This is a genomic window from Salinirubrum litoreum (genome assembly GCF_020567425.1).
GTDB lineage: Archaea > Halobacteriota > Halobacteria > Halobacteriales > Haloferacaceae > Salinirubrum > Salinirubrum litoreum.
The window spans coordinates 1-228,292 of record NZ_JAJCVJ010000001.1; the positions used below are offsets into that span (position 1 = coordinate 1).

Annotated in this window: 208 protein-coding genes, 2 tRNA genes and 1 pseudogene (1 of these 211 cut by a window edge); 107 read left to right on the plus strand and 104 right to left on the minus strand. The window is 67.8% G+C overall.

Going from position 1 to position 228,292, the window contains the following annotated elements:
* Positions 1-80: 80 nt before the first annotated feature.
* Positions 81-764: a hypothetical protein gene (locus LI337_RS00005; RefSeq protein WP_227227656.1), complete on the minus strand. Its 684-nt coding sequence runs from the start codon at positions 762-764 to the stop codon at positions 81-83.
* A 117-nt stretch (positions 765-881) separates the two neighbouring features.
* Here LI337_RS00005 and LI337_RS00010 point away from each other — a divergent pair, with 117 nt between their 5' ends.
* The 3 genes from LI337_RS00010 to LI337_RS00020 all read left to right on the plus strand — a co-directional run bounded on the left by LI337_RS00010 (position 882) and on the right by LI337_RS00020 (position 2,902).
* Complete coding sequence (locus LI337_RS00010) at positions 882-1,358, plus strand: TRAM domain-containing protein (RefSeq protein ID WP_227227657.1); 477 nt, start codon at positions 882-884, stop codon at positions 1,356-1,358.
* A 138-nt stretch (positions 1,359-1,496) separates the two neighbouring features.
* A complete protein-coding gene (locus tag LI337_RS00015) occupies positions 1,497-2,024 on the plus strand; it encodes a Tfx family DNA-binding protein (RefSeq protein ID WP_227227658.1) in 528 nt (175 codons plus the stop codon).
* A gap of 92 nt (positions 2,025-2,116) precedes the next feature.
* Positions 2,117-2,902, plus strand: coding sequence for an SDR family oxidoreductase (locus LI337_RS00020; protein WP_227227659.1), 786 nt, complete (start codon positions 2,117-2,119; stop codon positions 2,900-2,902).
* 24 nt (positions 2,903-2,926) lie between these two features.
* On the opposite strand, the gene LI337_RS00025 is transcribed toward LI337_RS00020, so the two are convergent.
* From LI337_RS00025 to LI337_RS00035, 3 genes are all read right to left on the minus strand, one after another.
* Complete coding sequence (locus LI337_RS00025; RefSeq protein ID WP_227227660.1) at positions 2,927-3,958, minus strand: mannose-1-phosphate guanylyltransferase; 1,032 nt, start codon at positions 3,956-3,958, stop codon at positions 2,927-2,929.
* 97 nt (positions 3,959-4,055) lie between these two features.
* Positions 4,056-4,337, minus strand: a complete 282-nt coding sequence (locus tag LI337_RS00030; protein WP_227227661.1) for a DUF7091 family protein — start codon at positions 4,335-4,337, stop codon at positions 4,056-4,058.
* A gap of 65 nt (positions 4,338-4,402) precedes the next feature.
* Positions 4,403-5,143 (minus strand): class I SAM-dependent methyltransferase, encoded by a 741-nt coding sequence (locus tag LI337_RS00035; RefSeq protein ID WP_227227662.1) that lies wholly within the window; start codon positions 5,141-5,143, stop codon positions 4,403-4,405.
* 158 nt (positions 5,144-5,301) lie between these two features.
* On the opposite strand from LI337_RS00035, the gene LI337_RS00040 reads away from it, so the two are divergent.
* The 3 genes from LI337_RS00040 (at position 5,302) to LI337_RS00050 (ending at position 7,363) form a co-directional block, all read left to right on the plus strand.
* Positions 5,302-6,231, plus strand: a complete 930-nt coding sequence (locus LI337_RS00040; protein ID WP_227227663.1) for a replication factor A — start codon at positions 5,302-5,304, stop codon at positions 6,229-6,231.
* Position 6,232: 1 nt separating this feature from the next.
* Entirely contained in the window at positions 6,233-6,829 is a 597-nt protein-coding gene (locus tag LI337_RS00045; protein WP_227227664.1) for an RPA family protein, read from the plus strand.
* Positions 6,830-6,946: 117 nt separating this feature from the next.
* On the plus strand, positions 6,947-7,363 hold the full coding sequence (locus LI337_RS00050; RefSeq protein WP_227227665.1) for a DUF8146 domain-containing protein: 417 nt from the start codon (positions 6,947-6,949) through the stop codon (positions 7,361-7,363).
* A gap of 22 nt (positions 7,364-7,385) precedes the next feature.
* On the opposite strand, the gene LI337_RS00055 is transcribed toward LI337_RS00050, so the two are convergent.
* Complete coding sequence (locus LI337_RS00055) at positions 7,386-7,841, minus strand: DUF5814 domain-containing protein (protein WP_227227666.1); 456 nt, start codon at positions 7,839-7,841, stop codon at positions 7,386-7,388.
* Positions 7,842-7,989: 148 nt separating this feature from the next.
* Complete coding sequence (locus tag LI337_RS00060) at positions 7,990-8,478, minus strand: MOSC domain-containing protein (RefSeq protein ID WP_227227667.1); 489 nt, start codon at positions 8,476-8,478, stop codon at positions 7,990-7,992.
* A 96-nt stretch (positions 8,479-8,574) separates the two neighbouring features.
* On the opposite strand from LI337_RS00060, the gene LI337_RS00065 reads away from it, so the two are divergent.
* Positions 8,575-8,922 carry a VOC family protein gene (locus LI337_RS00065; RefSeq protein WP_227227668.1) on the plus strand — a complete coding sequence of 116 codons (348 nt, stop codon included), beginning with the start codon at positions 8,575-8,577 and terminating at the stop codon, positions 8,920-8,922.
* A 6-nt stretch (positions 8,923-8,928) separates the two neighbouring features.
* Here the strand turns inward: LI337_RS00065 and LI337_RS00070 are convergent, their stop codons facing one another.
* The 11 genes from LI337_RS00070 to LI337_RS00120 all read right to left on the minus strand — a co-directional run bounded on the left by LI337_RS00070 (position 8,929) and on the right by LI337_RS00120 (position 19,812).
* On the minus strand, positions 8,929-10,887 hold the full coding sequence (locus tag LI337_RS00070) for a PH domain-containing protein (protein WP_227227669.1): 1,959 nt from the start codon (positions 10,885-10,887) through the stop codon (positions 8,929-8,931).
* Positions 10,884-11,354, minus strand: coding sequence for a PH domain-containing protein (locus LI337_RS00075; RefSeq protein ID WP_227227670.1), 471 nt, complete (start codon positions 11,352-11,354; stop codon positions 10,884-10,886). The genes LI337_RS00070 and LI337_RS00075 overlap by 4 nt, the downstream gene beginning before the upstream one ends.
* 107 nt (positions 11,355-11,461) lie before the next feature.
* Positions 11,462-11,797, minus strand: coding sequence for a hypothetical protein (locus tag LI337_RS00080; RefSeq protein WP_227227671.1), 336 nt, complete (start codon positions 11,795-11,797; stop codon positions 11,462-11,464).
* A gap of 28 nt (positions 11,798-11,825) precedes the next feature.
* Positions 11,826-12,926: a Gfo/Idh/MocA family protein gene (locus tag LI337_RS00085; RefSeq protein WP_227227672.1), complete on the minus strand. Its 1,101-nt coding sequence runs from the start codon at positions 12,924-12,926 to the stop codon at positions 11,826-11,828.
* 178 nt (positions 12,927-13,104) lie between these two features.
* Positions 13,105-13,308: a DUF8005 family protein gene (locus LI337_RS00090; protein ID WP_227227673.1), complete on the minus strand. Its 204-nt coding sequence runs from the start codon at positions 13,306-13,308 to the stop codon at positions 13,105-13,107.
* Positions 13,309-13,335: 27 nt separating this feature from the next.
* Positions 13,336-14,517 (minus strand): ABC transporter ATP-binding protein, encoded by a 1,182-nt coding sequence (locus tag LI337_RS00095; protein ID WP_227227674.1) that lies wholly within the window; start codon positions 14,515-14,517, stop codon positions 13,336-13,338.
* Positions 14,518-14,521: 4 nt separating this feature from the next.
* On the minus strand, positions 14,522-15,490 hold the full coding sequence (locus LI337_RS00100) for a carbohydrate ABC transporter permease (protein ID WP_227227675.1): 969 nt from the start codon (positions 15,488-15,490) through the stop codon (positions 14,522-14,524).
* On the minus strand, positions 15,491-16,429 hold the full coding sequence (locus LI337_RS00105; protein ID WP_303645210.1) for a carbohydrate ABC transporter permease: 939 nt from the start codon (positions 16,427-16,429) through the stop codon (positions 15,491-15,493).
* 115 nt (positions 16,430-16,544) lie between these two features.
* Positions 16,545-18,035, minus strand: coding sequence for a substrate-binding domain-containing protein (locus tag LI337_RS00110; protein ID WP_227227677.1), 1,491 nt, complete (start codon positions 18,033-18,035; stop codon positions 16,545-16,547).
* A 444-nt stretch (positions 18,036-18,479) separates the two neighbouring features.
* Entirely contained in the window at positions 18,480-19,484 is a 1,005-nt protein-coding gene (locus LI337_RS00115) for an aldo/keto reductase (protein ID WP_303645181.1), read from the minus strand.
* A gap of 175 nt (positions 19,485-19,659) precedes the next feature.
* On the minus strand, positions 19,660-19,812 hold the full coding sequence (locus LI337_RS00120) for a hypothetical protein (protein ID WP_227227678.1): 153 nt from the start codon (positions 19,810-19,812) through the stop codon (positions 19,660-19,662).
* Between the two features lie 130 nt (positions 19,813-19,942).
* Here LI337_RS00120 and LI337_RS00125 point away from each other — a divergent pair, with 130 nt between their 5' ends.
* Positions 19,943-21,109 (plus strand): thiolase domain-containing protein, encoded by a 1,167-nt coding sequence (locus tag LI337_RS00125; RefSeq protein ID WP_227227679.1) that lies wholly within the window; start codon positions 19,943-19,945, stop codon positions 21,107-21,109.
* Positions 21,106-21,507: a Zn-ribbon domain-containing OB-fold protein gene (locus LI337_RS00130; protein ID WP_227227680.1), complete on the plus strand. Its 402-nt coding sequence runs from the start codon at positions 21,106-21,108 to the stop codon at positions 21,505-21,507. Before LI337_RS00125 ends, LI337_RS00130 begins: the two co-directional genes overlap by 4 nt.
* Here the strand turns inward: LI337_RS00130 and LI337_RS00135 are convergent.
* From LI337_RS00135 to lonB, 5 genes and pseudogenes are all read right to left on the minus strand, one after another.
* A complete protein-coding gene (locus LI337_RS00135) occupies positions 21,494-21,880 on the minus strand; it encodes a hypothetical protein (RefSeq protein ID WP_227227681.1) in 387 nt (128 codons plus the stop codon). The genes LI337_RS00130 and LI337_RS00135 overlap by 14 nt on opposite strands.
* A gap of 79 nt (positions 21,881-21,959) precedes the next feature.
* Positions 21,960-22,322: a hypothetical protein gene (locus LI337_RS00140; protein ID WP_227227682.1), complete on the minus strand. Its 363-nt coding sequence runs from the start codon at positions 22,320-22,322 to the stop codon at positions 21,960-21,962.
* A gap of 302 nt (positions 22,323-22,624) precedes the next feature.
* Positions 22,625-23,539, minus strand: a pseudogene (locus tag LI337_RS00145) (alpha/beta fold hydrolase); the annotation flags it as partial.
* A gap of 100 nt (positions 23,540-23,639) precedes the next feature.
* Positions 23,640-24,056, minus strand: a complete 417-nt coding sequence (locus tag LI337_RS00150) for a secondary thiamine-phosphate synthase enzyme YjbQ (RefSeq protein WP_227227683.1) — start codon at positions 24,054-24,056, stop codon at positions 23,640-23,642.
* A gap of 42 nt (positions 24,057-24,098) precedes the next feature.
* Entirely contained in the window at positions 24,099-26,339 is a 2,241-nt protein-coding gene (gene lonB / locus LI337_RS00155; protein WP_227227684.1) for an ATP-dependent protease LonB, read from the minus strand.
* A gap of 185 nt (positions 26,340-26,524) precedes the next feature.
* Here lonB and LI337_RS00160 point away from each other — a divergent pair, with 185 nt between their 5' ends.
* On the plus strand, positions 26,525-26,884 hold the full coding sequence (locus tag LI337_RS00160) for a hypothetical protein (RefSeq protein WP_227227685.1): 360 nt from the start codon (positions 26,525-26,527) through the stop codon (positions 26,882-26,884).
* 87 nt (positions 26,885-26,971) lie between these two features.
* A complete protein-coding gene (locus LI337_RS00165) occupies positions 26,972-27,760 on the plus strand; it encodes a DUF8054 domain-containing protein (protein ID WP_227227686.1) in 789 nt (262 codons plus the stop codon).
* A gap of 205 nt (positions 27,761-27,965) precedes the next feature.
* Here the strand turns inward: LI337_RS00165 and LI337_RS00170 are convergent, their stop codons facing one another.
* Positions 27,966-29,024, minus strand: coding sequence for a DUF7544 domain-containing protein (locus tag LI337_RS00170; protein ID WP_227227687.1), 1,059 nt, complete (start codon positions 29,022-29,024; stop codon positions 27,966-27,968).
* A 177-nt stretch (positions 29,025-29,201) separates the two neighbouring features.
* A complete protein-coding gene (locus LI337_RS00175; protein ID WP_303645182.1) occupies positions 29,202-30,542 on the minus strand; it encodes a S8 family peptidase in 1,341 nt (446 codons plus the stop codon).
* A 512-nt stretch (positions 30,543-31,054) separates the two neighbouring features.
* Here LI337_RS00175 and cysS point away from each other — a divergent pair.
* Complete coding sequence (cysS, locus tag LI337_RS00180) at positions 31,055-32,545, plus strand: cysteine--tRNA ligase (protein WP_227227688.1); 1,491 nt, start codon at positions 31,055-31,057, stop codon at positions 32,543-32,545.
* A 628-nt stretch (positions 32,546-33,173) separates the two neighbouring features.
* Here the strand turns inward: cysS and LI337_RS00185 are convergent.
* Together LI337_RS00185 and LI337_RS00190 are read right to left on the minus strand one after the other, a co-directional pair.
* Complete coding sequence (locus LI337_RS00185) at positions 33,174-33,995, minus strand: cytochrome b family protein (protein WP_227227689.1); 822 nt, start codon at positions 33,993-33,995, stop codon at positions 33,174-33,176.
* Positions 33,996-34,129: 134 nt separating this feature from the next.
* The gene (locus LI337_RS00190; RefSeq protein WP_227227690.1) at positions 34,130-34,666 is read right to left on the minus strand and encodes a hypothetical protein; all 537 of its coding nucleotides are present in this window, start codon (positions 34,664-34,666) and stop codon (positions 34,130-34,132) included.
* Between the two features lie 160 nt (positions 34,667-34,826).
* Between LI337_RS00190 and LI337_RS00195 the strand changes: the two genes are divergently transcribed.
* Positions 34,827-35,189, plus strand: coding sequence for a group I truncated hemoglobin (locus tag LI337_RS00195; protein ID WP_227227691.1), 363 nt, complete (start codon positions 34,827-34,829; stop codon positions 35,187-35,189).
* Positions 35,190-35,312: 123 nt separating this feature from the next.
* Here LI337_RS00195 and LI337_RS00200 read toward each other — a convergent pair whose 3' ends face one another.
* Positions 35,313-36,644, minus strand: a complete 1,332-nt coding sequence (locus tag LI337_RS00200; protein WP_227227692.1) for an adenylosuccinate synthase — start codon at positions 36,642-36,644, stop codon at positions 35,313-35,315.
* A 329-nt stretch (positions 36,645-36,973) separates the two neighbouring features.
* Between LI337_RS00200 and LI337_RS00205 the strand changes: the two genes are divergently transcribed.
* Complete coding sequence (locus LI337_RS00205) at positions 36,974-39,481, plus strand: DUF7527 domain-containing protein (protein WP_227227693.1); 2,508 nt, start codon at positions 36,974-36,976, stop codon at positions 39,479-39,481.
* Here LI337_RS00205 and LI337_RS00210 read toward each other — a convergent pair.
* From LI337_RS00210 to trkA, 3 genes are all read right to left on the minus strand, one after another.
* Positions 39,478-39,783, minus strand: a complete 306-nt coding sequence (locus LI337_RS00210; RefSeq protein WP_227227694.1) for a hypothetical protein — start codon at positions 39,781-39,783, stop codon at positions 39,478-39,480. The genes LI337_RS00205 and LI337_RS00210 overlap by 4 nt on opposite strands.
* Before the next feature lie 203 nt (positions 39,784-39,986).
* A complete protein-coding gene (locus tag LI337_RS00215; RefSeq protein ID WP_227227695.1) occupies positions 39,987-41,591 on the minus strand; it encodes a TrkH family potassium uptake protein in 1,605 nt (534 codons plus the stop codon).
* Positions 41,592-41,710: 119 nt separating this feature from the next.
* A complete protein-coding gene (gene trkA, locus LI337_RS00220) occupies positions 41,711-43,240 on the minus strand; it encodes a Trk system potassium transporter TrkA (RefSeq protein ID WP_303645183.1) in 1,530 nt (509 codons plus the stop codon).
* Between trkA and coaBC the strand changes: the two genes are divergently transcribed.
* A complete protein-coding gene (gene coaBC / locus LI337_RS00225) occupies positions 43,185-44,498 on the plus strand; it encodes a bifunctional phosphopantothenoylcysteine decarboxylase/phosphopantothenate--cysteine ligase CoaBC (RefSeq protein ID WP_227227696.1) in 1,314 nt (437 codons plus the stop codon). The two genes, trkA and coaBC, sit on opposite strands and share 56 nt — an antisense overlap.
* A 76-nt stretch (positions 44,499-44,574) precedes the next feature.
* Here the strand turns inward: coaBC and LI337_RS00230 are convergent, their stop codons facing one another.
* Positions 44,575-44,790, minus strand: a complete 216-nt coding sequence (locus tag LI337_RS00230; protein ID WP_227227697.1) for a zinc ribbon domain-containing protein — start codon at positions 44,788-44,790, stop codon at positions 44,575-44,577.
* A gap of 72 nt (positions 44,791-44,862) precedes the next feature.
* Positions 44,863-46,260: an adenylosuccinate lyase gene (purB, locus tag LI337_RS00235; RefSeq protein ID WP_227227698.1), complete on the minus strand. Its 1,398-nt coding sequence runs from the start codon at positions 46,258-46,260 to the stop codon at positions 44,863-44,865.
* Positions 46,261-46,429: 169 nt separating this feature from the next.
* Here purB and purN point away from each other — a divergent pair, with 169 nt between their 5' ends.
* The gene (gene purN, locus LI337_RS00240) at positions 46,430-48,013 is read left to right on the plus strand and encodes a phosphoribosylglycinamide formyltransferase (protein WP_227227699.1); all 1,584 of its coding nucleotides are present in this window, start codon (positions 46,430-46,432) and stop codon (positions 48,011-48,013) included.
* Between the two features lie 880 nt (positions 48,014-48,893).
* The gene (locus LI337_RS00245; protein ID WP_227227700.1) at positions 48,894-49,325 is read left to right on the plus strand and encodes a DUF7993 family protein; all 432 of its coding nucleotides are present in this window, start codon (positions 48,894-48,896) and stop codon (positions 49,323-49,325) included.
* 26 nt (positions 49,326-49,351) lie between these two features.
* Here LI337_RS00245 and LI337_RS00250 read toward each other — a convergent pair whose 3' ends face one another.
* Both LI337_RS00250 and LI337_RS00255 read right to left on the minus strand, forming a co-directional pair.
* Complete coding sequence (locus tag LI337_RS00250; protein ID WP_227227701.1) at positions 49,352-49,894, minus strand: CBS domain-containing protein; 543 nt, start codon at positions 49,892-49,894, stop codon at positions 49,352-49,354.
* Positions 49,895-50,008: 114 nt separating this feature from the next.
* Complete coding sequence (locus LI337_RS00255) at positions 50,009-50,377, minus strand: DUF555 domain-containing protein (protein WP_227227702.1); 369 nt, start codon at positions 50,375-50,377, stop codon at positions 50,009-50,011.
* A gap of 206 nt (positions 50,378-50,583) precedes the next feature.
* Between LI337_RS00255 and LI337_RS00260 the strand changes: the two genes are divergently transcribed.
* The 5 genes from LI337_RS00260 to LI337_RS00280 all read left to right on the plus strand — a co-directional run bounded on the left by LI337_RS00260 (position 50,584) and on the right by LI337_RS00280 (position 58,280).
* The gene (locus tag LI337_RS00260) at positions 50,584-51,567 is read left to right on the plus strand and encodes a carbohydrate kinase family protein (protein ID WP_227227703.1); all 984 of its coding nucleotides are present in this window, start codon (positions 50,584-50,586) and stop codon (positions 51,565-51,567) included.
* Between the two features lie 238 nt (positions 51,568-51,805).
* On the plus strand, positions 51,806-52,804 hold the full coding sequence (locus tag LI337_RS00265; RefSeq protein WP_227227704.1) for a transcription initiation factor IIB: 999 nt from the start codon (positions 51,806-51,808) through the stop codon (positions 52,802-52,804).
* A gap of 230 nt (positions 52,805-53,034) precedes the next feature.
* On the plus strand, positions 53,035-54,861 hold the full coding sequence (locus LI337_RS00270; RefSeq protein WP_227227705.1) for an acetyl-CoA carboxylase biotin carboxylase subunit: 1,827 nt from the start codon (positions 53,035-53,037) through the stop codon (positions 54,859-54,861).
* Between the two features lie 121 nt (positions 54,862-54,982).
* The gene (locus LI337_RS00275) at positions 54,983-57,184 is read left to right on the plus strand and encodes a hypothetical protein (RefSeq protein ID WP_227227706.1); all 2,202 of its coding nucleotides are present in this window, start codon (positions 54,983-54,985) and stop codon (positions 57,182-57,184) included.
* A gap of 103 nt (positions 57,185-57,287) precedes the next feature.
* Entirely contained in the window at positions 57,288-58,280 is a 993-nt protein-coding gene (locus LI337_RS00280) for a biotin--[acetyl-CoA-carboxylase] ligase (protein WP_227227707.1), read from the plus strand.
* 51 nt (positions 58,281-58,331) lie between these two features.
* On the opposite strand, the gene LI337_RS00285 is transcribed toward LI337_RS00280, so the two are convergent.
* Positions 58,332-59,126, minus strand: a complete 795-nt coding sequence (locus LI337_RS00285; protein WP_227227708.1) for a PspA/IM30 family protein — start codon at positions 59,124-59,126, stop codon at positions 58,332-58,334.
* A gap of 168 nt (positions 59,127-59,294) precedes the next feature.
* On the opposite strand from LI337_RS00285, the gene LI337_RS00290 reads away from it, so the two are divergent.
* Together LI337_RS00290 and LI337_RS00295 are read left to right on the plus strand one after the other, a co-directional pair.
* Positions 59,295-59,930, plus strand: coding sequence for a helix-turn-helix domain-containing protein (locus tag LI337_RS00290; RefSeq protein ID WP_227227709.1), 636 nt, complete (start codon positions 59,295-59,297; stop codon positions 59,928-59,930).
* A gap of 410 nt (positions 59,931-60,340) precedes the next feature.
* A complete protein-coding gene (locus tag LI337_RS00295; protein WP_227227710.1) occupies positions 60,341-62,668 on the plus strand; it encodes a DEAD/DEAH box helicase in 2,328 nt (775 codons plus the stop codon).
* Between the two features lie 57 nt (positions 62,669-62,725).
* On the opposite strand, the gene LI337_RS00300 is transcribed toward LI337_RS00295, so the two are convergent.
* The 5 genes from LI337_RS00300 to LI337_RS00320 form a co-directional block, all read right to left on the minus strand.
* Positions 62,726-63,103 carry a hypothetical protein gene (locus LI337_RS00300; protein ID WP_227227711.1) on the minus strand — a complete coding sequence of 126 codons (378 nt, stop codon included), beginning with the start codon at positions 63,101-63,103 and terminating at the stop codon, positions 62,726-62,728.
* A 108-nt stretch (positions 63,104-63,211) separates the two neighbouring features.
* Positions 63,212-64,123, minus strand: a complete 912-nt coding sequence (locus LI337_RS00305; protein ID WP_227227712.1) for an FxLYD domain-containing protein — start codon at positions 64,121-64,123, stop codon at positions 63,212-63,214.
* Positions 64,120-64,359, minus strand: a complete 240-nt coding sequence (locus LI337_RS00310) for a hypothetical protein (protein ID WP_227227713.1) — start codon at positions 64,357-64,359, stop codon at positions 64,120-64,122. The genes LI337_RS00305 and LI337_RS00310 overlap by 4 nt, the downstream gene beginning before the upstream one ends.
* An 86-nt stretch (positions 64,360-64,445) precedes the next feature.
* The gene (locus tag LI337_RS00315; protein WP_227227714.1) at positions 64,446-67,535 is read right to left on the minus strand and encodes an FAD-binding and (Fe-S)-binding domain-containing protein; all 3,090 of its coding nucleotides are present in this window, start codon (positions 67,533-67,535) and stop codon (positions 64,446-64,448) included.
* A gap of 123 nt (positions 67,536-67,658) precedes the next feature.
* Positions 67,659-69,401 carry an L-lactate permease gene (locus LI337_RS00320; protein ID WP_227227715.1) on the minus strand — a complete coding sequence of 581 codons (1,743 nt, stop codon included), beginning with the start codon at positions 69,399-69,401 and terminating at the stop codon, positions 67,659-67,661.
* 381 nt (positions 69,402-69,782) lie between these two features.
* Between LI337_RS00320 and LI337_RS00325 the strand changes: the two genes are divergently transcribed.
* The 5 genes from LI337_RS00325 to LI337_RS00345 all read left to right on the plus strand — a co-directional run bounded on the left by LI337_RS00325 (position 69,783) and on the right by LI337_RS00345 (position 75,537).
* Positions 69,783-70,358, plus strand: a complete 576-nt coding sequence (locus LI337_RS00325) for an ArsR family transcriptional regulator (RefSeq protein WP_227227716.1) — start codon at positions 69,783-69,785, stop codon at positions 70,356-70,358.
* A 95-nt stretch (positions 70,359-70,453) separates the two neighbouring features.
* Positions 70,454-72,292, plus strand: coding sequence for an Nramp family divalent metal transporter (locus tag LI337_RS00330; RefSeq protein WP_227227717.1), 1,839 nt, complete (start codon positions 70,454-70,456; stop codon positions 72,290-72,292).
* Between the two features lie 75 nt (positions 72,293-72,367).
* Positions 72,368-72,895: an LUD domain-containing protein gene (locus LI337_RS00335; protein ID WP_227227718.1), complete on the plus strand. Its 528-nt coding sequence runs from the start codon at positions 72,368-72,370 to the stop codon at positions 72,893-72,895.
* Positions 72,892-75,141, plus strand: coding sequence for an LUD domain-containing protein (locus LI337_RS00340; protein WP_227227719.1), 2,250 nt, complete (start codon positions 72,892-72,894; stop codon positions 75,139-75,141). Before LI337_RS00335 ends, LI337_RS00340 begins: the two co-directional genes overlap by 4 nt.
* Before the next feature lie 102 nt (positions 75,142-75,243).
* On the plus strand, positions 75,244-75,537 hold the full coding sequence (locus LI337_RS00345; RefSeq protein ID WP_227227720.1) for a PRC-barrel domain-containing protein: 294 nt from the start codon (positions 75,244-75,246) through the stop codon (positions 75,535-75,537).
* 33 nt (positions 75,538-75,570) lie between these two features.
* Here LI337_RS00345 and LI337_RS00350 read toward each other — a convergent pair whose 3' ends face one another.
* Both LI337_RS00350 and LI337_RS00355 read right to left on the minus strand, forming a co-directional pair.
* Complete coding sequence (locus LI337_RS00350; protein ID WP_227227721.1) at positions 75,571-77,031, minus strand: DHH family phosphoesterase; 1,461 nt, start codon at positions 77,029-77,031, stop codon at positions 75,571-75,573.
* Between the two features lie 100 nt (positions 77,032-77,131).
* Positions 77,132-78,310: a hypothetical protein gene (locus LI337_RS00355; protein WP_227227722.1), complete on the minus strand. Its 1,179-nt coding sequence runs from the start codon at positions 78,308-78,310 to the stop codon at positions 77,132-77,134.
* Between the two features lie 141 nt (positions 78,311-78,451).
* On the opposite strand from LI337_RS00355, the gene LI337_RS00360 reads away from it, so the two are divergent.
* Positions 78,452-78,525 (plus strand) — tRNA-Lys (locus LI337_RS00360).
* A 127-nt stretch (positions 78,526-78,652) separates the two neighbouring features.
* Entirely contained in the window at positions 78,653-79,339 is a 687-nt protein-coding gene (locus LI337_RS00365; protein WP_227227723.1) for an SOUL family heme-binding protein, read from the plus strand.
* Positions 79,340-79,344: 5 nt separating this feature from the next.
* Here the strand turns inward: LI337_RS00365 and LI337_RS00370 are convergent, their stop codons facing one another.
* Together LI337_RS00370 and LI337_RS00375 are read right to left on the minus strand one after the other, a co-directional pair.
* A complete protein-coding gene (locus LI337_RS00370) occupies positions 79,345-79,716 on the minus strand; it encodes a putative quinol monooxygenase (RefSeq protein WP_227227724.1) in 372 nt (123 codons plus the stop codon).
* 80 nt (positions 79,717-79,796) lie between these two features.
* Positions 79,797-80,222, minus strand: a complete 426-nt coding sequence (locus tag LI337_RS00375) for a DUF6884 domain-containing protein (RefSeq protein ID WP_227227725.1) — start codon at positions 80,220-80,222, stop codon at positions 79,797-79,799.
* An 84-nt stretch (positions 80,223-80,306) separates the two neighbouring features.
* Here LI337_RS00375 and LI337_RS00380 point away from each other — a divergent pair, with 84 nt between their 5' ends.
* The gene (locus LI337_RS00380) at positions 80,307-81,590 is read left to right on the plus strand and encodes an MFS transporter (protein WP_227227726.1); all 1,284 of its coding nucleotides are present in this window, start codon (positions 80,307-80,309) and stop codon (positions 81,588-81,590) included.
* A gap of 49 nt (positions 81,591-81,639) precedes the next feature.
* On the opposite strand, the gene LI337_RS00385 is transcribed toward LI337_RS00380, so the two are convergent.
* Complete coding sequence (locus LI337_RS00385; RefSeq protein WP_227227727.1) at positions 81,640-84,336, minus strand: cation-translocating P-type ATPase; 2,697 nt, start codon at positions 84,334-84,336, stop codon at positions 81,640-81,642.
* A gap of 218 nt (positions 84,337-84,554) precedes the next feature.
* On the opposite strand from LI337_RS00385, the gene LI337_RS00390 reads away from it, so the two are divergent.
* Together LI337_RS00390 and LI337_RS00395 are read left to right on the plus strand one after the other, a co-directional pair.
* The gene (locus tag LI337_RS00390) at positions 84,555-85,463 is read left to right on the plus strand and encodes an RsmB/NOP family class I SAM-dependent RNA methyltransferase (RefSeq protein ID WP_227227728.1); all 909 of its coding nucleotides are present in this window, start codon (positions 84,555-84,557) and stop codon (positions 85,461-85,463) included.
* Positions 85,460-85,990 (plus strand): DUF7122 family protein, encoded by a 531-nt coding sequence (locus tag LI337_RS00395; RefSeq protein WP_227227729.1) that lies wholly within the window; start codon positions 85,460-85,462, stop codon positions 85,988-85,990. Before LI337_RS00390 ends, LI337_RS00395 begins: the two co-directional genes overlap by 4 nt.
* Before the next feature lie 47 nt (positions 85,991-86,037).
* Here LI337_RS00395 and LI337_RS00400 read toward each other — a convergent pair whose 3' ends face one another.
* The gene (locus LI337_RS00400; RefSeq protein WP_227227730.1) at positions 86,038-87,546 is read right to left on the minus strand and encodes a DUF790 family protein; all 1,509 of its coding nucleotides are present in this window, start codon (positions 87,544-87,546) and stop codon (positions 86,038-86,040) included.
* 124 nt (positions 87,547-87,670) lie between these two features.
* Here LI337_RS00400 and LI337_RS00405 point away from each other — a divergent pair, with 124 nt between their 5' ends.
* Positions 87,671-88,069 (plus strand): hypothetical protein, encoded by a 399-nt coding sequence (locus tag LI337_RS00405; protein WP_227227731.1) that lies wholly within the window; start codon positions 87,671-87,673, stop codon positions 88,067-88,069.
* A 51-nt stretch (positions 88,070-88,120) separates the two neighbouring features.
* Here the strand turns inward: LI337_RS00405 and LI337_RS00410 are convergent, their stop codons facing one another.
* The gene (locus LI337_RS00410; RefSeq protein ID WP_227227732.1) at positions 88,121-89,506 is read right to left on the minus strand and encodes a DEAD/DEAH box helicase family protein; all 1,386 of its coding nucleotides are present in this window, start codon (positions 89,504-89,506) and stop codon (positions 88,121-88,123) included.
* A 364-nt stretch (positions 89,507-89,870) separates the two neighbouring features.
* A tRNA-Leu gene (locus tag LI337_RS00415) sits at positions 89,871-89,954 on the minus strand.
* Between the two features lie 127 nt (positions 89,955-90,081).
* Between LI337_RS00415 and LI337_RS00420 the strand changes: the two genes are divergently transcribed.
* Both LI337_RS00420 and LI337_RS00425 read left to right on the plus strand, forming a co-directional pair.
* A complete protein-coding gene (locus LI337_RS00420; protein ID WP_227227733.1) occupies positions 90,082-90,561 on the plus strand; it encodes a DUF309 domain-containing protein in 480 nt (159 codons plus the stop codon).
* Between the two features lie 136 nt (positions 90,562-90,697).
* Positions 90,698-91,501 carry a M14 family metallopeptidase gene (locus LI337_RS00425; RefSeq protein ID WP_227227734.1) on the plus strand — a complete coding sequence of 268 codons (804 nt, stop codon included), beginning with the start codon at positions 90,698-90,700 and terminating at the stop codon, positions 91,499-91,501.
* Positions 91,502-91,550: 49 nt separating this feature from the next.
* Here the strand turns inward: LI337_RS00425 and LI337_RS00430 are convergent, their stop codons facing one another.
* Together LI337_RS00430 and LI337_RS00435 are read right to left on the minus strand one after the other, a co-directional pair.
* Complete coding sequence (locus LI337_RS00430; protein ID WP_227227735.1) at positions 91,551-92,198, minus strand: cupin domain-containing protein; 648 nt, start codon at positions 92,196-92,198, stop codon at positions 91,551-91,553.
* A gap of 5 nt (positions 92,199-92,203) precedes the next feature.
* Positions 92,204-92,653 (minus strand): UPF0179 family protein, encoded by a 450-nt coding sequence (locus LI337_RS00435; RefSeq protein ID WP_227227736.1) that lies wholly within the window; start codon positions 92,651-92,653, stop codon positions 92,204-92,206.
* A gap of 191 nt (positions 92,654-92,844) precedes the next feature.
* Between LI337_RS00435 and LI337_RS00440 the strand changes: the two genes are divergently transcribed.
* Complete coding sequence (locus tag LI337_RS00440) at positions 92,845-94,389, plus strand: glutamate-cysteine ligase family protein (protein ID WP_227227737.1); 1,545 nt, start codon at positions 92,845-92,847, stop codon at positions 94,387-94,389.
* 106 nt (positions 94,390-94,495) lie between these two features.
* On the opposite strand, the gene LI337_RS00445 is transcribed toward LI337_RS00440, so the two are convergent.
* Both LI337_RS00445 and LI337_RS00450 read right to left on the minus strand, forming a co-directional pair.
* Positions 94,496-95,359, minus strand: coding sequence for a 2-oxoacid:ferredoxin oxidoreductase subunit beta (locus LI337_RS00445; RefSeq protein WP_227227738.1), 864 nt, complete (start codon positions 95,357-95,359; stop codon positions 94,496-94,498).
* On the minus strand, positions 95,356-97,116 hold the full coding sequence (locus LI337_RS00450) for a 2-oxoacid:acceptor oxidoreductase subunit alpha (protein ID WP_227227739.1): 1,761 nt from the start codon (positions 97,114-97,116) through the stop codon (positions 95,356-95,358). The genes LI337_RS00445 and LI337_RS00450 overlap by 4 nt, the downstream gene beginning before the upstream one ends.
* A 203-nt stretch (positions 97,117-97,319) precedes the next feature.
* Here LI337_RS00450 and LI337_RS00455 point away from each other — a divergent pair, with 203 nt between their 5' ends.
* Both LI337_RS00455 and LI337_RS00460 read left to right on the plus strand, forming a co-directional pair.
* A complete protein-coding gene (locus LI337_RS00455; RefSeq protein WP_227227740.1) occupies positions 97,320-97,679 on the plus strand; it encodes a hypothetical protein in 360 nt (119 codons plus the stop codon).
* Between the two features lie 55 nt (positions 97,680-97,734).
* A complete protein-coding gene (locus tag LI337_RS00460; protein WP_227227741.1) occupies positions 97,735-98,373 on the plus strand; it encodes an FAD-dependent oxidoreductase in 639 nt (212 codons plus the stop codon).
* Here the strand turns inward: LI337_RS00460 and LI337_RS00465 are convergent.
* The 3 genes from LI337_RS00465 to LI337_RS00475 all read right to left on the minus strand — a co-directional run bounded on the left by LI337_RS00465 (position 98,370) and on the right by LI337_RS00475 (position 104,895).
* Positions 98,370-99,830 carry an RtcB family protein gene (locus LI337_RS00465; protein WP_227227742.1) on the minus strand — a complete coding sequence of 487 codons (1,461 nt, stop codon included), beginning with the start codon at positions 99,828-99,830 and terminating at the stop codon, positions 98,370-98,372. The two genes, LI337_RS00460 and LI337_RS00465, sit on opposite strands and share 4 nt — an antisense overlap.
* Positions 99,831-99,910: 80 nt before the next feature.
* Positions 99,911-100,282, minus strand: coding sequence for a hypothetical protein (locus LI337_RS00470; RefSeq protein ID WP_227227743.1), 372 nt, complete (start codon positions 100,280-100,282; stop codon positions 99,911-99,913).
* Between the two features lie 68 nt (positions 100,283-100,350).
* A complete protein-coding gene (locus tag LI337_RS00475) occupies positions 100,351-104,895 on the minus strand; it encodes a DUF7997 domain-containing protein (RefSeq protein WP_227227744.1) in 4,545 nt (1,514 codons plus the stop codon).
* A 233-nt stretch (positions 104,896-105,128) separates the two neighbouring features.
* Here LI337_RS00475 and malA point away from each other — a divergent pair, with 233 nt between their 5' ends.
* The 3 genes from malA to LI337_RS00490 all read left to right on the plus strand — a co-directional run bounded on the left by malA (position 105,129) and on the right by LI337_RS00490 (position 109,991).
* Positions 105,129-107,078 (plus strand): alpha-amylase MalA, encoded by a 1,950-nt coding sequence (malA, locus tag LI337_RS00480; RefSeq protein ID WP_227227745.1) that lies wholly within the window; start codon positions 105,129-105,131, stop codon positions 107,076-107,078.
* Positions 107,075-109,513 carry a glucosylglycerol hydrolase gene (gene gghA / locus LI337_RS00485; RefSeq protein WP_227227746.1) on the plus strand — a complete coding sequence of 813 codons (2,439 nt, stop codon included), beginning with the start codon at positions 107,075-107,077 and terminating at the stop codon, positions 109,511-109,513. Before malA ends, gghA begins: the two co-directional genes overlap by 4 nt.
* 124 nt (positions 109,514-109,637) lie before the next feature.
* Positions 109,638-109,991, plus strand: a complete 354-nt coding sequence (locus LI337_RS00490; protein WP_227227747.1) for a DUF6713 family protein — start codon at positions 109,638-109,640, stop codon at positions 109,989-109,991.
* A gap of 107 nt (positions 109,992-110,098) precedes the next feature.
* On the opposite strand, the gene LI337_RS19810 is transcribed toward LI337_RS00490, so the two are convergent.
* On the minus strand, positions 110,099-110,227 hold the full coding sequence (locus tag LI337_RS19810) for a hypothetical protein (RefSeq protein ID WP_264474826.1): 129 nt from the start codon (positions 110,225-110,227) through the stop codon (positions 110,099-110,101).
* 284 nt (positions 110,228-110,511) lie between these two features.
* Here LI337_RS19810 and LI337_RS00495 point away from each other — a divergent pair, with 284 nt between their 5' ends.
* The 4 genes from LI337_RS00495 (at position 110,512) to LI337_RS00510 (ending at position 113,855) form a co-directional block, all read left to right on the plus strand.
* Positions 110,512-111,633, plus strand: coding sequence for a pyridoxal phosphate-dependent aminotransferase (locus tag LI337_RS00495; protein ID WP_227227748.1), 1,122 nt, complete (start codon positions 110,512-110,514; stop codon positions 111,631-111,633).
* Positions 111,634-112,251, plus strand: a complete 618-nt coding sequence (locus LI337_RS00500; protein ID WP_227227749.1) for a RidA family protein — start codon at positions 111,634-111,636, stop codon at positions 112,249-112,251.
* Positions 112,252-112,378: 127 nt separating this feature from the next.
* Positions 112,379-112,978, plus strand: coding sequence for a GNAT family N-acetyltransferase (locus tag LI337_RS00505; RefSeq protein ID WP_227227750.1), 600 nt, complete (start codon positions 112,379-112,381; stop codon positions 112,976-112,978).
* Between the two features lie 196 nt (positions 112,979-113,174).
* Positions 113,175-113,855 (plus strand): HAD-IIB family hydrolase, encoded by a 681-nt coding sequence (locus LI337_RS00510; protein WP_227227751.1) that lies wholly within the window; start codon positions 113,175-113,177, stop codon positions 113,853-113,855.
* Between the two features lie 3 nt (positions 113,856-113,858).
* On the opposite strand, the gene LI337_RS00515 is transcribed toward LI337_RS00510, so the two are convergent.
* On the minus strand, positions 113,859-115,301 hold the full coding sequence (locus LI337_RS00515; protein ID WP_227227752.1) for an NAD(P)/FAD-dependent oxidoreductase: 1,443 nt from the start codon (positions 115,299-115,301) through the stop codon (positions 113,859-113,861).
* A gap of 123 nt (positions 115,302-115,424) precedes the next feature.
* On the opposite strand from LI337_RS00515, the gene LI337_RS00520 reads away from it, so the two are divergent.
* The 3 genes from LI337_RS00520 (at position 115,425) to LI337_RS00530 (ending at position 119,213) form a co-directional block, all read left to right on the plus strand.
* Entirely contained in the window at positions 115,425-116,387 is a 963-nt protein-coding gene (locus LI337_RS00520) for a beta-ribofuranosylaminobenzene 5'-phosphate synthase family protein (protein ID WP_227227753.1), read from the plus strand.
* Positions 116,388-116,447: 60 nt separating this feature from the next.
* Complete coding sequence (locus LI337_RS00525; protein ID WP_227227754.1) at positions 116,448-117,284, plus strand: RAD55 family ATPase; 837 nt, start codon at positions 116,448-116,450, stop codon at positions 117,282-117,284.
* Positions 117,285-117,350: 66 nt separating this feature from the next.
* Positions 117,351-119,213 carry a glycoside hydrolase family 13 protein gene (locus LI337_RS00530; RefSeq protein WP_227227755.1) on the plus strand — a complete coding sequence of 621 codons (1,863 nt, stop codon included), beginning with the start codon at positions 117,351-117,353 and terminating at the stop codon, positions 119,211-119,213.
* Between the two features lie 22 nt (positions 119,214-119,235).
* Here the strand turns inward: LI337_RS00530 and LI337_RS00535 are convergent, their stop codons facing one another.
* Entirely contained in the window at positions 119,236-120,225 is a 990-nt protein-coding gene (locus tag LI337_RS00535) for a glutathione S-transferase family protein (RefSeq protein ID WP_227227756.1), read from the minus strand.
* A 156-nt stretch (positions 120,226-120,381) separates the two neighbouring features.
* On the opposite strand from LI337_RS00535, the gene LI337_RS00540 reads away from it, so the two are divergent.
* Positions 120,382-121,188, plus strand: a complete 807-nt coding sequence (locus LI337_RS00540; RefSeq protein ID WP_227227757.1) for a BtpA/SgcQ family protein — start codon at positions 120,382-120,384, stop codon at positions 121,186-121,188.
* Positions 121,189-121,253: 65 nt separating this feature from the next.
* Positions 121,254-121,607, plus strand: coding sequence for a hypothetical protein (locus LI337_RS00545; RefSeq protein WP_227227758.1), 354 nt, complete (start codon positions 121,254-121,256; stop codon positions 121,605-121,607).
* 8 nt (positions 121,608-121,615) lie between these two features.
* Here LI337_RS00545 and LI337_RS00550 read toward each other — a convergent pair whose 3' ends face one another.
* A complete protein-coding gene (locus LI337_RS00550; protein WP_227227759.1) occupies positions 121,616-122,809 on the minus strand; it encodes an NAD(P)/FAD-dependent oxidoreductase in 1,194 nt (397 codons plus the stop codon).
* A gap of 87 nt (positions 122,810-122,896) precedes the next feature.
* Here LI337_RS00550 and LI337_RS00555 point away from each other — a divergent pair, with 87 nt between their 5' ends.
* Complete coding sequence (locus LI337_RS00555) at positions 122,897-124,027, plus strand: outer membrane protein assembly factor BamB family protein (RefSeq protein WP_227227760.1); 1,131 nt, start codon at positions 122,897-122,899, stop codon at positions 124,025-124,027.
* Between the two features lie 44 nt (positions 124,028-124,071).
* On the opposite strand, the gene mvaD is transcribed toward LI337_RS00555, so the two are convergent.
* From mvaD to ggt, 3 genes are all read right to left on the minus strand, one after another.
* Positions 124,072-125,043, minus strand: coding sequence for a phosphomevalonate decarboxylase MvaD (mvaD, locus tag LI337_RS00560; protein ID WP_227227761.1), 972 nt, complete (start codon positions 125,041-125,043; stop codon positions 124,072-124,074).
* A gap of 82 nt (positions 125,044-125,125) precedes the next feature.
* The gene (locus LI337_RS00565; protein ID WP_227227762.1) at positions 125,126-125,656 is read right to left on the minus strand and encodes a GNAT family N-acetyltransferase; all 531 of its coding nucleotides are present in this window, start codon (positions 125,654-125,656) and stop codon (positions 125,126-125,128) included.
* A gap of 64 nt (positions 125,657-125,720) precedes the next feature.
* Positions 125,721-127,403 (minus strand): gamma-glutamyltransferase, encoded by a 1,683-nt coding sequence (gene ggt, locus LI337_RS00570; protein ID WP_227227763.1) that lies wholly within the window; start codon positions 127,401-127,403, stop codon positions 125,721-125,723.
* Between the two features lie 343 nt (positions 127,404-127,746).
* Here ggt and LI337_RS00575 point away from each other — a divergent pair, with 343 nt between their 5' ends.
* Positions 127,747-129,363 carry an acetate--CoA ligase gene (locus LI337_RS00575; RefSeq protein WP_227227764.1) on the plus strand — a complete coding sequence of 539 codons (1,617 nt, stop codon included), beginning with the start codon at positions 127,747-127,749 and terminating at the stop codon, positions 129,361-129,363.
* 49 nt (positions 129,364-129,412) lie between these two features.
* Here LI337_RS00575 and LI337_RS00580 read toward each other — a convergent pair whose 3' ends face one another.
* Positions 129,413-129,592 carry a hypothetical protein gene (locus tag LI337_RS00580; RefSeq protein ID WP_227227765.1) on the minus strand — a complete coding sequence of 60 codons (180 nt, stop codon included), beginning with the start codon at positions 129,590-129,592 and terminating at the stop codon, positions 129,413-129,415.
* A 196-nt stretch (positions 129,593-129,788) separates the two neighbouring features.
* On the opposite strand from LI337_RS00580, the gene LI337_RS00585 reads away from it, so the two are divergent.
* The 3 genes from LI337_RS00585 to LI337_RS00595 all read left to right on the plus strand — a co-directional run bounded on the left by LI337_RS00585 (position 129,789) and on the right by LI337_RS00595 (position 132,183).
* A complete protein-coding gene (locus LI337_RS00585) occupies positions 129,789-131,303 on the plus strand; it encodes a cryptochrome/photolyase family protein (protein ID WP_227227766.1) in 1,515 nt (504 codons plus the stop codon).
* 107 nt (positions 131,304-131,410) lie between these two features.
* Positions 131,411-131,797 carry a hypothetical protein gene (locus LI337_RS00590; protein WP_227227767.1) on the plus strand — a complete coding sequence of 129 codons (387 nt, stop codon included), beginning with the start codon at positions 131,411-131,413 and terminating at the stop codon, positions 131,795-131,797.
* On the plus strand, positions 131,794-132,183 hold the full coding sequence (locus tag LI337_RS00595; RefSeq protein ID WP_227227768.1) for a hypothetical protein: 390 nt from the start codon (positions 131,794-131,796) through the stop codon (positions 132,181-132,183). The genes LI337_RS00590 and LI337_RS00595 overlap by 4 nt, the downstream gene beginning before the upstream one ends.
* Positions 132,184-132,221: 38 nt before the next feature.
* Here LI337_RS00595 and lpdA read toward each other — a convergent pair whose 3' ends face one another.
* The 7 genes from lpdA to LI337_RS00630 form a co-directional block, all read right to left on the minus strand.
* Positions 132,222-133,649, minus strand: a complete 1,428-nt coding sequence (lpdA, locus tag LI337_RS00600) for a dihydrolipoyl dehydrogenase (RefSeq protein ID WP_227227769.1) — start codon at positions 133,647-133,649, stop codon at positions 132,222-132,224.
* Positions 133,649-135,301 carry a dihydrolipoamide acetyltransferase family protein gene (locus tag LI337_RS00605; RefSeq protein WP_227227770.1) on the minus strand — a complete coding sequence of 551 codons (1,653 nt, stop codon included), beginning with the start codon at positions 135,299-135,301 and terminating at the stop codon, positions 133,649-133,651. Before LI337_RS00605 ends, lpdA begins: the two co-directional genes overlap by 1 nt.
* Positions 135,302-135,304: 3 nt before the next feature.
* Positions 135,305-136,300: an alpha-ketoacid dehydrogenase subunit beta gene (locus LI337_RS00610; RefSeq protein ID WP_227227771.1), complete on the minus strand. Its 996-nt coding sequence runs from the start codon at positions 136,298-136,300 to the stop codon at positions 135,305-135,307.
* 2 nt (positions 136,301-136,302) lie between these two features.
* The gene (pdhA, locus tag LI337_RS00615; RefSeq protein ID WP_227227772.1) at positions 136,303-137,406 is read right to left on the minus strand and encodes a pyruvate dehydrogenase (acetyl-transferring) E1 component subunit alpha; all 1,104 of its coding nucleotides are present in this window, start codon (positions 137,404-137,406) and stop codon (positions 136,303-136,305) included.
* Positions 137,407-137,737: 331 nt separating this feature from the next.
* A complete protein-coding gene (locus LI337_RS00620; protein WP_227227773.1) occupies positions 137,738-138,364 on the minus strand; it encodes a protein-L-isoaspartate(D-aspartate) O-methyltransferase in 627 nt (208 codons plus the stop codon).
* 36 nt (positions 138,365-138,400) lie between these two features.
* On the minus strand, positions 138,401-139,051 hold the full coding sequence (locus tag LI337_RS00625; protein WP_227227774.1) for an HVO_0476 family zinc finger protein: 651 nt from the start codon (positions 139,049-139,051) through the stop codon (positions 138,401-138,403).
* A 1,092-nt stretch (positions 139,052-140,143) separates the two neighbouring features.
* Complete coding sequence (locus LI337_RS00630; RefSeq protein WP_227227775.1) at positions 140,144-140,881, minus strand: proteasome assembly chaperone family protein; 738 nt, start codon at positions 140,879-140,881, stop codon at positions 140,144-140,146.
* A 144-nt stretch (positions 140,882-141,025) separates the two neighbouring features.
* Here LI337_RS00630 and mch point away from each other — a divergent pair, with 144 nt between their 5' ends.
* From mch to LI337_RS00670, 8 genes are all read left to right on the plus strand, one after another.
* A complete protein-coding gene (mch, locus tag LI337_RS00635) occupies positions 141,026-141,961 on the plus strand; it encodes a methenyltetrahydromethanopterin cyclohydrolase (protein WP_227227776.1) in 936 nt (311 codons plus the stop codon).
* Positions 141,962-141,978: 17 nt separating this feature from the next.
* On the plus strand, positions 141,979-142,509 hold the full coding sequence (locus LI337_RS00640; protein ID WP_227227777.1) for a double winged helix-containing putative transcriptional regulator: 531 nt from the start codon (positions 141,979-141,981) through the stop codon (positions 142,507-142,509).
* Positions 142,506-143,225: an HAD family hydrolase gene (locus LI337_RS00645; protein WP_227227778.1), complete on the plus strand. Its 720-nt coding sequence runs from the start codon at positions 142,506-142,508 to the stop codon at positions 143,223-143,225. Before LI337_RS00640 ends, LI337_RS00645 begins: the two co-directional genes overlap by 4 nt.
* 280 nt (positions 143,226-143,505) lie before the next feature.
* Positions 143,506-144,534: a PstS family phosphate ABC transporter substrate-binding protein gene (locus LI337_RS00650; protein ID WP_227227779.1), complete on the plus strand. Its 1,029-nt coding sequence runs from the start codon at positions 143,506-143,508 to the stop codon at positions 144,532-144,534.
* The gene (pstC, locus tag LI337_RS00655) at positions 144,531-145,472 is read left to right on the plus strand and encodes a phosphate ABC transporter permease subunit PstC (RefSeq protein WP_227227780.1); all 942 of its coding nucleotides are present in this window, start codon (positions 144,531-144,533) and stop codon (positions 145,470-145,472) included. Before LI337_RS00650 ends, pstC begins: the two co-directional genes overlap by 4 nt.
* A complete protein-coding gene (gene pstA, locus LI337_RS00660; protein ID WP_227227781.1) occupies positions 145,472-146,416 on the plus strand; it encodes a phosphate ABC transporter permease PstA in 945 nt (314 codons plus the stop codon). Before pstC ends, pstA begins: the two co-directional genes overlap by 1 nt.
* Complete coding sequence (gene pstB / locus LI337_RS00665; RefSeq protein WP_227227782.1) at positions 146,413-147,375, plus strand: phosphate ABC transporter ATP-binding protein PstB; 963 nt, start codon at positions 146,413-146,415, stop codon at positions 147,373-147,375. The genes pstA and pstB overlap by 4 nt, the downstream gene beginning before the upstream one ends.
* Before the next feature lie 275 nt (positions 147,376-147,650).
* Positions 147,651-149,402, plus strand: coding sequence for a vWA domain-containing protein (locus LI337_RS00670; RefSeq protein WP_227227783.1), 1,752 nt, complete (start codon positions 147,651-147,653; stop codon positions 149,400-149,402).
* A gap of 231 nt (positions 149,403-149,633) precedes the next feature.
* On the opposite strand, the gene LI337_RS00675 is transcribed toward LI337_RS00670, so the two are convergent.
* The 3 genes from LI337_RS00675 to LI337_RS00685 form a co-directional block, all read right to left on the minus strand.
* Positions 149,634-151,235 carry a GTPBP1 family GTP-binding protein gene (locus LI337_RS00675; RefSeq protein WP_227227784.1) on the minus strand — a complete coding sequence of 534 codons (1,602 nt, stop codon included), beginning with the start codon at positions 151,233-151,235 and terminating at the stop codon, positions 149,634-149,636.
* Positions 151,236-151,399: 164 nt separating this feature from the next.
* Positions 151,400-152,221, minus strand: a complete 822-nt coding sequence (locus LI337_RS00680) for a ZIP family metal transporter (protein ID WP_227227785.1) — start codon at positions 152,219-152,221, stop codon at positions 151,400-151,402.
* Positions 152,222-152,297: 76 nt separating this feature from the next.
* Positions 152,298-152,990 carry an SDR family NAD(P)-dependent oxidoreductase gene (locus LI337_RS00685; protein WP_227227786.1) on the minus strand — a complete coding sequence of 231 codons (693 nt, stop codon included), beginning with the start codon at positions 152,988-152,990 and terminating at the stop codon, positions 152,298-152,300.
* Between the two features lie 180 nt (positions 152,991-153,170).
* Here LI337_RS00685 and LI337_RS00690 point away from each other — a divergent pair, with 180 nt between their 5' ends.
* Together LI337_RS00690 and LI337_RS00695 are read left to right on the plus strand one after the other, a co-directional pair.
* The gene (locus tag LI337_RS00690; protein ID WP_227227787.1) at positions 153,171-153,353 is read left to right on the plus strand and encodes a hypothetical protein; all 183 of its coding nucleotides are present in this window, start codon (positions 153,171-153,173) and stop codon (positions 153,351-153,353) included.
* Positions 153,354-153,430: 77 nt separating this feature from the next.
* Positions 153,431-154,072: a DUF6517 family protein gene (locus LI337_RS00695; RefSeq protein ID WP_227227788.1), complete on the plus strand. Its 642-nt coding sequence runs from the start codon at positions 153,431-153,433 to the stop codon at positions 154,070-154,072.
* Position 154,073: 1 nt separating this feature from the next.
* On the opposite strand, the gene LI337_RS00700 is transcribed toward LI337_RS00695, so the two are convergent.
* Both LI337_RS00700 and LI337_RS00705 read right to left on the minus strand, forming a co-directional pair.
* Positions 154,074-154,448: a thermonuclease family protein gene (locus LI337_RS00700; protein ID WP_227227789.1), complete on the minus strand. Its 375-nt coding sequence runs from the start codon at positions 154,446-154,448 to the stop codon at positions 154,074-154,076.
* A 71-nt stretch (positions 154,449-154,519) separates the two neighbouring features.
* A complete protein-coding gene (locus tag LI337_RS00705) occupies positions 154,520-154,990 on the minus strand; it encodes a DUF5793 family protein (RefSeq protein ID WP_227227790.1) in 471 nt (156 codons plus the stop codon).
* 290 nt (positions 154,991-155,280) lie between these two features.
* Here LI337_RS00705 and LI337_RS00710 point away from each other — a divergent pair, with 290 nt between their 5' ends.
* From LI337_RS00710 to LI337_RS00720, 3 genes are all read left to right on the plus strand, one after another.
* Positions 155,281-155,778: a DUF7549 family protein gene (locus LI337_RS00710; protein ID WP_227227791.1), complete on the plus strand. Its 498-nt coding sequence runs from the start codon at positions 155,281-155,283 to the stop codon at positions 155,776-155,778.
* Positions 155,779-155,857: 79 nt separating this feature from the next.
* A complete protein-coding gene (locus tag LI337_RS00715) occupies positions 155,858-157,729 on the plus strand; it encodes an ATPase, T2SS/T4P/T4SS family (protein ID WP_227227792.1) in 1,872 nt (623 codons plus the stop codon).
* 9 nt (positions 157,730-157,738) lie between these two features.
* Entirely contained in the window at positions 157,739-159,811 is a 2,073-nt protein-coding gene (locus LI337_RS00720) for a type II secretion system F family protein (protein WP_227227793.1), read from the plus strand.
* Here the strand turns inward: LI337_RS00720 and LI337_RS00725 are convergent.
* Positions 159,804-159,989 (minus strand): hypothetical protein, encoded by a 186-nt coding sequence (locus LI337_RS00725; protein WP_227227794.1) that lies wholly within the window; start codon positions 159,987-159,989, stop codon positions 159,804-159,806. The genes LI337_RS00720 and LI337_RS00725 overlap by 8 nt on opposite strands.
* Positions 159,990-160,026: 37 nt before the next feature.
* Between LI337_RS00725 and LI337_RS00730 the strand changes: the two genes are divergently transcribed.
* From LI337_RS00730 to LI337_RS00745, 4 genes are all read left to right on the plus strand, one after another.
* A complete protein-coding gene (locus LI337_RS00730) occupies positions 160,027-160,692 on the plus strand; it encodes a class I SAM-dependent methyltransferase (protein ID WP_227227795.1) in 666 nt (221 codons plus the stop codon).
* A 145-nt stretch (positions 160,693-160,837) separates the two neighbouring features.
* A complete protein-coding gene (locus LI337_RS00735) occupies positions 160,838-161,860 on the plus strand; it encodes an NAD(P)/FAD-dependent oxidoreductase (protein ID WP_227227796.1) in 1,023 nt (340 codons plus the stop codon).
* Positions 161,861-162,148: 288 nt separating this feature from the next.
* Entirely contained in the window at positions 162,149-163,384 is a 1,236-nt protein-coding gene (locus LI337_RS00740) for a glycosyltransferase (protein WP_227227797.1), read from the plus strand.
* Positions 163,384-164,490: a glycosyltransferase family 4 protein gene (locus LI337_RS00745; protein WP_227227798.1), complete on the plus strand. Its 1,107-nt coding sequence runs from the start codon at positions 163,384-163,386 to the stop codon at positions 164,488-164,490. The genes LI337_RS00740 and LI337_RS00745 overlap by 1 nt, the downstream gene beginning before the upstream one ends.
* A gap of 115 nt (positions 164,491-164,605) precedes the next feature.
* On the opposite strand, the gene LI337_RS00750 is transcribed toward LI337_RS00745, so the two are convergent.
* Positions 164,606-166,792 carry an elongation factor EF-2 gene (locus LI337_RS00750; protein WP_227227799.1) on the minus strand — a complete coding sequence of 729 codons (2,187 nt, stop codon included), beginning with the start codon at positions 166,790-166,792 and terminating at the stop codon, positions 164,606-164,608.
* 135 nt (positions 166,793-166,927) lie between these two features.
* Between LI337_RS00750 and LI337_RS00755 the strand changes: the two genes are divergently transcribed.
* The 3 genes from LI337_RS00755 to LI337_RS00765 all read left to right on the plus strand — a co-directional run bounded on the left by LI337_RS00755 (position 166,928) and on the right by LI337_RS00765 (position 169,314).
* Complete coding sequence (locus LI337_RS00755) at positions 166,928-167,842, plus strand: hypothetical protein (RefSeq protein WP_227227800.1); 915 nt, start codon at positions 166,928-166,930, stop codon at positions 167,840-167,842.
* A gap of 75 nt (positions 167,843-167,917) precedes the next feature.
* Complete coding sequence (locus tag LI337_RS00760) at positions 167,918-168,685, plus strand: DUF5781 family protein (protein WP_227227801.1); 768 nt, start codon at positions 167,918-167,920, stop codon at positions 168,683-168,685.
* Between the two features lie 95 nt (positions 168,686-168,780).
* Entirely contained in the window at positions 168,781-169,314 is a 534-nt protein-coding gene (locus LI337_RS00765) for a GNAT family N-acetyltransferase (protein ID WP_227227802.1), read from the plus strand.
* A gap of 39 nt (positions 169,315-169,353) precedes the next feature.
* Here LI337_RS00765 and LI337_RS00770 read toward each other — a convergent pair whose 3' ends face one another.
* The 3 genes from LI337_RS00770 to LI337_RS00780 all read right to left on the minus strand — a co-directional run bounded on the left by LI337_RS00770 (position 169,354) and on the right by LI337_RS00780 (position 173,951).
* Complete coding sequence (locus LI337_RS00770) at positions 169,354-170,463, minus strand: DNA topoisomerase IV subunit A (protein WP_227227803.1); 1,110 nt, start codon at positions 170,461-170,463, stop codon at positions 169,354-169,356.
* On the minus strand, positions 170,460-172,868 hold the full coding sequence (locus LI337_RS00775; protein ID WP_227227804.1) for a DNA topoisomerase VI subunit B: 2,409 nt from the start codon (positions 172,866-172,868) through the stop codon (positions 170,460-170,462). The genes LI337_RS00770 and LI337_RS00775 overlap by 4 nt, the downstream gene beginning before the upstream one ends.
* 183 nt (positions 172,869-173,051) lie before the next feature.
* The gene (locus LI337_RS00780) at positions 173,052-173,951 is read right to left on the minus strand and encodes an alkaline phosphatase family protein (protein ID WP_227227805.1); all 900 of its coding nucleotides are present in this window, start codon (positions 173,949-173,951) and stop codon (positions 173,052-173,054) included.
* Between the two features lie 116 nt (positions 173,952-174,067).
* Here LI337_RS00780 and LI337_RS00785 point away from each other — a divergent pair, with 116 nt between their 5' ends.
* The 4 genes from LI337_RS00785 (at position 174,068) to LI337_RS00800 (ending at position 178,048) form a co-directional block, all read left to right on the plus strand.
* Complete coding sequence (locus tag LI337_RS00785; protein ID WP_227227806.1) at positions 174,068-174,349, plus strand: hypothetical protein; 282 nt, start codon at positions 174,068-174,070, stop codon at positions 174,347-174,349.
* Positions 174,350-174,419: 70 nt separating this feature from the next.
* Entirely contained in the window at positions 174,420-175,832 is a 1,413-nt protein-coding gene (locus LI337_RS00790; protein WP_227227807.1) for an aryl-sulfate sulfotransferase, read from the plus strand.
* A gap of 73 nt (positions 175,833-175,905) precedes the next feature.
* Positions 175,906-176,979, plus strand: coding sequence for a calcium/sodium antiporter (locus LI337_RS00795; RefSeq protein WP_227227808.1), 1,074 nt, complete (start codon positions 175,906-175,908; stop codon positions 176,977-176,979).
* A gap of 91 nt (positions 176,980-177,070) precedes the next feature.
* On the plus strand, positions 177,071-178,048 hold the full coding sequence (locus LI337_RS00800; RefSeq protein ID WP_227227809.1) for a hypothetical protein: 978 nt from the start codon (positions 177,071-177,073) through the stop codon (positions 178,046-178,048).
* A 51-nt stretch (positions 178,049-178,099) separates the two neighbouring features.
* Here LI337_RS00800 and LI337_RS00805 read toward each other — a convergent pair whose 3' ends face one another.
* Together LI337_RS00805 and LI337_RS00810 are read right to left on the minus strand one after the other, a co-directional pair.
* Positions 178,100-179,149 (minus strand): thiamine pyrophosphate-dependent dehydrogenase E1 component subunit alpha, encoded by a 1,050-nt coding sequence (locus tag LI337_RS00805; protein ID WP_227227810.1) that lies wholly within the window; start codon positions 179,147-179,149, stop codon positions 178,100-178,102.
* A gap of 81 nt (positions 179,150-179,230) precedes the next feature.
* Positions 179,231-179,404 carry a DUF7859 family protein gene (locus tag LI337_RS00810; RefSeq protein ID WP_227227811.1) on the minus strand — a complete coding sequence of 58 codons (174 nt, stop codon included), beginning with the start codon at positions 179,402-179,404 and terminating at the stop codon, positions 179,231-179,233.
* 123 nt (positions 179,405-179,527) lie between these two features.
* Between LI337_RS00810 and LI337_RS00815 the strand changes: the two genes are divergently transcribed.
* The gene (locus LI337_RS00815; protein WP_227227812.1) at positions 179,528-180,430 is read left to right on the plus strand and encodes an ArsR/SmtB family transcription factor; all 903 of its coding nucleotides are present in this window, start codon (positions 179,528-179,530) and stop codon (positions 180,428-180,430) included.
* Between the two features lie 283 nt (positions 180,431-180,713).
* On the opposite strand, the gene LI337_RS00820 is transcribed toward LI337_RS00815, so the two are convergent.
* Complete coding sequence (locus LI337_RS00820; protein ID WP_227227813.1) at positions 180,714-181,250, minus strand: metallophosphoesterase; 537 nt, start codon at positions 181,248-181,250, stop codon at positions 180,714-180,716.
* A gap of 72 nt (positions 181,251-181,322) precedes the next feature.
* On the opposite strand from LI337_RS00820, the gene LI337_RS00825 reads away from it, so the two are divergent.
* Positions 181,323-182,267: a cation diffusion facilitator family transporter gene (locus tag LI337_RS00825; protein ID WP_227227814.1), complete on the plus strand. Its 945-nt coding sequence runs from the start codon at positions 181,323-181,325 to the stop codon at positions 182,265-182,267.
* 729 nt (positions 182,268-182,996) lie between these two features.
* Here LI337_RS00825 and LI337_RS00830 read toward each other — a convergent pair.
* Positions 182,997-183,167: an HVO_0758 family zinc finger protein gene (locus LI337_RS00830; protein ID WP_227227815.1), complete on the minus strand. Its 171-nt coding sequence runs from the start codon at positions 183,165-183,167 to the stop codon at positions 182,997-182,999.
* A gap of 123 nt (positions 183,168-183,290) precedes the next feature.
* On the opposite strand from LI337_RS00830, the gene LI337_RS00835 reads away from it, so the two are divergent.
* The 11 genes from LI337_RS00835 to LI337_RS00885 all read left to right on the plus strand — a co-directional run bounded on the left by LI337_RS00835 (position 183,291) and on the right by LI337_RS00885 (position 195,070).
* Entirely contained in the window at positions 183,291-184,430 is a 1,140-nt protein-coding gene (locus LI337_RS00835; RefSeq protein ID WP_264474876.1) for an MFS transporter, read from the plus strand.
* A 346-nt stretch (positions 184,431-184,776) separates the two neighbouring features.
* Positions 184,777-186,147 carry an ammonium transporter gene (locus tag LI337_RS00840; RefSeq protein ID WP_227227817.1) on the plus strand — a complete coding sequence of 457 codons (1,371 nt, stop codon included), beginning with the start codon at positions 184,777-184,779 and terminating at the stop codon, positions 186,145-186,147.
* Positions 186,140-186,577: a P-II family nitrogen regulator gene (locus tag LI337_RS00845; protein WP_345777720.1), complete on the plus strand. Its 438-nt coding sequence runs from the start codon at positions 186,140-186,142 to the stop codon at positions 186,575-186,577. Before LI337_RS00840 ends, LI337_RS00845 begins: the two co-directional genes overlap by 8 nt.
* Positions 186,578-186,581: 4 nt before the next feature.
* Entirely contained in the window at positions 186,582-187,031 is a 450-nt protein-coding gene (locus tag LI337_RS00850; protein ID WP_227227818.1) for an Lrp/AsnC family transcriptional regulator, read from the plus strand.
* 118 nt (positions 187,032-187,149) lie between these two features.
* Positions 187,150-188,295, plus strand: a complete 1,146-nt coding sequence (locus LI337_RS00855) for a glycosyltransferase family protein (protein WP_227227819.1) — start codon at positions 187,150-187,152, stop codon at positions 188,293-188,295.
* A 3-nt stretch (positions 188,296-188,298) separates the two neighbouring features.
* Complete coding sequence (locus LI337_RS00860) at positions 188,299-188,817, plus strand: DUF7109 family protein (protein ID WP_227227820.1); 519 nt, start codon at positions 188,299-188,301, stop codon at positions 188,815-188,817.
* A 91-nt stretch (positions 188,818-188,908) separates the two neighbouring features.
* Positions 188,909-189,508 carry an NUDIX hydrolase gene (locus LI337_RS00865; protein ID WP_227227821.1) on the plus strand — a complete coding sequence of 200 codons (600 nt, stop codon included), beginning with the start codon at positions 188,909-188,911 and terminating at the stop codon, positions 189,506-189,508.
* Between the two features lie 671 nt (positions 189,509-190,179).
* Positions 190,180-191,703 carry a phytoene desaturase family protein gene (locus tag LI337_RS00870; protein ID WP_303645184.1) on the plus strand — a complete coding sequence of 508 codons (1,524 nt, stop codon included), beginning with the start codon at positions 190,180-190,182 and terminating at the stop codon, positions 191,701-191,703.
* Entirely contained in the window at positions 191,704-192,570 is an 867-nt protein-coding gene (locus tag LI337_RS00875; protein ID WP_227227822.1) for a prenyltransferase, read from the plus strand.
* Positions 192,563-193,435 (plus strand): bisanhydrobacterioruberin hydratase, encoded by an 873-nt coding sequence (cruF, locus tag LI337_RS00880; RefSeq protein WP_227227823.1) that lies wholly within the window; start codon positions 192,563-192,565, stop codon positions 193,433-193,435. Before LI337_RS00875 ends, cruF begins: the two co-directional genes overlap by 8 nt.
* Positions 193,436-193,513: 78 nt before the next feature.
* The gene (locus LI337_RS00885; protein ID WP_227227824.1) at positions 193,514-195,070 is read left to right on the plus strand and encodes an APC family permease; all 1,557 of its coding nucleotides are present in this window, start codon (positions 193,514-193,516) and stop codon (positions 195,068-195,070) included.
* 8 nt (positions 195,071-195,078) lie between these two features.
* On the opposite strand, the gene LI337_RS00890 is transcribed toward LI337_RS00885, so the two are convergent.
* From LI337_RS00890 to cyaB, 5 genes are all read right to left on the minus strand, one after another.
* Positions 195,079-196,281: a tRNA sulfurtransferase gene (locus LI337_RS00890; RefSeq protein ID WP_227227825.1), complete on the minus strand. Its 1,203-nt coding sequence runs from the start codon at positions 196,279-196,281 to the stop codon at positions 195,079-195,081.
* A gap of 69 nt (positions 196,282-196,350) precedes the next feature.
* Positions 196,351-197,439 carry a phosphotransferase family protein gene (locus tag LI337_RS00895; RefSeq protein WP_227227826.1) on the minus strand — a complete coding sequence of 363 codons (1,089 nt, stop codon included), beginning with the start codon at positions 197,437-197,439 and terminating at the stop codon, positions 196,351-196,353.
* A complete protein-coding gene (locus LI337_RS00900; protein WP_227227827.1) occupies positions 197,436-198,197 on the minus strand; it encodes an HAD family hydrolase in 762 nt (253 codons plus the stop codon). Before LI337_RS00900 ends, LI337_RS00895 begins: the two co-directional genes overlap by 4 nt.
* A gap of 80 nt (positions 198,198-198,277) precedes the next feature.
* Positions 198,278-199,483, minus strand: coding sequence for a methionine adenosyltransferase (locus LI337_RS00905; RefSeq protein ID WP_227227828.1), 1,206 nt, complete (start codon positions 199,481-199,483; stop codon positions 198,278-198,280).
* A gap of 110 nt (positions 199,484-199,593) precedes the next feature.
* Positions 199,594-200,166: a class IV adenylate cyclase gene (gene cyaB, locus LI337_RS00910; RefSeq protein WP_227227829.1), complete on the minus strand. Its 573-nt coding sequence runs from the start codon at positions 200,164-200,166 to the stop codon at positions 199,594-199,596.
* 96 nt (positions 200,167-200,262) lie between these two features.
* Here cyaB and LI337_RS00915 point away from each other — a divergent pair, with 96 nt between their 5' ends.
* The 3 genes from LI337_RS00915 to LI337_RS00925 all read left to right on the plus strand — a co-directional run bounded on the left by LI337_RS00915 (position 200,263) and on the right by LI337_RS00925 (position 203,479).
* Positions 200,263-201,249 (plus strand): FKBP-type peptidyl-prolyl cis-trans isomerase, encoded by a 987-nt coding sequence (locus LI337_RS00915; protein WP_227227830.1) that lies wholly within the window; start codon positions 200,263-200,265, stop codon positions 201,247-201,249.
* Positions 201,250-201,357: 108 nt separating this feature from the next.
* Entirely contained in the window at positions 201,358-201,624 is a 267-nt protein-coding gene (locus LI337_RS00920; protein ID WP_227227831.1) for a DUF8049 family protein, read from the plus strand.
* 73 nt (positions 201,625-201,697) lie between these two features.
* Positions 201,698-203,479, plus strand: coding sequence for a hybrid sensor histidine kinase/response regulator (locus LI337_RS00925; RefSeq protein WP_227227832.1), 1,782 nt, complete (start codon positions 201,698-201,700; stop codon positions 203,477-203,479).
* Positions 203,480-203,563: 84 nt separating this feature from the next.
* Here LI337_RS00925 and LI337_RS00930 read toward each other — a convergent pair whose 3' ends face one another.
* From LI337_RS00930 to LI337_RS00970, 9 genes are all read right to left on the minus strand, one after another.
* A complete protein-coding gene (locus tag LI337_RS00930) occupies positions 203,564-204,325 on the minus strand; it encodes an inositol monophosphatase family protein (protein WP_227227833.1) in 762 nt (253 codons plus the stop codon).
* Positions 204,326-204,409: 84 nt separating this feature from the next.
* Positions 204,410-204,853, minus strand: coding sequence for a DUF8215 family protein (locus LI337_RS00935; protein WP_227227834.1), 444 nt, complete (start codon positions 204,851-204,853; stop codon positions 204,410-204,412).
* Between the two features lie 50 nt (positions 204,854-204,903).
* Positions 204,904-205,974, minus strand: coding sequence for an mRNA surveillance protein pelota (locus LI337_RS00940; protein ID WP_227227835.1), 1,071 nt, complete (start codon positions 205,972-205,974; stop codon positions 204,904-204,906).
* A gap of 35 nt (positions 205,975-206,009) precedes the next feature.
* A complete protein-coding gene (locus LI337_RS00945; protein ID WP_227227836.1) occupies positions 206,010-206,693 on the minus strand; it encodes a DUF4013 domain-containing protein in 684 nt (227 codons plus the stop codon).
* Positions 206,694-206,731: 38 nt separating this feature from the next.
* Complete coding sequence (locus LI337_RS00950) at positions 206,732-208,072, minus strand: DUF4013 domain-containing protein (RefSeq protein ID WP_227227837.1); 1,341 nt, start codon at positions 208,070-208,072, stop codon at positions 206,732-206,734.
* A gap of 101 nt (positions 208,073-208,173) precedes the next feature.
* Entirely contained in the window at positions 208,174-208,890 is a 717-nt protein-coding gene (locus LI337_RS00955; protein WP_227227838.1) for a DUF4013 domain-containing protein, read from the minus strand.
* Positions 208,891-209,136: 246 nt separating this feature from the next.
* Positions 209,137-212,292, minus strand: coding sequence for an adenosylcobalamin-dependent ribonucleoside-diphosphate reductase (locus tag LI337_RS00960; protein ID WP_227227839.1), 3,156 nt, complete (start codon positions 212,290-212,292; stop codon positions 209,137-209,139).
* A 475-nt stretch (positions 212,293-212,767) separates the two neighbouring features.
* Positions 212,768-213,406 (minus strand): deoxyribose-phosphate aldolase, encoded by a 639-nt coding sequence (deoC, locus tag LI337_RS00965; protein ID WP_227227840.1) that lies wholly within the window; start codon positions 213,404-213,406, stop codon positions 212,768-212,770.
* A gap of 108 nt (positions 213,407-213,514) precedes the next feature.
* Positions 213,515-214,441 carry a winged helix-turn-helix domain-containing protein gene (locus LI337_RS00970; RefSeq protein WP_227227841.1) on the minus strand — a complete coding sequence of 309 codons (927 nt, stop codon included), beginning with the start codon at positions 214,439-214,441 and terminating at the stop codon, positions 213,515-213,517.
* Between the two features lie 119 nt (positions 214,442-214,560).
* Between LI337_RS00970 and LI337_RS00975 the strand changes: the two genes are divergently transcribed.
* Positions 214,561-215,778: an MFS transporter gene (locus tag LI337_RS00975; protein WP_227227842.1), complete on the plus strand. Its 1,218-nt coding sequence runs from the start codon at positions 214,561-214,563 to the stop codon at positions 215,776-215,778.
* Positions 215,779-215,804: 26 nt separating this feature from the next.
* A complete protein-coding gene (locus LI337_RS00980) occupies positions 215,805-216,089 on the plus strand; it encodes a hypothetical protein (RefSeq protein WP_227227843.1) in 285 nt (94 codons plus the stop codon).
* Between the two features lie 12 nt (positions 216,090-216,101).
* Here the strand turns inward: LI337_RS00980 and LI337_RS00985 are convergent, their stop codons facing one another.
* Positions 216,102-216,242 carry an HVO_2523 family zinc finger protein gene (locus LI337_RS00985; RefSeq protein WP_227227844.1) on the minus strand — a complete coding sequence of 47 codons (141 nt, stop codon included), beginning with the start codon at positions 216,240-216,242 and terminating at the stop codon, positions 216,102-216,104.
* A 162-nt stretch (positions 216,243-216,404) separates the two neighbouring features.
* Entirely contained in the window at positions 216,405-216,899 is a 495-nt protein-coding gene (locus tag LI337_RS00990) for a DUF7523 family protein (RefSeq protein ID WP_227227845.1), read from the minus strand.
* Between the two features lie 118 nt (positions 216,900-217,017).
* Between LI337_RS00990 and LI337_RS00995 the strand changes: the two genes are divergently transcribed.
* The 3 genes from LI337_RS00995 to LI337_RS01005 all read left to right on the plus strand — a co-directional run bounded on the left by LI337_RS00995 (position 217,018) and on the right by LI337_RS01005 (position 219,631).
* The gene (locus LI337_RS00995) at positions 217,018-217,272 is read left to right on the plus strand and encodes a hypothetical protein (protein WP_227227846.1); all 255 of its coding nucleotides are present in this window, start codon (positions 217,018-217,020) and stop codon (positions 217,270-217,272) included.
* Positions 217,273-217,418: 146 nt separating this feature from the next.
* Positions 217,419-218,321 carry a CbiX/SirB N-terminal domain-containing protein gene (locus LI337_RS01000; RefSeq protein ID WP_227227847.1) on the plus strand — a complete coding sequence of 301 codons (903 nt, stop codon included), beginning with the start codon at positions 217,419-217,421 and terminating at the stop codon, positions 218,319-218,321.
* Positions 218,321-219,631, plus strand: coding sequence for a DR2241 family protein (locus LI337_RS01005; protein WP_227227848.1), 1,311 nt, complete (start codon positions 218,321-218,323; stop codon positions 219,629-219,631). Before LI337_RS01000 ends, LI337_RS01005 begins: the two co-directional genes overlap by 1 nt.
* Positions 219,632-219,684: 53 nt before the next feature.
* Here the strand turns inward: LI337_RS01005 and LI337_RS01010 are convergent, their stop codons facing one another.
* The 3 genes from LI337_RS01010 to LI337_RS01020 all read right to left on the minus strand — a co-directional run bounded on the left by LI337_RS01010 (position 219,685) and on the right by LI337_RS01020 (position 222,103).
* Complete coding sequence (locus LI337_RS01010) at positions 219,685-220,320, minus strand: DUF7524 family protein (protein WP_227227849.1); 636 nt, start codon at positions 220,318-220,320, stop codon at positions 219,685-219,687.
* A 74-nt stretch (positions 220,321-220,394) separates the two neighbouring features.
* Positions 220,395-220,589: a methytransferase partner Trm112 gene (locus LI337_RS01015; protein WP_227227850.1), complete on the minus strand. Its 195-nt coding sequence runs from the start codon at positions 220,587-220,589 to the stop codon at positions 220,395-220,397.
* 104 nt (positions 220,590-220,693) lie between these two features.
* On the minus strand, positions 220,694-222,103 hold the full coding sequence (locus LI337_RS01020; RefSeq protein WP_227227851.1) for a sodium-dependent transporter: 1,410 nt from the start codon (positions 222,101-222,103) through the stop codon (positions 220,694-220,696).
* A gap of 279 nt (positions 222,104-222,382) precedes the next feature.
* On the opposite strand from LI337_RS01020, the gene LI337_RS01025 reads away from it, so the two are divergent.
* On the plus strand, positions 222,383-222,547 hold the full coding sequence (locus LI337_RS01025) for a hypothetical protein (protein ID WP_227227852.1): 165 nt from the start codon (positions 222,383-222,385) through the stop codon (positions 222,545-222,547).
* Positions 222,548-222,592: 45 nt separating this feature from the next.
* Here the strand turns inward: LI337_RS01025 and LI337_RS01030 are convergent, their stop codons facing one another.
* Positions 222,593-223,570: a D-2-hydroxyacid dehydrogenase gene (locus LI337_RS01030; RefSeq protein WP_227227853.1), complete on the minus strand. Its 978-nt coding sequence runs from the start codon at positions 223,568-223,570 to the stop codon at positions 222,593-222,595.
* Between the two features lie 173 nt (positions 223,571-223,743).
* On the opposite strand from LI337_RS01030, the gene LI337_RS01035 reads away from it, so the two are divergent.
* The 4 genes from LI337_RS01035 to LI337_RS01050 form a co-directional block, all read left to right on the plus strand.
* Entirely contained in the window at positions 223,744-225,012 is a 1,269-nt protein-coding gene (locus LI337_RS01035) for an MFS transporter (RefSeq protein WP_227227854.1), read from the plus strand.
* Positions 225,013-225,167: 155 nt separating this feature from the next.
* The gene (locus tag LI337_RS01040; RefSeq protein WP_227227855.1) at positions 225,168-226,865 is read left to right on the plus strand and encodes a glycoside hydrolase family 13 protein; all 1,698 of its coding nucleotides are present in this window, start codon (positions 225,168-225,170) and stop codon (positions 226,863-226,865) included.
* Between the two features lie 130 nt (positions 226,866-226,995).
* A complete protein-coding gene (locus LI337_RS01045; protein WP_227227856.1) occupies positions 226,996-227,964 on the plus strand; it encodes a nucleotidyltransferase family protein in 969 nt (322 codons plus the stop codon).
* A gap of 136 nt (positions 227,965-228,100) precedes the next feature.
* On the plus strand, positions 228,101-228,292 hold the beginning of the coding sequence (locus LI337_RS01050) for a bacteriorhodopsin (protein ID WP_227227857.1). The gene runs 579 nt beyond the window's last position; the window shows 192 of its 771 coding nt (coding positions 1-192); the start codon lies at positions 228,101-228,103; the stop codon falls past the right edge of the window.

The following is a 228,292-nucleotide window of genomic DNA, read 5'->3' on the forward strand; positions in this document are numbered from 1 at the left end:
CGCGAGCAGGGTCTCGCCGTCGCTCGACCACTGCTCGCGGTCCGCGTCGCCAGCAGATCGCTACCCGTCGGGGTCCGGGCTCACGACCGCATCTCGACGACGGCGACGTAGTACACGGTCGTCGCCAGCGAGACCGCGACCCCCTCCACGATCCACGGTTCCGGCGGGCCGACGAGGACGCCGCCGGCGACCAGTGCGGTGCCGAGGAGCGCACCGGCGAGCACCACGCCGCGACCGAACCGCCGGACCGGATCGAGCCCGCGAGTGCCGGCGTACAGCGCACCGGCGAGGAACGCCAGCACCGCGTTCACCGACGCGAGAAACACCGCGTCGGCGAGCAGTCCGGCGACGAGAAAGCCGATACCGGCGATCGTCCCGGCTCCGAGCGCGACGGACGCCGGAATCGGGAGTGGCTCCTCGCCGTAGGCAACCGCGTAGGCCAACGGGGGGAGCGCGACAACCAGGACGACGAACCCGGCGAGTAGCCCGACCGGCAGGAGATCGGCCCCCCCGGCACCGACGAGTGCCCACAGTCCGGCGACGGCACCGACGAGCACGCCGGCCGCGGCGACGATCCGGGGCGGGAGCACCGTCGTCGGATCGGGCGAGTGGTAGACGGCGTAGCCGGCGAAGGGGTAGCAGACGACGACCGCCGAGAGCGTCGTCAGGGGCACGTCGCCCGTGAACAGGACACCGGCGACGAACAACGAGAGTCCGAGAAAGACGCCCGTCAACAGCGCGAGTTCCGGAACACGACGACTCATCACCGCTGGTTCGGGTGCCGGGCGACAAAGCCTTTCGATCCGGGCGCACGCGGCGGGTGCGACCGCGCAAACCCCGAAGGCGCAAGCGTTTAGACACAGCCCGGAGTACCAGATTCTATGGCGAACTGTCCACTCGCGGACGACTGCCCGCAGTTCTCGGAGCGGATCAACGGACTCGGGTGTCAACACTACGGCGACAAAGGCGGCGCGGAGTGGTGCGACCACTACGAGCGGCCGATCTACGAACTCAAGAGCCAACCCGTGAAGGTCGGCGAGGAACTGGTCGTGGAGGTGACCGACATCCACGAGAGCGGTGCCGGCGTCGGCCGCACCGACGACGGCTTCATCGTCCTCGTGGACGGCATCCTCCCGGAGGCGCGGGCGAAGGTCCGTATCAAGCGGGTCAAGTCGAACCACGCACTCGGCGAGGAGGTCGAGCGCCTCCCGATGGACGAGGAGGAGGCCGAGACGACCGACGCCGACGGTGACGGTGACACCGACACCGAGTCCACCACCGACTCGGACGACACGAAGTCCTCCGGGCCGAAGCGTCCGGAGGCACTCGGGAGCCGCGACAACTTCTGGGGCAGCTAACCCCCGGTCGTCGCACGACGCTCCCGACGGACAGTCCCGACGCCGACCAACCGCGAGACGCCGACCACCAGTTCGCGCCCCCGGACAGTTCCACCGCGTGTCTGTAGGTTTTTGCCACCCCGTCCCGTAGCCCGGCCCATGGACGACGACCTCGGGCCAGACACGCCGAGAGAGCAGTCTTCCCGCGAAGCGACGCCGGACGTGGACGCGCTGCTCGAACAGGCCGGCTTCGACCCCGAGACCAGCGTGCTCACGCGCCGACAGGCCGAGGTCTTGCTCCTCCGCGAGCGTGGTGTCCGACAGAGCACCATCGCCGACCTGCTCGGTACCTCGCGGGCGAACGTCTCCTCTATCGAGTCGAGCGCCCGCACCAACGTCGAGAAGGCCCGCGAGACGGTCGGGTTCGCCGAGACCCTCTCGGCACCGGTCCGGGTCGAGGTCGCAGAGGGCACCGACCTCTACGACGTGCCGAAACTGGTGTACGACGCCTGTGACGCGGCCGGCGTGAAGGTGAACCACACCGCGCCGGAACTGATGAAGACGGTCTCGGACGAGGCCGGCGACGCGGTACAGGGGCGTGAAGTCCGCGAAGACGTGCTGGTCGGCGTCACCTCGGAGGGTGCGGTCCGGGTCCGGCGGTCGAGCGACGCGCCTCGGAGCGACTGATCGTGGGAGGCTCGCCCCCCGAGCGAACCGGCCCACCGCAGCCGACTTCCGCGACCTGAGTGTTTTTCGGTGACGCGTGCGTGGCGAGCGACATGGACCTCGGACTCGACGGCGAGACGGTACTGGTGACGGCAAGTTCCAGCGGTCTCGGCCGGGGCTGTGCCGAGTCGCTGGTCGCCGAAGGCGCGAACGTGACAATCTGTGGCAGGGACGCGGCGCGACTCGCAGACGCAGAGTCAGTCGTCGCCGACGCAGGCCCCGGTGACGTGCTGGCGGTGCAGGCCGACGTGACCGACCCCGATTCGGTCGAAAACCTCGTGGACGCGACGGTCGCCGAGTACGGCGGTATCGACCACCTCGTCACCTCGGCCGGTGGCGTCCCGCCGGGCGGCTTCGCGGACCTCTCGGACAAGCAGTGGTACGGCGCGTACGACACACTCGTCATGAGCCTCGTCTGGACCGTCCGCGAGGCGTACCCCCACCTCGCCGAGAGCGACGCGGGGTCGATCACCTGCATCACCTCGACGAGCGTCCGGGAGGCCATCGACGACCTGCTCCTCTCGAACGCGGTCAGACGCGGCGTGATCGGCCTCGTGAAGACCGTCTCCCGGGAGTTCGCGCCCCAGGTACGCGCGAACGCGGTCCTGCCGGGTGCTCACGAGACGGCCCGTATCGAGGAGTTGATCGAGGCCGCCATCGACCGAGGCGAGTTCGCCGACTACGAAGAAGGGTTGGCCGACTGGGCGAGCGACATCCCGCTGAACCGGATCGGCGACCCGCGCGAACTCGGCGACACCGTGGCGTTTCTCGCCAGCGACCGGGCGAGTTTCGTGAACGGCGTCGCGCTCCCGGTTGACGGCGGCCGACTCAGAAGCTGAGACCGCGACCGGGCGACCGACCACTCAGAACTGCCCGTCGTCCCGCAGTTCCGCGACCGCCTCACGGACACGCTGGGCGTCCGCTTTCGGCACGACGAGCACCCGGTCGTCGTAGGCGACGACCGCCAGCCCCTCGACGCCGACGAGCGAGACGTGTTTGTCGTCGGTGGCGACCACGTTCTCCGTCGCGTCGACCGAGAGGTAGTCTCCGAGCGCGACGTTGCCCGCGTCGTCTGCGGCCAGTAGACGGTCCAGTGCGTCCCACGAGCCGAGGTCGTCCCAGCCGAAGGTCGCAGGCAGGACCGCCGCGTCGTCTGCTTCTTCCATCACGGCGTAGTCCACGCTGACCGGCTCGACCGCCGCGAACCCGGCCTCGGGAGCGCCACGGTCCAACTCGGCGACGAGCGGCGCGAGCCGCGAGTCGCGGGCCGCCGCGAGGAACGACTCCGGTGTCCACGCGAACAGGCCGGCGTTCCAGAGGTAGCCCGCCTCGACGTAGGACTCGGCGGTCTCGCGGTCGGGTTTCTCGTGGAAGCTGTCGAGGTCGGCCCAGTCGCCGTGGAACTCACCGGGTTCGAGGTAGCCGTAGCCGGTGTCGGGGCGGGTCGGTTCGACGCCGAAGGTGACGAGGCGGTCGGTCTCGACTGCCACTTCGGCCCCCCGGCGTGCGACCGACCCGAAGTCTCCCCGGACGTGGTGGTCGCTCGGCAGTGCGAGGACGACGCTGTCGTCGTACGCGTCTGCAACGTGGTGGGTCGCGTAGGTCAGTGCCGGCCCGGTGTCCTTCCCCTCGGGTTCGGTGAGGACGGTCGTGTCGGGCGCGTGGTCGCGCACACCCGACTCGAACTCGGGACGCGTGACGACGACCACCTCGTCCGCGAAGTCGACGCGCGAGACGGTTCTGGAGAGGAGGCTGTCCGACTCCTCGCCGTCACCGTCCGCGTCGCTGCTCGCACCGAGCGAGAGGAACTGTTTCGGCCGGTCGCTCCGGCTTGCGGGGTACAGTCGGGTGCCGGTGCCGCCGGCGAGGACGACGGCGACGAGCGTCCGGTCCATGTCGGCGGCAGGTCGTCGGGTCACAAGACGGTTCGGGTGTCGGCTCGCGGTGGTCGTGACGATAGCAGTGTGTCGTGGGGCGGTCGAGTCGGTCGGCTCACCACGTCTCGACGTAGCCTTCCCGCACGTCCTCGGCACAGCCCCGGCAGTCCGGGTGGTCGTCGTCGTAGCAGGCCGGTTCGCCCTCGGCGTTCACCCGGACCGCGCGCTGTTCGGCGTAGCGCCGGCAGACGATGCGGGCGCGGCCCTCGGCGTCCGTCGGGAGGTCGTACTGGCTGGCGGCCCGGCGTCCCTCGCGGTAGGCCTGCCGGGTCTCCTCGAACCGCCGGCCTGCCTGCCGCATCTTCGTCCGCACGAACCGCTTCAGCCGCTCGTCCATGTAACTGGATAGAGGCGTCGGGACTAAAGGCTCTCTGCCGTCGCCCGACGCGGGACCGTCCTCTCTCACGCTGACTTCCGGGCTTCGACCACCAGCACTGCCGGCAGTTTGCTCATCAACGACGGGGTACACTCACCCCACGGTCCCGGGTCGTAGGCCTCCGGGTCGTCCGTGCCGGGTTCGTGCAGGGCCTCGACGACGAAACCGGCGTCGACCAGCGCGCGGTGAATCTCCGAGACGGTGTGCCGGTAGAGCACCTGCGGCGTCTCGACCTCCTCGTGGTGGATCTCGTAGCGGCCGGTGTCGAAGTAGCTCTCCGTGACGCGCTCGGACTCGGAGTCGACCACCTCGTAGGCCGGGTGCGGAACAGAGAAGACGAACCGCCCGCCGGAACGGAGCACCCGGTGCGTCTCCCGGAAGCAGGCGTCGAGGTCGCCGACCCACTGGAAGACGTACGCGTTGCAGGCGAGGTCGAACGACTCGGGTGTGAAGGGAAGTCGTGTCACGTCACCTTCGACGAACCGGACCGAGACGCCGCGCTCGCTGGCTCGGTCCTTGGCGTGAGCGAGTTGTGCCGCCGAGAGGTCGAGACCGACGACCTCGGCTCCTTGCTCTGCTAAGCCGACCGCACACTGCCCGCCGCCACAGCCGAGTTCCAGTATCTCGCGGTCGCGCACGTCGCCGAGCAGATCGAGGTCGATGTCGCCGTACGCCGCGCCGGTCCAGTCGGCACCCTCGGCGACATCTGCTGTCGACTGGAAGTAGTCGGCGGTCGCCTCCCACCACGCCCTGACTTCGTTCGTCACACGGGAGGGTCACGAACGAGCGACAAGTGTCTTGTGTGGGCAGAACTGGGCGACGGAGAGCGATCGTTCACTTTCACTCCGGTCACGGAACTTTTTATACCACTGGGAACCAACCGGCGTACGTCTCCAGCCGAAAACAAGACGGAGACGAGCAACCCATGACAGATCTGCAGACCCACGCAGCAGAGATAGCGGAACAGTTCTCGGACCATCTCGACGTGAGCGAGGCCGAAGTCGAGGAGCGACTGTCGAACCTCGTGAACGAGTACAAGGTGCCGGTCGACGAGGCGCGCCGGAGCGTCGTCAACAGCTACCTCGACGAGGCCGGCCTGGATCGGGAGGAACTCGGCTCCGGCAGTGCCGAGGAGATGCTCGTCGGCGACATCGCACAGGACGAACAGTGGGTCGACCTGACCGTGACGGTCGTCGACCTCTGGGACCCCCGAAGCGAGTCCATCTCGCAGGTCGGCCTGCTCGGTGACGAGTCGGGGACGATCAAGTTCGTCGCGTTCAAGACCAGCGAACTGGAGAAGTTGGAGGAAGGTGCCTCCTACAAGCTCTCGAACGTCGTCACCGACGAGTACGAGGGCACCTACTCCGTGAAGCTGAACCGGACGACCACGATCACCGAGATCGACGAGGAGATCGAGGTCGGCGACGACAGCGAGACCGTCGAGGGCGCACTCGTGGACGTCCAGTCCGGGTCCGGCCTCATCAAGCGCTGTCCCGAGGAGGACTGCACGCGCGTCCTCCAGAACGGCCGCTGTTCGGAACACGGAAGCGTCGACGGCGAGTTCGACCTGCGCATCAAGGCGGTGCTGGACGACGGCATCGACGTGCAGGAGGTGATCTTCGATCAGGAGACCACCGAGGCACTGACCGGGATCACCCTCGAAGAGGCGAAGGACATGGCGATGGACGCACTCGACACGACCGTCGTCGCCGACGAGATGCAGGGGAAGATCCTCGGTCGCTACTACCGCGTGACCGGCCCCCGCTTCCGGCGGTACGTCCTCGCGGACAGCTTCGAGCGACTGGACAGGCCGACAGACACCGAGGACGTTCTCATCAAAGCGAGGTCGATCTGACATGAGTTCCACACCCACCCGCGAGGTCGCACGACGCGTCTTCGCCCGAGAGTTCAACGACGGCGGCTACACGTTCAAAGAGTCCGACGACGAGCGCGCACCCCACTACCTGCTGCTCCCGACCGGAGCGAAGGCCAACCGGGTGTTCTTCGTCGGCACGCTGACCGAGAAGGAGGACGTGGGCGACGACAACGAGTACTGGCGCGGTCGCATCGTCGACCCGACCGGGACGTTCTTCGCCTACGCCGGGCAGTACCAGCCCGAAGCCGCCAGCGCACTCCGCGAACTGGAACCGCCTGCGTACCTGTCTGTCGTGGGCAAGCCGCGCACGTTCGAGACCGACGACGGGAATATCAACGTCTCCGTCCAACCCGAGTCGATCACCGAGGTCGACGCCGCCACCCGCGACCGGTGGGTCGTCGAGACCGCAGACCGGACGCTGGACCGCATCGCCGCCTTCGAGGACGAGGGCAACGAGTACGCCCGGATGGCCCGCGAGCAGTACGACCTGTCGGTCGAAGCCTACCGCGACGCCGCGATCGCGGCACTGGAGAGCTTAGAGGAGACCGACGAACTCGAAGCCGGCGCGGAAGCGTAGACGCGGCTCTGGCGTTCGGCGCTCGACTGCGCGACGCGGTTTTTCTAGCGAGCGGATCGGACTACGCCATCGTCTGACAAACCATTAAGTAGGTGCCGGGTCGTACGTCCACGTAAGATGGGCAACAAGAACAAGACGATCTCGTTCCGCGTCAACGAGGACGCGTTCGAGACGCTCCGGGAGATCGCGGAGGAGCGTGACATCTCCCTGTCGGCGGTCTTCCGCGACTACGTGGACACGCTCGTTGCCCACGACGGCCAGGTGCGGGTCGTCCCGGAACACGAACTGGAGAACATGGGCGCAGAGACGGAAGACTCCTTCCCGCCGAAGGTGGAGGTGCCCAAGAGCTTCATCCGCGAGCACGAACGCCTCGAACTCGAAGCCGACCACCTCCGCGAACAACTGGAGGAGCACAAACGCTACGTCAACTACCTCAGCGAGCAGTTGGAGGACGACGGCGAGGAGGACGTGATCCAACTGGAGGATCTGGACGGCGAGGCCGACCACGACGAACCGTCGTTCCGCCTCGGCTGATCGGACTGTAACTTCCGGCGTACTACTTCGCCAGCGCCTGCTTCGCCTCGCGGGCCTTCCGGGCCATCTCCCGGTCGCCCTCCACGTCGGCGAGCGACTCGACCGCTTCGAGCGTCCGGACCGCGTCGTCGAGGAAGGAGAGCACGTCGCCGGGGTAGGCGTACAGCAGGTAGTCGTCGGACATCACGTCGACGATGGCGTCCGGGCCGAGTCCCTGTGCTCGCAGTTCCAGCAGGTACTTGACGAACTTGCGCTCCGGGTGGCCGCAGTAGGGGTTGTTGTCGCAGTCGCAGTCGAGGAAGTCCTGCGCGAAGTCGAGAATCCGGTCGCGGGTCGCGTCGTCCAGTTTCGCGAGGCCGTCGCCGGTGTAGAGGAGATCGAGTGTCGCGCCCTTGAACGCACCTTTCGGGATGTTCGTCTCCAACTGGGAGGCGAGTTGTCGGTGGTTCTTGACGTAGATCTTGTCGGTGATCGCCACTGTAGGCCCTGTAGGACAGGTGTGGTCAAAAGCGTCGTGGATGCGACCGCGCCGCCGGGTCTGGTGTGCGTGTCTCGGAGGATCGGTCGCCGGTTCGCTCCTCGTCCACCACGCCGTCCCGGCCGTCGTCGACGTCGTGGCACCGAACTCAGCGCGGCGACACGTCGTCACCGACGGCGAGGTGGCCCGTCTCGACGATTCGGGCCTCCAGGCCGCCCCGGTGAACCAGCGACTCCCGTGCTCCCTCGACGGCCAGCGACTCCATGTGTGCACAGGGCTCACACAGGCCGGTCCCCTCGACTACCGCCTCGCCGACCCGGAACCGGCGGCCGACGAGGTGATTCAGCGGGACCCCCGCAGTCACGACGTTCCGGCGGTGTGCACCCGCCGGGAGCGACACGTCGTAGTCGCGTTCGGCGGCGCGGAGTGCTTCGCGTTCGATCAGCGTCACCTCGACGCCCGGCCCCTCGGCGTCGGCCGGCCGGAAGTAGCGGTCACCGCGCAGGCCGCGCCCGGCGACCGCCTCGACCGTCTCGCGTGCCGTCGGTGAGGCGGTGCGCTCGTCGGCGAGCCACAGCCCCGTCACCCTCCCCGCGAACGTCGGGGTCTCGTCCTCGTCGGGTTCGCTGTCGTCCATGTCGGTGGCTCTCGCTCGGGTGACGTAAGCCTGTCCGCATCCAGCGGAGGCCCGTCGCCCCCGAACCGTTTTGTCGACTCCCGCCGAGATCGGAACGTGTCCGGAATCGTCTTCTACGCCACCGAGCGTCACGACGCCGTGATCGACTTCTACACCGACCGTCTCGGGGCCGACGTGTGGCTCGAACAGCCCGACTGCACGATCCTGAAACACGACAACCTCCTGTTCGGTTTCTGCGCCCGGGACCGGACCGACGACTGTGGCATCCTCACGTTCGTCTACGAGGACCGCGAGACGGTCGACGCCGTCCACGCCGATCTGGCCGACGTGGCCCGGGAGGACCCTTACGAGAACGAGCAGTACGACATCTACCAGTTCTTCGCCGAGGACCCCGACGGTCGGACCGTGGAGGTGCAGGCGTTTCTGCACCCGGTCGATCTCTGAGTCGAGTCACGCGTCGTCCCGAGTCGTCTCTGCGTCGTCGGACGCCTCCTCCCGAGTCGTCTCTGCGTCGTCGGACGCCTCCTCCCGAGTCGTCTCTGCGTCGTCGGACGCCTCCTCCCGAGTCGTCTCTGCGTCGTCGGACGCCTCCTCCCGAGTCGTCTCTGCGTCGTCGGACGCCTCCTCACCGTCTTCGGACTCGTCGTCCGACTCGACCGTCGACCCGAAGACGAAGCCGCCCCCGTGCTCCTCGCCCGTCTCGTCCGATGCACCGTTCTTCGACGTCGTGTCCTCGCTCTCGGAGTCTCTCTCCGACTCCGACGCGTCGGACTCTGCCGGCGACTCCGACTCCGACGCTGCGGACTCTGACCCCGACGCTGCGGACTCTGACCCCGACGCTGCGACCGACTCTCCGTCGGTCGTCACGGCGGCGGTCTGTGCCGAGTCATCCGATTTCTCGGTGGTTTGCTCCGCAGCGACCGACTCGGCGATCATCGACTGGCGTGGTCGCCGCGTCCGCCGCCGTGCCACCGCGACACGGAGGCGCTCTGCGAGTTCGTCCCGCAGGTCGTCGGCGTCGTCGCGTTCGATGTCGACCGCCGCCGCGTCCCGACCGAGGATCGACAACGACCCCGCCGTGTCGACCGTCACGGTCGCCACCCGCCAGCGTCGCTGGAAGATCGTCCGGGAGTCGATCACCGTCTGTACCCGGTAGTACGGCACGATCTTGATCTCGCGGTTCCAGACGCCGTTGCGCGTCACGACGTGGTCGTCGCCGAGCCAGTAGCCGCGATGCTTCCACTTCAGGTGTGCCGCGACCGGAAGCAGGGGCAGACCGACCGCAGTCGCGTACCACGGCAGCGGTTGCGGGACGACGACGTTCACGGCGTACAGCACGCCGGTCAGCACCCCGAGAGCGATCAGATACCGCATCGCGTAGCGACGCCGGATCCGCTTCGGTGGGCGACGGAACTCGGGGTCGCCGAACGCCTCGATCTCGTTCGCCAGTTCCACGACTCGCTCTCTGCTGGCGAGTGGGACCGCCGCCTCCGACCCGCGAGCGGTCCCGTCCTGGCCGCCGCCGGAGTAGCCCGCCGTCTCGATCTGGAGCGTCGCGTAGCCGAAGTAGCGCTTCAGCGGGTTGTCCGTCACCGTCAGCGTCTGGATCTTGTCCAGCGGGATCGACCCGTCGTATCGCTGGAGCAGTCCGCGTTCGTACTGCAACTCCTCGTCGGTCCGGGTCAGCCGGAAGCCGTAGTAGTTGAGGACGGCGACGACCGCACTCGCCAGCCACGAGAAGAGGAGGACGCCGACGACCAGCACCGCGATCCCGGCGATCCCGAGCAGGGTCGCGGTGTCGTCCGGAAGCATCTGCGGGACGAACGGGACCGACCCCGACAGCAGGAAGAGGAGCAGCCCCGGCACCCGGAGGTCGAACGACAACAGGCCGACCAGTGCGAGCTCCCAGTCTGCCAGCGCGAACAGTTCTTCTTCTTCGGGTTCTGGCACCGGCTCTCCCTCGTCGGTCGTCCCGCGCTTCAGTCGGGCGATCTCCGACTGGAGTCGTTTGGCCTCCTCGAAGGTGACGTACCGCAGAGAGCCTTCGGTCTGGCCGCCGCCGGCCGTCTCGAAGTCCACCGCCGCGATCCCCAGCACGCGCTGTGCGACGTTCCGACTGATGTCGACGTTCTGGATGCGACGCAGCGGAATCTCGCGGTTCCGGCGGGAGAACACCCCCGACCGCACGTCGAAGGTGTCGCTCGTCAGTTCGTAGTCGAACCGCCGGAAGTACGCCACCTCGTAGCCGACGACCGTGAGCACGGCGAGACCGAGAATCCCGACCGACGCGAGGGGGCCGAGCGGCCCGAGAAACGACGAGGTCGAGAAGAGGACAAAGGCGAGCGTGAAGACGAGACTGATACCGCGCTGGACCGCCCGGTACGGGATCGACAGCGGGGCGAGTCTCATACCGCGTCCTCACCTTCGGCGCGGATGGCGAGCCGTTTCAGTCGCTCCTGGAGGTCCTCGGAGCCGTCCGGCGTCAGGCCGGGGATCGACACGTCCGCACCCCGCGACCCGGCGGTGTAGACGACGGTACTCGCCAGTCCGGCGACCCGTTCGAGTGGGCCGCGCGAGGAGTCGACGTGCTGGATGCGGACGAACGGGACGACGGTCCGGACGCGGGTGAACACGCCGCGCTCCAGATAGATTGAGTCGTCCCGGATCTCGTAGCCCCACAGCCGATAGCGTAGGACCGCGAGCGTGACGAACAACAGTGCGAAGACACCGAAGACGCTGCCACCGGCGACCGCCGGCCTGATCTGGAGAACCGGTGCGAAGCGGAACACGCCGAACGCGATCACGCCGAGGAGCGCCGCGAAGAGAATCGCCCGTGCGATCCAGAGGAGGCGAATCCGTGGATGGAGTCGGTTCACCGAGGACCCTCCGTGAAGCCCGTCTGCATACGCCGAGGTTCGACCGCCCTCCGGGTAAGTATCCCGGTGTCGTGGTGAGGGAGTGTTCGCCGTCCCCAGGCAGTCGGTCAGGAGGCGTACAACTCTCGCACCAGCAGCGCCGCGCCGACGACGAACAGGCCGAGTGCCCACAGCCCGTCGCCTTCGTACACCCGGAGCGCGCCCCACAGGGCGACACCGACGTAGAACGCGACCCGGAACCGCGTCGTGTCCATCTCGTCGCGCAAGGTGCCGTAGGCGACCACGCTGACGACGTACAGCGAGATCAACGCGCTCGGCGCGGCGGCCAACCCCTGCGTCGACAGTTGGCTGATCGCCCCGGCCGCGACCACGCCGACCAACACGAGCGCCAGCACTCTGACGATCTGTTGGGTTCGCGTCGGGCCGTCGTCGCTCTCACTCATGAGTCACTCTCCCGTCGGATCGTGCCGATCATCGGTCCCACTCCGTCTCGGCTGCGGTCGATCCCGTCAGTTCGACAGCCGCTCCCGACTCGGCCGAGCGATAGATGGCGTCGATCACACGCTGGACCGCCAATCCCTGTTCGACCGTGTTCCGTCCCGGATGCTCGTCGCTTCGGATCGCCTCGACGAACGCACGCTGTTCGTCGCGGTGCGGGTCCGAGGGGCGCGTCTCGATGTCGGTGTCGGCGAGGTGGTTGCCCCCGTCCCTGCTCGCTTCGTACAGCCTCAGATCGCCGGAACTGCGGTCGAGGCGCGCGCCGCCCTCGGTGCCGTCGAGGTGGTAGGTCTCGTTCTCCTCGCGGTTGGTCGCCCACGCCACGTCCAGCGAGACGGTCGTCCCGTCGGCACACCGGAGGAAGGCGGTCGCCGAGTCCTCCACGTCGAAGTCGCCGGGACCGGTGTCTTCGCCCCACATGTGGATCCAGGCGTAGTCCTCGTCGGTCCCGAACGTCTGGCGCGTGACGCCCGACACCTCCTCGATCTCCGGAAAGTCGAGGAAGTGCATGGCGAGGTCGATCGCGTGGACGCCGATGTCGACGAGTGCGCCGCCGCCGGCCACGTCCTTCGAGGTGAACCACGAACCGCGTCCGGGAATCCCGCGTCGTCGGAGGTAGTTCGCGTCCACGTGTGTCAGATTCCCGAATCTGCCCTGCTGGACGTACTCCGCGAGCACCTCGACCGGGTTCCGGAACCGGTTGTTGAACCCGACCATGCAGAACGCCTCGGAGTCGCGGGCCGCCTCGGCGATGCGCTCTGCGCTCGCCAGGTCGTGTGCCAGCGGCTTCTCGACGAGGACGTGCGTGTCGGCGTCGAGGGCGGTGACGGCGTATGGTTCGTGGAACCGGTTCGGCGTCGTGACGATGATCGCGTCGGCGTCGGCCACGAGTCTCGTCGCGTCGTCGTACTCCGCACAGTCGTACGCCGAGGCGAACCGCGCCCGTGCCTCCGGGTCCACGTCCATCCCGCCGACGAGGTCCACGCCGTCGGTCAGCGCGAGTTTGTCGGCGTGGTGTTGGCCGATGTTGCCGAGTCCGACGATACCGATCCGGACCGGCGGTGTCGTAGTCATGGCTCCGGGTTTCGCGCATCGGGGCAAAAGCCTCACGTTCCGAGCACCGCCTGCGGTCGCTCTGGTCGTCGGTTCCAGTAGGCGAACGCGGCGTCGTCACCGCCAGAGTCACGCGGAGTCGACACTCCGAGGTCGGTGCGGTGACGTCGCGAAGAATCGGGGGGTGATCGGCGACCGATCAGTAGAGCTGTTCTTCCCGCTCCTGTCGCTCTTCTTCCTTCTCCTTCTCCTCTTTGAGCCTGCGCCGGCCCCGGAGGAACTGCGCGGTCTTCGGGACGATCTTGTTCTTCAGGTCGAGCAGGAACGACACGATGCCGTACGCCCAGAAGAAGAACAGGACTGTGTACAGCGCGAGCACGAGGAGCGGATCGGGCGTTGCCATGCGAAGAAGTTGCGGTCGGGGGGTTGTCTAGTCGTCGCTCTCTGCTTCGGTGCCGCTACTGGTCTCGGCGCGGGCCGCGCTGGTGATGCCGTGGTGGATCGCCTGGCCCGACGAACTGTCGAACAGGTGGATCCGCGACCGGTCGAGGACGACGTCCATCGACTGGTCCTCACTGATGTCGTAGTCCGGCGCGACGCTCATCAGCAACTGGTCGTTCGAGGCAGTCTGGTCGAGGCTGGTGTCGGCGTCCTCGGTGAGCATCAGGTAGACGAAGATCTCGTCACCCATCGGCTCCAGCACGTCGGTCTTCGCGTCGATGGTCATCGACGGGTCCGGCAGCGACCGGCCGTCGTTCTCGGGGTACACGTCCTCCGGCCGGATGCCGAGCGTGACATCCTGGCCGACCTCGACGCCGATCTGTGCCGGATCGAACTCGATGTCGAAGTTCTTCGAGGTCCAGCCGTTCTCCGTCACCTCGCCGTCGATGAAGTTCATCGACGGCGACCCGATGAAGCCCGCGACGAACAGGTTCTTCGGTTCGTTGTAGCAGGTCAGCGGCGGGTCGATCTGCTGGAGCTGTCCGGAGTCGATGACGGCGATCCGGTCGGACATCGTCATCGCCTCCGCCTGGTCGTGGGTCACGTAGACGATGGTGGTGTCCAGTTCCTTGTGCAGGCGCTGGAGTTCCGTCCGCATGTGGACCCGCAGTTTGGCGTCGAGGTTCGCCAGCGGCTCGTCCATCAGGAACACTTCGGGGTTCCGGACGATCGCACGCGCGATGGCGACGCGCTGGCGCTGGCCGCCGGACATCTCGTCGGGCATCCGGTCGAGCATCCCCTCCAACTGGACGATCTCGGAGGCGCGGTTGACCCGACGCTCGATCTCCTCGTCGTCGTAGTCCCGCAGGCGCAGGCCGAACGAGATGTTGTCGAAGACGTCCATGTGCGGGAACAGCGCGATGTTCTGGAACACCATCGCTACCCCGCGATCTTTCGGCGGTAGGTTCGTCACGTCACGGCCCGCGATGGAGACAGTCCCCTCGGTGGGGATGGTCAGCCCCGCGATCGTCTCCATCGTCGTCGACTTCCCACAGCCCGAGGGACCGACGAGACAGACGAACTCGCCGTCCTGGATGTGCAGGTTCATGTCGTCGACAGCCGTTACGTCGTCGTATCGTTTCACCACGTGTTCGAGTTTTACGTCTCCCATTGTCTTACTCCTTGAGTGCTCCGGCGGTCAGTCCGCTCACGATCTTCTCCTGTGCGATGATGACGAGGATCGCCACGGGCAGGACGCCCACGATACTGGCGGCCGCCATCAGGTTGTACGGCGTCGAGAACTGCCCCTGGTAGTCCAGGATGCCCGCCACGATGGGGGCCCAGTTCTCCACCGAGCCGTCGTTCATCAGGAACGAGAAGAAGAACTCGTTGTACACCGCGATGAACGTCAGCACGCCCGCCGTCGCCACACCGGGTGCCGACAGCGGCACGATGACCCGGAACAGCGCGCCGAGCCGGGTCGTCCCTTCGATCCGTGCGGCGTCCTCCAGCCCGTCCGGGATCTGGCCGTAGAACGTCGTCAGGATGAAGATGGACAGCGGCATGAACAGCGCGCTGAACGGGAGGATCATCGCCCCCGGCGTGTTGTACAGCTGCGGCGGTGCGAGCATCGACCCGCCGCCCAGCGGGATACCGATGTTCCCGTTGAACAGGTTGAACAGCGGCAGGAAGAACGCCGCCGGCGGGAAGTACGAGATCGCCAGGATCCCCAGCATGAACAGGCTCTTGCCGGGGAACCGCAGGCGACCGAACACGTAGCCCGCGAGACTCGCCAGCAGGAGGACGATCACCGTCGTCCCGATGCCGAGCACGAAGCTGTTGAACATATAGAGGTGGAACGGCACCTGCTGGAACACGTCCACGAACACCATCACGTCGAACCCTTTCGGGAAGAACGTGAGGTTCTGCATCGCGTTCAGCGGCGTGAGCGCGATGATGAGCAGCCAGTAGAACGGGAACAGCGTCGTCACGAGGAAGAACGCCGTCACGACGTAGAACAGCGCCTGGTAGACGCGCTCGGGGCTCTGGATCGACTGATCGACCCAGCGACCCAGCGGCCCACGGACGAGTTCTGCGTCTTCCCCGCTACCGATTCCGCTCCCGCGTTGTTGTTCACTTGCCATCTAGAATCCCCCCTCCGCGTCGGCGAACTTGACGATGTACACCGACACCACGACTGCGATGATCCCCGCCGTCACGAAGGCCACCGTCGCCGACGTGCCGATGAGTCGGTTGTTGAAGCTCGTCACGACGAGACAGGACAGCGACGGCACCGTCGTACACGACGAGACCGTCTCGATCATCCCGTAGACGCGCATCGCCTGGATGGTGCGGAACAGCATCGCGACGAGCACCGTCGGGAGGATGAGCGGGAACGTGATGATCTTGAACTGCTGCCACTTCGACGCGCCCGCGACACGAGCCACGTCGTACAGACCACGGTCGATGCTCTGGAGGCCTGCGAGGATGAGCAGGGCCATGAACGCCGAGGTCTTCCAGATGTCCCCGATGATCACGATGATCGTCGAGTCGATGGAGTTGACCAGCGGCGTGAAGCTCATCCCGAGTCCGTTGAGGAACGCGGGGTTCTCCGAGGTCCCGACGAGGAAACCGATCCCCGGCTGGAACAGCAGGTAGAAGATCATCCCCTGGATGACGATGGGCACCGCCCACGGGATGATGATCGCGACACGAACCCAGCGTCGACCACGGAAGTCCTGGTCCAGCACCAGCGCCTGCCCGAAGCCGATGATCGTCTCGAAGAAGACGCTCACGCCCGTGATGATCAGCGTCACCGTCAGCGCGCTCCCGAAGAAGGCGTCGATCGTCAACGCCTCCGGCAGGAACGGCGACGGCAGGATCGCCGTCCGCTGGCCCGTCATCAGGGCCACGTAGTTCTCGATCCCGACGAAGGACCCGAGCTGTTCCGCCCCTCCGGCGTTGTCCGCGAACAGGGACATCCGGAAGGTACTCAGTAGGGGCCAGACCGCGATCACCGCCAGTAACAGCAGCGCTGGAGCCATCAGCAAGTACGCGAACTTCGTCTCGCTGAGGTTCTCCATCCAGCGTACGAGCGACACGTACGGCCCGGATTTGGTGCTGTCTCGCACCGACCCCGATTCTTGTTCAGTAGCCATTGTCAAGTGGTAACGTGAGTGGAGGAACTTAGTCCTTTGCTCAGCCGGACTCTTCGATCGACTCGAGCGAAGACTTCAGACTGCTCATCGCGTCCTCCGGGCTCTTCTGCTGGGCGTACGCGGCGTTGACTTCCGATGCGATCTGGTCGGACTGCTGGCCCCAGACGGTCGTGACCGGGCGGGGCACCGCGTTCTCGCCGGCGATGCGGAGCGTGTCGATGTAGCGACCGATGATCGGGACGTTCTGTGCGCGGTCGGACTCGAAGAGGTCGGGCCGCGGCGGCAGCCACCCGATCTCCTCCAACGCGAGCAGCTGGACGGCTTCGGACTTCATGGCGTTGAGGACGTGGTACGCGGCGGACTTCTGCTCTGCCGGCGCGTTCGGGTTGATGACGGCGTGCCAGCCACCGAGGGCACTGCTCGTGCCGCCGAGTCCCTCGTAGGGGCTCTCGCTCTCGGGGACTGCGTACGGGATCGGCATCGTACCGAAGTCCTCGCCGAAGGCGTCGTCGGCACCGTTGATCGGGATCGAGTACGGCCAGTTACGGTTGGCGACCGCGTTCCCGTTCGTGAACGGCTGGCGGGACGGTTCCTCGGTCCACTGGAGCACGGCCTCGGGGGAGATCTTCTGGTACTCGTCCATCGCGAACTCGTCGTCCGAGCCGTTGATGAACGTCCGGACCATCCGGATCGAGTCGATGACCTGCTGTTCGTCCACGGTGACGGGGCGGTCCCCGACCGGGCCGAAGAGGTTCTCGCGGCCACCGAAGTACGCGCCACCCCACGAGGACATGAACTCGTTGAAGTCACAGCACGAGAGGCCCTCGTAGATGTTAGCCTGGAAGGTGAAGCCGTAGTCGGTGCCGGCCTCGTCCTGTGCGTCGGCCGTCGCCTGCGAGAACTCGGACCACGTGATCGGCTCGGTGGCCCAGTTGTTGCTCTCCGGGCTGTAGCCGGCCGCCTCGTACACGTCCTTCCGGTACTGCATGACCGGGAAGTCCGGGAACATCGGCATCCCGAACAGGTCACCCTCCGTGTTGGAGACGGTGTCGACGCTGGCACCGAAGTAGTTGTCCTGGATGTCGCTGACGAAGTCGCTCGGCATCTGCTGGGAGAAGTTGACCAGCTGACCGCGAGCGATGAACGGAATCGTCCACCCGCTGTCCATCAGCAGCAGCGTCGGACTCTCCTGGCCCGCGTCCAGAAGTTGCGTGTACTGGTTCTGGCGGTCGTCGGAGATGAACGAGCCGGCCAGCACTTCCAGCGAGATGTTCTCCGGCAGTCCCTCTTCGTAGAGGAGTTCCTGCACCTGGTCAGCGATACCGGCGAGCCGGTCGTCGGCCGCGAACTGCACCGTGATGTCGCCGTCCGGCACGGAGGTGTCGATCTGCTCGTCTGCGCCACCGCCGCCGTCGTTCGTGACACAGCCCGCGAGTCCGGCCGTGATGCCGGAGACGCCTGCTGCCTTCACGAACGTCCGACGCGAGACGTTGGACCGACGCTTCCTGTCGTGTGAGTCAGTATCAACCATTACAGTTGGGACAGTTAGCACACTGCTTATTTATACTTTCGGTAATTGTTACTACCCCTGTTGTAGTGAATTCTCTGACAGCATCTCGTCTTGTGAAAATAACCTACGTGGAAGACGAAATCGACCCGATCGGGCCGTTCGTATCTGGATATTGGTATTTTACGCGAGTCGCGCGTATGCGTGTAGGTAACGTGTGTAGCCCAACACCTTAGTCCTTACCCGGTTGTGTCCCGACGAAGGCGACGCACTCCCGCGGTTTGGGTAGTGTGCGCCCGCGCTCGAGAGGGCGTTCGCACCCGCGCTCTGTGGGTCGTTCGCGCCCGGCCGAGATCACGCCGGCCAACAGCAGGACTGGCGCACCGTGAGCGACGCGTGGCTCTCGCGCGCGCCAGACGCGCACCTCCTCGCGGGGGGGTTACCGGTCCCTGCCGAGCGTCGATCCTCTCAGTCCTTGCCGGGGGCGGGCCAGCGCGGCGTCTTCGGCGCTTCGACGCGCGCGAGGTGATCGTCGGTGAGGGTCACGTCGAGGGCTCCGACGTTCTCTTCGAGGTGCTCGACGCTCCGGGGACCGACGATGGGCGAGTCGACCACCGGCTTGTGCAGGAGCCACGCCAGCGACACCTGCGCGGGCGTCGCGTCGAGTTCGTCGGCGATGGCTTCGATCTCCTCGAGCACGGCCCAGTTCTCGTCGGTGAAGCGGTTCTCCGTGTACTCGTCGGTGTCGGCCCGGCGCGTCTCGTCGGCGTCGTCCGTGTCGCCCTCCCTGTCGTACTTCCCGGTCAGGAAGCCACCCGCCAGTGGTGACCACGGGATGACGCCGACTCCCTCGCCCTCGCAGACGGGCAGGAGGTTCGCCTCCTCGTGGCGGTCTACGGCGTTGTACTCCGGTTGCATACAGACGAACCGGCTGTAGTTCTCTACGTCGGCGGTGTAGAGCGCCTTCGTGAACTCGTAGCTGGTCATCGTGCTCGCACCGACGTACCGCACTTTGCCGGTCTCTATCAGGTGATCGAGTGCGGCCAGCGTCTCCTCGATCGGCGTGTCGTCGTCCCAGCGGTGGATCTGGTAGAGGTCGACGTACTCCAGACCGAGACGGTCGAGACTCGCCTCGCACTGATCGAGAACGTGTTTCCGCGACAGCCCCTGTCGATTCGGCCCGTCGCCCATCGGGCCGAAGACCTTCGTGGCGACGACGAGTTCCTCGCGCGAGAACACGTCCTGGTCGGCGATGGCTTCCCCGACGATCTCCTCGGACTCGCCCTGCGAGTAGACGTTCGCGGTGTCGAGGAAGTTGACCCCCAACTCGAAGGCGCGGTGGAGGAGGTCGACGCTCGCGTCGCGGTCGTTCATCATCCACTCCGCACCGCTGCCGAAGTTCATACAGCCGAGGCAGAGTCGGGAGACTTCGAGTCCCGTGTCGCCGAGGGTCGTGTACTCCATGTCGGTCATACCCCGCTGTTCGTCGGACTGCGGGAAAAACGTAGAGGCGACGGTCGGGATTGCTGGCTGTCGGTGAGTCTGCTCGCGGACCGCTGGACTCGTGGCCGGGGGTACGTCCGGAGGTGCGCTCGCCGGGTCGGATCGATCACGACCCGGGGCCCGACGAGTGCACCGCCCTGCACACTCAGCCCTCGAAGTCCTCGCGCAGATCGTCGATGTGTCCCTCCAGCACCGAGAGCGCGGCGTCGGCGTCCATGTACCCCTGGTCGTACTCCCGGAGCACGGTCTGGGTGTCGCTCAGAAACGTCTCGACTGACTCTGTGAGGTCGTCGCTCATGTCCGACCGAACGACGGCGAGCGGTTTAGCTGTTGGGCGACCCACGCCGATCCAGCGGATCGAGTCGGGGGGTCGGCGCGCCGAACAGATGCCACCAGTACTTAACCCCGACCCTCATCTACGACCGTGTATGACCGAAGTCCACGTGGCTGGCGTCGGACTCACCCACTTCGGGCGACACCCGGAGCGCACCGGCCGCGACCTGTTCGGCGAGGCAGTACAGCGGGCCGTCACCGACGCCGGCGTCCCACGAGACGACATCGACCACCTGAACTACGGGAACTTCATGGGGGCGCTCGCGGAGCGACAGGCCCACCAGGCCCCGCTGATGGCCGAAGCCGGCGGCCTGCAGTGTCCCGCGACCCGGTACGAGGAAGCCTGCGCTTCGGCGGGCGTGGCAGTCCGCGAGGCCGTGAAGTCGATTCGCTCGGGCGAGCGTGACGTGATGCTCGCCGGCGGGATGGAACGCATGACGAACATGGGTACTGCGGGGGCGACCGAGGGGCTGGCAATCGCCGCCGACGAACTCCACGAGGTGCACGCGGGGATCACCTTCCCCGGCGCGTACGCGCTGATGGCGAGCGCGTACTTCGACCAGTACGGCGGCAGCAGAGCAGACCTCGCGAACGTCGCGGTCAAGAACCACGCGAACGCCCTCGGCAACGAGTACGCGCAGTACCAGCGCGAGATCACGGTCGCGGAGGCGATGGACAGTCCGCCGGTGGCCGATCCCCTCCATCTCTTCGACGCCTGTCCGATCACCGACGGCGCGGCCGGTCTCGTCCTCGTGTCGGGCGAGTACGCCGACGAACACGCCGTCGACGCGCCCGTCACGATCACCGGCACGGGACAGGGTGGCGACAAGATGGCTCTCCAAGATAGAGAATACCTCGCACAGACCCCCGCCGCCCGCGATGCGGCCGACGAAGCCTACGCAGAGGCGGGCGTCAAACCGCAGGACGTGGACGTGGCGGAGGTCCACGACTGCTTCACCATCGCGGAAGTCCTCGCGCTCGAAGCACTCGGCTTCTACGAGGTCGGTGAGGGTATCGGCGCGGCCCGGCGCGGCGAGACCACCCGCGACGGCGACCGGCCGGTCAACCTCTCCGGCGGCCTGAAGGCGAAGGGCCACCCGGTCGGCGCGACCGGTGCGAGTCAGATCGCCGAACTGACCCGACTCCTGCGCGGTGACCACCCGAACAGCGACGCGGTGCCGGACGCCGAGGTCGGCCTGGCCCACAACGCGGGCGGGACGGTCGCCAGTGCCGTGGTCCACGTGCTGGAGGTGGCCCGATGAGCACCCACGGCGCGGACGAGACGCCACGGGACGCGGGCTACGACGACTGGCTCGACGGCATCGAGGCCGGCGAGGGAATCTACCTCTCGTGTCCGAACGACCACGGCTCGCTCCCGCCGCGCAGGGTCTGTCCACACTGTGGCTCGCCCGAACTCACCGAGGAGCCACTGCCCGGCACGGGCGAGATCGAGTCGGTCACGGTAGTCCACGTCGCCGCGCCGAGTCACGCCGACGACGTCCCCTACGCGACCGCCATCGCGGACTTCGGCCCGGTCCGACTGACGGGGATGGTTCGCGGTGTCGAACCGGACGCTGTCGAGGTCGGCACGACGGTAGCGCCGACGGTCGAGCGCACCGAGACGCGCGACGAGCGCGTCCTGGTGTTCAGACCTCGGTAGCGTCGTCGGCGTCGTCGGCCGCTGTCTCACCGGGTTCTCGGTCGGCCACACCGCTCGCGAGCACGAGTACGTAGCCGACCGGCGGGACCCCCACCAGTGCGAGTGCCGAGACGAGGGCGCTCGCGGGGATCACTGCGCCAGCGACGGCGAAGCCGACCGTCGTCAGGATCGCCAGTCCGAGCGTCGCGCCCGCAGTCGCCAGCAAGACCTGGGTCGGGGCATCGGAACGGACGAGCGCGTGCACCGCCACGAGACCGCCTCCGAGGACGACACCCAGAGGGGCGATCCCGGTCGGGTCGGGCGCGAGGAGCAGTCCGAGAAACGTCACGAAGCCGACGTAGCCGACGCCGGCGAGGGAGTCGAGGAGGGCCATCGTGTCGGTTCTGCGTTCGGAGATCGCTGGAAAAAATATTCTGTTCGAGTGTGACGGGAGTCACTACAGTCGGTGAGGATCACGACCCACTGGTGAGTCGAGTCGCCCGCAGGCCACCGACCGCCAGCGGCGAGAGCAGGTACCCGGCTGGGACCGCGAGCGGAGCACCGACCGCGAGGATCGGATGGCCGAGCGGTCCGCCGACGCCGAGTCCCCACGCCAGCACCCACATGAGCGCGAACAGGACGACCGTCGTTCCGACCGCGCCCGCGAGTCGCTCCGGCGTCGGGTCCGACAGGAGTGCCGCGACGCCGGCGACCACCACACCGGTCAGCGTGACGAGCATCGGGACGACGCCGGTCGGATCGGGAAACGACACGAACCCGGCGACGGCGAGGAGCAGGACGTAGCTGTAGACGGACACGTGATCGAGGAGGGCCATCGAGTCGTCGCTGTCGTACTGTCGGCGTCGAAAAGAACGTACCGGCTCGACCGTGCGAGTCCGCGCGACTACTCGGCTTCCTCTTCTGCACCCACGGCTTCCGCCTCGTCGTCGGCGTCCGCCGACTCCTCGTCGGTCGCCGTCTCGTCGTCTGTGTCATCGGTCGTCGCATCCGACTCCTCGTCGGTCGTGTCGGCGTCCGCCGACGCCTCGCTTCCCTCGCTCTCGTCGCCGGTCGCCTCGACCTCGACTTCGATGTCGTCGGTCCCGGACTCGTCGGCGACCGCATCACCCTCCTCTGCCAGTTCGGCGCGGACGACGCGCAGGAACTCCTCGGCGTGTTCGACGTGTGGCTGGAGGTCCGAGTCGTCGAAGACGACCAGTTTCGCGCCGGTCGCGTCCGCCAACTCGCGGCCGTCTTTGAGGGGAACGATCTCGGACTCGCGGCCCCAGACCAGCGTCACCGGTACGTTCAGCGCGTCGATCTCGTGGGCGAGGTCCAGATCGGAGTTGAGCAGGCCGCCGAAGAACGACGCCAGCGCGTAGCGTGCGCCCTCTTGGTGGATCGTCCGCCACTGGTAGTCGACCAGTTCCTCGGTGATGTTGTCGGGGTCGTAGTAGCCGTGATCGGCGTTGAAGTACCGGATCGAGGGCGTCGACCCGAGGAGACTGACGACCGTGTCGCCGACCACCGGCGCGCGGACGAGTTCGGTCAGCATCGGACGCTCGCCGGGCATCGCGGTCGTCGTCGGCGACAGCAGGAGCAGTCGGGAGACGTTCCCCTCGCGGGCCGCGGCGGCGGTGTACGCCCCCGTCAGCGAGGAGGCGACGACGGCCGGTTCGTCGAACTGGCGGACGAAGTCGCCCACGAAGTCCTCGTACAGCGGGGCGGAGTAGCGCAGCGGCGGGCGGTCGGACCGGCCGAAGCCCGGCAGGTCCGGGGCGATCACGTGGAAGTCCGCCGAGAGGTCGTCGAACACCTCGCGGAACTCGTGGCTGGAGGCGGAGGCGTTGATCCCGTGGAGCAGGACGAGGTCCGGGTCGTCGGGGTCGCCGGCTTCGGTGTAGCGGACGTCCATGCCGCGCCAGCGGAAGGTGCGCTGCTGGCCGACGAGTGCCGGTTCGAGGACGCCGGCACTCCGCTGGAGGACACGGTTGGCGACCGCAGTCGCGCCGATACCGAGAGCCGCGTAGCCGAGGATGCGTCGGAGCTTCATACCCACCTGTTCGTCCGCCAGCGACTTATCTTCATGCTTGGTCCAGTGTGGCACACGGCGCTGTCCCCCGGTCCCTCTCTGCTCCCTCTCGTCGCCACGCTCACAGCGCCGGCGTCACCACCACCTCCACCGTCCGACGCCGAGGGCCGTCACACTCCACGAGTTGGATCAACTGCCAGCGACCGAGCGCCAGTTCGCCCTCTCGCACCGGCACCGACACCGACTCGCCGAGCAGGGTCGCCCGGAGGTGTGAGTCGGCGTTGTCGTCGATCTCGTCGTGCGCGTAGCCGTCCCGATCCGGCACCAGATCGCACAGGAACGTCTCGACGTCGCCGAGCAGACGCGACTCGGGTTCCTGCACGATCACACCGGCGGTCGTGTGCTGGACGAAGACGGTACAGAGCGCCGCGTCGGGTGTCTTCTCGGTGGTCGGGAGCATCTCGTCGACCGTCGCCGCCACGCGGTCGGTCACGTCCACACAGGTCAGTCGGTCGTCGGTCTCGACGGTGAACTGCATGGCTCGGCGTACACGTCGATACTAAAAGTCGTTCAGGGAGCGCTACTGCGGTGCGGGACTCCGGCCGCCGGAGCCGACGCCGGTGCCGGGCGACTCGCGGTCGCCGACGGCGTCGGGGGACTTGCGGCCGCCGAGCGTCAGGTGACGCAGGCGGTCCACGAAGCCGTCCTTCTCGGGTTCGCCGACGAGCGCCACGTCCAGCACTTCCGAGATGTGCGAGACGGGGACGATGTCGATCATCTCGGCGAACTCGTCTTCGATCATCACGTCCTGCTCGTTGGCACGGGGGATGATGACCGTCTTCAGGCCGGCCTTCGCGGCGGCTTCGATCTTGTAGGTCACGCCGCCGACCGGGAGCACGTCGCCCCGAACGGAGAGTGACCCGGTCATCGCGACGCGCTGGTCGACCGGCGCGTCCTCCAGTGCGGAGATGACGGCGGTGGCGACCGTGACGGACGCGGAGTCGCCGTCGACGCCGGCCTGCCCGGCCTGGACGAACTGGATGTGCACGTCCATCTCGCCGAGGTTCTCGTCGGAGAACTTCTTGATGATCGCGGAGACGTTCTGGACCGACTCCTCGGCCATCTCCTTCAGGAGACCGGTGGCGATCACGTCGCCGGGTCCCTGCGATGGCGTCACCTCGGCCATGACGGGCATGACGATCCCGGAGTCCTGCCCCATGACCGCGAGGCCGTTGACCCGACCGACGATACCGCCCTCGCGGACGGTGAGGTCGTAGTCCTTCCGGCGCTCGATGTAGTCGTCGGCCAGTTGCTGTTCGATGGACCGCGACCGGCGCTTGGCCTGCAGGACGTGGTCGCGGGTCGTGAACGGCGATCCCTCGCCGCGGGCGATGTCGCCCGCGACGCGCACCAGGCCGCCGAGGTTCCGGAACTCCAGCGTCAGGTGGCCCTTCCGCCCGGCACGCCGCCGGGCTTCGAGGACCACTTCCTCGATCGCCTCGGTCGTGAACGCCGGGAGGCGACCGTCGTTGGCGACCTCCTGGGCGACGAAGCGGGCGTACTTCCGGCGCATGTCCGGCGTGTCCTCGATGGTGTCGTCCATGTACACCTCGTAGCCGTAGCCCTTGATGCGGCTTCTGAGCGCAGGGTGCATGTTCTCCATCGCGTCGAGGTTCCCGGCCGCGATCATGATGAAGTCGGTCGGGACCGGTTCCGTCTGGACCATCGCGCCCGAGGAACGCTCGGACTGGCCGGTGATCGAGAACTCCCCTTCCTGGATCGCCGTCATCAGGTGCTGCTGGGACCGGATGTCGAGGGTGTTGATCTCGTCGACGAACAGGACACCCTTGTTCGCCTTGTGGATGGCACCGGGTTCCACGCGGTCGTGGCTCGGCGTCTCCATCCCGCCGGACTGGTAGGGGTCGTGTCGCACGTCACCCAGCAGTGCGCCGGCGTGGGCACCCGTCGCATCTTGGAACGGCGCGGAGGTGCGGTCGGCGTTGTTCACCAGCAGGTTCGGGATCATCGCCGAGGAACTGCGGTTGCCGCTGCGGAAGATGAAGTAGACGATCACCGCCGCGATGATGCCGAGCAGGAGTTCACCCGCGATGAGCAGGGCGTAGCCCAGCACGACGGCGATGACGATCCACATCAGGAAGGTGCGGGTCTGGTTGCGCTTGCGGGCCTCCTCGCGGTGGGCGGCGACGATCTGTTCGCCCTTCCCGGCCGGCACGGTCCGGATCTTCGGGTTGTTGCCGTCGTCGGGGTTGTGGTACGCGAGGACGTCCTGTAGCTCTTCTTTCGGGAGGAGTTCGGACATCGCCTTCGCCAGCATCGACTTGCCGGTCCCCGGCGACCCGATCATCATGACGTGCCGGCGCTGTTTCGCGGCCTTCATGATCACGTCGCGAGCGTGTTCCTGCCCGATGACCTGGTCGACGAGTCGCTCCGGCACCTCGATGTCGTCGGTCGAGTCGATGGCGAGGCCGCCCAGCAGGGTGTCCTCGTCGCCGATCTCGGTCCCCTCGGTCGTCTCCACGGCGACGTCCGAGCCGAGTGCGTCGATGTCGAGTTCCTCGGCGTCGGCTTCCGTCCGGGTGTCGAGTTCCTCGGCGTCTGTCTCGACTTCGGCGTCGTCGGACTCGGACACCTCGCTCTCGTGAGTGGAGTCGCCCGATACCGTTCGGTCGTCACCGACCTCGTGGCCGCCCGCGCCGTCGGTCGGCGGGTCGCTGTTCGCTCCGGTGGTCGGAGTCTCCTGTTTGCTGTCGGGGGCCGCCACCTCGTCGTGGCGCTCCCGAGCGTCGTGATCGTCTGTCATCGCTTGGAGTCGAATCTGCGGTGTCCGATACACCGACTGAGAATCGTTTACGTCCGATAAGACGGTCGCTGAGCAGATATACTTTCTCCAGTCTCGCGCGTGCGACGCGCCGGCGAGTGTGCCACACCCGGTCGTCCGGTAGTCGGGTTCGGTAGCTTCTCGGACCCGCGCCGTGAGGTGTCGGTATGTACCTCTCACACGCCGTCAGGACGATCAGAGACGACCCGATGGCCGAGGAGTCGGTCGATCTCGTCGTCACGCTCGAAGCCGACACCGAACTGTCGGAGACGTTCGACGACGAGGTCACGGCCATCGGCGGCGAGGTGGTCGCCGACCTCCAGTTCTCGGCGGTGCACGTCAGACTCCCGGAGACCGCCGTCGCGGACCTGTGTGCCCTCGACGGCATCGACCGGATCGAGACCGCCGAGACGCTCCGCCTCGTCGGCGACGAGGCGACAGAACCGGCGTCGGACACCGAGCGGCCAGCGACCGACGAGAGGGAGACCGACACGACGCGACCTACGGACCGAAACCGCGAGCAGTGACCGCAGTTCGGCACGTACAGTTCCACGAGACGGACGCACGTGGTAACACCCGACAGCTATTTGTTCCGTTGCAAGCTCTCTGCGAATATGAGTACCAGAGACGAGTCGTTCCTGGACCGGTTCCGTCAACCGGAGTACACCGGTGAGAACCGGTGTCTGCCCTGTACCGCCACGAACACCGTCATCGCGGTGGTGCTGAGCGTCGGTGTGGGTGTCTTCTTCCCACCCGCCGGCGCCGCGGTCTTCGTCGCCTCGCTCGCCGCGATCTGGCTCCGCGGCTATCTCGTCCCCGGCACGCCCGAACTGACGAAACGGTACTTCCCCGACTGGCTGTTGGACCTGTTCGGCAAAGCGCCCCAACCGGGTCCCGAGATCGCCGAGACGGACCTCGACCCCGAGGAGACCCTGCTTGAACTCGACGCCATCGAGCCACACGAGAGCGACCTCCGGGCGACCCCCGAGTTCGCCGAGCAGTGGGACGCAGAGATCGAGACGGTGCGGAGGGACACCGAGACCCACGTGGCGAACCTGCTCGGACTCGACGAGGAGTCAGTCTCGCTGGAAGCGCGCGGGAACGCCTACGTGATCACGGACGACGACGTGGAGGTCGCCCGGTGGCCCTCGCGGGCGGCGCTACTGGCGGATCTCGCCGCCATCCCGGTGCTCCGAGAGCGTGCCGGCGACTGGGAGGAACTCGGTCGGGCCGAGCAGGGTCAACTGCTGGCCGGCCTCCGCGTCTTCCTCGACACCTGTCCGGACTGTGACGGCCCGCTCTCGTTCGGACAGGAGACCGTCGAGTCCTGCTGTCGGACCGCCGAGGTCATCACCTACGACTGTGACGACTGCGGTGCGCGCGTCATGGAAGTCCAGGAGTAGCGACTGCAGAGCGGTCGTTCTCCCTGGCTGTTCTCGTTCTCTCGCGCCGAAGTCGGTGTCGCGTCTTTCGACTCTGCGCCGGGGCAGACATCTGGTTCTCTCGGCCTCACGTCGAGGGAGGCACCCGGGTTGCTCGGCCTCACGTCGAGGGAGGCACCTGGGTTGCTCGGCCTCACGCCGAGGGAGGCACCCGGCTTGCTCGGCCTCACGCCGAGGTAGGCGTACTCCCGTCGCCGTCGTCGCCGTCGGCGTTCGCCGAGTCGTCCCACTCGTCGGGTCGGAGGTCGGCCAGCACGTCGAGGTCCGGTTCCACGTCGCCGAGGACGAACAGCGAGTAGTACCGGAAGTAGGTGATGACCGGCACCTGTATCACTGCCGAGACGGCGAGCGCCGCGAGCACGAACAGGAAGCCGACAGCGCCCAGCAGGAGCCAGCCGCCGATCCCGACCGTCCCGCCGCCGACTGCCGTGAGTGCCGCGAACACTACCCCGCCGATCAGCACGAACGGGATGGCGACGATCAACAGTGCCAGCGTGGCGACGATGCCGACGGCGATGCCTGCCGCGATCGAGAGCACGATCCGAGCGAGGACGTAGACGCCGATCTGTCGCCACTCGCGCCGGATCACGCCCCAGATTCGGCCCCACCCGGACAGCACACCCCGACTCTCGACGAACATCGCCGGGACGACCAGATCACGCGTGAGGAGGTCGATCAACGCGACCGTCAGCCCCGCCACCAGCGCGACGAGGATCAGCGGGAAGACGAGTAGCAAGACGCTCGCGTCGCCTGCCAGCCCACCGGTGACGAGCAGCGCGACGGGGATCAGGATCACCGCGAGGACGAGCAGACCCAGCACGAACCGGAACAGGAACAGGCTGAACCCGGCCCGGAGGTACCGACCGAACGGTTCTCGGAGTCTGATCTCCCGGTCGCGGAGTCCCTCCACGAGCACGAACTCCAGTACCGACCCGACGAACACCGAGACCAAGACGAACAGGAGTATCAGGCCAGCCACCACGGCGAAGATGGTGACGAACGTGCCGAAGTCCGGGATGTTGCCGGGGATTCCCGGCCCGCCGGGACCGCCGGGCGTGCCACCGCCGCCCCCGAAGTTCGTGCCGCCCTGGAAGCCGGAACCGGCTCCGCCGACGAAGAAGGCGATGACGGCGAGCCGGAGCCACCGCCCCGCGTCGAAGGGGAGCAGAATGTCGGTCGTCGCACGGCGAGCGTCGTCGAGGGCGTCGATAGCGGACCAAGCCATGGCTCGGCCTACGACGTTCTCCGACTTATAATTCGGTCCGCGCCGTGGTAGCGTGACGACCGGTCGCGTGACGAGCGTGACGACCGGTCGCGTGACGAGCGTGACGACCGGTCGCGTGGCGAGCGTGACGCTCCCCGGTGGCGCGCGGTCGAAAGAACCGCCGGATCGGTGGACGCGTTACTTCCGCAGCGCGGCGACCGGGTCGATGAAGCCGGCACCGTAGTAGGCCTTGTCGTAGCCCTCCGGGACCGACGCGGTGTTCTTCAGCGTCGCCTCGATCTGGTTCGGACTGGCGTCCGGGTTCGCGCTCACGAGGAGAGCGGCCGCGCCGGCGACCTGCGGACAGGCCATCGACGTGCCCGCCTTCCAGCCGTAAGAGCCGATCTGGTCGTCCGGGTCGGTCCCCTCCGGGGTGTCCGCCGGCACCGGATCGAACGTCGTCGAGAGCACGAGGTCGTTGAAGTACGGCACGCCCGTCCCGATGGCGTCGAGGTCGGCGTCGCCGCCGGGTGCGGCGACCGTGATCGCGTTCGTCCCGTAGTTCGTGTAGAAGGCGGGACTCTCCGGCGGCGCTTCGAGACCCTCGTCGCCCCACTGGAAGCCGATCGGTCCGGTCGCGGCGACCGAGAGGGCCTGTGCACCCTCGTTGGGTAGGCTGATGACGCCCCCGTCGTGCTGGAGGTCGGCACTGTCGTTGCCGGCCGCGATGACGAGGAGGGTTCCGTTGCTGTTGGCGTAGGTCATGATCTTGTTCAACTGGCCACCGTAGAAGGAGCCCTGTGCCTGACGCGGGATCGGGTACGCGCCCAGCGAGAGATTCGCCACGTCACAGCCGACCTGGACGCTGTGGTAGATTGCCGCGAAGATGGAGGCGAACGACGCACTCGGCCCGGAGAAGACCCGGCAGTCGACGATCTCTGCGGCGGGTGCGGTGCCGACGACGCCTTCCTCGTTCTGGTCGTTGGCGGCGATGGTCCCCGCGACGTGGGTGCCGTGGTCGTCGGCCAGCGGGCCGATCCCGTTGCCGTCGCCGGTGAAGTTCTCCGAGAGTTCGGCGTTGTACGCGTGTTCGAGGTCGGGGTGGGAGCCGAGCACACCGTCGTCGATGACGGCGACACGGGCACCCTCACCACGGCTGATCTCGTGGGCCTCGGGGATGTTCTGGGCCTGCTTGTCCCACTCCAGCGGATAGAGCGGTTCGTCGGTCGCGCTCTCGTAGTCCGCCTCCTGCACGGCGGGGCCGTCGTCCAGTGTGATCTCGACGTCCGGTGCGTAGCGCTGTCGTTTGACTTCCGACTGCAGCGCGGACTCCGACCCCTCGACGACCGCCATGTTCACGTCCGCGAGGTCGTAGACGACGGACAGACCGGCCGATTCGAGTGCCTCGGCGCTCGTCTTCTTTGTCTCGACGAGGAAACGATCCGTGCGCTCGGCCGCCGTGACCGTGGTTCCGACCGCGATGCCGCCCAGCACGCCACCGCTAAGCTTCATGAACGTCCGTCTGCTGTGTTGGGACATACCGTGTGCCAAGGAATGTGCAGGTATAATTGTTCCGAACTGTCCGATACGTTTAATCCAGTTTATCGAAACGGCTACGGGTGAGCGGGCTGTCGCTTTTGTTGTCGACCCCCGAATCAACAGTTCTTGCCGGGAAACCAACGTCGATCGCTCCGTCCGGAGTGACAGCGAAAGCCGTCACGGGCGGGTCTTCGAACGACGCGAGGAGATGACGAACGCCCTCGAAGTCGGGACCAGACCGGTCGGCGAGGTGCTGGTGGCCCGGATCGAGACGGTCGTGCTCTCGACGGCGCAGAGCGTGGACGACGCGTTCGATCCGATCCGGGTGAACCCGCAGTTCGGTCGGTTCCCGCTGTTCGAGGGGGCGACCGACGACGACCCCGACCTCGATCCGGAGTCGTTCGCCGGCCTCCTCGTCGGCCGGGGGTGTCCCCTCGCCGGTCGTCCGCGCGTCCGGTCGTTTCGACCACCTTCCGACGGATTGAAAGCCTCACCGCGTCTTCTCCCCGACGATGCCACTGTCCGTGACCAACACCCTGACGGGCGAACGCGAGGAGTTCGAGCCACGCGGCGACGAGGTACTGTTGTACGTCTGTGGGCTGACGGTCTCGGACGACCCGCACCTCGGACACGCCAGACTGTGGACCCACGCCGACGTGCTCCACCGGTGGCTGGACTACTCGGGCTACGACGTGCGCCACGTCGAGAACTTCACCGACGTCAACGAGAAGATCGTCGCCCGGATCGGCGAGGACGACTACGGCGAGACGGAGGAGGCGGTGGCGGCCCACTTCACCCGCGAGACCATCGAGAACATGCGCGGGCTGAACCTCCTACGTGCCGAGGTGTACCCGCGTGTCTCCGAGCACGTCCCGGAGATCGTCGCCCTGATCGAACGCCTGATCGAGAAGGGGTACGCCTACGAGGCGAACGGCTCGGTCTACTTCGACGTCTCGCAGTTCCCGGACTACGGCAAACTCTCGAACCAGCGCGTCGAGGACCTCGAATCACAGGGCGACCCCAGCGAGCGCTCGGAGAAGCGTAACCCCGCCGACTTCGCGCTGTGGAAGGCCGGCGCGGTCGCCCCCGAGACCATCGCGGAACACCGCCACGAGGGCCTGCCCGCGATGGACGAACCGGCCGGGCAGACGTGGGAGTCGCCGTGGAGCGAGGGCCGACCGGGCTGGCACATCGAGTGCTCGGCGATGTCGACGACGCATCTGGACGAGACGATCGACGTCCACGTCGGCGGACACGACCTCGTCTTCCCGCACCACGAGAACGAGATCGCCCAGTCGGAGGCCGCCACCGGCGAGCAGTTCGCCCGGTACTGGCTCCACACCGGCCTGCTTGAGACGAAAGGCGACAAGATGAGTTCGAGTCTCGGCAACTTCTTCACCGTCTCCGACGCCCTCGAAGCGTTCGGCCCGAACGTGATCCGGACGTTCTACGTCTCGACGGCCTACGACAGCGAACAGACCTTCTCGGAGGAGACCATCGCCGAGGCCGAGGAGCGCTGGGATCGCCTCTCTCGCGCCTACGACGCCGCCGTCTCCGCCTGCGACAGCGTGGAGGCTCGGACGAAAGTCGCGGACGACGACCTCCGCGAGGCGGTCGAACGGACTCGCGTCGACTTCGAGGACGCGATGAACGCGAACCTGAACGCCCGCGAGGCGACGACCGCACTGCTCGATCTGGCCTCGTCGGTCAACCGGCACGTCGAACGCGCCGAGGCGGCCTTCGGCGGGTACGACTACCGGGGCCTCCGCCGCGCGGTCGAGACCTTCGAGGACCTCGGTGGCGACGTCTTCGGGCTTCAGTTCGGCGACACCACGGGCGGCGAGGTGTCCATCGCGGACGACCTGATCGGACTGGTGCTCGACGTGCGCGAGCAGGAGCGCGAAGCGGGCAACTGGGACCGCGCGGACGCCCTGCGCGACGATCTGGAGGCACTCGGCGTCGAAGTCGAGGACGGCGACGACGGGCCGACATTCCGGTACTGAGACGAGGACGCCGGGCGCTTCTGACGGTCGGGACCTTCCCGACCCACCCCACCACACGCCTCTTACCGAATCAGTCCGCGACAGAGCGACACTCGATCCACGGGGATACGCCGCCGACACCACAGCCGAGTCGGGTAGTCCCGTTTAGGCCGGCCAAAAACCGAAGCGTTTTTGTGTTTTAGGTTGGCCAAAAAGAGATGTGCAGACGAGCGATTCGACACGGACGGCCGAGACGGCGGTCGGGGGGGACGTGGTCGCGTAGGCCGACCTCGCAGTCGCCCCCGAGGGTGGGACACCCTGACATCCTGCTTCGCCGGGCGGTCGAGGCCCGCCCGGCAGTCGGTCGGCCGAGTGACCGACCGACACCTGCCACGGCCCGACACCCGCCGTGGCACGGACCGACCGCCACACCCCGTGGGCATCACGGTCGGTCCACCCTTCTCGCGGACGGGACCACCCCGTCGTCGCGGACGCCGGTGAGGCGGCGTCCGGGTCACGGCGACGGCCGTCTCGACTGCACGGTTCGACGCTCGCTAGCGACGGCTGTGTCGCCTCGGGACGAGCGGAAAATCGGTGAGTCGTCACTATCGTGGCGGCCGGAGTCGGTCCCACGACCCTCGGCAGGCCACTACCGTGGCGGCCGGAGTCGGTAATACCGCCGGTTGAGGTCGTAGCTGTACCCCTCGCGCATCGTCCGCAGTAGGGCGTAGGTGACGATACCAGCGACGACCGGCACGAGGAACGTCAGGTCGAGCAGCAGGTTCGGGTCCATCGGGACGAGGTTCTTGATCGAGAGCACGCTGATGGTGAACGCGAAGACGACGCCCATCACACCGACTGCGGCCCAGAACGGCTGTTCGATCGGTCGGCGAGCCGACCCCTTGTTCAGGAACGGCACCACGGCGATGAAGCCGACGACGACCACGTTCGCCAGCACGCCGTACGTCCGGTCGGCCATCAGCTTCTCGCCGCCGAGGATCGCCAACTCGGGGTTGAGCGCTTCCAGCTTCAGGAGACCGAACGACCAGTAGAGATACCAGTCGGGCAGGATGATCGCCGGCGTGACGCTGGAGTTGGCCGGGTCGCCGATGTGCGGCGGCATCGTCGCCGAGAGAAAGAGGATCATCCCGGTGAAGAACGCCGCGATAGCACTGTTACGGACGATCTCGTGAGGCCACGTCGGGAAGCCGAGCACGTCACGCTCGACGTACGCCGACTCGGTGCGCAGTTGCTGGTCCTCGTATCTCGCCCGCTCGAAGTACTCGTAGGTCAACCGCGACAGGCCCACTCGGCGTGCCTTCCGGTCGTACCACGTCGGCGTCTCGTCGTCCGGCGGGACGATGCCGGTTCCGTCCGTCCGGAGGTCCTCTTCGGTCGGGACCGCGCCGTCGCTGCCGGTCGACTGCTCCCGGTCGTCGGCGGGCGTGCCCCCAGTCTCCGGTGAGGTCATGGTACTACTTCACACCCAGCGAGCATAACGGTGTCAGTCGTTTCTCCCGACGAGTCAGGACGGAATAGAACGCTGAGTGCGGCCGGCGAGCGCCGGGGATCGCTCTCCGAGCGAATTCCCCGTCGGCGTCCTCCTCAGGTCGTTCGCCCGGAGAGTGCTCTCACGACGTGGTCCGACAGCAGGAGAACCCACCCGGCAGTGAGTGTCGCCCCGACGAGGCTGGCCACGAGTCGGAGCACGACCGAGTGTCGGACCGCCGGGACCGCGTTCCCGACCGCGTAGGTCGCCAGCGTGACGACCGCCATCGGCCACCCGACGACCACCCCGGCGACGCGTGCCGGCACGTCGAGCCACTGCGGGAGGATGACGACACTCGACACCACGACGTAGGCGGCCAGCGCGAGGGTGACGCTCCCGGCGAGGAGACCGCTCCCGGTCGACAACGCCGGTGTCCACCGATCGGGCCCGCACACAGCCACCGCGACCGCGACGAGAGCGGCGACGACGACTGCCCCGAGAGCCAACACGACACCACGCAGAATCGCCCCGGCAGTCGGGTGATCGACCGCCGTGAGACCGACAGCGCGAACGACCAGCCAGCACAGCGGGTAGACGACGAGGAGGAAGGGAGCGACGAGTCGCCGCCGGGGCCGGGGGAGGGAAACTCGCATCGTGTCTCTCTCCCGGGTGGGACCACTTCGGTCTTGCCCGGGTCGGTCACCGACCGGGCCGGGAGGCCGACCCGAATCCGACGACCCGATCACGTCCCGATGACGGTATCGAATCGCGGTCGCCGAACGTTATTTCAACCCCGAGACAGTGACACACACTGTGACACGAGCGACGCTCTACGAACGACTCGGCGGGAGCGACGCCATCGAGGCGGTCGTCGACGAGTTCTACGACAGAGTACTGGCCGACGCGCAACTCGCGCCGTACTTCGAGGACGTGGACATGGCACGCCAACGCGCCCACCAGACGGCGTTCATCGCCGCCGTCACCGGTGGCCCGGCGGAGTACGACGGCGACGACATGCGCGAGGCACACGCACACCTCGACCTCTCGGAGTCGGACTTCGCGGCGGTCGCGGGCCACCTGGACGACGCGCTGGCCGAGTGCGGTGTCGACGACGGAGACCGCGAGACGGTCGTGGCGGAGGTCGCGAGCCTCGAACCGGCGATTCTCGGTCGGTGAATCGACAGACGGCGAGGAGACGAGCGTGTCCACTGCTCCAGCGGGCGACTGCCACGACGGCTCTGTGAGAAGCTTCGCAGGGGAGTGGACGGTGACGCGGCCGAACGCGGGCCGCTCGGCCACTCAGTGGTCGAACGGATTCGTCAGTTCGACCGTCTCCGCGCGGTCCGGCCCGACACCGACCGCGTAGACCGGCGCGTCGACCTCCTCGGCGACGTAGTCGAGGTACGTCTGTGCCGGGTCGGGGATGGCGTCGTAGCCGGCCTCGGCGACCTCGGTCCAGTTCACCTCGGGCCACGGCTCGAACTCCCGCAGAACCGGCTCACAGCGGTCCCACGCCTCGGTCGTCGCGGGCATCGTCTCCAGTCGCTCGCCGTCCAACTCGTAGGCGTGGCCGACCTTCACGGTGTCCAGTCCGGCCAGCACGTCGAGGTGGTTGACGCCGATGCCGGTGTAGCCGTTGGCTCTGCTGGCGTGGCGGAGCATCGGGAGGTCGAGCCACCCGATCCGGCGCGGCCGGCCGGTGACGGTGCCGAACTCGCCACCCTTCTCGCGGATGTCGCTCGCGAGTGCTTCCTCCGCCTCGTCGCCGTCCAGTTCGGTCGGCATCGGCCCCTCGCCGACTCGGGAGAGGTAGGCTTTCACGACGCCGACGACCTCACCCTGTCCGACCACGGTCGGCCCGACGCCGGACCCGGTCGCCGCGCCGCCGGCGGTGGGGTTCGAGGAGGTGACGTAGGGGTAGCTCCCGTGGTCGATGTCGATGAGCGTGCCCTGTGCGCCCTCGAACATGACGTTCTCGCCGGCCTGCCGCGTCTCGTAGAGGAAGTCGCCGCAGTTGACGACCATCCCCTCCTCGCGCAGGCGACGACCGAACTCGCTGAACTCCGCGTGGAGGGCGTCGATATCGCACTCCTCGCCTGCCTCCAGTCCGTAGACTTCCTCGATGATCGCTCGTTTCTGCGGGACCGCGTATGCAAGTCGCTCGCGGAGCACTTCGGGGTCCAGCAGGTCGCCGACCCGGACGCCGCGCCGGCCGGCCTTGTCCTCGTAGGTCGGGCCGATGCCGCGCCCGGTCGTGCCGACCTTCATGTCGGAGTCGGCCTTCGCCTCCTCCTCGATACCGTCGAGTCGGCGGTGGTACGGCATGATGACGTGGGCGCGTTCGGCGACGCGCACGTCGGGGTCGAGTCCCTGCTCGCGGAGGTCTTCGAGTTCGTCGAACAGCGTACGGGGGTTGACGACACAGCCGTTGCCGAGAATACCGATCTTGTCGCGGACTGCACCGCTCGGCACGAGCGAGAGTTTGTACTCGGTTCCGTCGCGGACGACGGTGTGGCCGGCGTTGTCGCCGCCCTGATACCGGACGACGACGTCGGCGTCCCCACCCCAGAGGTCGACGAGGGCACCCTTCCCCTCGTCGCCGAGTTGGGACCCGACGATGGTTACGGTCATACGCGCCGGTTCCGCCCCCCGGCCTAAACCCGTTACGGTCTTTCGAGCGAATCTACCCACTTTCGTGTACACTCTCGGTGGTGGGGGCGGTGAGATACGCACGTGTGTGGGAATCACGACTCGCTACCGACGACGCCCGAAGCGGGAACGCTGTCCGGCGGACAGTCGATCCGGATGCGGAGAGCGCCTCCGGAACAGTCCCGAGTCACTCACCGGGAGGTGCGGACTCTCAGACTCACGAACAGGTCGCCCGTCCGACTGTTTCGTCCGCCCGAGGTGCCGGCAAGTGCCGGAAACTATTTGGTTCGCATGGCGGGAGTTACCCCCAAATGGACAGCGAGAGATTAGACGACGTGACCGGCTGGAGTTCCCGGCCGTTCGCGGACGGCTACGACGGACTCCGCGACCTCGCGGACCGGGAGTTCAGCGGCGCGGTCACCGAGGGGATGGCGTGGGCGTTCTTCCTCAACGGGCGTATCGTCGGGGTCTTCGACGGGAGCATCGAGGACTTCGAGGACGCGGACGGGACCGCCTACGAGGCACCGCACCCCGCCCTGCCGCTGCTGTACGCGATGCAGGAGACCGGCGGCGAGACGCGCGCGAAGTACTACACCAACGACACACCCATCTCGGAGGTCGACCGGACGCTCTCGGCGGGCAACTTCACGGGCTACGTCGAACTCTCCGAGAACGTCCTCTCGGGCGACTACTACACGGTCTACCACGGCGGCCGGTCGATGAGTGCCGCCTACGTCGGGAGCAGTCGCCGCCTCGTGACCGGCGACGAGGCCTTCGAGAAGGCCGACGACGAGGTCGGCATCTACGAGGTGAAGACGGTTCCCGTGGAGATAGTCGAGATTCCCGGGACAGCGGAGGACGAGGAGGAAGCCGACGACAGAGTCGGTGCGGCCGGTGGTGCGACCAGTGCGGCAGGTGCAGCCAGCGCGACCGACGCCGGCGCGTCCGACGCCGGCACAGCCGAGACGAACGCAGACGACGCCGGCACAGCCGACACGGGCGACGAGGCCGGCGTGCCGGCCGAGTCGGAGCCGAACGAGGCGACGCCCGAGGACCGGACTGCCGACGACACGACGACACCGGAGTCGGGCGTCACGCTCGGTGCGGCCACCGATTCAGACGACGCCACCGACTCCGACGACGCCGTCGACTCCACGGACTCTACCGCCGTCGACGACGTCGACTCGACTGCCACAGAGTCGGCGGCGTCCACGCCGCCGACGGACAGCGACCCGGCAGACGAACCACCTGCGGCCACCGACCACGAGTCGTCGGCGACGGAGCCTGCGGCGACGGAGCCGACGAGTGCGGCAGACGACACCTCGGACGCCGACACGGCCGACGGACCGGCGACCGCGAGCGACGACGCCTCGACGACCGCCACCGACGACGCCTCGACAGGCTCCGAGGGCGTCACCTTCGGCGGCGACGGAGACGACGATCTGGACGACGCGGCTGTCAGCGACCTCGCGGACGAGGTCATCGCCGACACGAGCCTCGACGAGGAACCGCTGGCCGAGGAGAGCGACGACGACTCGGGCGTGTTCTCCGCGGAGAGCGAGTGGCGGGAGACGACGACGATTCCGGCGCTCGACCCCGAGGAGTCCATCGACGACGGCGACGGCGGTAGTCGGAGTCCCGGGGCCGGCACGGGGAACGGAGGCCAGCGTGGCCGCGGGCAGCGCGGGCGAAGCGGTGCGACCGACCACGCCGGCTCTGGCCGAGCGTCCAGTGGCACCGGCGGTAGCGCGTCGGGGAGTCGCCGGAGCCAGCGCGGACAGGCCGGCGGCACCACCTCTCGGAACGGCGTCTCACGCGAGCAGGCCGAACAGCTGCGAGAGAAACTCGAAGCCAGCCAGGAGGCCAGACAGCAGGCCGAGGCGGCACGCGAGCAGTTGGCGTCGGAACTCGAGTCGGTTCGCGAGGAACGTGACGCGCTGGAGACCGAACGCGACGACCTCGAAGCCGACCGCGACGAGTTGGAAGCGCGCGCGAACCAGCTCGACTCGCGGGTCGCAGAGTTACAGTCGCAGGTCGAGCGACTGGAGTCGGAACTCGCCGAGGCGCGGGCCGAACAGCCCGATCCGGAGCACGCCCTCTCCGCGCGGGAGGCACTCGACGGGACGAACCTGTTCGTCCGGTACGACTCCAAGAGTGGCGGGACCTTAGAGAAGGCTCACGACGGGCAGGTGGATCGAGAGGAGGTCAACACCAACCTCCGACTCGAACACCACACGAGCTTCGAGACCGACGACGCACACGTCGACGGGGAGCCCTACGAGGCGTTCCTGCAGGAGAGTATCGAGTACGGCTTCGCTCGCTGGGTCGTGCAGGACCTGCTGTACGAGATCCGCGACACCGGCCACGAGGCGCAGTTACAGGACCTGTACGACGCGATCCCGAAGATCGACCGCGCCGAGTTGAACGGCAACGTCTCGATCAGCTACACCGAGAACGGCGAGGAACACCGCGAGCAACAGCGGTTCGACGTGGTCCTGCGCGACCGGATGGGCAACCCCCTGTTGGTGGCGAACCTCAACGACTCACGCGAGGCGGCCACCGAGTCGATGATGCGCGAGTTGATCGAGAACTCGCGCCGGTTGGCGGAGACGAGCGACTCGCTGGGTGCGGGCTTCCTCGTGACGGCGAGTTTCTTCGCGCCGGAGGCACTGGAGACCGCCTCGGAGGCGACGAGCGGCGGGCTCCTCAGCCGGAGTAAGCGCGAGAGCTTCGTCAAACTCTCCAGAAAACAGGGGTTCCACCTCTGTCTAGTCGAGACGAGAAACGGCGACTTCCACCTGAACGTACCGGAACTTTAGCTCTCGATCTCGTCGGCGGACTCGATCTTCATCGACTCCAGCTTCGTGACGATCTCGTCGATCTTGCCGTCCAGTTCGTCGACGAACTCGCCGGTGCGCTCGGTCGTGATCGCACCCTGGCTCGACGGTTCGATCAGGTTCTCTTCTTCCAGGACGCGGAGCGAGTACCGAACTTTGTGGTGGGGGTAGCCGGTCTCGTTGGACATCTTCACGATCCCGATGGGTTCGCTCTCGATGACCATCTTCAGTACCTGCAAGTGTCGCTCCAACATATCGACTTCTTTCTCCAGTCGGTCTATCATGCCATTTGTTAACTTGTCCGTAGGGGGTTTAAAGGTTGTTGTCCGTTCGACCGACGAAGAGTCCGTGGTGACAGTTCACAGTCATCGCAATTAACGTTTGGGATCGGGCCACCTGCGCCGCGTCCGTCCCCGAAACTGTCTGATTTTATATGCTTTCGTCCCGTCTCCACGACGTGAGGAGGGGGAGGTTCGGGAGGGGCCGCCTACCGCCGCCAGTAGCCCGGTGTCAGGAGGACGAGCACCGGGAGAATCTCCAGTCGGCCGATCCACATCAAGACGACCATGAACGTCTTGCCGGCGTTCGAGAACGAGAGGTAACTGCCCATCGGCCCGACGACGCCGAAGCCCGGCCCGACGTTCCCGAGCGTCGCGGCGACCGCGCTCATCGTCTCCAGGATCGAGATAGACTGGTCGATCCGACTCGCGTCGAGGAAGAGCAGTCCGGTCCCGGCGAAGAAGGCGACGAGGTACAGGAGCGTGAACGCGTAGATGCCCCGGATCGCACGCTCGTCGAGCGCCCGACCGCCGAGTCGCACCGGCCGGATCGCGTCGGGGTGAGCGGTGGTGAACAGTTCCCGCCGGATCGACTTCAGGATCACGTACCACCGGACGATCTTGACCGCACCACCGGTCGACCCGGCCGACCCGCCGATGAACATGGCAAAGAGGAGGAGATACTGACCGAGCGGCGACCACGCGTTGAAGTCCATCGAGGCGTAGCCGGTCGTCGTCACGATAGAGACGACCTGGAAGACGGACTGTCGGAGCGACGTCTCGGCGTCCCCGAGGATCAGGCCCCGGAACCGGTCGAGATACGCCTGGTCGAACGTCTCGCCCGCAGGGGCCGTCGCCAGCATCGCGTCACCGGTGAACAGCACCAGCGCGAGCAGTCCCGAGAGGACGCCGATCACGCCGACGTAGAACTTGAACTCGGAGTCCTCGATCAGTCGACGCGGTTCGCCCGTCAGGACGTGCCAGAACAGCGCGAAGTTCGTCCCGGCCGCGATCATGAACGGGACGATGACCCACTGGACGGCGGCGGAGAAGGCCTCGATACTCCGTGCCTCCGGCGAGAACCCGCCGGTCGGCATCGTCGTCAACCCGTGGGCGATGGCGTTGTACGCGTCCATGTTCGGTGCCATCCCGCCGACGTGGAGGCCGTACAGCAGGAGAATCTCCAGCAGGGTGAAGCCGAGGTACGCACCCCACAGCGCACGGGCCGTCTCGGCGATTCGGGGTGAGAGTTTCTCGATGCCGGGTCCCGGCGCTTCGGCGTCCATCAACTGCGCACCCCCGACGGAGAGTTCCGGCAGGATGGCGACCGCGAGGACGACGATGCCCATCCCGCCGAGCCACTGGGTCAGTTGTCGCCACATCATGATCCCGCGCGTGTGTGTGTCGTACGAGATATCGCCGAGCACGGTCGCGCCGGTGGTCGTGAAGCCGGACATCGACTCGAACAGCGCGTTCGCGGGGTTCCCGAGGGTCGAACTCGGGTGGACGGGGTCGACGAGCATCGGGATGCCCCACGCCTCGATCAGGTACGGGATGGCACCCACGACCGCGACCGCGAACCACGTCGCCGCGACCATCAGAAAGCCCTCGCGGGCACCGATGTCGGGGTCGGGTTTGAGTCGCTCCAGCCCCAACCCGACCGAGAGCGTCACGAGCATCGTGACGACGAAGGGGATCACCGTCTCGCCGTAGATGACGGCGACGACGACCGGGACGAGCAACGGGACGACGAGATACTTCAGGACGGTCCCGACGAGACTCAGACTCGCCCGGTAGTCGACACGTACTCTCACCGCAGTGAACACTCCCGTCGTTGCACACCGCGAGGAACTGGCGTGGTGGGCTTTAAACTACTGTATCTCGATCGTCGGCAGAAACGCCGGGCGGAGAGCCGTCTACCGGGATCCGACGCTCAGAGCCGAGGCGTCACTTCGTCGGCGATGTCGGCGTCGATGAACAGCACGACGTGGTCACCGGACTGAACCACCGTGTCACCGCGCGGGACGACGAACTCGTCGCCGCGCGTGATCGCGCCGACGACGACACCCTCCGGCAGTTCCCGCACCGACTCCCGGATCGGTCGGTCGGTGAGGACGCTGTCGGCGTCGACCTCTATCTCCATCACTTCCGCTTTGTCGGACTCGATCAACGCGATGTTCTCGGCGCTTCCCTCGCGGGTGAACCGAGTGATCTCCTCGGCGACGACCTCGCGAGGACTGACCGCCACGTCCACGCCGACCGTCTCGAACAGGTCGACGTACGCCGTCGTGTCGATCACGGCGACGGTGCGTTCGGTGCCGAGGCGCGAGGCGAGCAGGGAGACGAGCAGGTTCTTCTCGTCGGATTCGAGCGCCGAGACGACCATGTCGGCGTCCCCGATGTGTTCGCGTTCGAGGAACTCGATGTTGGTCGCGTCCGACTCCATGACGACGGTGCCCGGCAGGTCCTCCGCGAGTCGTCGCGCCCGGTCGTGGTCCTGTTCGATCAGCCGCGGACTGAACCCCCGTTCCTCCAAGAGGCGGGCGACGTGGTAGCCGATCTCCGAGCCACCGACGATGACGACTTCCTCGGCGGTGCCGGGCGACTCATCGGGAGCGACCGAGGTGGCGAACTCCTGCACGCTGCCGGGTGAGCCGATGACGACGACGCGGTCGCCGGGTTCGATGACGGTCTCGCCGCGCGGGATCTCGACGTGGCCGTTTCTGAGGATCGCGGCGAAGGTCAGCGAGTCGAAGCGGTCGGCCTCACGGACGGTCTGGTTGGCGACCGGCGACTCGTCGCCGACCTCGAACTCGGCCATCTGGACCTGCCCGCCCGCGAAGGGGTCGACGTCGCGGGCCGCCGGGAGGCCGACGACCCGGACGATGGCCTTCGCGGTCAGCAGGTTCGTACAGACCATGAAGTCGATGCCGAACGCCTTCTCCGAGCGGTTCCACGTCCGGAGGTACTCGGTGTTCTTGATGCGGGCGATGGTGAACGCATCGGAGATGGCCTTCGCGGTCGAGCAGGCGACGATGTTCGTCTCGTCGTTGTCGGTCGACGCGATCACCATGTCGGCGCGGTCGATGCCGGCCTGCTCTAGGGTGGCGACGGCGGTCCCGTCGCCCTCGACCGCGAGCACGTCCAGCGAGTAGTTCAGTTCTTCCGCGCGTTCCGGATCGCGCTCGATGACCACCACGTCGTGGGTGTCGTCCAGGTCGGCCGCGATGCTGGAACCGACCTGCCCGGCACCGATGATGATCACTCGCACGGCGGAGACGCCCCCGAAATCATGCCCGTGGCTACTGGGGGGGAGTGTATCGTTCTTTCGTTCTCGCCGGATACCGTCGCAGGAAGCCGCGACGGCGCGAAGCCTTTTATACGATACCGGGACGAACAGGTCGTAGATGCTCGAAGGAGTCAACGTCGCGCTCGGAGTGACGGGCAGTATCGCGGCCGTCAAGACCGTGGAACTCGCCCACGAACTCCGGCGACAGGGCGCGTCGGTGCGGGCCGTGATGACCGACAGCGCCCGCGGCATCCTCCACCCGTGGGCCGTCGAGTTCGCCACCGAACACGACGTGGTGACGGAGATCACCGGCCGGGTCGAACACGTCGAACTCTGCGGCCGGGAGGGGTGGGCGGACGTGCTCCTCGTCGCGCCGGCGACCGCGAACACGGTCGGCAAGATCGCGGGGGCGGTCGACGACACGCCGGTCACGACCTGCGCGACGACCGCCCTCGGCGCGGGGGTACCGGTCGTCGTCGCCCCCGCGATGCACGAACCGATGTACGACCACCCCGGCGTGCTGGACGCGCTGGCCCGCCTGGAGGAGTGGGGTGTCACCTACGCCGACCCCCGGATCGAGGAGGGGAAGGCGAAGATCGCCAGCGAGGACGCCGTCGTCACCGAACTCGCCCGCGCGACGACCCCGGATTCGCTCGCCGACCAGCACGTCGTCGTCACCGCCGGGGCGACCAGCGAGGTCATCGACCCGATCCGGACGCTGACGAACCGCGCGTCGGGTACGACGGGACGGGCGGTCGCCCGGGCCTGCTACGTCCGGGGCGCGGACGTGACGCTGGTCCACGACGGCGACGACGTTCACTACGCCGACACGCGTCAGGTCGAGTCCGCCGCAGAGATGCTGGCGGCGGTCCAGTCGGCGGTGTCGGGGAACGGAGCGACCGACACCGACGGCTCCGGCGGTGGGTCGGATCCCGACCAGGCCACCGCAGACGACGCACCGACCCGATCCGAGTCGGCGACGAGCGCGGGCGAGGAGCCGACGAGGAGAGAAGCCGAACCGACGACGACAGACGCCCACGACCAGCCAGCCGACGCCCTCGTCTCGGCGGCCGCGATCAGCGACTTCACCGTGGAGGCACACGACGAGAAGATCCGATCCGGGGAGTCGCTGACGCTTGAACTGGAACCGACGCCGAAACTCCTCGATACGGTCCGTGACGAGCACCCCGACCTCACGATGGTCGGGTTCAAAGCCGAGACGTCGGGAGACGACGACGCGATGGTCGAAGCGGCCCGCTCGCTCCGCGACCGGGTGGGACTGGCGTTCGTCGTCGCCAACGACGCGAGCGTGATGGGCGAGACCGAGACCCGCGCGCTGTTCGTGGACGACGCCGACCCGACCGCGTTCGTCGGCTCGAAGGTCGCTCTCGGCGGTGCGGTAGCCGACCGACTGGCCGGCGTGCTGGTCTGATCTGGTAAAAGCAGGGCTGTCGGACTGCGCTAGCAGAATCCCGGTCGTCGCCGACTTCCGGTCGGCGAGCGACTGCTCAGCCGAGGAAGATGTCCACGATGTCGCCGCTGGACCGACCCTTGTACAGTTCGGAGTAGCCGCAGTTCGCACACGAGACGACCTTGAAACTCCGGTTCTGGATGTCGAACATCTTCGACAGGCCGCCGCCGGTGGTCGAGATCTCGTCGACGGTCGTCTCCGTGTGACTACACTTCGGACAGCCCGACTGCTCTCGCTCGTCTGTGGAGGACATACGAACCGGTCCCGGCGGGACCGTGATAAGCTTTCCCGCTACCGGGGTCGACACGACACCGAGGTCGTCGGCCTACTCCTCGTCGTCCAGTTCGTCCACCAACTCGTCGGCGATCCCGGTGTAGCCCGTCGGCGTCAGGGCACGGAGTTCCGTACGGACCGACTCGTCGACGTCGAGGTCGTCGAACAGCGCCCGGAAGTCGTCGAGTGTGACCTGCCGCCCGCGGGTCAACTCCTTCACACGCTCGTAGGCCGCGGTGTCGCCCTCCCGGCGCAGGACGGTCTGGACGGCCTCGCCGACGATCTCGGGGGTCGCCTCGAGTTCCTCGCGCATCACCTGCTCGTTCGGGACGACCTTCGCAAGGCCGTCGCCGGTCTTCGAGTAGCCGATCAGACAGTGTGCGAGTGCCGCACCGACGTTGCGCTTGACCGTCGAGTCCGAGAGGTCCCGCTGGAGGCGGGAGGTCGTCACGTAGTCCGCGAGGAAGGTGAGGTCGGCGTTCGCCTTCGAGAGGTTCCCCTCGCTGTTCTCGAAGTCGATCGGGTTCACCTTGTGTGGCATCGTGGACGACCCGGTCTCGCCGGCCTCCGACTCCTGTCCGAGGTAGCGGTCCGAGACGTAGAGCCACACGTCACGGTCGAGATCGAGCAGGACATTGTTCACGCCACGAAGTGCGTCGAACAGTTCCGCGAGGTCGTCGCAGGGGTTCACCTGCGTCGTCAGCGCGGTGTGGTCGAGGCCGAGCGAGGTGACGAACCGGCGCGAGACGGCCGGCCAGTCGACCTCGGGGTAGGCGGCGACGTGGGCCGCGTAGGTGCCCGACGCACCCGCGAGTTTCCCCGACAGGCCCTCGGTAGCGTCTCCGACCCGGCCGAGTGCCCGGCCGAGTCGGCTGGCGTACACCGCCATCTCCTTGCCGAAGGTGGTGGGCGTGGCTGGCTGGCCGTGCGTCCGGGCGAGCATCGGGGTGTCGCGGTACTCACGGGCCATCTCGGCGAGCGCGTCCCGCACCTCCCGGATCGCGGGCACCAGCACCGCCTCGACTGCCGGCTTCACGAGGACGCGCTGGGCGAGGTTGTTCACGTCCTCGCTGGTCAGGCCGAAGTGAATCCACGGGTGGAGTCGCTCGGGCGTCTCGGTCCGGAGGAAGTACTCGACGGCCTTCACGTCGTGATTCGTCGCCGCGTACCCCTCGGCACCCTCGGTCTCCAGCCGTTTGATCAGGCGCGCGTCCTCGGCGTCGAACTCCTCGGCCAGCGACCCGAGGTCGGCACGCTCGGCGTCGGAGAGCGTCAGGTCGACACCCTCGGTGTCCGCGAGCGCGACGAGATACTCGGCTTCGACGCGGACGCGGGCACGCATCAGCGCCGACTCGGAGGCGTACGGCGACAGCGGCGCGGTTCGCCCGGCGTACCGACCGTCGAGCGGCGAGACGGCCGACAGCGGGTCCGCGCGTGGAAGTTCGGTCATGGGCGACACTGCCGACGACTGGGCAAAAAGCGTGTCGATGGACGAAGCCACTTTCGTGCATACTTCACGCCCGTTGGTGCCCGAGAACCCGATATTCTATCCGAGTTCGTGGATACTCACCCGGCGATGGACCGCAAACGTTTTTCGCACGGCGAAACGTCTCACGGCCATGACCAAGATCGCCGGTCTGGCCAGCAATCGCGGACGGAACCTCCTGCACATCGCGGACGTGACGCCGGGCGGTGCCGACCTCGGCGTCGTTCTCTCGAACCGGGAGGGCGCGCCGGTCTTAGACGAGGCGGCGGAACGCGGTATCCCGACCGAAGTCGTGACACGCGACGACGGGGAGTCCCGCGAGTCCCACGAGCGCCGCATCCTCGACCGACTCGACGGCTACGACTTCGACCTCGTCTGTCTCGACGGCTACATGCGCGTGCTGACGAGCGAGTTCCTCGACGACGCACCGACGACGCTGAACGTCCACCCCTCGCTGCTCCCCTCGTTTCCCGGCATGGACGCCCACGAGCAGGTTCTGGACGCCGGCGTGAAGATGACCGGCTGTACGGTCCACGTGGTCACCGAGGCGGTCGACGCCGGCCCCATCGTCACGCAGGAACCGGTCCCGGTGTACGCGGACGACGACGCAGACAGCCTCAAGCGCCGAGTACTGTCCGAGGCGGAGTTCACGGCCTACCCGCGTGCGGTCCGGTGGGTCGCCGAGGACAGCGTGACGGTCGACGCCGAGGCAGGCGTCGTCCACGTGGAGGGCGACGACGGCGGCGAGTTCCCGGCCCGCCGTGTCGTCTCGGACGACCGCGCCTCCGACCTGCGATACGGCGAGAATCCCCACCAAGACGCCGCGCTGTACGCCGACGCGACCTGCGAGGAGGCCAGCGTCGTCCACGCCGAGCAACTGAACGAGGGCGCGAAGGCGCTGTCGTACAACAACTACAACGACGCCGACGGCGCGCTGAACCTCATCAAGGAGTTCGACGACCCGGCGGCGGCGGTCATCAAGCACACCAACCCGGCGGGGTGTGCGACCGCCGACAGCCTCGCCGAGGCGTACGACCGCGCGCTCGCCACGGACGCCAAGAGCGCCTTCGGCGGCATCGTCGCTCTCAACCGGGAGTGTGACGCCGCGACCGCCGAACTGATCGTCGACTCGTTCAAGGAGGTCGTCGTCGCGCCGGGCTACACCGACGCCGCGCTGGACGTACTCACCTCGAAGGACAACCTCCGGGTGCTGGACGTCGGCGAACTGGCCGACCGCACCGAAGCGCTGACCGAGAAGCATCTCGTCGGCGGGCGACTCGTGCAGGAGCGGGACCTCTGGGCACCGACCGCCGACGACCTGGAGGTCGTCACCGAGCGCGAACCGACGGACGAGGAGATCGAGACCATGCTGTTCGCGTGGCGCGTGCTCAAACACTGCAAGTCCAACGGCATCGCCTTCGCCGACGGGACCGAGACGGTCGGCCTCGGCGTGGGTCAGGTCAGCCGCGTGGACGCGGTCGAGATCGCGGCGATGAAGGCCGACCGCGACGCCGAGGGGAAGTCCGCCGAGGGCGCGGTGATGGCCTCGGACGCCTTCTTCCCGTTCCCGGACGGGATCGAGAAAGCAGTCGAGGCGGGTATCGAGGCGGTGATCCAGCCCGGTGGCTCGGTGAACGACGAGGACGTCATCGCCGCCTGTGACGAACACGATGTGGCGATGTGTTTCACCGGCAACCGGTGTTTCCGGCACGACTGACGTGACTCAGCCGACTCGGTCGGATCGATCTGTGAGGTGAACCGAGTCGAATTGATCGTGGAGAGCTGAGTCGAGTCGGTTGCAGACATCTCTGCCGAATCGGTCGCGGACGACTCTGCCGAATCGGTCGCGGACGACGAGGGGTGAAAGCCCCCGGCGTCTCGACCCGCCGCGACTTGGTGTCGTTCGAGAGAGCGAAGCTCTCTCGTGATGACGAGAGACGCCACGGCGTCTCTCGAACCACGCTCCTCAGTCAGGCGGTCGGCAAGCCGACCGCCTTCCCTCCGGTGCTACCGGCGTCGGGTCGGGGTCGAGACGCCGGCCCCTTTCAGTCCCACCCGAACGCTGCGACCCATCGTGTCGTCACTGGTGGTCACCCGGCGAGTCGTCTGTCGGTTCGGAACCCGGTTTCGCGCAGTCGTCCCCATGCCTCCCCGACTGCTGGCGACTCGGACTGCGAGCAGGGTCTCGCTGTCGCTCGACCACTGCTCGGTTCCGGTCGCCACCAGATCGCGTCCGATCTGGGTTCCAAGTCATCGCCTGATTGGTGGGTGACGAATCTGGTGTGCGCTTTCACAGGAGAGCCGGCGCGCGAGAAACGCGCGAGGGAGGCGGGCGCTCTCGTGGGCCCGCCGAGGCTGGGGAGGACCGAGGTACGGTGCTGTCTGTGGTTTGCGGGTTGCGGTCCTGTGGCGGTCGCGGTTCCGTGCGCTACTAACAGCCTGCTGTGCTGTGCGGTCGCGGTTGCGGTTCCTCGCGCTCGCACGAGTAGCGGTGTTGTCGCTGTCGTGGTCTGCGTCACTCCCGCAGTCGACAGTGTCGCAACAGTCCGAGTCTGGCGTGCAGAGCATATAAACCGACGAACCGACTCCGAGTCGATATGGTCGAGGAACGACTCACCGACGGCGTCAGGATCGCACAGTTACTCGCCTCGGAAGTCGAGGGCGGCGTCGGCGTCCTCGACGCCTGCCGCGTGAGCGACGCGGACCCCGACGTAGAGCCGACGCCGGACGGCGCACTCGCTTACAGGATCACCGTCGAGGAAGGCGGTACCGACGACACCGACGCCACCGACGTCGAGACTCCCGCGCGCGACCTCCTCGCGGAGGTGTTCGTCCAGCCAGACCGCGCTCGCGTGGAGTTCCTCGCGTCGCCCGACCGCGCCGCCGACGCCGCCGACAGCGAGGGCCTGCGCGTCCGACCGAAGGCCGTCAGGCCGCCGCGGACGCTGGTCTTCCTCCCCGACGGCGCGAGCGTCAAGCGACTCCTGCCGGTGTTCGACGCGGTGCTGGGAGGTGCGCGAGACGAGTAGCAGACGAGTAACAGACGACGCGCGACTCAGGAGAACTGCGCCGCCAGATCGGCCTCGGTGACGATGCCGAGCAGTTCGCCGCGCTCGACGACCATCACCGCGTCGTGGTGGTCGAGGTAGGCGTCGATCTCGTCGACCGTCGCGCCGGGTTCGACCGTCGTGATCGACTCCTGCATCACCTCGGCGACCGGCAGGTCGGCGGCGTCGTCGTCCGTCGAGTGTCTGATGTCGCTGTTCGAGATGAGTCCCTGCGGCCGGCCGTCACGCACGACCGGCAACTGTGAGTAGCCCGCGTCGATCATCAGGCTGATCGCCTCCCGGACGCTGCTGTCCGGCGAGATGGTCACCACGTCGGTCTGCATTAGACTCTCGGCACGCCTGACCGACCCCTCCGCCTCGTCGAGGGCTTCGACGATCCGGCGGAGCGTCGAGAGCCGTGGATCGACGTCGCCGCCCTCGATCCGCGCGATCAGGGGCTGAGAGACGCCCGCCGACTCGGCCAGCGAACTCTGCGTCAGATCGAGCGACTTGCGGCGCTGACGCAAGTCCTGCGGTGTCGGGAGTTCCATGTCGCCCAATAACCTGCGGTAATTACAAAAGCGTTCCGTCGTTCGTCAGTGTTCGGACCGGTCGGCCGTCGGGCAGACGCCGAGGCCTGCGAGTCGGCCAGTCGGGGTGCGTCGTCAGGCTTCCGCGCCGTCGCCCTCGGCCTCGTCTTCGATGATCTCGACGACCGACAGCGGCACGTCACGGAGGGCACCGCCGACCTCGCTCTTGGCGATGCGGGCGGCGTGCTCCTCGCTGTCGGCGTTGAACACGTCGATCTCGAGGAGCAGGCCGACCAGTGCGGTGTCGGCCGCGATGAACGCCGAGTCGAACGGTTCGCCACAGGCCGGACAGCCAGTCGCGCCGACCTCCACCTCGACGAACTCCTTGTTCTGCTGGTTGAGGCGTTTACCGGCCTCGCTGACCGCGACCCCGATCGCGTCGTCTACGTTCTCTACGTCTCGAACCAACCAGGCCGCCTCCATCGCGACGAGATAGTTAGCCATACCGAGACGGTCGTGCCCGAGGGTTTCGTGTCTTGTGGTTCGCCAGTCGCCACGACTCGGTGTCACGTACCACTCGGTCTCTCTCGGGGTGAACAGACGCACCCGAGTTCACTCACACCGGCTCCACCGGGACCGACCGGCGTCGTGTCGTCCGCGTCCTGCCGGAAAGAGGCGGATTGAAGGGAGCGCCCGGTGAATCCCGGTGCATGACCGACGTACTCGTCGCCGGCGAGACGTTGATCGACTTCCTGCCGGGCAGTGCTGGTCGCCTCGCGGAGGTCGAGACGTTCTCCCGGCGGGCCGGCGGCGCACCCGCGAACGTCGCCGTCGGACTCGCCCGTCTCGACGCCGACCCGCTGTTCTGGACGCGACTCGGCGCGGACCCCTTCGGCGACTTCCTCGCCGACACGCTCGCCGACTACGGCGTCCCGACCGACCTCGTGACACGCGACACCGAGGCGAAGACCGGCCTCGCCTTCGTGAGCCACGACGCCGACGCCGAACGAGCCTTCAGCTTCTACCGCGACGGGAGCGCCGACACCCGACTGGAACCCGGTCGAATCGGGGACGAGACGCTCGCCGACCACGACTGGGTCCACGTCGGCGGCGTCACCCTCGCGGACGACCCGGCCCGGACCGCGACGCTGGACCTCGCCGAACGCGCTCGTCGGGCGGACTGTACGGTCTCGTTCGATCCGAACGCCCGGCCCGAACTGTGGGACACCTTCGACTTCGCCGACTCCTGCCGGACCGCGTTCGGGCTCGCGGACGTGGTGAAGGCGACGCCTGAGGACCTGCGTGCGGCCGGGTTCGAGGGGGAGCCAGCCGACCTCGCACGGGCGGTCTGCGAGCACGGCCCGCACACCGCACTGATCACCGTGGGCGGTGAGGGGGCCTACGCTCACGCGACTGCCGACGCCCCGTGGACCGGCGCAGAAACGCCCGAAGACAGCGCGGAGACGCCGGCCGGAATCGAGGTCTCACACGCTGGCTACGCGGTCGACGTCGTGGACACGACCGGCGCGGGCGACGCCTTCACCGCCGGGGCCATCGCCGCACTGTCGGACGGAGCGGCACTCGCCGATGCGCTGGCGTTCGCCAACGCGGTCGCCGCCGTGACGACCACCGGGACCGGCGCGATGACGGCACTGCCGACCCGCGAGGCGGTGCAGTCGTTCCTCGGGTCGTAGACGACCAGCGTCCTCTCGTCGAGGTCGGATCACCGAAACCGATAAAAAGCCCCCTTCGATACCAGAGTTCAATTCCGGAGCTGTCGGCCGTCGAACACCACCGCCGTTCATCCCGACGCCGTCCGGTAGTTTTCAGAACCGGCGAAGGACGGCACAGCCACCAGATTGAAGTGATATCGGTCGTAACACTGTACTGGAGAAACACCCCCAACAGAGACCTTTCTCTCCACCCCAACCAATGACCGAATCTGTCCGAAGTTACACCAGTGAGCGCACTCGCGCCCACGAGGGCCGTGAGACCGAGACCGACGCGGAGACCGAGTCGGCGGACGACGAGAGTCTTCGGTGTCCCGAGTGCGGCGGGAACGTACAGAGCGACACGGAACACGGCGAGACGGTCTGTGCCGACTGTGGCCTCGTCGTCGAGGAAGACGAGATCGACCACGGGCCGGAGTGGCGGGCGTTCGACTCGAAGGAGAAAGACGAGAAGTCCCGCGTCGGTGCGCCGACGACGAACATGATGCACGACAAGGGGCTGTCGACCAACATCGGCTGGCAGGACAAAGACGCGTACGGCAACTCGCTGTCCTCGCGCCAGCGCGAGAAGATGCAGCGACTGCGGACGTGGAACGAGCGATTCCGCACTCGTGACTCGAAGGAGCGCAACCTGAAGCAGGCGCTCGGCGAGATCGATCGCATGGCCTCCGCACTCGGCCTGCCGGACAACGTCCGGGAGACCGCGAGTGTCATCTACCGCCGCGCACTCGACGAGGACCTCCTGCCGGGCCGGTCCATCGAAGGTGTCTCGACGGCGTCGCTGTACGCGGCCGCACGACAGGCCGGGACGCCGCGCTCGCTCGACGAGATCGCTGGCGTCTCGCGCGTCGGCAAAGACGAGATCGCGCGGACGTACCGGTACGTCGTCCGCGAACTGAAGTTGGAGATCCAGCCGGCCGACCCGGAGAGCTACGTGCCCCGGTTCGCCTCGGACCTCGACCTCTCGGAGGAGGCCGAGCGTCGCGCGCGGAGTCTGCTGAAGAACGCGAAAGAACAGGGCGTCCACTCGGGCAAGTCGCCGGTCGGCCTCGCGGCCGCCGCCGTCTACGCCGCCTCCCTGCTGACCAACGAGAAGGTGACCCAGAGCGAGGTCTCGGACGTCGCGAACATCTCCGAGGTCACCATCCGCAACCGGTACCACGAACTGCTCGAGGCCGAAGAACAGGTCGCGCTGCCCTGACGCGGACACGTTTCGAGGCATCCGTCGCCGACGAGACTCCCGAGTGGCGACGCAGGTTCGGGCGACTCCACTCTCCCTCGCCGACCGCGTCGTCCGACCGCACACCGACGTTCCGGAGTCCCCACCGAGTCACCCGGAGTCACGGCACGGCTCGTCAACCGAATTCACCGGTCGAGTTAACGATCCGGAACCGACAGAATGAGGTAGCACATCCCAGTAGACCACGGTAAATGTTCAGTAAGGTTCTCGTCGCCAACCGAGGAGAGATCGCAGTGCGCGTCATGCGCGCCTGCGAGGAACTCGGCGTACGCACGGTCGCCGTCTACAGCGAGGCCGACAAACACGCCGGTCACGTCCGGTACGCCGACGAAGCCTACAACGTCGGCCCGGCGCGTGCGGCCGACTCCTACCTCGATCAGGAGGCCATCCTGGACGCCGCGCGGAAGGCCGACGCCGACGCCATCCACCCCGGCTACGGCTTCTTGGCGGAGAACGCCTCCTTCGCGCGCAACGTCCAGAACAGCGAGTTCGTCTGGATCGGCCCGCCGGCCGACGCGATGGAACGACTCGGCGAGAAGACGAAGGCGCGCTCCGCGATGCAGTCGGCAGACGTGCCGGTCGTCCCCGGGACCACCGACCCCGTCGAGGACCCCGAGGAGGTGAAGGCCATCGCCGAGGAGTACGGCTACCCCGTGGCGATCAAAGCCGAAGGCGGCGGTGGCGGTCGCGGCCTGAAGGTGGTCGAGAGCGAAGCCGACGTGGAGGAGCAACTGGCGACCGCCCAGCGCGAGGGCGAGGCCTACTTCGACAACGCCTCCGTCTACGTCGAGAAGTATCTCGAAGCGCCACGCCACATCGAGGTTCAGATTCTCGCGGACGAACACGACAACGTCCGCCACCTCGGCGAGCGCGACTGCTCGCTCCAGCGCCGCCACCAGAAGGTCATCGAGGAGGCTCCCAGTCCGGCGCTCACGGACGACCTGCGCGAGGAGATCGGCGAGGCCGCCCGCCGGGGCGTCGGCGAGGCGGGGTACACCAACGCCGGGACCGTGGAGTTCCTCGTGGAGGACGGGAACTTCTACTTCATGGAGGTGAACACCCGGATCCAGGTCGAACACACGGTCACCGAGCAGGTCACGGGGATCGACATCGTGAAGTGGCAGCTCAGAGTCGCGGCCGGGGAGGAACTCACCTTCGAACAGGACGACGTGGAGATCGACGGCCACGCGGTCGAGTACCGGATCAACGCCGAGAACGCCGCGAACAACTTCGCGCCGGCGCCGGGTGGGAAACTGCAGACGTACGACCCGCCCGGTGGGATCGGCGTCCGGATGGACGACGCCCTCAGACAGGGGGACGATCTGGTGACCGACTACGACTCGATGATCGCGAAACTGATCGTGACGGCGTCGGACCGCGAGGAGTGTCTCGCCAGATCGGAGCGTGCCCTCGCGGAGTTCGACGTCGAAGGGTTCCACACGATCATCCCCTTCCACCGCCTGATGCTGACCGACGAGACGTTCATCGCCGGCGAGCACACGACGAAGTACCTCGACGAGGAACTCGACCCCGCACGCATCGAACAGGCCGTCGAGGAGTGGGGGCCGGGCGAGACCGACGAGGACGACGAGGACGAGGCGGTCACCGAACGCGAGTTCACCGTCGAGGTGAACGGCAAACGGTTCGAGGTCAACCTCGAAGAGCGCGGTGCGGTCCCGCTCCCGACCGGCGGTGCTGGCGGCAGTGGCGGCGGGTCGGGCGGTGGCTCGTCCGGTCGCCAGCGACCCCCGCAAGCGACGAGCGGCGACGACGGCGGGACCGACGGCGGCGCGGTGGCGGCCGACGGCGAGACCGTCGAAGCCGAGATGCAGGGGACCATCCTCTCGGTCGAGGTCGCCGAGGGCGACGAGGTCGCCGCCGGCGACGTGCTCTGTGTGCTGGAGGCGATGAAGATGGAGAACGACGTCGTCGCGGAACGCGGCGGCACCGTCTCACAGGTGCTCGTCGGCGAGGGCGAGAGCGTAGACATGGGCGACGTGCTGGTCGTCTTGGAGTGAACGGCGGCGGTCGACTGCTCGGCCGACTGCGCGAGTCGCCTCCGACCCACCTACGGTTCCGGTGCGTTCCAGCGACTTCGTGCGTGGATTTTTATCGGACGATGACCCACGCAGCCGTGTAGTGTTCGACGAGGAGTTCCCGAATCGGAGCGCGCACACGCCGTCGATCCACGCGAGCGACGCCTCGGGACTCCGCGTCCACGATCCGATCCAGCACACGTCCTACGAACTCCAGACGCCGGGGGCGGTCCGACCGACACCCGTCACGAACCCACCTTTCGAGATGCCGGTGGACACGGCAGTCGGCGTCGAGACGGACAGCCTCACCGTCCCGTGGAGTCCGGAGACCTACGTCTTCCGCGACGGGCACGTCGTCGCAGAGACGCAGTACGACGAGACGAGGCACTTCGCGACCGGGCCGCTGACCCTCCAGGTGAACAGCGGGCCGACCGTGCTCTATCTCCACGCTCCTGCAGGCGTTCGCATCGTCGGTGAGCGAGCCCACGTGCGCTACGAGTTCGACGACCCGGTCGTCACGGTCGGCGTGCGATCCTACCACGACGACCCCGCCGGAACCGTCACGACGACGAGCGACCCGACAGACCTCTGTCGAGCGGTCTCGCGGCTCGGATCGGCGCTCAAGACGACCGGGCCCGAGCGAAGTTTCCCGACGCTCCGGGGCCATCCACCACTGCTCGAACTCGGCTCGTCGTTCGCCGTCTCCGGCAGTGTCGAACCACTCGACACCGGCGTCTCGATCGAAGTGCCCGCCGACCCCGAGTACGTCTTTCCGGTCGGTTCACTCGCGTTCTACACCGGTGCGACCGTCGTCCCCGGCGGCGATCCGCGACTCTACGCCGACGGCGAGTCGTGGTCGCTGTCCGAGGGTGGGCGACTCGCCAATCGGGTTGATGTCGCCGGGAGTGGCGACAGATCGGCCGACGGACGTGGCTCGTCCGGGTCGACGTTCGAGAGGGTCGTCGCCGAGGTGCTGAAACACGTGTTCGTCCTCGACTGCGTGACGCGCACCTACGGCTACTACCCGGTCGAGACCCGCGAGCGTGCGGCGGTCGAGTCCCGGACTGCAGTCGACTTCGCGTCGCTCTACGACGCTTCCCTCGCCGAGCGCGTCGCGGCGTATCTCTCGGTCCCCTTCGAGTCCGTCACCCCCTCACGACCGGTCTGGCGGATGACGGCCGACCTCGAGCCACGAGTCGAACACGTCGAACTGCTTCCCTACACTGCACGAAATCTCGCCACGGTTCGGTGTCCGGACCCCGACCCGGTAGTGAGCGATGCGGAGGAATCTGCGGCCGTCTCGTCGTTCTTCCGGGCCGGCGACCCTGCCGACGACGAGCGCCGGCCAGTCGGATCCCTCCCGGCGACCGACGACGAGGTACGACTCCCGGACACCAGCGCGCGTGAACACGTCTGGGCCGGCGAGGGCGTCCCGCAGAACGCCAGCCTGCTCACCCGGCCGTCGTTCCGCCGGGCGCTCCAACACGAACCGAAGTCCGAGGCGGCCGCGGTCGTCGACGTCGTCTGTAACGATCACCGGATGGCGTCGGAGGGAGACAGTTGGCCCGGGTCGGACGCCGGGACCGACGACCGTCTCGACGTACAGACACACTACGACCTCTCCGTCGCGGAACTCGAAGCGCTGTTCCGGCAGGACACCGACTTCCTGCACTACGTCGGCCACGTCGACACCGACGGCTTTCGCTGTGCCGACGGCCACTTCGACGCCCGGACGCTGGAGCGGACCGGTGTCGAGTCGTTTCTGTTGAACGCCTGTCGGTCGTACACGCAGGGGAGAGCGCTGATCGAGCGCGGGAGCGTCGGCGGACTCGTGACGCTCTCCCGCGTCGGCAACGAGTCGGCGAGTCGGATCGGGCGGCTGTTCGCGCGCCTGCTCGGCACCGGATACACCCTGTCTGCGACGACCTCGATCGCTCGGATCGCGGAAGCTTCCGGTCGTCGCTACGTCGGACTGGGCGTGCAGGACTTCGAGGTGGTGACGAACGTCGGCGGACACCAACTGTTCAACGTCGTCGAACGCGTCGACGGAGCAGAGAGCGCGGGCGAGGCGGCGTACGACCTGACCGTCCACAGCTACCCGGTCTCCAGAAACGGACTCGGGACCGTCGGCCGGACGCTCGTCGGCGCTGACTCCGACTCCGAGCGGTTCCTCGTCCCGCCGGGCGGCGAGACGTGCCGGGTCTCGCGGACCGAACTCCTCGAGTACCTCGAACTGGACACCACACCGGTCCTGCTGGACGGTCGGCTGTACTGGAGCGACGAGCTCGACGACCCGACACTGTGACCGTCTGGTCGCCGCAGGACGGTGGCGTCACGTCGGTACTCGCTCTGACGGAGGTTCGGTGTGTGACGCCACCGTCAATACGTGGGCGGCCGAACCCGGTGGCATGACCGAGACACGGCGGGCACTGCTCGACGCGTTGGCGGCGGGGCCGGTCGCCGGGCCGGCCTTCGCCGAGGCACACGGCGTCTCACGTGCGGCCGTCTGGAAGTGGATCGACCGTTTCCGCGAGGACGGGTTCGACGTCGAGAGCACCGACGAGGGGTACGTGGTACGGTCGGTGCCGGCGTTCGGCGGGTCGGCCGTCGAGTTCGGACTCGACGCGCCGTACCGCGTCGAGTACCACGACAGCATCGGCAGTACGAACGACCGCGCCCGCGAACTCGCCGCCTCGGCCGACCGCGACGAAGTCGTCGTCCTCGCGGACGAACAGACCGGCAGTCGGGGTCGACTCGACAGGGAGTGGACCGCGCCGTCCGGTGGAATCTGGGCCAGTCTCCTGCTCGCCCCCGAGCGTCCACCGGCACACGTCCCACTGTTCACGCTCGCCGCCGCGGTCGCGACCACGAGCGCCTGCCGCGAGGCGGGTGTCGACGCCCGGATCAAGTGGCCGAACGACGTGCTGGTTCCCGGGTCCACCGTCGACGACGCGACGGCAGGGACCGGCCGGGAGAGCGCGGGCGAACGCGGACGCGGCGGAGCGAAACTGGCGGGGATCCTGACCGAGATGGAAGGCGAGGCGGACCGCGTCTCGTGGCTCGTCGTCGGGATCGGCGTGAACGCGAACGTGGCTCGCGAGTCCCTCCCGGTAGGGGCGACGAGCCTCCGCGCCGAGACCGGCGACGTCGACCGCCGGGTGTTCGTCCAGCGACTGCTGGAGCGGTTCCACGAGTTGCGCGAAGCCCCCGAGTCGGTGCTGCCGGCGTGGCGCGAGTACAGTGCCACACTCGGCCGACGCGTACGTGTCGAGACACCCGGTGGCGTCGTAGAGGGGGAGGCGGTGGACGTGACCTTCCCCGGCGCGCTGATCGTTCGGACCCCGGACGGCGAGCGCACCGTCCACGCCGGCGACTGTGAACACCTCCGGACCGCGGAGTAGCGCCGGTCGGCCGAGGGGACGCCCGAGCGTCTCGGAGCCGCGGACGGCGAGTTACGCCGAGTCGCCCGACTCCTCGTCGCCGGCGTCGTCTGCCTCCCCAGTCGCGCCAGCGCCGGCGGATTCGGTGTCGTCCGTGGTCTCGCCGAGTTCGTCCCGGAGGAGGGCCAGTTCGGACTCGATCTCGTCGTCGGTCTGGATGCGGTCGAGTTCCGCCTCGATGTCGTCCTCGTCGCCGAAGACGCCCGTCCGACCCAGTGCGTCCTGCTCGTCGAGTTCTTCGAGGGCGGCAGTCCGGGCCTCCAGTTCCGCGGTTCGGTCGGCCACGTCGCCGATCGCGGTGTCGGCCTCCGAGAGACCGCCGTCCTCGCCGGTGTCGGCCATCGTCTCCGAGACGGTGAGATCGGCTTCGGCCGCCTTCCGGCGCGCCTTCAGTTGCTCGCGTTCGGTGCGGAAGCGTTCGATCCGGCGTTCGAGGTCGTCCCGGCGTTCGAGGAGCGTCTGCTGGGCCGACTCCAGTTCGTCGATGTCGGCCTCCAGGTCGTCCAGGTCCTGCATCTCGGCTCGCTTCCGGCGGAGTGCCTCACGCGCGAGGTCGTCCCGGCCGGCGGCGACCGCCTCTCTGGCCTGCTCGTTTCGGTCGGCGACGCGCGATTCCACGTCGTCCCGGCGTGCTTCCAGTCGCTTCTTCTCGGTCACGAGGTCTGTCAGTGCCGACTCGACCTTTGAGAGTTCGTCCTGCAGTCGCTCGTAGGTGTAGTCCAACTGCTCGTCGGGGTCCTCGAGTCTGTCGAGGAGCGAGTTCATCTTCGCACCGAAGAGGTCGGAGGTCCGGTCGAGGATTCCCATACCCCCACTGCGGCCTCTCGGAACTTATCGGTTCGTGCCGGTGGAGGTGAGTCAGGGCGCTCGGTCGCCGGTCTCCGCTCGACTCTCGTCGTCCGTCGGTCCGACCGTTTTCAGTCGCTGGGAATCTCGGCCGCGATTATGGGGGACTCGTCCCTACCGTTTCCCACGATGACGGGTGTTCGAGCCGAGGTCGAGGTCAGTGAACCGGGGAGTTGTCCGGTGGCGAGCGTCTCGGAGTCGGTCGAGGGGTCCGTCGGCTCTGTCTCGTGGACCGCCAGCGACGACGCCGTCACCGAGGAGTTCACGGTCGAGACGGACGACGACTCGCTCGACAGTGCCGACGTCGAACGCGTCTTCGACTACGGATCGGAGTCGGTGTACCAGTTCCAACGAGACGGGGGTGACTGCGTCTGTGAGGTCGTCGAGTCGGTCGACTGTCCGATCGCGGACGTGCGCGCCGAGCGTGGGTCGCTTGTCCTGACGCTCCACCTCGACGAGATGGCCGACCTGCGGACGTTGGTCTCGACGCTCCGCGAGCAGTTCGGCGGTGTCGGGGTGCGATACCTCGCCCAGGCGAGCGCCGAGGCGGCAGAGGGTAGCGATCTGGTGCCGGTGGATCGCGGTCGGCTGACCGACCGGCAGGAGGAGGTGCTCCGCACGGCCCACGAGATGGGCTACTTCGAGTACCCCCGCGACTCCAACGCGACCGAGGTCGCAGCGGCACTCGACATCCGCCCCTCGACGTTCACAGAGCATCTCTCGGCCGCACAGTCGAAGCTGTTGGACGACTTGCTCGCCGACTGAGTGTATCCCCGGGCGTCGACCGATGGCGATTCCACCGAGGGCGTCGACCGATGGCGATTCCACCGAATGCGCGCACCTCGTTTCCGGTGAATCCCACGACGCGGTGTCGCCGGCCCGATTCAGGGTATCCACCGCACGTGATCGCCCGGAATCCGGACCGGACGCGATCTGCTGGCGACCCGGACCGGGCAGTGTCCGAGCGACAGCGAGCGACCTGCCCTGGGTCGCGTCGTCAGCAGTCGGGGGGCGTGGGGAGTACGAGCCACGCCGGATTCCTGGCCGGGCCTGCGACACGCCCCGTGAGGACCCGATCCGACCCCCCACGTCCTCGACAGCGCGACCTGCCGCCGCCGCGTCCCCGACAGCGTTCGGACCGCAATCCGTTTACTCACGCCGCCCAAGCCAGTACCGTGGACGACCTCATCGCGTGGCTTCGGGGCAGACCGTACTACGAGGGGCAGATCGCCGACCACCGGCGCATCCCGGCCCGCGAGGCCGAGTTCGCCGACGTGGACCTCGAACCACGCGTCGTCAACACGCTCGACAAGCAGGGCATCGACGGGCTCTACCGCCACCAGGCCGAGGCCATCGAGGCGGTCCGAGACGGCAAGAACGTCGTCCTCGCCACCCAGACCGCCTCCGGCAAGAGCCTCGCGTACACCGTCCCCGCCTTCGAGCGCGCGCTGGATCACGGCGGCCGAACCCTCTACATCGGGCCGCAGAACGCCCTGATCGCCGATCAGGAGGACACCCTCTCCGAACTTGCGAGAGGACTCGGCTTCGGCTCTCGGGTGTCGGTCCGGCAGTACACCGGTCGGCAGTCGAAGTCCGAGAAGCGGGAGGTGCGGGACCGCCGGCCGACCGTCGTGCTCTCGAACCCCGACATGCTCCACTACGCGCTCCTGCCGTACGCCAGAAAGCTGTGGGAGTGGTTCTTCTCCTCGCTGGAGACGGTGGTGATCGACGAGGTGCACGGCTACCGGGGCGTCTTCGGGAGCCACGTCGCGCTGACGCTCCGGCGACTCAACCGCATCTGTGAACGCTTCGACAGCGATCCACAGTACGTCTGCTGTTCGGCGACGATCGGCAACCCTGTGGAGCACGCCAGTCGCGTGACCGGGAAATCCGCCGACTCGTTCGCGCTGGTCGACGAGGACACCAGCGCGACCGGCGAGCGCCACTGGATCTTGTGGAACCCGCCGGAGTACGCCGATCAGGAGAATCGCTCTGGACGGCGGCGTTCCAGTCACACCGAGGCGAAACGGCTGTTCGTCGATCTGGTGAGCAAGGACTTCCAGACGCTGACCTTCACCCGCGCCCGGCAGGCCGCCGAGCAGTACGCCACCGAAAGCGCCAAGATGCTCCGGGAGCGCGGCCAGCACGACCTCGCGGGCAAGATCACGGCGTACCAGGCCGCCCTGCGGAACGACCGCCGCAGAGAGATCGAAGCCGACCTGCACGCCGGGAAGATGCGGGGTGTTTGGAGCACGAACGCGCTGGAACTCGGTGTGGACGTGGGTGGCCTCGACGCCGTCCTCCTCGACGGCTACCCCGGCACCCGGATGTCGGCGTTCCAGCAGGCCGGCAGAGCAGGGCGCGGGGAGGACGCCGCGCTGGTGGTGATGATCGGCGGCGAAGACCAGTTAGACCAGTATCTGATGGGCAATCCCGACGACTTCTTCGAGGGCGAACCCGAGGAGGCGGTCGCCGACCCCGAGAACGAGCAACTGCTGGACGACCACCTGCTGTCTGCCGCCACCGAGAACTGGTTGATGCCCGACGACGACCGGTACTTCGGCGAGACGTTCGAGTCGGCCGTGTCGGATCTCACGGCGGTCGGGGAACTCGACCGCCGGGACACCCAGCACGGCCCGCGCTGGACCTACGCCGGCAACGGGAGTCCACAACACGAGATGAGCCTCCGGACTATCGACGACCGCGAGGTGAGCCTCGTGGACCGGCGGTCCGGCGACTCCATCGCGGAACTGGGCTTCTCCGACGCCCTCCGGGACGCTCACCCCGGCGCTGTCTACCACCAGCAGGGCCAGAGCTACGAGGTCGTCGATCTCGATCTGGCCACCGACACCGCCGAACTTCAGCCGACGTGGGCCGACTACTACACGCAGGTTCTCACTGACAAGGATATCGTGGTCGAGCGCGACCTGACCGAGAAACAGTTGACTGCCCGGCCGGACACGCCGGTCAGGTTCGCGGACGTGACCGTCACCGAGCAGATCACGGGCTTCGAGCGCAAGGACCGCGCGAGTGGCGAGACGATCGGCACCGAGACGCTGGACCTGCCGGAGACGACCCTGCGGACGCGGGCGCTCTACTTCACGGTCCCCGAAGACCTCGAGACGGCGATGCGGTCGGAGGGCGGCGAGTACGGGTTCAACGGCGGCATCCACGCCGCAGAACACGGGATGATCTCGCTGTTCCCGCTGCACCTGCTGTGTGACCGGGCGGACATCGGCGGCATCTCGACGCCGTTCCACGGCCACACCGGGCAGAGTACGATCTTCATCTACGACGGCTATCCGGGTGGCGTCGGCCTGACGCGGTCGGGGTACGACGCGGTGGAGTCGCTGATGGACCGCACCGCGAAACTGATCGACGGCTGTACCTGCGAGGGTGGCTGTCCGGCCTGCGTGCAGTCGCCCCACTGCGGGAACGCGAACGACCCGCTGTCGAAACCCGAGGCCGTCATGCTGTTGGAAGGGCTGACCGGCACGGACTGAGTCGGTTCGTCGGTGGAGACGGGGGTGAGTTCGTCGGTGGAGACAGGGGAGAGTTCGTCACTCGGGCACGATCCGGAGCAGTTCGGCGTAGGGGACGTAGCCGCACTTCTCGCCGTCCGCGTCGGTCAGCTTCAGGCCGTGTTCCCCCTCGCTGAAGCCGTGGCAGGTGATCGGGTCCTCGGCCGGGACGCGACTCGGTCGGCTCTCGGTCCCTTCGGCGTCGGAGACGACTGCTGTGTCTGCGCCGGTCGTCCCCGCTCCGGTCGTACTGGTTCCAGTCCCGCTCTTCCCGATCGGTGGCGCAGGATTCCCGCCCGGCGTTGACGATTTCGAACCAGCATGGTCGGCGGGTGTCGAACCGGCGTCGGGGGAACTGGCGTCGGCAGAAGTGGAGTCGGCGGGCGATTCGGTCGTGGTGCGGACGACGACGCGCATACCCGCGACGAGGCGCGCGAGACGCCTAAAACCGGGTGACGTGACGGTTCTGTAGAACGAGTTCGACCGTCGCCGGGTCCGGTTCCGGACAACCGGGGGTCGGCACCTTCACGCGGGGCCGGTCAGCTTCAGCGACGTCGTCGCCCGCGTCGCGTCGGCGGGGACGAGCACGTCGGCCGAGACCTCGCGCACTGCGGCGGGCTTGATCGTGCCGACCGGACACGTCTGGCTCCCGATCCGGGTGCCGGTCCCGTCGTAGAACTCGACGGCGACCTCGACGCTCGTCTCCTCGCCCTCGTTCTCGACGACGAACTCGGCTCGGCTCACCTGTCCCTGGAGGTCGGACACCGTCGCCTCGGTGTCGTCGGTGTCGTAGAACGTCACGCTCCGCACCGAGACGGAGTCGAGCGTGTCGCTCTTGATGTACCGAAACAGTTTGTCGCTGATCTGCTGGTACAGTTCGTCGCCCTCGCTTCCGTCCTCGAACAGGACGCTGATCGGGTTCAGATCCGCCCGGAGGTCGCTCGCGATCGTGGTTCGATTCTTCCGGCTGATCTTCAGGCGGCGGTAGTCCTCGATGAACGAGTCGAACTGCTCTGGCAGGTCACCGTCGTACAGTTCCGCGAACCCACGAAGCTCCGCGTCGAAGTTGAGTAGCGGCGGGAGCGGTGCGGCCTGCCGGTTCCCGACGACCCACGGCTTGGCCGGTCTGGTGTCCGTCTGCTCTGCGGTCTGGGTCGTCGCGGTTCCCCGGTCGGGGTCGAAGTAGCCGAGCGTCTCCAGCGCAGAGGCGATGATCGCCGTGAGGACGGTGACGAGCAGGACCCCCGCCGTGAGGAGGTGTGAGACCGGACTCGGGAGCGTGAACTGGAACGCCGCGATGAACACGCAGGTGACGATGCCGACGGTCAGGACGAACGAGCCGAAGTTCGGGTCTTCGCCGAGGATCGACTCGAAGCTGTCGAGCGGACCCGGTTCGGCCTCGGCCTCGTCGTCCGTGGGTCTGTCGGGCTGGCTCATGTCGAGTCTGCGGCCGTCTCGGCGGCCGTCTGTGACTTCACGGCTCGCTGGAGGATCTGGACGAGGTGAGCGACCCAGAGGCCGGCGGTGAACCCGAAGAGCGTCCCGACGACCGTCAGTCGAATCGGGTCGGCCAGCGGTGCGAAGGCGCTGATGATACACAGTGAGCCGAACACGACCATGAGCCCGTACTGGACCCGCGTCTCCCTGTTCGCCGTCCGTATGGCTTCGAGCATTACAGATCAACAGGGGCTCCGTGCTCTTTAAACGTGTGACAGCGGTGACGGTGTGCTCCGACGCTGCGGGCGACTGGGGCCGGAACCTACCGGAGCGCCTCGGCCACCTTCTCGACGGGGTGTGGCGGCTCGCGTTCTGCACTCTCGCGGTCGCCGAGTTGACTCCGACAGGACGCACCCGGCGCGACCACCGTCTCGCCGGGGCTGTCGTCGATCTGATCGAACAGGATCGAGCCGATCGCTTTGCTCATCGAGTAGTGTTCGGCCTCGTAGCCGAAACTGCCGGCCATCCCACAGCAGGTGGAGTCGAGTGGGTCGACCTCGTAGCCGGCCCGGCGCAGAACGCCGACCGCGTGGTGGTCCTTCTTCGTGGCTTTCTGGTGGCAGTGCCCGTGATACGTCAGGTGGTCCGGACCCGCGGGCGCGTCGAACGCCATCGCCTCGTCGAGTCGGAACCGATCCACGTACTCCAGCACGCCGTAGCTGTTGGCGGCGTAGGTCTCGGCGTCCTCGCCCGACAGCAGATCGAGGTAGTCGTGCTGGAACATCACCGCGTCGGAGGGTTCGACCACGACCACGTCCCAGCCGTCGCTGATCCGTGGCACGAGCACCTCGACGTTCTGTGCCGCGGCGTCCCGTGCCTTGTCGAGGAATCCTTTGGAGTGTGGTGGACGACCACTGCCGGCGACGTCCGACGGGATCTCGACGTGGACGTCCGCCGCTTCGAGGAGTCTCACGGCCGCCTTCCCGGCTTCGGGATGGTTGTAGTTCGTGTAGCTGTCGGGAAACAGGAGGGCCTTGCGGGTCGCGTCCTCGGCCGGAACCCGAGCACCACCCCGATCCGCGAACCAGTCTTCGAGACTCTCGGACCGGAACGTCGGCAGACTGCGTTCTCTGGCGATACCGACCGTCCCCTCCATGATCGTGCGCGCGCCCGGCACCTTCGGGGCGGCGTTCGCGAGCGTCGCGAACCGGGAGCCGAGTGCCGACAGCGAGTCGATGTTGGCGAAGATGCGGTCCCGGAGGCTCGCCCCCTCGCGCTGGTGGTACTCGTGGGTCACCTCGGCTTTCAGCTTCGCCATGTCCACCTCGCTCGGGCAGTCTTTGATGCAGCCTTTACAGCCGACACACAGGTCGAGCACCTCGTGGACGAACTCCTCGGAGAACTGCTCGTCCTCGTCGAACTCGCCGGCCATCGCGTTCCGGAGCATGTTCGCCCGACCGCGCGTCGACTGAATCTCCTCCTCGGCGGCGCGGTAGGTCGGACACATCACGCCGCCGGTCGTCTCCTGTGGTCCACGACAGCCAGCACAGCCGTGACACAACTCCGCCATCCCCTGCAGGCCGTTGTCGTTGTCCCAGTTCAGCGTCGGCTCGAAGCCGGCGTCGAACTCGTAGTCCGGATCGAACCGCAGGTGCTCGGCCATGTCGTGGTCGCCACAGACGTTCCCCGGGTTGAGGAGCCAGTCGGGGTCGAACGCCGACTTCAACTCCCGGAAGGTCTGCCAGAGGTCGTCGCCGTACAGCTTCCGGTTCCACTGTGTTCTGGCTCTCCCGTCGCCGTGTTCGCCCGAGACCGACCCGCCGTACTTGACCACGAGGTCGGTCACGCGGTCGGCGATGTCCTCGAACGACGCCAGCCCTTCGGCGGTCTTCGTGTTGATCAGCGGTCGGATGTGCAGGACACCGGGACCGGCGTGAGCGTAGTACGACGCGAAGGTGTCGTGATCGTCGAGCACGTCCTGAAACTCGGTGACGTACGCCGGCAGGTGCTCGGCCGGAATCGCGGTGTCCTCGATGTACGCGATGTGTTTCTCGTCGGTCGTCCGCGACAGCAGGATGGGCAGGCCCGACTTCCGCATCTTCCAGAACTTCGCGCGCGTCTCGTCGTCGTGGGCCTCCATCGCCGTGCGGGCGACCCGCGGCGTCTCGGTCAGATCGGTCGCGCCGTCGCTCGGCTTCTCCTCGGGTGTGGCCGTCTCGGCGGGCACCCGGTCGGCGATCAGATCCGCGACCTTCTGGCGGCCCGCCTCGTCGTTCTCGGCGTAGAACTCCACGAGCAGGACCGAGTCGGTCCCCTCCGGGAGCATCCCGACGACGTCTGAGAACTCGGCGGTGTCGCGCGCCAGGTCGAGCAACACGTCGTCCATCACCTCGACCGCGGCGGGGTCGTGTTCGAGGATGGGTGCGACGTCCTCCATCGCCGAGACCACGTCGTCGTAGGTCAGCAGGGCGACCGACTTCGTGTTCGGGATCGGTTCCAGCGAGACGGTCGCCTCGGTGACGATACCGAGCGTCCCCTCCGATCCGGCGAGGAGGCGCGCGAGGTTGACGGTGCCCGGTTCCGACGCCGGATCGACGCCGGAGTCGTCCGGCAGGCGACGCTCGCCGCGCATCTCGTCGACCAGCATGTCGAGGTTGTAGCCGGAGACGTTCCGCTTCAGGTCGGGATACGTGGCCGAGATCTCGTCGGCCTCCTCGTCCAGAATCCGGGCGACTTCGGCGTAGATGCGTTCCGCCAGATCGCCCTCCGGGTCGCCCTCTTCGCGCAGTGTCTCGACTTCGACTTCGCCGAAGGTCGTCACGGTGCCGTCCGCCAAGACGACCTCGGCCGATTCGAGGTAGTAGTCGGTCTTGCCGTACTTCAGCGAGTGTGCGCCGGTCGAGTTGTTGCCGATCGCGCCGCCGAGGACGGACTTGTCGCCCCACGCCGGGTCGGGCGCGAACTTCAGGCCGTGGTCGGCGAGGTCGGCGTTCAGGTCGCCGAGTCGGACGCCGGCCTCGGCGCGAGCGATGCCCGCCTCGGGGTCGATCTCCAGCACGCGGTTCAGGTCGGTCGAGAAGTCGAGCACGACCGCCTCGTTGACCGTCTGGCCGGCGAGACTCGTCCCGCCGCCGCGGGGCAAGACCGGGATCTCCCGGCGGGCGCAGTACTCCATCACCGCCGCCACGTCCTCGGTCGAGGTCGGCATGACGACGCCGATGGGCGTCTGCTGGTAGGCCGAGGCGTCGGTCGCGTACAGTTCGCGGGTGTAGGAGTCGAACCGCACCTCGCCGTCGATCAACCTGTCGAGGTCGTCGACGAGGCCCGGCCGGGCCACCTCGTCGCTGGCGTAGTCGTAGTTCGCCCGGTCGCCAGCCGGGTCGTCGGGTGTCGTGTGTGAGTGGGATGCCATCGTTGTGTGTTGGGTACGACCGTAGTTTCATAAAACCGCCACCGCGACCCGGCGACCGAGACGCCCGGACACGGCGTGTTCGAGACCCGATACGAGTGCGTGTCGGTGCCGTCGCCGAGCGTCTCAGAAGACCCCCGGGAACAGCACGTAGCTGAACAGCAACGCAAGCAGGCCCGTCATCGTCCCGTAGTACGCGAGCGGGATCAGTTCGAGGCGGATGACCCGTCCCTCCTCGCCGACGAGGCCGACGACTGCGAGCGCAGCCACGACGTTGTGGACGGCGATGAGGTTCCCGATAGCCCCGCCGACGGCCTGCGCACCGAGCATCAGCGTCCGGGAGGTGCCGATGTTCTCCGCGACGCCGTACTGGAACGTCCCGAACAGGATGTCCGAGACGGTGTTCGACCCCGCGAGGAACGCACCGAAGGCGCCGACGAAGGCCGCCAGGAACGGGTACGCCCCGCCGGCGGCCCCTGCCATCCCGTCCGAGAGCACGATGAGCATACTGTCGGTCTCGGTCGCCGCACCCGACTGGAGCATGATCTGGACCGTCGCCACCGCGAACAGCAGGGCGATCACGGCCGGCGCGACCTTCTCGACCGTCTCGCTCCACGAGTCGACGATCTCCCGTCTGTCCATGCCGTGGAGCGGGATGGTCGCCAGGTGGACGGCGACGAACACCGCACCCGGCAGGTAGAGAATCTCGAACGACCCGCCGAGGCCGGTGCCGAGGATGTTCCCCCACGACAGCGTGAAGATGTCCGCACGCAGGAACGCCGTCACCGGATCGGCGACGCGGGTGACGACCAGCAGGAGCGCGACGAGGCCGTAGGGGGCCCACGCCCGCAGGAGCGACATCTGCTGGACCTGCCCGCCGTCGGCCGCGACGGCACCGCTCCGGGAGGACGACTCGCCGGGCTGGATGTCACCGACCCAGTGGTCGGGCCACTCCGCCTGCGGGCCGAAGTCCCACTCCTCGTCGGGGTGGAGGTAGCCGGCCTTCAGCACGCCGACCGTGGCGAACAGCCCGACCATCGAACCGATGAGGCCGGGGAACTCCGGCCCGAGGAAGTACGCGGTCAGGAAGTACGGGATCGAGAAGGACGCCCAGGCGAACAGCGTGAGCGGCACGACCTCCAGTGCGGGCTTGATGGACCGCTCCTCCCCGAAGAAGCGCGTCATCATGGCGACGCCGATGAACGGCAGCGCGATGCCGACGATCACGTGGTAGGAGGCCGCCCAGACGGCGATGTCGGCGACCCACTGGGCGACCGCGGCGTCGGTCCCGCCGGCCGCGGCGTACGCGGGCTGGTTGACGACGTCGCCCGCGATCTCCTGGACGTTCTCGAAGATGTCGATCATCCCGATGATGAGCGGCGTCCCGACGGCCCCGAAGGTGATGGCCATCAGGTTGCCCGTCAGTGCTACCACGACGGCCGCCATCGGCGGGAAGCCGAGGCCGACGAGCAGCGGACCGACGATGGCGGCCGGCGTGCCGAAGCCGGCGGCCGACTCGATGAACGAGCCCATCAGGAACACGAGCAGGACGACCTGCACGCGGCGGTCCTCGCTGACGGACGCGAACCCTTGGTTGATGACGTCGAACGCACCGGTCTGTTTCAGCGTGTACAGCAGCAGGATCGCTCCGAAGACGATGTAGAGGATGTTCGTCGCGGTGATGAACCCCGTGATCGACGCGGCCGCGATCCACCGGAGGCTCATCCCCCACCCGACGAGGCCGGCCAGGACGGCGACGACGAACGCCACCGGCATCGCCCGCGTCGCGGGCCAGTACCGCCCGACCATCAGGTAGGCGATGGTCAAGAGCGGCAGGAGTGCGACGAGGACGCTCGTCGCCTCAACCATCGTCCCGATCCTCCGTGTTCGTGGAACCAGTCGTGTGAGCCCGAGTCGTTCCAGACTCGTGCCTGAATTCGTGCACCATACTCCCAGCGCACCGACTATCGTGATATATATCTATCGTTCGTTCGTGTTCAGCCTCGGACGACACACATATCAGAATGCGAGTACGAACTCCACTTCACACGTGTTTACTGGAAGATTCCGGGCGCTGAGTGCCGTGGAGCCCGTACAGAGTTAACTCGGAGGCGTAGAAATTTCGAGCAGTGTGCGGTCCTCGTCGCACGTTCTCGCCTCTACACACGTGGAAACCGGCTCTACACACGAGTACACAGGCATTGTCCACGTGTGCAAAGGCTTTTGCCCCGCAGGCGCGACGCTCGCGACATGAGCGACGGTGGCGAGCGGACACGGAACGACCGCGGGCAGTACGCCGACCGCATCCCGCCCGAGGCCGTCTTGGAGGTGTTCGAGGCACGCGACGACTGGGGGCGTCCGCTCACCGCGAGCGACGTCTTGGAGGAACTCGACTGCTCCCGCCGGACCGCCCACAACAAACTGAACGAACTCGTGGACCGTGGCGACCTGCGGACGCGGAAGGTCGGCGCGCGAAGCCGCGTCTGGTGGCGACAGATCGACCCTGCCGACGTGCGGACAGAGGCGGCGACAGACGAGGAGGAGCGACCCCCGGAGGTGGCCGCAGCGATCGGCGAGGCCGACCTCCCCGGGAGCGGCCCGCGACTCGACGCCCGGCGCGAGGCGCTCTCGGCCGCCTACGAGTATCTCACCGACCACCCGGAGGCGAAGAAGGCCGACTTCCTGCGGGACGTCTACGCCGAGCATCCGGCCGGGTACGAGTCGGCCGAGGCGTGGTGGAACGCCATCCAGCCTGCGCTGAAGGAACTGCCGGGCGTCGACCCGCCGGACGAACGCGGTCACCTCTGGCACTTCCTCGGCGGGTAGACCGTGTGGATTTATGCCCGACTACTCTCCACCTTCGACCGATCCATGTGGTATCACCCGACAGCGACCCGACGTGCGGGACGGGTGGCCGGGAGATGACCGACGACCCGGACGGAGCCCCCGGCGACGCGCTCGAGGAGGCACCTGACGACGCCTCAGACGAGGCTCCCGGCGTCGACCCGTCGTCGGCCGCCGACCGGACCGAGGCGGCGCCCACCGGCGGGGACGACGTCTACGCGTCCGACGTCGAGGGGCGGCAGTATCGCGGCACCTGGTATCTGCCGCTCGACTACGAGTCACTCGACGAGGCGCCGGAATCGGACGAGTACCCCGACCGGGGTGACGGGGGTGCGTTCCGCCTCGCGGACCTGCCGCGCGTGCCGAAAGTGAGCCACGTCGTCGGCCCCTCCGCCATCATGCTCGGCGCGTCGCTCGGGAGCGGCGAGACGCTCTTCTGGCCCGCGCTCACCGCGCAGTACGGCTGGGGCGTCTACTGGGCGTTCCTCGTCGGCGTCCTCACGCAGTTCGTCGTCAACACGGAACTCCAGCGGTGGACGCTCGCCACCGGCGAGAGCGTCTTCCGCGCGTTCGCGCGCCTCCACGACGGGTGGCCGTGGCTCTTCCTCGTCGGCGGTCTCCTGAGCCTCGGCTGGCCGGGGTGGGCCGCCGGGGCCGCGCAGGTGGCGACGACCGTCCTCGGTCTCCAGGGTCCGGTGGCGGTCGCCGGCGTCGCGGTCGCGCCGTGGAAACTGCTCGCGGTGGCGCTGATGGTCGTCGTCTGGCTCTCGTATCAGGTCTCCTCGGTGATGTACAACGTCGTCGAGGCGTTCCAGATCGGCCTGCTGTTCGTCGCGGTGCTCGGGGCGCTGGCGCTGGCGTTCGTCACCGGGTCGGTGACCGAGTTGGCGAACCTCGACGCCGTCGTCTCCGAGTTCGGCCGCCTCCCGCCGGGTATCGACATCGCGCTGTTCCTCGGCGGCCTCGCGTTCGCGGGCGCGGGCGGCTACCTCAACCTCTCCCAGTCGCTGTGGATGCGCGAGAAGGGCTACGGGATGGGCAACTACCAGGGGCGGGTCCGGAACCCGCTCCGCGGCGACGAGCCCGAACCCATCCAGCGCGACGGCTTCACGTTCCGGCCGACGGAGACGAACCTCGAGCGGTGGCGCGGCTGGTGGCGGGTCGTCCAGCTCGAACACCTGCTCACGTTCGTCGTGGGCCTGTTAGTCGGCGCGACCCTGCTGATGACCGTCGCGGCGAGGTACACGTCCGGGTCGCAGACCGACGCCATCCGGATGTGGCTGTTCGACGTGGCCCCGCAACTCGGCGCGGTCGGCGGGGCGCTTGTGGTGCTCGTGCTCTTCGTGGCGCTGTTCACTACCGAGTACGCCATCGTCGAGTCGTTCGTCCGCAACAGCGCCGACGCCGTCTTCGAGGCGTACGGCCGCGAGGCGGGCTGGGACCTCTCGACGGTGTTCTGGCGGCTCCTGACGGTGTTCTGTCTGTGGGGCATCGTCATCATCCTCGGGTTCACCGCCCCCTTCGAGGGACAGGGTCCCTTCTTCTTCCTCGTCGTCGGCGCGGCGCTGTCGGGGCTCATCATGTGGCCCTACACGGCGCTGACGCTGGTGATGAACACCAGCCGCCTCCCGGAACACCTCCAGCCGGGGTGGCCGCGCGTCGTCGCGATGTGGTGGGCGAGCGGCTTCTACGGCTACTTCAGCGTCCTGCTCGTCGGCCGGACGCTGGCCGACCTGGGCGTCGCGGGCGCGCTGACGAGCGCTACAGTCCTCGGGAGCGGCCCCGTGGGCTACCTCCTGTGGGCGGCGTTCGTCGTCGTCCAAGCCTACGCCGTCGCCCGGTCGGTCGGCGCGAAGCGGGCGGCGGCCGACACCGTCCCGACGGCCGCGGCGAGTCGCGGCCCGTTCGACGACTGACGGAGCGTGTTCGACGACTGACGACTGCTTGCGGCGACCAGAACATCATTAATGATGCTTTCGCTAGGGACGAGTATGACCAGTGGCACGGTTGCGACCTTCGAGGAGTCGCTCGAACGACTGGAGGTGGGCTGGACACACACCGACGCGGCGGGTCTCGCCGGGACGCTCCGGACGGTCTGTGACGATCCGACCGTCGGCACACCGCTCCCCTGGGCCGACGTGACGCTCCCCGACTGGGTCGAGGACGACCCGACCGCCGACGACGTCCGGGCGGCCGCGACGGGCGTCACGGCCGCCGGCATCGGCATCGCGGACTACGGCAGCGTCGTCCTCCCGTCGACCGACGACGGCAGCGAACCCGTCTCGCTCTACCCCGAGACGCACGTGCCGGTCCTCCGCCGGTCGGACCTCGTCGAGGGGATGCCGGAGGCGTTCTCGTGGCTGGCCGAGAACGTCTCTGGCGAGGGCGGGTCGGCCATCGTCGCCACCGGGCCGAGCGCGACCGCCGACATGGGCGAACTCGTGAAGGGTGCCCACGGACCCAAGGCGGTCCACGTCGTCGTCCTCGACGACGCCGACGAGACGGAGGATCCCCGATGAGCACGTCCCGCGAGGCGAAGGCCGAGCGAATCCGCCACCTGCTGGAGACCGAGGGCGACGCCGTCGGCCAGAACACGCGCGGCTTCAACACCGGTCGCTACGAGTCAGTCGCCGACCTGGAGGACTACGAGGGACTGAAAGACGAGGCGCGGGCGATCAAGGAGGACGCCATCGACCGCCTGCCGGAACTGATCGACGACCTCACCGAGGCTGTCGAGGCGAACGGCGGCACCGTCTACCTCGCCAGCGACGCGGCGGACGCGAACCGCTACGTCCGGGAGGTCTGCGAGTCGAAGGACGCCGACCGCGTGGTGAAGTCGAAGTCGATGACCTCGGAGGAACTGGAGGTCAACGACGAACTCCAGTCTGCAGGGATGGACGTGGTCGAGACCGACCTCGGCGAGTGGGTACTCCAGTTGGCCGACGAGGCCCCCTCCCACATCGTCGCGCCCGCCATCCACAAGTCGCGTGAGGGGATCGCCGAGTTGTTCCGGGAGACGTTCGACCCCGAGGACCCGCCGGAGACCGCCGAGGAACTCACGATGTTCGCCCGCGAGCGACTGGGCGAGTTGATCGCCGACGCCGACGTGGGGATGACCGGGGCGAACTTCCTCACGGCCGACACCGGGACGATGGCGCTGGTGACGAGCGAGGGGAACGCTCGCAAGTCGGCGCTGGTACCGGACACCCACGTCGCGGTGGCCGGCGTCGAGAAGGTGATCCCCTCGGTCGAGGACCTCCAGCCGTTCGTGGAACTCATCGGTCGCTCCGGCACCGGTCAGGACATCACCTCCTACGTCTCGCTGTTGACGCCTCCCGTTAACTCCCCGACCGTCGACTTCGGCGACGACACCCCACTCGCAGACGCCGGCAGCGACGACCGGGAGTTCCACCTCGTCCTCGTGGACAACGGCCGGATGACGATGCGCGAGGACGACCAGTTGAAAGAGACGCTGTACTGCATCCGGTGTTCGGCGTGTGCGAACTCCTGTGGCAACTTCCAGAGCGTCGGCGGCCACGCCTTCGGCGGGGAGACGTACTCCGGCGGCATCGCCACCGGGTGGGAGGCCGGTATCGAGGGCGAGGCGGTCGCGGCGGAGTTCAACGACCTCTGTACCGGCTGTTCCCGCTGTGTCGACGCCTGTCCGGTGAAGATCGACATCCCGTGGATCAACACGGTCGTCCGCGACCGGATCAACCGGGGCGAGAGCGGCGAGTTCGACTGGCTGGTCGAGGGACTCACCCCGGACGCGGAACCGGGTGGCGTGGACCTCCAGAAGCGGTTCTTCGGGAACTTCGCGACCCTCGCGAAACTCGGCAGTGCCACCGCCCCCCTCTCGAACCGGCTCGCCGACCTCGGGCCGGTTCGTTCCCTCTTGGACCGCACGCTCGGCATCGACGAGCGCCGCGACCTCCCCGAGTTCCAGCGCGAGACGCTGGTCGACTGGTTCCGCGCCCGTGGGGGGTCCCACGTCCCGCGCCACGAGGCCGACCGCGAGGCACTCCTCTACCCCGACACGTACACGAACCACATCGACACCAGTCGCGGGAAGGCGGCGGTCCGGACGCTCGAAGCACTCGGCGTCCACGTCACGGTGCCGTCGGTCCCGGCGAGCGGCCGCGCGCCACTCTCACAGGGGATGGTCGCGACCGCCGAGGAACGGGCCCACGAGGTGTTCTCGGCGCTCGCGGAACCGCTCGACGAGGGGCGGGACGTGGTCGTGGTCGAACCGTCGGCGCTGGCGATGTTCCACCGGGAGTACGAACAGTTCCTCGCGCCGGCCAGTTTCGAGCGCCTGCGCGACAACTCCTACGAGGTGCTGGAGTACGTCTTCGGCCTGCTGTCGAACGGGGCGGAGGTCGACCAGCTGGCGGGCCCCTCGACCGATCGGACGAGTGCGGTCGCCGACGGCGGCGCGAGCACCGACCGTCTCGCGTACCACGCCCACTGCCAGCAGCGTACGCTCGGGCTCGCCGAACACACCGTCGCGGTGCTGGAGGCGGTCGGCTACGACGTGCGCACCTCCGAGACCGAGTGCTGCGGGATGGCCGGCAGCTTCGGCTACAAGTCGGAGTACTACGACCTTTCGATGGACGTGGGCGAACCGCTCCGCGAACAGTTCGGCGACGAGGACGGGCGCGACCGGCGGGTCGTCGCGTCCGGCACCTCCTGTCTCGAACAACTCGACGCGCTCCTCTCGCGGGACGCGACCCACCCGGTAGAACTGCTCGTGCCGGACGGCTGACGGGGCGGCGCGGACCACCCTCCCGCCGTCCGTCAGACGCCCGTCAGCCGCGAGTTCCGCGTCCTACGAACGCTTAAGGGGCGGGGCGTCTTGGCACACGCTATGGACGGTACGCCACAGGAGATCACGACCCTCGTCGGGCGGGAGGTCTACTCGAACAACGGCGTCTTCGTCGGCGAGGTCGAAGACGTTCGACTGGACCTCCAGCAGGAAGTCGTCACGGGGTTGGCAGTCGGACAGTTGAACCAGGAGTTGTTCGCGGGTCGCATCGAACGCGGGAAAGGCGTCATGATCCCCTACCGCTGGATTCGCGCGGTCGGCGACGTGATCCTCGTCAACGACGTCATCGAACGACTCGAAGGGACGAACGACGAGGAAGAAGAAGCGGTCGTCTGACGCGTCGGCCGACTCCCCGATGCGACTGGCTCGTCAGTTCCCGTTTCCGCTCTCGCTACTGCCGCCTTCCACACCCATCGCCTGAAACAGCTTTCGACGAACCGCTTCTTCGGTCAACTGCAGGAGGGTGTCCCGGTTGCCGTTGCCGGAGTCGAGGCCCGTGAACAGGCCGAGTGGAATCTCGACGTTTCCCTGCTCGGAGTGACCGGCGGCGTCGCCGATGCCGCCGAAGGCGTCCTGGAGCACGTTGCCGATGTTGATGCGGATGTCCTTCGACTGGGCCGCGAGGTAGATCGTATCGTCGGCGATGCCGAAGACGGCCGTCGTCGTGATCCCCTCCAGGTTCAGGAGATGCTGGGCGGCCTGTGTCAGCGCGTCCCGGTCCCGGATGAACCCGGCGTTCGAGACGAGGTGACTGCCCTGCACCTCGCGGTTCGTGATCGCCTCCGCCAGCACGTCGAGCGTCTCGGGCGACATCGACGGCGACTCGACCTGTTCCAAGGTGTCGTGGTTGGCGAAAGGGTAGAGATACGCGGCCGCAGTCAGGTCGGCCGGCGTCGTGTCGCGTTTGAAGTCCAGCGTCTCCGCGCGGATCCCGTACAACAGGGCGGTGGCGACCGTCTCGCTGGGGCTGAGATCGAACTCCTGGATGTACTTCGTCAGGATAGTCGAACTCGAGGAGACGTTCGGTCGGACGTCGACGAAGGCGGCCTCGACGCCCTCCTCGGGTTCGTAGTGGTCGATGAAGATGTCGACGTCCATGTCGAGGTCGATGTCGCCGGACTTCATCTGGTCGACCAGTGCGACCGCGCCGTACTCGTCCAGCGGGGGTGCGTCGGCCCGCGCGGTCAGGTCGATCCCCAGCAGGTTGACGAACGCGCGGTTCTCCTGGTGGCCGATCTCCCCGTCGTAGACGATGTCGGCCTCCAGTCCGTACTCCATCGCGATCTCGCGCAGGGCGATCGCACTGGCGATGGAGTCGGGGTCGGGGTTGTCGTGTGTGAGAATCGCCAGCGTCTCGTCGGTCGACTCGAGCAAGTCGGCGAGTTGGCGGGCCTTGTACTCCAGTTCGCCGGACTCCAGCGACCGGAGCGCCGAGTCGGCGATGACCTCCGAGGGCGTGATGACCACGTCGGCACCGAGGTCGACGAGTTCGTCCTCGGACACCGGGTCGGAGGCGCGGACGACCACGAACTGGTCGCCCCCGCGTTCCCGGATCGCAGACACGGCGGCTTTGTTGGCTCCCACGTCCGACGAGAGGATCAGGATCACGTCGCGGTCCTCGACGACCTCTGCGACGGACGGTTCGCGGATGTCGGTGGTCTGTGCGTTCAGGTCCTGGTCCCGGAGTGCCTCGACCCGGCTCTCGTCTTTGTCGAGTATCAGTACGTCCTTCCCCTCGTCTGCCAACTCCTCGGCGACAGCGTGGCCCACGCTCCCACACCCCAAGATAGCGTACGTGGACATCGAGGAGATCGTGACCCCAGTACTCATCGTGTCCAGTCTACCGGCGGACGACACTTAACAGCCACCATTCGCCCAATCGCCGGTGACGGGCCCAGACTGGCGCTGTCCGGCGGTTCCGTCGGCGACCCTACCGCCTCCGGAACAGCGACAGGAGGACGACCGCGTACCACGCGGCACCCGCGAGTGCGAGGAGACGGCCGGCGACGACGACAGTCCCGAGACCTGCCGCGAGGCCGACCACCTCGACGCCGAGTCCGCCGGCCAGCAGACCGAGTATCGCCGCCGCACCCCGGTCGGACGACCCCGGCACGCTCCCGACCGCCGGCGGGTAGAACTGGAAGGTGAGGCCGACGACGGTCAGGCCGAGGAAGCCCAGCAGGTTCAGCCGTCGGTGGACGACGACGAGGGCCGGGTCGACGCCACCGACTGCGAACCACGCGCCCACCCCGACCGCGACGGCCCCCGCGAGCACACCGAACAGCGGGCCACGGAGCGCCACGCGCCGCCGGTCGCTCCGGACGTACCAGGCCAGATAGCTCGCCGCGAACGCGAGTATCGCCGTCGCCTCGACTGCGGCACCGACCTGGAACCACGGGCCGGCGGGGAGCGTCACGGCGAGCAACACGGGACCGACCGCTCCGGCCGGAAGCGCGACGAACAGCGGCGGTCGCCACGGACGGACGACGAGAAACCGAGGGAGGAGCCGTGAGCCGACCGCGAGGACCAACAGCCCCGCGCCGCCGGCCGCCAGCAGGTGGCTCGCGCGGGGCGGGTAGCCGTCGACGACGGGCGGGAGCGGCGTCGCCCCCGCGAAGAGGGCGTAGCTCCCCACGAATAGGTACAGGAGCGCGACGGGGACGAAGGCGTCCGCGTAGCGGTCCAGTGGCCGCCGGTCGGCGTTCGACTCGCTCGTCCCGGTCTCCCGGCCGGAGAGGTTGTCCCGGACGGTCCACGCGAGCGTCCCGACCGCGACCGTCACGCCGAGTGTCCAGCAGGCCGCCCCGAGTGTGCCGACGACCGGCGGACTCCCCGGGAACCCGGCGACCGCGACGCCAGCCGCGCCGACCGCCGTCAGCGGGAGGGAGAGAGCCGGCGCACGCGGGAACGCGAGGTCGCGGGCGAAGTACGACGGGACGAGCGCGAACGCCTTCCCGAGGGCGACGTGCAGCACGAAGCCGAGCAGTCCGAGGGCGACGGGCGTGGCTCGCGGGGCACCGAGCAGGACGGCCGTCTGCCACACCGGCAGTGCTACGACGCCGACCGCGACGGTGCGTCGTGCCCACCGACTCGTGGTCGCCTGTGCCATCGTTCCGAGTCGCACGCGTCGCGCCAAGAAACTCCGGCCGAACCGATTCGGTCCGGGAGTCGCCGCCGGGCGTGACCGACACACACGCCGCCGGCGAAGGGAAACGCCTTTTACCGTACCGCAGATACTGTTGGATGCGTTGGGCCGGTAGCTCAGTTAGGGAGAGCGTCTGACTCTTAATCAGACGGTCGGGGGTTCAACTCCCTCCCGGCCCGCTTCTGCGAGACTCGACACGACGAGTACCTCGTGTACTCGTCACTCGTCGGTCGTTCGTCGCACCGGGTGAGCGACGACACGCGCGTCACGCTACGAAGCTAAGTCCTCGGCGCACGTACTCTCTGCATGGTCAAACGCAGTACACTCTTACTCGGAGCCGTCGGCTTGCTCGCGGTCGGATTCGGTGCCCGCAGATACGTCCAAGACCGAAACACGCCCCGCGTGGACTACGAGACGGTCGCCCGCATCGGTAACGTGGAGATCAGACGCTACCCGCCGACCGTCCTCGTCGAGACGGTCGCACCTTCGGAGAACGCCGCCTTCTGGCGACTGTTCCGGTACATCTCCGGGGCGAACCGCAGTTCGACCGAAGTGTCGATGACGGCCCCCGTCGAGTCGGCCGGCGAGTCCATCTCGATGACCGCGCCTGTAGAGACCGAAATCGACAGTCGGAGCGAGTCGGTCTCGATGACGACGCCGGTCGAGTCGGACACGAGCGAGGAGGGCGTCCGGATGGCGTTCTACCTCCCGGCCGAGTACGACTACGACACCGCACCGCGACCGACCGACGACTCGGTGAGACTGGTCGAACAGCCCGGCAGAACACTCGCGGTCCTCGGGTTCTCGTGGTTCACGACCGACGGCCGCGTCGCCCGGAAGACCGAGGACCTGCTGGCGACGCTCGCCGAGGCAGACGACGAGATCAGCATCGAGGGCGAGCCCTTCCTGATGCGGTACGACGGTCCCGGCGTCCCGCCGTTCCTCCGGACGAACGAGGTCGCCGTCGAGGTTCGGCGGACGACCGGCAACTGAGTCGGTTACGGTTCTTCGGTCTCGGAGTCCAGATAGTCGGTCTCCGGATCGGTTGTCTCCAGATCGTCGGTCGTGAACGTGTACGCCCGGCGATCGCCGCCAGTGACGCTGACGGTCTCCATCTCACCCGCGACCAGTTCGGGGAGTCGCGCCTCGAACTGCTGGAGGTGGTCGGAGTCGGCGTGTGCCTCCCACGCCGACCTGTCTTCGTACTGCTCGAAGAACCGGACGGTGTGCTCGTCGGTCACGTCGGTCGTCGCGTGGTAGGTGACGACGCCCGGTTCCTGTCGGGACCGTTCGGCGAGGTCGGCGACGATAGCGAGGGCGTCGTCGTAGCGGTCGGGGTCGATGGGGATGCTCGTGTGGACGACGATCATGTCGGTCGAGAGAACTATCTGGGGAGGCGGTCGTAACTCTGGTGGTGTGCAGTCACCGAGTCCGGTTCGGTGGTGTGCAGTCACTGCTGTCGGTCGTACCACTGGAGGCGTTCGCCGATCTGCATCCCCTCGGTCGGGTTCTCGACACTCGCGTCTGTCTTCGCCAGCAGCGGCCGGAGTGGCTCGGTGTAGTCTCGCCCAGCGTGGAAGACGACCGTGGTGTCGGCGTCGAGTCGCTCCCGCCGCCACAGCGACCCGAAGACGCAGTCGGCCCAGCGTTCGCGTTCCTCCGCCGGCGCGTCCGCGAGCGTCTCCTCGTACGGTTCGACGGGGTCGCCGTCCGGCACCAGCAGGCCGTGGCGTGCCGAGAGGACGTACCACCGGTCGTGGTGCGTGTCGGCGTAGTCGCGCATCTTCCGGAAGTACGTCGACGCGTCGTAGAGGTCGCGTGGGCTGGCCGCTTCGTCGCGCTTGTCGGCCGTACAGCTGACGAGTCCGATCTCCATGCCGAGAGTCGCGTCACGGTCGGGCAAAGGTAATCGGTCGTTACGAATCGAAACCGCTTTTCTCGCGCCCCGTCGCCTCTCGGTGTGTCCAACTCCCGGCTCCAGTTCTGGGTTCTCTACCTGACTCGCTTCGCGGGCGGTTTCGGTTTCATCACGCTCGTCACGCTCCTGCCGCAGTACATCGAAGTGCTCGACCCCTCTGCCGTCTCGGTGCTGGGACTCACGGTCGGCGCGGGCATCGTCATCGGTCTGTTCACCACCGGCTTCACGCTGGCCCAGACCGTCGCGGTCGTCCCGCTGGCGTGGGCCGGCGACCGCTACGACAAGCGACTCGTCCTGCTCGGTCTGCTGGCTGTCGGTACGGTCGTCTACGCCGGGTTCGCCCTGGTCGAGTCGCCCGGCGGGTTCATCGCGGTCCGGGCGATGCAGGGTGTCGTCGTGACCGGCGCGGGGCTGATGTCGCTCTCGCTCGTCGGCCAGATCGCCGACGCCGGCACGCGCGCGAACCACATCGGGAAGGCGAACGCCTCGCGCTTCGCGGCCTCCATCCTCGGCAGTCTCTCTGCGGGTGTGCTGTACGACGCCTACGGCTTCACCCCGATCTTCGCGGTCATCTCTGTCCTGCTGGCGGCGACGACGGTCGGTGTCTGGCTCCTGCTCGACGACGACGAGACCCGCATCCGGGGGTTCCCCTTCTCCGATCTCGCGCTGAATCGCAGAATCCTCACGCTGACGAGTTTCCGGGCACAGTACGCCGTGGCGGTCACGCTCGTCCGGACCTGGGTCCCCATCTACGCCGGCGTCTCCATCGCGCGGGGCGGACTGGGGTACACGAACGCGGCGGTCGCCGTCTCGCTGCTGATCGTCGCCGAGAAGCTGACGAACATGCTGTTTCAGCCACAGACCGGCAAGATCTCTGACCGAACCGGGCGCGCGCTGTTCGTCTTCGCCGGCGGCACCGCGTACGGACTGGTCGCGCTGGCGGTCCCCCTCTCGCCCGCAGTCGGCGCGCTCCTCGACCTGCCCGCCACGTTCCCGGTCGTCGGCGACCTCTCGCAGGCGTTCCTCCCACTGCTCGCGCTGAACGGGTTGCTGGGCATCGCGGACAGTTTCCGGGAACCGGCGAGCATGGCGCTGTTCGCCGACGAGGGGACCGACGACGGCGGCGTGGCGTCGAGTTTCGGGATCCGGGAACTCGTCTGGCGGCCGGGGAGTGTCGCCGCGCCGTTGCTCGGCGGGACGCTGATGACCGACGTGGGGATGGCGTGGGTGTTCTACGTCGGCGGCGGCTTCGCGGTACTGGGTGGGCTGACGTTTCTCGCGGTGCTGTGGCGGTACCACGGTGCGCGGGCACTCGTGGAGTGGTGAGGAGTCGGACGGTCGGTACTCGCTTCCGGACACCCGTCTCCGTCTCCCGTCACCCGAGTCGCTTCGAGACCACCGCCGAGAGCAGGAACAACGGGAGCGCGACCGCGACCGCCCCGGCGAGTAGCCCCCAGTCGGACAGCGAGAGCGCGACGGTCCCGAAGTAGGTCCGGAGTGGTGTGTACAGCACCGCGAGTTGGAGGACGAACGAGACCACCACGGCCAGCGAGAGCCAGCGATTCGAGAGTGGGCTGGTCCCCTTGAGCCACCGGACGACGAACAGTTTCCCGAACTCCAGGACGACGAAGCCGGTGAACACCATCGTCACCGCGTACCGGGTCGCGTCTGCCGCGCCGTCGAGTGCGAGGAACATCACCCCGAGCATGACCGCCGTCGCCGTCAGGCCGGCCCCGCCGACGAACCCGAGCATCGGTCGGTCGATGACGCCCTCGGCGCGGTCGCGCGGGTCGTGAGCCATCACGTCGCCCGACTCCGGATCGGTGCCGATGGCGAGGGCCGGAAGCCCGTCTGTCAGGAGGTTGATCCAGAGCAGTTGGACCGGCGGGAGGATCAGGTAGCCGAGCAGCGACGCGAGTAACACGAGCAGCACCTCCGCGACGTTGGCCGACAGCAGGTAGGCGACGAACTTCCAGATGTTGTCGAAGATGGTGCGTCCCCGGCGGATGGCGGCCGTGATTGTCGCGTAGTTGTCGTCCAGTAGGATCACGTCGCTCGTCGTCTTCGCCACGTCGGTCCCGCGTTCGCCCATGGCGATGCCCACGTCTGCGGACTTGAGCGCGGGCGCGTCGTTCACGCCGTCGCCGGTCATGGCGACCGTGTGGCCCGCCGACTGGAGGGCGTCGAGGATGCGGACCTTGTGGCTCGGGGCGGCGCGGGCGAACACGTCGGTCTCGTCGACCACCTCGGCGAGTTCGTCGTCCGAGAACGATTCGAGTTGTCTGCCGGTGACGACCGCCGACGAGACCGACGCGTCGTCTTCGAGCAGACCGAGTTGACCGGCGATGGCGGCGGCGGTCCGGGCGTTGTCACCGGTGATCATCTTCACGTCGATGCCCGCCGAGCGCGTCTCGGCGATGGCCGCCTTCACCTCGGGGCGTGGTGGGTCCAGCATCCCCTGGAGGCCGACGAAGATCAGATCGGACTCCGCGATGGTGGAGTCACCCGTCTCGGTCTCGTCGGTGGCAGACGCGTCCGTCTCGGCAGTCTCGGTCCCGGCGTCGTCTGCCGCCGTCGCTTCGCGGTACGCGAACCCCAGCACGCGGAGCGCGTCGTCGCCGAAGGCGTCGACTCTCGCACGGATAGTCTCCCGACGTTCGTCGTCGAGTTCGACGACACCCTCCGGCGTGAGGAGTCGGGCCGAGCGGTCCAACACCGCCTCGGGTGCGCCCTTCACGTAGATGGTGTCGTCGTGTCTGGTCGCCATCCGCCGGCGCTCGGCGGAGAACGGAGCTTCGTCGGTCCGGGGTGCGGCGCGTCGGATCGCCTCCGCGTCGAGGCCGGCGGTGTCGGCCGCCACGAGGAGTGCACGCTCGGTCGGGTCGCCCGAGTCGACCTCGGCGTCGTTACACAGTACGCCGGTCCGCAGGAGTCGGTCGAGTTGGTCGTCCAGTGCGGCACGGGCACCGTTCGGGGTCGCGTCACTGCCGTCCACGTCCACGTCGGCGGGAGCGAGGGCGCGATCCGGCACCCACAGGCGCGTCACGCGCATCCGGCCCTCGGTCAGCGTGCCGGTCTTGTCGGTACAGACGACGTCCACGCTACCGAGCGACTCGACGACCGGGAGTGATCGCACGAGGGCGTTCTCGTCGGCCATCGCTCGGACCCCGACCGCGAGGGTGAGCGTCACGACCGCCGGCAGCCCCTCCGGAATCGCAGCGACCGCCAGCGAGACGGCGGTCAACCCGGCGGTCAGCAGGTCGGTGCCGCGCCACACGAGCAGTGGCACGAGCAGTGCCGAGAGCGCGAGGACACCGATCCCGAGGCGGCGACCGAGCGTGTCCACGTCGGCCTGGAAGGGCGTGTCGCGGTCCTCGACGCCGAGCAGTTCGCCGGCGATAGCGCCCATCTCGGTGTCCATCCCGGTGTGGACGACGACCGCGACGCCGGAGCCACGGGTGACGTTCGTCCCGCGATAGACGGTGTTCGACCGCTCCGCGAGGTCCGTGTCGGCCGATAGTCGGCCGGTCGCCTTCGAGACCGGGACCGACTCGCCGGTGAGTGCGGCTTCGTCTACTTCGAGACTGGCGGTTTCGAGGAGTCGAGCGTCGGCCGGCACGGTGTCGCCCTCCGACAGGAGGATCACGTCACCCGGCACGAGGTCCGCAGCGTCGATCTCCCGTTCGGTGCCGTCTCTGCGGACCCGGATCGTCGGCTGTGCGAGTTTCGACAGCGCCTGGATCGACTGCTCGGCGCGGTAGTCCTGCACGAAGCCGAAGACGCCGTCAGCGAGGACGATGACGAGGATCAGGACCGCGTCCACGACGTTGCCGACGGCCGCAGAGAGGAGTGCGGCGACGACCAGGACCGCGATCAGCGCGTTGGCGAACTGCCCGACGAGGATCGACAGCGGAGACCGACCGGCGTCGCTCTCCAACTCGTTTTTCCCGAAGCGCTCCCGTCGTGTCTCGACCGCGTCGTCGTCCAGTCCGGACTCGTCGGTGTCGAGAGCGTCCAGCAGGTCGTCTATCGGTGTGCTGTGGGGGGACAGTCGGTCGTCGCGCTGGGACACTCCCGGGTGGTTGGGCGCGGGGTGGCTTGAAACTGTGCCGCGTGTGACTCGGTCCCGTGATCTGTGTGGTCGGTCGACCTGATCGCGGGTCGCCGCGCACGACAGCACCACTCCCGCAACCGGCTCCGACTCCTCACAGCAGTCGGACGTCGCCCCACAGCGACTCCGTTCCGGGACGCTCCGAAACCGACAAACACCCGCCGCGAGTACGACCGGCAATGAACCCACTGGACCGCTACGACGACCTCGTGCCGGGGTACGAGGCGTTCCGGGAGGCCTGCGACAGACCGCTTCCCTCCGTCGTCCGGGTCAACACCATCAAGACCACCGTCGAGCGCGCCCGGGAGGCACTCGACGCCGAGGGCGTCGGCTACGAACCGACCGACTGGCACGACGGTCTCCTCCGGTTCGACGACCACAGTCCGGGCACCAACTGGCCGTACTTCCACGGCTGGCTCCACGGTCAGGAGGAGGTCTCCGCCCTGCCGGCACTCGCGCTCGACCCACGACCCGGCGAGCGCGTGCTCGATGCCTGTGCCGCACCGGGAAGCAAGACCTCCCAGCTCGCGGCGCTGATGGACGACACCGGGACGCTGGTCGGCAACGACAACAACCTCGGTCGCCTCTCGGCGTTACGGCACAACGCCGAGCGACTTGGCGTGACGAACCTCGCCGTCACCCGGCAGGACGCCCGGAACTACTCGCTGAAACCCATGCAGATGGACGCCTTCGACCGCGTGCTGGTCGATGCCCCCTGTTCCTGTGAGGGCACCTGTCGGAAGAACCCCGACGTGCTCGACCAGTGGACGATGGACCACGTGCAGGGGCTGATCGGCGTCCAGAAGGGCATCCTGCGCCGGGCGGTGCAGATGACCCGCGAGGGCGGGACGGTCGTCTACTCGACCTGCACCTTCGCCCCCGAGGAGAACGAGGCGGTCGTGGACTACGTCCTCGACGCCGAGGACTGCCGGGTCGTGGACCGGGACCTCCCCCTCCAGACCGATCCCGGTGTCACCGACTGGGACGGCGAGACGTTCGACGCCTCGCTGACCGACACCCACCGGGTCTACCCGCACCGCAACGACACCGGCGGCTTCTACTGTGCGACACTGGAGGTGGGCGCGTGAGCGACGGCGACGGCGCGCCGGGCAACGACGGCGGCCAGTTCGACCGCCTGCCCGCGACCAGCGAGGACCGCGAGGTGCCGGGCAGAGCCACCCGCGAGGAGGTGCTCGACTGGTGGGACGACCGGTTCGGCATCCCGCCCGAGACGTTCGACGACTACAGCTTCTGGGAGAAGGGGAAGGGCAAGATCTGGTGTTTCCGTGGCGAGGCACCGGACCCGGTGGACGTGGAGGGACTCGGGATGACGTTCCTCCGGACGCGACAGGAACACTGGAAACCCGCCACGAACGCGGTCCAGCGGTTCGGCCGAGGTGCGAGCAAGAACGTCGTCGAACTGTCCGGCGAACCGGCCAGCCGGTTCGCTCGCGGCGAGGACCAGGAACACGACTGGGACGGCGACTGGGGCTACGTGATCGCGGCCCACGACCTCGCCGGCGACCTGGAACCGATGGGCGTCGGCCTATACGTCTACGGCGAACTGCGCTCGACCGTCCCGAAAGGTCGCCAAGAGGACCTGCCGGAACTGTAGTACCAGAATGTGCGACAGTGAGCCAGTTACTCGTCTCGGACGATCGACTACTCCGTCTTCTCCCGCACCGTTCCGCCAGACAGCCCCTCCCACTCGACCCGGTAGCCGAGTCGCGAAAGCACGGCACTGGCATCCTCGATGCCGTACTCGGCCAAGACAGCCTCGGCGTCGGAGAGCGCCATTCCGACCTCGATGTCGTCGGCAACCGACGCCAGCACGTCGGGTTTGACGAGCGTCCGACCGACGCGTTCGTGGGCCGGAAACGTCCGACCTACGACGACCGACTCGGGGACACCGTACTCCTCGGCGAGCGCCGCGATGGTCGTCACGTCGGCGTCGGGTGTGAGTTCGTCGGGCAGATTCTCGCCCGCCTCCGCTGCCAGTCGGGCCTCGTAGGTCCTGAGTGCGTCCACCACGTCCTTCACCCGGACGCTCCCCCGGTAGGGGATCGCTCTGGCGTCCCGTGCCTCGATTTCCTCGCCGACGCCGAGACTCTCGTCGACCGCGACGAGTAGCTCCACGTCCTCCGCACTCTCCAACTGCGAGAGTTTCTTCGCGACGTACTCGGGCGTCCAGAACCCCATGATCTCGAAGAACACCCGGAAGTCGGCGTGGCGGTAGTCGAACGCGAAGTCCGGGATCATCACCCGCGTCCCGGTGGCGAGCGGTTCGGGTTCGCGAGTCAGGTCCCAGTCGAGGTCGAGCGACGAGAAGCGCGTGGCGAAGTCGCGTTCGACCGCAGAGTCGAACGCGGCGTCCGCGACCGGATCGACACCCGGCACCGACACGTCCGCGTCCGACAGCGTCAGGTCGCGTTCGGTCCCCCGGTCGTCGATCGTCGCCGAGAGCCGCCAGTCGTCGGTCGCGGCGACCGACCGCAGGAGGCGGGCGAACCGGGTGCCGTACCGCCGCGTCGAGCGAAAGAGCGCGTCCGGACCGGTGACGACCAACTCTCTGCCCTCCGGTGTCTGGCGGACCTCGTACATCAGTCGGAGGCGTTTGACCGCCGAGACGAGGTTGCGGGGATCGGACGAGCGAACTCGCACCTCGGTCGCGTCGAACAGCGCGGTCTGTGCAAGCGAGAGGTTGTACTGCGTCACCAGTTCGTCGGGGCTCCAGCGCGGGGTGAACTCTGCCAGAATCTGTCGCGCGTCCCGGTCGGCGTACAGCGAGTCGGCGACGCTCTCGGCGTCGGTGCCGAGGCGGTCCCCGGCGCGGGCGAGTGCCTGCGCCCGGTCGTCGTCGGTGACGACGCCGCCGACTGCCTCGGCCGACTCGAAGGCCACGCGGCGGGCGCGGTCCGGCGGGACCTCGGCGCGCGTCTCGAAGGTCGCGTCGCGCTCACAGAGGCTGGCGAACCCGCGAACGATCTTGAAGTGGTCGGCCTCGGGTTCAAGTTCGGCGAGCGCAGCGTCCAACGCGGCGCGTTCGTGCCCGACGTGGCCCTGAAAGACGCCGACGACGCGGGCGGCCATCGGGCGGGCCGACCGGTCCAGAAACTGCGGGTGGTAGCCGCCGCCGGCCCGCGAGACGCGCAGGAGGTCCTTCGTCAGCACTGCCGAAGGTTGGTGGTCGCGTGGCAAAAGGGTCGCGGGACTGACCGCATTCGCGTCGGTCGCGTTCGGTCGCACCTCACGTCAGAGGACAAGGCTGATACTCTCCCCGCGAGAGCGTCGGCGTATGCGACGACGCGCCCTCCTCACCGCACTCACTGCCGGTGTCGCGGGACTCGGTGGCTGTCTCGGGCCGGCACAGACGGCCTCCGGTCCGCGCCGTGCGCCCGACGCCCCGGCCAGCGCACCCCGCGAATCCGACCCCGGTCCGGTGCTCGTGATCTCCGACTTCCGGACCGAAGCCGACGACGGCGGCGGTGTCCGGGCGGTTGTGGTCGTCTCGAACCGGGCGGAGTCGGCGCGGACGACGACGGTCACGGGAACCCTGCGGTTCGACGGCGAGGAGTACGTTCGGACTGCCGAGCGGACGGTGCCGGCCGGCGGCACCTCGCAGGTCGTGTTCACCTACGACGTGCCCTACGAGGCGTTCCAGCGAAACGGCGCGTTCGTGCCGAGTCTCGACTGAATCGGCTCCGCTCGGCGCTCCGTCACGCCGACGCGCGGTCGGCGTCTGCGGTCAGCGTCTGCGGTCGGCGACACGTTCCTCTGCGGTCTCGCTGCTGACGACTTCGTAGAGAATCGCGGTCCCGCCGTCGGCTTTCGGCCGGAGCACACGCCCGAGGCGCTGGGTGAACTCGCGTTCGCTCCCACTGCCGGAGAGCAGAATCGCCACGTTCGCGTCCGGCACGTCGACGCCCTCGTCCAAGACGTTCGCGGCCACGACCCTGCTGTAGTCGCCCTCGCGGAACCGTCGCAGGAGCTCCCGTCGCTCGGGTGCGCTCGTCTCGGCGGTGATCGCCGGGAGGAGGAAGCGTTCGGAGAGTCGATAGACCAGATCGGTGTGGGCGGTGAAGACGATCACGCGGTCCTCGCGGTGGCGGTCCAGCAGACGCCGGCAGGCCCGGACCTTCCCCTCGGAGTTCATCATGATCTCGCGGGCGTCCTGCTTGGCCAGCAGTGCCTCCCGCGCCTCGGGGTCGGTCCCGGAGCGCTTCACGAGTTCCTGATAGTCGCTCCCGGACCGGAAGGTGATGTTCGACCGCTTCAGGTAGTCCACGAAGACGCCCTGTCGCGCCTCGTAGCGCTCGCGTTCTGCCGGGGTGAGTTCGACCTCGACGCGGCGAATCTCGTAGTCCGCGAGGTGTTCGCCGGCCAGATCGTCCGGCGTGAGGCTGACGAGTCGGTCGCCGACCAGATCGGCGACGATCTCGTGTGCGCCGTCCGGGCGCTCGAAGGTCGCGGTCAGACCGAGGCGGCCCGGCGCGACCAGCAGGCGGGCGATGTCCCGGTAGCCCTCGCCGCCGAGGTGGTGGACCTCGTCGAAGACCACGAGGCCGAAGTCGCCGCCCACGTCGTCGGCCCGGAGGTACGCCGAGTCGTAGGTCGCCACGGTGAGCTGCTCCTGACGTTGGTCGCCACCCCCGAACTGCCCGACCGGGACGTCGAACTCGGTTCGGAGTTCGCGCCGCCACTGCTCCAGCAGGTCGACGGTCGGGACGACCACGAGCGTCGGCACCGACAGCGCGGCCATCGCGGCGACCGCGATCACGGTCTTCCCGCTCCCGGTCGGCAGTTCGAGGACGCCGCGCTCGCCCGCCTCGTGCCACCTGTCGAGGGCGTCCCGCTGGTACTCGCGGAGGTCGTAGTCGGTCGAGAGCGCGAGGTCGGGATCGGTGATCCGGGGCCGGACGCGGTCGTCGACCGAGACGCCAGCGTCGTCGAGGGTTTGCCGAATCGCGGCGTAGCGGTGGGCCGGCGCGCGAGCGACACCGCTCCGTGGGTCGGACTCGACGCCGGGGAGCGGCGGGAGGCCGGTCGTCTCGGCGGTGTCCGGCGTCGCGGAGTCGGCGTCTGTCTGCTCGACGCGGAGAGTCCCGTCCTCGAAACTGAGCCGGATCGTCACTGGTCGACGTTGGTCGGTCCGCCGGATAAATCGCTCTACTCGGGTGGATCGGGGTTCGGCGTGGATTCGGTCGAACCAGGTGCAGACGACCGAGTCGACCCGACCGGAGACGACGAGCGGTGAAAGCCGCCGGCGCGTCGTCTGCGTGGTCGGAACCCCGCTGTCGCGGTGCTCCCCACACCTCCCCGACTGCTGGCGCTTCGGACAGCGAGCAGGGTCTCGCTGTCGGTCGCCAGCAGATCGCGTCCTGTCGGGTTCCGGACTGTCGTCGGAGAGTACGGGATTGCGGTCGTCGTGTGCGGTCCGGTAGTCACCGTGCTCGGCGGGTCAGTAGTTGTCGCGGGCCGAGTACGTCCGGGAGAAGTGCAAGGGGAGGGATTTGAACCCACGGACCTCTACAGGAGCGGATCTTGAGTCCGCCGCCGTTTCCTAGCTTGGCTACCCTTGCGCAGTAGCAACCTGTGCCGGCCGGGCGTTAAAGGGTTCCGAAACCTGCCACGCGACGGTCTCGTTTTCGACCGACGCCACACGCCGACGCCGATGGACTCAACACCGCCGGGGCTGTGAACCGTATCATGGACGACCACACCCACGATCCGAGCGTCGCCCCGCCGCTCGGCAACCCCACCGGGTGGCGCGAGGACCGGCGGTGGGAACACGCCACGCTCCGCCGGGCGACGGAACACGGCGTCCGCCTGTTCAACAGCGGGGCCTACCACGCCTCCCACGACTGCTTCGAGGACGAGTGGTACAACTACGGCCGGGGGAGCGTCGAGAGCATGTTCCTCCACGGGATGGTGCAGGTCGCCGCCGGCGCGTACAAACACTTCGACTTCGAGGACGACGGCGGGATGCGCTCGCTGTTCCGGACCGCGCTCCAGTACTTCGGCGGCGTCCCGGACGACTTCTACGGCGTGGACCTCGCCGACGTGCGGGCGACGATGCGGGCCGCACTCGACGACCCGACCGCGCTCCACGGCTGGCGAATCTCGCTGGACGACCACCGGCCGAGCGCCTACGACGCGGACTACGAGTACGCCGAGTCGCTGGAGTGACGCGGTCGGCCGGCGAGGGGACCAGAACGAATCGACGGCGGGGCCTCTCGGACCGCTCGACGCGTCCGGCCGAACGGTGGGGCGGCCGAAACCGAATCCGCATACCATTTGAGCCTCGGCGCGTTCTATCGGGTAGATGAGGATACACCAACTCGGGGAGGGGACCCCGGAGGTGGCCGTGGTCGCGGCGATCCACGGCGACGAGCCGTGTGGCGTCCGTGCCGTCGAGCGATTGCTCGCGGAAGCACCCGACGTCGACCGCCCGGTCAAACTGATCGTCGCCAACGAGGAGGCGCTGGACGCCGGTGAGCGCTACCTCGAAGAGGACCTGAACCGCGCGTTTCCGGGTGCGCCGGACGCGAAGACCCACGAGGCGCGACTGGCCTACGCGCTCGCCGGCGAGATCAGGGACTGTACGACGCTCTCGCTCCACTCCACGCAGTCCTACGGCGACCCCTTCGCCCTCGTCGACACGGTCGACGCGGTCACGCGGTCCATCTGTCCACGCCTCCCGATCGACGAGGTGGTCGAGACCGCCGGCTTCACCGAGGGGCGACTGATCGCCTACCCGCACGTCGTGGAAGTCGAGTGTGGCTTCCAGGGGACCGATCAGGCCGCCGAGAACGCCTACTGGCTCGTGAAGGCGTTTCTCTCGGCGACCGGCGCGCTCGCGGCACCGATGGCCGACGACCCGGTGCAGGACGGCGGCGCACGCGAGGTGACGGTGTTCCGACTCACCGAACCGATTCCGAAGGATCCGGCCGAGGAGTACGAGGTGTTCGTGACGAACTTCGAGGAGGTCGCGGCCGGCGAACGGTTCGCGGCCGCAGACGGCGAGCCACTGTACGCCGAGTCGCCCTTCTACCCGATTCTCATGTCGCCGTACGGCTACGAGGACGTGTTCGGCTACGCCGGTGAGCGCGTCGGCCTGCTGGAGTGATAGCGGACGATTCCTCGCTGGGACGACAGAGAGGGCTCCCAGCGAGTGACTACTGGCGGTCGGCCGATTCGTACTCGGAGTACTCGCTCGGGTAGCCGAGTGCACGCCCGACCGGTGCGAGCAGTCGGACGCCGAACTGCTGGACCCACAGCGGGAGGAGCGCGAGCCACAGCAGGTCGTCGAACCGGTCGAGCACGACCGCCAGTCGCAGGGGGTTCAGTGGCATCCCGCTCGGCGTACTGTGTCCGTCTTCGGCGAGACCGTAGGTGACGCGCATGAACGTCTCGGTCCGGAGCGCGGGACGCACCTCGCCGGTGAGGTGGAGTGCCTCGGTACCGGCGTTCCAGAAGCGATGAGGGACACCCTTCGGGATGGTGATCGACTCACCCGGACCGAGCGCGTAGCGTTCGAACCGACGTCCGCCGTCGGCGGTCGGGTCGCGGATTCGAACGCCGAGTCGTCCGGCGACGACTTCGAGGTCCTCGTCCTGTGCGGGGTGGACGTGGAGCATCGGACCGTGGGAGTTCGGCGGTGCGTCGAGCCACATCTCGAACCGGGTGCGCGCCCCGTTGGTCTCCTCGGCGGTCTCGACGAACCGGATGCGCTTTCCGGCCGGCGCGCAGGTCACGGTCCGGTCGTCGCTCGGCATCGTCGCGTCGGTCTCACTCCCCGGCGGGGCACCGTCGTCGGTCGCCACCGGGATCACTCCTCTGCCGGCGCGAACTCCACCAGCGTCAGGTCGCGGTCGAGGAAACAGTAGTCGTGCGGCGGGTCGCCGAGCACCTCGCTGATCCGGTACTCCGTGTCGAAGTCCGCGCCGTCGGGGACGCAGTACTCGTGGCTCGGACACTCGGTGTGCGGGCAGGGACCCTCCAGTCGGGCCTTGCTTCCGGCGTAGGCCCCCTTGCTGGCGACGTTCGCGGGGACCGGCACCGGTTCGACCTCCACCGCGCGGACGCCGGTGTCGTGGACCGCACACTCCAGCGTCTGGGCGTTGTCGCGGACGCTCGTCACCTCGTAGCGGACGCCTTCCGTGAGGTTGAGACACTGGTTCCGGTAGGGACAGCCCTCACAGGCGGGCGACTCACCGCCGTAGACGAACTCCCGGCCGCCCTCCGCGAGGCGGGAGCCGATGAGCGTGACTTTGGCCATGGTCGGTGTAGGCGTGACGTGGTGTAAAGTCTCCCGGACTGCTCTGTGAGGGTCTCGTCCGCTGCCCGGGTGGGTGGGTCGGTCGGCGGCGGCGTGTGACCTGCGTCCGAGCGTCGTCGCTTCGGGAAGCCGTCACCGGAATTATGCCGGACACCCACGAACTCAAGAGGCTCCGGCGTCACCGGGCGGGTATGAGCAGTGATCTCGCCGGAGACGTCGCCGACGTGTTGGCGGTCGACGCCGACGAGTTCTCCTCGCAGGCCGAGGAGGACGCCGAGGTGGTGAAAGCCGCCCTCAGGGAGGGTACCTTCGACAACCACCAGTCGATCATCGGACTCGAGTACGAGTTCTACGCGGTCGCACAGGGGCGGTGGACCGCCGGCGAGGACGACGGCGAGAACGGGCAACTCCGACGAGTGCCCCGCCGCCTCCTGGAGTACGTCGGGTTCGAGAAGGAACTCGGCCTCCACAACGCCGAGATGTGTACCAACCCGCAACCCCTGAACCCCCACGGCATCCGGGCGCAGGTCGCCGAGGTCCGGGCACGCCTCTCAGCGGCACAGGACGTGATGAACGCCGAGGGGATGCGCCTCGTCAGCGACGCGATGTGGACCGTCCCGCCGACCGGCGAGTCCGCTCGCCAGTACCTCTGTGACAGCGTGGAGAGCGACGGGGTGCGACTGGCGACGAACATGTCGAACGCGGTGCGCTACCACGCGATGGCGAACGGCCCGGAGAGCCCCGACAGCATGGGACTCGACGCACCGAACGTCACGCTGGACGCCGGGACGGTGATGCCCGAGAGTCTCATCACCTCGATCCAGCCACACTACCAGGTGCCCCACGCCGCAGACCTCCCGGACTACTTCAACTACGCCGTCCGGATCGCCGGTCCACTCCTCGCGCTCGGTGTCAACTCGCCGTTCTTCCCGCCGGACCTGTACGACGAGGGCGTCACGGCCGAGCAGATTCTCGCGGACGCCTACGACGAACACCGGATCGGCGTCTTCGAGTCGGTGCTGAACCGCGACGACGCCGAGAAGGTGCGCTTCCCGCACGACCTGGAGACGGTCGAACAGGCGGTCGACCGCATCGCACAGGACGCGACGACGGTGCCGATGCCCGTCACCGACAGCGGGGAACGGTTCGACTCCCGGTTCGCCACGTTCCGTCTCAAACACGGCACCTACTGGCGCTGGGTACGCCCGGTGTTCGACGGGGCCAGCGAGGCGGCCGCGAACGCGCGCATCGAGTTCAGACCGATCCCCGGTCAGCCGACCGTCACGGACTCGGTGTCGTTTCAGGCGGCCTTCGCCGGCCTGATGGAGAGTCTCCCCCGCCGCGAGCACCCGGTCGCCGGTCTCGACTGGGAGACGGCCCGGGACAACTTCTACCGGGCGGCAGACGCCGGCTTCTCGGCGGACCAGCAGTGGATCACGAACGACGGGAAGGAGACGACAGACACAGCCGAGTTGTACGAGGACCTACTCGCACACGCCGCAGACGGTCTGGAGTCGCGGGGCTGTACGACCGAGGAGGCCGAGGCGTATCTGGCTCCCCTGACCGCCCGCGTCGAGTCCGGGCGGACACCGGCCCAGTGGAAGCGCGAGGAGGTCGAACGCCGACTGGATCGCGGTGACGACTTCGAGACTGCGGTCTACGGGATGCAGCGACGCTACATCGAACAACAGACCGAGACGCTGATCGACGGGTCCTTCGCCGACTGGGAGTTGTGAGGTCGGTCCCGCCCGAACACCCCGGCGCGGATCGAACGCGGGCGGACGACCCACGCCGAGGGCTCGAAGCGAGAGCAGAAAGCGAAGACGCCGTCGGATCGCCGTCTCAGTAGAACTCGCGCACGAGGTCCATCGCGTCCTCGGGTGCGCCGTCCGGAATCTCCGACATGTTCGTGTCGAGGCCGAACTGCTGGTCGTAGGAGACCGCGTCGTCGTTCCGGTAGATGACGCCCTGGTACTCCTTCGAGGAGTCCAGAATCTTCTGCTTCGCGGCGTCCTCGTCGGTCGGATCGTGGTCCTCCTCGGCCAGATCCACGAGGTTGTCGCGGAAGTAGTCGTAGGTGTCCACGTCGTTGAACGTCACACACGGCGAGAAGACGTTCACGAAGCCGAACCCGTCGTGTTCGATGGCCTCCTGGACGATCTCGGCGTGCCGCATCGCGTCCGAGGAGAAGGACTGTGCGATGAACGACCCGCCCGAGGCGAGCGCCAGCGCGAGGGGGTTCACGGGCGGCTGTTTCGGTCCTTCGGGGGTCGTCGAGGTCTCGAAGTCCTCACGCGAGGTCGGCGAGGCTTGGCCCTTCGTCAGCCCGTAGATGCGGTTGTCCATGACCACGTAGGTCATGTCGAGGTTCCGCCGCACCGCGTGGACGAAGTGGCCCGCGCCGATGGAGTAGCCGTCGCCGTCGCCGCCGGCGACCATCACTTCCAGATCGGGGTTCGCCATCTTCACGCCGGTCCCGACCGGGAGCGCCCGGCCGTGGACGCCGTGGAGCGCGTAGCTGTGCATGTACGTCCCGATCTTGCCGGAACAGCCGATGCCGGCGACGACGAACGTGTTGTCCGGGTCGTTGCCCGTGTTCGCCAGCGCCTTCATCATCCCGTTCATCGTGCCGAAGTCCCCACATCCGGGGCACCACGTCGGCTGCTTGTCGGACTTGAAGTCCGTGAATCGAACCTGTGAGCTCATGCTGTGACCTCCTCCTCCGCGAGGGCCGCCCGAATCTCGTCTGCGAGTTCGTCGGCCTTGAACCGCACGCCGTCGTACTTGTTGATCCGCTTCACCCGCCGGAGCGCGTCGTGTTCGAGCACGTCCGCGAACTGTCCGGTCTGGTTACACTCGACGACGACCACCTCGTCCGCACTGTTGATCTCCTCGGAGAGATCCGGCCGCGGGAAGATGTACGGCACCGAGAGGAACCGCACGTCGATGTCGTCGTCCTCCAGGAGATCGATGGCCTCGATCAGTGCGCCCTCGTTCGAGCCCCACGAGATGATCAACTGATCCGACTCGGGGTTGCCGAACTCGCGCGGCGACCAGTCTTCCCGCTCCTTCGCGGTCTCGACCTTCCGGGTGCGCTTGTCGACCTGCTCGATGCGCATGTCGGTGTCCTCGGTCCGGCGACCGAGTTCGTCGTGTTCCAGCCCGGTCGACATGTGCGCGCCGCCGGCCGTGCCGGGGAACGCGCGCGGACTCACGCCGTCCTCGGTGAGCGCGTGGGGTTTGAACTGTCCCTTCTCGTTCTGCCACTCGCCGATGGTGTCGTCGTCCACGACGCGGCCGCGTTCGATCTCCACTGCGTCCATGTCGAACGCCTCCGGCGGGAACGTCTGCTCGGTGACCGCCATCGCCAGGTCGGAGACGAGGTAGACCGGCGTGTTGTACTTCTCGGCGAGGTTGAACGCCTCGACCGTCTTCCAGAAACACTCGTCGACCGAGGTGGGCGCGAGGACGAAGCGCGGGATCTCGCCGTGGCCGCCGTACAGCGTCATGTTCAGGTCGCCCTGCTCCTGTTTCGTCGGCATCCCGGTGGAGGGACCCGAGCGCATCACGTCACAGATGACCAGCGGCGTCTCGCTGGTGGCGACGAGACCGAACGTCTCTGCCATCAGGTCGATGCCGGGGCCGGACGTCGCGGTCATCGACCGCGCACCGGCGCGTGCCGCACCGAGCGCGATGTTGATGGCCGACAGTTCGTCCTCGGCCTGCACGACGTGCCCGCCGTACTGTTCGATGCGACCGGTGAGGTACTCCATCACGTCCGTCGCGGGCGTGATCGGGTAGCCGGCGTAGAACCGACAGCCGGCCGCGATCGCGCCCATGCCGATGGCCTGGTCGCCGTTCAGCAGGACGTAGTCGTTGTCGGTCGTGTCGAGGTCGTAGTCGAACTCGTGGTCGTACTCCTCGGCGACGTAGTCCTGTCCCGAGCGAGCCGCCTCCTTGTTGTTCTCGACCAACTGCTGTCCCTTGTTGCCGAACCGCTTCTGGAGGGCCGAGTCGAGGTTCTCGATGGGGAAGTCCGTCACTTCACACGCCGCACCGAGGGCGACGACGTTCCGCATGATCGCGCCACCGGCCTCCTCGGCGAGTCGCTTCAGCGGGACGTCCAGTCCGATCATCCCCTCGGGGATCTCCACGTCCGCCATCGTGGAGCGCTCCCCGTCGTAGATGATGACGGAGCCGTCGTGGAGTTCGTCGAGGTTCTCGTCGATGGTGCGCTGGGTGAGTGCGATCAACACGTCGAGTCGGTCTACGACACTCTGAACGTCGTCCACAGACGTTCTGACCTTGTACGCCGTGTACCCACCGCGGATACGCGACGCGAAGTCCTTCGAGGTGAACACGTGGCGTCCAGCCCGAGAGAGTGCCTGAGCGAAGATCTTCCCCGTGGAGTCGATACCGTCTCCGGCCTCGCCTCCGATAGCCCAGTTGAAGTCCGCAGGCATACTGTTCTGGACCTTCCCGTGGCCCGGTCAAAAGCCTTCTGAAAGGGACGACCACGAACGATTCTCCCACCAGCAATCGTTTCCGGCTCCCGGGTCGCTCGGCGGGCTCCCCGGATCGCGGCTGTCAGACGAACGTCTGACGGTGCGGCAGTAGCTTTATGATCGACTGTCTGAATTCTCCGAATACTGATAGACTACGCCCGATGGTACCCACGAACTGTGTCCGATGCGGCCTGAACGCGGGATACAACCGCGCAGTCGTCGAACTCGTCAGCGGCATCGAGGTCGGCGGCTTCTGTCGCTCGTGTGAGTTGACGGCGTTCGGCGAGACGCTGGAGCGCGGTCACTGGGACGGCGACGGGTGTGCCCTCTGTAGTCGAGACGGCCACTTCGCGCTCCCGGTGTGGGAGTCCGCGCCGACGGTCGAGGACCGCGTCGTCGTCTCGTCGGTGGAGTACGACGTGACGCCAGAGACGGCCGTGCTCTGCGACGAACACCTCCACGAGATGGCCGACGACCTCGACCGGAACCGCCGACAGGGCGCGTCACGCCGCCGACAGTGAGTCTCGGGTCGGCCGATTGGGACACCCTTTTTGCCGCCCGCCACCGCCGACTGGTATGGACACACGCGTCACCGTCGTCGGCGTCACGGATGTCGGCCCGGACACGGTCGCCATCGAGTTCGAGACGCCGACCGACTTCGTCGCACAGCCCGGTCAGTTCGTCAAACTCTCCGCGACGGTCGGCGGGGAGTCGTACTCGCGGTTCTACACGCTCTCCTCGCCCGACACCGAGGGGACGTTCGAGGTGACGGTCGGCATCGACCCCGAGGAAGCCGGCCCGTTCTCGCAGTACCTCGTCGACCTCGCGGCCGGCGACGAACTCGACTGCACCGGTCCCTTCGGCGACCAGCACTACGACGGCGAGTCGCGGGTCGTCGTCCTCGCCGGCGGGCCGGGTGTCGGCCCGGCGGTCGGTATCGGCGAGCGCGCACTGGCCGACGGTGCCGAGGTCGCCGTCGTCTACCGCGACGACGCGCCGGCCCACGAGGACCGACTGGCGACGCTCTCCGAGGCGGGCGCGACGGTGTTCGTGCTCGACGGCGACATCGGCGAGGCGGTCGCGGACGTGCTGACCGGCGCGGCTGGCGAACAGGTGTTCGTCTACGGCTTCGCCGACTTCGTGGCGGAGGCGGAGGAGGCGATCACGGCGGCCGGCGGCGACCCGGACGGCGCGAAGGTCGAGAACTTCGGTTAACCCTTGATGTTGACGACCGGGAACGTGCGGGCCACCTTGTCGCCGATACCGAGTGCGTCCGAGACGCGGACCACCTCGTCGACGTCCTTGTAGACGCCGGGCGCTTCCTCGGCGACGGTCGCGCCGGACTGCGCTTTCACGTAGATCTGCTGGGTCTCCTGGAGGTCGTCCTGCACGTCGCCGCCCCAGAACTCCTTCTTCGCCTGCGTCCGGGACATGATCCGCCCCGCGCCGTGGGCGGTCGAGCCGAACGTCAGATCGAGCGACTGCTCGCCGCCCCGGAGGACGTAGCTTCCCGCGCCCATGCTGCCGGGGATGATGATCGGTTGCCCGACGTCGCGGTAGGCTTTCGGGACCTCGGGGTGGCCGGCCGGGAACGCGCGGGTCGCCCCTTTTCGGTGGACGTACAGTTCGCGCTCCTCGCCTTCGACCTCGTGAATCTCTTTCTTGCCGATGTTGTGGGCCACGTCGTACAGCAGGTGCATCTCCATGTCCTGCCACTCCCGTCCGAACACCTTCTCGAACACCTGCCGCGTCCGGTGCATGATGAGTTGACGGTTCGTCCACGCGAAGTTGATACAGGCGCACATCGCGCCGTAGTACTGTTCGGCCAACTCGGACCCGGCGGGCGCGGCGGCGAGTTCCTTGTCCGGGAGGTCCGCCAGCAGGTCGCCGTGGCGCTTCTCGATCTTCCGGAGGTAGTCGGTGCAGGTCTGGTGGCCCAGCCCCCGACTGCCGCAGTGGATCAGGACGACGAGTTGGTTCGGCTCCAGTCCGTAGGCGTCGGCCACGTCCTCGCGGTAGATGTCGGTCACGCGCTGGACTTCGAGGAAGTGGTTGCCCGAGCCGAGACTCCCGACCTGATTTCGGCCTCTCTCCTTCGCCTCCTGCGACACGGCCGAGGGGTCCGCGTCGTACCTGACGCCCTCGTCCTCGCAGTGTTCCAGATCGTCTTCGACGGCCCAGCCTTCCTCCAGCGCCCAGTCCATCCCCCGCGCCAGAATGTCGTTGATCGTCTCGCGGTCGGTCTCGACGATACCGCCCCCACCGAGTCCGGAGGGAACGTTGGCGAACAGCGCCTCGACGAGTTCTTCTTCCTTCCCCTGAACGTCGTCGTAGGTTAGGTTCGTCCGCATCATGCGGACGCCACAATTAATATCGTAACCGATAGCGCCGGGAGAAACACACCCCGTCTCGGTGTCGGTCGCACCGACGCCGCCGACCGGGAAGCCGTAGCCTTGGTGACCGTCGGGCATACAGATCGCGTACTTCGTGATCCCCGGCAGGTGGGTGGAGTTCTTCAACTGTTTGAGCGTCAGATCGTCGCCGATCTGTTCTAAGAGTGGTTCGCTGGCGAGGACGCGCGCCGGGACGCGCATGTCGCCCTCCTGTGGAATCTCCCAGACGTACTCCCGGACCTGTTCGAGCGTGATACCGTCGAACTCGCGGGTTGTCATACCCCCGAGTTCGACGCGAGTTCGGGAATAGGTTGTCGTTGACGAGCGAGTCGACGGCGGGTAGACTATTAGTGACGGTGTCACACCGGCTCGTACGTCGATAGCTCCAATGAACCGTCCTCCTCGATTCTGAGAACGAACCTATGCATCCCGTCGTATTCGAACTCTCTCGTCGTTGAGACACCTGTTTCCAGCTCGGCGGAGACCGTGTACGTCCGCCGACCGAGGAGTTTCCGCCCCGGCATCTGTTCGGGGATAGTCGTACTGCTCTGGCCGTCGACGCTGATTCGGCGGTCGAAGACAGTTCTACCATCGGTTTCGACGGTGATACGGGCCGTGTGCGATTCGTTGTGATCGTTGATCACTCTTACGCCGGAGGGTCCCTCGAAATCAGGTGTCGGCCCGCCACAGCCCGCGAGGAGCGTGATCCCGCCGACCGACAGGGCGATCATCGACTCCCGTCGGGACGTTCGTTTCACAGAAGTACAGATGCAGACCAACCATAAAGTAGTTCGGCGTCCTACAGCGTGAACCGCTCGACGGTCGTGCCGGCCGCCAGCAGATCCTCCGAGGCGGCGGCCGCGACCGTGATCTGGTTCTCGCCGTACTCGATCTTCACGCGCGTCTCGTACTCGCCGTCCTCGACGTCGAGGAGTTGCGTCTCCGACGGCGTCCGGACCGCGACGACCGCGCCGGTCGTCTCGCCGGAGACGACGAGGTGGTCGCCCTCGAACCGGGTGTTCACGCGCAGGCCCGGCCCTTCGCCACGGTCGCTGTGCAGGTACCGATCCGCGACGACCGCCGGCGTCTCGACCGGCGACCCGTTGTCGATACCGTGTGCGAGGCGGACGTACTGGGCCATCGACCACGCGAGGGGCGTCGCCGCGCCGGTCCCCTCGCCGAACTCCCAGTTGTAGTCGGTCGTGTGATCGCGGTCCCACACCTGCTCTGCGAGCATCCGACCGGAGTTGGCGAAGCCCTCCATCGTCTCCAGCATGTTCTGGGGCGCGAGCGGCCCGCTCTCGGTGCCGGCGAGCAGTTCGTACTCGCCGCGCTCGCCGGTGAAGATGGGCCACAGGCGACCCTTGCCCTTGCTCTCGACGGACCACGGCGCGCCCTCGTCGCCGCGTTCGCGCTCCCCGTACCCGTCGCCGTTGTACCGGTAGAACGCCGGCCCGTGCGGCGTGTCCACACGGATCGTCTCGTCTACCTCTGTGACGGTGTTCAGGATCGTCTGATCGTCGGCCGGCTTGATCCCCAGCCGCGTCAGTTCGAGGAAGCCGCCGTCGATGATGTCACGCTCGTCGAGCGTCGGGCCGTTGTTCGCCAGTGTCCGGAGGTGGCCCGCCTCGGGGTCGCCGTCGCGGGTGACCCGGACGTAGTACGGCGTGTTCGTGTGCTGTTCGGTGCCGGTCTCGGTGGCGGTCCACGCCTCGACGTTGCGCGTCCAGTTGTCCGCGAGTGCCAGCCAGATGAGGCCGTCGGCGAGTTCGCCCTCGTCGACGGCGAGTTTGCCGGCGCACGCGAGGCCGGCGATCTCCGCCGCGATGGACGACGGCGAGTAGCCGGCCTCCTCCTCCCAGCGTTCCTGTGCGGTCGGCGGGCCGTTCCGGGCCACGTAGTCGGCAGATCGCTTGACGTTGACGTAGTCGTACGGCAGGTCTGTGAACTCGTAGCCGTGTTCCGCGATGTGGTACGCCATCACGGCCGGGAACGAGATGTTGTCCATCTGCTCGCCGCCCCAGCGGGTCCGGCCGTTGAGGTACGTGTTCTGCGGGATGAAGCCGTGCTCGTCCTGCTGGTACTCGTAGATGTACGACAGCGCGTGGATCGCGGTCTCGAGGTCGTCCACCATCTCGAAGACGGTGAACACCTGATAGAGGTCGCGCGACCAGACGAAGTTGTAGCCGTACCCCTTCGCCTCCTCGGCGGTGACGGCTTCGCCCCACGGGACGGAGGGTGAGGCGATACCGGCCCCGAGGAACGTCTTGTCCTCGACGGCGCGGAGACTCATCAGCGAGGTCCGGTACTGGTTCGCCAGCGCCTCGCTCCGCCGCACGGACTGCGGGAGGTCTTTGTCCGAGAGGAAGTCGACCCACGAGTCGTGGTACGCCGACCGGACCGTCTCGAAGCCACGGGTGAGCGCCCCGGCGGCCTCACCGAGTGCGGCGGCGGTGTCGGCGTTCTCTGCGAAGCCGAGCGCGAGCGTCGATTCCGCGCTGGAGGCCGCGCCGAGTCGTCCGACGAGGACGACGTTCTCGTTGTCGACGCGCTCCTGGGAGTTCGGTAGTTCCCCGTCGGAGAACAGTTCCTTGAGGTAGTCGGAGCCGCCGACGCCGACCGTCGCCCAGTCGAACCGCTCCTCGGAGGCGAGCGCGACCGCGACACTGTACTCCTCGCCGTCCTCGTCCACGAGCAGTGGTTCGCCGGTCCCCTTGTCGAAGGCACCCGCGTCGCGGGCGACGAGGTGGTAGCTTCCCGGTTGGCCGAGGCGGATACCCCGGTCCTGGTCGCCGGTGTTCGTCAGCGCCACGTCGGCCACGGTGAACAGTTCGTACTCGTTGTCGTCGTGGGCCTCGAACTGGAAGTCGGCCAGCAGGGCGTCGTGGTTCGGGTCGGTCGCGTACTCGACGGTCAGGGTCCACTCGTGGCCCCGGCCGTCACCCTGTTCGGCGATGGTGTGCCGGAACAGCAGGGCGTCGTCTTCGACGATCTCGGCGGTGCGCTCGATGGTGTCCTGTGCGTCGTCCCGGCGTGTCTCGTTGTGCGTCCGGGCGGTGTAGGTCGCGTCCTCGTCGGCGTCGACGATCAGGAAGTCGAGCGTCCGGATGTTCATCAGGTCGATCCGCGGGAAGCGGGCCTCGGTCAGGGCACCCTCGGTCAGGGTGTACCAGACGCGCGAGGGGTCGTCGCTCCAGTGGTCCGCGACGGTGCCGACGCCGTACTTCTCGCCGGTCGTCCACCGGGGGCGCTCGCTCGGACCCGAGGGGGCGGGCTTTGCCGAGGGGAGCGCGTCGTGCTCCCGGAGGAACGCCGTCGTGTGGAGGCGGATCGCGTGTGACCAGCCGAGCGGTGCGGCGCTGTCGGGCGTCCCGTCGTCGAACACCTGTTCGGCGAGGTAGCCGGCGTCGGTCGCCAGCGGCCCGTCGGCGTCGAGCAGTTCGTAGAGGTCGCCGGCCCGGCCGAGGAACGCCTCGCCCTCCTCCTCGCGGCCGAAGCCGTCGAGCAGGACGCCGAGTTTCGCGGCCGCACTCGCGCCCCACGCGGTCGAGACGGACCAGATCTTCTCCTCGTCCTGTTCCTCGCTGCGCCAGTAGTCGTCCTCGAACCGGATCATGCCCGCGACCGGCGTCCCGCGCGGGTTGCGGAACAGGCCGTCGAGCGTCTCGGAGACGTGTTCGCTGAGGCGGTCGAGCGCCTCCTCGTCGACCTCGTGGACGGCGGCGTACTCCTGGACCGCGTCCACCAGCGCGAGCGTGCTGGAGTCGAGGCGGCTGTCGAGGTGGCCGTCGCCCGCGTCGAGTCGGAGCGCGTAGACGCCGCGGTCGCCGTCCCACAGGTCGTCCAGCGCGTCGAAGACGCGCTTCGCCTGCACCTCGGCGTGGTCGCGGAGGTCCTCCCCGACCGGGGCGCGAGCGACTGCGGCGTAGGCGTGGATGTAGGTCGCGGTCGTGTGGGTGAACTGGCCGATCATGTTCTCCCACGCGTTCTGACAGGCCTCCGGCAGGCCGTCGTCGGTCATCGTGTCGTCGAGCGCCTCGACCGCGTCGTGGATCGTCTCGCGGATGCGGTCGCCCTCGTCGTGATCCAGCCCGTTGCCACGGCGACGGAGGAACGTGGCGAGGAACGACGTGACGCTCGCGGTCTGGTCGGCCTGGTACTCCGGTTTGTCGGAGCCCTCGACCTTGGCGTGTGCCCACCCCGGCGCGAGCGACCCGTCGGAGGCCCACGCGCGGTGGGGCCACGTCCCGTCCGGTTGTTGGGTGTCACAGTAGAACGCGGCGCTGTCGCGCAGTTGGTCGTCGATCTCCAGATCGAGCAGGCGATCCGAGTCGAGCAGGTAGCGCGCCACCTCGGAGTCGTCCCGGAACCACGTGTAGCCGTAGCCGCCCGAGTGGGCGTAGAAGGGGTCGAACTCCGGCCCGGCGATGTGGGCACCGGTCGGCGCTCGCAGAAGGTCGAGAACCCGGAGATCGGCCCGCACGAGCGTCGACCGCGGCGCGTTCTCCGGCACCATCACGTCGGCACGGGCCTTCCCGGCCTCGCGGAGGTCGTCGGCCGAACGGTGGGCCGTCGCGCAGTTGCGCAGGTCTTCGAGCGCCTGTTCGCGCGAGAGTTCGTCGTGGTCGGAGACCTGCGTCACGAGCGTCGTTCGTGCCGCGCGGCCCGCCTCTTCGAGGGGTGCCGAGACGACGATGTCGCCGCTCAGGTGGGTGTCCTCGTAGCGTTCGAGCACGGCCTCGCGCGGGAACTCGAAGGAGTGGTCCGACAGCATCTCGTCGAACCGCTCGGGGATCTGTCCCCGCACGTCGTCCAAGCCGGTGGAGGCGGTGACGTAGTCGTGTTCCTTCCGGTGGAACACTTCCACGGCGGCCGAGCCGTCCGGCCCGGCGTGTTCGTGGATGAGTCGGCCGACGCGGGACTCCCGTCCCTCGGGTGCCATCGTCAAGAACGCCGTGAGGTGTGCGTCCGGCGGGATGGCCCCGCGCAGTTCGACGTGTGTGACGTGTGCCCGGCCGAGCGTCAGGTCGTACTGGTGGACCGTGAACTGGCCCGCGTCGTACTCCGTCTCGACGACGTTCGTCTCCCGGTAGTAGTGCTGTCGAACCGGATCGAGGTCGTCGAACCACAGCGTCTCAGTGTCGGTCTCGATCCCGAACCGGGATCGATCGACGCCGTACAGCCCAGAGAGCGCAGACGAGTAGTCGCGGATCGACCCGCCCGGATCGACGTAGACGAGACGGTCCCCGTGCGCAGAGAACGAGCCAGCAGCGGTACGTGCCTCTTCGGGGAAGCGTCCGCCCCGGTCCCGCTTGTACTCGTTCAGCGCGGTGCGAAGTCGCATAGCTTGAAACCCGTGTTGCAGTACATAAGTATTGCTGGATTCCGCAAAACGCGACGTGAGTAACCGTCCGAAGGCGACCGACTACCCCCGTCACGTCGCCGGGTTTTCGGGGTCGTTCTTATACCTCGCTGACGGAAACTGGTATATAAATCTTGTGCAGAAAACAACCGACCCTGTAGTCAATACTTCTGCAATGAGTAAAGCCAAAGTCGTTCCGCGCGAGGATGGGTGGTATGCATCATCCCGGACCACCGCAGTTCGCGGCCGTGGGCGAGACCATCGAACTCGCCCCGCGCGATCCGGACCCAGACGCATCGTATCACTGGCACGTCAAGAGTGCGCCGGTCGCAAGCAAGGCGAGTCTCGGCGACGAGAACGTGGAGTTCTTCACGCCCGACGCCGCCGGCACCTACGAGATCGAACTCGACGCTCCCGACGGGACGCACGTCCTGACGGTCCGCGTCTTCCGTGGCGAGATGAGTCCCATCGGCGCTGGCGGCGGCGTCTCGGGCTACTCCGGGATGTCCGGTGTCTCCGGGATGTCGGGGATGTCGGGGGCGTCGGGGATGTCCGGCGGCGTCTCCGGGTCCGGGTCGGGCGCGCTCGGGTCGCGTGAGAGTTCCGGCGAGGGCCGCCCGCGCATCTCGCTGTCCGGCAGCGTGGAGGGCGACGAGGTCGTCGTCCGGGCACACCCGACCCACTCGGGCGACTACCCCGACGAGGACCTCGACGTGGAGTTCCTGCTCGACGACCGCGACGATGTGGACCGCGCGCAGGTGACGGTCGCAGAGCGCGCCGTCCACATCCCGCTGTCCGCCTTCGACGACCGCGTGCGCGTCCACGGAGTCGCACTGGCCGACACCTACAGCGTCGCCGACGCCGTGAGCGTCGAACGCGACGAGGCAGGCGAGGTGTCCGTCGTCCGGCTAAACGACCCGCCGGAGTGGTCGAAGTCGGTCACGCTGTACGAGATCTACGTCCGGGGCTACGCGAGCGACGACGACGAGGCCGACAACACCTTCGAGGCGCTCTCGAAGCGACTCGACTACCTCTCGGAGCACGGCGTGGACTGCATCTGGCTGACGCCGGTCCTCCAGAACGACCACGCCCCGCACGGCTACAACATCGTCGACTTCTTCTCCATCGCCGAGGACCTCGGCACCGAGGAGGACTTCGCGGCGTTCGTCGAGGCCGCACACGACCACGACATCAACGTCCTGTTCGACCTCGTGTTGAACCACTCGGCGCGGGACCACCCGTTCTTCCAGTCGGCCTACAAGAACCCCGACTCGGAGTACTACGACTGGTACGAGTGGCAGGAGAACGGCGAACCGGGCACCTACTTCGACTGGGAGTACATCGCCAACTTCGACTTCCGGAACCTGAAGGTGCGCCGCCACCTGCTGGACGCGGTCGACAAGTGGGCCGAGTACGTCGACGGCTTCCGGTGTGACATGGCGTGGGCCGTCTCCCGGCCGTTCTGGACCGAGATCCGGGAACGCCTGAAGGAGAAGGACTCCGAGTTCCTGTTGCTGGACGAGACGATTCCGTACATCGCGGACTTCCACGAACTCGCCTTCGACATCCACTTCGACACGACGCTGTACTTCACGCTCCGGCAGGTCGGCCGGGGCAACGAACCGGCAGAGCGCATCCTCGACGCCATCGAACAGCGTGCGGAGGTCGGCTTCCCGGACCACGCCGCGTTCATGCTGTACATCGAGAACCACGACGAGACGCGCTACATCCAGGAGTGCGGTCGCCCCGAGGCGTTCGCGGCCGGTGCCTCGCTGTTCACCCTGCCGGGCGTCCCGATGCTGTACGGCGGGCAGGAGATCGGTCAACGCGGCCGGCGTGACCCGCTGGCGTGGGACCACGCGGACGACGAACTCGGCGAGTTCTACCAGGACCTCGAGGCCGCGCGCAACGACATCGACGCACTCGGCTTCGACGGCGACTTCGGTCGCGTCGACTACGAGGCCGACACCGACCGGGCGGTCGCGTTCGCCCGCGAGGCCGACGACGAGCAGTTCGTCGTCGTCCTCAACTTCGGTGCCGAACCCGCCGCCGTGGACTTCGATCTCTCGGTCGACACCACCGACGCGATCACCGGCGACTCGGTGGCCGGCGACGGGACTGACGTGCGCGTCGAGACCGTGGCGGTCCTGCGAGCCGAGGCATGAGTTCGGAGTACGACAGGCCCGAACTCCTCGCCGACGCGACCGAGGACCTCCTCGCGTGGCACCGCGAGGTGAGCGAGTCACACGACTCGGACTTCGAGGCCGCGAAAGAGCTCTCGACGCGACTCGGCGCACACTACGTGGACGGCCGCGCGGAGGTCGGCTTCTGGACGCCGGAACTGCTCGATGCGGGCGTCGACGCAGACGACGTCTACCTCGAAGTGCTGACCGCGACCGAGTCTGTGGACCTCGCGGACGACGACCAGACCGTCGAGTTCCGGCGGGAGCGCGTCCCGCTGCGCCGCCAGGGCGAGTACCACTGGGGCGTCTACGAGGGGCTGAAAGCCGGCACCACCGACGAGTTGGGGTCGCTCTACCAGCTCGCCTACCGACACGAGGGCGAGTGGCACACCGTGCCCGATCCGCTGTCGTACTCCGTCCCCTTCGGCGTCTTCGCGCCGGCGGAGTTCTACGACATGGAGCGACTGGACGAGGAACGTGACGACCGGTGGTACTTCGAGGAGTTGGGGACCGACGCGGAACCCGTCTCCACGACCGAGGACGACGGCCTGCCGCGCGTCGACCCGGCCGTGAGTATGCTCGAAGTGCATCCCGGCACCGCGACCGAGGACGGCTCGCTGGCCGGACTGGCGCGCCACTACGAGGGGATCGGCGAGAAACAGGAGGCCGGCGAGGAACTGACGCCGGCGGAGCGCAACTTCGTCGGCTACGACGGGATGCAGGTGATGCCCGTCGAACCGATCACGGAGAACCCCGACCACCACGACTTCTGGTCGGTGGTGGACGCCGGAGAGGTCGATGCGGACACTGGAGACGGCGAGACGGCGACGGACGCCGAGACCGTCGCGGTCGAGGTCGGCCGCCCGGACATGATCAACTGGGGCTACGACATCGTCGTCTGTGGCTTCTCCGCGCCGAACCCCGCGATTCTGGAGACGGGTCGGCCGGACGAACTGGTGGAGTTCATCGCGGCGTGTCACAACCTCCCGCGGCCGATCAAGGTCGTCTTCGACATCGCGCTGGGCCACGCCGACAACGGCGCGCTCGAACTGCTGAACGACTACTACTTCACCGGCCCGGGGATGTACGGGCAGGACCTCGACTATCAGCACCCGACGGTGCGGGCCATCCTGCTGGAGATGCAGCGCCGGAAGATGGACTTCGGCGCGGACGGCATCCGTGTCGACGGCGCGCAGGACTTCACGTACTGGGACCCAGAGAAGGAGAAGAACATCCACGACGACGACTACCTCGCGGAGATGGACGCCGTCACGCAGGAGGTCGGCGGCACCGAGTACCGCCCGTGGATGATCTACGAGGACGGCCGACCGTGGCCCCGCGAGGACTGGGAACTCGCCTCCACCTACCGGGCACTGATCGAACAGCACCCGCACTCCTTCCAGTGGTCGCCGATCACCTTCGCGCACAACACGCCCGCCCTGCTGACGTTCTGGGCGTCGAAGTGGTGGCGCGTCTTCGAGGTGGCCGACTTCGGCGGCCAGTGGCTCACGGGCGTCGCCAACCACGACACGATCCGGCGGGGGACGCAGATCGACGCGACGGTCGAGTTCAACCAGTCGCCGGTCAACCCGTACCTCGGCGACGACCTGCCGGAGACGCTGGACGCGGCGTACAACAACGCGGCGTCGTCGATGCTGTTCCACTGCTTCATGCCGGGCGTGCCGATGGACTTCACCCACGCCAACATGCGCGCCCCGTGGGGCTTCGTCCGCGACACCGATCCGGAGTGGAACGTCAAGGTCGTCTCCGACGAGTCGAACTTCATCGACTGGCAGTTGCGGCCGGAGTGGTTCGCCGAAGACGAGCACTTCGAGCGCCTGAAGGCGATGGGCTTCACCGACCGCGACGACCTCCGGACGTTTATCCGGGCGCTCTCGGCGGCGGTGGAGGCCACGAACTACGACCTCGAGACGATGGCGGCGATGCTGTCCGCACTGGAGTCGCCGCTGGGTGACGATCTGACGGCGGACGATCTGGAGGCGTTCGGCTACGCCTGGATGCGGGACGTGGCGGACTTCGCCAACCTCTCGCACTACCACGAGATGCAGGACGACACCCGGACCGCCTTCGACCTGCAGGTGCGGGAGTTCCGCTTCGACCGGCCGTGGCTTCGCGCCGATCTGGGCGAGGACGACTACTTCACCTACCGGCATCCCTCGAACGGGACGATCATCTATCTCGGCGTGCGGTCGTCGCCGGACGGTGACGAGGAACTGCTGTTCGCGGCGAACATGGAGGGTGTGCCCGTCGAGGTGTCCCCCGAGGTGTTGGCCGAGGAGATCCCCGACCTGGAGACAGCGGGGTGGGAACCGGAACTGGTGGCACCCGCGGCCGAGAAGATCGGTGACGGCGCGTTCGAGATTGCGAACGCCGAGGCCGTGGTCTGGAGTCGGTAGCGGAGCGAGCCCAGTTCGGTCTCTCGACCCGCGATTCTCGTCGGCTCACGGTCCGTCGGCCCACCGGGACGCAGCGCCGGTCCCGCACGAACCGTTATGCCGGCCAGCGTCCGAGTAGCGGCGTATGGACGCAGTACCACGACTCCTGTTTCTCGCGGTCGTCGCGTGTCTCCTCGTCCACGAACTCGACGCGATTCGCCGGCGAGAGTGGCGGTTCTTCGTCGCGTCGCTGCCCGTGCGTGACGAGACCGCGTATCGGGTCTTCACCGCGCTCCACGCGCCACTGCTCGTCGTGGTTCTCTGGTCCGTCGACGCACCGATAGCTCAGATCGGGATCGACTCGTTCGCCGTCGTTCACGGCCTGGCGCACCTCGCACTCAGAGACCACCCACTGTTGGACTTCGGTAGCTGGTTCTCTCGGAGTTGGATCGGCGGCGCCGCACTCCTCGGTGCCCTGCACCTGACGCTCGTGGTGTGACGTGGTGTACTGCGCGTCCGACAGACGTGGGAACGTGCCCCTCCGGTCGCTCGCAACACTCGATCCGTTCGTCTCACGACAACCCGACCGACCTCGGTACCCCCCGGCTACTCCTCGGCCAGTTCCTCGCCGACCGTCTCGAAGATGTCGTCGTCGGACTCGCCCAGCAGGTCGTCTACGGCCTCGGTCTCGTCGTCCGTGGTTCCACCGTCTTCCGCCTCGACTGTCTCTGACATCGTATATTGTAGTTGAACTGTTCTGCGGATTGTACGTTGCGGTTCGGTACAGTTTCAGTCTGACGAGTATTTGCATCCTCAGTCGTTGATACATCGTCCAGGGAACCCGGTTCGACAGTCACCGTCGGGGCTGCACCGACGGAGTGACGGCCCCGGCCGGCAGTGGAGACACTCGTGTGGGTCGGTCGTACCGGTGGGTGTCGGGTCCGGGCGTCCGTTCCGAGGTGTCGCACTCTCCTCCCGACAGGGAAACGATTATCGGCGTTCCATCCGCCACGTCTGGTATGACCGACTTCTCCCAGCGAGTCGAGAGCGTCTCTATCAGTGGCATCCGCGAGGTGTTCGAGGCGGCCGGCGCGGACGCCATCAACCTCGGACTCGGGCAACCCGACTTCCCGACACCCGAGCACGCTCGACAGGCCGCGGTCGACGCCATCCGGTCCGGGAAGGCCGACGCCTACACGGGCAACAAGGGCACGGAGGGACTCCGGCAGGCCATCGCCGCGAAACACGAACGCGATCAGGGCGTCGCGGTCGACCCCGGCGACGTGATCGCCACCGCCGGCGGGTCGGAGGCGCTCCACCTCGTCATGGAGGCCCACGTCGACCCCGGCGAGGAAGTGATCTTCCCCGACCCCGGCTTCGTCTCCTACGACGCCCTGACCCGCATCGCCGGCGGCGAACCGAAGCCGGTGCCCCTGCGCGACGATCTGACGCTCGACCCCGCAGTCGTCGAGGAGGCGATCACCGACGACACTGCCGCGTTCGTGGTCAACAGCCCCGGCAACCCGACCGGCGCGGTCTCCGACGAGGAGGACGTACGCGCCTTCGCCCGCATCGCCGACGAGCACGACGTGCTGTGTGTCTCCGACGAGGTGTACGAGCACTTCGTCTTCGACGGCGACCACCACTCCCCGATGCAGTATGCCGAGTCCGACAACGTCGTCGTCGTCAACGCCTGCTCGAAGACCTACTCCATGACTGGGTGGCGTCTCGGTTGGGTGACAGCCTCGAACCCCCGGATCGAACGTATGCTCCGGGTCCACCAGTACGTGCAGGCGTGCGCCAGCGCTCCGGCGCAGTTCGCCGCCGAGGCCGCCCTCTCCGGCCCCCAGGACGTGGTCGGCGAGATGACCGACGCCTTCGAGCGCCGGCGCGACCTGATCGTCGAGGGCCTGACCGACATCGGGCTCGACCTGCCGACGCCCGAGGGTGCCTTCTACGCGATGCCGAGGGTCCCGGAGGGCTTCGTCGACGAGTGTATCGAACGCGGCGTCGTGATCGTCCCCGGTGAGGCCTTCGGCGACCACGGCGCGGGGTACGCCCGCCTGTCGTACGCGACCGACGAGGATACGCTGCGCGAGGCGCTGGACATCATGGCCGACGCCTACGACGCGGTGGTCTGAGTGCGGAAGACGGTACTCGCGCCGGGCTTCGCGGACTCCCGCGCCGAGGGCGTGCCGCACGTCGTCATCGCCGACGGCGTGGTCACCCACCACGCGGACCACGACCGGGTGCTCCTCTCGGGTGCCGGCGCGCCGGGCGAGACGGTCGCCGAACAGGTGACGGAGCTGTTTCTCATGCTCGATGCCCTGCTCTCGGACATCGACGGCTCCATCGACGACGTGGTGACGACGCGGTACCACGTCCTCGCGGAGCAACTCGACCGGGAGACGCAGGCCGACGTGGACGCGGTACGGGCCGAGTTCTTCGAGTACCCACACTACCCGGCCAGCACGATGGTCGGCGTCGCGGACCTGCTGGGCGACGAGATGCTGGTCGAAGTGGAGATCGAAGCCGTGATCCCCCGCGAGACGCGGGCGGACGCAGACGACGCGGCAGACGCGGAGAGCGACGAGGAGACGGCGGACGCGACCGAGATCCGCGACCGCCGGGAGCCACTGACGACCGTCCTGACCCGCGAGGGCGAGTCGCTGACGGTCGAAGACGCCAGGGCACGCGAGGGGCTGGACGACCGGATCGAGATCGAGTTCGAGACCGTCGAGGAGTCGGACGACCAGTAGCCGGCCGACCCGGGCGACCGGTCGATGGGCCAGGATCTCGCCGCCGGCCGATCGCGACACCGGCCGACCACGACATCGGGTGACACACCGGCCGAACCGCTTTGAGGGAGGGCGACGACCCGTCCGCATGAGCCTCTTTCCGGCCGAGATGCACAGCGACCGCCTGCGCTACGAGCGACTGCATCCCGACGACAACGACCCACTGGACCTGTACGCCCACGTGAACACCGACGCTCCTGCGATCGACGAGATCACCGAGTACGTGACGTGGGACGCCTACGAGACGCCGAAACAGGCACGGGACTGGATCGCCACCTGCGGCGAGCAGTTCGACGCCGGCGAGGCCGCGACCTACGTCGTCCGGCCGCGTTCCGGCGAGCGTGCGGGAGAGTTCGCCGGCCTGACCGGCATCCACCCGGACTGGGACCGCCGACTGGCGACGATCGGTGTCTGGTTCCGCAAGCCGTTCTGGGGGCGGGGCTACTCGGGGGAACGCGCCGGCCGACTGCTGGCACTCGCGTTCGACCGACTGGACCTCAACGTCGTCGCGGTGACCCACGATCCGGACAACGAGCGGTCGGCACGCGCGATCTCGAAGTACGTCGACCGGTTCGGGGGCCGGCGCGAGGGGCACGTTCGGAACGCGGAGGTGATCGGCGGCGAACCGCGTGACGCGATCCGGTACAGCATCTCGGCCGACGAGTGGGCCGACAACCGGGAAGCGTGACTCGACCGACGCGTGTCGACCGGCGCGCGACGAAGGCGTGCCGGGGTGCGGCGCGGTTCTCGGTGCGACGAGCGTCCGCCGCGCCGTTGCTGTCGAGGCCCAGTCTCGCTCGTCGTAAGTCGCCGATCCCTCTGACTCCGTCCCGAACCAAGTCACGTATCGAGCCAGTTTTCCCGCCACCGCCCGACCCACCGATATGACCGACCTGCCGCCACTCGCCTTAGACATCGACGGGACACTCACCACGAGCGAGGGGACCATCGACCCGCGCGTCTTCGAGGCGCTCCCGGCGTGGGAGGCTCCCGTCGTCGTCGCCACCGGGAAGGCGTTCCCGTACCCCGTCGCCCTCACGCACTTCGTCGGCATCGAGCAACTCGTCATCGCCGAGAACGGCGGGGTCGTTCTCGCGGACGAACAGGTCCACTACGAGGGTGACCGCGACCGCGCGCAGGCCGTGATCGAGGAGTTCGAGGCCCGTGGCGGCGACACCGGGTGGGGTGCCGCAGACACCACGAACTGGTGGCGCGAGACGGAACTGGCAGTCCGCCTGACCGCCGACGAGGGCCTCCTCCGAGAGGTCGCCGCCGAGTACGACATGGAGGTCGTCGACACCGGCTACGCCTACCACGTCAAGACGCCGGGCGTCGAGAAGGGTGACGGCCTGAAACTCGTCGCGTCGGTGCTCGACCGCGACCCCGCGGAGTTCGTCGCGGTCGGCGACAGCGTCAACGACGCCTCGACCTTCCGCGTGGCCGGGCGCTCCTTCGCGGTCGCCAACGCCGACGAGACCGCCCGCGAGACCGCCGACACGGTGCTGGACGAGGGGTTCATGGACGGGACGCTCACCGCACTGGAGCGCGTCAGAACCGACTTTTGAGCCTCAGTCGCCCTCGCCGTCGGCGACGGGTTCCTGCGTGGTGCGCTCGCGTTCGACGCTGACGACCGACGAACTGCCTTCTGCCGGTCGATCCGACCCGGCCTTCTCGACGATCCGATCTGCACACTCGAAGCCGGCGACGATGCCGCCGTTCAGACTGCGTTCGGGGTACTGTGCCTCGCTCGCCATCCCGGCGTAGTAGACGCCCTCCGCCACGTCGTCGGCCAGATCGTAGGGCACCACCAGATCGAGGTAGCCGCGCTCGTAGATCGGTGCGGCACGCGGGTTGCGGGCGACCCGGAACTCGGAGACCGAGTCCGGATCGAACTCGGGGAACATCTCTTCGACGTGGCCGAGCCACATGTCGCGGAGTTCCTCGTCGTCGGCCTGCCAGACCGCCTCCTCGGGCGACTGGATGTAACTGGCGACGTACAGCAGGTGGTCGCCGCCGTACTGCGCCGGCGGGACGAAGTTCGTGTGTTCGATCAGCGCGCCGAAGGGCGCGTCGTGGGCGATGTTGAGCCAGTAGGTGTCCATCACCGACTCCTCCATCGTCACCAGCGCACAGACCGCCCCCTGGAAGTCGATGTCACACTGGTAGCCCGTGAGGTCTTCGAGGACGTTCGGCATCGTCGCGACGACCACGCCGTCGGTCTCGTGGGTCTCGCGCCCCGCATCGGTCTCGACCGTGACAGTCTCGACTGCCTCTTCGGTCGCCTCCACACCGGCACCGACCTCCTCGTCGCCCGCGACCGACACGTCGGTCACTCGCGCGCCGGTCGTGATGTTCTCTCTGCCGACCGCCTCGACCAGCGCCTCGATCAGCGGTGCGAACCCGCCTTGGAAGTAGCCGAGTTTCTCGCCGCGCAGGAGGTCACGTTCGCCCCGGAACCGGACCCTGCCGAGGAACCACGCGGCCGACACGTCCGCTTTCCGGTCGCCGAACTTCCCGTCGAGCAGTGGGTCGACGAAGTTGTCGTACACCCCGCGAGTCGTGTGTTCGACCACGAAGTCCTCGATGCGCTCGTGTTCGTACGCCGAGAGGTCGTCGTAGGCGTCGAAGTCCGGCACCCCACCGCGCACGTCCACTCCGAGCGTCAACATCCCGAGGCGGAACTTGTCGTAGAGACTCATGTGCGGGTAGGCGGCGATCTGCCACGCGGTGTCGAGTGGGTGGACCACCCCGTCCACGTAGTAGGCGTTCTTGCCGATCAGCCAGTCGAGTCGGTCGCCGAGTCCCAGTTCCGCGGCGAGTTCGACGATGGTCTCCTCGGACTTCGAGAGGTGGTGGTAGAACTGCTCGATGTCGTCGCCGGCGGTCTCGTAGGTGGCGGCGAGTCCGCCGAGGTCGTCGCTCGCCTCGAACACGTGGGCCTCGTGGCCCGCCTGCTGGAGGCGGTAGGCGGTCGCCAACCCGGCGATGCCGCCGCCGACGATGTGGTACATGCCCCGGTGTCGGTCCCGTGCCAGTAAGTTCCTTGTGGAAGGCGGCGCGAGAGCCAGTCCGCCTCACGTCGCTCGGTTGCCACCGTCGAAAGCGGTTTTCCGCCGGCCCACCACCTCCACGACATGACGCGCGTCTCGGTCGGCGGCCGCCTCCACTTCGGCTTCCTGAACCTCGCGCTCTCCAGAGAGCGTCTCTACGGCGGGCTGGGGGTCGCACTCGCAGAGCCACGGGTCGTCCTCGACGCGACTCGCGCCGACGGGGTCGACTGCGATCACCCCGACGCCCGCGAGTACGTCGAGCGTGCCGTCGAACTGCTGGACGTGCCGGGCGCGTCGGTGACGGTCGCCGAGACGCTGCCCCGCCACCACGGACTCGGCAGCGGGACGCAACTCGCGCTCGCCACGCTGACGGCGGTCGCCGAGGCGTGGGACCGCGACCCGCAGGTCCGCGCCCGTGCGCCCGACCTCGGTCGCGGCGGCCGGTCCGGCGTCGGTGTCGGCACCTTCGAGGCGGGCGGGTTCGTCCTCGACGCGGGTCACCCGACCACCCGGTTCACGACCGACCGGCCGGCAGACGGCGAGTGGACCGTCCCGGCGGTCGCGGTCCGGCACACGATCCCCGACGACTGGCGCTTCCTCCTCGTGTTGCCTGACGCCGCCCCCGGCAGGGACGGCGACGCCGAGGACGCCAGTATGCGCTCTGCGGTCGACTCTGCCGACCCGGAACTCGGCGACCGGATCAGCGGCATCGTCACCCGGCGACTGCTCCCGGCGCTCGCCGAGGAACGACTGTCCGTGTTCGGTGAGGCGGTCGCGGAGATCGGGCGACTCAACGGCGCGTGGTACGCGGACCAGCAGGGGGGCGTCTACCGCCCGCCGGTCGGTGCCGTCGTCGAGGCGCTGTCCGAATCGTCGGCGATCACGGGAGCGGGCCAGTCCTCGTGGGGGCCGGCGGTCTACGGCGTCACCGACACGAGTCGCGCCGGAGCGGCGGTCGCGGCCGGCGAAGCCGCACTCGAGCGTGCCGGTGTCGGCGGTGAGGTACGTGTCGTCTCGGCCCGGAACCACGGCGCGCGCGTCGAGTGAGTTCCGACCGTGACCGGCCGCCGGCGGAACTACTAACCCGGCGGCGCGAGAGGCGAACGTATGACGCGCATCCCGTTCGGTGTCTCGCGGTTCGACTCCATCGTCGGCGGCGGCGCACCGCCGGGGAACGTGGTCCTGTTGGCGGGGGAACTGGGGGCCGGCGCGCGGGAGTTTCTCTACACCAGCGCGGCGATGAACGCGCTGGCACACGCCGACGAGGATCTGTTCGAACTCCACTACGGCGATCTCGACAGCGAGGCCGAGGTCCCCCCGGAGGTCCACTACCTCTCGTTTACGGCCGGGGAGGACCACCTCGCCCGCGAGATGGCCTACACGATGGACGAGGAGATCACCGAGGCGGCGGTCGAACAGATCCAGTTCCGCGACTTCTCGCCGGAGTACTTCCAACTCAGTCCGATCCCCCGAGAGTGGTACGTCGGCGAGACGACCCACCTGACGGATCTCGGGGAACGCGGGAGCCGCGACGACGTCCTGACCGCACTCGGTGACTACCTGAACGAGCACGCGCAGGGGAACCTCGTCCTCATCGACTCGATCACCGACCTCGTGCGCGCGGTCTCGGAGGACATGGCGTGGAGCGACATCGCGATGGTCATGAAGGGACTCCAGAAGGCGGCGCACAACTGGGGCGGGTTGATCGTCTTGCTCGTCAACCAGGAGTCGCTGGAACCGACCGAACTCGGGACGCTGATGGACGCCGCCGGCGGGACCCTCCAGTTCGAGTGGGAGTCCGGCGGGTCGAAGCGCGCCCGGACGATGGTCGTGAAGGAGTTCCGGGGCGTCCTCTCGCGGTTGGAGTCCGAGAACATCGTTCGCTTCGAGACCGAGATTCACGAGGGCGGACTGGACGTGAGCGACGTGCGGAAGATCCGGTAGGCCCGGTCGTCAGCGGTCTCGCCCCCGGAATTTTATCACCGGAGCGACCATCGCTCAGGCAGAACCGTGACCACGTCAGACTGTACCACACGAGACGACGTCGACCGTGCGTGGTGGAAAGAGTCGTTCGTCTACCAGATCTACCCGCAGAGTTTCAACGACACCACCGGCGACGGGATCGGCGACATCCGTGGAATCATCGAGAGACTGGACTACCTCGACGATCTGGGTGTAGACATCGTCTGGGTCAACCCGCTGTACGACTCCCCGCACGAGGACAACGGCTACGACATCCGCGATTATCGGGCGATTCTCGACGAGTACGGCACGATGTCGGACTTCGACGACCTGCTCGCCGAGATGCACGACCGCGACATGCGACTCATCATGGACCTCGTGGTCAACCACACCTCCGACGAACACGTCTGGTTCCAGCGCTCCCGCGAGGAAGCCGAGGACTACGCCGACTACTACTGGTGGCACGACGGCCGGAACGTCGACGCCGACGGGCGCGGCGGGACCGCCGGGTCCGCGAGCCAGTCCGGTTCTGCCGGCGCACCGCACGGCCGGGACAGCCCCGGTCCGGAGGGGCGCGTCCCGCCGAACAACTGGGAGTCCGGCTTCAGCGGGTCGGCGTGGGAGTGGGACGGCGAGCGGGAAGCGTACTACCTCCACCTGTTCGACGAGACGCAACCGGACCTCCACTGGGACCGCGAGGCCGTCCGCGAGGAGATCTACGAGATGATCGACTGGTGGCTCGCGAAGGGCATCGACGGCTTCCGGATGGACGTGTTCAACCTCCTCTCGAAACCGGCCGACCTGCCGGACGGCGACCCCGCCGAGGGGTGGGTCGGAAGCCGCCACTTCGCCAACGGCCCGCGTATCCACGAGTACGTCTCCGAGATGGTCGACGAGACGTTCGCCAACTACGACGTGATGACGGTCGGCGAAGGCATCGACGCCGGGACCGATGAGGCCAAGCAGTACTGCGGTCCCTCTGGCGACGGCCTGAACATGATCTTCCACTACGAGCACATGACGCTGGACTTCGACGAGGAAGACGGCTGGTGGACCGTCGATCCGTGGGACCTGCCCGACCTCCGGGAGATCTTCACCGAGTGGCAGAACGCACTCGCGGACGACGACGCGTGGAACACGCTGTTCTTCGGGACCCACGACTGGCCCCGCGTCGTCTCCCGGTGGGGCGACGACGAGCAGTATCGCCGCGAATCGGCGAAACTCATCGCCACGCTGCTGTTTACCCTGCAGGGCACACCCTATCTCTATCAGGGCGACGAGATCGGGATGACGAACTACCCGTGGTCGGGGCTGGACGAGATTGCGGACGCCGACGCCGCTACTCGGGTCGAGAACCGCATCGCCTCGGGAGAGATCGACGACTTCGCCGAGGTGCAGGAGCTGATTCGCTACCGCTGTCGGGACAACGCCCGAACGCCGATGCAGTGGTCCGCCGACGAGCACGCCGGCTTCACCGACGACGACCCGTGGCTCCCGGTGAATCCGAACCACGAGCAGATCAACGTCGCGGCCGCCCGCAACGATCCCGACTCCGTCTGGCACTACTACCGCGAGTTGATCGACCTCCGGCACGACAGCGACCTGTTCGTCTACGGCGACTACGACCTGTTGACCGACGAGCATCCCCGAGTGTGGGCCTACACTCGGACACTGGGCGACGACCGGGCGCTGGTCGTCCTCAACTGGAGCGACGACCCGGCGACCTACGACCCGAGTGAGGACCTCGCGGTCGCCGACGCCGACCCGACGCTCCTGCTGTCGAACGACGTGGGCGACGAGTCGCGGAGTGGTCCGGCAACAGGCGGAGCGCAGGAGGGTTCGGCAAAATCCGACGCCCTCGAGGAACTCGTGCTCGGTCCCTACGAGGCGCGGGTGTACGAGTTGTCCTGAGTCGGTCGCGGGACCGAAACGGTCAGTCGGCCGCGTCCGGCGTCGGCGTCAGACGGTCGCGGTCGTGCGGGGCCTCGAACCTCGGGTTCGGACCTTTCGGCACGATGCGCTTCGGACTCACGTCCGGGTGGGTCGTGTAGTAGTGTTCTTTGATGTGGCTCATCACGGTCGTGTCGCCGAAGCCGTGGGTCTGGTAGAGGTCGCGCAGGTACGGCCAGAGGTTCTCGTACTCCCGGATGAGCTTGTGGTTGCACATGAAGTGCGTGTGGTACACTTCGTCGAAGCGCACCAGCGTCGTGTACATGGCGATGTCCGCCTCGGTCAGGCGGTCGCCGGCCAGATAGCGCTGGTCGGCCAGCAGGTCGTCGTACTCGTCGAGCGCCTCGAACAGTTCCTCGACGGCCTCGTCGTAGGCCTCCTGTGAGTCGGCGAAGCCGGTGCGGTAGACGCCGTTGTTGATCGGTTGGTAGATGTCGTCCAGCAGGGCGTCCACCTCCTCTTCGTACCCCTCCGGCAGGAGGTCGGCCTCGCGCGTGGCGAGCGAGGTGAACTCGGTCGTCAGCATCCGCAGTATCTCGCGCGACTCGTTGTTGACGATGGTCTCGTTCTTCTTGTCCCACAACACCGGCACCGTCGGGCGACCGTTCACGTTCGTGTCGGCCAGTTTGTACGCCTCACGCAGGTAGTCGAAGTCGTTGATCGAGTCGGTGGTACAGCCCTCCTTCTCGGGGGTGAACTGCCAGCCGCCGTCCTCGCGGTAGGGGTCGACTACGTCCACGCTGATGGCGTCCTCCAATCCCAACTGAGCGCGGGCGATCAGGGTTCGGTGTGCCCACGGGCAGGCGTACGAGACGTAGAGGTGGTAGCGCCCCGACTCGACCGGGAACTCGGCGTCCGGGTCGGCACGCACCGAGTCCCGGAACACCGACTCCTGTCGGTCGAACGAGCCGTCTTCACTCTTCTCTGTCAGTTCGGCCTCCGAGAGCCACTCGCCGTCCAGGAATCTACTCATAGACGCGAGAGGGGCCCGACGGGTTTAGGACTTGCTCGGTGTCCAGTGTGAACACACGACCGCCCCACGACTACTAGCCACGAAGCGGGGACTCGCGACCGACCGTTTCACACGCGGGACGACAACCTCTAACCCCACGCCTGCGAACCGCTGGCCGTGACACTCGACTTCGCTGCCGACCCCGTGATCGGGATGGTTCACTTGCCGCCACTCCCCGGCGCACCGCGCTTCGACGGCGACCGCGACGCGATCCGCGACCGCGCGGTCGCAGACGCCGAGGCGCTCGAAGCCGGTGGCGTGGACGCGATCGTGATCGAGAACTTCGGGGACGCCCCCTTCTACCCGGACTCGGTGCCGACCCACGTCGCCGCGTCGATGACCGATCACGTCGGGCGCATCGCCCGTGCGACCGACCTCCCGGTCGGCGTGAACGTCCTCCGGAACGACGCGACCGCGGCCCTCTCGGTCGCCGCCGCGACCGACGCCGACTGCATCCGGGTGAACGTCCACACCGGCGCACGCGTCACCGACCAGGGTGTCGTCGAGGGACGGGCCCACGAGACGCTGCGCCTCCGCGACCGCCTCGACGCCGAGGACGTGTCGATCCTCGCCGACGTGGACGTGAAGCACTCGGCCCCCCTCGCCACCGACGACTTCGACGCCGAGGCGGTCGCCGAGGGTGTCGAACGAGGGCTCGCGGACGGGTTGATCGTCTCCGGGGTCGGTACGGGCCACGCGGTCGATCTCGACCACCTCCGCGAGGTGGTCGCCCGCCGGAACCGACTCGACACCGGCGTCCCCGTGTTGGTCGGCAGTGGCGTCACGACCGACTCTGTCGGGGAGATTCTCGGCGTCGCCGACGGCGTGATCGTCGGCACCGCGCTGAAAGAAGGTGGGGTGACGACGAACCCGGTCGATCCGGATCGGGTGCGGGCCCTCGTCGCGGCGGCGCGTGGGGAGTGAGAACGCGGCTCGCCAGCGAGCGTTGCGGCCGTCGGCTTCAAGCCTCGGCGTGACGCACTGCCCGTATGGTCGAAGTCGTCTCCGCACTGGTCACGTTTCTCGTCAGTCTACTGGTCGGCGGACTCGCCATCTACCTCGCAGCACGCATCGTCTCGGGCGAGGAGAGCTTCGAGTTCGCCGTCGTCACCGCGCTGGTGGGGGCACTCGTCTGGGCGGTCGTGAACGCGTTCCTGCGTGGGGTCCCGCTGATCGGCCCGTTCCTCCCACTGCTCGCGTGGATCTGGGTCATCAAGTGGCGCTACGGCGAGGGGTGGGTCGACGCCGGTATCATCGGCTTCGTCGCGTGGGTCGCCGCCGTCCTCGTGCTGGAAGTCCTGCCGATTGCCGGCGTGGACGTGTTCGGCATCCCGTTCGTCTGAGCCCCGGTTCAGGCCTGTAACTCTTCTTCCACGAGATCGACCGCCTGCCGGACCGCGCCGACCGACCCGAGATGTCCGGCACCGACGGTCGCCTTCATCGCCTTCGCCGCGCCGCCGGTCACGACGGTCGGCCCGACCTGCGCGACCGCACCGTCACCCACCGAGACGATCCAGCCCGGCACGTCGAACCGGTAGGCGTCGAGTCGCGGCGCGAAGCCGCCCTCGCCGGAGAGGTCGTGCTCGATCAGTTTCTCGAGGTTCGCCGCCGCGGTGCTCGCCTCGCGGATCGCCGCCGAGGCGCTGGCCGGCACCGCCTGTCCGTCGGCGTCCACGACCCTGCCCGCGTCGCCGACGACGAAGGTCGAGTCGGTGAGTCTGAGGTCCCGGCGGACGACCGGTCTGTCGTCGTCCATCGCGGGCGTGCCGGCGATACCGCCCGTCCAGACCAGTTGGCCGTAGGCGAGCGTCCGCTCGCGGCTGTCGGACTCGGTCGCGTCTCCCCGACTGGCGTCCGTCGTGATCTCGCCGTCGCGGACCTCGGTGACGGTCGTCCCGGTCCTGATCTCGACACCGCGCTCGACCAGCGCCTCGCTCACGGCCTCCTGAAAGTTCTCGGGGAAACTCGGTGCGACCGAATCGAGTTGTTCGAGCAGGACGACGTCGACGCGGTCGTCTGCATCCTTCTCGCGTGCGAGGGCGGCGAGTTCACCGGCGACCTGCACACCCGACAGGCCGGCCCCCCCGACCACGGCGGTCCCGCCCGTCTCGCAGAGATCGAGGAAGTCCGCCCGGATCGACTCGGCGTGGTCGACGCGCTTCAAGGGAGTTGCGTGCTCGCGGAGACCGGGGATGTCGTAGAAGGCCGTCTCCGCGCCGAGACAGACCGCGCCGTAGTCGTAGTCGAGTGTCTCGCCGGACTCGAACGTCGCGTGGCCGCCGGGGGTGCCGTCGGCCTTCGCGTCGGTGTCGACGTCCGCGATCTCGGCGACGCGCACCTCGACGCGGTCGAACAGTTCTGCGAGGGGCACCTGGATCGCGTCGGCGACCGAGGGCCGGCGGATCACCCGGTGGACCTCGTGCTGGACGAGGTGGGTCGGGTCGGCGTCCACGAGGACGACGTCCGCGTCCGGCGGGAGGCGCGATTCGAGTTTGCGGGCGAGTGTCACACCGGCGTAGCCGGCTCCGAGGACGGCGACCTGCATGGGGAGATTGTAGGCCCGCAGCGGCAAGAACCGTGTGGTCGCGGCGCGGTCACAAGCGGTTTACCCGCGCCGGTCGCAGGCCTCGGTGTGCCCTCCAGACGCACGTTGCTCGCCGCCTGCGGAACCGCAGTCGTCGGCTCGCTCGCCGGTTGTGTCGACAGCCTCGGCATCGGCGGTCCCGAGGGAACCGAGTGGACCACCGACGTCACGGACACGTTCGACCCGGCACCGCTCGTCGCGAGCGAGACGGTGGTCGCGGTCGGGGTTCGGGACGGCGGCATCGAACCGACCCGCGTCCACGCGGTCGAGAAAGCCACCGGCGAGTCGCGCTGGACCGCCGACCTCGGCCGACTCACCGGGACCGCCGTGGACGACGACCACGTCTACGTCGGCCTGCACGGGGGCGACGGCGCGACCGTCGTCGCGTTCGACCTCCGCTCCGGCGACCGGGTGTGGGAACGCCGCGTCGACTCGCTCGCCTCCGCGACCGCGCTGGACGACGGAACGCTCTACGTGGCGAACAGGGGACTGACGGCAATCGACACGGCAGACGGCTCGGTTCGGTGGCACCGCAACCGACTCGACGGGACTCGCTTCACGATCCTCGCCGCTCCGGAGGATCAACTGACCGCGAGCGACGGGAGGGTCTACTACGGCGGGGGCGGTGGTGTCGTCGCGGTCGATGGCTCCGACGGCACCGAACGATGGACGTGGAGCGGCGAGGACTGGCGGACGACGACCGCCGGGCCGGATCGGTTCGATGGGAGCACCGGAGACGGCGAGCGTGTCTACGTCGGCGGCGAGGACGCCGTGAGTCTCGCGCGTCTCGATGCCGGGGGGACCGAACGCTGGACGCGAGGCTTCGGCCGGGCGCGAGTCGCCGGCATCCACGCCGAGGGCGTCCTGCAGGTGGCGACCGGCACACGCGGCGGATTCGGTGGCTCGGGCCGGTTCGGGACCGTCTACGAGGTCGATCCGGCCGACGGCAGCGAGACAGACGAGTTCCGATTCGACGCGCCGATTCGCCGGACAGCGTCGAGTGACGAGTCGTTCGTGGTCGTCACCGAGGAGAACGAAGTGAGTCGCTTCGAGTCCGACGGCACCGGTCCCGACCTCCGGCACACGTTCGACGCGGGCGTCACGGCCGGCACCGACGACGACGGCGTCTACGTCCACACCGACGACGGGCGACTGCTGGCGGTGGACGCCACCGGCTGACTCGACCGCGAGAAACGTCGAGAAGCGACAGCCGTCGCGACTCCTCAGAACAACGCGTCCGACTCGTCGAGAATCCGGGCGGGACCGCCGACCTCCCACACTTCGGTCTCGACGCCGCAGTCCGCGACGGCCGCCTCCACCTCGTCCACGTACTCGGCGGTCGTGTTGACGTACACCGACGCGCCGGTGTCCGTGGAGAAGTAGACCGGGACGTCCTCCTTTCGCAACTCGCGCACGGCGTTGAAGATGGCGATGGTGCGCGGCTGCCAGTAGACCCAGCCGGCCGGACCGGTCATCGTCGTCGCGGCGAGCGACAGCGAGTCGTGTTCCGCGAGTTCGAAGGTGCGCTCGAAGTCCGCCGCACGCAGGGCGTCGCGGGCCTCGTCGATCTGTTCGTGGATGTGGGCCATCCGGGCCTGGAACATGTGGCTGTCCTCGGCCTCCGCGTGGGCCTGCTCCGTCTCCTTGTACGCCGGGACGAGTCCCGAGACGATGCGCAGGTCGTCTTCGAGGTCGCTCTCGACGCGGTAGGAGCGACAGTCCGCGTCGTTCATCCCGCTGTGGAGCTGTGAGAACGCCCCTGTGACCGCGCGGGCCGCCGAGGCGGAGCCGCGCCGGGCGATTGTCGAGACCTCCGGGCGGGAGAGGTCCATGCCGGCGGCGGTCGACAGTGCCATCGCGGCGGCCGCGAAGCCGGACGCCGAGGAGCCGAAGCCGACGTTCGTGGGGAAGGAGTTCTCCGATTCGAGGCGGACGGGGTGGTCGACGCCGGCGCGGGCGCGGACCTCGTCGACGACCGAGTCGATGCGTTCCGCGCCGCGACCGTCGACCGTCTCGCCGTCGACGACGTAGACGTCATCGCTGGCGTCGGGCTGGAACTCGACGGTCGTGGTCGTGTTCGAGGGGGCGGTACAGACGCTGATGCTGTCGTGGTACGGGAGTCGCATCTCGTGGTCGCGCATCCCGTGGTACTTGACGAGCCCCTGGATCGGGTGGGCACGCGCGGTCGCCTTCATACTCCAACCGCCGGCAGACTCCCGGTTAAACGTCCCGATAGCCGGTGGCGACTGGTCCCCGGCGTCCGCGTTCGTCGGGAGTTCAGTCCTGGTCGAACTCGTCGGCCAGCAAGCCGAAGTGGCACAGATCGACGCGCTCGCCGCCGACGAACGCCTCCTGCCGATGGACGCCCTCCCGCTGGAAGCCGACCTTCTCCAGGACGCGCCGGGACCCCGGATTCGTCGCGTACGCCTCGGCGACGACCTTGTCCAGTCGGCGTTCGTCGAAGGCGTACCGGCTGATGGTCCGAACCGCGTCGGTGCAGTAGCCCTCGCCCCACGCCTCCGGCGCGACCATGTAGCCGAGTTCGCCGGTGCCCCACGTCTCGTTGACGTGCATGCCGACGGTGCCGACCGGGTCGCCGTCGACGCAGATCAGGAGATGCACGTCGGTCTCCTCCTGGGAGACCTGCTCGTACCACTCCTCCTCCTGTTTCATCGTCTTCGGTGTCGCGGAGCCGAGCGACTGCCAGACCTCGGGGTCGTTGACGACGCGCTGGACGAACGGCAGGTCTTCTTCGTCGACCGGGTTCAGCGTGACCGTCTCGCCGTGGAGGAACGGTGGACCGGGCATACCCGACTCGACGCGAGTGAGCGACTTGAACGTGTCCGGGGTGTGCAATCGAGCCACAGGCGGTTCAGAACCCCATCGCCGCGCCGTCACGCCGGGGGTCGGAGCCGGCGATCAGCGTGCCGTCCGAGTCGCGGTAGACGATCTGACCGCCGCCCCAGTGGCCGCCCGCGTCGAAGAACTCGTCCTCCTCGACGACGCGGTGTCCTCTGCCCCGGAGGTTCGTCACGACCGACTCCGGGATGCGGTTCGTCTCCAGTGCGACGCGCTGGCCCTCGAGCCACCGGAACCGCGGTGCGTCGAGCGCGGCCTGCGGGTTCAGCCCGTCCGTCAGGTTGGCGACGACCTGGAGGTGTCCCTGCGGTTGCATCGACCCGCCCATCACGCCCCACGAGGCGCGGAACTCGCCGTCCTCCCGGAGCATCGCCGGGATGATCGTGTGGAACGGGCGCTTTTCGGGCGCGAGGCAGTTGTTGTGTGTGGGGTCGAGCGAGAAACTGTGGCCCCGGTTCTGGAGGGCGAAGCCCGCCGCAGTCAGTGCACTGCCGAAGCTCATATAGACGCTGTTGATCAGCGAGACGGCCATCCCGTCGCCGTCCACGACCGTCAGGTACACCGTGTTGTCCGGCGCTGGCCCGTCGCCTGCGGTCGGGTCGCCCGGTTCGGTCGCTCTCCCGACCGTGCCGCCCGCCCAGTCGAGTCCCGCCTTCGGGTCGTAGGTGTCCGCCCGGTGGCCGACCTCGCCTGCTCTGTCGTGCCCGTACTCCGGAGACAGCATCCGGTCGAGCGGGATGTCGGCCTCGTCGGGATCGGAGATGTACTCGTAGCCGTCGGCGAACCCGATCTTGGTCGCCTCGATCAGGTGGTGGAGGCGGTCGGGATCGGTCGGATCGTCCGGAAGATCGAACGCACTGGCGACGTTCAGTGCCTCCAGTGCGACGGTGCCCTGCCCGTTAGGTGGGTGTTCCAGCACCTCGACGCCTCGGTACTCGGTGCTCACCGGATCGGTCCACTCGCCCTCGTGCGCTTCGAGATCCGAGAGTTCGAGCGTCCCGCCGTGCTCCTGCACGCGCTGGACGACCGCCTCGCCGATCTCGCCCCCGTAAAACGCGCCGATCCCCTCCTCGGCGACGGTCTCGAAGGTCTCCGCTAACGTCGGATTGCGGAACGTCTCGCCGACCTCGGGAGCGTCGCCGTCGTGCAGGAAGGTCTCGCTGGTCGCGTCGAACTGCCGGAATCGACTCGCTGCGCCGGCCCACTGGCGGGCGATCCACTCGGAGACCGGGACGCCCTCGCGGGCGTAGTCGATCGCTGGACCGAGCAGGTCGCCGAACTCGCGGGTGCCGAACCAGTCTGTGAGTCGGTGCCAGCCGTCGAGTGCGCCCGGAGTCGTCACCGGCAGGCCGCCGTCGGCCGGCACGACTGGCTCGCCGTCCTCCGTCGCGTCGGTGCGCTCGCGGTAGTCGTCGATGTCCGCGGCGGCGGGCGCGCCGCCGGAGGCGTTCAGCGCGGTCACGTCGCCCTCGCTGTGGACCAGTGCGAAGGCGTCCCCGCCGATGCCGGTCATGTGCGGTTCCACGACGTTCAGGACCGCCGCGACCGCCACGGCCGCGTCGGCCGCGTTGCCGCCGTCTTCCAGCACGCGCACGCCGGTTCGGGCCGCGAGTGGGTGGCTGGTGGCGACCGCGCCGTTCCGGGCCATGACGGCCGAGCGTCGACCGGTGAACTGCCACGGGTAGTCGAAGTTCATGCCGTGTGCGTCGGACGCTGGTGGCTTGTGCGTGTGGGTCGGGGAGAGAGGAGGTGAGTCGGAGCGGGACGTGTGATGACTCGAATCCGAATGTGGGTCACTCGGAGCGGGGCGTGTGACGAATCGATCCAGTGCCAAGGAGGACGAGGTGCGGTGTAGTCGTAGTCTGCGGTCGTGGTACGTCGCAGTCTGTAGTCGTGGTACGTCGCAGTCTGTAGTCGTGGTCTGCGGCGCTGTCTCGGTTCCGCCGAGGGGTGCATCACACCGAGTCGCAGTCCGGTACCCGCCACCGCCGACCGCCCCAACCCAAATCATTAACCATCACGTATTCGACCGTCCGGGTATGTCACTCGACTACGACGCGGAGATGGCCGCCTTCGAGTGGGACATCCCGGACGACTACGCCCTCCCGGCGGTGATCGAGGACCACGCCGACACCTTCGGGGACCGGGTCGCGCTCCGGTTCTTCGACGAGTCGGGCACCACCGCAGAGCGCACCTACGACGACCTCCGGGCCGACACCAACCGGTTCGCCAACGCCCTCGCCGACCTGGGCGTCGGGAAGGGCGACCGCGTGATGCATCTCGTGCCCCGCCACCCCGACGTGTTCGCGCTCCAGTTGGGGGCGTTGAAGCGCGGTGCCCTGCTCGTCCCCTGTTCGGCGATGCTGAAGCCGAAAGACATCGCCTTCCGCGCGAACGACTGCGAGGCGAGTACGGTCGTCGCGCACGCCGACCTGACCGACATGGTCGACCCGGTCGCGGACGAAACGCCGCTGGAGACGCTGATCTGTCTCGACGGCGACCCCGAGGGCTGGCACGACTTCCACGACCTGCTGGACGGCCAGGCAGCCGAGCACGACGGTCCCGACCTCGCCGCCGAGGACCCGATGTCGATCAACTACACCTCCGGGACGACCGGCCAACCGAAACCCGTCCTGCACAAACACCGGTGGATGCGTGCCTTCGAGTTGGTCAACGCGCCGTACTGGTGGGGCGTCACCGCCGACTCCGACATGAGCGAGGAACTGCTGTGGGCGACGACCGGCACCGGGTGGGCGAAGTGGTTCTGGAGTCCGGTCGGCGTCGGCCTCACGACCGGCGCGACGCAACTGCTGTACGACGGCGAGTTCGACCCCGATACCTTCCTCTCGATCATGGCAGACGAGGGCGTCACGCGACTCTGTGCGGTTCCGACCCAGTACCGGATGTTCGCGCAGGCCGACCTCGACGGCTACGACCTCGACCTCGTGGACGCGCTCTCGGCTGGCGAACCACTCAACCGCGAGGCCATCGACGCGCTCGAATCCGGCATCGGCGTCGTCCCGCGTGACGGCTACGGCCAGACCGAGACGGTCGCGCTGGTCACCAACTACCCCGGTATCGACGTGAAGCCCGGAAGCATGGGCAAGCCGACGCCGGTCGGGACGACCATCATCGACGAGGAGGACGAGGAGGTCGAACCGGGGGAGATCGGCGAGATCGCGGTTCCGGTCGAGTCGCCGGGCATCTTCGACGGCTACTACGAGAAGCCACATCTGGACGAGAAGACCTTCGGCGGCGACTACTACCGGACCGGCGACCTCGCCTCCCGCGACGACGACGGCTACTTCTTCTTCGAGGGCCGGGCGGACGACATCATCATCTCGGCGGGCTACCGCATCGGCCCCTTCGAGGTCGAGGACGCGCTGGTGTCTCACGAGGCGGTCGCGGAGGCCGCCGCGGTCGCCAGCCCCCACGAGGAGCGCGGCGACGTGGTGAAGGCCTACGTCATCCTCACCGAGGGGTACGAACCGAGTGACGCCCTGACGACGGAGCTCCAGGAGTTCATGAAAAGCGAGACGGCCCCGTACAAGTACCCGCGTCGCATCGAGTTCACCGACGAACTGCCGAAGACCTCCTCGGGGAAGATTCGCCGCATCGAACTCCGCGAGCGCGAAGAGGAGATGTTCGGGCAGTAGGGTCGGCCCACCCGCTAGTGGGTCGGGCCGTCCCCACCGCCGGCCCGACTCACTGGGCCGGCGCGCGCTGGTCCTCCTGCAGCGTGAGCAGTTTGAACACCGCGAGGACGAAACACCCCAGAATGAACAGGGCGGCGAGCAGTTCGGCCAGCCAGCCGGGACCGAGCGTGTCGAACGAGACGACGAGTCCGACGACGACGATGAGGACTCTGGAGAGCGTATCGCCCATACACCTCCACCCACGGGGCCGGATCAAAACGCTGGCGGCTCCAGAGGCGACTCCCGCCGACTCGACGGCGGTCGGAACGTCCACACGTCGTCAACCGTTTTGTCGGTCCAGTCCCAGTGAGTGGTATGGGCGTCACCCGACCCCGCGTGCAGGTAGGTAGCCACCCGACCGCGACCGACCACGGAGGGACGACTCGATGACGGTCTGGCTGCTCGGCGACCAACTGAACCCCGACGTCGGTCCCCTGCAGTCGGACGACGACCACGTCCTGCTGATCGAGGCCCACGAGTTCGCGGGGCGGAAACCGTACCATCCACAGAAGCTGACGATGCTGTTCTCGGCGATGCGGCACTTCCGGGACGATCTGCGAGATCGGGGCTACGACGTGACCTACGTCGAGGCCGAGAGTTTCGGCGCGGGACTGGACGAGTACTTCGAGGCGGTGCCGGGCGACGACCTCGTGCTCCCGGACCCGCCGAGTCACGGCGCAGGCGAGCGATTCCGCGAGATGGTCGAGACACGCGACGGGACGCTGACGGTCGTCGAGAACGACCTCTTTCTCTCGTCGCCCGACCAGTGGGAGTCGTGGATGCACGAGGACGGGCCGAAGGACAGCTACCTGCAGGAGACGTTCTATCGCCGGATGCGCCGCGAGACGGGCTACCTGATGGACGACGGGGACCCCGAAGGCGGCGAGTGGAACTACGACGACGAGAACCGGGAGACGCCGCCGGACGACTGGTCGCCGCCGCCGGTGCCGGAGTTCGAGCCGGATCGCCTGACACGAGAGGTCCACGACTGGGTGATCGAGCGATACGACGACCACTGGGGGAACCCAGACCTCGGCGACTTCCCGTGGCCCGTCACCCGCGAGCAGGCGCTGACCGCGCTGGATCACTTCGTGGAGTATCGGCTTCCGGAGTTCGGCGCGTACCAGGACGCGATGGTCGGTGGCGAGTGGGCGCTGTCACACTCCCTACTGTCGTCGGCGATCAACCTCGGACTCCTGCGGCCCGAGGAGGCAATCGAGGCCGCGATAGATGCGTACGAATCGGGCGACGCGCCACTGAACAGCGTCGAGGGGTTCGTCCGGCAACTGCTGGGCTGGCGGGAGTTCATGCGGCACGTGTACCGAGAAGCGATGCCGGCGATGGGCGCAGCGAACCAGTTGGATCAGGCCGAGGCGCTTCCCGACCTCTACTGGACGGGCGAGACCGACATGGAGTGTCTCTCGGAGGCGGTCGGCCACGTCCACGAGCGAGGGTACGCCCACCACATCGAACGGCTGATGATCCTCTCGAACTTCGCGCTGATCTACGGCGCGGACCCGCAGGAACTGAACGAGTGGTTCCACGTCGGGTTCGTCGACGCCTACCACTGGGTGACGACGCCGAACGTGGTCGGGATGGGGTCGTTCGCGACCGACGTGCTCTCCTCGAAACCGTACGCCTCCTCGGCGAACTACGTCAACAAGATGTCGGACCACTGCAAGTCGTGCCCGTACGCCGTCTCGAAGACGACCGGCGAGAACGCCTGTCCGTACAACGCGCTCTACTGGGACTTCCTGAAAGAGAACGAGGACCTCCTGCGCGGGACCGGCCGGATGGGGCTGATGTACTCGCACGTGGACCGGAAGGACGACGAGGAGTGGACAGCGATCCGCGAGCGGGCAGACGAGATTCGGGCACTCGCGCGCGACGGCGAGTTGTGAGGCGCGCTCCGGCACAGGTCGGCGGTCCGGGACGCGCACCGAGCGACCAGTCCCGTCGTCGAACCCCGGACACAGGTTGAAGCGTCGCCCGTGTCTCGGTGGAACCGATGTTCGACTGGCTGTTCCCGAACTGGTCCAACCCGGCCGGTATCGCCCTCCTCCTCGGCGTCCGACTCGGCTGTAACGTCGCCCTGACCGCACTCGTCGCCCGGCGTCTCGGTCGCCGCCACCGCCGAACCGTGGCGATGGCCGCAGGGACGCTCGCCTCGACTGTCATCACGGTGCTGGTGCTTCGCCCCGGCGGACTCGGACTCGCCGCCTCCAGAGTCGAGTTCGTCCTCCAACTGACCCTCCTCGCCGTCGCGGGCTACACCGTCGCGCGGGAGCCACGCGGGGTTCGAGGGGTGCTCCCGGCGCTCGGCGTCGGACTGGTCGCAACGTTTCTGACGCTCGTGATGGTCGTCGTCTACGGCGAGGCGCTGGTGGCACCGTGAGCCAGCGTCGGTCTCGGGCCGGCCTGCTGGCCGGCGTCGTCGGTGGCCTCGGGCACGCGCTCGTCGTGCTGCTGCTGTGGAACCTGTTCGGCTTCGAGTCGCTGGTCGGTGCGTTCTCGGCAGAGCCTTTCTACGTCACCTACGTCCTCCTCGGAGCGGTCGGCGTCGGCGTCGCACTCGGCGTCGGCTCCGCTCGCCGGGAACTCGTCTCGCCGGTACTCGTCGTCGGTGTCCTGCTCGTCGGCGCGGGGGTCACGACGTGGTTCGGTCTGCGCGGTGGGGCGACGCCCGTCGGGCCGACGCCGCTCGGCTGGTACGCCCTGCTCTGGCCCGTGGCGCTGCTGCTGGCGGGAGTGTCGGGTGTCGTCGAGAATCGCCGCAGGTGAGTAGCCGAGTTCGGAGCGGTGCCGCGGTCGCCGCCCGCTCAGCGGTTCAGCGTGTGGATCGCCTGCCCCATCGCGTTCTCGGCGGCCTCCATCACCGCCTCCGCGAGTGTCGGGTGCGTGTGGATGGTCGATGCCACGTCTTCGAGTGTCGCGCCCATCTCGATCGCCAGCGCGATCTCGGCGATCAGTTCGGACGCCTCTGGACCGACGATCTGTGCGCCCAGGACGAAGCCGGACGGCTCGTCGGCGACGATCCGGACGAACCCCTCGGCGTGGTTCGTCGTCAGCGCCCGGCCACTCGCGCGGAACGGCATCTGGCCGACCGTCGGCTCGAAGCCGGCTTCCTCGGCCTCCGATTCGGTCATACCAACCGTGCCGATCTCCGGATCGGTGAACACCGCCGCCGGAATCGCCTGGTAGTCCAGCGCGGCCGGTTCGCCGGCGATCACCTCCGCGGCGACGATACCCTCCTTCGAGGCGGTGTGAGCGAGCATCGGTTCGCCCGCCACGTCGCCGACCGCGAAGATGTGGTCCTGCTCGGTGCGAGCGCGGTCGTCCGTGTCGATGAATCCCTGCTCGGTCGTCTCGATGCCGGCCGCGTCCAGATCCAGCGTGTCCGTGACTGGCTGGCGACCGACCGCGACCAGCACCTCGTCTGCCGGGTAGGTCGACTCCTCGCCGTCCTCGGTCTCGGTGGTGACGACGACGCCGCCATCCGGACCGTTCTGCCACTCGGAGGCACCCTCGCCGAAGTGGAAGTCGATTCCGAGTTCCTCGGCGCGCTTGCGCACGATTCGGGCCACGTCGTCCTCGTAGCCCGGCAGCACGTCGTCCAGCATCTCGACGACCGTCACGTCAGACCCGAGTTTGGCGTACGTCGTCGAGAGTTCCATCCCGATGTAACCGGCGCCCACGACGAGCAGGCGGTCGGGAACCGAGTCCATCGCCAGCAGTTCCCGCGAGTCGTGGATCGGGTCGTCGGCGAACTCGAAGCCCGGAATCTGGATCGGGCGCGATCCGGTCGAGACGATGCAGTGCTCGAACTCGATGGACTCGGAGCCCTGGCCCTCGCCGCCGTGGGCGACCCGGACCTTGTGCTCGTCGGCGAATCTCGCCTCGCCTTCGACGAGGTTGACGCCGTTCGCCTTGCAGAGCTTCTCGACGCCGCCCGTCAGTTGATCGACGACGCCGTCCTTCCAGTCGACCATCGCCGAGAGGTCCACGGCGGGGTCGGCGTGGATCCCCATCTCCTCGGCGTGGCCCGCCTCGTGGGCGAGGTTCGCGCCGGTGATGAGCGCCTTCGAGGGGATACAGCCGTAGTTCAGGCAGGTGCCCCCGTAGGCGTCCTTCTCGACCAGCGTCGTGTCGAGTCCCTTCTGTGCGGCGCGGATGGCGGCGACGTAGCCGCCCGGTCCCGCCCCGACGACCAGTACGTCAGTTCCGGTTGCGATGTCTCCGACGACCATTATTCGAGCAGTAGCAGCTTCGGGTTCTGCAGTAGTTCCATCACTCGGTTCGTGAACCGACCGGCGACCGCCCCGTCGATGACTCGGTGGTCGATGGACAGCGAGAGGGGCAGCGTGTACGCCGCCGTCACCTCGCCGTCCTGCACGACCGGGCGCTGTTCGATAGCACCGAGACCCAGAATCGCGGTCTCGGGGTAGTTGATGATCGGCGTGGCGTACTCGCCGCCGATAGCGCCGAAGTTCGTGACCGAGAACGTCCCGCCCTGCATCTCCTCGCGCGTCACCTTCCTGTCACGCGCTCGCGAGGCCAGATCGTCGATCTCGCGGGCCAACTCGAAGACGGACTTCTCGTCGACGTTCCTCACGACCGGCACCATCAGGCCGGCGTCGGTCGCCACCGCGATGCCGACGTTGTAGTACTGCTTCAGCAGGATCTCGGCGTCGTCGGGGTCGGACTCGTCTAACGTCGCGTTGAGTTCCGGGTACTCCTTCAGCGCGGTGACGATGGCCTTCAGCACGAAGGGCATGTAGGTCAATTTCACGTCGCGCTCGCTCGCCAGTTCCTTCGTCTCGGCGCGGAACTCCACGAGGTCGTCGATGACGACGGTGTCGTGGTGGGTGACGTGCGGCGCGGTGTACTTCGACTGCTCCATCTGCTTGCCGATGGTCCGCCGGACGCCCCGGTAGGGGACGCGCTCGACCGGCCCCTCGGCGGTCATCTCCGGGGCTTCGGCCCCACTCTCGGCGGACGCGGCACCACCCGCCTCGGCGTCGGCAGACACCCCGCTCGCGTCGGTCGTCGCAGACGCCGCCTCGACTTCGGCCTGCCGTGCCTGTCGCTGGGCCTCGGCGTACTCCCGCACCGCCTCGGCGGTGACGAACCCCTCGCCGTCACGCTGTTCGGTCGCGGGCACCGCGTTCAGATCGACACCCTCCTCCTCGGCGACTCGGCGCGTGGCGGGCGCGGCCAGCGTCCGGTCGCGGGCGGCCGACTCCACGGTCGTCGCGGTCTCCCCGTCCGTCGTCCGCTTCGAGACCGACGACTCGCCGTCGCCGACCGAGACGCTCCGGGGTTCCGGTGCGTCGTCGGCCGTCTCCGCCGTGTCCGATTCGTCAGCCTCGGCCGCAGTGCGCACGTCGCCTTCGGTGATCCGACCGCTCGGGCCGGAACCATCGACCGACGCGATGTCCACGCCCAGTTCGCGGGCGAGTCGCCTGACGTTCGGCGGCGCGAAGACGCGACCCGAGGGGGTCTCGGCTTCGTCGTCCCCGGACTCGGCTTCAGCACCCGCCTCCGCACCCGCAGGCTCCGCCTCGGCGGCTGTCGCCGCCTCGTCGTCGCCTGCCGGTTCGGCGGTCGCGTCTGCGGCCGTGGCGGTCTCCTCGGTCTCGCTCTCCTCGTCGTCCTCGCCGGGCACGTCGAAGGTGATGATCACGTCGCCGACCGGGACCATCTGGCCCTCCTCGGCGAGCAGTTCTTTCACCGTGCCGTTGTACGGCGACGGCACCTCGACCAGCGCCTTGTCGGTCTCGACTTCCGCCACCGGCATGTCCTCGGTCACCGTGTCGCCGACCTCGACGAGCCAGTTGACCAGTTCGCCCTCCGCGACGCCCTCGCCCACGTCGGGCAGTTTGAACTCCTTCGTTCCCATCGGTCAGAACTCCACTGTCTCTCGGATACCTTCTTCGACGCGCGTCGGCGACGGGAGGTAGTAGTCCTCCAGCGCGTACAGCGGGAACGGCACGTCGAAGCCCGTGATCCGCTTGACGGGCGCTTCCTGGTACAACAGCGCTTCCTCCTGCAGCATGGCGGTGATCTCGCCGCCGATCCCGCCCTTCTTCGGCGCTTCGTGGACGACCGCCGCACGACCGGTCTTCTCGAACGACTCGACGATGGTCTCCTTGTCGATCGGCGAGATGGTCCGGAGGTCGATCACCTCACACTCGACGCCCTCCTCGGCGAGATTCTCGGCGGCCTCCATCGTCGGGCGAGTCATCGCTCCCCACGTGACGACGGTGACGTCCTCGCCTTCGCGGCGGACTGCGGCCTCGCCGATGGGCACCTCGTAGTCGTCTTCCGGAACGTCGCCCCGGAAGGCGCGGTAGATCAGCTTCGGTTCGAGGAAGATGACCGGATCCGGATCGCGGATCGCCGAGATCAGCAGTCCCTTCGTGTCGTACGGCGTCGAGGGGATGACGACCTTCAGGCCCGGTTCGTGGGCGTAGAACGCCTCCTTCGACTCGGAGTGGTGTTCCGGTGCGCGGATGCCACCGCCGTAGGGCGCGCGGATCACCATCGGGCACGTGAACCGGCCGCGACTGCGGGTCCGCAGGCGACCGACGTGGCTGACGATCTGGTCGAAGGCGGGGTACATGAACCCCGAGAACTGGATCTCGGGGACCGGCTTCAGGCCGTAGGCGGCCATGCCGACCGAACAGCCGACGATACCGGACTCCGCCAGCGGCGTGTCGATGACGCGGTCCTCGCCGAACTCGTCGTAGAGTCCCTCGGTCGCGCGGAAGACGCCGCCGTTCTTGCCGACGTCCTCCCCGAGGACGATGACTTCGTCGTCGTTGTGCATCTCGGTGTAGAGACCGTCTCTGACCGACTGTACCAGCGTCAGGTTCTGTGTCTGTTGTGCGTCTGCCATACTCAGTCCTCCAGAAAGGCGCTGTCGCCGTGTCGCTCGCGGAGCGCCGCGAACTCCTCGTACTGTTCGCGCAGGTGCGGGGGGAGCTCCGCGAAGGTGTGTTCGAACATCTCTTCGGGTTCCGGTCGCGGCACCGACTCGGCCGCCTCGATGGCGTCGGCGACCTCCGCCTCGACCGACGCCTGGATCTCCTCGACACGCTCGTCGTCGAGGATCTCGCGGTCCCGCAGGTACGACTCCAGTCGGGGGATCGGGTCCTTCTGCTTCCAGCGTTCGACCTCGTCGTCGTCCCGGTAGACGGTCGGGTCGTCGGCGGTCGTGTGCGCGCCGAAGCGGTACTGCACCGCCTCGATCAGCGTCGGTCGCAACTCGCCCTCGTCGGGGTTCTTCGCCTTCTCGACGGCCTCGCGGGTCACTTTGTAGACGGCGAGCGGGTCCATCCCGTCGACTTGCACGCCCTCGAAGCCGTAGGCGACCGCCTTCTGTGCGAGGGTCTCGCTCGCGGTCTGTCGCTCGCGGGGGACCGAGATGGCCCACTGGTTGTTGTTACAGAAGAAGACGGCCGGCGCGTCGAAGACGCCGGCGAAGTTGAGTCCCTCGTGGAAGTCGCCCTCCGAGGTGGCACCGTCGCCGAAGTAGGTCAGGAAGGCCTTCTCGTCGCCCTTCAGTCGGGAGGCCCACGCCGCGCCCGTCGCGTGGAGAATCTGGGTTGCGATGGGCACGGCGACCGGGAAGACGTTCACGTCCTCGGCGACCTTGTTGCCGTCCTCGTGGCCCATCCAGTAGAGGAGGGTCTGTTTCAGGGGGAGGCCGCGAACCACGGCGGCACCGTGTTCGCGGTAACTCGGGAACAGCCAGTCCTCGTCGTCCAGCGCGTGGGCGCTCCCGATCTGGGCACCCTCCTGTCCGGACAGCGGCGGGTAGGTGCCCATCCGCCCCTGTCGCTGGAGGCTGACGGCCCGCTTGTCGAAGTGGCGGGCCAACCGCATCTGTCGGTACATCTCGACCAGTTTCTCCTCGGAGAGGTCCGGTTCCTCGCCGACGACGTTGCCGTCCTCGTCGAGCACCTGTACCTGCTCCAGAGGGTCACGCTCTAGCGTACTCACGGTCGTACCCACCTACACATACGCGAAGCGTCTCGGTCGCACGGTATATGATTTTCGTAAATAGTTTACTATAGTCGGGATTCTTGCCAGCGCGGGTACGAATCTGTCCACCTGTCCGGGAGAAAATTTGGAACTCTCGATTCCTCACGGTCTATGCGGAACGAATCGTGAGTGTCCCGTGCGTTTCCGACCAGAAGTAGACGATTGGGACGCCAAGAACAGTGTAGGGCGCTACCGAGACACACGCTTCGTCGGCGATCGCAGCCACGCGCCATCACTCACAACCGACCAGCGTCGAGAGTCGCACCCACACGTCGTCGCCGGACCGCTCTCACTCCCGCATCGGCACGAACCGCACCGCGCCGTGAGTCTCGCGTTCGAGCGAGCCGTCTGCGAGTCGCCGAACGCGAACCAACGTCTGGCGACCGGTCCCGACCGGACCGACGACCACGCCGCCGGGGCGGACCTGCTTGATCACGGCGTCGGGCAACTCGGCGGGCGCGCATGTGAGGTACGCACAGTCGTAGGGCGCGTGCTCGGGCCAGCCCTCGTGGCCGTCGCCGACGCGGACCTGCACGTCGTACGCGAGGTCGGCGAACCGTTCGCGGGCCGACTCGGCGAGCGTCGGCTCGAACTCGACGCTGTACACCGTACTGGGTGCGACGACCTCGCCGGTCACGGCGGCGTGGTAGCCACACCCGGTGCCGATCTCCAGCACGCGGTCGCCGGGCGAGAGGGCGAGGAGGTCGGTCATCTTCGCCACCATGTGCGGCGCGGAGATGGTCTGACCCGCGCCGATCCGGAGGGGGCGGTCCTCGTAGGCCGACTCGCGGGACTCTAGCGGGACGAACTCGTGGCGCGGAACGGCTCGAAGGGCGTCGGCGGTCGAGTCGCGGCCGATCACGCCACGCTGGCGGAGTCGGCGAACCATCGCGTCGCGGTCGTCGGCGCGGGACATGGCGGTGGGTGGCTCCGCTCGGTCAGGCGCTCGCAGTCACCACGCGGACCACGCGGTCGTGGTCTCGTCGCGGGCGTAGACGCGTTTCACGTCCTTCGCGTGGACCACGTCGCCCTCGAAGTCGAGTTTGTCGTGCTCGTAGCCGACCGCGTCCTGTCGGACTGCGATGCCCTCGATGGTGAACTTCTCGTCGCCGAACTCCTCGGTCTCGCCGACGGTGAACTCGTAGTCGCCCGGTACCTGCAACTTGACGCTCTTGGAGTCGTCGCGCCGGCCGTCGTTCGGGTGGACCGTGACGTTGACCGAGACGTTGTCGACCGCGCGGGTCCAGACCGTCTCGGCGTCCTCGACGAGCGCCTCGTCGACGCGCCGGTCGCCGCCCACGTCGATGGACGTGATCCGGGCGAGCATGATCGCCTCCTCGGTGTCGACGATGAACTCCTCGCCGACCGCGATCTGCTCCTCGGCCGGGGCATCGACCGTGGCGGGGAACGACTCGCCGTCCTGGGAGACGACCACGTCGAGTGGGACCTCGCGTTCGCGTTCGATACTGATCTTGTGGACGTGACTGCACTCGGTACACCGGACGGTCGCCTGTCCGCCGGGTTTCAGCACCTCGTGGACGGTCTCGGCCTCGGGACTGCAGGAGGGACAGACGGCCGCGACGCGCTCGTGTTGCTCGCTCATACGCCCTCCTACTCGCCCCGGCGGTAAAAGCCGTCGGAGTCGGTCTCGGCGTGTGTACTGGTCGAATGTTGTCGGATGCGTGTTCGGTTTCGGGTGGTGGTTTTGTGGAGTGATCGGTGCGAGAGTTCTGTTCGGGGCGCGCTACAATCGCAACTGTGACAGCAACAGCATCCGCGACAGCAACGCTACGATTGCTAGCGCACCGACGAAACGACCGCGACAGCACAGCACCGCGACCGCGACAGCAACCGCACCGCTACTCGTGCTAGCGCACGGAACCGCGATAGCGACAGCAACCGCGACAGCAGACAGCACCAGCACCGCTACTCGTCGTAGCGCGAGGAACCGCACCCGCGACAGCACCGCACCTCGAACCTCCCCAGCCTCGGCAGACGCTCTCGGCACCGCCCGCGTCTGCCTCCCTCGCACGCGTTCCTCGCGCGCGCCGACCGCACCTGCCTGACCGGAAATTCGACTCCCGTCACACGCACCAGTCGAACGGGCTGGCGCGACCTCCGTGTCGCGCACTTCGGCGGCGTGTAGCCGCCTCAGGCGAGCCGACGGTCGCAGGGAGGCGCTCACGCTGAAATCGACTGGTCCACCGAGAGTTGCGTGATGGGTCGCAGAGTTCGGGTGGAACTGAAAGGGGCCGGCGGTCTCGTGAGGGAACCGAACGAGACGTTGGAGAGCTTTGCTCTCCAGTACTCTCGACCCTGCCCCGGCGCCGGTAGCACCGCAAAGAGGCGAGCGAGCTTGCTCGCTCGCCGACTGAGAAGCGTGGTTCGAGAGACGCCGTGGCGTCTCTCGTCATCACGAGAGAGCTTCGCTCTCTCGAACGACACCAAGTCGCGGCAGGTCGAGAGCGCGGGGGCTTTCACCTCTCGTCGTCCGCGACTCACTCGCCAGAAACCGCGTCTCGCGGGGGCTTTCACCTCTTGTCGTCCGCAACTCACTCGACCACAGAGACAACGTTCGAGAGCTTTCACCCCTCGTTGTCTGCGACTAATTCAGCAAAGACCACATCGTGTAGGGGCTTTCACCTCTCGTTCTCTCCAACCGATTCGACAGAGTCCCCACCATCGTGGCCCGAGTTCACTGGTACATCCGGAGCGGCCGGGCCTGCGAACTCTCCTCGTCGGCCTGTTGCATCCGCTCGGCGAGGTTCTGCTTCGCCTGCCTGATCTCCTCGGCGCGATCCACCAGATCGTCCACCGGCACCTCGATGCCGGTCAGTGGCTGAATCCCCTCGGTGATGATGATCCGGGCGGCCTCCGGATCGGGGAACTGCGGGTCCGACTCGACGATCAGCCCCATCGCGTCGCGCTCGGTCTCGACTGCGTGAGCCAGCAACGCGCCGGTCGGTCCCGACACGAGGCCGGTCTCGTTCGGGACGTCGATCCCGGCGTCTCGGAGTCGCCCCTCCGCGCCGCCGGACGCCACGCCGGTCAGCGCGGGCGGGTTCTCGTCTTTCTCTGCCGGGAGGCCACTGAGAAACAGCGGCGTGATCGACTTGTCGTCGTACCAGCCTGCGATGCACTCCGCGAACTCGCGGGCCGCCTGCGGCGAGATGGGCACGTCGCTCTGGAGTGCGAGGAGGTCGTGGTCGGCGTCGGCGTAGAGCCGGATCGGGGGCGCGAGTTTCGACTCGCCCTCCTGGTAGACGACCACGCGCGGGACGCCCTCGCAGTGGACGTTGGCGTAGTGGGTCATGTCGAACTCCTCGATCAGGTGATCGACAGCGATCTTACCGACCAGTCCGACACCAGGTAGTCCTTCGATCAGCGTCGGCTCCGACAGTTCCGTGTCCGCGAGAACGTTGATCCGTGCCATAGGTCCGGCAACGTCTGCCACCGACTTGAGCGACAGGGCGTCGAGTGACTCTCGGGGACGACCGACAAACACCGACCGGAATCCCACTATCGCCCGCGACCACGAACAGCCAAACCCTTTATCCGAACACGCACAACCGCCGGTATGGAGAGTCTCAACCGGATGGCGATCGAGTTGGTGGACGAGGCCCTCGACTTCGCCGAGGAACTGCGGATTCGGGCCTTCGAACTCGACTCGGGCGCTACGGTCATCGACTTCGGTGTCGACGCACTCGGCGGCGTCGAGGCCGGCTTGCTACTCGCCGAGATCCAGACCGCCGGGCTGGCGACCGTCCAGACGACGATGGGCGAGGTCGCCGGCACCCCCCGGCAGTACGTCGAACTGACGACCGACCACCCCGACCTAGCCCTGCTCTGCTCGCAGAAGGCCGGCTGGGAACTGGGCGTCGGCAACTACGCCGGACTCGGCTCCGGCCCGGCCCGCGCGCTGGTCGGCCAGGAGTCGGAGTTCGAGGCGGTCGGCTTCTACGACGAGTTCGACATGACCGTCCTCGCCGTCGAGAGCGAGGAACTCCCGCACGACCCGGTCGCCGAACACGTCGCCGACCTCGCGGAAGTCGATCAGGGGAGCGTCTTCCTACCTGCCTTCGCCACCGGGTCGACGGTCGGGAGCGTGACGATGGCCGCCCGCGCCGCCGAACTCGCCGTCTTCCGCCTGTTCGAACTCGGCTACGACCCGCGGAACGTCGTCTCGGCACACGGCTCCGCGCCGGTCGCGCCGGTCGCGTACGACGAGGCGACCGCGATGGGCCGGACGAACGACGCCATCGCCTACGGTGGCGAGGTCCACCTGCGCGTCACCGACGACGAACCGGACAGCTTCGCCGAGGTGCCCTCCTCGGCGACCGAGCAGTACGGCCAGCCCTTCGAGCAGGTGTTCGAGGACGCCGACTGGGACTTCTACGAAGTGGACGAATCTGTCTTCGCCCCGGCCCGCGTGACCATCGACGTGCTGGGTGGGCCGACCTACGTCCACGGCGAGACGAACGAGGCCCTGCTGGCCGAGTCGTTCGACTTGTAAGCGTCGCCGAGGCACTCGTGAAGTTCAAACTCGTTCCCCCAGCGCCCGACTCGCTCGACTTCGTTCGGCAGGCACAGCAGGCGGTCCCGCTCGTCCCGGGATCGGAGGACGACTGCTGTGCCCGACTGCTGCGTCGAACCGGCCTGCCGGCGCGCGACGACGCCCGGACGTGGCTGACGTTCCTCCGGGCGCTCGAACTCGCTACGGAGACCGACGCCGGATTCAAACGGCTGTCGCAGGAGCCGACGCCAGAACAGCTTCGGGATGCCTTCGTCCGCCGAGTCTTCGGTGTCGAGGAACTGCTGGCGACGCTCCGGGAGGCAGAGGACCCGATCACGACCGAGGAGGCGTTCGCTCGCCTGCGGGAGCGCGTCCCGCAGTGGGAGCACTACAAGAACCCGACCGAGTGGAAGGACATCTGGCAGGAACGAACCGGCGACCTGCTGGACTGGCTGGTCCTGTTGAACGCCGCCGTGGAGACCGACGAGGGGTATCGGCTCGTGGCCGATCCAGTCGGTGGTGGCGAGCAAACGGGAGTCGATTCGTGACCGACAGCACACCCCACCTGCGAATCGACGGCCCTGTCGAGGCAGTCCTCTTCGATCTGGACGACACACTCGTTACCTACCGGCGGTCGCCGGGCGAGGTCCTCGAACTCGCGTTCGCCGAGGCCGGCTACGAGCAGTTCTTTCCGGTCGAGTCGTACTACGCCCGGTTCGACGAGTACCTCCAGCAGACCGAGACGCTGGACGACCTCCGGCGGGCCTGCTTCGCCGACATCGCCGAGTCGGTCGGGCGGTCGCCGGGCGACGGGGTGGCGGTCGCCGAGGCGTTCGACCGTCTGCGCGATCCGACGAACGTCGAGGCGCTCCCGGGTGCGCGGGAGGTACTCGTAGAACTCGCCGAGGACTACCGACTCGGACTCGTGACGAACGGCTCCCCCTCGGCGCAGGAGCCGAAGTTGGCGGGAGCCGGCATCAGCGACGCCTTCGACGCGCGTGTCTTCGCCGGTCACGACACCCCGCCGAAACCCGACCGGGAACCGTTCGAGAGGGCTGTCTCGGCGCTGGGCGTCGACCCCGAGCGAGCCGTGATGGTCGGCGACTCGCTCTCTGCCGACGTGGCCGGCGCGCAGGCGGTCGGAATCGGGGCGGTGTATCTCGCGCCGGACGTAGAGCGAACTGACACGACGGGCGACGAGCAGTCGGTCGATCCCGACCACCGAATCGCCGCGCTCTCTGACCTGCGCCACCTGCTTCGATAGCTCTCTGCGGCCCGGATGCTCGGGCAGGCCGCTCGTCCGCGACCGGTACGAGCCAGAGGCCCGTCTGAGTAACTGGTGCGTAACTGGGACGAGTCCGGACCGATCCGAGTCTGATCCGGTAGCGACGGAGAACCGAGAGCAGACGCGCCGATCCGGTGAAATGTTACTATGACTATATAGGCTCCGTACATCTACACGTCTGCCGATTTTCGAAATCTGTCACGACGAGCTACGGAGTATCACGGCGGAGCTATAGCGGCTCGCGACCAGAGTAGCGGTGATGACGAAGACTCGTCTCCGACAACCGTCCGAACCGACCGGTGAACAGGGATCGTTCCACACCGCGACCGATCACCGGCTCTCCCGGCGGACGTTCGTCGCGGGGGCGGGACTCGTCGGTGCGACCGCGCTCGCTGGCTGTCTCGGCACCGACACCGCCGACGCCGGCAGTCTCTCCGGTGAGGTCGCGATCGCCGGCAGTTCGACCGTCTTCCCGGTCTCGGTCGCGGTCGCCGAGGAGTTCCGGGCCGAGTACCCCGACGTGCAGGTCAGCGTGGACTCGACGGGCACCGGCGGCGGCTTCGGGAACTTCTTCTGTGAAGGCCTGACGCAGATCAACGACGCCAGTCGCCCGATCCAACCCGAGGAGGAACAGCAGTGTGCGGACAACGGCGTGACACCGCTTGAGTTCCAAGTCGCCATCGACGCGCTGACGGTCGTCGTCAACGCCGAGGCCGACTGGGTGGACTGCATGACCGTCGACGAACTCCGCCGCGTCTGGGAGCCGAACGGAGCCGAGCGCTGGAGCGACATCCGGCCCGAGTGGCCCGACGAGGAGTTCGAGTTGTACGGCGCGGCCCCGACCTCCGGCACGTTCGACTACCTCACGGAGGCAATCGTCGGCGAGGAGGACTCACACCGCGAGGACTACCAGGCGACCGAACAGGACAACACCATCGTCACCGGCGTCGCCGGCTCCCGGTACGCGATGGGCTACTTCGGGTACGCCTACTTCGTCGGGAACGATGACGCGAACATCAAGGCCATTTCGGTCGACGACGGCGCGGGCTGTGTCGCACCCTCGCTGGAGACGGCGAAGGCCGGCGAGTACAGCCCGCTCTCTCGGCCCCTGTTCATCTACGTCTCACAGGAGTCGCTCTCGCGGCTCGAGGTACAGGAGTTCGTCCGGTTCTACCTCGAATCGTCCGGCACGAGTCTGATCAGTGACGTGGGCTACGTCCCGATGCCCGAGGAAGACGTGCAGGCGAATCTGGATCGGTTCGAGTCCATCGTCGCCCAGGTAGAATGAGCACGCGGACGCCGCCGGACCTGACCGCCGGGAACGCCGGGCGACAGACCAGAGAGCGGGCGGTCGGCGCGGTCTTTCTCGCGTGTGCGGCCCTGACGGTGGCGACGACGCTCACTATCGTCCTCGCGCTGGTCGGTGACGCACTCGTCTTCTTCGGCGAGATATCGCCGATCGACTTCTTCACGGGGACGACGTGGAGTCCGAACCTGCTCGTGGACGGCGAGTTCCGGTACGGCGTCCTCCCGCTTATCTCCGGCACCCTCACGATCATGCTCGGGTCCGCGCTCGTCGCACTCCCGCTCGGTCTCGGCGCGGCCATCTACCTCAGCGAGTACGCCAGTTCGCGGACACGGGGCGCGCTGAAGCCCGCATTGGAGGTGCTGGCCGGCATCCCGACCGTCGTCTACGGTTACTTCGCGCTGGTGTACATCACCCCCACGGTGAAGGAACTCCTCCCGCTGAGTACGTTCAACGCGGTCAGCGCGGCGGTCGTCGTCGGCGTGATGATCGTTCCGATGGTCTCCTCGATCAGCGAGGACGCGATGAACGCGGTCCCGGACTCGCTGCGTGAGGCCTCGCTCGGTCTCGGTGCGACGAAGTTCCGGACGACCGTCTCGGTGGTCGTTCCGGCGGCCGCCTCCGGCATCGTCTCGTCGTTCATCCTCGCGCTCTCGCGGGCCATCGGCGAGACGATGGCGGTGACGATCGCGGCCGGCCAGAACCCCCGGCTGATCGCACCCGGCAACCTCGACGCCGTCTTCGGGCCGATCGAGACGATGACGGCCGCGATCGTCAACCTCGGTCTGAGCGACAACACCGCGAACAGCGTCCAGTACCGGAGTCTGTTCGCCATCGGCCTGACGCTCTTCGCGGTCACGCTGGCGATGAACGTGATCAGCCAGTACGTCGCCCGACACTACCGGGAGGTGTACCAGTGATGGCGACCCGGACGTCGCCCGCAGACGAGACCGAGACTGGCACTGGGACTGTCAGATCGGGTGCCGACTGGCAGGCCGGCGAACACGTCCGGCGGTGGCCGGGCAGACTCTTCGCGGCACTGACCGCCGGGGCGACCGCGCTCGGGTTGGCACTCCTCGGGGTCCTGCTCCTGCTCGTGACGCTCGACGCGTTCGCCGTCTTCCGCCCGGAGCCGGCGTGGCTCGACTTCGGGTTCCTGACGAGCGCCCCCTCGCGGTTCCCCGACCGAGCCGGTATCTACCCGGCCCTGCTCGGGTCGATCTACATGGCGCTGCTGCTGTCGGTGTTGACCTTCCCGATCGGCGTCGGCGCGGCGATCTACCTGGAGGAGTACGCCCGCGAGAGCCGCCTGACACGACTGATCCAGTTGAACATCGCCAACCTCGCCGGCGTGCCCTCGGTGGTCTACGGCATCCTCGGGTTGGCGCTGTTCGTCCGGACGCTCTCGCTCCCGAACGGCTCACTGCTCGTCGGGGCGGCGACGGTCGGCCTCCTCGTCCTGCCGATCGTCGTCATCTCGGCACAGGAGGCGATCCGGGCCGTACCGGACTCGCTCCGGCAGGCCTCCTACGGCATGGGGGCGACACGCTGGCAGACGGTTCGACGAGTCGTGCTCCCGCAGGCGTTCCCCGGTATCCTGACCGGGACGATCCTCGCACTCGGCCGGGCGATCGGCGAGACCGCGCCACTGATCATGATCGGCGCGCCCGCGACGCTGTTCCTCGCGCCCTCGGGCGTGCTGGAGAAGTTCAGCGCGATGCCCCGACAGATCTTCGCGTGGTCCGACGCGCCGCAACCGGAGTTCCAGTACGGCGTCGTCGCGGCCGGCGTCGTCGTCCTCGTGAGCGTCCTGCTCGTGATGAACGCGACCGCTATCTACCTCCGCTACCGTACCCAACGATGACCGACCGATTCGAGACCCACTCCAGAGCCGATCTGCCGGCCGGAAACGGCAGGCGAGACACCCCGATCCAGATGACCGACACACCAGACGACCGACGACCGACCCAACGCGTCGAGGAGACGCCGCGACCGACAGTGCAACCGACCGACAACGCGACCGCCGAGGGGACTGGTGTCACTGGCGCATCCGACCGCTCGCTCGCCGACGAGGGGACCCTGATCGAGGCCCGTGACCTCTCGGTGTACTACGGCGACGACCAGGCGCTCCGGGACGTGAGCATCGAGATCCCCGAGAACCGCGTGACCGCGATCATCGGTCCCTCCGGGTGTGGCAAGTCCACGTTCCTGCGCTGTCTCAACCGGATGAACGACCTGATCGACGACGTGACGGTCGAGGGCGAACTGCTGTTCGCCGGGAAGAACGTCTACGACGACGACGTGGACCCGGTTGTGCTCCGCCGACACGTCGGGATGGTGTTCCAGCAGCCGAACCCGTTCCCGAAGTCGATCTACGAGAACGTCGCCTACGGCCTGCGCGTGCAGGGTCGGACCGACGATCTGGACGCGAAAGTCGAACAGGCGCTCCGCCGGGCCGCGCTGTGGGACGAGGTGAACGACCGACTCGACGAGTCGGGTCTCGAACTCTCCGGCGGCCAGCAACAGCGACTCTGTATCGCCCGCGCCATCGCGGTCGATCCGGAACTTCTCCTCATGGACGAACCCGCGAGCGCGCTCGACCCCATCGCCACCGCCGGCATCGAGGACCTGATCCGGGACCTCTCCGAGGAGTACACCGTCGTCATCGTCACCCACAACATGCAGCAGGCCGCCCGCGTCAGCGACTACACCGCCGTCTTCCTCACCGGCGGGGAACTCGTGGAGTTCGCCCCGACGGCGACGATCTTCGAGAACCCGGACGACCAGCGCGTGGACGACTACGTCTCCGGGAAGTTCGGCTGATCTGTCGGCACTTCCACTGCGATTCCCTCGTTTCAGCCCACCTTTCGCCGGTATCTGACGGTATTCGGACCGAACCGTCGTTCCGACATATCCGGAAAGGTCGCCTTGCAAACTCGGTGCTGTCTCTCGGTATTCTCGTCGTACTGTCGGACTACCGGCCGCTTAGTCCACCCCGAAGCGGCGCTTAGGTAAGACCCCTCCCGACGTGGCTATGCTCGTCCGACCGGGCCTCGTGACTCCAGACCGGAGTCGCCGACGCTCGGGACACCTTCACCATGACACACGAACCGTACACCGTCTCACGCCGGTCGGTCCTCGCGGGCCTCGGCACCATCGGTATCGCCTCCGCCGGGGCCGGTCTCGGCACGACCGCCTTCTTCAGCGACGACGAACAGGTCTCCGCCTCCCTCGAAGCGGGCCGGCTCGACCTCAAACTCGACTACCGCGCGACCTACGTCCCCGGCAACCGCGCCACGCCCTTCGACTCCGTCGGCGTGATCCCCGACACCGACCTCGACGGCGACGGGAGCGACGACCGGTACCTCCTCGCGCAGGTGCCGGACCTGCGGTACGACTCCGGCGAACTGGCTGGCAGACCCCTCTCCGAGCAGGACTGGGGCGACGCGGTCAAGCCACTCGGCTGTGACGACGCGAGCTTCGTCGACGGCGAGGAGGGCGTGATGTTCGCACTCGACGACGTGAAGCCGAAGGACGAGGGCGAGTTCACGATCAGCCTCCACCACTGCGACAACCCCGCGTACCTCTGGCTCCGCGGCGAAGCGACCGCCGAGGACGAGAACGTCGCCTACGAACCCGAGCTCACGGCCGGCGACGACGAGGGCGCGGTCGGCGAACTCGCCGACTACCTCTACGTCGAGGCGTTCTACGACACCGACTGCGACAACCGGAAGGACCCCGACCGCGCGGTCGACATCGCACTCGCTATCGACGTGTCCGGCTCGATGCTCTACCCGCAACACGGCGGTCTCGTCGCCGACCCGGACGGCGACACGCCCAACAACCGCCCGGACGCGCTCCGGACCGGCACGGCAGACGCTCGCTACACCGACGACACCTACAAGATCGACCTCGTGGAAGACGCCGCCAGCGACTTCGCCCAGCGCGTCTTCGCTACGACACTCGACGCACAGCTCGGCGTGGTCTTCTTCGGGACCGCCGACAGCGCGGACGACTTCGTGCCGGGCGATTCGAGTACCAGCAGACCTGCAGTGCGCTCCAGCGCGCTCTCGGACGACGCGAGTGCGGTGGGCACGACGCTCTCGGACCTCCGGTACGAGGTCGCCGGACCGGGTCGAACTGGCACCGACCTCCCGGTCGGCATCGCCACGGCCCAGTCCCTGCTCGACGCGGGCCGGGCAGACGCCGAGAAGGTCATGATCGTCCTCGGCGACGGTGGCCAGGACGGCACCAGCGGCGCGGTCGGTGAAGCCGACGCCGCGAAGGCCGCCGGCACGCGCGTCGTCACCATCGCGTTCGGTGCGAACGCGAACGAGGGTCTCCTGCGCAGACTCGCCAGCGAACCGAAGGAGGAGAACTTCTACGACGTGCGGGCCGATCTGGACGCGCTCGAAGCCGCGGTCGGCGACGCCTTCACGAGCATCGTGCTCGATCTGGTCGGCGACGTGCGCTTCTTCCGTGGGTCGCTGTCGGCGTTCCTCGCCGTGGTCGGGTCGGGTGTCCCGTTCGACCCGGTCGGCGTGCTCGATCCCGAGGCGGACGGGCCGGTCTGTGTCGATCCGGGCACGAACTGCATCGCGGTGGACTGGTACCTGCCGTGCCTCCCGGAGGAGTTCGCCACGCTGGTCTCCGACGCCGACGTCCCGGACGCCGACGAGGACGGTGTGGTGACGCTGGCCGACGAACTGGCCGCGAAGGGCCTCCCCTTCGAGACCGACGACTCGATCAACGTCGTCCAGACCGACAGCGTCGCGTTCCGGATGGCCTTCGCGGCGGTCCAGTGCCGGCACAACATGGACAACGCGAACCCCTTCGTGCAGGCCGCCTGAGCCGACCGCCGACGATTTTTCCGACGCCAGTCGGGTGACGACCGACAGCGAGACACCGAGCGACCCGTGACTGCGACGTGATGGATCGCAGACTCGGGTGGGACCGAGAGGGGCCGGCGATCTCGTGAGAGAACGAACGAGACGCTGGAGGCTCTCGTCTCTCGTCGGTCACCGTTCCGGGTAGACAGAGTTCACCCCACGACCCGATTCGGCACCGACCACGACACACGACTACTGCTCGTGAACCTCACGAACGGTGCCGACACCCTTGCTCTGTCCCTCCCGGAAGACGAACCGCTGGCCCTCCTCGATCAGGTACGGGCGGAACTTGAACTCGATCGTCGCACGCCCGGTGTCGCCCGGCAACAGTTGCCCGCCGTCGGGGTAGAAGACGACCGCCTCGCTGATCGTCTCCAGGTGGACGACCGGTTCGTAGCCGTCGCCGATGCGGGTCGGGTGGTTCAACACCATCACCTCGGCCTCGAACGACCGGATCGCCGGGGGTGCCGCGTCACGCGGGACCAGCACCATCCCGCGTTCGATCTCCGGTTCGCTGACGCCCTTCAGCGCGATCCCGACGATTCTCCCGGCCTTCGCCTCGTCCACGCGGTGGTAGTGCATCTCGATGGACCTGACTTCGACGTCGCGGTAGGTGCCGTCCGGCATCGGCCCCAATAGGAGTTCGTCGCCGGCCTCCACGGTCCCCGAGTTGATGGTCCCCGAGGCGACCGCGCCGACGCCCGTGACGCTGTAACTCCGGTCGACGTACATCCGGAACTCGCCGGCGTCGTCGGTCGTCTTCGGGAGCGTCTCGAACATCCGGTCGAGGTCGTCGAGGCCCTCGCCGGTCACCGCACTGGTGGCGAGGATGGGGACGACCGACTCGTTGATCTCCTCGACGGCGGTCTCGACGCCGTGTCGGTCCACGAGCAGGGGTGTCTTGCCCACGTCCCGCAGCAGTGCCTCGACCTCCCGTTCGACCTCCAGTGCGCGCTCCTCGCTGACGGCGTCGACCTTCGTGATCGCCACCACGGTCGGGAGTTCGGTGGCGAGCAGGATACCGAGATGTTCGCGCGTGGTCTTCGTCGGCCCGTCGTCGGCCGCCACCACGAGCAGGCCGTAGTCGAGTTTCTGGCCGACGAGGCCCCGGATGGTCGTCCGGAGCCACGGTTCGTGACCGACGGTGTCCACGAAGGAGACGAGTCGGTCGGCCTCCTCGACGATGCGGGCGCGGTCGGACTTCCGGTCGGGGTTGTCCATCCGGACCGGTCCCTCGTCGTCGAAGCCGTAGACGCCGTACGAGAGGTCGGCCGACAGGCCACGCTCGACCTCGTGCGGCTGTACGTCGAGGTAGCTCCGGGTGCCGCCCTGTCCGTCGTCGGCCTGCCCGGTCACCAGCGAGCCGACGAGCGTGGACTTGCCGTGGTCGACGTGGCCGGCCGTGCCGACCACGATGTGGGCGTCGTCGGTCTCCAGCATCGCGCCCTCCCGGATCGTGGCGACCCCGACCAGTCCGTCGTCGCCGGCCGGCCACGTCTCCACGTCGTCGATGTGTGCGCCGGCCTCCTCGGCGAGTAACGAGAGGACGTCCATCGACTCCGAGAACTCGGCGCGGGGGATGCCCGCGATGCCGCCGTCGTCGGTGACGCCGACGACGTAGGTCGCCTCGCCGTCGCCCGAGAGCACGCGGTGGCGCAGTTGCGCCGCGAGGCTCTCCATCCGGCCGTCTGCGAGGTGGATCTCACGCGAGAGCCGTTCTTTGAACTCGACGTGACCGCCCTCCTCCTCGCCGTGTTCGAGGGCGTCTTCTAACACCGCCCGGTCGGCGCTCATGAACGTCGGTAGGGAATCGGGGTTGATAGCCCTTTTCGTGGGTGAGAATAGTTAGCACAGAAATATCCGGAGGTGGTGATGCGTGACTCGCCGGGTTCGTCGTGTCGTGAGGTGCGACCGGCGCGGTCGAGGACGGTGGCGGTCGAGGACGGCCTCCGCTCTCCTCACGCGAGCGCGAGCCACGCGACGAACACCGCGAGACCACCGAGGCCGGTGCTGGCGACCGCGTGGACGCGCAGACGGTCTAAGAGCGCGTGCGCGTCACCGTCCACCGTCAACACGTCGTGGACCTCGCTCCCGAGTTCACACCGGGGGAGGAAGTCCATCGCCACGTGGAGGAAGACCCCGGCCGCGAAGCCGAAGACGACGCCTCTGATCGCGCCACCGGCCGGGAGGCCGACGAAACTGGCGAGGATGGCCGTCAAGCCGACGCCGGTCGCCGGGAGGAGCAGGACGGTCCAGTCGCCACCCTTGTCGGCGAGTCGGCTCGCGGCGGCGTAGCCCGCCGGTCCCTTGTGCGAGACGATGGCGAGCCCGAGCGTCAGCCCCAGTTCGGGCATGTTCCCGTAGACGATACCGATGATCGCGCCCGCCGACAGTGCGTGGGCCGACAGCTCTGCGACGGTGCGGTCCATCGGCAGATCGAGATGCGAGAGGCGGTGGCCGACCGTGTGGGAGGCGAACCCCAGGAGGAGTCCGAGCGCGATGCCGAACCCGCCGTACTGCGTGTGGTGGCCGATGGCCTGCGGGACGAGGAAGACGGCGGCGCTCGTCACCATCGCGCCGCTGGCGAGACCGTAGCCCCAGACGAGTCGATTGGCGTGTTCCCGGCGTGCCCGCGCCCCGAGCGGTGCCGCGACCGCCATCGCGGCGAACGCGACCCACGAGATGCCCAGCAGTTTCCACTGACCGGCACCGGCCGCGAGCACGGAGAGGAGCGCCAACGTGACGACTGCGGCCACGCCGACGCGTGAACGACTACCCATGTTGCTAACTCCCTCGCTTTCGTTAATAAGGCCGTCGGTCGTCGACGGCCGTCCGTCGGATCGGCGGCCGAGACGGCTACCGGGTCGCGCGTTTCCACGCCTTCAGATCGACGACCTCGCCGTCGAACTCCTCCGGATCGGCGTCGGTCGCGGCCCACCGGAACATCGGTGCCACGTCGGCCGGGTCGCGCCCCTGCCCGCCGGAGAGGTCGGTGGCGACGTAGCCCGGATCGACCGTCAGGACGGTCGCGTCCAGATCGACCGCGAAGCCCCGAACCAGTGCCTCCGCGCCGGCCTTCGAGACCGCGTAGCTCCCCATGCCGGGCTTCGCCTCGCGGGCGATGGAGCCGGAGGGCACGAGGATACGAGCGTCCTCGGCGAGGTGCGGGACCGCTTCGGTGACCGTCGTGAAGACACCCCGGACGTTGGTGCGCATGGTGTCGTCGAACCGGGAGTACGACTCCTCATGCAGGGGCATCTCGCCGGGCGCGCCGTGGTTGATGGCGGCGTTGGCCACCAGCACGTCGATGGGTCCGTGGATGCGCGCGGCCTGTTCCATCAGTCGCTCCACGTCGTACTCGTCGCGCACGTCGGCCCGGAAGCCGCCGGCCTTCCCGCCGGACCCTGTGATCTCGTCGGCGACCTCGTTGACGGCCGACTGCTCGCGGGCACACAGGACGACGTGTGCTCCTGCGTCTGCGAACTCGCGTGCCACTGCGCGTCCGATGCCTCGACTGGCTCCCGTGACCACGACCGTTTTCCCGTCCATGGGTTTCGGTAGGGCGGGCCGGACCTAAAGGTGCGGTTCGACACCCGGCACCGGGCAGTGTCCGAGCAACGGCGGGAACCTGACGGGCGACACCCCACGAACGACGACCCGCGACGCACCCAGAGCCACCCGCACCTTTATCAAGCGGGCTGTGAAATCTCCGCGACGAGGTGGCAAAATATGCCCGTACTGACGCCCGACAACACGAACGCGCTCGCCCACCGTGTCGCCGGGGACTCCCTGATCTACGAGTGTCCGAACTGTGAACACGGCGAGATTCTCCTCACCGACCTGATCGAGAACCCCGACGCCAAGTGCCTCGACTGCGGGACGCGCTACCACCTCTACGTCGAGGAAGTCTGAGCCACCGGAACCGCCGTCCTCTCTCTGTTCTCCGCGTCCGACGCTACAGTGATGCTCTCGGCGGTCGTGACAACTGTATGCAGTTCTCACGCTCACGCGTCAGCCTCGCGGTCGCGCTTCTCGTCGTTCTCGCGGGCTGTACCGGGACGCTCGCGGAGTTCAGTTCCGAACCGGCTGTCGTCCCCGAGTCGGCGCTGTCGGGCGGCTACGTCCACGGGAACACGACCGACGTGACCGTCCCGCTCGGCTTCGCGCTCGGTCCAGTCTCGCGCGACGTGCGCCTGACGGGGTGGGTCTCCGGTTACTCCAAGACCACCGACGACGACATCGCGCTGCTCGCGGTCGTCAGCACGCCGGACGCCGAGTTCGAGGGCCAGTCGCTCAGTCCGGTCGTCCACCTCTCCGACCCGGAACTCGTCTCGTGGACGCTCGACAGACTCGCCGAGACATCGGTGCAGGGTGGGATCGCACCCGACGTGACGGGGCTTCGAGTCCTCGACACCGAGACGCGAACCGTCCTCGGGACGCCCACCGAGGTCGTGACCTACACCGGCACCGCCGAGGTGGAGGGCGAGTCGGTCGCCGTGGTGCTCCACCTCGCGGTCGTCAGCCACGAAGGGGACGTGATCGTCGCTCTCGCGGCGCACGACCCCGATCTGGACGAACGGGAGGCCCTGCTGGCGCTGATGGAGCGAATCGAACACGAGGGGAAGGAGTGACTCACTCGTACTCGATGTCGTCGAAGTTCGCCCGGAGGTCGTCTGCGAGGTCGGCACCGTCCGCTCGCCGACTGATCGAGACGAGGTAGCGTCCGTACTTTCCGGTTCGATCCTTCGTCGTCTCGGCGACGATGGGCCACTTCCCGTCGTACTCCCGTTCGGCCGTGTCGAACCACGACTCCACGAACAGGCGTTCCTCGGTGCCGCGCTGGAACTCCTCGGACTCGCGCGGCTGGCCGGATATCTCGTGGGTGTCGATGCCCTCCAACCGGACGCGTAGCTCTCGCGTGATGTGGAACCCCAGGTCCAGTTTGAGGTCGTAGGTGTCGCCGTCGACGACGTTCACGCGCCGCCCCTGGTACTCGAACAGTGCCATGCGTGACGTTGGCGTGCCACGCTACTGAACGTTGTCACGGACGACCCGGAGAAACGCCGTCGGCCCGACGGTCAGAGTTCGACGCCGGAGGGGATCAGACTTCGCGCCCGCAGGAGACTCCCGTCTTCGTCGTAGACGAGGAACATCGACTTCTCGTAGGACGTGACGAGGTCGCCGTCGACGCTGATCTCGATCCGGTACTTGCCGTCGTCTTCGCCGACCGACTCGGCGTACTCGCGTGCCGACCGGATGAAGTCGAAGACGTTGCCCGCCTCCTCGTTCAGTTCGAGGAGGAAGTCACCGTTCGTGCGGTTCGTCAGACTGACGACGCCGGTCGTCTCCGGGTCGTCCGCCGGTCCCTGCAACCGGAAGGCGGCGTCGGTCTCCGAGGCGTCCAGTAGCTCCCCGTCGAGACCTGTGAGGCGCTCTCGAAGGGTGTCGGAGGGACCGTGGAAGTCGATCATCACGGTCGGTTTCCCCGAGGTGTCCTCACCGGACGAGCCGACGTTGTGTACCTCCAGTTCGAAGTAGTCGCGCCTCATTCGCTACCGATGCTTGGAGTTGCGGCGGTATGAACGTAACGACCCCGACAAGGAGTCACACAGCGCCGAGGAGGGTCGCGGTCGCCCCTCGTGAGCGGTGCGACCGGGCGCGGCTCTCGTGCACGGTTCGACCGGGGCCACCTCTCGTCAACGACTCGGTCGGGCACCCGCAAAACGCTCTGCCGTCGGGTGATCCCTCGCCGAGCGCTATCCCGTCGGGTGGTCACCGGCCGAGCGCTGGCCCGTCGAGAGACGGTAGCTTTTACTCCGGACCGGCCACGAGTCGGGGTATGTGGGTCCGTTCGGAGTACGCCGGTGAACTCGCTGTGCTGTCTGCCTGGTTCGCGGCGCTGTTGCCGTGGAACGTCTCGTACGTCGGTGACGTGCTCGGTGGCTCCGCGTTGTTCGTCCGGTTTCCGTTCTTCCAGGTTCGCTTTCTGTTCGACACCGCGTTCGGCCCGCCGGTCCGGTTCCTGACGCTCCCGGCGGCACTCGACCTCCAGCGTGGCAACCCCATCGAACTCGCCTACCAGGTCTGGGCCGCCGGCGCGGTCGTCGTCGCCCTCGCGGTCGGCCTCTCGGTCGCGTACTACCTCGCCGAGGACCGCCTGGACGCCACTCTCGATCCGGTCCGACTGATGGGCGGTCTGCTCGCCCTCGGCGGCGTGGTGTTCGCGGTCGCCGTCGTCCTCCTCGCTACGCGCGGATTCGGCGGGATACCGGTTCCGGTCGGCGTCGTGTTGATGCTCGCGCTGGCGGGGAGCTTGCTCGGTGTCGAGCGAACGTGAGGCCGTCACGACGACTGAAGTGGTCCGGCGTGACGGCGCGGATTTATTATGGTGTCGTCGCTACGTGGTAACGAACTGAATGTCAGGAGACACGCACGGTGGGTCGGAGAGTACCCTCGGCTCACTCCGGCGGCGACTCGCCCGGACGGTCGAGATGCTCCGTGGCTCCGAGATCGACGTGCAACCGTTCGCGCCGGGCGAGGACGGTCCACTGGCGGAGTTCGACGTGCCGCCCGACCACCGCGAGGTGGATCGCTACTGGGTCAACGCGCCGTACGCCTACGTCGTCATCACCTACGACGAGTCGGAGAGTGAACACGCCTACCACGCCGTCGAACCGGAACTCGACGCCTTCGAGCGCGACCTGCTCTCGCGGGTCCGCGAGGACATCCGCGATCCGCTGCTCTTCCGCCGGGAGACGGACACGACCGCCGAGACGACGCTCCGAGAGGAACTGCGCGATCTACTGGAGAGCTACGGCGTCGAAGCCGAGATGGACACCTTCTACAGTCTGCTGTACTACCTCGTGCGCGACTTCCAGGGGTTCGGGCGCGTCGATCCACTGCTGCACGACCCCGGCATCGAGGACATCTCCTGTGACGGCTACGACCTCCCGCTGTTCGTCTACCACGCCGACTACACCGACGTCGAGACGAACGTCTCGTTCGGGAGTGAGGAACTGGACAACTACGTCGTCCGCCTCGCCCAGCAGTCCGGCCGCCACATCAGCGTCGGCGACCCCATCGTCGAGACGACACTCCCGGACGGTTCGCGTGCGGAACTCGCACTCGGCGAGGAGGTCACGCCGCGTGGCTCCGCGTTCACCATCCGGAAGTACGCCGAGGAACCGTTCACGCCGCTCGATCTGATCGAGTACGGCACCTTCTCGGTCGAGGAGATGGCGTATCTCTGGCTGGCCATCGAGCACAACAAGTCGATCCTCATCGCCGGCGGCACGGCGTCGGGAAAGACGACGACGATGAACGCGGTGTCGATGTTCGTCCCGCCGCGCGCGAAGGTGTTGACCATCGAGGACACCCGCGAACTCGCGCTGTACCACGACAACTGGCTCTCCTCGGTGACGCGCCAGCGACTCCACGAGGGGTCGGACATCGACATGTACGACCTCCTGCGCTCTGCGCTGCGCCACCGACCGGAGTACATCATCGTCGGCGAGGTACGCGGGGAGGAGGCGCTGACGCTGTTCCAGGCGATGAACACCGGTCACACGACCTTCTCGACGATGCACGCCGACAGCGTGGAGACGGTCATCAACCGACTGGAGAACGAACCGATCAACGTCCCCCGTGCCATGGTGCAGTCGCTCGACGTGCTCTGTATCCAGACGCTGACCCGGTTCGAGGGCGAACGCGTCCGGCGCTCGCAGGCCATCGCCGAGATCGGGGGGATCGACAACCGGACCGGCGAACTCGACTACTCGACGGCCTTCTCGTGGGACGCCGGCACCGACACCTTCTCCCGGAACGACTCGTCGCTGCTGGACGAGATCCAGTCGGAACGCGGCTGGAGTCGGTCCCAACTGTTGCGGGAACTCCGGAACCGCGAGACGTTCCTCCGATCGCTCTCGGCCCTCGGCGTGGACGACTTCCGCCGGTTCACGGCGCTCGTCAACGAGTACTACGCCGACAGCGAAGCGGTGCTGACGCGGCTCTCGGAGGCGGAGGCGGTTGCCGACGAGACTGTTCCCGACGTGCCCGGCGAGAGTCGTGATGGCGACGACGGTGCGGAGAGAGGCGACGACGACAGTCCGCCCGAGCAGCCGACAGACGACACGACCGCGGGCGACTCGTGGGAGTTCGAGACCGCCGAGCCGTCGCCGGTCGAGGACGGCCACACCGGCACAGAGGAGCCGAGACACGGGGACGACCACGCCGACGCGGGTGAGTCGGGGGCCGAGGACAGGCCGACCGACTCGCCCGAACAGGACTGACGACCGACGATGCTCTCCCTCTACCTCCCGCTCGTCGCGGCCTGTTGTCTCGCGGCGGTCGTCCCGCTGGCGTCCGTCAGCCGGTGGACGAACGTCCTCGTCTCGCGGGCCGCGCTGGGGCTGTTCGGCGACTACGTCTCCGGTGACTCACCCCGGAAGCGTCGCCAACACCGGAAGCTACAGGCCGCTCACGTCCCGACGACGCACCGCCTGTACGCCGCCCGGACGCTGTCGTACGCCGGCCTGTTCGGCGTCGTCGGGAGCGTCGTCGGCGTCTACGCGCTGGCCGGACTGCTGGGGCTGCTCCAACTCAGCGAGTCGGCCGTGCGGGACGCCCTCCCGAGCGCGTTCGACTTCCTCGCGTCGGCCGCCGCACTCCCCGAGGTCGCCGCCGGCGAACTGTTCGTCCTTCTGCTCGCGTCCAGCGCGACCGTCGGTGCCGGCGCGGCACTGGGCACCTACTGGGCCCGTTGGCAGTGGCTCGACCAGCGTGCCAGCGCCCGCGCCGCCGGGATCGAGGCGACACTGCCCCGGACCGTCGCGTTCGTCTACGCCCTCTCGGGGTCGGGGATGTCGTTCCCGCAGGTGCTGGAGACGCTGACGCGCAACGAACGCGTCTACGGCGAGGCGGCCAGAGAGGTCGGGGTCGCGGTCCGGGACATGAACACCTTCGGAACCGACGTGTTGTCGGCCCTGCGGGCGATGTCGCGCCGGACGCCCAGCGACGGGATGGAGGAGTTCGGCGAGAACCTCTCGTCGGTGCTCGGAAGCGGCCGGAGCCTCTCGTCGTTCCTGCGCGAGCAGTACGAACGCTATCAGGAGGAGGCCGAGGCGCGACAGGAGCAGTATCTCGAACTCGTCTCGACCTTCGCGGAGGTGTACGTCACCGTCCTCGTGGCGGGGCCGCTGTTCTTCATGACCATCCTCGTGGTCATCGGCCTCGTGCTGGCGGACACCCTCGACATCGTGCGGTTCATCGGCTACGTCGGAATCCCGCTGGCGACGGCCGGCTTCGTCGTCTACATCGACAGCATCACCCGGTCGCTGCGAACGCCGAGCGAGACCGACGGAACCGAACGGCAGGTAGGTGTCGACGAGACCGTCGGTGCCGGTATCGCAGACGGCGGGGAGATCGCGGACCGGTGGCAGCCGAACCGCGAGCGACTGGCCGCCTACGACCGGTTTGCGCCACTCCGCGACTGGGTCACCGACCCGCTGGGGACGCTGATCGAACGACCTGCTGGGAGTTTCGTGCTGACGGTTCCCCTCGGGGTGGTCTGGGTGCTGAGTCGGGTCGACCCGGTGTCGACCGCACCGATGGATCTGGTGGTGGCCTTCGACGGCCCCGTCGTGGAGGCGACGATCGCCGTACTCGGACTGTACGCGGTCGTCTACGAACTGAAGAAGCGTCGGACGCGGCGAGTCGAGCAGGCGGTGCCGGACTTTCTGGACCGACTGGCGAGCGTGAACGAGGCCGGGTTGACGGTCGTCGAGAGTCTCCACCGCGTCGGCCAGACCGACCTCGGGGCGCTGTCGCCCGACCTGCGCAGACTCCGGCGGGACATCGAGTGGGGCGCGAACGCCGAGACGGCGCTGGCCCGGTTCGAGCGCCGGGTCGAGTCGCCGATGGTGACGCGGTCGGTGACGCTCATCACGAACGCGATGCGGGCGTCAGGCGACATCTCGCCGGTGCTCCGCATCGCGGCCGACGAGGCGCAGGGGACGCGGCGACTCCAGAAGGAGCGCCGACAGGAGATGGTGACGTACCTGCTCGTCATCTACATCTCCTTTTTCGTCTTCCTCGGGATCATCGCGGCGCTGACGGTCTCGTTCATCCCGGCGGTCGAACAGGCCAACGTCGGGATGGGCCAGACGGGCCAGCAGTTCTCGACGGGCTTTCTCGGGACGATCCAGAGCGTCGACACCGACGCGTACGAACTCGTCTTCTTCCACACCGCCGTCCTGCAGGGTATCTGTTCGGGACTCGTCGCCGGACAGTTGGGTGAAGGGAGCGTGAAAGACGGCGTGAAACACGCGACCATCCTCCTGCTGTTCACCGCTGTCGCGTTCCTGTTCATCTGACCGAGGCCGGTCGTCGGGAGACTCCCGTCTCGGCCGCAGTCGACATCCGGGAGGTCTCTACCGACGGCGCCATCGACATCCGGGAGACCTCTGCCGACAGCGCCATCGACATCCGGGAGACCTCTGCCGACAGCGCCATCGACATCCGGGAGACCTCTGCCGACAGCGCTATCGACATCCGGGAGGTCTTTGCCGACCGCCACAGAGTCGGTTGTATGGACACGCGGGCGACCTACGACCGGATCGCGGCCCACTTCGCACAGACGCGGGAGTACCCGTGGCCCGAAGTCGAGTCGTTCGTCGCCGAGACCGTCACCGAGGAGACCGACCGCGCCCTCGACCTCGGCTGTGGCAACGGCCGCCACGCGGAACTGCTGGCCGACCACGCGACCGAGGTCGTCGGCCTCGACGTGAGTCGTGGACTGCTGGGAACCGCCAGCGACCGCGCGACCGAGCGTGGATTCGCGGTGGATCTCGTGCAGGGTGACGCGAGTCGCCTGCCACTCCGGGACGACACGTTCGACCTCGCGGTGTACGTCGCCACGCTCCACCACCTGCGTCCCCGCGAGGCGCGCGTCGCCAGTCTGGACGAACTCGCCCGCGTGCTCACACCAGACGGACGCGGTGGACGCGGCGGGCGCGCACTCGTCAGCGCGTGGAGCACCGCCCACGACAAGTTCGACGCGCCCCCGGACACAGAGGTCGGCTTCGGCACCGAGGTCGACTGGACGCTCCCCGGCGGCGAGACGGTCCCGCGCTTCTACCACATCTACGCGCCCCGCGAGTTCGAGGCGGACCTCGCCGAGAGCGACTGCCGGATCGTCTCGTGGGAGATTTCCAGCGGGAACTGCTACGCGGTCGTCGGTCCCGGCGAGGACTGAGACCCGGTCGAGAGTGGCACGGGGCGTCGTCCAGCGAGACACCACACGCCGCCGAGCGTGGTACGTGAACACACGGCGGGGCGGCGGCGAAACTGCACGAGAGCTATGCGTTTAAACGGCTCCGAGACCTACGATTGTCCACGAAATGACGGACGAACACCAGCCGGACTCCTACGAGGTCGTCGTCGTCGGTGGCGGACCCGCCGGCCTCCAGACCGCACTGTACACGACACGACTCGGCCACGACACGGTCGTCGTGGACCGCGGCGGCGGGCGGGCCGCGATGATGCTCGACACGCACAACGTGATCGGGGTGCCCGAGTCGGTGTCGGGCAACGAGTTCCTGGAGACGGCCCGCGAGCAGATCGAGAGCTACGGGGCTGACGTCCACCGCGATCTGGTGACCGACGTCGAGCGCCGGCCGGACGGCCGGTTCCACGTCACCGCGAACGACCGCGAGTACCTCGCGGACCGCGTCGTGCTGGGCATGGGCTTCGCCGACGAGCGACCGGAGCCGCCACTCCCCCGGACGGGGAAGGGGCTCCACTACTGCCTGCACTGTGACGCCTACATGTTCGTGGACGAACCGGTGTACGTGATGGGCCACGGCGAGTCGGCCGCCCACGTCGCCATGATCATGCTGAACTTCACCGACGAGGTGGACGTGCTCCTGCGCGGCGACGACCCGACGTGGAGCGACGAGACGGACCGCCTGCTCCGGGCGCACCCGGTGGACGTGATCGACGACGAGATCAGCGGGATGGAGAAACGCGAGGACGGCTGGCTGGCCGGCTTCGAGTTCGAGGACGGCACCTTCCGGGAGTACAAGGGCGGGTTCGCCATGTACGGGTCGGACTACCACACCGACCTCGCGGTCGACCTCGGCTGTGAGTTGAACGACGACGGGACGGTCGCGGTGGACGACGCGGGCCAGACGTCGGTCGACGGGGTCTACGCGGTCGGCGACATCACGCAGGGACACAACCAGATCCCGGTCGCGATGGGGAAGGGGGCACAGGCCGGCATCGACATCCACTACGACCTCCGGGAGTTCCCCAAGAGTCTCGAGGAGATCGAGAGCGAGGGGCCCGTGGGCGTGGAGGACGTGCCCGGTATCTCGCCGCGACTGCGCGACGCGGCGCGGTCGTTCGGGACGAGCGACGACTGACGTCGGTGTCCGTGTGCTCGGCCCACGGGATGACCGCTGTCTCCAGTCGGGCTCGCCGGCGCGGTTGCCCAGACACGACGTCCCGAGGCGAGTCACGGTCCCCTCCGGTGATCAGTCGCCTCTCACACCTCTGGCCCTACTCACCCACTCTCTTTCCCCGACTCTACTCACCCACTCTCTTTCCCTGGCTCTACTCACCCACTCTCCTCTCCCGACTCTCCCGACTCACACGCGCATCCCTCCTCACAGACCGTCGGTCTTTACCACCCGGCCCGTCTATCGCGCCGCATGAACGCGCTGGTGGTCGCAAGCGCCGTCCTCGTCGCGGTCACGAGCGCCCCGTATCTCGCCTTTCTCGCACTCTACGCGGTCGTCCGCCCGGCCGGGTCTCCGGCCGACAAGCGCGACGACTGGGAACCGACGGTCAGCGTCGTGCTCCCGACGTACAACGAAGCCGAGATCATCGAACACAAACTCGCCGACATCTGCGCACTGGAGTACCCCCTCGACAAACTCGAGATCGTCCTCGCAGACGCCTCGGACGACGGGACGCCCGAGGTCGTCCGCGACTGGATGACGGCGCGCGAAGCCGCCGACGAACCGACGCCCGACCTCCAGATCCGCCACGACGACGAACGCCGAGGCGTCGCACCCGCGCTGAACGACGCCTTCCGGGCGGCCTCGAACGAGGTGATCCTCCGCACCGACGCCGACTCGGAACTCGCCGCGGACGTGCTCCGGGAGGCAGTCGCGAACCTCGCGGACCCGGCAGTCGGCGCGGTGACGGGCCGACAGTCCGACGTGCTGGGCGAGAGCCGAGTCGAGGCCGACTACCGGAACATCCTCTCGAAGTTGCAGGGTCTCGAATCGCACCTCGACTCGACGTTCATCTTCCACGGGCCCTGCTTCGCCTTCGCCCGCGAGGACTTCGTCCCCATCGACCCCGCGTCGCTCGCGGACGACACCGAGGTCGCCCTGCGCATCCGCCGGGCGGGCAAGCGCGTCGTCATGGACCCGGCACTCAGATTCACCGAATCCGGCGTCTCCGACTTCCGGAAGCGCCGCCAGCGGAAGGACCGGCGGGCGATGGGCCTCGTCAGACTGCTCGTCCAGCACCGCGACGCCCTCGGCAAGTACGGGCGGTACGGCCGGGTCGTCCTCCCGTTCAACTGGTGGTTCATGCTCGTCTCGCCGTGGCTCGTCGCGGTCGGTACCCTCGTCGTCTCGGCGGCCGCCGTCTCGGTCGCCGGTCCGGTCGGTCTCGTGGTCCCGGCGGGCGTCCTCGGATTCGGCTACCTCGGCCAGCGCGACTCACTCGGTCCACTCCAGCCGATCTACGCCATCCTCGACTCGTGGGTCTCCCTGCTGGTCGCGCAGGTCCGCCTCCTGCGCGGCGAGGGTGACGGCGTCTGGGAGATCGACCGGGAGTCCCGCGAGGCGTTCCTCGCTGGCGAAGACGGAGACGACGACTCGGCGGGCGACGACAGGGCCACGGAAAATCGCGGTGCGGAGGGACAGGACTGATGCACGTCCTGTTCGTGACGACCCGCTACCCACCACACACCGGCGGCGTGGAGCGTCACGTCGCCGAACTCGCCGAGGGACTCGTCGCCCGTGGCCACGAGGCGACGGTCCTCACCGCCGACGCCAGAACCGCAGACGCGCCGCGCCGCCAGCGAAGACGTGGCGTCAGGGTCCGGCGTCTTCGGGGGCTCGCTCCCGGTGGCGCGTTCCACGTCGCGCCGGCACTCCTCGGTGCGGTTCGCAACGCCTCGGCCGACCTCGTCCACGCGCACAACTACCACTCGCTGCCGGTTCTCTTCGCCGCGCTCGGCACCCACGCACCCGGCTTCGGCTCCGACACTCCGCTGGTCGTCACGCCGCACTACCACGGCGCGAGCGCATCCGACCTGCGGGACCGCCTGCTGTCCGGCTACCGACTCGCGGGTGGCTGGGCGCTCCGACGGGCCGAGCGCGTGATCGCGGTCAGCGACTGGGAGCGTGCTCGCCTCGCCGACGACTTCGGCGTCCGGGCGACTGTGATCCCGAACGGACTGGACACAGAGCGGTTCGCCGACGCAGAAGCTCCGTCACCGGACGACGCGACCCACCCGGCCGGTGGTCGGCCGTACGTTCTCTCTGTCGGTCGACTGGCGGAGTACAAGGGCGTCCAGCACGTGATCCGGGCCCTGTCGAACCTCGACTACGATCTGGTCGTCGCCGGCGCCGGCGACTACGCCGACGACCTCCGGGCCGTCGCCCGCGAGACCGACGTGAGCGACCGGGTTCACTTTCTCGGCTACGTCCCCGACGACGAACTGCCGACTCTGTACGCCGGGGCGTCGGCGTTCGTCACCTGCTCCGGCTTCGAGGCCTACGGCATGACGGTCGCCGAGGCACTCGCGTTGGGGACGCCCTGTGTCGTCCGGCGGGCCGGCGCACTGGTCGACTGGATCGACCGCGACGACTGCGTGGGCGTGGGGACCGAGTCGGGCGTCTCGCCGGACGAGGTCGCCGACGCGGTGCGCGAGGCTGTCGTGCTGGACGCGCCGAGCGAACCACTGCCGACGTGGGACGAGGTAGTTGACGCGACCGAGACGCTGTATCGGGCGGTGCTGGGATCGGCGTAACTGGTGTACCGGGCGGTCCTCGTATCAGCATTATTGCTGTACCAGGCGGTCCTCGAATCGGCGTGAGACGGGAGAGAAGAAACCGCAGACGGTCGGTCGAGCGCAGGTCGACGACTTAGAAGTAGTCGATCGACTGCGGGAGTTCCAGCTTCATCCCCTTGCGCTCGCGGATGGTCATGATCGTCTCGCGCTGGAGGTTGTCCGCCATGACGCGGAAGCCGGCGTTCTCGGTGTTCCACGAGGCGCGGCCCTCGGTCGCAGAGCGGATGTCGCTGGAGAAGCCGATCATCTCGTCGACGGGCGCGATGCCCTCGACGACCATGAGGTCACCCTCCTGGTACATGTCGTCGACGCGGCCACGGCGACCCTGGATCTCGCCGGAGGCAGCGCCCATGTGCTCGCTCGGCACGTCGATGCGCACGTTCTGGATCGGCTCCAGCAGGCGCACCTCGGCGTCGATCAGCGAGCGGTGGACCGCGTCACGCACGGCCGGGATGACCTGTGCGGGACCACGGTGGATCGTGTCCTCGTGGAGCTTCGCGTCGTGGAGACGGAGCAGGGCACCCTGGACCGGTTCGCCGGCCAGCGGGCCGTCCTCCAGCGCCTCTTCGAGCCCCTCGACGACGAGTTCCATCGTCTCGTTCAGGTGCTGGATCCCCTTCGTGTCGTCGATGAGGATGTTGGTGCCGAAGATGTGCTCGACGTTCTGGCTGGTGTCCTTGTCCATCCCGGCCTCCTGCAGCGCCTCGCGGCGCTCCAGTTCCGGCATGTCCATCGAGACATTGCCGAGGCGGATCTCGTCGACGATGTCCTCCGACAGCGGGTGGACCGTGATGTAGAACTTGTTGTGGCGGTTCGGCGAGACGCCCTCGACCTCGCGGGACTCCTGCTGGGGCGACTCCCGGAAGACCACGATGGGCTCACCGGTGTTGACCGGGATGCCCTGGTTCTTCTGGATACGCTGGGTGATGACTTCGAGGTGAAGCTCACCCTGCCCGGAGATCAGGTGTTCGCCGGTGTCCTCGTTGATCTCGATCTGGATCGTCGGGTCCTCCTTGGCGACCTGCTGGAGTGTCTCGATGAGCTTCGGCAGGTCGTCCATCGACTGTGCCTCGACGGACTTCGTGATGACCGGCTCGGAGATGTGTTCGATGGACTCGAACGGCGTCATCTCGATCGAGGAGACGGTCGAACCGGCGATGGCGTCACGCAGGCCGGTGACGGCCGCGATGTTGCCGGCCGGCACGTGGCCCACTTCCTCGCGTTCGCCACCCATGAACAGGCCGACGCTCTGGAGGCGGTTCTTCCCCGCCGTCCCGGAGACGTACAGCTCCTGGCCCTTCTCCAGTGTGCCGGAGAAGACGCGCCCGGTGGCGATCTCGCCGGCGTGGGGGTCCATCGAGATGTCCGTCACCATGAAGACGACCTCGCCGTCGTCGTCGACCTCCTGCATCTGCCGGGCGATGTCGAGGGTGTCGTCGCCGCGCCAGATGCGCGGGATACGACGTGGCTGGGCGTCCAGCGGGTTCGGGAAGTGCTCGGCGACCATGTCGAGCACGACGTCCGAGAGCGGCGACTGCTGGTGGAGTTCGAGCCGCTGATCGTTGCGCTCCATCTCGATGATCTCGGGGAAGCCGATGCCCGTCTCTGCCATCGACGGGGCGGAGACGCCCCACTTGTACAGGGCGGACCCGAAGGCGACCGTGCCACCCTCGACGGAGACGGTCCAGTCTTCGATGTCGTCCATCTCCTCGGTCATCCCGCGGATCAGCTCGTTCACGTCGGAGATGACGTCCAGCAGGCGCTCCTGCATCTCCTTCGGCCCCTCCTGCAGTTCCGAGATGAGGCGGTCGACCTTGTTGATGAACAGCGCGGGCTTGACACCCTCGCGGAGTGCCTGTCGCAGGACCGTCTCGGTCTGAGGCATCGCGCCCTCGACCGCGTCCACGACGACCAGCGCGCCGTCGACGGCACGCATCGCGCGCGTCACGTCGCCACCGAAGTCGACGTGGCCCGGCGTGTCGATGAGGTTGATGAGGTGGTTGGTGTCCTCGTACTCGTGGGTCATCGAGACGTTCGCCGCGTCGATGGTGATCCCACGCTCCTGTTCGTCTTCCTTCGTGTCCATCGCGAGCTGCTGGCCGGCGGTGTCGTCGGAGATCATGCCCGCGCCGGCGAGCAGGTTGTCGGACAGCGTCGTCTTCCCGTGGTCCACGTGGGCGGCGATGGCGATGTTCCGGATGTTCTCCGGTTTGTCCATCAACCGCTCACACTCTTGAACGATTTTCTTTCGGCGTCCCATTACTCCCTCATATCGATAGCAGGGTCAAAAGGGTAGTGTTTCCGTCCGGGGGTGTGCGGGGCTGTACCACCCGCAGACCGGAGTTGGTCTCTCGGCCCCCGAACGCTTTTGTTCGTGTCGAAACAGTTCAGAACGATGCCCTCCACCAGTTCGACGCCCGACTCCGACCGAAATCGCGGGCCGAGACGCGTACTCGTCGCCGGCTGTCTCGCCCTGCTCGTCATCACCGCCGGCTGTAACGGCCTGCTGGGGTTCGACGGCGAGACCACCCCGGACGCCGACTCGTCGCTCGACCCGGCGACCGTGCCCGGCGTCGACACCAACGACTCGGTCGACGCCAACCGACTCGCGAGTGCCCACGCCGACACCCTGTCGAACCGGTCGTTCACCGCCGAACAGCGCGTCGTCGTCCGGGGCGCGAACGGGTCGATCCTCCGCGAGACGCACAGCGTCAGCAGGATGGCCGCCAACCGGACTCGCTACCGGTTCGAGCAGACTATCGCTGGCCCGGCGGCCGTCGAGAACGACCGCAACGCGACCGTGAGACTGTTCGCCGACGGCCAGCGTGCCTACCGTTCTCTCCGCGTCGACGAGCGTACCCAGCAGGAACTCGTGCGCGGGGCGGACGGTGAGCCACTCGATCCGCGTGCGGCGTTCGGCCCGCAACCGACGCTCCGGAACCGGATCGAACTCGTGCTCGGTGTCGCCGAGAACACCTCGGTCAGTGCGACCGACGACTCCGTGACGATCACCGGTACGGCCGACGGGAGCGCACTCGGGCCGATGTCGCGTGACCTGCGTGCCGTCGAGAACGGCACCGTCTCGGTGACTGTCGCCCCGAACGGGCGTGTGATCGAGTACACCATCGCGTACGACGCGAGACTCGACGACGAGTCGGTTCGAGTGCGCGAGACGGTCGCGATCTTCGGTGTCGGCGAGACGAACATCGTCCGGCCGGCCTGGGTCGCAGAGATCACCGAGGAGGACGCGACGACCGAAGATCGTCGGCTTCCTCCGGCACTGACGACCGTCGGCCTCCTCCGGCACTGACGACCGACAGCACACTGCTCGGCGATCTGCGACGGCACAAGAGTCAAATCACCCCGGACCTTGGTAACGACCAGCATGGACTTGCGAGTACAGGGGACCGTCCCCGCCGACCCGTTTCTCAGTGCCGTCGACCTCTTCGAGACGGAGTACGAGTTGGACCTGCCGGTCGAGGTCCACGTTCGCGACGACCCGGACGAGCGCATCTGGACCGCCCACTACGACGACTACCACACGCTGAACATCTCCCGGCAGGCGGCCACCAGCGCGATGGCCCGCGAGTTGACACTGCACGAACTCTCCCACATGGCGCGGTACGAGGAGGAACACCCCTCACACACCCAGTCGACCGAGGAGGCGCTGTACCTCGCGCTGGCCGGGAAGTCCGTCGAGCGCCGGAAGCTGACACACTGTTACCAGATCGCCAACCACATGAAGGACATCTACGCCGACGACATCACGCTCTCGCTCGCGCCGGCGGAGAAACTGCTCTACTTCCTCGAATCGCAGTTGGCGGCGGCGGTCGCCGGCACGCCCGGCAGTCCACCGGGGCCGAACTTCGAGCGTATCTCGCCCGCCTCCGACCCGGAGATCACGGCCGTCAACGCCGCGTTCGCGCTGGCACTGCTGGAACGCCACGACCTCCTCCCGGACGGTCACCGTCTGTACGACCTCGCCCACGCAGCGGCCGACGACGCCCCCGGTGTCGATCTGGGCGAGTTCAAACGCCGGTTCCGGAGCCTCACTGAGAACCCGACCGAGAGCGACTACCGGAAGGCGCTGGTCGACGTGACGCGGGCCTACGCGGTCGACTCCGGGACGCGACCGGGACAGGCGGCCGACTGACGCCGAGTCGTCTCGTTGGCTCGCCCATACTGCTGTGAGAGTGTGACGCACTCTCGCGGTACACTCAACTCGCGCGACCGAGACCACCCGACACGATGCCCGGACACGTGTTCCTGCGCGGCGAGCGCGTCACCCTCCACCCGGTCGAGGAGGACGACCTCGACTTCCTGCACCGACTCATCAACGAACCGGCCGTCCGGCGGAGTCTCGGCATGTCGTCGCCGCACAACAGAAAGAGCGGCGAGCAGTGGCTCGAACAGGCCGCCGAAGACGACGACGGCGTCCACCTCCTGATCGTCGCCGACGACGACCCGGTCGGCGCGATCAACCTCGACCGACGCGACCACTGGGACGCGGTCGTCGGCACGGTCAGTTACTACGTCGCCCCCGAAGCACAGGGGAACGGCTACGCGACCGAAGCCCTGCAGACGCTCTGTCGGTACGCCTTCACGGAGCGCGGCTTCGACAAACTCGCCGGGCACGTCTTCGCCAGCAACGAAGGGTCCCAGCGGGTGCTGGAGAAGGTCGGCTTCCGCGAGGAGGGCGTCCACCGCAACGAGGGGTTCCTCGGCGGGGACCTGATCGACGTCGCCTACTTCGGCCTGCTCCCGGACGAGTTCGAGGGCTGACCGACCTACTGTGGTGCCGTGGTGAGGCCGACCGACGCCTCAGATGACGCCCATCTCGCCGAGTCGCTCGGGGAGGTACGTCTCGGTCACGAAGTCCAGCCCGCGCGACGCGAGTGCCTGCTGTTCGGCCTTCTTCTCGATGTCCAACTGCAACTCGATCTGTTCTTCCCAGTAGTCGGTCATGAACCGGGGGTCCTCCAGTTCGGACTCCAGCGCGTTGATGTCGGAGTCGGCCAGCGGATCGGTCGGCAGGTCGTAGTCCACGATGTCCTGCGGTTGGATGCCGACGAACCGTGCTTCCGGCGTCGCGAGATACTCCGAGAGGTGCGCGGACTTGATCGACCCGTAGGCCACCGATCCGAAGATGCGGTACGACCACGGGTCGCCGTCCGTGAAGACCACCACGGGCAGGTCGAGTTCGTCGTGGAGACGCTTCGTGATGCGGCGCGTGGCGCGGGCCGGTTGCCCCTTGAGGTGGACGACGAGACAGTTGTGGGCCTCGTCGAAGCCGTTCTCGATGAGGCGGTCCCGCATCCCGCCGGTCTCCACGCACAGCACGAAGTCGATGTCGTGATCGAGAAACTCGATGGTGTCCGGGTTGTTCGGGATCTGGTAACCACCCTCGCCGACGTCCTCCTGACAGTGGATCTCACGCTCCCCGCGTCGGGTCTGCTCGCGGAGTTCCAGCGGGCCCATCAGGGTCGCCCCGGACTCCTCCGGACGCATGTGGAAGTCCTCGCGGGTGACCCCGGAGACGATCTCTAAGTCCTCGACGAGTTGGTTCGACTCGTCCTGTGAGGAGAAGCCGGCCTCCTCGGAGTCCCACGACTCCGAGAGGTAGTACAGTTCACGCAGGGTGGAGGACCGCTCCTCGTCCAACTGCCGGGCGAGGAACTCTATCGTGTAGGCCGCCTTCAGGAGTTTCCGCGCGCCGCGAACCGAGTTCGCAGAGCGCGTCGAGGTGCGGTCCCCGTACACCCAGACGTGTGACTCCTCGTCGAAGACGATGTTGCTCTTCGACCGCGTGGGGAGTGTCATCTGTGGCACGTCGCCGCGGTCGAACTGGTCGTAGAACTCCGCCGCGAGGTCGATCAACTGCTGTCGTGCGCGCTCTTCTGCGGTCTGTGATCCGCGCTCTGTGTCGCTCATGCGTTCACCGTGAGTTTCTGCTGTTCGACGCCGCTGACGCTGATGTCGAACTCGGCGTCGTCGTCGGTCTCGTAGGTCAGTTCCATCGTCTCACCCGCCGGCACGTCGGGGTGCCAGCGGACGTACCACTCCCCGTCCATCTCGAAGCTCTCGCCGGTCCCGTTCAGCGCCACCTCCCGGCTCACGATGTCGGTGATCTCCACCGACTCGTTCCGGTCGGAGTGGTTCTCCACGATCAGCGTCACCTTCCCGGCGTCGAACTCGCGTTCGACGCTGACGTTGTTCATGATGCGCGCCATCGCCCCGGAGATGTCCGGGCGCTCTTTCCCGGTGACTTCGGAGAGTTTGTCCGCCATCTCCGGCAGAATCTCGCCGAGGACGTTCTGCTTCTGCTGGCGCTTCTGCATCGACTTCCGCTTGTTGATGTGCGACTTCAACTCGCGGGCGGCCTCCCGCACCGCGAGTTCGATCTCGTCTTCGATGGCGGGGACGTTGGCGATGGCGTCCTTCGACTCACTGGTGAAGGGGACGTTCGTCGAGGCGACGTGGATCATGATGACCGCCGGCCCCTGCGGCATCCCCGACCCGCCGGGTTGACTCAGTCCGTAGTTGCGCCAGCCGATCCGCTTGACCACGTCGGTCGTCGCACACGCGCCGCGCTGGTAGACCAGCGGAACCCGGTTGGCGAACCGCAACAGATCGACCGACCCGCTCTCCTCCAACTCGCCGCCGTAGGCGATGCCGGCCTCGACGACGAAGGGGTCGCCGCCGTGGACCTCGGCGTCACGCGTCGACGCGGCGTAGAATTCCGCGTCGAACTCCTTCCGCAGGCCGGCCTCGACCAACTCGCTGGTGATCGGCGAGAGACAGTCCGTCGGCGGCGCGATGATGTCCGTCTCGCGCATCGCCTCCAGCAGTTCGGAGGCGGCGTCCCGGTCGTCGGCCACGGCGCTCGCCGACGGCGGATCGTCCGGCACGGTCCGCATCCGTGACCAGAGCGCCTCGACGACGTTCTCGCGGGCGGTCTCGCCGACCGTCGCGTCCTCGTACTCCGCGACGCGGTCGGCGGCGTTGTCGACGTACTCGACGACGGTGTCGTGGGTCGCCCGGTGTCGCTCGTCGTCCGCCTCGGTGAACTTCTCGCCGATGCGCTCGGCGAGTCCCCGGACGGTGGCGTCGTCCTTCCGGGTGCTGGTCGCCTCGTCGACGAGGGAGTAGAGATCGGCCGCGAGGTCGGCCGTCAGTGCGTCCCACGCCGCATCGACCGCGTTCTCCTGGACCGTCTCGCCGAAGTTCGTGTCCGTCTCCTCGCCGACCGTCTCGGCGACGTTGGCGACGATCTCCCGCAGTTCGTGGTGTGCGGTCCGGTCGCGTTCCCTGAGGACGCCGGCGATCTCCGCGGCGAACTGGCCGGTCGCCTCCTTCCCCTTGTTCGCCACCGCGTCGGCGATGCGGGCGTCGAGGTCGGTCTCTAAGTCGGTCGGGGCCTGCCACGCCATCTCCCGACCGAAGTGCCGGTCGCGGAAGGCGTCGAGGACGTTCGTGGCGGTCTTCCGCCCGACGCGGGTGAACTCGGTCTGGAGGAAGCCAGAGAGGGTCCGGGAGTCGGTCGCCCCGAGCATCTTGAGGAGGGTCCCGAGTTCGACGCCGTGCGGGTGGGGCTGGATCTCGCTCGTCTCGCGCGGCAGGTCGGCCCCCTCCACGCGGTCGAACTGTTGCCAGCCCTCCAAGCCGGGTTCCTTCAACCGGATGCGGGCGTGGGGGTTGACGACCGCCGTGTGCTTGATGTAGTCGCGCAGTTGGTTCCGGGCGCGCATGTTCGCCTCCATCTCCAACTCGATGCGCGTCCCGGTCGTCGGGTTCAGGTCGCTGTCGGCCGCCGACAGCGCCTCCTCGTGACGGATCTCCGGTTCGTTCGTGTCGGTGTCGATGACGAGTTCGAAGTACTGGGCCTGATCATGACCGGCGGTTCGGGAGGTGATCTTCGCCGGTTTGCCGGAGGTGAGTTGCGAGTAGAGAACTGCGGCGGAGATTCCGATCCCCTGCTGGCCGCGCGACTGCTCGCGGGCGTGGAACCGGGAGCCGTACAGCAGTTTCCCGAACACTTTCGGGATCTGCTCTTTCGTGATGCCGGGACCGTTGTCCTCCACGACCAGGCGGTAGTAGTCGCCGTCGTCTGCGATCTCGACCGAGATGTCGGGTTTGATACCGGCCTCCTCGGTCGCGTCGAGGGCGTTGTCGACCGCCTCCTTGACGGCGGTGACGAGGCCCCGCGCACCCGAGTCGAACCCGAGCATGTGCTTGTTCTTCTCGAAGAACTCGGCGATGGAGATGGATCGCTGGCTCGCGGCTAACTCCTCCGCGATGCCCTCGTCCTCGCCGAGTGTCGATTGAAACGAGGTCATTTCCTGCGGGAAGCTACCGACCGCCTCTTTAAAAGGTGTTCGGGCTCAATCCCGAGCGTAGAGTGAAAGTGAAAGTGAAGGACAGCACCGGGTCTGACGGGCGTCTGACGCCGGCGCTCGGTCGTCGTGACCGGCGAGGAGAGATCGAGCGGTGTGGAGAGGGTGGCCGGCGACGACCGGTCGTTACTCCATGTAGCCGAGATCTCGCAGATGCTCCGTCGGCGTGTCCGACTCCGCCACCCGGTCGTCTGCGGGACCGACCTCGCCCATCTCCGATTCGAGCCACTGCCGTACGTCGTACACCGACTCGGGGAGCGGACCGTCGACGCCCTCCGCCGAGATCACCGCGTCGAAGCTGTGGGTGCCGGGGTCCGTGTCGTCCAGCCAGCCGACCTGCATCCCGTGATCCGAGCAGATCACGAGTCGATCCACGCGCTCCCGGAGGCGGCCCACCTCGCGGTCGGCCCACTCGTAAGTCTCTCTGAGGCGGTCCTCGCGGTTGCAGTAGACGTGGCCCATGATGTCGACGACGTGGCTGTGGACGCCCGCGATCGGCACGTCCCACTCCGCGGCGACCGCGAGCCACCCGAGTTCCTCGCCCGCGAAGCCGGTCAACTCCCGGCGTAACTGCTCCTCGGTGATCTCGCCGCCGCTCGCCAGCGACATCAGCCGCCACGCCTCGATGACGTGTTCGCCGGGCGTGATGCCGGGCCAGTAGCGGACGACGCCGTCCTGGAAGACGTGGGGTGCGTCGGTCTCGGCCAGCGAGCGTTCCTGCCCGGCCTGCTGGAACGGCCGGCCGAGTGTCGCGCGAACGCCACGCGGCAGGTACTGCGTGATCGAACTCGCCGCCCGGAGCAGGGGGTTCTCCCACTCGTTGCCGTCGCCGGCGATGCCGTGTGCCTCGGGACCGAGGCCGGTCGCCACGGTGGGCCACACCTCGACCGTCCGGGGGAAGTCGAGCGAGTGGGCGTAGGTCTCCAGTCGGCGGTGGTCGTCCAAGAGGAGGTTCTCGCAGTCCCACTCGCGGGCGAGGCGCACGTCGAGTGCGTCCAGCGCGAGGACCGCGATGGTGTCGGTCATCGTCCGCACGTCCCTCGGCGCGGATTTATATCGTTCGTTCCCCGCGAACGCAGGTGGTCACTGCCGGTCGCACCGAATGCCAAGAGTTACCACGTGTCGTCCACAACACCGCGCGCATGTCGATTCGACGCGAGCGGTCGGCCGGCCGGTCTGCGTACCTACTCGTCAGGACCGCCGTGGTCGCGCTCGTCGTCTGGTACCTCGCCGTGGGGGTCGTCCGGGTGATCGAAGTCGGTGCGGAGGCGGTCGGCGCGGCGTGGCTGGTGACGACGACTGCCGGGGTCGTCCTGACGAGTCTCGTGGCACTGACGCTCGCGGGGGCGGTCGTCTTCGCGGCGTTCACCTACTGGTACTATCGAGGGGGCTTGCTCGGTGTGACCCACGCACCGGAAGAGTGAGTCGTCGCGGCCTTCGGTCGGACCGCCGACTCCGACACCTATTTCCTGCTCACCCGCAACTTCCCGCCAGATGCCGTCACGCGACGACCTGCCCTCCACTCCGAACTGGCTGACGAAACGACACGTGCGGATCGGCTTCGCGCTCCTGCTCGTGGTCTCGCTCGGCTTCCTCGTCAACGGCTACCTCACCGCCACGGAACGCGGCGGGGAGGCCGACCTCGCACAGCAGGCCGATCTGCCCTACGACCAGCGCGACCAGGTCGCCCCGCCCCGCGACGGCGCGACCGTGATCACCACCTCCTCACGACCCGGGAGCCAGGCCGAGATCGTCGCCTTCGGCGAGGAGGGCCGGGTGTTGTACTACAACAGTAGCTTCCGGAAGTTCTTCGACGTGGACCCGGTCGAGGGCCAACCGAAGACTGTCGAGTACGTCGCCTCCCGCGAACTGCCGAAGGAGAAGTGTCCGGTCGAGGCCGGCCGCGACAACTGCATCCTGAACTCGGTGGTTCGGGTGAACCTCACCTCCGGCGAGGAGACCCACGTCTTCGACCGCGTCACGCACAAGGACTGGCACGACGTGGACCGCCTCGGCGAGGACCGTCTGCTGATCGCCGACATCGCCAAGGACCGCGTGTTCGTCGTCAACACGACGACCGGCCTGACGACGTGGGAGTGGGACGCGCAGTCCGAGTTTTCGATCCAGTCGGGTGGCTTCTACCCCGACGACTGGACCCACCTGAACGACGTGGAGAAGTTGGACGACGGCCGGATCACCGTCAGTCTCCGGAACCAAGATCAGGTCGTCTTCATCGACCCCGAGACCGGAATGGAGGAGAACTGGACGTTGGGTTCGGAAGACGAGTACTCGACGCTGTACGAACAGCACAACCCGGACTACATCCCCGCCGAGCGCGGCGGGCCGGCGTTGCTCGTCGCGGACTCCGAGAACAACCGCCTCGTGGAGTACGAGCGCCAGGACGGCGAGTGGGTCCGGACGTGGGGCTACACCAGCGCCGAGATCCAGTGGCCCCGCGACGCCGACCGCCTCCCGAACGGCCACACGCTCGTCACCGACTCGAACGGCCGGCGCGTCTTCGAGTTGAACCAGCAGGGTGAGATCGTCTGGGAGGTGCCGGTGGACACGCCCTACGAGTCAGAACGCCTCGGCACCGGCGACGAGAGTACCGGCGGCGAGACGGCCCGCGAACTCGGCCTGCCGACCGTCGGCGACGTGGGCGTCTCGGGCGACGTCGAGGTCGAACAGAAGCGCACGAACCCCTCCAGACAGCTCTGGACCGTGATCCGCGACAGTCTGCCGAGTCTGCTGGTGAACGGCGTCGTGTTCATCATGCCGGCGTGGATCGGCTTCCGCGACGTGTTGACCGTGGTCGGGATGTTCGGTGTCGCCGGCCTGTGGGTCACCGTCGAGTTCTACTGGTCGGCCTGGACGCTCCAGTGGCCGCTGTCGCGGCGTCGGGACTGATCCACGCACGCGAACCGATCGCCGGGTCGCTGTCGCCACCTGTTTTCAAGTTCCTCGCGGTCCTCGTCGGCCTGTGGTCACGACCTCAGTCGCGGTCGACATCGGGATCGTCGTCGTCGCCGTCCTCGGCCTGTGGCTCGGCGCACGGACGATGGTGGACGGGTCGGTCCGCCTCGCCCGTGGGATCGGCCTCTCGGAGACGGTGATCGGCCTGACGCTCGTCGCGGTCGGCACCTCGACGCCCGAGTTGGTCGTCAGCGTCGACGCCGCACTCGTCGGCGCGGGCGACGTGGCGATCGGGAACGTCGTCGGGAGCAACGTCTACAACCTCGCCTTCATCCTCGGTGTCGTCTCGCTGGTGCGGGTGATCCCGATCACGCGCTCGCTCGTCAAGCGCGACGGGGTCGTCCTCCTCGGCGCGACGTTCTTGCTCGCGGGGTTCCTCGTCGATCTGCGCGTGAGTCGGATCGAGGGGCTACTCGCGGTGGGACTGATGATCGCCTACACCGCCTACCTCCTCAGGACGACACCCGAGGAGTCGGACTCAGTGGATGAGACCGACGAGTCGGGCGACTCCGATTCGCCGGTCGAAGACGGTAAGACCGGGTCGCCGGTCGAAAACGGCGGCACCGAGTCGGCGACCGCCGGCATCGCCGCCGTTCCACCGGGTGCGGTCGCCGAGCGCGTAGCGACCGAGAGCAGACTCCGGACGCTCGCACTCACGCTCGGCGGCCTCGCAGTCGTCCTCGTCAGCGGGCACTTCCTCGTGGAGTCTGCGGTCTCGCTGGCGCGTGCCGGTGGGCTGTCGGAGTGGGCGATCGGCGCGACGGTCGTCGCCGGGGGGACCTCGACGCCGGAGTTCGCGGTGTCGCTCGTCGCGCTCCGACGCGGGAGCGCGGGCGTCTCGGTCGGGAACGTCGTCGGCTCGAACGTCTTCAACGCGCTCGGTGTCGTCGGACTGGCGGCGCTGATCAGTCCCGCAGTCGTCACCGGCGAGGCACTGGGGAGCGTCGTGTGGTTGCTGGTCGTCACAGTCGTCGCGGTCACCGCGATGTGGACCGGCCGGCGACTCTCCCGCCCCGAGGGTGGCCTGTTCGCCGGGAGCGAGGTCCTTCGGTGGACGAGTAATCTGCTGGGGCTGGGCTGAGTCACGACAGGAGTGAGGCGGTCGAAGCCGAGTCCGAGTACTCGCCGATGTCGAAGCGCTTTATGTCCGGCCGGTCGCCTGTCCGGACAGCATGGGACTCGCGGACACCGCGTCGTACGTCTGGACCGGCCTGCGCGACAGTTGGGACGACCCCTACTGGTGGCGTGAGCGCGTCTTCGAGTTCCTCGTCGGTCCCTTCCACACGAACGTCTACCCCCGCAGAGACGGCGCGGTCCGCGTGATGGACGAGGACTGGGACACCCTGATCCTGCTGGACGCCTGCCGCGTCGATCTGTTCGAGGAAGTCGCGTCCGTCGGCGGGTACGACGACTACCGCACGGTGACGAGCAGAGGATCGACGACTCGCGAGTGGGTCCGGGAGAACTTCTCGGGAGGGAACTTCGGCGACACGGTGTACGTCACCTCGAACCCCTACGTCTCGCGGGAGGCCAGCGACGCCTTCCACCGCCTGATCGAGGTGTGGGACACCGACTTCGACGACGCGGCGAAGACGGTCCGCCCGGAGGCGGTCGTGGAGGCCGCGAAACAGGCCCACCGCGACTACCCCGACAAGCGCGTGATCGCCCACTTCATGCAACCGCACCACCCCTTCGTCGGCGAGCACTCGCTGTCGTTCGCGGGCTGGCAGATCGAAGGCGAGCGTCACGAGGGAGACGGTTCGGAAGCCAGCGACGGGAAGCGCCAGCGACCCTACACCCCGTGGGACGCGCTGTGGATGGGGCGAGTCGACCGCGACGACCTCTGGCGCGCCTACGGCGACAACCTGCGACTCGTGCTCGACGCGGTCGAGGACCTGTTGGCCGACGTCGAGGGCCGGGTCGTGCTCACCTCCGACCACGGGAACATGCTCGGCGAGCGCACCTTCCCGATTCCACTGCGAGTGTACGGCCACCCGAGAGGGATCAGAAATCGGGAACTCGTGGAGGTGCCGTGGGCCACGATCGACATCGGTGAGCGCCGGACGGTGCGGGCCGGCGAGACGGCGTCTCTCTCGGAGTCCGACGACGAGGAGTTGGAAGATCGGCTGGAAGACTTGGGCTACGTCTGAGCCACCGACCCTGTGACGGCCGACGCGCCGGCGGGAGCCGACACCGACGGTCTACCGATCCAGTTCGACCGGATCGTGCCGCGAGAGGTAGTCGTGCAGTTCTTCTTGCTGTTCTCTGAGCGGTGCCGGCATCTCGGTGTAGGTGTGCTCGAACAGGTCGTCAGGATCGGGTTCCGGCGTCGACTCGGCGGTCTCGACCGCCTCGGCCAGTTCCTCGGTCGCCTCCTCGCGCGCCTGCTCGACGAAGTTCTCGTCGATCACCCCCTCGCCGAGCAGGAACTCCTCGGCACGCTCGATCGGATCGCGGAGTCGCCACTCGGGGACGTCGTCCGGTTCCTCGTCGCGGTACTGGCTCGGGTCGTCGGCGGTCGTGTGCGCCCCCTGTCGGTAGGTCATGCTCTCCACGAGCACCGGCTTCCCGTCGCGGGCGTCTGCCAGCGCCTCGGTGACGGTTTCTCTCACTGCGAAGGGGTCGTTGCCGTCCACCTGCACGCCCTCGAAGCCGTACGCCTCGGCTTTGACCGCGATCGAGTCGCTGGCGGTCTGGCGCTCGCGGGGCAGGGAGATGGCCCAGCCGTTGTTCTCACAGAAGAAGACGACCGGCGCGTCGAAGACGCCCGCGAAGTTCAGTCCCTCGTGGAAGTCGCCCTCCGAGGTCGCGCCGTCGCCGAAGCACACGAGGACGGCCTCGTCGTTGCCGGCGTAGTTGCGCGCCATCCCCAGTCCGGCCGCGTGGGGAATCTGCGAGGCGATGGGGACCGCCTGCGGGAGCACCGGCACGTCGTGGTCCGAGACGAACTCGGGGTAGCCCCGCCGGAAGAGGAGGATGTCCGACATCGGGACGCCCCGAGCGATCTGGAGCGCGTTCGACCGGTAGGTCGGGACGAGCCAATCGGCGTCGCGCATCGCGTGGGCCGCGCCGACCTGCGAGGCTTCCTGTCCTCGAAACGGCGGGTAGCCACTCATCCACCCTCTGCGCTGGAGCGCCAGTGCGCGCTCGTCGAACCGTCGCGTCCGAACCATGTCCCGCAGGCCGGCACGAGCGTCGTCCGGCGTGAGCCACGAGTCGGCCAACCCCCGCTCGCCGATCAGTCTGTGCATACCGCCCCTGCTTTCGGATGGCTCATAAATTACCGTGGAAGGGGTCGGAGCGCTGACCGGTTCCCGTCGGCAACCGGGTCGCTACTTGCGACCCTTCTGGTAGCCCTCGGCCGCACTGAGGAGCGTCCGCCGGACGAACAGGTAGCTGAAGAAGACGAACAACAGCAGGATGGCGACGAGGCCGACGAAGATCAGATTCCCCGTGAGAAACTCGACGAGACCGTCGAGCAGTTGCAGAGGGACGACAGCGAGCATACTCGCGGCTTCCCCCGGCCGAAGTAAAGTCGTTTCGGCTACCGCCTCGGGGACGGCCGGCGGCCGCCCCCGCACACTCGGAGGGAGAAAGTTCTTGTCGCCCGGTCGGCAATCCGGCGGTAGATGGCGGACCTGTTGCCCTCCCGGTCCGACGCCGCCGGTCCCGCGAGCGACGATCCGAAGGTCGTCGGCCTGGACAGTGACGCGGCCGACGACCTCATCTCGGCGCTCTCCTCTCGTACCGCGCGCAGCGTCCTCGCAGAACTCCACGAAGACCCGGCCAGTCCGTCGGCGCTCGCCGACCGGGTCGACACCTCGCTGCAGAACGTCCAGTACCACATCGAGAACCTCTCCGACGCGGACGTGATCGAGGTCGTCGACACGGTGTACTCCGAGAAAGGCAGAGAGATGAAGGTGTACGCGCCGGCAGACCGCGCGCTGGTGGTCTTCGCCGGGCGCGAGCAGGAGACGACCGGACTGAGGTCGGCGCTCAAGAGCCTGCTCGGCGGTGTCGGCGTCCTCGCCCTCGCCAGCGTGGTCGTGGACCGACTCCTCGGCGGACCGACTGCGGATCTGTTCGGCCTCGGTGCAGGCGGCGGTGCCGACAGCGCGGAGTCCGGCGGCGCGGCCGACGACGGTGGCGCCGGCGAGAACGTCTCGACCGACGCGACCGAGTACCAGTCACAGACGACAGAGGCGGAGGCGGCGACGACCGACGCACCCGGTGGGACCACGACGACCGACGCCGGAGGGGGAGCGACGGAGACGGTGACCGAGACCGCTACCTCGGCACCCACCAGCACCGCGACCGAGACCGCTACCTCGGCACCCACGTCGACGCCGAGTGCCACCCCGGAGGCGACTGCCACGTCCACACCGACCGAAGTTGCGACGACGGCCGTCGACACGACCGATCCGCAGATGATCGCCGATACGGCCGCCGCGCTCCCGCCGGGCGTGGTGTTCTTCCTCGGTGGCCTGACGGTCCTGGTCGTCGCCGGTCTCTACCTACAGATCGGTCGGTGAATCGGCTCGATGGTTCCGTGGTCGTCGGTGAGCACGGATCGACCCGAGGGTCGGTAGGTAAAACGGGTCTTTGAGTTTACCAAGTGTACTTTATCCGGTAGAGTGTACGTGTAGGTGCGACCACCCTCCCACCGGGTCGCGGTCCCACGTAGGTCCCCCCGCCTGCACGACTTCGGCCCTCCACGGTCGCCCTCCCCCCGCCGACGCTTCGGCCCTCCCTCGGATCGACGCGCCGGACCACCCTCCCGGTCTGGTGACCGAACCACTCGCACCGAGAGGCGCTTTACTCCGAGACACGTCGCTGCGAGAGTCGGAACTGTTCGTACACCTCGCCCGACGGAGCGACGAGTCGACCTCGGAGCGTCGGGTTCTCGGCGTCGGCCACCGGTTCCAGTTCGGCGTGTGCCGGTCGATACCTGCGCGGGTCGGCGTGACTCCCCGGATTCAGGAGTTGCACCTCGCCGGTTGTCTCGACTTCCGGCTTGTGGCTGTGGCCGAAGATCACCGCGTCGGCGTCCCGTTCCCGGCCGAACAGCGAGAGTGCGGTCGCGCCGCCGCGCTGGGTGTGGGTGACGGCGAAGCGCAGGCCGCCGTACTCGACGACGCGGGCGTCCGGGATTCGGTCGCGGGTCGCCCGGTCGTCGTTGTTGCCGTACACCGCGAGGAGGCGGTCGGTCTCGTCGTGGAAGGCGTCCAGCACCGTCTCGGTCATCAGGTCGCCCGCGTGGATCACGAGGTCGGCTTCCCTGACCGCGTCGAGTGTCCTGCCGTCCAGTCGGTGGCTGTCGGTACCGTGGGTGTCGGAGACGACGACGAGCATAGTCGGAGGGAGGCAGTCGGGCGGGCAAAAGCTGTCGGAACGCCTTTCCCGGTCCCCCGAGAGTCCCCGCCAATGGCAGAATCCAAGTCGGTCGTCCTCGCCGCCCTGATCGCCAACGGGGCGATCGCGGTCATGAAGTTCCTCGGCTTTCTCGTGACGGGCAGTCCGTCCATGCTCTCGGAGACGTACCACTCCATCTCGGATACCGGCAACCAGGTGTTCCTCCTCGTCGGTATCTGGTACGGCGGGAAAGACGCCAGCCGCGCCCACCCCTTCGGCTACGGGAAAGCGGAGTTCTTCTACTCCTTTCTCGTCTCTGTCCTGCTCTTCGGCATCGCGGGCTGGGAGAGCGCGAAACACGGCTACAACGCCATCGTCCACGGCGGGCACGGCGGCGTTCCGGAGCCGGTGAGTCTGTTGGGGTTCAGCTTCGACCCGATCTGGGTGAACGTCACGGTCCTGCTCGGGGCCATCGCCTTCGAGACCTACGCGCTGGCGAAGGCCAACGCTGGCCTGCGCTCGTCGATGGACGAGTACGGCTGGGGGAGCTACCGCGAAGCGTTCCGGAAGACCAGCGACGTGACGACCCTGACGGCGTTCACCGAGGACACCATCGCACTCGTCGGTGCTGGTCTCGCACTGGTCGGTGTCGTCCTCTCGCGCGTCCTGAACAACCCGATCTTCGACGCGGTGACGGCGCTGTTGATCGGCCTCATGCTGATGGGCTTCGCGCTCGCGCTGGCGTGGGAGAACAAGCGGCTGATCCTCGGTGAGAGTCTCCCCTCTGCGGTCGAGGCGGAGCTTCGTGAACTACTGGGTCAGCACGAGGGCGTGACCCACGTCGACACCTTCCGGACGGTGTTCGTCGGTCCGGAGAAGGTGCTGGTGACGGCGGACGTGAGTTTCGATCCGGAACTGGTGACGGGCGACATCGACGACGACATCTCGGCGCTGGAACAGAAGTTGAAGCAGGCGGACAGCCGGGTGCGCGTCGTCTACATCGAACCCGAGTTGTAGGTTGTAGACGATTCGGCCCGAGAGGTTGGGGTCGATTCTGCGGGTGAGATCGGTCTCGTTTTCGGCGCGAAAATCGAGGTGGAATGTCACGGTGAAATAGAGGTTTGATCTACTCGTGAGAACGGGAACTCGTTCTGTGTCGAGAACGAGAGGTGAGAGCCCCCGGCGTCTCGATTGTCCGCGACGTCCTGTCGTTCGAGAGAGCGAAGCTCTCTCGTGGTGACGAGAGACGCCGTCGGCGTCTCTCGAACCACGCGCTTCCCTCAGGCTGGCGGGTAAGCCCGCCAGCCTGCAGTCCAGTGTCGTCGGGCGACCCGAGAGTCGCCCGACTGCTGGCGGGACCTCCGGTCCCGTTCTGTCGTCGGCGCGCCGCGCCGACTGCCAGCGAGACCCTCGGTCTCGCTCTGTCACCGGCGCGGCGCGCCGGTTTCCTGCGGGACAGCCGGTCCCGCTCTGCTCACGAGACCGCCGGCCCCGTTCAGTCCCACCCGACGATGTGACGACCCGTCGTGCACCTCCCGGTGGACCAGTCGCTTTCAGCGTCGTGCCTACCTGCGACCGGTGGCGCGGCATGAAAGCCGCGCCAGCCCGGTCGACTGGTGCGTGTGTCGTCTGCTGTTACTGGTCGTCGGACGAGAGTCGAATGGAGCCAGAGTCGAATCGGTTCGCAGAGGGGGCGCGTCGGGGACCGGGTCGGTCTAGCGTCGTTTCAGTCGTGCCGCCTGTCGATCAGCGCAGTTCCTTCCACTCGGAGCCACACTCCGGACACGTCCTGACCGAGAACACCTCGTCGGGGTCGTTCTTCTTCTTCAGCGTCTTCTCACAGTCCGCGCAGTTCAGTCGCTCGTAGGTGTCCTTCATCAGTTCCCCGTCGCGCAGACCCTTCCGCGTCGATTTCATATCTCGGCCTTCGTGACCGCGCTTAAAAAAGCCGGTGGCCCGCTCCGGAGTCGGAAGGCTTGACACCACCCGCGAGAGAGTCCCGATGTGACACGAGGCCGGGTCTTCGGGACGCTCTGCGGGATGGTCTTCCTCGTCAACCTCGCGCGCATCGTCTTCGCGCCGCTGGTGAAGGAACTCATCGCCGTGTTTCAGATCACCGAAGGGACCGCCGGTCTCATCGCCACGCTCGTCTGGGTGGGGAGCGCCCTCCCGCGCATCCCGACCGGTATCCTCCTGACGTACGTCGCCCGCCACCGGGTCGTCATCGGCACCGGCGGGGTGCTGACCGGCGCGTCCGTCTTCACGGCGAGCGCGAACTCGGTCCCGATGCTCGCGGCCGGCGCGCTCTTGATGGGTCTCTCGTCGGGAGTCTACTTCGTCGCCGCGAACCCGCTGGTCAGCGAACTCTACCCCGAACGCGTCGGCCGCGCGCTGGGCGTCCACGGCACCGCGAGCCAGTTGGCGGCAGTCGCGGCCGCTCCGGTCGTCACGCTCGCGCTCCTCGTGGACTGGCGCTGGGCGTTCCGGGGCATCGGCGTGGCGGCCGCGCTCGTGACGGTCGTGCTGTTTCTCGCGACCCGGAACACGACACTGCCGCAGGCCAGCGTCGACGACCGTGACCTGCTCGGTGCGCTCAGACAGGAGTGGCGCATCGTCTTGCTGGGCATCGTCTTTCTCGGCTCGACCGGCTTCGTCTGGCAGGGGCTGTTCAACTTCTACGAACTGTACGCCGGGACCAAGGGACTGTCCGGCACTGCGGCCAAGAACACCGTCACGCTCGTCTTCGCGGCCGGCGTCCCGGCCTTCTTCTTCAGCGGTCGTCTCGCCGACCGCCTGCCACACGTCCCGTACATCCTCGCCATCCTGACCGCGTTCGTCGGCAGCGTGCTGGCGCTGACTCGCGTCGAGGAACTCGTCCCCGTACTGGCGGTCACGGTCGTCATCGGCTACGTCATCCACTCGCTGTTCCCCGCGATGGACACCTTCCTGCTCGACAGCCTCCCGGACGAGACACGGGGGAGCGCCTACGCGGTCTACAGCGGCGGGATGATGCTCGTTCAGGCGACCGGCTCTGTCGTCGTCGGGACGCTCGTGGACAGCGGGATGAGCTACGACGCCGTCTTCACGCGACTCGCGTTCGGCCTCGGTGCGGTCGTCGTGCTCCTCGTCCTGCTCCAGGTGACCGGACGACTCGACCGGTCGGCGGCGACTGCGGAATGACCGTCTGCGAGCACGGACGAGGGTCGCAGAGTAGCCGGTGCGCGCGAGTCCGACCGCGAACTCACGGAATCTTCCGCTGGACGATCGTCGAAAACGAACCGGACGAACGTCCGCGAATCTGGACGTAGTACGTCCTTATATTCTTCCGACGCCATCTAATTCTGACCGAACGTCCTTCGTCACGCGCCGAAATATTCGTATCTCAAGCGAAAGTTTATACAGTGTTTCCTCCAGAGAGTCTCTTGCACATGAGGTCACGTAACGTACACGAATTCGTGTACTCTGTGGACGGTCGTGTAGAAAACGAACGCGATGCTGGTGGAACCACGTCGATCGGGGGTGACGCATGATCGGCGACCTGCTCCTGCAGAGCGGGGCTGATCTGGAGGCAATCGCCTCCGGCGTCAACAACGTCTGGATTCTCGTCGTGTCGTTCCTGATCTTCTTCATGCAACCGGGCTTCGCACTGCTCGAAGCCGGACAGGTCAGAGCGAAGAACGTCGGCAACGTGCTGATGAAGAACATGCTCGACTGGACGCTCGGTGTCCTCGTCTACTTCATCGTCGGTGCGGGACTCGCCGGTGTCATCGGCATCCTCACCTCGCCCGGCGGGGGTTCGCTGGCGGGGGCGTTCTCGTACATCAACACGCCCGGCGCGTGGATCGGCTGGCTGTTCGGCGCGGTGTTCGCCATGACGGCGGCGACCATCGTCTCCGGCGCAGTCGCCGAGCGCATGGACTTCACGGCCTACGCGGTCATCGCCGGTGCGATGACGGCCGTCATCTACCCGGTCGTGCAGGGGCTGACGTGGTCCGGCGGGTTGCTGGCCGGATCGGGCTACATCGGTGCCGCACTCGGCACCGGCTACCTCGACTTCGCGGGCGCGACCGTCGTCCACATGGTCGGCGGTATCGCCGGCCTGGTCGTCGCCAAGATGGTCGGGTCGCGGACCGGCCGCTTCGACGAGTCCGGCAACAGCCAGCCCATCCCCGGCCACTCGATGATCTTCGCGGTGCTCGGCACCCTGATGCTGGCGTTCGGCTGGTACGGCTTCAACGTCGGGACGCAGGCGACCGTCCTCTCGGTGAGTGACGGCTCCATCGCGTTCATGGGCGAGGCGCTCGGGAGAGTCGCGCTCGTCACCACGCTCGGCATGGGTGCCGGCGCACTCGGCGCGATGTTCACCTCGGTTCGGTTCCAGGGCAAACCCGACCCGCTGTGGACCGCGAACGGCCTGCTGGCCGGACTCGTCGCGGTGACGGGCGCGGTCCCGCACGTGACGTGGTGGGGCGGGCTCGTCATCGGCCTGATCGGCGGCCTGCTGGTCCTGCCGGCGTACCGGTGGGTCGTGGACTCGCTGCAGATCGACGACGTCTGTGGCGTCTTCGCGGTCCACGGCGCGGCGGGCGGCGTCGGGACGATCCTGATCCCGGTGTTCGCGGTCGGCGGCTTCGGCGGCCTCACCCAACTGATCATGCAGATAATCGGCGTCCTCGTCATCGGGACGTGGACCGTGCTGGCGACGATGGCCGTCACGAAACTGGCCGACGTGACCGTCGGCCTGCGCGTCAGCGCCGAGGAGGAGGCCGAGGGTCTCGATCAGGGCGAACACGGGATCTCGGCGTACCCCGAGTTCGGCGGTGGCGGCGAACCGAGTCGTCCCGAGCGTCCGGCCGTCACGGACGGCGGCGAGTACGGGGGACAGGCAGATGACTGACGAACGGACCGAGACGCAGGCGGACGAACACACCGACACGACGATGGACCCGACTGACGCGACCCTCCGAACAGACGGCGGTGAACCGGAACTGAAGCTGGTGATGGCGTACATCCGGCCGGACAAACTGGGCGACGTGAAACAGGCGCTCGCGGAGGTCGGCGCGCCCTCGCTGACCGTGACGGACGTGTCCGGTCGCGGGAGCCAACCGGCGAAGAAAGGACAGTGGCGCGGCGAGGAGTACGTCGTCGATCTGCACCAGAAGACGAAGATCGAGTGTGTCGTCGCCGACGTGCCGTACGAGGACGTGGTCGAGGCGATCCGCGAGTCGGCCCACACCGGCGAGAAGGGCGACGGCAAGGTGTTCGTCGTCGACGTGGCCGAGGCGTACCAGATCAGAACGGGAGAGGCAGGCTCAGAGGCAGTCTGACTCGATGTCGTCGTCGTTCGACGACATCGACCGTGCGATCCTCAGACACCTGCTCGAAGACGGACGAGCCAGCGTGGACGCGCTGGCGTCGGCCGCAGACGCCTCGGAGGCGACCGTCTCGTTCCGGCGAGCGAAACTGGAGGCGACCGACGTGGTCCGCGGCTACAAACCCGCTGTGAACTACGACGCGCTCGGGTTCCAGACCGTCCTGCTCCACCTCCGGAGCCGGGAACCGACCGCGACGGCCGAGACGCTCGGCGACCACGCCGGCGTCGTCTCCGTCTACGAGACGACCGGTCACCACAACGTCCTCGCGGTGGTCCGCGTCGCGGACGACGCCGACCTGGATCGGCTGGTGGAGACCATCACGACCGACGTGGCGGTCTCGGCTGCCACGGCCTCGCCGGTGTCGCGGACCCTCTGTGAGTACCGGCCCGTGGAACCGGTGGAGTGAGCCGTCCCCGACACCGGCCGACGTTCGCTGCCACACCGCGGACCTGAGTGCGGGGCGTGCGACGACGACGGCACGCGAACCACCCCGCTTTTTGCGAAACCGTGCTTACCGACACACGATGGAGTACGTCCAAGAGCGCGTCACGACGCTCCACGATCTGGCGGACCCGCGACCGAAGACACCGACCGACCGGTGTGCGGTCGTCGTCCCGATGACGGAACGGGAGTACGCGGGACTTGCCGCCGAGCGTGTCCTCTCGGAACTCGAACGCGTCGACCCGGCGCGGGTGATCGTCCCGCTCCGCGCGCCGGCCGACAAGGTCGCGCAGTTCCACGACTGGCTGGCGGAGTACGATCTGAACCTCCAGACGCTGTGGTGTACCGGCCCGCGCGTCGAGTCGCTGTTGGACGCCCACGGCCTCGACGGCACGCGCGGGAAGGGCCGAGACGTGTGGCTCGCGGTCGGGCAGGCGCTCTCGGATGAGTACGTCGTCGTCCACGACGCCGACACGAAGACCTACTCGCGGTGGTACGTCCCGCGACTACTCTACCCTCTGCTCGAAGGCCACGACTTCTCGAAGGGCTACTACGCCCGCGTCGAGAACAACCGGCTGTACGGGCGGCTCTTTCGGCTGTTCTACTCGCCGCTCGTCCGGACACTGGCCGACGAGCACGACGCGCCGGTACTCGACTACCTCGCGTCGTTCCGGTACGCGCTGGCCGGGGAGTTCGCGGCCACCTCGGACCTCCTGCGCACGGTGCGGTTCCAGCGGTCGTGGGGCCTGGAGGTCGGCACGCTCGGGGAGGCGTTCGCCGAGGCGGGCTTCCGGCGGAGCGCGCAGGTCGATCTGGGGGCGTACGAACACGACCACCGCGCCGTCTCGGGACCGACCGGGCTGTCTGACATGAGCCAGACGGTTGGGGAGGCGATCCTGCGGGTCGTCACCGACCACGGCGTCGACCCCGACTACGAGACGCTTCCGGCGCGTTACCGCGAGACCGGCTTCGACTTCGTGCGGCGCTACGCGACCGACGCGGCGTACAACGGGTTGGAGTACGACCGAAGCGGCGAGCGCGAACAGGTGTCGACCTACGCCGAGGCGATCCGGCGACCGGGTCCCGACCGCCGGTTGCCGGCGTGGGACGACGCGCCGATCACGCCCGCCGAGGTGCGACAGGCCGCCAGCGAGGACATGGCCGAGGCACGGGCGGCCGGTGGTGTCGACCGCGACACGGACGAGGACGAAGCGACAGACGAGGAGTGAGCCATGAGCGAGACACACGAGGAACTGGCCGGGATCGTCGACCTGTTCGGGGCGCTCACACCGACGGAGTTGGAGCGTGCGCTGTCGGAACTGGCGTTCAAGCAGGGTGAGGAGACGAACGCCGCGGCGCTGTCGGGCGCGGTCGAGACCGCCATCGAGGAGTACTATCTGGTGGAGTACGATCCGACCGACGCCGACGGGAACGGCGCGGACGACCTGTCTGCGGGTGACCTCGGCGACGACGACCACCTGCTGGTCGTCGGGCCGGTCGCGTTCCCCACGCTGCCGGAGAACGCCGAGGACCTGCCGCACATCCTCGACGTGCCGGAGCGGTCGGTCGACCGCGAGGTCGTCGGTCGGCAGGTCGCCTCGCGGTTGCTGACAGACGCGGCGCGGGCGGTGAACGACGACGATGCCGACCGGATCGATCACCTGCTGGACGTGAGCTACGACCTGGAGGTGTGGGCACCGGTCGAGGTCGACGACGTCCAGGCGCGACTCCACGACGCACTGGAGGAGTGAGTGCGTGAGAGTTCGTGAGAGCCCAGAGCGTCTCCCGGCGAGATTCGGCGGGGGCCTGCAAGATTAAGAGCGTCGGGCGACTGTGTGAGGTATGGACCTCTCGGGGGTGACGCGCCACGCGCCGACTGCGGTCACGGACGCCGAGCGACAGGCGGCCGTGATCGCGCCGGTGCTGGCGCGCGAGGGTGCCCCCCACCTCCTCTTCACGAAACGCGCAGACCACCTCGGCGAGCATCCCGGCCAGATGAGTTTCCCCGGCGGCGGTCGGGAGCCGAGCGATGCGGACCTGACGGCGACCGCCCTACGGGAGGCACACGAGGAGATCGGCCTCGACCCCACCGAGGCGGAGATCGTCGGGCGACTCGACGACATCGAGACGGTCACGAGCTACTCGGTCCGCCCGTTCGTCGCCCGCGTGCCGGACCGAACCTACTCGCCCGACGAGCGCGAAGTCGCGGAGATCGTCGTCCTCTCGGTCGCCGACCTGACCGACCGCGCGAACTACGAGTCGGAGCGCCGGGACCACCCGCACTACGGCGACATCCGCCTCCACTTCTTCCACGTCGACGGCTACACGGTCTGGGGCGCGACGGGCCGGATGCTGGTGCAACTGCTGGAACTGACGACCGACTGGCGGATGCCGCCGGAGGTGGATCGGGTGGTCGATCCGGACGCCGATCTGCCGGTCTGAACGCGAATCTGCGACTCTGAGATTTCTGTATTCGTGAACGCAGAGCTACCGAGCCGCACGGCACGCGACCAGTCGAACGGGCTGGCGCGAGTTCGTCTCGCGCACTTCGGCGGCGTGGGGCCGCCTCAGGTACGCCGACGGTCGCAGAGAGGCGCTCACGCTGAAGCCGACTGGTCCACCGCGAGGTGCACGAGCTTTCGCAGATTTCGCCGGGTGGGACTGAAAGGGGCCGGTCTCTCGATCCCTCCCGGACGACGCAAGCCGGGCGGGACCGGAGGTCCCGCTGGAAACCGGCGCGCCGCGCCGGTGACAGAGCGAGACCGGATGTCTCGCCAGCAGTCGGGCGACTCTCGGGTCGTCCGACGACACTGGACTGAGGGCTGGCGGGTGTGCCCGCCAGCCTGAGGGAAGCGCGCAGTGGAGTCCCGGAGGTCTTCGTGAGCCTGCGAACGAAGGCTTGTCAGAGCTTGCCTCTGACAGTGGTCGAGAGACCAGGGGCTTTCACCTCTCGTCGTCCGCGACTCACTCGACAGAAGCCGGAACAGCCGAAGGACTTCACCTCTCGTCGTCCGCGACTCATCTACCCGAGTCGCCGCCAACTCGGTAACCCGAGTCGTACCCGCCATCCCGTAGTCAGTCGTTTTATACCACAGACGCCCCTACGACCTGTCATGCACGAAGTCGCGGACCTGGACTCGCTCGCCGGCGAGTCCGTCGTCGTGATCGGCGGTGGCTTCGGCGGGCTGTCGACGGCCTGCTACCTCGCAGACGCCGGTGCCGACGTGACCCTGCTGGAGAAGAACGAGCAGTTGGGCGGCCGGGCCAGTCGACTGGAACGCGACGGGTTCCGGTTCGACATGGGCCCCTCGTGGTACCTGATGCCCGACGTGTTCGAGCACTTCTTCGGCTACTTCGGGAAGTCGCCGGACGACTACTACGAACTCGAACGCCTCGACCCCCACTACCGTATCTTCTTCAAAGACGGCGACCGCGTGGACATGGTCCCCGATCTGGAGACCAACAAACAGGTGTTCGAGAGCTACGAACCCGGCGCGGCAGACGCGCTCGACCGCTACCTCGAGAAGTCGAAGGAGAACTACGAGATCGGGATGGAACACTTCGTCTACGAGGACCGCAACTCGGTCGGGGACTTCCTCGACCCCTCGCTGGCGAAGTACGCGTGGGGCCTCTCACTGCTCGGGTCGATGCAGGACCACGTGGAGAAGTACTTCGACCACCCGAAACTCCAGCAGATCATGCAGTACACGCTGGTCTTCCTCGGCGGCGCGCCGACCAACACGCCGGCGCTCTACAACCTCATGAGCCACGTGGACTTCAACATGGGCGTCTACTACCCCGAGGGGGGTCTCGGCGCGGTCGTGGACGCCATCGTCGAGTTGGGCGACGAACTCGGCGTCGACTACCACACCGGCGCGCCCGCGACCGCGATCAAAGGCCGGCGCGGCGGGTTCAAAGTCGAGACCGACGATGCCGACTACCTCGCGGATCTCGTCGTCTCCGACGCCGACTACGCCCACACCGAACAGGAACTGCTCCCCGAGCAGAAGCGCCAGTACGACGAGGACTACTGGAACTCCCGGACCTACGCCCCCTCGGCGTTCTTGCTCTACTTGGGCGTCGAGGGCGACGTGGACCCCCTCGCGCACCACTCGCTGGTGCTTCCGACCGACTGGGACGAGCACTTCGAGCAGATCTTCGACGACCCGCAGTGGCCGGACGACCCGGCGTACTACCTCTGTGTCCCCTCCCAGACCGACGACTCGGTCGCGCCCGAGGGCCACAGCAACCTGTTCGCGCTGGTGCCCATCGCGGCCGGACTGGAGGACACGCCGGAACTCCGCGAGGAGTACCGCAACCTCGTGCTGGACGACATCGCCGACAACACCGGCGTCGACATCCGGGACCGGATCGTGCTGGAGGAGACGTTCTGCGTGAACGACTTCGCCTCGCGGTACAACTCCCGCGAGGGCACCGCACTCGGCCTCGCACACACCCTCCGACAGACCGCGCTGTTCCGACCGCCACACCACTCCGAGACGGTTGACGGCCTCTACTTCACGGGATCGTTCACGACACCCGGCATCGGCGTCCCGATGTGTCTCATCAGCGGGATGGTCACGGCCGAGGAGATGGCCGACCGCGAGCGAACCGCGAAGACGACCCGTCGAGCGTAGATGTCGGTCACGCCGCGCGCCTCCGGGACCGCCACAGACCGCCTGCGGTACCTGCTCACGCTCTCGCGGCCCCGGTTCTGGCTCTACCTCGCCGGCCCGGTCGTCGTCGGCGTGGCCTTCGCCGCCGACTCGGTCGGAGAACTGTTCCTCCCGGTCGGCTTCGCGCTGTTCGGCTACTTCCTCCTGCCGGCGAACGTCCTGCTGTACGGCGTCAACGACGTGTTCGACGCCGACGTGGACGAGGCGAACCCGAAGAAGGAGGGAAAAGAAGCACGCTGGTCCGGCGACCGGTTCGTCCTCGGGGCGGTCGTCGTCGGTGGCCTGCTGGGCCTCGCCACGTTCGCCGTCACGCCGCAGGTCGCGTGGCTCTACCTCGGCGGCTTCTTTCTGCTCGGGGTCGAGTACAGCGCGCCGCCGTTCCGGTTCAAGACGACGCCCTTCCTCGACTCGGTGTCGAACGGCCTGTACGTCCTGCCGGGGATGGCCGCCTACGCGACGATAGCCGGCGTCCACCCGCCGTGGCCCGCCGTGGCCGGTGCGTGGCTCTGGACGATGGGGATGCACACCTTCTCGGCCATCCCCGACATCGAACCGGACCGCGAGGCCGGCATCCGGACGACAGCGACCGTGCTGGGCGAGGAGCGCACCTACGCCTACTGTGCGGTCTGCTGGCTCACCTCGGCGGTCGCGTTCGGTGCTCTCGACATTCGGATCGCCCTGCTCCTGCTGGCGTACCCGGTCGTCGTCTTCGGCATCTACTGGTCCGACATCGACGTGACGCGAGCCTACTGGTGGTATCCGGCGCTGAACACCCTCGTCGGGATGCTCCTGACGATGGGCGCTCTCTGGAGGTTACTGTATGGCTGACGGCCGGTTCGCGGAGGGCTGGCAGGCCGAGATTCCCCGGACACGGCCCGAACTGGAGGCGTTCCTCGACGACCTCATCCGAGACAATCGCTTCACCATCTCGGTGTTCTTCCCGCTGGTCGGGGCGATTCTGCTCGTCGGGAGCGCGCTTGACCTCGTGCCGGAGCCGTTCAAGTTCCACCCCCTGTTGATCCTGACGGGCACGTTCGTCATGCGCTCGCCGCTCATCGTCGGCGTCCTGCCGACCGGCACCCGGAAGACGGGGTGGGCGGTCGGCCTGCTGGCGCTGTACGCCTACGGCATCGAGTACGTCGGCATCCACACCGGTTATCCGTACGGCACCTTCCAGTACGTCGTCGACCTCGGGCCACGGGTCGGCGGTGTCCCACTGGGCCTGCCGGTGTTCTTCATCCCGCTGGTGGCGAACGCCTACCTGCTGTGTCTGCTCCTGCTGGGCGACCGGGCGGAGTCCGGGCCGGTTCGCCTGCTGACCGTCATCGCGGCGGTGCTGGCGATGGACCTCGTGCTCGATCCGGGCGCGGTCGCGATCGGCTTCTGGGAGTACGACCTGACCGGGGTCGCGCTGATCTACTACGGCGTCCCGTGGACGAACTACGCCGGGTGGGTGCTCTCGGCGACGGTCGCGGTCGGCCTGTTAGACTACGGCTTCGACCGACCAGCCCTGCTCGCCCGTCTCGACGACTGTGAGTTCATGCTGGACGACATGGTGAGCTTCGTCATCCTCTGGGGCTGCATCAACGCCGCGTTCGGCAACTGGCTCGCGGTCGCGGTCGCGGGGCTGTTCGCGGTCGGACTCCTCCGAACCGACCGCTTCGACACCGGCCTGTTCCGCGTCTGGGACTGAGTCGGCGGGAGTCGAGCGGTCGGGAGACGACCGCAGACGCCGGGGGAGCTATGTGTCCACACACCACAGGACGAGAGGATGGGCGACCTGCACCGCGTGCTCGGGCCGGCACACGCCACGGCGGTCGCGCTCGGGGCACTCTGCGGCGCGGGCGTGGTCTTCGTCCCGCGCCGCGTCGAGAACCTCGCCGGTCCCGCGACCCCGGTCGCGTTCCTGCTGGCGACCACCGGCGCGCTGGCGCTCGCGGTCTGCTGGGCAGTCTTCCTCGCGGGGCCGACCGGCGACCGACCCGGGGGCGCGTACCGCCACCTCGCCCGGACGTGGGACTCGGAGGCGCTCGCATTCGCCGTCGTCTGGACGAAGCCGGCGGCCTACGTCGGCCTGCTCGCACTGCTCGCGGCGTGGCTCGGCGACTGGTTGGCTCGCGCGGTCGGTGGCGGCAGTCCGATTCTCTCCACCCCTGCGGCCGACCAGTGGGCGGTCGGCCTCCTGGCGCTTCTCACCGCACTCCACCTCGCCGGCGTGCGGTGGCCAGCGCGCCTCCAACTGGTCGTGACCGGCGCGCTCTCCGCACTCCTGCTCGGGATGCTCCTGCCGGGCCTACCGGCGATCGTCCCCGGCAACTTCGTCCCACTGCTCCCGACCGAGTCGCTCCGGGCCGACCCGGTCGGCGCGGTCGGCGACGCGACGCTCGTGGCGCTGTTCGGCGTCGTCGGCGTCGAGGTCGTGGCGAACCTCGCGGGCGAGACGCGTGGCTCGCGGCGCTGGCTCCCGCGTGTCCTCCTCGGGGTGACGCTCGCGGTCGGGGTCGCCGTCACCCTGATCGCGACGATCACGTTGGGCGTCATCCCGTGGACGCGTCTGGTCTTCGCGACCGTCCCGTTCGCAGATGCCGCCGCCTCGTACCTGCGGGTCCGGGCGAGCCTGCTCGCAGAGCCGGCGATTCTGTTGGCGACTGCCGGGGGGCTGCTGGCGTTCTCGTGGGCACCGACACGACTGCTGTACGACCTCGGCGACCTGCTTCCGCCGCTCTCGCGGACGAACCGCCACGGCGCGCCGGACGTGGCGGTGCTGACGACGACGGTCCCGGCCGCCGCGCTGGTCGTCACCGACACGACTCACCTCGCGCTGTATCTCGCCCTGCCGGGGCTGTTCGGACTCTACCTCTGCCACGGGGTGACGGCGGCGGCGCTCCCGCGTGCCGATCCAGCGGGGTTCTCGGCCGGGACGACTGGCGTGCGCGCCGACGCCGGTGACGGGACGGACGACGGTGGCGCGGACGCGACCGCCCCGCTCCTCCACAGACGACCGGCGCTGCTCGTCGTCGCCGGTCTCACCGCGTCGGGCCTCGCGGCGCTGTGTCTCGCGCTGGTCGTCACCCGCGATCCGGCGACGACACTCGGCTGGCTCCGGGTCGCCCCGGCGCTGTCGATCCTGCCGGAGGGGACGCTGGTCCGCGACCCGGCGACCACCGTACTGCCGGCGACCCTCGGCTGGCTCACGGTCGGCGCACTCGTCTGGCTGACGGCGCGGGACTACCGGCTGTCGCGGGAACCGGAGTCCGATAGCGACAGGGACACCGACCGGTCGGAGTCCCCCGCGCGACCGAACACCGCCGACCGGCGGCGCGACTGACAGACGGCTCAGAGGTCGACAGGTTCGACCGACTCGGCCAGCGATCGTGCTCGCTCCAGCAGGTCCTCGGGTTCCGCCGCGACGACCGCTGCCAGCGTCGCGTTCGTCTCGGGGTGTGGCGGCGCGACGCGCTCACAGCCGACCGGGAGCGTCGAGTCGTCGAACGTGCCGATGCGTCGAGCCTGCTCTGTCACGTCGTTCTTGTCCCGCGTCAGCAGTGGGCGGTGAACCGGGAGCGAGACGGCGGCGTCCGTCACCGCGAGGTTCGGTCCGGTCTGGCTCGACTTCTGGCCGAGCGACTCGCCGGTGGTGACCGAGTGTGCCTCCAGTCGCTGTGCGACCGACTCTGCGACCACGAGCATCGCGCGCCGGAGCGACAGCATCCGGGTGTCGCCCACAGAATCGGTGAGATCGGCGACGAGATCGCCAGCCGGCGCGACCCACAGCCTGTCGAGGCGGTCGGGCGCGTACCGCCGCAGAACGCGGGCCGTCTCGACCGCCCGAGCGCGGTGGTCCGGCCCGCCGTAGTCGCCGAGATCGAGGTACAACGGGACGATCTCACAGCCCCGGCGCAGCAGTTCGTAGCCGGCGACCGGCGAGTCGATCCCCCCGCTCAACAGGAGCACCGACTTCCCCTGCGTCCCGAGTGGAAGCCCGCCGGGACCCGAGAACTCGCGTGCCGAGACGAAGGCGGTGTCCTCGCGGACTTCGACGCGGTAGGTCCGGTCCGGGTCGTCCAGATCGACAGACGCGCCGGTGACGGATTCGATCAGTGATCCGCCCTCGCGTTCGATCTCGCGGGCCGAGAAGTCGTGGGCCTCGTCCGGGCCGACGCGCCGGGCGCGCACCGCGAAGGAGTCGCCCGCTGGCGCATCTCGGGCGAAATCGCGCAGAGCGTCGAGCACTGCGTCCAGTTCGGCAGAGCACGCGAGAGAGGGTCGCGCCGAGACGACACCGACGCAGTCGGCGACGGCCTCGGCGAGTCTCGTAACCCTCTCGCGGTCCGCCGGAGCAGTCGAGGAGTCGGCAGGATGGACGAACAGGCGCGACCAGCGTGCCTCGACTTCGGCGGCGAGGTCGCGGTCGGCGAGGAGCGCCCGGAGGTTGTCGGCCAGCGTCTCGACCATCTCCCGGCGGACCCCCGAACTCTTGACGCCGATCTCGCCGTAGGCGACGAGGACGACCCAGTCCGCGCTCCGAACCGTGTTCACACCCGGAGGTGGGTCGCGGGCGGTCTTGAGGGTTCGGCTCCCGAGCAGACCGCCGACTCCGACTCGGTATCAGCCAGCGTCACCGAGCGCCGCGAGCAGGCGCTCTCGGTGGAACGCTACGGCGTCGTCACCGGTCAGTTCCGGGTAGCGCGGGCGGGTGACCTCGCCCGTCGAATCGACGGCCGAGAGGACGACTGCGACGACGCGGTAGGCGCTCGGCACGGACGGAATCGGCCGGACCGACTCGTAGCCCGCCCGGAAGGCCCGCCGGAGGTCGGTGTTCGCCGGCGGTTCGACGTACCAGTCGGCCAGCAGATGCTCGGTCTTGGCGACCGACAGCGCCGGGTCGGCAGCCAGCGGTTCGCCCCAGTCGAGCATCGCCGTCACCCGGTCGTCGGCGACGAGGGCGTTGCCGGGTCGGAAGTCCCACGGAAAGAGCCGCGAGGTGGGTGCGGGCGGGACGCGGTCCTCGGCGACGTCGGCGTCGATTACCGTCGTCAGTCGGTCCCGGAGGTCGTCGAACTCGGCCGGGAGTGCTCTGAGTCCGGTGTCGACGTAGTTCCGAAGCCACGCGTGCCAGTCGTCGCTCGGCGTCCGGCCGGGGAGAGCGGTGACGTCACACTGTTTCTCGTCGGTACTCACGACACCGAAGGAGTCGGGTCCCGGTGCGTCCTCGCCCCGGCGGACACCGCCGACGAACTTCTCCCAGTCGCCGACGAACGCGACCGGACCGTAGCTGTCGAACTCGGAGAGTTCGTGGAGTTCGGCGAGTCCCCGCCCGAAGGTGCGGCAGAGCGCCCGCTGACGGTCGCTGGCGAAGCCGGCGAAACGGGTGTGCAGGTCGTCGCCGGGCACCGCGTCGGTGACCGCGTACCCCCGGTCGTCGATCTGGCCGACCGCCCGAACCTGCGGGACCGGAATGGAGGTCCGGCGACCGACCAGTCTCGCCAGGGCTGTCTCGGTCCGGACGACCGGGAGCGTCGCGAGTTGGACGACGACGCGACTCCCGTCTCCGAAGGTCACGAAGACCGTTCGCTTGCGGTTCCCGCGTGGCGACGTGGCGAGGCCGGCGATCTCTCTGTCCGGGAACTCGCGGTCGAGGACGGTCCTCGCGTCGTCGGTCGTGGCTCGTCTCTCGTCGTCCGTGTCGTCGGTCATCGTCGGGGCGAGTCACGCACTGCGGCGGTCGGTCCCTCGTCGAGAATCACCCGGAGGTCGGCGAGTCGCGGGACGACGAACTCCGGGGAGAAGTCGCCAGTGTCGACGAGGTCGTCGGTCACGTCGTTCGGGTCGTCGCCGTCCGGCGTCCACGCCGCGTCCAGACCGGCCCCCTGCGCGCCGCCCACGTCGTACTCCAGCGAGTCGCCGACGTACAGCGTCCTGTCGGCGGCGACGTCGAGTTCGCGAACCACCCGGTCGAAGGGGTCGCGGTGCGGCTTCCGGTTGTCCATGTCGCCCGCGAAGACGACGCTGTCGAAGGCGTCGGCGATGCCCAGCGCGTCGAGTTTGATCGCCTGCCGGCGCTCCGGGCCGTTCGTCAGGAGCGCGACCTGTGCGGTCTCGCGGGCGCGGTCGAGCACCGCCTCCGCGCCGGGGCGGAAACTGACGCGCCGGTGGTCGACGACTGCCGAGAAGCCGCGAGCGAGAGCGCGTGCCGGATCGGTGTCCCCGGCCGTCGCGTCGGTCGCAACCGAGTCGGCGTCGTACTGCGAGAGTACCCGCCGGAACCCGCGTGCGAGATACGTCTCGGTGTCGTCGGGGTCGGGCGCGCCCTCCAGCGACTGCCAGAGGTCGGTCGGTTCGCCGACCAGGTCGATCCCGGCACGCTCGAACGCGCCGACGTAGACCTCTTCTTCGGACTGGTCGTGCCGGCAGAGGGTGTCGTCGAGGTCGAAGACGACGGCGGCGTAGGTCACACCGGTCGTAGGTGCCGGGGGGACAAAAGTCCGTCAGCCAGGCGTGCCGTTCTGCAGGAGCGAAGTCGAGCGGTCGCCGCTCAGAACGTCGTCAGTTCGCCGTCGATGGCCCGGCGGGTGATGTCGGTGACGTTCGCCAGTTCGCGGTCGACGATGCCCGTCACCTCGGCCTCGATGTCGGCGAGGTCGACGCCGTCTTCGGGGACGACGTGGACGTCTGCGACGTGTGGCTGGTCGATGGGCCGGCCGATCTGCGAGAGCAGGCGCACGCGGAGGTCGCGGAGACCGTCCACCTCGGCGACGACCGTCTCGGCGATGTCCGTCGACAGCAGGTTGTAGATCTTCCCGATGTGGTTGACCGGGTTCTTCCCGGAGGTGGCCTCCATCGACATCGACCGGTTCGGCGTGATCAGCCCGTTCGCGCGGTTGCCCCGGCCGACGGAGCCGTCGTCGCCCTGCTCTGCGGAGGTGCCGGTCGTCGTCAGGTAGATCGAGCCGTCCTCGTAGTCGTCGGCGGTGTTGACCATGACCGAGACCGACCGGTCGGTGTACGACTCCGCGAGGTCCGTGACGTGCTGGCGGACCGACTGGACCGCCTCGTCGTACTCGTCCATCCCGTCGACGTAGTTGTCGACGATGGCGGCCGCGACCGTGATGTCGATGTGGTCGCCCTCGCGTTTCCCCATCAGCTTCACGTCCGGGCCGAGTTCCGGGTGCTCGTCGGCGTACTCGCCGTTCAGACTGCGCTCGGCGTCGAGGACGATGCGCTCGGTTTCGGTGAGCGGCGCGTGGCCGACGCCGAAACTCGTGTCGTTGGCCATCGGGACCGTCGCGCCGTCCTCGCCGAAGACCTCCTGTAAGTCGCCAGACCCCTCGCCGAGGCGGGCTTCCACGACGATGTCGGTGCCGAACTCCAGTTCCGGGACGTGTTCCGCGAGGTAGTCGCGGGCCGCCTCCAGAGCGACCGAGTCGACCGGGATCTTCTGCCCCTCGTACTCCTTCGTCGCGCGGCCGACGATCAGGACGTAGATCGGTTCGATGACCTCGCCGCCGCCGAAGGCGGGCGCGGCGGTGCCGGCGACCAGTTGCGTCTCGTCGGTGTTGTAGTGGAGCACCTTCCCGACGCGGTCGATGTAGGTCTGCGAGAGCGCCCGCGAGACGCTCTCGGCGATGCCGTCACAGATGGAGTCGGGGTGACCGATCCCCTTTCGCTCGACGATCTCGACTTCCTGGTCCTCGACTGCCCGTCGGTCGATCTCCTCGACCCGGATGTTCCGCTCGCTCATTGGTCGGGCTTCGACCGGCCCCCTGCTATAACTTGCGAAAAGAAATCCGTGCCGAGAGATAACTACAGTGCATTTTTCTCGGCACTCGGGTCACGCTTCGTCGGCCAGCATCAGTCTTCCTCGGCCAACACCATCCCGAGGTAGGAGGTCCGGATGGTCTCCTCGGGGTCGAGACCGAGTCGTTCGAGGAGTTCGAAGGCTCCCTCGCGGGCCGCCGCCACCTCGGCTTCCGGGACCTCGCGCTCCACCTCGACGAACTCGCCGACGCCGGCCACCGAGTCGAGGGTGACGACGTAGTCGTCGAGTCGGTAGCGGTCGCGGGTCTTCTCGACGACCGCGGCCGGTTCGAAGCCGAGTCCACCGAGAACCGAGTCCATCGTCTCGCCGTCGCCGACCCCGGTCTCGAACTCCCGGCGGGTCTTCGAGGTGTCGTCGACGAGGGGTCCCTTGTAGGTGACGCGCGCCTCGGTCGCGTCCTCGCTCCCCGTCTCGGCGTCGTCGGCCGACACGACCGTCTCCCGGCGTACCCGGAGCGCCTCGTCGGTCTCGGCGAAGTCGCGGTGCGGGGCGTCGTAGTAGGTGTCGGCCTGTTCGACGCGTTCGACGTGTGTCGCGCCGAGTTCTGCGAGTCGCTCTCTCACGGCGGCGTGGTCGGCGCGAACCTTCAGTTCGACCTCGTACATGCATCGAGACAGTGCCGAGAGGCTTATGAGTGTTCGAGATTCCTCCCGGCGGGGAGAAACGTGATTCTTAAGGGTCGAACGACTGTCGTTGGAGGTATGAGTGAAGATCAGCAGGCCGAGACGGCCGACGACGCACCCGAGGACGCCAGCGAGGAGTCCGAGGAAGTAACGGGAATTCAGGACGGGGACTTCGTCAAACTCGCGTACACGGTCCGAACCGTCGAGGACGGGACGGTCGTGGACACCACGAGCAAGGAGGTCGCCGAGGACGCAGAGATCGACACCGAGGACTACGACTTCTCGCCGCGCATCATCGTCGTGGGCGCGGGCCACGTGTTCGAAGGCGTCGACGACGCCCTCGTCGGTGCGGAGGCCGGCGACACCGGCACGGTCGACATCCCCGCCGAGGAGGCGTTCGGCGAGTTCGACCCCGACGACGTGCGCACCATCTCCGCCGAGAAGATCGACGAGGACGACCGCTACCCCGGCGCGCGCGTCCAGATCGACGGCGAGCAGGGTCACGTCGAGACCATCATCGGCGGGCGCGCCCGCGTCGACTTCAACCACCCGCTGGCGGGCGAGGACCTCGAGTACGAGTACGAGATCGTCGAGGTCGTCGACGACCGCGAGGAGCAGGCCGCCGGTCTCCTCGGGATGTACCTCCAGCAGGCCCCCGAGGTCTGGATCGAGACCGACGAGGTCGAAGAGGAGAGTCAGGTCGAAGTCGAGTCCGACGATGACGACGACGAGGACGCAGAGCCGGAGTTCGAGACCGTGACGGAGACGGTCGAGAAGGAGACGCTCTACATCGAGGCCACGCCGCAGATGACGATGAACCAGCAGTGGATGTTCCAGAAACAGCAGATCGCGCAGGATCTGATGGACCGCCTCGATCTGGACCGCGTCATCGTGCAGGAGACCATCGACGGGATGGGTGGCATGATGGGCGGCATGGGCGGTATGATGGGCGGCATGGGCGGCGGCGGTGCCCCCGCAGACGTGGAGGAGGCACTCGACGACGTGGACGTCGACGCCGACGAGATCGTCGAGGAACTCGAAGAGGGCGACCTCGACGAGCAGTAACGCCGTTCACTCGCGTCCGACCACGCACCACGCCACGCCGTCGTCCTCGCGCGACGACGCGACCGAGAATCACACCCCTTCTTTGTGCTGGCCGCGTCACCGCCGCACATGAGTGCCATCGAGGAGTTCGGCGCCCGCGCCGATCTGCTGGTCGCGGCCGTCGTCGCCGGTTGTCTCGTCGCGTTGACGCTCACCCTGGAGTTCCTGCTCGGTGTCGGTGACGTGAGCGCCCTCGTCCGCATCGCACCGCTGTACGTCTACCTGCTCTACCTCGTCTTCGACAACTACGTTCCAGAGGTAGTCTCCCCCGTCGTTCTCTGGTCGGCGCTGTCGGTCCTGGTCTCGGTCGGTGTCGTCGTTCTCTACGCGGTGTAACTTCTCGGACACGACCTCGCAAGATCACCCGCCGACGGGAGTAGTTTTAGTCCGGGGGCGACTGGAGGGAGCTATGACGCGTGAGATCCGGGTCCTCCACGTCGACGACTCGCCGGAGTTCGCCGACCTGACGGCGACGTACCTCGAACGAGTCGACGAGCGGTTCACCGTCGAGACGGCGACGGACGGCGAGGACGGACTCGACCGCTTCCGGTCGGCGACGTTCGACTGTGTCGTCTCCGACCACGAGATGCCCGGCCGGAGCGGGATCGAACTCCTCGAAGCGATCCGCGAGGAGCGCCCGGACGTTCCCTTCCTGCTGTTCACCGGGAAGGGAAGCGAGGAGGTCGCCAGTGCCGCCATCTCTGCTGGCGTCACCGACTATCTCCAGAAGGACGGCGGGACCGAGCAGTTCACCGTGCTCGCGAATCGCATCTCGAACGCGGTCGAACAGCGTCGGGCACGCGAGGCCGCGGCGCGCACGGAGCGCCGTCTCCGGGAACTCTCGGAGAACACGCCGGACGTGCTCTGGATGTTCTCACACGACTGGTCGGACCTCCTGTTCGTCAACTCCGCCTACGAGGACGTGTACGGTCGCCCACGCGCAGGACTCGAGGCGGACCCGAGTGCGTTCGTCGACGCGGTCCACCCCGACGACCGCGAGATCGTCGAGTCGGCGATGACGACACTCTCCGGCGGCGACGAGGTGGAAGTCGAGTATCGCGTCGACCCGAATCACGACTTCGAACGCACGGTCTGGGTGTACGGAAAGCCGATCGTGGAGGACGGCGAGGTCGTCCGCGTCGCCGGCTTCTCCCGGGAGATCACCGAACGCAAACGCAGAGAAGAGCAGTTGGCGGAAGAACGCGCGATCAACGAGCAGAGCCTGGACGCACTCGACGACATCTACTACCTCGTGGGGCCGGACGGCGACCTCCGGCGGTGGAACGAGACCGTCGTCGAGGTGACGGGCTACGCCGACGAGGAACTGGCCGCGTTGAACGTGCTGGAACTGTTCGACGCCGCAGACGCAGAACGTGTCTATCGAGCGGTCGAGAACGTGCTCACCGCCGGTTCCGGCCGTGTCGAAGCCAAACTCATCACGGCAGACGGCGAGCGCGTCCCCTACGAGTTCACCGGGTCGCGGTTCGTCGGGCCGGACGGCGACCTTCGGGGGGTGATCGGGGTCGGCCGCGACGTGTCGGAGCGCCGGGAGTACGAACGCGAACTCGAACGACAGAACGCGCGGCTGGCCGACTTCGCGGCGGTCGTCAGCCACGACCTCCGGAACCCGCTGAACGTCGCCAGCGGCCGTGTCGACTTGGCAGTCGAACGGGACGACACCGGTCACCTGCCGCCGGCGGTGGACGCACTCGACCGGATGGAAGCGCTGATCGACGACCTGCTCACGGTCGCCCACGAGGGCGATCTGGTCTCGGACATCGAGGCGGTGTCGCTCCGGGCGTCGGCCGAGCGCAGTTGGGCCACGGTCGAGACGGCCGACGCGACCCTCGACGTCCGGACCGACGCGGTCGTCAGAGCCGACGACAACGCGCTCCAGCAGTTGTTCGAGAACCTCTTCTCGAACGCGGTGACCCACGCAGGGCGGGACGCGCGAGTCGTCGTCGCGGAGCATCCGGACGGCTTCGCGGTCGCGGACGACGGGCCGGGTATCCCCCCCGAGGACCGAGCGTCGGTCTTCGAGGCGACCTACTCGACAGCCTCGAAGGGGAACGGACTCGGTCTCGCCATCGTCCGAGAGGTGGTCGAGGGCCACGGCTGGTCGGTCTCGGTCGAGGAGAGTGACGCGGGTGGCGCGCGGTTCGTGTTCACCGGGCTGGACCGACAGCCGTGACGACCGTGTGACTCGGTAGTGGGTGCCCGAGTCGGCCGGGAGTCCCAGGGGTCGTCAGGGCGGCACACTCCGATCCCGCCGCACTCAGGCCGACTCGTCGAGGACGGTCAGCAGTCGGTCCCGGATCGCCGGGTCAGGCGACCCGACGTAGAGTCCGTCCCGCGAGACCGACGCGACGCCGCTCTCGTCGGCCAACAGCGCCCCGGCGTGCTGCTCGTACACGTCCGGGTGGAAACAGACGATGCCCTCCAGTCGCCCGGCGGCCACCAGCCCCCAGTCCACGCAGGGCGACCACGTCTGGACGACCCGCTTCGCCTCCTCGCCGAGTGCGTCGCCGATCTGTGTCGCCTGCGCCCGGAGCGCGTCGTCCCGCACGGCCGGCAGGCCGACGACGAACGAGAGCGTCCCGTGGCGCAGGTCGCGGTCGGTGTCGGCCCGGAGTGGCTCGCCGTTCCGCGTCGCGCCCTCGCCGGCGACCGCGAGATAGCGGTCCGCCGCGAGCGGTTCGTAGATGGCCGAGACGATCGGGTCGCCGTCGTCCAGCACGGCGACCGCCGTGGCGAACGACGGGAGGCCGGACGCGAAGTTGTTCGTCCCGTCGAGCGGGTCGACGACCCACTCGTAGCGGTGCTGACCGTTCTGTCCGGACTCCTCGCCGTGGATCGCGTGCTCGGGGAACGACCGGCGAATCACGTCCACGACCCGCGATTCGGCCTCCCGGTCGGCGACCGCCTTCACGTCGTCCGTGCCGTACTCGCCCGCGACCTCGCCGGTCCGGAACTGCTCGGCGAGGTAGTCGCCGCCGGCCTCGACGGCCTCGACGGCGACGGTCCGAAGTTCGTCCATGTCCGAGGAGAGTCGACCGAGCGGAATGAGCCGTTCGGTTCCGACGGGTCGCCAGCGGAGCGCTAACCGGTTCACCGCGTCGCCTCAGAACGGCACGTCGAACCGGGAGACGCGCTGGAGTCGGTCGACGACGCGCGGGAAGAGTGCGAGGAGGACGGCACAACAGGCGGTCGGCACGATGATACCGGGCCACGGCGATCCGGTCGAGAGCTGTGCCAGCGAGCCAGCGTAGGCGGTGAACCCCAACACGCCGCCGTAGTAGGCCGCCCGGAGCGGAAGCGAGTAGAAGTCGCCGAACGCGGGCCACTCGCCCACGTCGATCCAGCCGCCCCGGAGGGTGGCGACCGTCACCGTCGAGACCGTCAGCGCGGTCATCGCCGACAGCGAGACGGTGACGGGGTTCGGCGCGACCATGAGCGTGAGCAGGACCGGCAAACCGAGGACCGTCACCTCCGCGCCGCCGAAGAAGGCGTAGTCGAGCCACCGGTCGAACCGGGCCGTCAGGCTGTCCTCCGAACCCCGAGTCACACGTTCGCTATGGGCCGACTATGCGTAAATCGCTCGGCGAGACGTCGGCCCTACTCCAGCCGGTAGCGCAGGAGCGCCGCGATGCCGCCGAGGTTCTTCAGTTGTTCGCCGGGCTGAAACTCCCCGGAAAAGACCGTCACCTCGCCGCCCTTCTGCTCGACCGTCTCGATGACGTGGTTCACGTCCACGTCCCAGTCGCCCTCGCCCTGTCGCTCCTCGCGGAGACGGGTGTCGAGGATGAGGAGTTGGTCCACCGCGCCGAACTCGGCGGCCTCGGCGACCTCGCCGATGCCGTAGGCGACCTTCGTCCCCTGTGCGATCCCCTCCATCAACTGGTCCACGAGTTCCGCCTCGCGGGCGATGCGGGTGTCCTTCTGTACGTCCGAGACCGCGCCGCGCTTCAGGACTTCGTGAACGCCACGGTCGCCGACGCCGGAGGTGTCGACGGTCGCGCCGATGAGTTCGACGACCGCAGGGTACTCGTCTTCGAGGTAGTCGCGGGCGTCCTGCTTCGTGAAGCCCGGTCCCGCGAGGATGATGGCGTCCACGTCCAGATGCGACAGCGCGGAGCCGAGGTCCGCGAACAGTTCGTTCCGGGGCCGGGCGTACTCGCCTTTCCCGGTCGGGCGCGTGAACGAGGCGTACTCGTTCGTCCCGTACTGCGCGACGGTGTGGATGTACGCCTCGCCCTCCTCGACGGTGACGATGGCGACGTCCGGATTCTCGGCGGCTTCCTCGGCGCGTTCCAGTCGCTCCGTCTGGTCCGGTTTGAAGTGTTTCTCGATGGTGATCTCGGCGCGCTCCTCGACGTTCAGCGTGTGGTGGAACCCGAGTTGGTCCTCTCTCGACGTGTCCACGATGACGCCACCGATTCGGAGTCGGTTGGCGAACCGGGCGAACTCGACGTCCTCGACCTCGATGGTGACGTGGAGGTGTTCGCGCTCGCCGCCGGTGTCGCGCATCTGGTCGTCGTTGCGCTGGATTCTGCGGGTCGTGTCGCCTTCCACGAGGTCACCGGGTTCGAGGACGTACGAGAGGTGCCAGAGGTCGTCGACGTTCTCGGGGACGACGGTGACGCGTTCGCGCCCCTCCTCGCCGTAGCCCCGACTCGTGATTCGCATACGACCGACTCCGCGTCCCTCGGGTAAGTGCCCTGCTATCGCTCGTGCGGAGACGAGTCGTCACCGCCGAGTCGAACGACACCGCGACCCCACAAGCCGACTGCGACGACCTCGGCGTAGAAGGCGAGGAAGAAGCCGGCTCCGACCGCGTTCAGCGGCGCGAACAGCACCCCGGCCAGCGAGAGGACGACGACCGCGACACCCCACGTGACAAAGTATCGCGCGTCGGTGGCGACCGACCGGACCGCGCTCGGATCGAACGCCGACCTGAGCGATTCACCCACGGCGTAGGCCGACAGCCCCGCCGGGAGCAGATACGCGAAGAGCACGGCGACGAGCAGTGTGACCGTACTCGCGGTGTAGAAGCCGAGCGAGAGACCGACACCCGGCACGCTCCCGAGCGACTGTGAGAGCGTCCCGCCGAGCGTGACGACCAGCACGACTGTCGGCACCGCGAGATAGGCGACGACGATCAGCGACCCGCCGAGTCCACGGCGGAGAATCCCCCGAAAATCGTGGAACGTCGGTGGCGTCGTCTCGGAGAGGTCCGGCCGGGACGACCGGGCGCGGTCGTCCAGCGCGCAGACGAGGTAGCCGACGACCGGCAGGAGGGGAACGACCGGCACGAAGGCGGCCAGCAGGTGACAGAGACCGCCGACGAGCAGTGTCTCGACGGCGTGGTCGCCGCGCAGTGGGTAACCCAGTGCCTCCCGGAGCATCGCCCGGCGCTTTCCGGGCCAGCGGTTTGACGGTTCCGTTACCTGCCGTCCGCCGGTCCCCAGTCGAAGGGGTCGGTCTCGGTCTCGGTATCGGTGTCGGTCTTGCTGTCGGTCTCGGTCTCGGTCTCGGTCTCGGTCTCGGGGTCGGCCGCGACGTCCGCCGCCGAGTCGTCGAGGGGTGCCTCGTCGGCGGCGTGGTCGGTCTCGTCCAGTGTGACACCGCGACCAGACTGGACCGCCGCCGAGACGCCGCCGGCAGACTGGACAGCGCCCGCCGTGGTACCGTTCGCGTCGTCGGTGTCGGCCGACGCCGACAACTCGACTGCGGCCGACACGTCGTCCCAGTCGGTGAGCGAGTCGTCGGCATCGACCGCTTCGTGATCCGAGTCTGTCGTCTCGTCGGTGTCGGTCTGATCGTCCGTGTCGGGCGCTCCGTCGGTACCCGCGTCGTCGTCCACTTCGTCGGTGTCGGCCGACGTCACGGCCCACTCGCTCGGGAGGTCACCGTCGTCGCCCGAGTCGTCGACGTCGGAGTCGTCCGCGTCGACGTCTGCGGCCTCGTCGGGGTCGTCTGCCGTCTCTGTGTCGTCTGCTCCGTCGTCTCCCGTCGACCCGGCCTCGGGAACGAGCACGTCGCTGGCACCCCGACCGTAGAGCGAGTGTGCGACGACCTGCAGGTAGAACAGGAGGAAGAACCCGACGAGCAGGACCGACAGGGGAACGACGAACAACCCACCGACGACGAGGAGCAACCCGGCAAGTAGCCAGCCGACGGCGTAGTCGCCGGTGCCGGCGACCGCCCGGACCCGACCGAGGCGGAACGCCTCGCGCAGACTGCCGGAGACCGCGAAGACCGCGAGGGCGGCCGGTCGCAGGTAGGCGTACAGGAGGGCGTACCCGAGCAGTAAGAGACTCCCGAGGACCAGGACCGTGAGGACACCCAGCGCGCGAGCGTCGCTGACCGAGGACTCGACCGCCGACGGCGACGGCGACGTGGCCGGGTCGGCGACCTCCGGGGGGACGAGTGCGACCAGCGCCGCGACACCGAGGGCGACGAGGAGGACCGCCGGAAGGAGGTAGCCGGCGCTGACGAGTACCGACTTCACGCCGTCGGAGAGCAGCGTTCCCCAGCGAACGATAGAGGGTGCGCCGGGTTCGCGGTGCGCGCCGGCGTCGAGCACTGCAACGTAGTACCCCCGGAGGACGAACGCTGGGAGGAGCGCGACGGGGACCGCGAGCAGTGCGAGTGGGGTCGCGACGAGTGCGACGGTGAGACCCACCAGACCCACGGTCGCGAACAGTGTGAGAACGCCCCCGATGAGCACCGTGACGGCAGCGTCGCTCGTCTTCGCGGGCGTCGAGAGGGCGTCGCCGAACATCGACCGGAGTGTCGGACCGGGGATAGTTAACCGTTTACTCACGTCGGGGTCGGCAGGGGTCGAGAGAATCAGGTCGCGAGGGGAAGTCCGGTCGAGGCGACTCAGACGACCGGCTGTTCGTCGGGCATCTCGTTGTCCTCGCGCAGGTCGAGCGTCTGCACCTCGGCGAACGTCTTGCCGATGATGTAGTACGCGGCGACCGACGCGTAGAAGAACGCGAACGGGCCGAGGACGAACGTGATCAGTTGCCCGAGCAGGGGGATCACGTTGATCACGCCGACGACGACCGCGACACCGAGGATGACGGCGAAGGCGTACACCCAGCCGCGAGCGTACTCGCGGTCGGTGACGACCTGCCGGATGGTCCCGAAGTCGAAGCCCGCGCCGATGGTGCCCTCGTGGGCGAAGTTCGCCAGCACGGCCGGCAGGACGTACGCGAGTGCAAGCGAGAGCACGACGGTCACGAGCGCCGAGACGAGCAGGAGCAGGAAGCCGACGGCTCCCAGTCCGGAGTTGTTCGAGGCGACCCCGAGGACGCCGAAGAACACCAGCACGCTGGCGATGGCGACCGGGATCAGACTCCAGGCGAACGTGACGACGAACGCCTTCACGCCCTCGATGCCCATCTCGCCCCAGTCGTCGAAGACGGGGGCCTGCTCGTCGCCGGCACCCGACGTGCGGATCACGCGCATCAGATACCCGAGGACGAGGAAGGTCGGGATCAGGAGGAAGCTCAGGAAGCCCAGTACACCGCCGATGACGACGGTCTTGACGGCGTCGTCGCTGTTGCGAAGGTAGTTGAGTGATTCGCTAATCATGGTGGTCACCGAGAACGGGCGTGGCTGCTCCGAGGAGCCGACACTGCCGATAATTCTCGCATATACGACTCCGGACGAGGAGATAACCGTTTCTATGGTTTCGAGCCGTCTCCACTGCTTAAACGAGTGTTACGGCGGCCTTAACCGGTAGCCAGTCTCGGTAGACGGCGTCGCGGTCGGCGGTCCGGGACGGTCGCAGACCACGACGGGAGAAGACGAGACCGGGAGTTCCGAGCGACTAGCCGATCAGCACTCGGACCAGCCACAGGACTCGCAGGTCTTGCAGCCCTCCGAGTAGTAGAGCGTCATGCTCCCGCAGTCGGGACACTCCGGACTCTCGCCGGCCGCGAGCAGTTCGTCGGTGGCGTCCGCCTCGGCGTCGGTCGGCGCGACACCCTCGTCGGCTTCGGCGTCCGCGACCGTCGTCGTCTCGACCGACTCGCTCGTCCCGTTCACGGAGACCGACGCGCCGCCGTCCGTCTGGCTCGCCGCGTCCTCGAGTTCGGTGAGGTTCTTCTGCTGTGGGTAGTCGGTGTCGATCTCGCCGTCGAGATACCGACGCATCGCGGTACCGATCGCGTCCGGGATGGAGTTGATCTGCTCGCCCTTGTCCCAGGCGACCTTCGGCGACCGGATACCCTGCAGGTCGTCGGCGATCTCGCGGGGATCGACGCCCGAGCGAAGCGCGTAGCTGATGACCTTCGCCAGCGCCTCGGTGAAGGAGTTCGTGAACCCACCGGAGTTGCCGATGGTGGCGAACAGCTCGAAGGCGTCGCCGTTGTCGTCCTCGTTGATGTTGACGTACATCTTCCCGTAGCCGGTGTCGATGCGCTGGGTGACACCGTGGAGGACGTCCGGACGCGGGCGCTCCTTCGCGTAGGCGTCGCCGGTGCGGTCGGCCAGCAGGTCGTCGATCTCGTCGCCGACCACCGCTCGCACGTCCTCGTTGTCCACGAACTGCTCGATGCCGCCGAACACCTCGCGGATCTGCGCGACGAGCGCCTCTGCGGCCTCGGTCTCGTCGGCGAACTCGGTGTTCTGCGCGCGGGTCGTCAGCACCTGCTTCGAGCGGGTGCCGTCGCGGTAGACCGTGACGCCCTTCCCACCGTTGTCGTAGATGTAGCGGTACACCTCGTCCATGTCCTCCCGACTGGCCTCGTTCGGGAAGTTGCAGGTCTTCGAGATGGCCGAGTCGACGCCCTGCTGGCAGGCACACTGGACCGCGGCGTGAGCCTTGCCGGAGAGGTCCGAGGTGACGACGAACAGTTCGCCGATGGCGTTCGGGACCGTGTCGAGTCCCTCGACGCCGTCGAACTCGTTGTTCGCCATCTGCTCCTGTGCCTCCTGTTTCACGGCCTCGACGTCGACGTCGTTGGCCTCCAGCGTCCGGAGGAAGTAGTCGTCGAACTCGACGAGCATCTCGTCGCCCTGCACGTCGTCGGAGACGTTCTTGTAGTAGGCGACGTTGTAGATCGGTTCACAGCCGCCGGTCGTGTTGCCCACCATCGAGGTGGTGCCGGTCGGCGCGATGGTCGTCGTGTTGTGGTTCCGCACCGGGAAGCCGTCCGCCCAGTCGTCGGCGTCCAGCCCCGTGTGGTGCTCGAACCACTCGCGGTACTCGGTCGGGTTCGCGTACTTCGAGTCGTCCCAGTCGTCGAAGGAGCCGCGCTCTGCGGCGAGTTCGTGGCTGGCCCACTTCGACTCGTGGTTGATGTGGGTCATCAACTGCCGGGCGACCTCGTTGCCCTCCTCGCTGCCGTAGCGGACGCCGAGTTGGACGTACAGTTGGGCGAGGCCCATGATTCCGAGGCCGATCTTCCGCATCTCGCGGACCTTCTGTTCGATCTTCTCGACCGGGAAGTCCGACATCGTGACGACGTTCTCGAGGAAGCGCGTCCCGTACTCGATGCGGTGATCGAACGCCTCGAAGTCGATAGCCTCGTCGAGGAAGGCGTCGACCGCGTCCTCGAAGCTGTCGTACTCGTCGCCGTGTGCGTCGTACCAGACGCGCCAGTCCGGCGCGCTCTCGTCCGCGAGCGTCGAGAGGTTGATGTGGCCGAGGTTACAGGCCTCGTACTCCTCTAACGGCTGTTCGCCACAGGGGTTCGTCGCGAGGATGCGGTGGTCCGGATGCTCCTCCACGTCGAAGGAGTGCTGCTTGTTCACCCGTTCGAGGTAGATGACGCCCGGTTCGCCGTTCTCGTAGGCCCCGTCGACGATGTGGTCCCACAGTTCGGCGGCCGGAATCGACAGCACCTCGCCGACCTCGACGTGTTCGCCGAGGCCGAACCGCTCGTACAGTTCCTTCGTCTCGGGGGTGGCGACGTGCGGTTCCTCGGTGCGCGGGTTGGTGAAGACGAACTCCTCGTCGGCGTACAGCGCCTCCATGAAGTCGTCGGTGACGCCGACTGAGATGTTGAAGTTCGACAGGTGCCCCTCGACGGCGTTCCGGAGGTGCTTGGGCACCTTCCCGTCCTCGTCGATGAGTTCGCGGGCCTCTTCGAGGGCGTCGATGAACTTGGTGTGCGTGAAGTCGTCCGGGTCGTTCAGTCGGAGCGTGTGCGCGAGGCTCACGTCCTTGTTCTTCGCGTGGATGAACTGGATGACGTCCGGGTGCGAGACGCGCATGACCCCCATCTGTGCGCCGCGCCGGGCCCCGCCCTGCGCGATTGTCTCGCACATCTGGTCGAACGTCCGCATGAAGGTGACCGGCCCGGAGGCGATGCCGCCCGTCGAGCCGACCGTGTCGCCGTACGGTCGGAGCTTCCAGAAGGCGTAGCCCATCCCGCCGCCCGACTGGAAGACCTCCGCCGCTTCCTTCGCGGTCTGGTGGATGTCCGTGATGTCGTCGCCAGGAGAGTCGACGAAACACGCCGACAACTGCTGGAGTTCGTCGCCCGCGTTCATCAGCGTCGGCGAGTTCGGGATGAAGGAGAGGTCCTCCATCAGCGTCAGGAACTCGTCGCGCGTCTCGCGGACGTGGGCCGCGATGTCGTCCGAGAGTTCCGGGACGACGGTGTCGTAGGCGAACTTGTTGACGTTGTACACCGACAGCGTCGTCTCGGCGTCGTCGTCGGCGGCGGTCGTGCCCGCACCGAAGACCTCCGCCGCGAGTTCGTCACGTCGCGGGTGGTCCGGCTTCAACTGGTCCGGCGTGACGGTGATCTCGGTGTCGCGTTGCTCGGCCTCGAAGACGGCCTCGGCGAGCGCGATGTTGTCGGCGACGCGCGGGAACAGGTCTTCCTGTGACTCGATGGCGTCCCCGTCGGCGTTCTTCCGGAGGTAGCGCGCCGGCAGGATGTTGTGGTAGGCGTTGGCGGTGAGCCGTTCTTCCAGCGTCTCTCCGTCCGTTCGTTTGATCGGCAGTTCCAACTCGCCCGCGCCGAGGTCGGCGTCGGACATCTATTCCCCCTCCCGACCGGCAGGCCCCATCTGCCGGCCGAATTCGTCCGTGGCTGTGACGGTGTAGTTGCTCATTCGTGACGGACCATTCGTACCGAAGCCACCGTGATAAACGATGCGCTTGCGGTTGTCCTACTGCAAGTTCAGTTGTACGTCGATGCCTCTCGTCGGTTTATTTTCTGGCTGGCGCGCGACTCACTATCGGTCGCGCGACACACGTTCGATACATCGTGGACCGACATAAGAGTGTTTAGAGCGCGGTGAAAGTGATCGGTGGCTGAAAGGCGAGCGCAGTGGGTCGCGCCCGGCGAGTCGGTCGAATCGTCTCCTTCGAGGAAACCGGTAGTGAAGCGTCGACGCCGTCGCCTGCGGCCGTTTCCCGCCCCGAAGACGGAGACACGCCGGCGGGATCGTGTCCGGCAGACCGTCCGGCCAGGAACGCTCCCGTCGAGGTCGTTTCACACTCCCGAGACGCTCACTCCTCGGGGAACCCCTCGACGATGGCCACGCCGCTGGAGGCACCGATCCGCTCCGCGCCGGCGTCGAGCATCGCCACCGCCTCCTCGTAGCTTCCGACGCCGCCGCTGGCTTTCACGGGGAGATACTCGCTCATCAGTTCCACGTCCTCGAGCGTCGCGCCGCCGTCCGCGAACCCGGTCGAGGTCTTGACGTAGTCGGCGTCGGCGTCGCGCGCGAGTTGGCACGCGTGGTGCTTCTCGTCGGTCGTCAACAGCGCCGTCTCGATGATGACCTTCACCGGGATCGGGACGCCCGCGACGACCTCGGCGATGTCGTGTTCGACCGCGTCGTCCTCGCCGGCCTGCAACCGACCGACGTTCAGCACCATGTCGATCTCGTCCGCGCCGGCCTTCCACGCCTGGGCGGCCTCCTCGCGTTTGATCTCGGTCGCGTTCTGTCCGTGCGGGAAGCCGACGACCGTGGCGGTGGTCACGTCGGGCGCGTACTCGGCCGCTTCGGGGACGTAACACGGCGGGATACAGGCGTTCATCCCGTACTCTTCGGCGGCGTCCAGCACCTCGCGGACGTCCGCCATCGTCGTCTCGGGCCCCAGTACGGTGTGGTCGATCTTCGACGCGAACTCGGCTCTGTTCATACCGGGACCGTCGACGACCGGGGAGAAAAACGCCCCGGACGCTCGTCGACGAGCGGATACGACGCCCCGGACGCCCCGGACGCGCTCGACGCCGCTCGACGCCGCGACTCAGGCCGGACAGGACCGCGACACGTCCAGCACCGACAGCGTCTCGTCGACGACGACCGAGATGGTGTCGCCGTCACACGGGATGTCGAGTCGGAGTTCCAGCGGGTCCTCGGAGACGACCGTCGTGTGTTCGTCGCTGACACACCAGTCGAACGTCCAGAACGGTTCCGTCGTCAGGTCGACCCCGCGTTCCGCGTGGAACGTGAGGACGTCGGCGGTGTCCAGCAGATTGAGGCCGACCGCCGACTCGATGCGGTTCTGACACCGCCCGCAGGCGTGTTCGACCCGGACGTCGACGCCCGGGAACCGGTCGTCGTCGCGGTGGAGCGTCGTCTCCATCCGACCCATGCACTCCGGGCAGACGCCGTCGGCCGCGAGACAGTAGTGGTGCCGGACGTGGTGGTGGAAGGCGAGCAGGAACTCCGCGGGCGTCCGGTCGTCGAGACCGCCGGGCGGGAAGGAGTAACAGACGTGGACGACGCCGCAGTCGGCACACTCGATGGTGAGGCGGTCGTCGCCGTACCACGCCTGCAGTGGCCCGTCGCAGTCGTAGCAGGTGCCGGGCGCGTCGAAGGGGTCCAGCGAGGTACGGTCGGTGAACGTCCCGGCCAGCACCGACCGGACGACCTTCCAGCCGGGGTAGCGGAACTCGTAGCCCTCGTCGGTCCGGCGGACGAAGTGGTCTGTCAACTGCTTCAGGTGGTAGTTGAAGTGGGCGCTGTCGTCGATGTCGACGTGGTCGTACAGCGTCGAGAAGGCGACCGGGTCCTCGTCGGCCCCGGCGTCGAGCAGTGCCTGAAGAATCTCGATCCGGGTGTCGTTCCCGAGGAGGGCGAAGGCGTCGGCGGGGGCGAGTCCGGCCGGCGACTCGACCGAGTCCTCGGTCTCGGTGGCCGTCTCGGACTCCTCCTCTGCGCGGTGGCTCATAGTCGGCCGTTCACACGGCACGACACTAAACGATTGGGCCGGTGTGCGCCGTCCGCGTCGCGCTACTGAAACTCGCTTCAGGAAGCGCCTTTAGTCTCTGCCCGCATTCCTCGACAGGAGTGAGTCGAGTTCCCTCCGGGCCGGTGGCGACCTACTACGCCTACACCGTCACCACCTACGCCAGTTTCACGACCGCCATCTGGATCCTGTTCGTCCGGGCACAGGGACTCTCCTTCGCCGAGGTCGGCGCGCTGAACAGTGTCTGGTGGGCCGGCCTCGTCCTCGGCGAGATTCCAACCGGGTACCTCGGGGACCGACTCGGCCGTCGGAACAGCATGATCCTCGGCACCGCGATCATCACGGCGATGACGGTCGCCATGGCGCACTCGACCACCTTCCTCCAGTTCGCGGTCGTCTACGGGTTGTGGGCGCTCGGGCAGACCTTCCGGTCGGGGAGTGACGACGCGTGGCTCTACGAAGTCCTGCGCGACGAGAGCCGAGGCGGAACCGGCGGGGGTGACTTCGCTCGCGTGAAAGGGCGCGCGACGGGAATCGGCCTCGCGGTCGGTGCGGTGGCGGCCCCCGCCGGCGGCGCGCTGGCGGACGCCGACTTCCAGTTGCCCTTCTACGCCACTGCGGCCGTCACCGCAGTCGGGATTCCGATCCTGTTGACGGTACCCGAGTCCGGCGAGGGACCGGACTCGTCGTTCGACGTCCGGACCGCACTCGGTGTGATCCGGCGACAACTCGCCCGGCCGCCGCTCCGGGCGTTCGTCGTCTACTTCGCGCTCCTGTTCGGGGTGTTTCAGATGACGTACATCTTCGACCAGCCGGTCGCACAGGACGCGGCGCTCGCGGTCGGGGTCCCGGAGTCGGCGACGAAGACGGCGGTCGGGGTCGTCTACGCCGGCTTCACGGCGGTCGCGGCGGTCGTCAGCTACGGAACCGGGACGATCAAGGAGCGACTCGGCATCCGGGGCTGGTTCGTCCTCGCGCCGGTCGTGGTCGGGGGACTCTTTCTCGCGCTGTGGGTCCTACCGGTGCTGGCGGTGCCGGCGTTCTTCGTCGCGCGGGCGGCCAACACCGCGTCGGTGACGCTCGGGAACCAGTATCTCAACGACCGGGTGGAGTCGGTCGGCCGGGCGACGGTGCTCTCCTCGGCGTCGATGGCGCTGTCGCTCGCGGTCATCCCCTTCGAGTTGACCGGCGGGGTTCTCGCTGACCTGCTCTCGCCGGTGCGGGCGCTGGCCCTGTTCGGCGGGGTGCTGGTCGTCGGTGTCGGCTTGTTGTGGCTCACGTCGGAACCGGTGGAACGGGCGTCGTCAACAGAAGGTTGATTCGGCTGGGTGCTGTCGTGGCGACCATGCTACAGGTCCCACTGTTCCCCGGTATCCCCGGCGGGCCGGAACTGATCATCATCTTCCTCGTGATCCTCCTCGTGTTCGGGCCGGTCGTGCTCGGGGTGGTCGTCCTGTTCGCGTACCTCCGGCGGAAGGGTGGCGGCGACGACGAGAAGTCACAGCGCATCGAGGAACTCGAAGCACGGATCGACCAACTGGAGGAAGGCTCGACGGACGACGGGGACGACCACAGATCGGACGCGAACGCTCCCTCCGGCACCGACCGCCGCGCCAGCGAGGAGAACTGACGAACCGGGCGGTCACCAGAAGGTGTCGCTACAGTCGTAGACGACGCCGTGTTCCGGGCAGACGTACTTGCAGTGTCTGTGAGCCATCGCCGCGCCGCACAGCGGGCAGGGTCGTCCGGCGACGCTCTCGGTGCCGGACTGCTCGTCGCTCATGGCCCAGAGTCTGCAGGCCGACGGCTTGAGTGTTGGCACGTCCGAGCGTCGCTCCGGACCGAGTTCACGCCACGACGAGGTCCGGAGTGGACTCACTGTAGAGCGAGGTGGTCGGAGAGTGTCCCGTAGACTCACCACAGACCGAGGCCGTCGGAGGGTCTCCTACGAGACGCTCCGGAGGGCGTCCTCGACGACCCGCACCGCACCCGCACCGTCCCGTCGACCGACGACCACGATCAGCGACTCGTCGCCGACACCGGCCGCCTCCACCGTCACGTCCTCGACCGATAGCCGGGACAACACCGTCGCCAACGCGTCTGTGTCGACCGCACCGCTCGCCACGACGGCAGTCAGTCGTCCACCGTCCACGTCGGGCGAGAACCCGACGTCGCCGACCGACAACAGTGGCTCCGGGTCCGATCCGGTCTCTACCCGACCGACCCCACTGCGCATCCTGACGGTCGCCTGCCTGGACTCGGGATCGTAGGCCGGCAGGTCCGCCGCGAAGCGACGCAGTGCGGTGGCGACCGCCTCGGGGTCGCCGTCGAGGGCCAGCAGGTTCGCGGCCGCGCTGTAGTTGACCACTCCCGCCCGGAGCGCCGTGAGTAGGAAGGGGCGCGCCCGGACCGCCTCGCGTGTCTCGCCAGCCAGCGACATACTCGACGCCTCGCCGACTGTCGACAAAAAGCTCCCTGAAGCGAGTTTCAGTAACCGGGATTACAGAAATATCGTTCAGATTACAGTTATGGGGTCGGGGGACCTCTGTCTACCTGTGATGAGACTCCCTGCCCGGACGCACGGCACCGACGCACCGCCAGTCAGACGAACCCTCGCGGGGACGCTGTTCTTGGCCGGTCTGCTCGTGGTCGGCCTCCTCGCGGTCAGTGCCCCGGCCGTGCTGGCGGGACTGTTCCTCGCGGCCGCCGTCGCGGTGGCGGTCCTGCGGGCAGTCCGCCGCCACCGGCGTAGACTCGGCCGACAGCCACGCCGGGTCTGCGTCCCCCACACGAACGTCTGCATCGACGCCTGATCGCGGTCCCTCTCGTTTCGGCCCTCCCGCCTCGCTCGGTCCACCGGCCTCCTTCGGCCCGCCACCTCGCCTCGCCCCGTCCCGCTATTGCCACCCAGGTTTCCCGAGTCGAAGTCCCTAAGACGACGGCACCCCTGTCGAATCGTATGAGCCAAGCGCTGGTCATCGTGGCCCACGGGTCGCATCTCAACCCCGATTCGAGTGCGCCCACACACGACCACGCCGACACCATCCGGGCGGTCGGTGGGTTCGACGAGGTACAGACCGGCTTCTGGAAAGAGGAACCATCCCTGCGAGAGGTCCTCCGGACCGTCGAGTCCGACGAGGTGTTCGTCGTCCCCCTGTTCGTCTCGGAGGGGTACTTCACCGAGCAGGTGATCCCACGGGAACTCCGGTTGGACGGCTGGGACGTCTCCGACTGGGACTCCGACGGCCTCTCGGCGGACCACGTCACCCTGACCGCGACCGACGTGGACGGCAAGCGCGTCCACTACTGCGGACCTGTCGGCACCCACGAGTCGATGACGGACGTCATCGTCCGCCGGGCCGAGACGATCACCGAGGACCCCGAGGTGGGCGAGGGGTTCGGCCTCGCGGTCGTCGGGCACGGCACCGAGCGCAACGAGAACAGCGCGAAGGCCATCTACTACCACGCCGACCGCATCGCCGAGATGGACCGCTTCGAGGAGGTGCAGGCGCTGTTCATGGACGAGGAACCGGAGGTCGACGACGTGACGGACTACTTCGAGTCCGAGGACGTCGTCGTCGTCCCACTGTTCATCGCCGACGGCTTCCACACGCAGGAGGACATCCCGGAGGACATGGGCCTGACCGACGACTACCGAACCGGGTACGACGTGCCCGCCGAGGTGGACGGCCACCGTATCTGGTACGCCGGAGCGGTCGGCACCGAGGGCCTGATGGCCGACGTGATCCTCGAACGCGCCGTCGAGGCCGGCGCGGACGTGGGTGACGCGGTGGAGCGCGTCCGCGAGCGCACGCGCCGGACCGGGACCGACGCCGGAGCCAGCGGGGCGGCGGGCGACTGATGAACGACAGACAGTTCGAGGCACTCCACGAGGCGGTACGGGCCGAACCAGTCGAGTTCGACGGCCTGCACGCCGCCTACGACCCCGACAGCGGCGACGAGGAGTCGGCGTACCGTCTCGCCACGCCGGACGGCGAGTGGGCCGACCTCTCGGAGAGCGAGTTCCGCGAGCGTGCCGAGTCGAACCCGTGGTACGTCTCCAACTGGTACTTCTGGGAACGCCACCTCGACGGGCGCAGTCCGGCCCGCAGGGCGTTCCTCCGGAGACTGGAGGCGGCCGACCACCACACCGTCGAGGAGCGGTACGAGGCCCTCTCAGGCGGGGCCGAGGCGGTCGGCGAGTCGGACGCGACCGGCGCGGAACCGGCCGGCATGGTCACCGAGTGGGGCCAACTCCGCATCGTCGCCACGCTCGGCGCGGACGGAACACGGCTCTACCACCTCCGGCACCACGCTGACGCCGACGCGCCACTGACCGACCTCGACGTCCACACCGACCCACTCGACGCGCGCCGACTGACGAAGTTCGACGACCGGGGACGCTACCGACCGCTGAAGACCGCGCCATCGCTCCCGACCGGGTGGGCGTTCACCGACCTGCGGGCGGGCGATCTCCTGTCGGCGATGGACGCCATCTACCCCGCGACGGTCGAGAACTGGTACCGCGAGGAGGCGGGCGACCTCGACGTGACTCACTGGTCCGAGACGGCCGAGCGTCAGACGGGAATCTACGGGATCATCGACGAACTCGACCGCGAGGGTGTCGAGTGGATCGCCGAGAGCTGTTGTGTCGACTCGCAGTGTCTGAAGCGCCGCGAGTGGCAGTTCGCCGAGGGCGACGAGTTGTCGGCGGACGGCGGCACCGGGGTCTTCCCGTGTCGGGAACCCTGCTCGCTCGTCGTCGCGGCCGCCCGGAAGTGGACGACGCTCGAACGCGAGGAGGAGAGAGAGTACACCTTCCACCTGACGCCCTCCGAGAAGGAGCAGATCGAGGAGATCGTCGACTCGGTCGCCGAGGGCGAGGTCGACGACATCCGCGAGGCCGACGTGTACGAGGGCGCGAATCGCTACCGTGCGCGGTTCCTCCGGGCGAAGCGGATGGACGACCACGGCAACCTCGGCGGCGTGCCGACCGAACCGGACGACCACGAGGAACACCACGAAGACGAACACGCGGACCACGAGGACGACGAGGACGACCACGACGCTGGCGACGATCACGGCGAGGACGACCACGACGCTGGCGACGATCACGACGAAGGCGACGACGCACACGAGACGCACGACGCGGACGCCAGCGACGACCAGTAGTCGCCACTGACGGCGACGTACTTTCGGAGCCGAACTCCCCCTCTACTCCCGGTTCACCGCAGGACGAACACCAGCGCCGAGAGGACCGCACCGACGACGACACCGACCGCGAAGACGGTCGCGGAGCCACCGATCACCGCGCCGACCGCCGCCGCGAGGAGAATGGCGACGAGACCGAACGCGAGCACCGGCAGGTCGCTCCGACGCGGGAGGAAGTCGGCGACCGCGATCTGTCGCGTCCCGCCGTCTGCCGTCTCGGTCCCGTCGGCGTCGGCCGACGCGGTGCCGGCGGACCGCCCCGCTTCGGCGGACTGCTGGGCCGCCTTCGGCTTGCCCAGAGATTCGTCCACCTGTACCGGCGACTTCTGTGGGCTGGCCGGGTTGATCGTCACGTCCACGTAGGCAGACTCGGAGCCGTAGCCCGTGACGACCTTCAGTTTCCCCTGGATCGGTTCGTCGCCGGTACGAGCGCGGACGTGGACCCGCTTGGTCGCGCCGCGCTGGACGTAGTGGTTGCCGGCCGAGAGGGTCGCGGCCCGCGAGAGGTCGTCGTCCAGGTGGAGGTGGACGTGGACCGCCTCGCCGTGGTTGTCGAGGATCACGTCGAATGGACCGTCGGTCTCGAAGCTGTCCACCGTCTCGACTCGGTGGAGGCGTTCTCTGTTCAGCGAGACGGACAGTTCGGACACGAGTGGGTAGTCGACACGGGGTGAGAAAAAGGTTCAGGGCGATCCGGCCGTCGCCGAGGCAGTCCGTCGGCGGCCTACGCGGCGGCTTCGTCGCGCATGTCCGGCGGCAGGAGGTTCGGGATGCCGTCCTCGATGGGGTACACCTCGCCGCACTCGGTGCAGACGAGTCGACCCTCCATGATCTCGTCGCCGTCCTGTTCGTCGATCTCCAGGTCGAGATCGTGTTTGTCCATCGGACAGCAGATGATGTCCATCAGGGACTCTCTCATTGCCCGAAGGGAGGGACGGTGGCGTCAAAAGCCTACGGGTTCGCGGTGTCCGTGCCGACCACAGGGTCCCACACCGCGACAGTGTCCCCACCAGTCACCACGTCTCAGGACTGGCGGCCTCGGAGTTGCAGGACGGACCAGACCGCGACCGCGACGGCCAGCACACCGACGACCGCACCGACCGCGTCGAACGTCCCGAGTTCCGGCACGCGCCCGGCCAGCACGCCGTCCTCGCCGGCGAGTAACGTCGCCGCAGTCACCAGGAGCAACACCGCCGGCGTCGCGTACTTCGTGGAGACGAGCAGGAACCTGCCGAGCCACCCCGTCCCGAGTTCCCGACCGAGCGTCTCCCTATCGACGAACCACGTGAACACGACAGCGACGACGACGGCACTGATCGGTAGCCCCAACGTCCCGACCGTCTCGTCCAGCAGGTCGAGCACCGGTTGCCCGAAGACGGCGGCGCGAGCGGGCGTGTAACTCAGCGCAGAGGGGAGTCCCGCGAGCGCGATCAGGCCCAGGACGCCGGCGGTCGTCCGGGCCCGCGAGCGTTCCGACCGACCGACGACCGCCGCGACGACGACCTCCAGGATCGACACCGCCGAACTGACGGCGGCGACGAACAGCAGGCCGAAGAACGCGACCGCGACGAGTCGGCCACCGGGCATCGCCGCGAAGGCACGCGGGAGCGTCGTGAACGCCAGTTCCGACCCCGACGCCGGTTCCAGCCCGAACGAGAAGACGATGGGGAAGATCACCAGGCCGGCGAGCAGAGCGACGCCGATGTCCGCGACCGTGACGAGCAGCGCCGACTCGGGGACGTTCGTCTCCGGATCGAGGTAACTGCCGTACGTGAGCATGATCCCCTGCCCGACCGACAGCGAGAAGAACACCTGTCCGAACGCCGCACTCCAGAGGAGTGGATCGCTCCACACCGAGAAGTCCGGTTCGAACAGGAAGCGAACACCTGCACCGAACCCCGGAAGCGTGGCCCCGTACGCCAGCAGGCCGAGTAGAACGACGAGGATGACGGGCATCACGACCGTCGCCATGCGCTCGATGCCGCCTCTGACGCCGAGTCCGACGACCACGCCCGCCACGAGCGTCGAGACGAGAAACGCCGGGACGGGCCAGTAGGTGGCCGTCAGACTCGTGAACGTCAGATCGACACCCCCCACCGCCGCGACCAGAAACGCGAGCGTCCAGCCGGTGACGACGAGGTAGTAGCTCACGACCAGCGCGACGAGGACGACGACGAGCCACCCGAGGGGAGCGAACTCGGGGCGGACGCGTCTGAACGCCGAGACCACGTCGGCCCGGAGGCGACGCCCGACGCTGATCTCCAACACGAGCAGCGGGAGCGCCAGGAGGAACGCCGAGAGCAGGTACGGGACGAGGTACGCACCCCCGCCGTTGGTGCCGACGACCGCCGCGAACCGCCAGACGTTGCCGAGCCCGACCGCCGCCGCCGTCGCCGAGAGGAGAAAGCCGAGTCGCGAGGACCACCGTTCCATACGAGAGTCCACCACGTCGGCCCTGTTGAGCGTGTCGCCGCACCGGACCGTCCGGTCGGGCAGGGAGGAAAGATTGATATCCGGGAGCAGTCTCCAACCGAACGGTTCCAGATCGGACCACGCGAACCGACGGAACCGCCGGCACGCGACCGACACCCCTGGTGACGCCATCACGATCCACAGCGCGGTCGCGTCCTGGCTTCTCGGACGAGACTCGTACTGCAGAGCCGACCGGCCGTCACCGGAACCGGTTCCTCTCCGATGGGTGAGACGGTCGCCGTGCCCGCCCTCCGTCACCGATTCGGCAGGTTCGGACCCTTCCCCGCGCTCGCGGCCGAGACCGCAGTCGCCGGTGTCTTCACCGTCGTCGGAAGGCTCGCCGTCCTCGTCCACGCGTCCGTCTTCGTTCTCGTGACCGCCGACGGGTGGAGTCCGGCGACCTGATCCTGTCGAGGTGTGCTCACGCGACCGGATCCCGGTCGGCCGTGCTCAGATCACCTGGTTCTGCAGGTTCTCGAACGCGCCGGTCTCGTCGGCGGTCTCCAGGTTCTCGACGAGGATGTCTGTCAGGCGCTCCCAGTACTGCGGCGTGTGGCCGGCGTTGTGTGGCGTGATCAGCACGTCGTCGAAGTTCCACAGTTCGTGGTCCTGCGGGAGCGGTTCTGGGTCGGTCACGTCGAGTGCGGCCCCCCGGATGGCGTTCGACTGGAGTGCCGAGACCAGCGCGTCGGTGTCGACGATCGGGCCTCTGCCGACGTTGATCAGCACCGAGTCGGGCCGCATCGTCTTGAACGCGTCCGCGTCCAGCAGGCCCTCGGTCGCGTCGGTCAGGGGCGCGGCGACTGCGACGTACTCGCTTCTCGCCAGCGCGTCGTGGATGCCGGCCGGATCGTCGAAGCCGACCACCTCGTCCGTCGGCGACTCCTTCTCCGGTGTGTACCGCACCCCGACCGTGTGGACGTCGAAGGCGTCCAACTTGTCGACGACCGCCTGCCCGATAGCCCCGAGTCCGATCACCGTGACGGTCGACCCGGTCAGTTCGGTCGTCGGGTAGGAGCGCCACCGTCGCTCCCGTTTCTGTCGCCACCCGGTCGGGAACCCACGGGCGAAAGAGAGCATCGCGCCGAGGACGTGCTCGGAGATGTTCGGCGCGTGGACGCCCGAGGCGTTCGTCACCGCCACGTCGTGGGCCGCGAGTGCGTCTATCGGGAGGTGGCCGGTCCCGGCGAAGACGCAGGCGAACAGGTCCAGGTCGGTCTCGTCCAGCAGGTCCGCGTCGATGTTGAACCCGGTGGCGACCGTCGCCTCCTGGAGGAGTTCACGCTCCTCGGCGGGCGTGCTCGCGAGCGAGACGGTCGTGTCGGCGAGCGTCGGGTGCTCGGCGAGTCGGGTGCGGAGCGTCTCGGCGTAGTGGTCGGCGGACATCCCGTGGATCTTCTGTCGTAGGACCGCGATGTCGGTCGGCATGACTCGCCCTTCCCGGACCGGACACAAGAGTACACGCCAATCGGCAGGATCGGCGTGAACTGCGACCGGCGTCGGTCGGCGGTCGGTGGACGTCGGTCGCGTCGACGCTCCTCGAACCCCCCACTGCCGGCCGGATTCCGGACGGATTTACGTCTCGGTCGGAAACGGTCGGTGTGGCTCGGACGCCCCCCAGACAGCAGGCCCTGATCGCGCTCTCCGCGACCAGTCGGTTCGGTAGCGGCGCGTTGATGGGCACCGCCCTCGCGGTCTACATCGGCGAGATCGGCAGTCCCTTCGCGGTCAGTCTCGTCTTCCCGGCGTACTTCGTCGGCCTGATGCTGTTCGCCCCGGTCTGGGGCGCGGTCGCGGACGTGACCGGTCGCCGGCGGGCGGTGCTCGTCGGCACCGGCGTCGGCGCGACGCTCGCGGTGCTCCCCTTGACGCTCGTCGGCGGCATCTACGCCCCGATCGGCCTCCGGGCGCTGTACGCCGCGTTCGCGGCCGGGTTCTCGCCGGTGATGCTCGCGGTCGCCAGCCAGCGCGGCGGTGACGAGGGGCGCGGCAGGGAGGTCGGCTTCTTCAACAGCGCGCGGGCGATGGGCTTCACCGCCGGTCAGTTGACGGTCGGGGCACTGCTCGGTCTCCTCGTCCCGGACGCGCTGTACCTCGTGATCGCGGGGATCAGCCTCGTCTCGACGGTGACGGTCGCACTCGTCGCCGACCCGGCGGCCGGGTCCGACTCCGGTCCCGCCGCCGACGAGGACGTCTCGCTGTCGGCGGTCGTCGCGGCGGTCCGCCGCCGACTCCTGCCGAGTGTCGGCGAACGCGCCCACCTCCGGCAGAACGGTCTGCGGTGGCTCTACGTCGCACTGGCGCTCCGGAACATGACCGTCCTCGGCGTGATGAGTCTGATGCCGGTGTTCCTGACCGACCGACTGGGGCTGTCGGCGTTCTGGATGGGCGTCGTGCTGGCGATCAACCCCGGCGGGCAGGTGGTCTGTATGTACCTGTTCGGGCGGGTCGCCGACGCGGTCGGGCGGAAGTCGCTGATCGTCGGCGGGATGGGCGGCAGTGCGGCCTTCGCGCTGGTGGCCGCGAGTGCGACGCTCCCCGCCTCGCAGGTGACACGACTCGCAGTCGCGGCCGGCGCGTTCGTGTTGATCGCGGCCGCGTTCTCGGCGATGACGACCGGCGCGCTGGCGTTCATCGGCGACGTGGCACCGACGAACCGGGAGTCGGAGCTGATGGGGTTGCGAGACACGGCGAAGGGGGTCGGCGGGGTCTTCGGTCCGCCACTGCTCGGTGGGCTGGCGACGGTGGCGAGTTACGAGACCGCCTTCGCGGCCGGGAGCGTGCTGGCGTTGACGGCGACCGTGCTGGTCGGGGGGGCGCTCGTCGAGACGCGGACCGTCGGCGGCGGCCTCGCGGCCTCGTCCGACTGAGGCGGTGCTCCTGCGGTTCGTCCGGATCGGGTGGAGTGCCTCGGTCGCCCGTCCGGTCGAGTCGGCCAGCGCTCTCGGAGTCTCTCACGATCCATCGTCGGGGACTCGTGGCCGAACCGGTGAAGCCAAACCGATCGGCCGTGGCAGTTCACGTAATGACCGACGACCTCGACCGCGTGTGGTGGAAGGAGGCGGTCGTCTACCAGGTGTACCCCCGCTCGTTCAACGACACCGACGGCGACGGGCTCGGTGATCTGGCCGGTGTCGTCGAGCGACTCGACTACCTCGACGACCTGGGTGTCGACGTCGTCTGGCTCAACCCCGTCTACGAGTCGCCCGGCGTCGACAACGGCTACGACATCGCCGACTACCGCGCGATCAACGAGCAGTTCGGGTCGATGGCCGACCTGGACCGGCTGATCGAGGGCCTCCACGACCGCGACATGAAGCTCATCATGGACCTCGTGGTGAACCACACCTCCGACGAACACGAGTGGTTCCGGCGCTCGCGGGCGGGCGACGAGGACTACCGCGACTACTACTGGTGGGTCGAGTCGGAAGACGAGGAGGGGAACCCGGTGCCGCCGAACAACTGGGAGTCCTTCTTCGGCGGGCCGGCGTGGACCTACGACGAGGAGAGCGGCGAGTGGTACCTCCACATCTTCGACACCCGGCAACCCGATCTGAACTGGGAGAACCCCGAGGTGCGCCGGGAGATCAAGGAGATGATCACGTGGTGGCTCGACAAGGGCATCGACGGCTTCCGGATGGACGTGATCAACCTGCTGTCGAAGCCCGAGGGCCTGCCCGACGGCACCGACCCGGAGGCCATCGTCACCGGGGCGGACCAGTTCGTCAACGGCCCGCGCATCCACGAGTTCCTCGGCGACGTGTACGACGAGGTCCTCGCGGGCCGGGACGTGATGACCGTCGGCGAGATGGTCGACCTCACGGTACAGGAGGCGCGCGAGTTCCTCTACCCCGAGGGCGACGGGATGAGCATGGCGTTCAACTTCGACCACATGCGACTCGACTTCGGCCCGAACGGTCGCTGGGACCTGGACGACTGGACGCTCCGGGAACTGAAGGCGACGATGTCCCACTGGCAGTACGGCCTGGCGGGCCGTGGCTGGAACTCGCTGTACCTCAACAACCACGACGAACCCCGGATGGTCTCGCGGTTCGGCGACGAGGCGTACCGGGAGAAGTCCGCGAAACTGCTCGCCACCCTCACCCACACGATGCAGGGGACGCCGTTCATCTACCAGGGCGAGGAGATCGGGATGACGAACTACCCCTTCGAGTCGCTCGACGAGGTGCGGGACGTGGACACGATCAAGAACGTCGAAGTCCTGCGCGAGGAGGGGACCGTCACCGACGACGAGGAGATCATGCGCCTCGTCCGTCACCGCAGTCGTGACAACGCCCGGACCCCGATGCAGTGGACCGCCGAGGAGGCCCACGCCGGCTTCACCGACGGCGAGCCGTGGATCGGTGTCAACCCGAACTACGAGGAGATCAACGTCGCGGACGCCCGCGAGAACTCGGACTCCATCTGGCACTACTACCGCGATCTGATCGAGATGCGCGCCGACGAGGACGTGCTCCTGTACGGCGACTACGACCTGCTACTCCCCTCGCACGAGGAGATCTGGGCGTACACCAGAACGTTGGCGGACGAGACCGCGCTGGTCGTCCTGAACTTCTCGCGCGGGACGCCCCGGTTCGAACCCCCGGAAGGACTGGCCGGCAGAGACGCGGAGTTGTTGATCGGCAACTACGCGGTCCCCGTGGAGTCGGTCGAGGCGTTCGCTCTCAGGCCGTGGGAGGCGCGGGTGTACCGACTGGACTGATCGTCGGGGTCGTCCACCCGGACCGACGGTCGCTCCCGGTTGACGAACCGACCCGGATCGGCACCCGAGTTGTTACGGAGTCGACACGGGAGCCCCGCCATTTATACCCCCTGACGTGGACGTTCGTGGCATGAAAGCCGTCGTTCTCGCAGGAGGGTACGCGACCCGGATGTGGCCGATCACGAAGGACCGCCCGAAGATGTTCCTGCCGGTCGGTGACATCACGATCATCGACACCATCTTCGAGGATCTGGAGGCCGACGACCGCATCTCGGAGGTGTTCGTCAGCACCAACGAGTACTTCGCGGACGACTTCCGCGACTACATCGCGGAGAGCGACTTCGAGAAGCCGACCCTGTCGGTCGAGGAGACCGCCGAGGAAGACGAGAAGTTCGGCGTCGTCGGCGCACTCGCGCAACTGATCGACCGCGAGGGCGTCGAGGAGGACATGGTCGTCGTCGCCGGCGACAACCTCATCAGCTTCGACATGGCCGAGTTCGTGGACTTCTTCCAGGAGAAGGACACGCCCGCGCTTGCGGCCTACGACGTCGGGTCGAAGGAGCGAGCGAAGTCCTACGGCCTCGTCGAACTCGACGGCTCCCGCGTCGTCAACTTCCAGGAGAAACCCGAGGACCCGAACAGCACGCTCGTCTCCATCGCCTGCTACGCCTTCCGCGCCGAGGACCTGCCGAAGTTCGACGACTACCTCGCGGAGGACAAGAACCCGGACGAACCGGGCTGGTTCATGCAGTGGCTCCAGCAGAACGGCGAGGTGAACGCCTTCACCTTCGACGGCGCGTGGTACGACATCGGCACGCCCGAGAGCTACCTCGACGCGGTCGAGTGGGCGCTCGACGGCGAGAACCACGTCGCCGACGGTGCGACCGTCGAGAACAGCGATCTGGGCGAGAACGTGCTCGTCCTCTCCGGATCGGAGATCACCGACTCGTCGCTGGATCGGTCGGTCGTCTTCCGGAACGCAACCATCTCGAACTGCGACATCCGGAACTCGATCATCGACGAGGAGACGCACCTCGACAACCTCGATCTGTCGGACGCGCTGATCGGCTCTCACTCCCGGATCGTCCACGACGAGTAACCTCCGAGCCTCCCCGGTTTTCGACGACTCGGCGACACCGACTATCGGCAACGAGCGACGACATCTGAGATCAAACACGATCCGGCACGAGCGTTTGCGCGCGCCTTATTCCCGCTCCGCGCCTCTCTCAGGCAGTATGGCAACACCAACACCGGGGTTAGAAGCGACTGCGTTGTGGGTCGGCACGGCCGGGATGACACTCGGCACACTCTACTTCCTCTGGCGGGGCCGTGGCGTCTCCGACCGGAAGGCACAGGAGTTCTACATCATCACGATCTTCATCACGGCTATCGCGGCCGTCTCGTACTTCGCGATGGCGACCGGCTAC

Coding starts and splice junctions, on each gene's coding strand:
- LI337_RS00005 (WP_227227656.1), bottom strand. CDS start 764: ATGAGTCGTCGTGTTCCGGAACTCGCGCTGTTGACGGGCGTCTTTCTC.
- LI337_RS00010 (WP_227227657.1), top strand. CDS start 882: ATGGCGAACTGTCCACTCGCGGACGACTGCCCGCAGTTCTCGGAGCGG.
- LI337_RS00015 (WP_227227658.1), top strand. CDS start 1,497: ATGGACGACGACCTCGGGCCAGACACGCCGAGAGAGCAGTCTTCCCGC.
- LI337_RS00020 (WP_227227659.1), top strand. CDS start 2,117: ATGGACCTCGGACTCGACGGCGAGACGGTACTGGTGACGGCAAGTTCC.
- LI337_RS00025 (WP_227227660.1), bottom strand. CDS start 3,958: ATGGACCGGACGCTCGTCGCCGTCGTCCTCGCCGGCGGCACCGGCACC.
- LI337_RS00030 (WP_227227661.1), bottom strand. CDS start 4,337: ATGGACGAGCGGCTGAAGCGGTTCGTGCGGACGAAGATGCGGCAGGCA.
- LI337_RS00040 (WP_227227663.1), top strand. CDS start 5,302: ATGACAGATCTGCAGACCCACGCAGCAGAGATAGCGGAACAGTTCTCG.
- LI337_RS00045 (WP_227227664.1), top strand. CDS start 6,233: ATGAGTTCCACACCCACCCGCGAGGTCGCACGACGCGTCTTCGCCCGA.
- LI337_RS00050 (WP_227227665.1), top strand. CDS start 6,947: ATGGGCAACAAGAACAAGACGATCTCGTTCCGCGTCAACGAGGACGCG.
- LI337_RS00060 (WP_227227667.1), bottom strand. CDS start 8,478: ATGGACGACAGCGAACCCGACGAGGACGAGACCCCGACGTTCGCGGGG.
- LI337_RS00070 (WP_227227669.1), bottom strand. CDS start 10,887: ATGAGACTCGCCCCGCTGTCGATCCCGTACCGGGCGGTCCAGCGCGGT.
- LI337_RS00080 (WP_227227671.1), bottom strand. CDS start 11,797: ATGAGTGAGAGCGACGACGGCCCGACGCGAACCCAACAGATCGTCAGA.
- LI337_RS00085 (WP_227227672.1), bottom strand. CDS start 12,926: ATGACTACGACACCGCCGGTCCGGATCGGTATCGTCGGACTCGGCAAC.
- LI337_RS00090 (WP_227227673.1), bottom strand. CDS start 13,308: ATGGCAACGCCCGATCCGCTCCTCGTGCTCGCGCTGTACACAGTCCTG.
- LI337_RS00095 (WP_227227674.1), bottom strand. CDS start 14,517: ATGGGAGACGTAAAACTCGAACACGTGGTGAAACGATACGACGACGTA.
- LI337_RS00100 (WP_227227675.1), bottom strand. CDS start 15,490: ATGGCAAGTGAACAACAACGCGGGAGCGGAATCGGTAGCGGGGAAGAC.
- LI337_RS00105 (WP_303645210.1), bottom strand. CDS start 16,429: ATGGAGAACCTCAGCGAGACGAAGTTCGCGTACTTGCTGATGGCTCCA.
- LI337_RS00110 (WP_227227677.1), bottom strand. CDS start 18,035: ATGGTTGATACTGACTCACACGACAGGAAGCGTCGGTCCAACGTCTCG.
- LI337_RS00115 (WP_303645181.1), bottom strand. CDS start 19,484: ATGACCGACATGGAGTACACGACCCTCGGCGACACGGGACTCGAAGTC.
- LI337_RS00120 (WP_227227678.1), bottom strand. CDS start 19,812: ATGAGCGACGACCTCACAGAGTCAGTCGAGACGTTTCTGAGCGACACC.
- LI337_RS00125 (WP_227227679.1), top strand. CDS start 19,943: ATGACCGAAGTCCACGTGGCTGGCGTCGGACTCACCCACTTCGGGCGA.
- LI337_RS00130 (WP_227227680.1), top strand. CDS start 21,106: ATGAGCACCCACGGCGCGGACGAGACGCCACGGGACGCGGGCTACGAC.
- LI337_RS00135 (WP_227227681.1), bottom strand. CDS start 21,880: ATGGCCCTCCTCGACTCCCTCGCCGGCGTCGGCTACGTCGGCTTCGTG.
- LI337_RS00140 (WP_227227682.1), bottom strand. CDS start 22,322: ATGGCCCTCCTCGATCACGTGTCCGTCTACAGCTACGTCCTGCTCCTC.
- LI337_RS00150 (WP_227227683.1), bottom strand. CDS start 24,056: ATGCAGTTCACCGTCGAGACCGACGACCGACTGACCTGTGTGGACGTG.
- lonB (WP_227227684.1), bottom strand. CDS start 26,339: ATGACAGACGATCACGACGCTCGGGAGCGCCACGACGAGGTGGCGGCC.
- LI337_RS00160 (WP_227227685.1), top strand. CDS start 26,525: ATGTACCTCTCACACGCCGTCAGGACGATCAGAGACGACCCGATGGCC.
- LI337_RS00165 (WP_227227686.1), top strand. CDS start 26,972: ATGAGTACCAGAGACGAGTCGTTCCTGGACCGGTTCCGTCAACCGGAG.
- LI337_RS00170 (WP_227227687.1), bottom strand. CDS start 29,024: ATGGCTTGGTCCGCTATCGACGCCCTCGACGACGCTCGCCGTGCGACG.
- LI337_RS00175 (WP_303645182.1), bottom strand. CDS start 30,542: ATGTCCCAACACAGCAGACGGACGTTCATGAAGCTTAGCGGTGGCGTG.
- cysS (WP_227227688.1), top strand. CDS start 31,055: ATGCCACTGTCCGTGACCAACACCCTGACGGGCGAACGCGAGGAGTTC.
- LI337_RS00185 (WP_227227689.1), bottom strand. CDS start 33,995: ATGACCTCACCGGAGACTGGGGGCACGCCCGCCGACGACCGGGAGCAG.
- LI337_RS00190 (WP_227227690.1), bottom strand. CDS start 34,666: ATGCGAGTTTCCCTCCCCCGGCCCCGGCGGCGACTCGTCGCTCCCTTC.
- LI337_RS00200 (WP_227227692.1), bottom strand. CDS start 36,644: ATGACCGTAACCATCGTCGGGTCCCAACTCGGCGACGAGGGGAAGGGT.
- LI337_RS00205 (WP_227227693.1), top strand. CDS start 36,974: ATGGACAGCGAGAGATTAGACGACGTGACCGGCTGGAGTTCCCGGCCG.
- LI337_RS00210 (WP_227227694.1), bottom strand. CDS start 39,783: ATGATAGACCGACTGGAGAAAGAAGTCGATATGTTGGAGCGACACTTG.
- coaBC (WP_227227696.1), top strand. CDS start 43,185: ATGCTCGAAGGAGTCAACGTCGCGCTCGGAGTGACGGGCAGTATCGCG.
- LI337_RS00230 (WP_227227697.1), bottom strand. CDS start 44,790: ATGTCCTCCACAGACGAGCGAGAGCAGTCGGGCTGTCCGAAGTGTAGT.
- purB (WP_227227698.1), bottom strand. CDS start 46,260: ATGACCGAACTTCCACGCGCGGACCCGCTGTCGGCCGTCTCGCCGCTC.
- purN (WP_227227699.1), top strand. CDS start 46,430: ATGACCAAGATCGCCGGTCTGGCCAGCAATCGCGGACGGAACCTCCTG.
- LI337_RS00245 (WP_227227700.1), top strand. CDS start 48,894: ATGGTCGAGGAACGACTCACCGACGGCGTCAGGATCGCACAGTTACTC.
- LI337_RS00250 (WP_227227701.1), bottom strand. CDS start 49,894: ATGGAACTCCCGACACCGCAGGACTTGCGTCAGCGCCGCAAGTCGCTC.
- LI337_RS00255 (WP_227227702.1), bottom strand. CDS start 50,377: ATGGCTAACTATCTCGTCGCGATGGAGGCGGCCTGGTTGGTTCGAGAC.
- LI337_RS00260 (WP_227227703.1), top strand. CDS start 50,584: ATGACCGACGTACTCGTCGCCGGCGAGACGTTGATCGACTTCCTGCCG.
- LI337_RS00265 (WP_227227704.1), top strand. CDS start 51,806: ATGACCGAATCTGTCCGAAGTTACACCAGTGAGCGCACTCGCGCCCAC.
- LI337_RS00270 (WP_227227705.1), top strand. CDS start 53,035: ATGTTCAGTAAGGTTCTCGTCGCCAACCGAGGAGAGATCGCAGTGCGC.
- LI337_RS00280 (WP_227227707.1), top strand. CDS start 57,288: ATGACCGAGACACGGCGGGCACTGCTCGACGCGTTGGCGGCGGGGCCG.
- LI337_RS00285 (WP_227227708.1), bottom strand. CDS start 59,126: ATGGGAATCCTCGACCGGACCTCCGACCTCTTCGGTGCGAAGATGAAC.
- LI337_RS00290 (WP_227227709.1), top strand. CDS start 59,295: ATGACGGGTGTTCGAGCCGAGGTCGAGGTCAGTGAACCGGGGAGTTGT.
- LI337_RS00300 (WP_227227711.1), bottom strand. CDS start 63,103: ATGCGCGTCGTCGTCCGCACCACGACCGAATCGCCCGCCGACTCCACT.
- LI337_RS00305 (WP_227227712.1), bottom strand. CDS start 64,123: ATGAGCCAGCCCGACAGACCCACGGACGACGAGGCCGAGGCCGAACCG.
- LI337_RS00310 (WP_227227713.1), bottom strand. CDS start 64,359: ATGCTCGAAGCCATACGGACGGCGAACAGGGAGACGCGGGTCCAGTAC.
- LI337_RS00315 (WP_227227714.1), bottom strand. CDS start 67,535: ATGGCATCCCACTCACACACGACACCCGACGACCCGGCTGGCGACCGG.
- LI337_RS00320 (WP_227227715.1), bottom strand. CDS start 69,401: ATGGTTGAGGCGACGAGCGTCCTCGTCGCACTCCTGCCGCTCTTGACC.
- LI337_RS00325 (WP_227227716.1), top strand. CDS start 69,783: ATGAGCGACGGTGGCGAGCGGACACGGAACGACCGCGGGCAGTACGCC.
- LI337_RS00330 (WP_227227717.1), top strand. CDS start 70,454: ATGACCGACGACCCGGACGGAGCCCCCGGCGACGCGCTCGAGGAGGCA.
- LI337_RS00335 (WP_227227718.1), top strand. CDS start 72,368: ATGACCAGTGGCACGGTTGCGACCTTCGAGGAGTCGCTCGAACGACTG.
- LI337_RS00340 (WP_227227719.1), top strand. CDS start 72,892: ATGAGCACGTCCCGCGAGGCGAAGGCCGAGCGAATCCGCCACCTGCTG.
- LI337_RS00345 (WP_227227720.1), top strand. CDS start 75,244: ATGGACGGTACGCCACAGGAGATCACGACCCTCGTCGGGCGGGAGGTC.
- LI337_RS00350 (WP_227227721.1), bottom strand. CDS start 77,031: ATGAGTACTGGGGTCACGATCTCCTCGATGTCCACGTACGCTATCTTG.
- LI337_RS00355 (WP_227227722.1), bottom strand. CDS start 78,310: ATGGCACAGGCGACCACGAGTCGGTGGGCACGACGCACCGTCGCGGTC.
- LI337_RS00365 (WP_227227723.1), top strand. CDS start 78,653: ATGGTCAAACGCAGTACACTCTTACTCGGAGCCGTCGGCTTGCTCGCG.
- LI337_RS00370 (WP_227227724.1), bottom strand. CDS start 79,716: ATGATCGTCGTCCACACGAGCATCCCCATCGACCCCGACCGCTACGAC.
- LI337_RS00375 (WP_227227725.1), bottom strand. CDS start 80,222: ATGGAGATCGGACTCGTCAGCTGTACGGCCGACAAGCGCGACGAAGCG.
- LI337_RS00390 (WP_227227728.1), top strand. CDS start 84,555: ATGAACCCACTGGACCGCTACGACGACCTCGTGCCGGGGTACGAGGCG.
- LI337_RS00405 (WP_227227731.1), top strand. CDS start 87,671: ATGCGACGACGCGCCCTCCTCACCGCACTCACTGCCGGTGTCGCGGGA.
- LI337_RS00420 (WP_227227733.1), top strand. CDS start 90,082: ATGGACGACCACACCCACGATCCGAGCGTCGCCCCGCCGCTCGGCAAC.
- LI337_RS00425 (WP_227227734.1), top strand. CDS start 90,698: ATGAGGATACACCAACTCGGGGAGGGGACCCCGGAGGTGGCCGTGGTC.
- LI337_RS00435 (WP_227227736.1), bottom strand. CDS start 92,653: ATGGCCAAAGTCACGCTCATCGGCTCCCGCCTCGCGGAGGGCGGCCGG.
- LI337_RS00440 (WP_227227737.1), top strand. CDS start 92,845: ATGAGCAGTGATCTCGCCGGAGACGTCGCCGACGTGTTGGCGGTCGAC.
- LI337_RS00445 (WP_227227738.1), bottom strand. CDS start 95,359: ATGAGCTCACAGGTTCGATTCACGGACTTCAAGTCCGACAAGCAGCCG.
- LI337_RS00450 (WP_227227739.1), bottom strand. CDS start 97,116: ATGCCTGCGGACTTCAACTGGGCTATCGGAGGCGAGGCCGGAGACGGT.
- LI337_RS00455 (WP_227227740.1), top strand. CDS start 97,320: ATGGTACCCACGAACTGTGTCCGATGCGGCCTGAACGCGGGATACAAC.
- LI337_RS00460 (WP_227227741.1), top strand. CDS start 97,735: ATGGACACACGCGTCACCGTCGTCGGCGTCACGGATGTCGGCCCGGAC.
- LI337_RS00465 (WP_227227742.1), bottom strand. CDS start 99,830: ATGACAACCCGCGAGTTCGACGGTATCACGCTCGAACAGGTCCGGGAG.
- LI337_RS00470 (WP_227227743.1), bottom strand. CDS start 100,282: ATGATCGCCCTGTCGGTCGGCGGGATCACGCTCCTCGCGGGCTGTGGC.
- LI337_RS00475 (WP_227227744.1), bottom strand. CDS start 104,895: ATGCGACTTCGCACCGCGCTGAACGAGTACAAGCGGGACCGGGGCGGA.
- malA (WP_227227745.1), top strand. CDS start 105,129: ATGCATCATCCCGGACCACCGCAGTTCGCGGCCGTGGGCGAGACCATC.
- gghA (WP_227227746.1), top strand. CDS start 107,075: ATGAGTTCGGAGTACGACAGGCCCGAACTCCTCGCCGACGCGACCGAG.
- LI337_RS00490 (WP_227227747.1), top strand. CDS start 109,638: ATGGACGCAGTACCACGACTCCTGTTTCTCGCGGTCGTCGCGTGTCTC.
- LI337_RS19810 (WP_264474826.1), bottom strand. CDS start 110,227: ATGTCAGAGACAGTCGAGGCGGAAGACGGTGGAACCACGGACGACGAG.
- LI337_RS00495 (WP_227227748.1), top strand. CDS start 110,512: ATGACCGACTTCTCCCAGCGAGTCGAGAGCGTCTCTATCAGTGGCATC.
- LI337_RS00505 (WP_227227750.1), top strand. CDS start 112,379: ATGAGCCTCTTTCCGGCCGAGATGCACAGCGACCGCCTGCGCTACGAG.
- LI337_RS00510 (WP_227227751.1), top strand. CDS start 113,175: ATGACCGACCTGCCGCCACTCGCCTTAGACATCGACGGGACACTCACC.
- LI337_RS00515 (WP_227227752.1), bottom strand. CDS start 115,301: ATGTACCACATCGTCGGCGGCGGCATCGCCGGGTTGGCGACCGCCTAC.
- LI337_RS00520 (WP_227227753.1), top strand. CDS start 115,425: ATGACGCGCGTCTCGGTCGGCGGCCGCCTCCACTTCGGCTTCCTGAAC.
- LI337_RS00525 (WP_227227754.1), top strand. CDS start 116,448: ATGACGCGCATCCCGTTCGGTGTCTCGCGGTTCGACTCCATCGTCGGC.
- LI337_RS00535 (WP_227227756.1), bottom strand. CDS start 120,225: ATGAGTAGATTCCTGGACGGCGAGTGGCTCTCGGAGGCCGAACTGACA.
- LI337_RS00545 (WP_227227758.1), top strand. CDS start 121,254: ATGGTCGAAGTCGTCTCCGCACTGGTCACGTTTCTCGTCAGTCTACTG.
- LI337_RS00550 (WP_227227759.1), bottom strand. CDS start 122,809: ATGCAGGTCGCCGTCCTCGGAGCCGGCTACGCCGGTGTGACACTCGCC.
- mvaD (WP_227227761.1), bottom strand. CDS start 125,043: ATGAAGGCGACCGCGCGTGCCCACCCGATCCAGGGGCTCGTCAAGTAC.
- LI337_RS00565 (WP_227227762.1), bottom strand. CDS start 125,656: ATGCCCGGTCCACCGTTCCTCCACGGCGAGACGGTCACGCTGAACCCG.
- ggt (WP_227227763.1), bottom strand. CDS start 127,403: ATGAACTTCGACTACCCGTGGCAGTTCACCGGTCGACGCTCGGCCGTC.
- LI337_RS00575 (WP_227227764.1), top strand. CDS start 127,747: ATGTCACTCGACTACGACGCGGAGATGGCCGCCTTCGAGTGGGACATC.
- LI337_RS00580 (WP_227227765.1), bottom strand. CDS start 129,592: ATGGGCGATACGCTCTCCAGAGTCCTCATCGTCGTCGTCGGACTCGTC.
- LI337_RS00585 (WP_227227766.1), top strand. CDS start 129,789: ATGACGGTCTGGCTGCTCGGCGACCAACTGAACCCCGACGTCGGTCCC.
- LI337_RS00590 (WP_227227767.1), top strand. CDS start 131,411: ATGTTCGACTGGCTGTTCCCGAACTGGTCCAACCCGGCCGGTATCGCC.
- lpdA (WP_227227769.1), bottom strand. CDS start 133,649: ATGGTCGTCGGAGACATCGCAACCGGAACTGACGTACTGGTCGTCGGG.
- LI337_RS00605 (WP_227227770.1), bottom strand. CDS start 135,301: ATGGGAACGAAGGAGTTCAAACTGCCCGACGTGGGCGAGGGCGTCGCG.
- LI337_RS00610 (WP_227227771.1), bottom strand. CDS start 136,300: ATGGCAGACGCACAACAGACACAGAACCTGACGCTGGTACAGTCGGTC.
- LI337_RS00620 (WP_227227773.1), bottom strand. CDS start 138,364: ATGTCCCGCGCCGACGACCGCGACGCGATGGTTCGCCGACTCCGCCAG.
- LI337_RS00625 (WP_227227774.1), bottom strand. CDS start 139,051: ATGAGCGAGCAACACGAGCGCGTCGCGGCCGTCTGTCCCTCCTGCAGT.
- LI337_RS00630 (WP_227227775.1), bottom strand. CDS start 140,881: ATGGCACGGATCAACGTTCTCGCGGACACGGAACTGTCGGAGCCGACG.
- mch (WP_227227776.1), top strand. CDS start 141,026: ATGGAGAGTCTCAACCGGATGGCGATCGAGTTGGTGGACGAGGCCCTC.
- LI337_RS00650 (WP_227227779.1), top strand. CDS start 143,506: ATGACGAAGACTCGTCTCCGACAACCGTCCGAACCGACCGGTGAACAG.
- pstC (WP_227227780.1), top strand. CDS start 144,531: ATGAGCACGCGGACGCCGCCGGACCTGACCGCCGGGAACGCCGGGCGA.
- pstA (WP_227227781.1), top strand. CDS start 145,472: ATGGCGACCCGGACGTCGCCCGCAGACGAGACCGAGACTGGCACTGGG.
- pstB (WP_227227782.1), top strand. CDS start 146,413: ATGACCGACCGATTCGAGACCCACTCCAGAGCCGATCTGCCGGCCGGA.
- LI337_RS00670 (WP_227227783.1), top strand. CDS start 147,651: ATGACACACGAACCGTACACCGTCTCACGCCGGTCGGTCCTCGCGGGC.
- LI337_RS00675 (WP_227227784.1), bottom strand. CDS start 151,235: ATGAGCGCCGACCGGGCGGTGTTAGAAGACGCCCTCGAACACGGCGAG.
- LI337_RS00680 (WP_227227785.1), bottom strand. CDS start 152,221: ATGGGTAGTCGTTCACGCGTCGGCGTGGCCGCAGTCGTCACGTTGGCG.
- LI337_RS00685 (WP_227227786.1), bottom strand. CDS start 152,990: ATGGACGGGAAAACGGTCGTGGTCACGGGAGCCAGTCGAGGCATCGGA.
- LI337_RS00690 (WP_227227787.1), top strand. CDS start 153,171: ATGCCCGTACTGACGCCCGACAACACGAACGCGCTCGCCCACCGTGTC.
- LI337_RS00695 (WP_227227788.1), top strand. CDS start 153,431: ATGCAGTTCTCACGCTCACGCGTCAGCCTCGCGGTCGCGCTTCTCGTC.
- LI337_RS00700 (WP_227227789.1), bottom strand. CDS start 154,448: ATGGCACTGTTCGAGTACCAGGGGCGGCGCGTGAACGTCGTCGACGGC.
- LI337_RS00705 (WP_227227790.1), bottom strand. CDS start 154,990: ATGAGGCGCGACTACTTCGAACTGGAGGTACACAACGTCGGCTCGTCC.
- LI337_RS00710 (WP_227227791.1), top strand. CDS start 155,281: ATGTGGGTCCGTTCGGAGTACGCCGGTGAACTCGCTGTGCTGTCTGCC.
- LI337_RS00715 (WP_227227792.1), top strand. CDS start 155,858: ATGTCAGGAGACACGCACGGTGGGTCGGAGAGTACCCTCGGCTCACTC.
- LI337_RS00720 (WP_227227793.1), top strand. CDS start 157,739: ATGCTCTCCCTCTACCTCCCGCTCGTCGCGGCCTGTTGTCTCGCGGCG.
- LI337_RS00725 (WP_227227794.1), bottom strand. CDS start 159,989: ATGTCGATAGCGCTGTCGGCAGAGGTCTCCCGGATGTCGATGGCGCTG.
- LI337_RS00730 (WP_227227795.1), top strand. CDS start 160,027: ATGGACACGCGGGCGACCTACGACCGGATCGCGGCCCACTTCGCACAG.
- LI337_RS00735 (WP_227227796.1), top strand. CDS start 160,838: ATGACGGACGAACACCAGCCGGACTCCTACGAGGTCGTCGTCGTCGGT.
- LI337_RS00740 (WP_227227797.1), top strand. CDS start 162,149: ATGAACGCGCTGGTGGTCGCAAGCGCCGTCCTCGTCGCGGTCACGAGC.
- LI337_RS00745 (WP_227227798.1), top strand. CDS start 163,384: ATGCACGTCCTGTTCGTGACGACCCGCTACCCACCACACACCGGCGGC.
- LI337_RS00750 (WP_227227799.1), bottom strand. CDS start 166,792: ATGGGACGCCGAAAGAAAATCGTTCAAGAGTGTGAGCGGTTGATGGAC.
- LI337_RS00755 (WP_227227800.1), top strand. CDS start 166,928: ATGCCCTCCACCAGTTCGACGCCCGACTCCGACCGAAATCGCGGGCCG.
- LI337_RS00760 (WP_227227801.1), top strand. CDS start 167,918: ATGGACTTGCGAGTACAGGGGACCGTCCCCGCCGACCCGTTTCTCAGT.
- LI337_RS00765 (WP_227227802.1), top strand. CDS start 168,781: ATGCCCGGACACGTGTTCCTGCGCGGCGAGCGCGTCACCCTCCACCCG.
- LI337_RS00770 (WP_227227803.1), bottom strand. CDS start 170,463: ATGAGCGACACAGAGCGCGGATCACAGACCGCAGAAGAGCGCGCACGA.
- LI337_RS00775 (WP_227227804.1), bottom strand. CDS start 172,868: ATGACCTCGTTTCAATCGACACTCGGCGAGGACGAGGGCATCGCGGAG.
- LI337_RS00780 (WP_227227805.1), bottom strand. CDS start 173,951: ATGACCGACACCATCGCGGTCCTCGCGCTGGACGCACTCGACGTGCGC.
- LI337_RS00785 (WP_227227806.1), top strand. CDS start 174,068: ATGTCGATTCGACGCGAGCGGTCGGCCGGCCGGTCTGCGTACCTACTC.
- LI337_RS00790 (WP_227227807.1), top strand. CDS start 174,420: ATGCCGTCACGCGACGACCTGCCCTCCACTCCGAACTGGCTGACGAAA.
- LI337_RS00800 (WP_227227809.1), top strand. CDS start 177,071: ATGGGACTCGCGGACACCGCGTCGTACGTCTGGACCGGCCTGCGCGAC.
- LI337_RS00805 (WP_227227810.1), bottom strand. CDS start 179,149: ATGCACAGACTGATCGGCGAGCGGGGGTTGGCCGACTCGTGGCTCACG.
- LI337_RS00810 (WP_227227811.1), bottom strand. CDS start 179,404: ATGCTCGCTGTCGTCCCTCTGCAACTGCTCGACGGTCTCGTCGAGTTT.
- LI337_RS00815 (WP_227227812.1), top strand. CDS start 179,528: ATGGCGGACCTGTTGCCCTCCCGGTCCGACGCCGCCGGTCCCGCGAGC.
- LI337_RS00820 (WP_227227813.1), bottom strand. CDS start 181,250: ATGCTCGTCGTCGTCTCCGACACCCACGGTACCGACAGCCACCGACTG.
- LI337_RS00825 (WP_227227814.1), top strand. CDS start 181,323: ATGGCAGAATCCAAGTCGGTCGTCCTCGCCGCCCTGATCGCCAACGGG.
- LI337_RS00830 (WP_227227815.1), bottom strand. CDS start 183,167: ATGAAATCGACGCGGAAGGGTCTGCGCGACGGGGAACTGATGAAGGAC.
- LI337_RS00835 (WP_264474876.1), top strand. CDS start 183,291: ATGGTCTTCCTCGTCAACCTCGCGCGCATCGTCTTCGCGCCGCTGGTG.
- LI337_RS00840 (WP_227227817.1), top strand. CDS start 184,777: ATGATCGGCGACCTGCTCCTGCAGAGCGGGGCTGATCTGGAGGCAATC.
- LI337_RS00845 (WP_345777720.1), top strand. CDS start 186,140: ATGACTGACGAACGGACCGAGACGCAGGCGGACGAACACACCGACACG.
- LI337_RS00850 (WP_227227818.1), top strand. CDS start 186,582: ATGTCGTCGTCGTTCGACGACATCGACCGTGCGATCCTCAGACACCTG.
- LI337_RS00855 (WP_227227819.1), top strand. CDS start 187,150: ATGGAGTACGTCCAAGAGCGCGTCACGACGCTCCACGATCTGGCGGAC.
- LI337_RS00860 (WP_227227820.1), top strand. CDS start 188,299: ATGAGCGAGACACACGAGGAACTGGCCGGGATCGTCGACCTGTTCGGG.
- LI337_RS00865 (WP_227227821.1), top strand. CDS start 188,909: ATGGACCTCTCGGGGGTGACGCGCCACGCGCCGACTGCGGTCACGGAC.
- LI337_RS00870 (WP_303645184.1), top strand. CDS start 190,180: ATGCACGAAGTCGCGGACCTGGACTCGCTCGCCGGCGAGTCCGTCGTC.
- LI337_RS00875 (WP_227227822.1), top strand. CDS start 191,704: ATGTCGGTCACGCCGCGCGCCTCCGGGACCGCCACAGACCGCCTGCGG.
- cruF (WP_227227823.1), top strand. CDS start 192,563: ATGGCTGACGGCCGGTTCGCGGAGGGCTGGCAGGCCGAGATTCCCCGG.
- LI337_RS00885 (WP_227227824.1), top strand. CDS start 193,514: ATGGGCGACCTGCACCGCGTGCTCGGGCCGGCACACGCCACGGCGGTC.
- LI337_RS00895 (WP_227227826.1), bottom strand. CDS start 197,439: ATGACCGACGACACGGACGACGAGAGACGAGCCACGACCGACGACGCG.
- LI337_RS00905 (WP_227227828.1), bottom strand. CDS start 199,483: ATGAGCGAGCGGAACATCCGGGTCGAGGAGATCGACCGACGGGCAGTC.
- cyaB (WP_227227829.1), bottom strand. CDS start 200,166: ATGTACGAGGTCGAACTGAAGGTTCGCGCCGACCACGCCGCCGTGAGA.
- LI337_RS00915 (WP_227227830.1), top strand. CDS start 200,263: ATGAGTGAAGATCAGCAGGCCGAGACGGCCGACGACGCACCCGAGGAC.
- LI337_RS00920 (WP_227227831.1), top strand. CDS start 201,358: ATGAGTGCCATCGAGGAGTTCGGCGCCCGCGCCGATCTGCTGGTCGCG.
- LI337_RS00925 (WP_227227832.1), top strand. CDS start 201,698: ATGACGCGTGAGATCCGGGTCCTCCACGTCGACGACTCGCCGGAGTTC.
- LI337_RS00930 (WP_227227833.1), bottom strand. CDS start 204,325: ATGGACGAACTTCGGACCGTCGCCGTCGAGGCCGTCGAGGCCGGCGGC.
- LI337_RS00940 (WP_227227835.1), bottom strand. CDS start 205,974: ATGCGAATCACGAGTCGGGGCTACGGCGAGGAGGGGCGCGAACGCGTC.
- LI337_RS00945 (WP_227227836.1), bottom strand. CDS start 206,693: ATGCTCCGGGAGGCACTGGGTTACCCACTGCGCGGCGACCACGCCGTC.
- LI337_RS00950 (WP_227227837.1), bottom strand. CDS start 208,072: ATGTTCGGCGACGCCCTCTCGACGCCCGCGAAGACGAGCGACGCTGCC.
- LI337_RS00955 (WP_227227838.1), bottom strand. CDS start 208,890: ATGATTAGCGAATCACTCAACTACCTTCGCAACAGCGACGACGCCGTC.
- LI337_RS00960 (WP_227227839.1), bottom strand. CDS start 212,292: ATGTCCGACGCCGACCTCGGCGCGGGCGAGTTGGAACTGCCGATCAAA.
- deoC (WP_227227840.1), bottom strand. CDS start 213,406: ATGAACAGAGCCGAGTTCGCGTCGAAGATCGACCACACCGTACTGGGG.
- LI337_RS00970 (WP_227227841.1), bottom strand. CDS start 214,441: ATGAGCCACCGCGCAGAGGAGGAGTCCGAGACGGCCACCGAGACCGAG.
- LI337_RS00980 (WP_227227843.1), top strand. CDS start 215,805: ATGCTACAGGTCCCACTGTTCCCCGGTATCCCCGGCGGGCCGGAACTG.
- LI337_RS00985 (WP_227227844.1), bottom strand. CDS start 216,242: ATGAGCGACGAGCAGTCCGGCACCGAGAGCGTCGCCGGACGACCCTGC.
- LI337_RS00990 (WP_227227845.1), bottom strand. CDS start 216,899: ATGTCGCTGGCTGGCGAGACACGCGAGGCGGTCCGGGCGCGCCCCTTC.
- LI337_RS00995 (WP_227227846.1), top strand. CDS start 217,018: ATGAGACTCCCTGCCCGGACGCACGGCACCGACGCACCGCCAGTCAGA.
- LI337_RS01000 (WP_227227847.1), top strand. CDS start 217,419: ATGAGCCAAGCGCTGGTCATCGTGGCCCACGGGTCGCATCTCAACCCC.
- LI337_RS01005 (WP_227227848.1), top strand. CDS start 218,321: ATGAACGACAGACAGTTCGAGGCACTCCACGAGGCGGTACGGGCCGAA.
- LI337_RS01015 (WP_227227850.1), bottom strand. CDS start 220,589: ATGAGAGAGTCCCTGATGGACATCATCTGCTGTCCGATGGACAAACAC.
- LI337_RS01020 (WP_227227851.1), bottom strand. CDS start 222,103: ATGGAACGGTGGTCCTCGCGACTCGGCTTTCTCCTCTCGGCGACGGCG.
- LI337_RS01030 (WP_227227853.1), bottom strand. CDS start 223,570: ATGCCGACCGACATCGCGGTCCTACGACAGAAGATCCACGGGATGTCC.
- LI337_RS01040 (WP_227227855.1), top strand. CDS start 225,168: ATGACCGACGACCTCGACCGCGTGTGGTGGAAGGAGGCGGTCGTCTAC.
- LI337_RS01045 (WP_227227856.1), top strand. CDS start 226,996: ATGAAAGCCGTCGTTCTCGCAGGAGGGTACGCGACCCGGATGTGGCCG.